229 protein-coding genes, 4 tRNA genes and 3 pseudogenes (1 of these 236 running past the window's edge) are annotated in these 227,112 nt (G+C 68.5%); 87 read left to right on the forward strand and 149 right to left on the reverse strand.

Going from position 1 to position 227,112, the window contains the following annotated elements; all coding sequences use genetic code 11:
- Positions 1-82: 82 nt before the first annotated feature.
- Positions 83-520 carry a VOC family protein gene (locus tag IE302_RS26565; RefSeq protein WP_191257186.1) on the reverse strand — a complete coding sequence of 146 codons (438 nt, stop codon included), beginning with the start codon at positions 518-520 and terminating at the stop codon, positions 83-85.
- A complete protein-coding gene (locus IE302_RS26570; RefSeq protein WP_191257187.1) occupies positions 517-1,008 on the reverse strand; it encodes a pyridoxamine 5'-phosphate oxidase family protein in 492 nt (163 codons plus the stop codon). The genes IE302_RS26565 and IE302_RS26570 overlap by 4 nt, the downstream gene beginning before the upstream one ends.
- 182 nt (positions 1,009-1,190) lie before the next feature.
- On the opposite strand from IE302_RS26570, the gene IE302_RS26575 reads away from it, so the two are divergent.
- The gene (locus IE302_RS26575) at positions 1,191-1,904 is read left to right on the forward strand and encodes an SRPBCC family protein (RefSeq protein WP_191257188.1); all 714 of its coding nucleotides are present in this window, start codon (positions 1,191-1,193) and stop codon (positions 1,902-1,904) included.
- Here IE302_RS26575 and IE302_RS26580 read toward each other — a convergent pair.
- The 9 genes from IE302_RS26580 to IE302_RS26620 form a co-directional block, all read right to left on the reverse strand.
- Positions 1,901-2,719, reverse strand: coding sequence for a hypothetical protein (locus IE302_RS26580; protein WP_191257189.1), 819 nt, complete (start codon positions 2,717-2,719; stop codon positions 1,901-1,903). The genes IE302_RS26575 and IE302_RS26580 overlap by 4 nt on opposite strands.
- A 315-nt stretch (positions 2,720-3,034) precedes the next feature.
- The gene (gene purH / locus IE302_RS26585; RefSeq protein ID WP_191257190.1) at positions 3,035-4,597 is read right to left on the reverse strand and encodes a bifunctional phosphoribosylaminoimidazolecarboxamide formyltransferase/IMP cyclohydrolase; all 1,563 of its coding nucleotides are present in this window, start codon (positions 4,595-4,597) and stop codon (positions 3,035-3,037) included.
- Positions 4,594-5,211 carry a phosphoribosylglycinamide formyltransferase gene (gene purN, locus IE302_RS26590; RefSeq protein WP_191257191.1) on the reverse strand — a complete coding sequence of 206 codons (618 nt, stop codon included), beginning with the start codon at positions 5,209-5,211 and terminating at the stop codon, positions 4,594-4,596. Before purN ends, purH begins: the two co-directional genes overlap by 4 nt.
- 76 nt (positions 5,212-5,287) lie before the next feature.
- Positions 5,288-6,763, reverse strand: a complete 1,476-nt coding sequence (locus tag IE302_RS26595; RefSeq protein ID WP_191257192.1) for a cell division protein PerM — start codon at positions 6,761-6,763, stop codon at positions 5,288-5,290.
- A gap of 142 nt (positions 6,764-6,905) precedes the next feature.
- On the reverse strand, positions 6,906-7,739 hold the full coding sequence (locus IE302_RS26600) for a DUF5336 domain-containing protein (protein ID WP_191257193.1): 834 nt from the start codon (positions 7,737-7,739) through the stop codon (positions 6,906-6,908).
- A 428-nt stretch (positions 7,740-8,167) separates the two neighbouring features.
- Positions 8,168-9,055, reverse strand: coding sequence for a succinate--CoA ligase subunit alpha (sucD, locus tag IE302_RS26605; RefSeq protein ID WP_005165134.1), 888 nt, complete (start codon positions 9,053-9,055; stop codon positions 8,168-8,170).
- 1 nt (position 9,056) lies between these two features.
- Positions 9,057-10,226 carry an ADP-forming succinate--CoA ligase subunit beta gene (sucC, locus tag IE302_RS26610; RefSeq protein WP_005165132.1) on the reverse strand — a complete coding sequence of 390 codons (1,170 nt, stop codon included), beginning with the start codon at positions 10,224-10,226 and terminating at the stop codon, positions 9,057-9,059.
- Positions 10,227-10,343: 117 nt separating this feature from the next.
- The gene (locus IE302_RS26615; RefSeq protein ID WP_191257194.1) at positions 10,344-10,703 is read right to left on the reverse strand and encodes a hypothetical protein; all 360 of its coding nucleotides are present in this window, start codon (positions 10,701-10,703) and stop codon (positions 10,344-10,346) included.
- The gene (locus tag IE302_RS26620) at positions 10,700-12,562 is read right to left on the reverse strand and encodes a hypothetical protein (protein WP_191257195.1); all 1,863 of its coding nucleotides are present in this window, start codon (positions 12,560-12,562) and stop codon (positions 10,700-10,702) included. Before IE302_RS26620 ends, IE302_RS26615 begins: the two co-directional genes overlap by 4 nt.
- Before the next feature lie 565 nt (positions 12,563-13,127).
- On the opposite strand from IE302_RS26620, the gene IE302_RS26625 reads away from it, so the two are divergent.
- Positions 13,128-13,814 (forward strand): M23 family metallopeptidase, encoded by a 687-nt coding sequence (locus IE302_RS26625; protein ID WP_191257196.1) that lies wholly within the window; start codon positions 13,128-13,130, stop codon positions 13,812-13,814.
- A 690-nt stretch (positions 13,815-14,504) separates the two neighbouring features.
- Here the strand turns inward: IE302_RS26625 and pcrA are convergent.
- Entirely contained in the window at positions 14,505-16,913 is a 2,409-nt protein-coding gene (gene pcrA / locus IE302_RS26630; protein WP_191257197.1) for a DNA helicase PcrA, read from the reverse strand.
- 90 nt (positions 16,914-17,003) lie between these two features.
- Between pcrA and IE302_RS26635 the strand changes: the two genes are divergently transcribed.
- The 7 genes from IE302_RS26635 (at position 17,004) to IE302_RS26665 (ending at position 23,940) form a co-directional block, all read left to right on the forward strand.
- Complete coding sequence (locus IE302_RS26635; protein WP_191257198.1) at positions 17,004-17,423, forward strand: DUF1707 SHOCT-like domain-containing protein; 420 nt, start codon at positions 17,004-17,006, stop codon at positions 17,421-17,423.
- A gap of 169 nt (positions 17,424-17,592) precedes the next feature.
- Entirely contained in the window at positions 17,593-17,880 is a 288-nt protein-coding gene (locus IE302_RS26640; RefSeq protein ID WP_191257199.1) for a chorismate mutase, read from the forward strand.
- 146 nt (positions 17,881-18,026) lie between these two features.
- On the forward strand, positions 18,027-18,332 hold the full coding sequence (locus IE302_RS26645) for a hypothetical protein (protein ID WP_126736640.1): 306 nt from the start codon (positions 18,027-18,029) through the stop codon (positions 18,330-18,332).
- Between the two features lie 606 nt (positions 18,333-18,938).
- Positions 18,939-19,907: a hypothetical protein gene (locus tag IE302_RS26650; RefSeq protein ID WP_191257200.1), complete on the forward strand. Its 969-nt coding sequence runs from the start codon at positions 18,939-18,941 to the stop codon at positions 19,905-19,907.
- Between the two features lie 255 nt (positions 19,908-20,162).
- Positions 20,163-21,008: a hypothetical protein gene (locus IE302_RS26655; protein WP_191257201.1), complete on the forward strand. Its 846-nt coding sequence runs from the start codon at positions 20,163-20,165 to the stop codon at positions 21,006-21,008.
- 219 nt (positions 21,009-21,227) lie between these two features.
- Positions 21,228-22,862, forward strand: a complete 1,635-nt coding sequence (locus IE302_RS26660; protein ID WP_191257202.1) for a serine/threonine-protein kinase — start codon at positions 21,228-21,230, stop codon at positions 22,860-22,862.
- Between the two features lie 13 nt (positions 22,863-22,875).
- Positions 22,876-23,940 carry a serine/threonine-protein kinase gene (locus IE302_RS26665; RefSeq protein ID WP_191257203.1) on the forward strand — a complete coding sequence of 355 codons (1,065 nt, stop codon included), beginning with the start codon at positions 22,876-22,878 and terminating at the stop codon, positions 23,938-23,940.
- Between the two features lie 3 nt (positions 23,941-23,943).
- Here IE302_RS26665 and IE302_RS26670 read toward each other — a convergent pair whose 3' ends face one another.
- Both IE302_RS26670 and IE302_RS26675 read right to left on the reverse strand, forming a co-directional pair.
- Positions 23,944-24,612, reverse strand: coding sequence for an alpha/beta hydrolase (locus IE302_RS26670; protein WP_191257204.1), 669 nt, complete (start codon positions 24,610-24,612; stop codon positions 23,944-23,946).
- A gap of 118 nt (positions 24,613-24,730) precedes the next feature.
- Positions 24,731-25,630, reverse strand: coding sequence for a LysR family transcriptional regulator (locus IE302_RS26675; protein ID WP_191257205.1), 900 nt, complete (start codon positions 25,628-25,630; stop codon positions 24,731-24,733).
- Positions 25,631-25,732: 102 nt separating this feature from the next.
- On the opposite strand from IE302_RS26675, the gene IE302_RS26680 reads away from it, so the two are divergent.
- Complete coding sequence (locus IE302_RS26680) at positions 25,733-26,674, forward strand: DMT family transporter (RefSeq protein ID WP_191257206.1); 942 nt, start codon at positions 25,733-25,735, stop codon at positions 26,672-26,674.
- Between the two features lie 153 nt (positions 26,675-26,827).
- Here IE302_RS26680 and IE302_RS26685 read toward each other — a convergent pair whose 3' ends face one another.
- From IE302_RS26685 to IE302_RS26695, 3 genes are read right to left on the reverse strand one after another with little or no spacing between them, the layout of a single operon-like run.
- Positions 26,828-27,196, reverse strand: coding sequence for a DUF4345 family protein (locus tag IE302_RS26685; protein ID WP_191257207.1), 369 nt, complete (start codon positions 27,194-27,196; stop codon positions 26,828-26,830).
- Complete coding sequence (locus IE302_RS26690) at positions 27,197-27,871, reverse strand: response regulator (RefSeq protein WP_005165099.1); 675 nt, start codon at positions 27,869-27,871, stop codon at positions 27,197-27,199. It lies immediately after the preceding gene.
- A gap of 40 nt (positions 27,872-27,911) precedes the next feature.
- A complete protein-coding gene (locus IE302_RS26695; protein ID WP_191257208.1) occupies positions 27,912-29,267 on the reverse strand; it encodes an ATP-binding protein in 1,356 nt (451 codons plus the stop codon).
- 111 nt (positions 29,268-29,378) lie between these two features.
- On the opposite strand from IE302_RS26695, the gene IE302_RS26700 reads away from it, so the two are divergent.
- Together IE302_RS26700 and IE302_RS26705 are read left to right on the forward strand one after the other, a co-directional pair.
- A complete protein-coding gene (locus IE302_RS26700) occupies positions 29,379-30,644 on the forward strand; it encodes a PspC domain-containing protein (RefSeq protein WP_191257209.1) in 1,266 nt (421 codons plus the stop codon).
- Complete coding sequence (locus IE302_RS26705; RefSeq protein ID WP_191257210.1) at positions 30,637-30,873, forward strand: hypothetical protein; 237 nt, start codon at positions 30,637-30,639, stop codon at positions 30,871-30,873. Before IE302_RS26700 ends, IE302_RS26705 begins: the two co-directional genes overlap by 8 nt.
- A gap of 336 nt (positions 30,874-31,209) precedes the next feature.
- On the opposite strand, the gene guaA is transcribed toward IE302_RS26705, so the two are convergent.
- Entirely contained in the window at positions 31,210-32,766 is a 1,557-nt protein-coding gene (guaA, locus tag IE302_RS26710) for a glutamine-hydrolyzing GMP synthase (RefSeq protein ID WP_229907948.1), read from the reverse strand.
- Positions 32,767-32,893: 127 nt separating this feature from the next.
- On the opposite strand from guaA, the gene IE302_RS26715 reads away from it, so the two are divergent.
- The 3 genes from IE302_RS26715 (at position 32,894) to IE302_RS26725 (ending at position 36,086) form a co-directional block, all read left to right on the forward strand.
- Positions 32,894-33,424, forward strand: a complete 531-nt coding sequence (locus IE302_RS26715) for a DinB family protein (protein ID WP_191257212.1) — start codon at positions 32,894-32,896, stop codon at positions 33,422-33,424.
- Between the two features lie 162 nt (positions 33,425-33,586).
- Positions 33,587-34,621 carry a zinc-dependent alcohol dehydrogenase family protein gene (locus IE302_RS26720; protein WP_191257213.1) on the forward strand — a complete coding sequence of 345 codons (1,035 nt, stop codon included), beginning with the start codon at positions 33,587-33,589 and terminating at the stop codon, positions 34,619-34,621.
- Between the two features lie 19 nt (positions 34,622-34,640).
- A complete protein-coding gene (locus IE302_RS26725) occupies positions 34,641-36,086 on the forward strand; it encodes an aldehyde dehydrogenase family protein (protein ID WP_191257214.1) in 1,446 nt (481 codons plus the stop codon).
- On the opposite strand, the gene IE302_RS26730 is transcribed toward IE302_RS26725, so the two are convergent.
- The 4 genes and pseudogenes from IE302_RS26730 to IE302_RS26745 all read right to left on the reverse strand — a co-directional run bounded on the left by IE302_RS26730 (position 36,083) and on the right by IE302_RS26745 (position 40,542).
- Positions 36,083-37,423 (reverse strand): FAD-binding protein, encoded by a 1,341-nt coding sequence (locus IE302_RS26730; RefSeq protein ID WP_494492203.1) that lies wholly within the window; start codon positions 37,421-37,423, stop codon positions 36,083-36,085. The two genes, IE302_RS26725 and IE302_RS26730, sit on opposite strands and share 4 nt — an antisense overlap.
- Before the next feature lie 153 nt (positions 37,424-37,576).
- Positions 37,577-38,045: pseudogene (locus IE302_RS26735) on the reverse strand (flavodoxin family protein).
- Positions 38,046-38,103: 58 nt separating this feature from the next.
- The gene (locus IE302_RS26740; RefSeq protein WP_191257216.1) at positions 38,104-38,826 is read right to left on the reverse strand and encodes a maleylpyruvate isomerase N-terminal domain-containing protein; all 723 of its coding nucleotides are present in this window, start codon (positions 38,824-38,826) and stop codon (positions 38,104-38,106) included.
- A gap of 9 nt (positions 38,827-38,835) precedes the next feature.
- Positions 38,836-40,542, reverse strand: a complete 1,707-nt coding sequence (locus IE302_RS26745; RefSeq protein WP_191257217.1) for a GMC oxidoreductase — start codon at positions 40,540-40,542, stop codon at positions 38,836-38,838.
- 73 nt (positions 40,543-40,615) lie between these two features.
- On the opposite strand from IE302_RS26745, the gene IE302_RS26750 reads away from it, so the two are divergent.
- A complete protein-coding gene (locus IE302_RS26750; protein ID WP_191257218.1) occupies positions 40,616-41,173 on the forward strand; it encodes a DinB family protein in 558 nt (185 codons plus the stop codon).
- 120 nt (positions 41,174-41,293) lie between these two features.
- On the opposite strand, the gene IE302_RS26755 is transcribed toward IE302_RS26750, so the two are convergent.
- From IE302_RS26755 to guaB, 3 genes are all read right to left on the reverse strand, one after another.
- On the reverse strand, positions 41,294-42,427 hold the full coding sequence (locus IE302_RS26755) for a GuaB3 family IMP dehydrogenase-related protein (protein WP_005166670.1): 1,134 nt from the start codon (positions 42,425-42,427) through the stop codon (positions 41,294-41,296).
- Positions 42,428-42,598: 171 nt separating this feature from the next.
- Positions 42,599-43,084: a DUF3574 domain-containing protein gene (locus IE302_RS26760; RefSeq protein WP_191257219.1), complete on the reverse strand. Its 486-nt coding sequence runs from the start codon at positions 43,082-43,084 to the stop codon at positions 42,599-42,601.
- An 81-nt stretch (positions 43,085-43,165) separates the two neighbouring features.
- A complete protein-coding gene (guaB, locus tag IE302_RS26765) occupies positions 43,166-44,677 on the reverse strand; it encodes an IMP dehydrogenase (RefSeq protein ID WP_191257220.1) in 1,512 nt (503 codons plus the stop codon).
- A gap of 135 nt (positions 44,678-44,812) precedes the next feature.
- Between guaB and IE302_RS26770 the strand changes: the two genes are divergently transcribed.
- Positions 44,813-45,199 carry a DUF5319 domain-containing protein gene (locus IE302_RS26770; RefSeq protein ID WP_005166667.1) on the forward strand — a complete coding sequence of 129 codons (387 nt, stop codon included), beginning with the start codon at positions 44,813-44,815 and terminating at the stop codon, positions 45,197-45,199.
- 75 nt (positions 45,200-45,274) lie between these two features.
- On the opposite strand, the gene IE302_RS26775 is transcribed toward IE302_RS26770, so the two are convergent.
- From IE302_RS26775 to IE302_RS26795, 5 genes and pseudogenes are all read right to left on the reverse strand, one after another.
- Positions 45,275-46,222, reverse strand: coding sequence for an anti-sigma-D factor RsdA (locus tag IE302_RS26775; protein WP_191257221.1), 948 nt, complete (start codon positions 46,220-46,222; stop codon positions 45,275-45,277).
- The gene (locus IE302_RS26780; RefSeq protein WP_026467317.1) at positions 46,223-46,795 is read right to left on the reverse strand and encodes a sigma-70 family RNA polymerase sigma factor; all 573 of its coding nucleotides are present in this window, start codon (positions 46,793-46,795) and stop codon (positions 46,223-46,225) included. It lies immediately after the preceding gene.
- A 382-nt stretch (positions 46,796-47,177) separates the two neighbouring features.
- Positions 47,178-47,774: pseudogene (locus IE302_RS26785) on the reverse strand (response regulator transcription factor).
- Positions 47,775-47,914: 140 nt separating this feature from the next.
- Entirely contained in the window at positions 47,915-48,754 is an 840-nt protein-coding gene (locus IE302_RS26790) for a hypothetical protein (RefSeq protein ID WP_191257222.1), read from the reverse strand.
- Positions 48,755-48,763: 9 nt separating this feature from the next.
- A complete protein-coding gene (locus tag IE302_RS26795) occupies positions 48,764-49,678 on the reverse strand; it encodes a MerR family transcriptional regulator (protein ID WP_191257400.1) in 915 nt (304 codons plus the stop codon).
- Between the two features lie 248 nt (positions 49,679-49,926).
- Here IE302_RS26795 and IE302_RS26800 point away from each other — a divergent pair, with 248 nt between their 5' ends.
- Positions 49,927-50,229 (forward strand): WhiB family transcriptional regulator, encoded by a 303-nt coding sequence (locus IE302_RS26800; RefSeq protein WP_037335869.1) that lies wholly within the window; start codon positions 49,927-49,929, stop codon positions 50,227-50,229.
- 392 nt (positions 50,230-50,621) lie between these two features.
- Here the strand turns inward: IE302_RS26800 and groL are convergent, their stop codons facing one another.
- Positions 50,622-52,235, reverse strand: coding sequence for a chaperonin GroEL (gene groL, locus IE302_RS26805; protein ID WP_191257223.1), 1,614 nt, complete (start codon positions 52,233-52,235; stop codon positions 50,622-50,624).
- Between the two features lie 100 nt (positions 52,236-52,335).
- Positions 52,336-52,629, reverse strand: a complete 294-nt coding sequence (gene groES, locus IE302_RS26810; RefSeq protein WP_007031106.1) for a co-chaperone GroES — start codon at positions 52,627-52,629, stop codon at positions 52,336-52,338.
- 348 nt (positions 52,630-52,977) lie between these two features.
- On the opposite strand from groES, the pseudogene IE302_RS43275 reads away from it, so the two are divergent.
- Positions 52,978-53,486, forward strand: a pseudogene (locus IE302_RS43275) (UbiA family prenyltransferase).
- A 30-nt stretch (positions 53,487-53,516) separates the two neighbouring features.
- Positions 53,517-53,645: a hypothetical protein gene (locus tag IE302_RS43095; RefSeq protein WP_268246781.1), complete on the forward strand. Its 129-nt coding sequence runs from the start codon at positions 53,517-53,519 to the stop codon at positions 53,643-53,645.
- Positions 53,646-53,679: 34 nt separating this feature from the next.
- Here the strand turns inward: IE302_RS43095 and IE302_RS26820 are convergent, their stop codons facing one another.
- A complete protein-coding gene (locus tag IE302_RS26820) occupies positions 53,680-54,342 on the reverse strand; it encodes an HAD family hydrolase (protein WP_191257224.1) in 663 nt (220 codons plus the stop codon).
- A 179-nt stretch (positions 54,343-54,521) separates the two neighbouring features.
- On the opposite strand from IE302_RS26820, the gene IE302_RS26825 reads away from it, so the two are divergent.
- Positions 54,522-56,417, forward strand: a complete 1,896-nt coding sequence (locus IE302_RS26825; protein WP_191257225.1) for an N-acetylmuramoyl-L-alanine amidase — start codon at positions 54,522-54,524, stop codon at positions 56,415-56,417.
- 50 nt (positions 56,418-56,467) lie between these two features.
- Here the strand turns inward: IE302_RS26825 and IE302_RS26830 are convergent, their stop codons facing one another.
- Together IE302_RS26830 and xrtP are read right to left on the reverse strand one after the other, a co-directional pair.
- A complete protein-coding gene (locus IE302_RS26830) occupies positions 56,468-57,856 on the reverse strand; it encodes an XrtP-associated glycosyltransferase (RefSeq protein ID WP_191257226.1) in 1,389 nt (462 codons plus the stop codon).
- Positions 57,856-58,359, reverse strand: a complete 504-nt coding sequence (gene xrtP / locus IE302_RS26835; RefSeq protein WP_191257227.1) for an exosortase P — start codon at positions 58,357-58,359, stop codon at positions 57,856-57,858. Before xrtP ends, IE302_RS26830 begins: the two co-directional genes overlap by 1 nt.
- 427 nt (positions 58,360-58,786) lie before the next feature.
- On the opposite strand from xrtP, the gene IE302_RS26840 reads away from it, so the two are divergent.
- The 3 genes from IE302_RS26840 to wecB all read left to right on the forward strand — a co-directional run bounded on the left by IE302_RS26840 (position 58,787) and on the right by wecB (position 61,021).
- Positions 58,787-59,563, forward strand: a complete 777-nt coding sequence (locus IE302_RS26840; protein WP_191257228.1) for a choice-of-anchor protein CoaP — start codon at positions 58,787-58,789, stop codon at positions 59,561-59,563.
- 21 nt (positions 59,564-59,584) lie between these two features.
- Entirely contained in the window at positions 59,585-59,764 is a 180-nt protein-coding gene (locus tag IE302_RS26845; protein WP_191257229.1) for an LAXTG motif-containing small protein, read from the forward strand.
- Between the two features lie 105 nt (positions 59,765-59,869).
- Positions 59,870-61,021 (forward strand): non-hydrolyzing UDP-N-acetylglucosamine 2-epimerase, encoded by a 1,152-nt coding sequence (wecB, locus tag IE302_RS26850; protein WP_191257401.1) that lies wholly within the window; start codon positions 59,870-59,872, stop codon positions 61,019-61,021.
- On the opposite strand, the gene tsaD is transcribed toward wecB, so the two are convergent.
- From tsaD to tsaB, 3 genes are read right to left on the reverse strand one after another with little or no spacing between them, the layout of a single operon-like run.
- Positions 61,018-62,064, reverse strand: a complete 1,047-nt coding sequence (gene tsaD, locus IE302_RS26855; RefSeq protein ID WP_191257230.1) for a tRNA (adenosine(37)-N6)-threonylcarbamoyltransferase complex transferase subunit TsaD — start codon at positions 62,062-62,064, stop codon at positions 61,018-61,020. The genes wecB and tsaD overlap by 4 nt on opposite strands.
- Positions 62,064-62,543 (reverse strand): ribosomal protein S18-alanine N-acetyltransferase, encoded by a 480-nt coding sequence (gene rimI, locus IE302_RS26860; RefSeq protein WP_191257231.1) that lies wholly within the window; start codon positions 62,541-62,543, stop codon positions 62,064-62,066. The genes tsaD and rimI overlap by 1 nt, the downstream gene beginning before the upstream one ends.
- Positions 62,540-63,199 (reverse strand): tRNA (adenosine(37)-N6)-threonylcarbamoyltransferase complex dimerization subunit type 1 TsaB, encoded by a 660-nt coding sequence (tsaB, locus tag IE302_RS26865; protein ID WP_191257232.1) that lies wholly within the window; start codon positions 63,197-63,199, stop codon positions 62,540-62,542. The genes rimI and tsaB overlap by 4 nt, the downstream gene beginning before the upstream one ends.
- A gap of 395 nt (positions 63,200-63,594) precedes the next feature.
- On the opposite strand from tsaB, the gene IE302_RS26870 reads away from it, so the two are divergent.
- The 3 genes from IE302_RS26870 to IE302_RS26880 all read left to right on the forward strand — a co-directional run bounded on the left by IE302_RS26870 (position 63,595) and on the right by IE302_RS26880 (position 67,231).
- On the forward strand, positions 63,595-65,016 hold the full coding sequence (locus tag IE302_RS26870) for an acyl-CoA synthetase (RefSeq protein WP_191257233.1): 1,422 nt from the start codon (positions 63,595-63,597) through the stop codon (positions 65,014-65,016).
- A complete protein-coding gene (locus IE302_RS26875; RefSeq protein ID WP_191257234.1) occupies positions 65,013-66,344 on the forward strand; it encodes a carboxyl transferase domain-containing protein in 1,332 nt (443 codons plus the stop codon). The genes IE302_RS26870 and IE302_RS26875 overlap by 4 nt, the downstream gene beginning before the upstream one ends.
- A 464-nt stretch (positions 66,345-66,808) precedes the next feature.
- A complete protein-coding gene (locus IE302_RS26880; RefSeq protein ID WP_191257235.1) occupies positions 66,809-67,231 on the forward strand; it encodes a hypothetical protein in 423 nt (140 codons plus the stop codon).
- Between the two features lie 261 nt (positions 67,232-67,492).
- On the opposite strand, the gene tsaE is transcribed toward IE302_RS26880, so the two are convergent.
- The 8 genes from tsaE to glmS form a co-directional block, all read right to left on the reverse strand.
- A complete protein-coding gene (tsaE, locus tag IE302_RS26885; protein WP_191257236.1) occupies positions 67,493-67,957 on the reverse strand; it encodes a tRNA (adenosine(37)-N6)-threonylcarbamoyltransferase complex ATPase subunit type 1 TsaE in 465 nt (154 codons plus the stop codon).
- Positions 67,957-69,054, reverse strand: a complete 1,098-nt coding sequence (locus tag IE302_RS26890; protein ID WP_191257237.1) for an alpha/beta fold hydrolase — start codon at positions 69,052-69,054, stop codon at positions 67,957-67,959. The genes tsaE and IE302_RS26890 overlap by 1 nt, the downstream gene beginning before the upstream one ends.
- Complete coding sequence (gene alr, locus IE302_RS26895; RefSeq protein WP_191257238.1) at positions 69,051-70,193, reverse strand: alanine racemase; 1,143 nt, start codon at positions 70,191-70,193, stop codon at positions 69,051-69,053. The genes IE302_RS26890 and alr overlap by 4 nt, the downstream gene beginning before the upstream one ends.
- A gap of 28 nt (positions 70,194-70,221) precedes the next feature.
- A complete protein-coding gene (locus tag IE302_RS26900; protein WP_005153761.1) occupies positions 70,222-71,313 on the reverse strand; it encodes an ABC transporter ATP-binding protein in 1,092 nt (363 codons plus the stop codon).
- Positions 71,314-71,317: 4 nt separating this feature from the next.
- The gene (xylB, locus tag IE302_RS26905) at positions 71,318-72,745 is read right to left on the reverse strand and encodes a xylulokinase (RefSeq protein ID WP_191257239.1); all 1,428 of its coding nucleotides are present in this window, start codon (positions 72,743-72,745) and stop codon (positions 71,318-71,320) included.
- Positions 72,735-73,550 carry a DeoR/GlpR family DNA-binding transcription regulator gene (locus IE302_RS26910; RefSeq protein ID WP_191257240.1) on the reverse strand — a complete coding sequence of 272 codons (816 nt, stop codon included), beginning with the start codon at positions 73,548-73,550 and terminating at the stop codon, positions 72,735-72,737. Before IE302_RS26910 ends, xylB begins: the two co-directional genes overlap by 11 nt.
- 234 nt (positions 73,551-73,784) lie before the next feature.
- Positions 73,785-75,230, reverse strand: a complete 1,446-nt coding sequence (locus IE302_RS26915) for an NAD(P)H-hydrate dehydratase (RefSeq protein ID WP_191257241.1) — start codon at positions 75,228-75,230, stop codon at positions 73,785-73,787.
- A 15-nt stretch (positions 75,231-75,245) separates the two neighbouring features.
- A complete protein-coding gene (gene glmS / locus IE302_RS26920) occupies positions 75,246-77,108 on the reverse strand; it encodes a glutamine--fructose-6-phosphate transaminase (isomerizing) (RefSeq protein ID WP_191257242.1) in 1,863 nt (620 codons plus the stop codon).
- A 128-nt stretch (positions 77,109-77,236) separates the two neighbouring features.
- Here glmS and IE302_RS26925 point away from each other — a divergent pair, with 128 nt between their 5' ends.
- Entirely contained in the window at positions 77,237-78,061 is an 825-nt protein-coding gene (locus tag IE302_RS26925) for a dienelactone hydrolase family protein (RefSeq protein WP_191257243.1), read from the forward strand.
- 199 nt (positions 78,062-78,260) lie between these two features.
- Here the strand turns inward: IE302_RS26925 and IE302_RS26930 are convergent, their stop codons facing one another.
- The 5 genes from IE302_RS26930 to IE302_RS26950 all read right to left on the reverse strand — a co-directional run bounded on the left by IE302_RS26930 (position 78,261) and on the right by IE302_RS26950 (position 83,715).
- Positions 78,261-78,803: a hypothetical protein gene (locus tag IE302_RS26930; RefSeq protein ID WP_191257244.1), complete on the reverse strand. Its 543-nt coding sequence runs from the start codon at positions 78,801-78,803 to the stop codon at positions 78,261-78,263.
- 28 nt (positions 78,804-78,831) lie between these two features.
- A complete protein-coding gene (locus IE302_RS26935) occupies positions 78,832-81,234 on the reverse strand; it encodes a WXG100 family type VII secretion target (protein ID WP_191257245.1) in 2,403 nt (800 codons plus the stop codon).
- Entirely contained in the window at positions 81,231-81,545 is a 315-nt protein-coding gene (locus tag IE302_RS26940) for a hypothetical protein (RefSeq protein ID WP_191257246.1), read from the reverse strand. Before IE302_RS26940 ends, IE302_RS26935 begins: the two co-directional genes overlap by 4 nt.
- A 138-nt stretch (positions 81,546-81,683) precedes the next feature.
- Complete coding sequence (locus IE302_RS26945; protein WP_229907950.1) at positions 81,684-81,989, reverse strand: acyl carrier protein; 306 nt, start codon at positions 81,987-81,989, stop codon at positions 81,684-81,686.
- The gene (locus tag IE302_RS26950; protein ID WP_191257402.1) at positions 81,979-83,715 is read right to left on the reverse strand and encodes a fatty acyl-AMP ligase; all 1,737 of its coding nucleotides are present in this window, start codon (positions 83,713-83,715) and stop codon (positions 81,979-81,981) included. Before IE302_RS26950 ends, IE302_RS26945 begins: the two co-directional genes overlap by 11 nt.
- Positions 83,716-83,730: 15 nt before the next feature.
- On the opposite strand from IE302_RS26950, the gene IE302_RS26955 reads away from it, so the two are divergent.
- Positions 83,731-84,663, forward strand: coding sequence for a cytochrome P450 family protein (locus IE302_RS26955; RefSeq protein ID WP_191257248.1), 933 nt, complete (start codon positions 83,731-83,733; stop codon positions 84,661-84,663).
- A 4-nt stretch (positions 84,664-84,667) separates the two neighbouring features.
- Here IE302_RS26955 and IE302_RS26960 read toward each other — a convergent pair whose 3' ends face one another.
- The 6 genes from IE302_RS26960 to rplM form a co-directional block, all read right to left on the reverse strand.
- Positions 84,668-85,150 (reverse strand): hypothetical protein, encoded by a 483-nt coding sequence (locus IE302_RS26960; RefSeq protein ID WP_191257249.1) that lies wholly within the window; start codon positions 85,148-85,150, stop codon positions 84,668-84,670.
- A 19-nt stretch (positions 85,151-85,169) separates the two neighbouring features.
- Positions 85,170-87,644 (reverse strand): hypothetical protein, encoded by a 2,475-nt coding sequence (locus tag IE302_RS26965; RefSeq protein WP_191257250.1) that lies wholly within the window; start codon positions 87,642-87,644, stop codon positions 85,170-85,172.
- Positions 87,644-87,958, reverse strand: coding sequence for a type VII secretion target (locus IE302_RS26970; RefSeq protein WP_229907951.1), 315 nt, complete (start codon positions 87,956-87,958; stop codon positions 87,644-87,646). The genes IE302_RS26965 and IE302_RS26970 overlap by 1 nt, the downstream gene beginning before the upstream one ends.
- Before the next feature lie 78 nt (positions 87,959-88,036).
- On the reverse strand, positions 88,037-89,371 hold the full coding sequence (glmM, locus tag IE302_RS26975; protein WP_191257251.1) for a phosphoglucosamine mutase: 1,335 nt from the start codon (positions 89,369-89,371) through the stop codon (positions 88,037-88,039).
- A gap of 258 nt (positions 89,372-89,629) precedes the next feature.
- Positions 89,630-90,133 (reverse strand): 30S ribosomal protein S9, encoded by a 504-nt coding sequence (gene rpsI / locus IE302_RS26980; protein ID WP_005166834.1) that lies wholly within the window; start codon positions 90,131-90,133, stop codon positions 89,630-89,632.
- 14 nt (positions 90,134-90,147) lie between these two features.
- Complete coding sequence (gene rplM / locus IE302_RS26985; protein WP_005166833.1) at positions 90,148-90,600, reverse strand: 50S ribosomal protein L13; 453 nt, start codon at positions 90,598-90,600, stop codon at positions 90,148-90,150.
- 275 nt (positions 90,601-90,875) lie between these two features.
- Here rplM and IE302_RS26990 point away from each other — a divergent pair, with 275 nt between their 5' ends.
- Both IE302_RS26990 and IE302_RS26995 read left to right on the forward strand, forming a co-directional pair.
- Positions 90,876-91,766, forward strand: a complete 891-nt coding sequence (locus tag IE302_RS26990) for a hypothetical protein (RefSeq protein ID WP_191257252.1) — start codon at positions 90,876-90,878, stop codon at positions 91,764-91,766.
- A 2-nt stretch (positions 91,767-91,768) separates the two neighbouring features.
- Positions 91,769-92,530 carry a DUF4333 domain-containing protein gene (locus IE302_RS26995; protein WP_191257253.1) on the forward strand — a complete coding sequence of 254 codons (762 nt, stop codon included), beginning with the start codon at positions 91,769-91,771 and terminating at the stop codon, positions 92,528-92,530.
- Positions 92,531-92,650: 120 nt separating this feature from the next.
- Here IE302_RS26995 and IE302_RS27000 read toward each other — a convergent pair whose 3' ends face one another.
- The 5 genes from IE302_RS27000 to eccCa form a co-directional block, all read right to left on the reverse strand.
- Positions 92,651-92,935 carry a WXG100 family type VII secretion target gene (locus IE302_RS27000; RefSeq protein WP_191257254.1) on the reverse strand — a complete coding sequence of 95 codons (285 nt, stop codon included), beginning with the start codon at positions 92,933-92,935 and terminating at the stop codon, positions 92,651-92,653.
- A gap of 55 nt (positions 92,936-92,990) precedes the next feature.
- On the reverse strand, positions 92,991-93,311 hold the full coding sequence (locus IE302_RS27005; protein ID WP_191257255.1) for a WXG100 family type VII secretion target: 321 nt from the start codon (positions 93,309-93,311) through the stop codon (positions 92,991-92,993).
- A 233-nt stretch (positions 93,312-93,544) separates the two neighbouring features.
- Positions 93,545-93,907 carry a hypothetical protein gene (locus IE302_RS27010; RefSeq protein ID WP_191257256.1) on the reverse strand — a complete coding sequence of 121 codons (363 nt, stop codon included), beginning with the start codon at positions 93,905-93,907 and terminating at the stop codon, positions 93,545-93,547.
- A gap of 12 nt (positions 93,908-93,919) precedes the next feature.
- Positions 93,920-95,866, reverse strand: a complete 1,947-nt coding sequence (locus IE302_RS27015) for a type VII secretion-associated protein (RefSeq protein WP_191257257.1) — start codon at positions 95,864-95,866, stop codon at positions 93,920-93,922.
- A gap of 68 nt (positions 95,867-95,934) precedes the next feature.
- Positions 95,935-99,942 carry a type VII secretion protein EccCa gene (gene eccCa, locus IE302_RS27020; RefSeq protein WP_191257258.1) on the reverse strand — a complete coding sequence of 1,336 codons (4,008 nt, stop codon included), beginning with the start codon at positions 99,940-99,942 and terminating at the stop codon, positions 95,935-95,937.
- Positions 99,943-100,412: 470 nt separating this feature from the next.
- Here eccCa and eccD point away from each other — a divergent pair, with 470 nt between their 5' ends.
- Together eccD and IE302_RS27030 are read left to right on the forward strand one after the other, a co-directional pair.
- Positions 100,413-101,777, forward strand: coding sequence for a type VII secretion integral membrane protein EccD (gene eccD, locus IE302_RS27025; RefSeq protein WP_191257259.1), 1,365 nt, complete (start codon positions 100,413-100,415; stop codon positions 101,775-101,777).
- A gap of 23 nt (positions 101,778-101,800) precedes the next feature.
- Entirely contained in the window at positions 101,801-103,459 is a 1,659-nt protein-coding gene (locus IE302_RS27030; protein WP_191257260.1) for a S8 family serine peptidase, read from the forward strand.
- A gap of 88 nt (positions 103,460-103,547) precedes the next feature.
- On the opposite strand, the gene IE302_RS27035 is transcribed toward IE302_RS27030, so the two are convergent.
- The 3 genes from IE302_RS27035 to eccB all read right to left on the reverse strand — a co-directional run bounded on the left by IE302_RS27035 (position 103,548) and on the right by eccB (position 106,713).
- Positions 103,548-104,699, reverse strand: coding sequence for a WXG100 family type VII secretion target (locus IE302_RS27035; RefSeq protein ID WP_191257261.1), 1,152 nt, complete (start codon positions 104,697-104,699; stop codon positions 103,548-103,550).
- A gap of 5 nt (positions 104,700-104,704) precedes the next feature.
- A complete protein-coding gene (locus IE302_RS27040) occupies positions 104,705-105,019 on the reverse strand; it encodes a hypothetical protein (protein WP_191257262.1) in 315 nt (104 codons plus the stop codon).
- A 68-nt stretch (positions 105,020-105,087) separates the two neighbouring features.
- A complete protein-coding gene (eccB, locus tag IE302_RS27045; RefSeq protein ID WP_191257263.1) occupies positions 105,088-106,713 on the reverse strand; it encodes a type VII secretion protein EccB in 1,626 nt (541 codons plus the stop codon).
- 531 nt (positions 106,714-107,244) lie between these two features.
- On the opposite strand from eccB, the gene eccE reads away from it, so the two are divergent.
- The 3 genes from eccE (at position 107,245) to IE302_RS27060 (ending at position 110,348) form a co-directional block, all read left to right on the forward strand.
- Positions 107,245-108,426: a type VII secretion protein EccE gene (gene eccE, locus IE302_RS27050; protein ID WP_191257264.1), complete on the forward strand. Its 1,182-nt coding sequence runs from the start codon at positions 107,245-107,247 to the stop codon at positions 108,424-108,426.
- Entirely contained in the window at positions 108,423-109,145 is a 723-nt protein-coding gene (locus IE302_RS27055) for a hypothetical protein (protein WP_093938471.1), read from the forward strand. The genes eccE and IE302_RS27055 overlap by 4 nt, the downstream gene beginning before the upstream one ends.
- A gap of 243 nt (positions 109,146-109,388) precedes the next feature.
- Complete coding sequence (locus tag IE302_RS27060) at positions 109,389-110,348, forward strand: endonuclease domain-containing protein (protein ID WP_191257265.1); 960 nt, start codon at positions 109,389-109,391, stop codon at positions 110,346-110,348.
- Here the strand turns inward: IE302_RS27060 and truA are convergent.
- The 39 genes from truA to rpsL form a co-directional block, all read right to left on the reverse strand.
- Positions 110,318-111,151, reverse strand: a complete 834-nt coding sequence (truA, locus tag IE302_RS27065; RefSeq protein WP_229907966.1) for a tRNA pseudouridine(38-40) synthase TruA — start codon at positions 111,149-111,151, stop codon at positions 110,318-110,320. The genes IE302_RS27060 and truA overlap by 31 nt on opposite strands.
- A 73-nt stretch (positions 111,152-111,224) precedes the next feature.
- Positions 111,225-111,788, reverse strand: a complete 564-nt coding sequence (gene rplQ / locus IE302_RS27070; RefSeq protein ID WP_191257266.1) for a 50S ribosomal protein L17 — start codon at positions 111,786-111,788, stop codon at positions 111,225-111,227.
- Positions 111,789-111,863: 75 nt separating this feature from the next.
- Entirely contained in the window at positions 111,864-112,937 is a 1,074-nt protein-coding gene (locus IE302_RS27075; protein WP_005166811.1) for a DNA-directed RNA polymerase subunit alpha, read from the reverse strand.
- 127 nt (positions 112,938-113,064) lie between these two features.
- On the reverse strand, positions 113,065-113,670 hold the full coding sequence (rpsD, locus tag IE302_RS27080; RefSeq protein ID WP_007031054.1) for a 30S ribosomal protein S4: 606 nt from the start codon (positions 113,668-113,670) through the stop codon (positions 113,065-113,067).
- 23 nt (positions 113,671-113,693) lie between these two features.
- Entirely contained in the window at positions 113,694-114,101 is a 408-nt protein-coding gene (gene rpsK / locus IE302_RS27085) for a 30S ribosomal protein S11 (protein ID WP_004558885.1), read from the reverse strand.
- A gap of 18 nt (positions 114,102-114,119) precedes the next feature.
- Positions 114,120-114,305 (reverse strand): hypothetical protein, encoded by a 186-nt coding sequence (locus tag IE302_RS27090; protein ID WP_005166807.1) that lies wholly within the window; start codon positions 114,303-114,305, stop codon positions 114,120-114,122.
- Positions 114,302-114,682, reverse strand: coding sequence for a 30S ribosomal protein S13 (gene rpsM / locus IE302_RS27095; RefSeq protein ID WP_005166805.1), 381 nt, complete (start codon positions 114,680-114,682; stop codon positions 114,302-114,304). The genes IE302_RS27090 and rpsM overlap by 4 nt, the downstream gene beginning before the upstream one ends.
- A 205-nt stretch (positions 114,683-114,887) precedes the next feature.
- Entirely contained in the window at positions 114,888-115,001 is a 114-nt protein-coding gene (rpmJ, locus tag IE302_RS27100) for a 50S ribosomal protein L36 (protein ID WP_004558882.1), read from the reverse strand.
- 36 nt (positions 115,002-115,037) lie between these two features.
- On the reverse strand, positions 115,038-115,259 hold the full coding sequence (infA, locus tag IE302_RS27105) for a translation initiation factor IF-1 (protein ID WP_005166804.1): 222 nt from the start codon (positions 115,257-115,259) through the stop codon (positions 115,038-115,040).
- A 535-nt stretch (positions 115,260-115,794) separates the two neighbouring features.
- On the reverse strand, positions 115,795-116,571 hold the full coding sequence (map, locus tag IE302_RS27110; RefSeq protein WP_191257267.1) for a type I methionyl aminopeptidase: 777 nt from the start codon (positions 116,569-116,571) through the stop codon (positions 115,795-115,797).
- 44 nt (positions 116,572-116,615) lie between these two features.
- Positions 116,616-117,170: an adenylate kinase gene (locus tag IE302_RS27115; RefSeq protein ID WP_005166801.1), complete on the reverse strand. Its 555-nt coding sequence runs from the start codon at positions 117,168-117,170 to the stop codon at positions 116,616-116,618.
- Complete coding sequence (gene secY, locus IE302_RS27120) at positions 117,167-118,474, reverse strand: preprotein translocase subunit SecY (RefSeq protein ID WP_039919707.1); 1,308 nt, start codon at positions 118,472-118,474, stop codon at positions 117,167-117,169. The genes IE302_RS27115 and secY overlap by 4 nt, the downstream gene beginning before the upstream one ends.
- Before the next feature lie 308 nt (positions 118,475-118,782).
- Positions 118,783-119,415: a LysE family translocator gene (locus tag IE302_RS27125; RefSeq protein ID WP_191257268.1), complete on the reverse strand. Its 633-nt coding sequence runs from the start codon at positions 119,413-119,415 to the stop codon at positions 118,783-118,785.
- Positions 119,416-119,459: 44 nt separating this feature from the next.
- Positions 119,460-120,224, reverse strand: coding sequence for a hypothetical protein (locus IE302_RS27130; RefSeq protein WP_229907953.1), 765 nt, complete (start codon positions 120,222-120,224; stop codon positions 119,460-119,462).
- 391 nt (positions 120,225-120,615) lie between these two features.
- On the reverse strand, positions 120,616-121,062 hold the full coding sequence (gene rplO / locus IE302_RS27135) for a 50S ribosomal protein L15 (protein ID WP_191257269.1): 447 nt from the start codon (positions 121,060-121,062) through the stop codon (positions 120,616-120,618).
- Complete coding sequence (gene rpmD / locus IE302_RS27140; RefSeq protein WP_005166796.1) at positions 121,059-121,244, reverse strand: 50S ribosomal protein L30; 186 nt, start codon at positions 121,242-121,244, stop codon at positions 121,059-121,061. The genes rplO and rpmD overlap by 4 nt, the downstream gene beginning before the upstream one ends.
- A 1-nt stretch (position 121,245) precedes the next feature.
- A complete protein-coding gene (gene rpsE / locus IE302_RS27145; protein ID WP_005166795.1) occupies positions 121,246-121,890 on the reverse strand; it encodes a 30S ribosomal protein S5 in 645 nt (214 codons plus the stop codon).
- A gap of 31 nt (positions 121,891-121,921) precedes the next feature.
- Positions 121,922-122,320 carry a 50S ribosomal protein L18 gene (gene rplR, locus IE302_RS27150; RefSeq protein ID WP_076163415.1) on the reverse strand — a complete coding sequence of 133 codons (399 nt, stop codon included), beginning with the start codon at positions 122,318-122,320 and terminating at the stop codon, positions 121,922-121,924.
- 2 nt (positions 122,321-122,322) lie between these two features.
- Positions 122,323-122,862: a 50S ribosomal protein L6 gene (gene rplF / locus IE302_RS27155; protein ID WP_191257270.1), complete on the reverse strand. Its 540-nt coding sequence runs from the start codon at positions 122,860-122,862 to the stop codon at positions 122,323-122,325.
- Positions 122,863-122,878: 16 nt separating this feature from the next.
- Positions 122,879-123,277: a 30S ribosomal protein S8 gene (gene rpsH, locus IE302_RS27160; protein WP_005166791.1), complete on the reverse strand. Its 399-nt coding sequence runs from the start codon at positions 123,275-123,277 to the stop codon at positions 122,879-122,881.
- Positions 123,278-123,359: 82 nt separating this feature from the next.
- Entirely contained in the window at positions 123,360-123,545 is a 186-nt protein-coding gene (locus IE302_RS27165; RefSeq protein WP_005166789.1) for a type Z 30S ribosomal protein S14, read from the reverse strand.
- Between the two features lie 4 nt (positions 123,546-123,549).
- Entirely contained in the window at positions 123,550-124,113 is a 564-nt protein-coding gene (gene rplE, locus IE302_RS27170; protein WP_191257271.1) for a 50S ribosomal protein L5, read from the reverse strand.
- 2 nt (positions 124,114-124,115) lie between these two features.
- Positions 124,116-124,430, reverse strand: coding sequence for a 50S ribosomal protein L24 (gene rplX / locus IE302_RS27175; protein ID WP_005166786.1), 315 nt, complete (start codon positions 124,428-124,430; stop codon positions 124,116-124,118).
- Positions 124,431-124,433: 3 nt separating this feature from the next.
- The gene (gene rplN / locus IE302_RS27180) at positions 124,434-124,802 is read right to left on the reverse strand and encodes a 50S ribosomal protein L14 (protein WP_005166785.1); all 369 of its coding nucleotides are present in this window, start codon (positions 124,800-124,802) and stop codon (positions 124,434-124,436) included.
- A 79-nt stretch (positions 124,803-124,881) separates the two neighbouring features.
- On the reverse strand, positions 124,882-125,160 hold the full coding sequence (gene rpsQ / locus IE302_RS27185; protein ID WP_005166784.1) for a 30S ribosomal protein S17: 279 nt from the start codon (positions 125,158-125,160) through the stop codon (positions 124,882-124,884).
- Positions 125,157-125,405 (reverse strand): 50S ribosomal protein L29, encoded by a 249-nt coding sequence (gene rpmC / locus IE302_RS27190; protein WP_005166783.1) that lies wholly within the window; start codon positions 125,403-125,405, stop codon positions 125,157-125,159. Before rpmC ends, rpsQ begins: the two co-directional genes overlap by 4 nt.
- Positions 125,405-125,824: a 50S ribosomal protein L16 gene (gene rplP / locus IE302_RS27195; protein ID WP_005166782.1), complete on the reverse strand. Its 420-nt coding sequence runs from the start codon at positions 125,822-125,824 to the stop codon at positions 125,405-125,407. The genes rpmC and rplP overlap by 1 nt, the downstream gene beginning before the upstream one ends.
- A 3-nt stretch (positions 125,825-125,827) precedes the next feature.
- Positions 125,828-126,679 carry a 30S ribosomal protein S3 gene (gene rpsC, locus IE302_RS27200; RefSeq protein WP_005166781.1) on the reverse strand — a complete coding sequence of 284 codons (852 nt, stop codon included), beginning with the start codon at positions 126,677-126,679 and terminating at the stop codon, positions 125,828-125,830.
- A complete protein-coding gene (gene rplV / locus IE302_RS27205) occupies positions 126,679-127,095 on the reverse strand; it encodes a 50S ribosomal protein L22 (protein WP_005166780.1) in 417 nt (138 codons plus the stop codon). The genes rpsC and rplV overlap by 1 nt, the downstream gene beginning before the upstream one ends.
- A 28-nt stretch (positions 127,096-127,123) precedes the next feature.
- On the reverse strand, positions 127,124-127,405 hold the full coding sequence (gene rpsS, locus IE302_RS27210; RefSeq protein ID WP_003102083.1) for a 30S ribosomal protein S19: 282 nt from the start codon (positions 127,403-127,405) through the stop codon (positions 127,124-127,126).
- A gap of 18 nt (positions 127,406-127,423) precedes the next feature.
- Complete coding sequence (gene rplB / locus IE302_RS27215) at positions 127,424-128,257, reverse strand: 50S ribosomal protein L2 (protein ID WP_005166779.1); 834 nt, start codon at positions 128,255-128,257, stop codon at positions 127,424-127,426.
- A 16-nt stretch (positions 128,258-128,273) separates the two neighbouring features.
- A complete protein-coding gene (gene rplW, locus IE302_RS27220; protein ID WP_005166778.1) occupies positions 128,274-128,585 on the reverse strand; it encodes a 50S ribosomal protein L23 in 312 nt (103 codons plus the stop codon).
- Entirely contained in the window at positions 128,582-129,268 is a 687-nt protein-coding gene (gene rplD, locus IE302_RS27225; protein WP_005166776.1) for a 50S ribosomal protein L4, read from the reverse strand. Before rplD ends, rplW begins: the two co-directional genes overlap by 4 nt.
- Positions 129,269-129,270: 2 nt before the next feature.
- Entirely contained in the window at positions 129,271-129,921 is a 651-nt protein-coding gene (gene rplC, locus IE302_RS27230) for a 50S ribosomal protein L3 (RefSeq protein ID WP_020633317.1), read from the reverse strand.
- Between the two features lie 34 nt (positions 129,922-129,955).
- Entirely contained in the window at positions 129,956-130,261 is a 306-nt protein-coding gene (gene rpsJ / locus IE302_RS27235; RefSeq protein ID WP_003102098.1) for a 30S ribosomal protein S10, read from the reverse strand.
- 410 nt (positions 130,262-130,671) lie between these two features.
- Positions 130,672-131,865: an elongation factor Tu gene (tuf, locus tag IE302_RS27240; protein ID WP_005166772.1), complete on the reverse strand. Its 1,194-nt coding sequence runs from the start codon at positions 131,863-131,865 to the stop codon at positions 130,672-130,674.
- A gap of 123 nt (positions 131,866-131,988) precedes the next feature.
- The gene (fusA, locus tag IE302_RS27245) at positions 131,989-134,088 is read right to left on the reverse strand and encodes an elongation factor G (protein WP_191257272.1); all 2,100 of its coding nucleotides are present in this window, start codon (positions 134,086-134,088) and stop codon (positions 131,989-131,991) included.
- 63 nt (positions 134,089-134,151) lie between these two features.
- Complete coding sequence (rpsG, locus tag IE302_RS27250; protein WP_005166770.1) at positions 134,152-134,622, reverse strand: 30S ribosomal protein S7; 471 nt, start codon at positions 134,620-134,622, stop codon at positions 134,152-134,154.
- Positions 134,622-134,996, reverse strand: coding sequence for a 30S ribosomal protein S12 (gene rpsL, locus IE302_RS27255; protein ID WP_003102113.1), 375 nt, complete (start codon positions 134,994-134,996; stop codon positions 134,622-134,624). Before rpsL ends, rpsG begins: the two co-directional genes overlap by 1 nt.
- Before the next feature lie 702 nt (positions 134,997-135,698).
- Between rpsL and IE302_RS27260 the strand changes: the two genes are divergently transcribed.
- From IE302_RS27260 to IE302_RS27290, 7 genes are all read left to right on the forward strand, one after another.
- The gene (locus tag IE302_RS27260) at positions 135,699-136,268 is read left to right on the forward strand and encodes a YbaB/EbfC family nucleoid-associated protein (RefSeq protein WP_191257273.1); all 570 of its coding nucleotides are present in this window, start codon (positions 135,699-135,701) and stop codon (positions 136,266-136,268) included.
- Positions 136,268-136,624: a WXG100 family type VII secretion target gene (locus tag IE302_RS27265; RefSeq protein WP_191257274.1), complete on the forward strand. Its 357-nt coding sequence runs from the start codon at positions 136,268-136,270 to the stop codon at positions 136,622-136,624. Before IE302_RS27260 ends, IE302_RS27265 begins: the two co-directional genes overlap by 1 nt.
- Positions 136,624-137,889, forward strand: a complete 1,266-nt coding sequence (locus IE302_RS27270; RefSeq protein WP_191257275.1) for a WXG100 family type VII secretion target — start codon at positions 136,624-136,626, stop codon at positions 137,887-137,889. Before IE302_RS27265 ends, IE302_RS27270 begins: the two co-directional genes overlap by 1 nt.
- Before the next feature lie 22 nt (positions 137,890-137,911).
- Positions 137,912-138,619: a hypothetical protein gene (locus IE302_RS27275; RefSeq protein ID WP_191257276.1), complete on the forward strand. Its 708-nt coding sequence runs from the start codon at positions 137,912-137,914 to the stop codon at positions 138,617-138,619.
- 87 nt (positions 138,620-138,706) lie between these two features.
- Positions 138,707-139,066 (forward strand): WXG100 family type VII secretion target, encoded by a 360-nt coding sequence (locus tag IE302_RS27280; RefSeq protein WP_191257277.1) that lies wholly within the window; start codon positions 138,707-138,709, stop codon positions 139,064-139,066.
- 15 nt (positions 139,067-139,081) lie between these two features.
- Entirely contained in the window at positions 139,082-140,269 is a 1,188-nt protein-coding gene (locus tag IE302_RS27285; RefSeq protein ID WP_191257278.1) for a hypothetical protein, read from the forward strand.
- A 3-nt stretch (positions 140,270-140,272) separates the two neighbouring features.
- Positions 140,273-140,884, forward strand: coding sequence for a hypothetical protein (locus tag IE302_RS27290; RefSeq protein WP_191257279.1), 612 nt, complete (start codon positions 140,273-140,275; stop codon positions 140,882-140,884).
- A 4-nt stretch (positions 140,885-140,888) separates the two neighbouring features.
- Here IE302_RS27290 and IE302_RS27295 read toward each other — a convergent pair whose 3' ends face one another.
- The 22 genes from IE302_RS27295 to rplJ form a co-directional block, all read right to left on the reverse strand.
- Positions 140,889-141,383 (reverse strand): GNAT family N-acetyltransferase, encoded by a 495-nt coding sequence (locus IE302_RS27295; RefSeq protein ID WP_191257280.1) that lies wholly within the window; start codon positions 141,381-141,383, stop codon positions 140,889-140,891.
- A 211-nt stretch (positions 141,384-141,594) separates the two neighbouring features.
- Positions 141,595-142,086, reverse strand: a complete 492-nt coding sequence (locus IE302_RS27300; RefSeq protein ID WP_191257281.1) for a hypothetical protein — start codon at positions 142,084-142,086, stop codon at positions 141,595-141,597.
- A gap of 84 nt (positions 142,087-142,170) precedes the next feature.
- On the reverse strand, positions 142,171-142,404 hold the full coding sequence (locus tag IE302_RS27305) for a hypothetical protein (RefSeq protein WP_191257282.1): 234 nt from the start codon (positions 142,402-142,404) through the stop codon (positions 142,171-142,173).
- 26 nt (positions 142,405-142,430) lie between these two features.
- Positions 142,431-142,664: a hypothetical protein gene (locus IE302_RS27310; RefSeq protein ID WP_191257283.1), complete on the reverse strand. Its 234-nt coding sequence runs from the start codon at positions 142,662-142,664 to the stop codon at positions 142,431-142,433.
- Between the two features lie 46 nt (positions 142,665-142,710).
- Positions 142,711-144,471, reverse strand: a complete 1,761-nt coding sequence (locus tag IE302_RS27315; RefSeq protein WP_191257284.1) for a hypothetical protein — start codon at positions 144,469-144,471, stop codon at positions 142,711-142,713.
- 83 nt (positions 144,472-144,554) lie between these two features.
- A complete protein-coding gene (locus IE302_RS27320; RefSeq protein WP_191257285.1) occupies positions 144,555-146,354 on the reverse strand; it encodes a hypothetical protein in 1,800 nt (599 codons plus the stop codon).
- 741 nt (positions 146,355-147,095) lie between these two features.
- A complete protein-coding gene (locus IE302_RS27325; protein WP_229907954.1) occupies positions 147,096-148,199 on the reverse strand; it encodes a serine hydrolase domain-containing protein in 1,104 nt (367 codons plus the stop codon).
- 325 nt (positions 148,200-148,524) lie between these two features.
- Complete coding sequence (locus tag IE302_RS27330) at positions 148,525-152,436, reverse strand: DNA-directed RNA polymerase subunit beta' (protein WP_191257287.1); 3,912 nt, start codon at positions 152,434-152,436, stop codon at positions 148,525-148,527.
- An 85-nt stretch (positions 152,437-152,521) separates the two neighbouring features.
- Positions 152,522-156,022, reverse strand: a complete 3,501-nt coding sequence (gene rpoB, locus IE302_RS27335) for a DNA-directed RNA polymerase subunit beta (protein ID WP_191257288.1) — start codon at positions 156,020-156,022, stop codon at positions 152,522-152,524.
- A gap of 839 nt (positions 156,023-156,861) precedes the next feature.
- Complete coding sequence (locus IE302_RS27340; RefSeq protein WP_373308026.1) at positions 156,862-157,821, reverse strand: hypothetical protein; 960 nt, start codon at positions 157,819-157,821, stop codon at positions 156,862-156,864.
- A gap of 84 nt (positions 157,822-157,905) precedes the next feature.
- Complete coding sequence (locus IE302_RS27345) at positions 157,906-158,427, reverse strand: hypothetical protein (RefSeq protein WP_191257289.1); 522 nt, start codon at positions 158,425-158,427, stop codon at positions 157,906-157,908.
- 31 nt (positions 158,428-158,458) lie between these two features.
- Positions 158,459-159,724, reverse strand: a complete 1,266-nt coding sequence (locus tag IE302_RS27350; RefSeq protein WP_191257290.1) for an MCE family protein — start codon at positions 159,722-159,724, stop codon at positions 158,459-158,461.
- Positions 159,724-160,929, reverse strand: coding sequence for an MCE family protein (locus tag IE302_RS27355; RefSeq protein ID WP_191257291.1), 1,206 nt, complete (start codon positions 160,927-160,929; stop codon positions 159,724-159,726). The genes IE302_RS27350 and IE302_RS27355 overlap by 1 nt, the downstream gene beginning before the upstream one ends.
- Positions 160,929-162,107: an MCE family protein gene (locus IE302_RS27360; protein ID WP_191257292.1), complete on the reverse strand. Its 1,179-nt coding sequence runs from the start codon at positions 162,105-162,107 to the stop codon at positions 160,929-160,931. Before IE302_RS27360 ends, IE302_RS27355 begins: the two co-directional genes overlap by 1 nt.
- Positions 162,104-163,090: an MCE family protein gene (locus IE302_RS27365; RefSeq protein WP_191257293.1), complete on the reverse strand. Its 987-nt coding sequence runs from the start codon at positions 163,088-163,090 to the stop codon at positions 162,104-162,106. Before IE302_RS27365 ends, IE302_RS27360 begins: the two co-directional genes overlap by 4 nt.
- Entirely contained in the window at positions 163,087-164,118 is a 1,032-nt protein-coding gene (locus tag IE302_RS27370) for an MCE family protein (protein WP_191257294.1), read from the reverse strand. Before IE302_RS27370 ends, IE302_RS27365 begins: the two co-directional genes overlap by 4 nt.
- Entirely contained in the window at positions 164,115-165,452 is a 1,338-nt protein-coding gene (locus IE302_RS27375; protein WP_191257295.1) for an MCE family protein, read from the reverse strand. The genes IE302_RS27370 and IE302_RS27375 overlap by 4 nt, the downstream gene beginning before the upstream one ends.
- Positions 165,449-166,285 (reverse strand): MlaE family ABC transporter permease, encoded by an 837-nt coding sequence (locus IE302_RS27380; RefSeq protein ID WP_191257296.1) that lies wholly within the window; start codon positions 166,283-166,285, stop codon positions 165,449-165,451. The genes IE302_RS27375 and IE302_RS27380 overlap by 4 nt, the downstream gene beginning before the upstream one ends.
- 3 nt (positions 166,286-166,288) lie before the next feature.
- A complete protein-coding gene (locus tag IE302_RS27385) occupies positions 166,289-167,041 on the reverse strand; it encodes an MlaE family ABC transporter permease (protein ID WP_191257408.1) in 753 nt (250 codons plus the stop codon).
- A gap of 38 nt (positions 167,042-167,079) precedes the next feature.
- On the reverse strand, positions 167,080-168,252 hold the full coding sequence (locus IE302_RS27390) for an ABC transporter ATP-binding protein (protein ID WP_191257297.1): 1,173 nt from the start codon (positions 168,250-168,252) through the stop codon (positions 167,080-167,082).
- Between the two features lie 462 nt (positions 168,253-168,714).
- Positions 168,715-169,101, reverse strand: a complete 387-nt coding sequence (gene rplL / locus IE302_RS27395; RefSeq protein WP_191257298.1) for a 50S ribosomal protein L7/L12 — start codon at positions 169,099-169,101, stop codon at positions 168,715-168,717.
- Positions 169,102-169,149: 48 nt separating this feature from the next.
- Positions 169,150-169,701: a 50S ribosomal protein L10 gene (gene rplJ / locus IE302_RS27400; RefSeq protein WP_005152070.1), complete on the reverse strand. Its 552-nt coding sequence runs from the start codon at positions 169,699-169,701 to the stop codon at positions 169,150-169,152.
- 328 nt (positions 169,702-170,029) lie between these two features.
- Here rplJ and IE302_RS27405 point away from each other — a divergent pair, with 328 nt between their 5' ends.
- Positions 170,030-170,875 (forward strand): hypothetical protein, encoded by an 846-nt coding sequence (locus IE302_RS27405; protein ID WP_191257299.1) that lies wholly within the window; start codon positions 170,030-170,032, stop codon positions 170,873-170,875.
- 99 nt (positions 170,876-170,974) lie between these two features.
- Here IE302_RS27405 and IE302_RS27410 read toward each other — a convergent pair whose 3' ends face one another.
- The 6 genes from IE302_RS27410 to IE302_RS27435 all read right to left on the reverse strand — a co-directional run bounded on the left by IE302_RS27410 (position 170,975) and on the right by IE302_RS27435 (position 174,608).
- On the reverse strand, positions 170,975-171,739 hold the full coding sequence (locus IE302_RS27410; RefSeq protein WP_191257300.1) for an alpha/beta fold hydrolase: 765 nt from the start codon (positions 171,737-171,739) through the stop codon (positions 170,975-170,977).
- Between the two features lie 77 nt (positions 171,740-171,816).
- Positions 171,817-172,530 carry a 50S ribosomal protein L1 gene (gene rplA / locus IE302_RS27415; protein ID WP_191257301.1) on the reverse strand — a complete coding sequence of 238 codons (714 nt, stop codon included), beginning with the start codon at positions 172,528-172,530 and terminating at the stop codon, positions 171,817-171,819.
- Positions 172,531-172,611: 81 nt separating this feature from the next.
- The gene (gene rplK / locus IE302_RS27420; protein WP_005152062.1) at positions 172,612-173,046 is read right to left on the reverse strand and encodes a 50S ribosomal protein L11; all 435 of its coding nucleotides are present in this window, start codon (positions 173,044-173,046) and stop codon (positions 172,612-172,614) included.
- A 78-nt stretch (positions 173,047-173,124) separates the two neighbouring features.
- Positions 173,125-173,979: a transcription termination/antitermination protein NusG gene (nusG, locus tag IE302_RS27425; RefSeq protein WP_191257302.1), complete on the reverse strand. Its 855-nt coding sequence runs from the start codon at positions 173,977-173,979 to the stop codon at positions 173,125-173,127.
- A 76-nt stretch (positions 173,980-174,055) separates the two neighbouring features.
- Positions 174,056-174,508 (reverse strand): preprotein translocase subunit SecE, encoded by a 453-nt coding sequence (secE, locus tag IE302_RS27430; RefSeq protein ID WP_037332751.1) that lies wholly within the window; start codon positions 174,506-174,508, stop codon positions 174,056-174,058.
- 27 nt (positions 174,509-174,535) lie between these two features.
- Positions 174,536-174,608: transfer RNA gene (locus IE302_RS27435), tRNA-Trp, on the reverse strand.
- Positions 174,609-174,814: 206 nt separating this feature from the next.
- Between IE302_RS27435 and IE302_RS27440 the strand changes: the two genes are divergently transcribed.
- Positions 174,815-176,044 (forward strand): pyridoxal phosphate-dependent aminotransferase, encoded by a 1,230-nt coding sequence (locus IE302_RS27440; protein ID WP_191257303.1) that lies wholly within the window; start codon positions 174,815-174,817, stop codon positions 176,042-176,044.
- Positions 176,041-176,937 (forward strand): TIGR03619 family F420-dependent LLM class oxidoreductase, encoded by an 897-nt coding sequence (locus IE302_RS27445; protein WP_191257304.1) that lies wholly within the window; start codon positions 176,041-176,043, stop codon positions 176,935-176,937. The genes IE302_RS27440 and IE302_RS27445 overlap by 4 nt, the downstream gene beginning before the upstream one ends.
- A gap of 37 nt (positions 176,938-176,974) precedes the next feature.
- Here the strand turns inward: IE302_RS27445 and IE302_RS27450 are convergent, their stop codons facing one another.
- The gene (locus tag IE302_RS27450) at positions 176,975-177,190 is read right to left on the reverse strand and encodes a hypothetical protein (RefSeq protein ID WP_191257305.1); all 216 of its coding nucleotides are present in this window, start codon (positions 177,188-177,190) and stop codon (positions 176,975-176,977) included.
- Positions 177,191-177,308: 118 nt separating this feature from the next.
- Here IE302_RS27450 and IE302_RS27455 point away from each other — a divergent pair, with 118 nt between their 5' ends.
- Positions 177,309-178,241, forward strand: coding sequence for an SGNH/GDSL hydrolase family protein (locus tag IE302_RS27455; RefSeq protein ID WP_191257409.1), 933 nt, complete (start codon positions 177,309-177,311; stop codon positions 178,239-178,241).
- A 406-nt stretch (positions 178,242-178,647) separates the two neighbouring features.
- Here the strand turns inward: IE302_RS27455 and IE302_RS27460 are convergent, their stop codons facing one another.
- The 6 genes from IE302_RS27460 to IE302_RS27485 form a co-directional block, all read right to left on the reverse strand.
- The gene (locus IE302_RS27460) at positions 178,648-179,052 is read right to left on the reverse strand and encodes a MaoC family dehydratase (protein WP_191257306.1); all 405 of its coding nucleotides are present in this window, start codon (positions 179,050-179,052) and stop codon (positions 178,648-178,650) included.
- Positions 179,049-179,498, reverse strand: coding sequence for a MaoC family dehydratase N-terminal domain-containing protein (locus IE302_RS27465; protein WP_191257307.1), 450 nt, complete (start codon positions 179,496-179,498; stop codon positions 179,049-179,051). The genes IE302_RS27460 and IE302_RS27465 overlap by 4 nt, the downstream gene beginning before the upstream one ends.
- Before the next feature lie 88 nt (positions 179,499-179,586).
- On the reverse strand, positions 179,587-179,751 hold the full coding sequence (gene rpmG / locus IE302_RS27470; RefSeq protein WP_005152047.1) for a 50S ribosomal protein L33: 165 nt from the start codon (positions 179,749-179,751) through the stop codon (positions 179,587-179,589).
- Between the two features lie 45 nt (positions 179,752-179,796).
- Positions 179,797-179,869, reverse strand: a tRNA-Met gene (locus tag IE302_RS27475).
- A gap of 50 nt (positions 179,870-179,919) precedes the next feature.
- Positions 179,920-179,992: transfer RNA gene (locus IE302_RS27480), tRNA-Thr, on the reverse strand.
- Between the two features lie 79 nt (positions 179,993-180,071).
- The gene (locus IE302_RS27485; RefSeq protein WP_191257308.1) at positions 180,072-182,687 is read right to left on the reverse strand and encodes a putative bifunctional diguanylate cyclase/phosphodiesterase; all 2,616 of its coding nucleotides are present in this window, start codon (positions 182,685-182,687) and stop codon (positions 180,072-180,074) included.
- A 280-nt stretch (positions 182,688-182,967) separates the two neighbouring features.
- Here IE302_RS27485 and IE302_RS27490 point away from each other — a divergent pair, with 280 nt between their 5' ends.
- The 6 genes from IE302_RS27490 to IE302_RS27515 all read left to right on the forward strand — a co-directional run bounded on the left by IE302_RS27490 (position 182,968) and on the right by IE302_RS27515 (position 189,419).
- A complete protein-coding gene (locus IE302_RS27490) occupies positions 182,968-183,906 on the forward strand; it encodes a GNAT family N-acetyltransferase (RefSeq protein WP_191257309.1) in 939 nt (312 codons plus the stop codon).
- Positions 183,907-183,944: 38 nt separating this feature from the next.
- Positions 183,945-184,793 carry an SAM-dependent methyltransferase gene (locus IE302_RS27495; protein ID WP_191257310.1) on the forward strand — a complete coding sequence of 283 codons (849 nt, stop codon included), beginning with the start codon at positions 183,945-183,947 and terminating at the stop codon, positions 184,791-184,793.
- 196 nt (positions 184,794-184,989) lie between these two features.
- Positions 184,990-187,392 (forward strand): endopeptidase La, encoded by a 2,403-nt coding sequence (gene lon / locus IE302_RS27500; protein WP_191257311.1) that lies wholly within the window; start codon positions 184,990-184,992, stop codon positions 187,390-187,392.
- 169 nt (positions 187,393-187,561) lie between these two features.
- The gene (locus tag IE302_RS27505) at positions 187,562-187,759 is read left to right on the forward strand and encodes a hypothetical protein (protein WP_191257312.1); all 198 of its coding nucleotides are present in this window, start codon (positions 187,562-187,564) and stop codon (positions 187,757-187,759) included.
- Positions 187,756-188,262 carry a helix-turn-helix domain-containing protein gene (locus IE302_RS27510; RefSeq protein WP_191257313.1) on the forward strand — a complete coding sequence of 169 codons (507 nt, stop codon included), beginning with the start codon at positions 187,756-187,758 and terminating at the stop codon, positions 188,260-188,262. Before IE302_RS27505 ends, IE302_RS27510 begins: the two co-directional genes overlap by 4 nt.
- Positions 188,259-189,419, forward strand: a complete 1,161-nt coding sequence (locus tag IE302_RS27515; protein ID WP_191257314.1) for an alkaline phosphatase PhoX — start codon at positions 188,259-188,261, stop codon at positions 189,417-189,419. Before IE302_RS27510 ends, IE302_RS27515 begins: the two co-directional genes overlap by 4 nt.
- Before the next feature lie 41 nt (positions 189,420-189,460).
- On the opposite strand, the gene IE302_RS27520 is transcribed toward IE302_RS27515, so the two are convergent.
- Positions 189,461-190,111 carry a DedA family protein gene (locus IE302_RS27520; protein WP_191257315.1) on the reverse strand — a complete coding sequence of 217 codons (651 nt, stop codon included), beginning with the start codon at positions 190,109-190,111 and terminating at the stop codon, positions 189,461-189,463.
- A gap of 135 nt (positions 190,112-190,246) precedes the next feature.
- Here IE302_RS27520 and IE302_RS27525 point away from each other — a divergent pair, with 135 nt between their 5' ends.
- From IE302_RS27525 to IE302_RS27540, 4 genes are read left to right on the forward strand one after another with little or no spacing between them, the layout of a single operon-like run.
- The gene (locus IE302_RS27525) at positions 190,247-191,398 is read left to right on the forward strand and encodes a sensor histidine kinase (protein WP_191257316.1); all 1,152 of its coding nucleotides are present in this window, start codon (positions 190,247-190,249) and stop codon (positions 191,396-191,398) included.
- A complete protein-coding gene (locus IE302_RS27530; RefSeq protein ID WP_191257317.1) occupies positions 191,389-192,033 on the forward strand; it encodes a response regulator transcription factor in 645 nt (214 codons plus the stop codon). The genes IE302_RS27525 and IE302_RS27530 overlap by 10 nt, the downstream gene beginning before the upstream one ends.
- 43 nt (positions 192,034-192,076) lie before the next feature.
- Entirely contained in the window at positions 192,077-192,367 is a 291-nt protein-coding gene (locus IE302_RS27535; protein WP_191257318.1) for an ArsR/SmtB family transcription factor, read from the forward strand.
- Positions 192,364-192,753, forward strand: coding sequence for a VOC family protein (locus IE302_RS27540; RefSeq protein WP_191257319.1), 390 nt, complete (start codon positions 192,364-192,366; stop codon positions 192,751-192,753). The genes IE302_RS27535 and IE302_RS27540 overlap by 4 nt, the downstream gene beginning before the upstream one ends.
- A gap of 50 nt (positions 192,754-192,803) precedes the next feature.
- Here the strand turns inward: IE302_RS27540 and IE302_RS27545 are convergent, their stop codons facing one another.
- Both IE302_RS27545 and IE302_RS27550 read right to left on the reverse strand, forming a co-directional pair.
- Positions 192,804-193,184 (reverse strand): VOC family protein, encoded by a 381-nt coding sequence (locus IE302_RS27545; protein ID WP_191257320.1) that lies wholly within the window; start codon positions 193,182-193,184, stop codon positions 192,804-192,806.
- A 46-nt stretch (positions 193,185-193,230) separates the two neighbouring features.
- Positions 193,231-193,374, reverse strand: coding sequence for a hypothetical protein (locus tag IE302_RS27550; protein ID WP_191257321.1), 144 nt, complete (start codon positions 193,372-193,374; stop codon positions 193,231-193,233).
- A 96-nt stretch (positions 193,375-193,470) separates the two neighbouring features.
- Here IE302_RS27550 and IE302_RS27555 point away from each other — a divergent pair, with 96 nt between their 5' ends.
- The 5 genes from IE302_RS27555 to IE302_RS27575 all read left to right on the forward strand — a co-directional run bounded on the left by IE302_RS27555 (position 193,471) and on the right by IE302_RS27575 (position 198,501).
- Positions 193,471-194,130: a TetR/AcrR family transcriptional regulator gene (locus tag IE302_RS27555; RefSeq protein WP_191257322.1), complete on the forward strand. Its 660-nt coding sequence runs from the start codon at positions 193,471-193,473 to the stop codon at positions 194,128-194,130.
- Positions 194,131-194,165: 35 nt separating this feature from the next.
- On the forward strand, positions 194,166-195,380 hold the full coding sequence (locus tag IE302_RS27560) for a DUF4241 domain-containing protein (RefSeq protein WP_191257323.1): 1,215 nt from the start codon (positions 194,166-194,168) through the stop codon (positions 195,378-195,380).
- A 17-nt stretch (positions 195,381-195,397) separates the two neighbouring features.
- Complete coding sequence (locus IE302_RS27565) at positions 195,398-195,820, forward strand: PPOX class F420-dependent oxidoreductase (protein ID WP_191257324.1); 423 nt, start codon at positions 195,398-195,400, stop codon at positions 195,818-195,820.
- A 249-nt stretch (positions 195,821-196,069) separates the two neighbouring features.
- Positions 196,070-196,633, forward strand: coding sequence for a dihydrofolate reductase family protein (locus IE302_RS27570; RefSeq protein ID WP_191257325.1), 564 nt, complete (start codon positions 196,070-196,072; stop codon positions 196,631-196,633).
- 386 nt (positions 196,634-197,019) lie between these two features.
- A complete protein-coding gene (locus IE302_RS27575; RefSeq protein WP_229907956.1) occupies positions 197,020-198,501 on the forward strand; it encodes a HEPN domain-containing protein in 1,482 nt (493 codons plus the stop codon).
- A 16-nt stretch (positions 198,502-198,517) separates the two neighbouring features.
- Here IE302_RS27575 and IE302_RS27580 read toward each other — a convergent pair whose 3' ends face one another.
- A complete protein-coding gene (locus tag IE302_RS27580) occupies positions 198,518-199,363 on the reverse strand; it encodes a glycosyltransferase (protein ID WP_191257327.1) in 846 nt (281 codons plus the stop codon).
- Between the two features lie 3 nt (positions 199,364-199,366).
- The gene (locus IE302_RS27585; RefSeq protein WP_191257328.1) at positions 199,367-200,167 is read right to left on the reverse strand and encodes a GntR family transcriptional regulator; all 801 of its coding nucleotides are present in this window, start codon (positions 200,165-200,167) and stop codon (positions 199,367-199,369) included.
- 122 nt (positions 200,168-200,289) lie between these two features.
- On the opposite strand from IE302_RS27585, the gene IE302_RS27590 reads away from it, so the two are divergent.
- From IE302_RS27590 to IE302_RS27645, 12 genes are all read left to right on the forward strand, one after another.
- Complete coding sequence (locus IE302_RS27590; RefSeq protein WP_191257329.1) at positions 200,290-200,649, forward strand: hypothetical protein; 360 nt, start codon at positions 200,290-200,292, stop codon at positions 200,647-200,649.
- A complete protein-coding gene (locus IE302_RS27595) occupies positions 200,649-201,116 on the forward strand; it encodes a Pycsar system effector family protein (RefSeq protein ID WP_191257330.1) in 468 nt (155 codons plus the stop codon). The genes IE302_RS27590 and IE302_RS27595 overlap by 1 nt, the downstream gene beginning before the upstream one ends.
- A gap of 131 nt (positions 201,117-201,247) precedes the next feature.
- Positions 201,248-201,694 carry an RRQRL motif-containing zinc-binding protein gene (locus IE302_RS27600; protein WP_191257331.1) on the forward strand — a complete coding sequence of 149 codons (447 nt, stop codon included), beginning with the start codon at positions 201,248-201,250 and terminating at the stop codon, positions 201,692-201,694.
- On the forward strand, positions 201,691-202,008 hold the full coding sequence (locus tag IE302_RS27605; protein ID WP_191257332.1) for a hypothetical protein: 318 nt from the start codon (positions 201,691-201,693) through the stop codon (positions 202,006-202,008). The genes IE302_RS27600 and IE302_RS27605 overlap by 4 nt, the downstream gene beginning before the upstream one ends.
- Positions 202,008-202,208 carry a hypothetical protein gene (locus IE302_RS27610; protein WP_191257333.1) on the forward strand — a complete coding sequence of 67 codons (201 nt, stop codon included), beginning with the start codon at positions 202,008-202,010 and terminating at the stop codon, positions 202,206-202,208. Before IE302_RS27605 ends, IE302_RS27610 begins: the two co-directional genes overlap by 1 nt.
- On the forward strand, positions 202,208-203,149 hold the full coding sequence (locus tag IE302_RS27615) for a hypothetical protein (RefSeq protein ID WP_229907957.1): 942 nt from the start codon (positions 202,208-202,210) through the stop codon (positions 203,147-203,149). The genes IE302_RS27610 and IE302_RS27615 overlap by 1 nt, the downstream gene beginning before the upstream one ends.
- Positions 203,149-205,404 (forward strand): FtsK/SpoIIIE domain-containing protein, encoded by a 2,256-nt coding sequence (locus tag IE302_RS27620; protein ID WP_229907958.1) that lies wholly within the window; start codon positions 203,149-203,151, stop codon positions 205,402-205,404. The genes IE302_RS27615 and IE302_RS27620 overlap by 1 nt, the downstream gene beginning before the upstream one ends.
- 234 nt (positions 205,405-205,638) lie before the next feature.
- Positions 205,639-206,271, forward strand: a complete 633-nt coding sequence (locus IE302_RS27625; protein ID WP_229907959.1) for an HNH endonuclease family protein — start codon at positions 205,639-205,641, stop codon at positions 206,269-206,271.
- A 49-nt stretch (positions 206,272-206,320) separates the two neighbouring features.
- Positions 206,321-206,839 carry a hypothetical protein gene (locus IE302_RS27630; RefSeq protein ID WP_191257334.1) on the forward strand — a complete coding sequence of 173 codons (519 nt, stop codon included), beginning with the start codon at positions 206,321-206,323 and terminating at the stop codon, positions 206,837-206,839.
- On the forward strand, positions 206,839-208,095 hold the full coding sequence (locus IE302_RS27635; RefSeq protein WP_191257335.1) for a DUF3631 domain-containing protein: 1,257 nt from the start codon (positions 206,839-206,841) through the stop codon (positions 208,093-208,095). The genes IE302_RS27630 and IE302_RS27635 overlap by 1 nt, the downstream gene beginning before the upstream one ends.
- Positions 208,096-208,374: 279 nt before the next feature.
- Entirely contained in the window at positions 208,375-208,563 is a 189-nt protein-coding gene (locus IE302_RS27640; RefSeq protein ID WP_191257336.1) for a helix-turn-helix transcriptional regulator, read from the forward strand.
- Complete coding sequence (locus tag IE302_RS27645; RefSeq protein WP_191257337.1) at positions 208,563-209,930, forward strand: tyrosine-type recombinase/integrase; 1,368 nt, start codon at positions 208,563-208,565, stop codon at positions 209,928-209,930. Before IE302_RS27640 ends, IE302_RS27645 begins: the two co-directional genes overlap by 1 nt.
- Before the next feature lie 129 nt (positions 209,931-210,059).
- Here IE302_RS27645 and IE302_RS27650 read toward each other — a convergent pair.
- Positions 210,060-210,141, reverse strand: a tRNA-Tyr gene (locus IE302_RS27650).
- Between the two features lie 119 nt (positions 210,142-210,260).
- Between IE302_RS27650 and IE302_RS27655 the strand changes: the two genes are divergently transcribed.
- A complete protein-coding gene (locus tag IE302_RS27655; protein ID WP_005152002.1) occupies positions 210,261-210,752 on the forward strand; it encodes a YajQ family cyclic di-GMP-binding protein in 492 nt (163 codons plus the stop codon).
- A gap of 54 nt (positions 210,753-210,806) precedes the next feature.
- On the opposite strand, the gene IE302_RS27660 is transcribed toward IE302_RS27655, so the two are convergent.
- On the reverse strand, positions 210,807-211,493 hold the full coding sequence (locus IE302_RS27660) for a hypothetical protein (protein ID WP_191257338.1): 687 nt from the start codon (positions 211,491-211,493) through the stop codon (positions 210,807-210,809).
- Positions 211,494-211,675: 182 nt separating this feature from the next.
- Here IE302_RS27660 and IE302_RS27665 point away from each other — a divergent pair, with 182 nt between their 5' ends.
- Together IE302_RS27665 and rfbA are read left to right on the forward strand one after the other, a co-directional pair.
- The gene (locus IE302_RS27665; RefSeq protein WP_191257339.1) at positions 211,676-212,824 is read left to right on the forward strand and encodes a sialidase family protein; all 1,149 of its coding nucleotides are present in this window, start codon (positions 211,676-211,678) and stop codon (positions 212,822-212,824) included.
- Between the two features lie 54 nt (positions 212,825-212,878).
- Complete coding sequence (gene rfbA / locus IE302_RS27670; RefSeq protein ID WP_191257340.1) at positions 212,879-213,760, forward strand: glucose-1-phosphate thymidylyltransferase RfbA; 882 nt, start codon at positions 212,879-212,881, stop codon at positions 213,758-213,760.
- Here rfbA and IE302_RS27675 read toward each other — a convergent pair.
- The 3 genes from IE302_RS27675 to htpX all read right to left on the reverse strand — a co-directional run bounded on the left by IE302_RS27675 (position 213,750) and on the right by htpX (position 217,180).
- Positions 213,750-215,066: an NtaA/DmoA family FMN-dependent monooxygenase gene (locus IE302_RS27675; RefSeq protein WP_191257341.1), complete on the reverse strand. Its 1,317-nt coding sequence runs from the start codon at positions 215,064-215,066 to the stop codon at positions 213,750-213,752. The genes rfbA and IE302_RS27675 overlap by 11 nt on opposite strands.
- A 3-nt stretch (positions 215,067-215,069) precedes the next feature.
- Positions 215,070-216,140, reverse strand: coding sequence for an LLM class flavin-dependent oxidoreductase (locus IE302_RS27680; RefSeq protein ID WP_191257342.1), 1,071 nt, complete (start codon positions 216,138-216,140; stop codon positions 215,070-215,072).
- A 173-nt stretch (positions 216,141-216,313) separates the two neighbouring features.
- Entirely contained in the window at positions 216,314-217,180 is an 867-nt protein-coding gene (htpX, locus tag IE302_RS27685; RefSeq protein ID WP_191257343.1) for a zinc metalloprotease HtpX, read from the reverse strand.
- A 136-nt stretch (positions 217,181-217,316) separates the two neighbouring features.
- Between htpX and IE302_RS27690 the strand changes: the two genes are divergently transcribed.
- The 10 genes from IE302_RS27690 to IE302_RS27735 form a co-directional block, all read left to right on the forward strand.
- Positions 217,317-218,285, forward strand: a complete 969-nt coding sequence (locus IE302_RS27690; protein WP_191257344.1) for a YncE family protein — start codon at positions 217,317-217,319, stop codon at positions 218,283-218,285.
- A gap of 39 nt (positions 218,286-218,324) precedes the next feature.
- The gene (locus IE302_RS27695; RefSeq protein WP_191257345.1) at positions 218,325-219,197 is read left to right on the forward strand and encodes an LLM class F420-dependent oxidoreductase; all 873 of its coding nucleotides are present in this window, start codon (positions 218,325-218,327) and stop codon (positions 219,195-219,197) included.
- A 42-nt stretch (positions 219,198-219,239) separates the two neighbouring features.
- Positions 219,240-220,427, forward strand: a complete 1,188-nt coding sequence (locus IE302_RS27700; RefSeq protein ID WP_191257346.1) for a BtrH N-terminal domain-containing protein — start codon at positions 219,240-219,242, stop codon at positions 220,425-220,427.
- A 9-nt stretch (positions 220,428-220,436) separates the two neighbouring features.
- Complete coding sequence (locus IE302_RS27705) at positions 220,437-220,961, forward strand: acyl-CoA thioesterase (RefSeq protein WP_191257347.1); 525 nt, start codon at positions 220,437-220,439, stop codon at positions 220,959-220,961.
- 140 nt (positions 220,962-221,101) lie between these two features.
- Positions 221,102-223,027 (forward strand): DUF8729 domain-containing protein, encoded by a 1,926-nt coding sequence (locus IE302_RS27710; RefSeq protein WP_191257348.1) that lies wholly within the window; start codon positions 221,102-221,104, stop codon positions 223,025-223,027.
- Between the two features lie 299 nt (positions 223,028-223,326).
- Entirely contained in the window at positions 223,327-224,562 is a 1,236-nt protein-coding gene (locus tag IE302_RS27715) for a class I SAM-dependent methyltransferase (protein ID WP_191257349.1), read from the forward strand.
- Complete coding sequence (locus tag IE302_RS27720; RefSeq protein ID WP_191257350.1) at positions 224,559-225,356, forward strand: sugar phosphate nucleotidyltransferase; 798 nt, start codon at positions 224,559-224,561, stop codon at positions 225,354-225,356. The genes IE302_RS27715 and IE302_RS27720 overlap by 4 nt, the downstream gene beginning before the upstream one ends.
- Positions 225,353-226,006, forward strand: a complete 654-nt coding sequence (locus IE302_RS27725) for a PIG-L deacetylase family protein (RefSeq protein WP_191257351.1) — start codon at positions 225,353-225,355, stop codon at positions 226,004-226,006. The genes IE302_RS27720 and IE302_RS27725 overlap by 4 nt, the downstream gene beginning before the upstream one ends.
- A 5-nt stretch (positions 226,007-226,011) precedes the next feature.
- Positions 226,012-227,034: an NAD-dependent epimerase/dehydratase family protein gene (locus tag IE302_RS27730; protein WP_191257352.1), complete on the forward strand. Its 1,023-nt coding sequence runs from the start codon at positions 226,012-226,014 to the stop codon at positions 227,032-227,034.
- Positions 227,034-227,112 carry the start of a DUF4910 domain-containing protein gene (locus tag IE302_RS27735; RefSeq protein ID WP_191257353.1) on the forward strand. 1,196 nt of this gene lie beyond the right edge of the window, so the window shows 79 of its 1,275 coding nt (coding positions 1-79); the start codon lies at positions 227,034-227,036; its stop codon lies off the right edge, out of view. The genes IE302_RS27730 and IE302_RS27735 overlap by 1 nt, the downstream gene beginning before the upstream one ends.

Consider the following 227,112-nt stretch of genomic DNA (forward strand, 5'->3'; position numbering starts at 1 on the left):
GGCCGAGAAGCCGTGCGGCTTGCTGGCGGAAATGCTGGCAGCGCGGGGCTTCGCGGGAATCCGTCGAGACGCGGCTTCTCGTCTACGCTTCCCGCCGTACGAGCTCTTCCGCCAGCTCGACGGTGATCCCTTCCGGGCCGCGTACGTAGCAGAGCCGGTAACTGTCCTCGTACTGCACCAGTTCGCCGACGAGCTCGCCGCCGTGCGCCCGCAAGCGCTCCAGCACGTCCTCGATGCCCTCGACCGAGAACACGAAGTGGCGGATGCCGGGCGTGTTCATCGGCACGCGGGAGTGACCGTCCCGGCTCGGCGCCTGGTACTTGATCAGCTCCACCCCGCCGTGGCCGTCCGGCGGGCGCAGCACCGCGATGTCCGTCCGGACCTTTTCGAGGCCGGTGAGTCGATCGACGGTGTCGCCCTCGAGTGACGCCTCGCCTTCCAGTTCGAGACCGAGCGCGATGAAGAACCCTTTGGCCGCTTCGAGATCGTGGACGACGACGCCGATGTGTTCGAGCTTCATGCCCGCACCGCCTGACGACCCAGGAGCTCTTCGACGGCGGTGGGCAGGGTGTTCTCGAAGTCGATGAGCTTGGCCCAGGTCGGCGTCACCACGACACGGACCATGCCGTCATAGAGCGACCGCACGTTCTCCTCCCACTCGACCCGCTGCTCGGGTGTCATCTCGTAGGTGCCGTTCCACTGCATGTACTCGTCGGGGATGCCGTCGACATGGTCCAGCTCGACGGTGCCGCGGATGAGCAGGATCTTCGGCGGATGCGATTCGGTGTCGATGGTCAGGGCGACGGCGGGGTTGCGGCGCAACGACGGCAGCTTCGGCGCGTTCGTCGGGGTGCACATGACGATCTCCTTGCCGTTCCAGTGGATGCCGATCGGGATCGACCGCGGCGTGCCGTCGAGTGCGGTGTAGGCCAGCCGGGCCAGGTCACGGGCCAGGAGCTCCTGGCTGAGCGGACGGTTCAGGATCTCGTCGATCGTGCTCTGCTGCATGTCGCTCTCCTCGGGTCGCTTGCTTCGCGGACACCCCGGGGACGCCGCTGTCCCCCGCACTTCGACACCTTCGAAATGTGACCCGCGTCACATCGCCTTTAGCGGGCTAAACGCGATCTGTTTGTCGAAACGGGCCTTGGCCAGGCGTCGCGTCTGTGAAGGCACGAGAGAGAGGGACAGTCATGGCGAAGGAATCCGAGGTCCGCTTCGAGGGCTTCCTGCCCACCACGCCCGCCGACACCTGGGCCGCGATCACCACGGGCAGCGGCGGCTGGCTCTGGCCGATCCAGTACGAACCGCGCGACGGCGGCGCCGAGTCCGGCCTCACGCCGAACGGCGGCATGGTCACCGTCTGGAAGCCGTCACAGCGCTTCGTCACCTACGCGGAAGACGAGAACGGCTGGTTCAACACGCTCGAGTACGTCCTCGAACCGAAGGCCGGCGGCACGTACCTGCGCTACGAGCACAACACCGTCCTCGACGACTTCGACGTGGAGTACGACGCGTGCAAGCGGCACACGGCGTTCTACTACCACTCACTCGGCGAGTACCTGACGCACTTCAACCGGCGCGAGGTGAAGTACTTCAAGACCGACGCGCCCGAAGCGTCGAAGGCTCCGGAGGCGTTCGAGGTCGTGCGGACGGCCGTAGGAGCGACCGCCGCGGGTGACCGGGTGCGCTTCGAGGTACCGGGCGTCGGCACCATCGAAGGCGTCGTCGACTACCTGACGTCGGCCTTCATCGGCATCCGGACCGAAGACGCGCTGTACCGCTTCTACGGCCGGAACGTCTGGGGCTGGCCCGTCGGCATCGGGCACCACCTGTTCGCCGAAGACGCCGACGCGGACAAGGCCGAGAAGGCGTGGACGGCCTGGCTGAACGGCCTGTACGCCTAGCGGGGCAGGTTCTTCGCGATCTCGGCGCCGACGGACTTCGCCGCTTCGGCGGACTCCCCCGGCGGGATCGGCGAGTTCGTGAAGAACCCCTTGTCCCAGCCCTTGTAAGTGACGATGACGACGTACACGCCCTGGGTCAGACGCAGTTCGGCACCGCTGAAGGCGCTGTCGGTGTCGAGGGAGACGAGAACCGCCTTCTCCCCGATGCCCTGGACCTGCTGCTGACGCTCGGACGGCGCGGCCGACCCGACGGAGGATTTCGCGGCACGCTCCTGGGCGTCCGGTCCCTCGTGGCGGTAGACCATGACCTGGAGCGAGCGGTCGTGGACGTTGTCGCTTTCCGGCGCCAGCCAGGAGCAGCCGTACTGCTTGGTGACGAGGTCGCCCGCCTTGATCTCGTTCTCGCGGACGCCCTGGAAGCTGGTCATGAGCGTCTTGTTCAGGGCTTCCGGGGAGACCTTGCACTCGTTGGGCGGCTGCTCGGCGACCGGCGCCTTGCCGACCGACGAGTAGTACTCCGACGCGAAGATGCCGCCGGGGATGCCCAGTCCGAGCAGCACCACGCCACCCACGACCAGGCCGACGATCAGCCCGGTCTTTTTCTTCTTGGGCGGTTGTCCGTAGCCGGGCGGGACCTGACCGGGAGGCGGACCGTACCCAGGCTGCGGCGCGTATCCGGGCTGCTGCGCGTAACCCGGTCCGCCCGGCTGGGGCTGTCCGTAACCCGGCTGCTGTCCGTAGCCCGGCTGGCCTCCCTGCCCAGGTGGCGGGCCATGACCCGGCCCCTGGCCGTACCCCTGCGGCGGCTGGTGCACCGATCCTCCTACCGATCCTTGCGTACGCTCAGCGTCACGATTAGGGGGCTAAACGCAGGTCGTGCCCGGATCGCGTTTAGCCCGCTAAAGGCGACACGCGGCCAGCATGGCACGGCGGCCGGGGCCGGGCACCGGGAACGCCCACAGTCCGGCCCGCGGGCACCCCCGGATCGCGATTAGGGGGCGAAACGCAAGTATGCCACCGCGTCACGATTAGCCCGCGAAACGCAAGTCCGCCACCCGCAGGTCGCGATTAGGGGGCTAAACGCAAGTCCGCGACCGGATCGCGATTAGCCCCCGAAACGCAGGTCGGACCTAGTGGGCGAAGTGGCGCGTGCCCGTGAGGTACAGGGTGACCCCGGCTGCCTCGGCGGCGGCGATGACCTCGGCGTCGCGGATCGACCCGCCCGGCTGGACGACGGCGCGGACACCGGCCTCCAGCAGGACCTCGAGCCCGTCCGGGAACGGGAAGAAGGCGTCCGAAGCGGCGACGGAGCCCTTCGCCCGGTCGCCCGCCCGCGAGACCGCGAGCCGCGAGGAGTCGACCCGGTTGACCTGCCCCATGCCGACGCCGACGGTCGCGCCGTCGTTCGCCAGCAGGATCGCGTTCGACTTCACCGCGCGCAGCGAACGCCACGCGAACTCGAGGTCGGCCAGCGTCCGCTCGTCGGCGGGCGCGCCGGTCGCGAGGGTCCAGTTCGCCGGGTCGTCGCCCTCGGCGGCGATCGTGTCGACGGTCTGCACCAGCATGCCGCCGGAGATCGGCCGGAACTCGATCGGATCCGGCGACGTGATCGCGGGCAGCTTCAGCAGCCGCACGTTCTTCTTGCGCTGCAGGATCTCCAGCGCCTCGGCGTCGAAGTCCGGCGCCAGGACGACCTCGGTGAACACCTCGGAGATCTGCTCGGCGGCCTCGCGGGTCACCGGCCGGTTGGTCGCGATCACCCCGCCGTAGGCCGAGACCGGGTCGCACGCGTGCGCCTTGCGGTGCGCCTCGGCGATGTCCTCGCCGACCGCGATCCCGCACGGGTTGGCGTGCTTGATGATCGCGACGGCCGGGGCCTCGAAGTCGTAGGCGGCGCGGCGCGCGGCGTCGGTGTCGACGTAGTTGTTGTACGACATGGCCTTGCCGTGCAGCTGCTCCGCGTGCGCGAGCCCCGGCCGCCAGTGCTTGTACAGCGCGGCCTTCTGGTGCGGGTTCTCGCCGTAGCGCAGCACCTCGCCGCGCTCCCACGAAGCGCCGGTGAAGTCCGGGAAGCCGGAGTCGTCCGCGGGCGCGTAGACGTTGGCGAACCACGCGGCGACGGCGGTGTCGTACGCCGCCGTGTGCGCGTAGGCCTGCGCGGCGAGCCGCTTGCGGTCGGCCAGCTCGAAACCGCCGGCGGCGACGCGCTCCAGCACCCACTCATAGCGGGAGGGGTCGACCACGACGGCGACGCTGTTGTGGTTCTTCGCCGCGGCGCGCACCATCGCCGGGCCGCCGATGTCGATGTTCTCGACGCAGTCCTCCGGGCTCGCGCCCGACGCGACGGTCTGCGTGAACGGGTACAGGTTGACCACGAGCAGGTCGAACGGCGCGATGTCCAGCTGCTTGAGCTGCTCGACGTGCTCCGGGCGGTCGCGGTCGGCGAGCAGGCCCGCGTGCACGCGCGGGTGCAGCGTCTTGACCCGGCCGTCGAGGGACTCGGGGAATCCGGTGACCTCTTCGACCGGCGTCACCGGCACCCCGGCGTTCGCGATGACCTTCGCCGTGCCTCCGGTCGACACGATCTCGACGCCTGCCGCGTGCAGCCCGGTGGCGAGTTCGAGCAGACCGGCCTTGTCCGAGACACCGATCAGCGCGCGCCGGACGGGACGCTGTCCCTGTGCGGTACTCACGAAAACCTCACCTTTCGTCCCTCGACCGAGCACCCGCTCCGGCCGAGTTTCTCGATCGTTTCCACCAGGAGCCTGCGTTCCACGGCCTTGATCCGCTCGTGCAGGACGTGCTCGTCGTCGTCGGACTCCACGATCACCGGCTCCTGCGCGATGATCGGCCCGGTGTCGACCCCGGCGTCGACGAAATGGACCGTCGACCCGGTGACCTTGACGGCCATCGCCAGCGCGTCGGCCACGGCGTGCGCGCCGGGGAACGACGGCAGCAACGCCGGATGCGTGTTGATCACGCGGCCGGGGAACCGCGCGAGGAATTCGGCGCCGAGGATCTTCATGAACCCCGCCGAGACGACCAGGTCCGGCTGGTAGGCGGCGACGGCTTCGGTGATCGCCTTGTCCCACGCCGCGCGATCCGGGTGGTCGGCCATCCGCACGGTGAACGACGGCACGCCGGCGTGTTCGGCCCGCGTGAGCGCTTCGATCCCGGTGCGGTCCGCTCCGACGGCGACCACTTTCGCCGGGAAGTTCGGCTTTTCGACCGCGTCGAGCACGGCTTGCAGCAGCGTGCCGGAACCGGACGCGAGGACGACGAGCTTCACCGGAGTGGGCAGGTCCAACCGACTAGCCAGAACGGGCTCCTTGCCACGGCGGTACGCACTCGGGCGTACGGCGCTTCACCTGGTCGCGACAACCCTAACGGTCGCCGCCGGGCGCGCTTTCGTCGCCGGACCCGTCGGTGGACTCGGTCACAGCGACGTCCTGCTCGGGCGCGGTTTCCGCCGGGGTCTCGTCGAGGTTCTCGCCGAGTTCGCGGGCGAGTTCCGCCTCGGCCTCGTCGTCGAATTCCCTGGTTTCCTCGTCGAGCTCGGCTTCTTCAGCGGGCTCGGCCGCTTCGTCCGCTTCGGGCTCGACGGTCTCTTCCTCGACGGCGACGTCCTCGGCGATGACTTCGGCGTCGGGTTCGCCCGGCGGTTCGGGCGGCTCGTGTGCTCCGGCGAAGAACGCGACGAACCCGCCGGGGATGACGATCCAGCAGAAGGCGATCACGGACGCGACCCCGACCGGCACGCTGACCGGGTCGAACGGCCCGTCTCCGAGCCTGCCGCCGGCGAGGGTCCCGAGGACGACACAGCCGAACGCGACGAGGGCTCCCGCGACGGCAACCGCCCGCATCCGCAGCATCGGATCCTCGTCGACCGCGCGGATCTTCCAGCCGACCAGCGCGCCGACCAGGGCGGGCAGGAGCAGCAACGCCGGCCACCACACCGCGTGATGCGACGGGATCCCCGCCAGCACCGGCACGCCCGGCAGCCGGCCCTCGTGGTAGCCGAACATGCCGACGGTCAGCGAGCCGACCGAGAAGCCCGGCCCCGTCGTGAAGGAGAGCGCGGCGACGACCGCGTTCGGCAGGTAAGCCACGGAAAGCACGAACATGCCGAAGTTTGGGCCGAAGCCGGGCTCGAACAGACTGTCCACAGTGGACCACGAGAGCGCGGTGGCGGCGGTGAACACCACCGCACCACAGGCGATCATCGCGGCGAGACCGAGTGCGCCCGCTCGCAGGCCGTGGACGGCCACCGGGTCGAACCGGTCCCGCACCGCGGCCGGGAGGCCGCAGCTCTTGGCGACTCCCGCGACGGCGGCGAGTCCGGCGAGGAGTCCCGGCACGCAGAAGGCGGTCAGCGGGTTCACGTCGATCGGCGATCCGCCCGCCGACAGGGCGACGAGCACGCCGAACAGCGCGTGCGCCCCGGCGATCACCGTCACCACCGGGACGGCGTCCGCGGGGGTCCGGCCACCGATCCGGCGGACGGCCCGTGCGGTGGCCCTCGCCACGAGCCACGCGACGACGAGCGTCGGCAGCAGCGGCAGCACACCGAGCGGATGCCCGCCGAGGTCGAGTTCCACCTGCCACGAAGCGAGCCAGCCCGGCCCGGCGGCGAGCAGGGCGCCGGTGGCGGAGAACCGGGACCGGTCGGCGGAGAACGCGACCACCGCGAGGACGAGCGCGACGGCGGTGTAGGAGAACAGCAGGGGCGAGCAGGCCGCGGCGAGCAACACCCGAACCCGCTTCGCCCTGGACACCTCCGGCTCGGGGACGAGGTCGCTCACCGGCTCTTCGCCCGGCGGGCGTTCGTCGCGGGTGAGCAGCTTCATGATCCGCACCATGACATCCGTGCTGCTCCGTCCGGGTGAGGCACGCCGCCACCGGATGGCGCACGTGGCCCAACCCACCCGGTCGGGTAACCCGGAAAACGAAAACACCCGCTGTGACACGGAGAGTCACAGCGGGTGTCCTACGTTCGGAAGATCAGCTCTGCTGGCCGAAACCGCCCGGCGGCGTGCCCGGGTTCTGGCCCGACTCCGGCGAGGAGGACGGCGGCTGCTGGAAGAACTGGCCCTGCTGCGGCGCGTACGTCGTGGCCTGCTGACCCGGCGGCTGCGTGACCGGCGGCTGGAACCCGCCCGGCTGGGCGAACGGGCCGGACGGCTCGCCCTGCGGCTGAGGCTGCTGCCCCTGACCCGCGCCGGGGAACGCCTGGACCTGGGTGGCGGCCGGGCCCTGCTGACCCTGTTGGCCGAACGGACCCTGCGGGCCCTGCTGCGGGAACTGCTGGCTGTACGGGGCCTGCGGCGCCTGCTGCTGCGGCTTCGCGGCGGGCAGCTTGATGACGTCGTGCTCGAACAGGAGCGCCGCGACCGCGACCAGCATCTGCAGGATGCCGAGGATCAGCACCACGGTGAGGATTCCGGGGAGCGAGACCGCAGGGCGGCCTTCGCTGGCGTCGACGGTCGGGTAGCCGACGATCAGGTCGAGCGCGCCGAACGCGCCGAGCACGCTGAACAGCGCGGCGAACGGCAGCGTCTTCGGGCCGCGCGGCAGCGCGTGCAGCGCGGCGAGCAGACCGCTGACCAGGAGGAAGACCGAGACCTCCTTGGCGGCGTCGGCCTCGTCGGAGAACCCGATGAAGAACTGCACCAGGCCGAGGACGGTGACGGCGAGCGCGAGCAGCAACGCCAGGTTCAGCGGGGCCGCCTGTGACGACGGCGCCTGCTGCTGCGGAAAGGCTCCCGAGCCGGGGTTGGGGTTGTGCTGGCCGCCACCCTGCTGGGGGTAGCCGGGCCCACCGCTGGGATAGGACATCCGAATGCTCTCCTGTCGTTCGACCGGCACCCCGGGGCGCGCGGGACTCCCGGGACAAACGAGGCGGCTGTGATGCTCGAACGCTAGCGCACGCACGCGGTCACGTCGCTTCTCGGGCTCTGAGACGTCTGTACACCCGATCGGGTTCCCCACGGAACCCCCTCGCGACACCCAATTCGCGTTTAGCCCGCTAAACGCTACGCGCCCCACCGGATCGCGATTAGGGGGCGAAAGTCGACCCGGCCGCCCGGATCGCGTTTAGCCCGCTAAACGCTACGCGCCCGCCCAGATCGCGATTAGGGGGCTAAACGCACGTCCGCCCCGACCTGCGTTTAGCCCCCTAATCGCGATCCGGTGGCAGAAAGCAGGCGGGCCGGGCACCTGGTGCAGGTGCCCGGCCCGCCGGGGAAAGCTCAGTCTCCGAAGGATCAGAGGCTGTTGTACAGCTCGCGCGCCAGGACGGCGGTCTCGCTCGGGGTCTTCCCGACCTTGACGCCGGCGGCCTCGAGGGCCTCCTTCTTGGCGGCGGCCGTGCCGGAGGAGCCGGAGACGATGGCGCCGGCGTGGCCCATGGTCTTGCCCTCGGGCGCGGTGAAGCCTGCGACGTAGCCGACGACCGGCTTCGTCACGTTGTCCTTGATGTAGGCCGCGGCGCGCTCTTCGGCGTCGCCGCCGATCTCGCCGATCATCACGATGACCTTGGTCTCGGGGTCGGCCTCGAACGCCTCGAGGGCGTCGATGTGCGTGGTGCCGATGACCGGGTCGCCGCCGATGCCGACACCGGTCGAGAAACCGATGTCACGCAGCTCGTACATCATCTGGTAGGTCAGCGTGCCGGACTTCGACACGAGACCGATCGGGCCGGCACCGGTGATGTCGGCCGGGATGATGCCCGCGTTCGACTTTCCGGGGCTGATCACGCCGGGGCAGTTCGGCCCGATGATCCGGGTCTTGTTGCCGGTCGCGACCGCGTGCGCCCAGAAGTAGGCCGAGTCGTGCACCGGGATGCCCTCGGTGATCACCACGGCGAGCGGGATCTCGGCGTCGATCGCCTCGATGACCGCGTCCTTGGCGAACTTCGGCGGCACGAAGATGACCGAAACGTCGGCGCCGGTCTCCTTGATGGCCTCCTCGACCGTGCCGAACACGGTGAGGTCCTTGCCCTCGATGGAGACGGTCTGGCCTGCCTTGCGGGCGTTGACGCCACCCACGATGTTCGTGCCGGACTTCAGCATCTTGGTCGCGTGCTTCATGCCCTCGGAGCCGGTGAGCCCCTGGACGATGACCTTGCTGTTCTCGTTGATGAAGATCGACATCTCACGCACCTGCCGCGGCGAGCTCGGCGGCCTTGTCGGCCGCGTTGTCCATTGTGTCCACCACGGTGACCAGCGGGTGGTTCGCGTCGGCGAGGATCTGGCGACCCTCGACGACGTTGTTGCCGTCCAGCCGCACGACGAGCGGCTTGGTGGCCTCGTCACCCAGGATCTTCAGCGCTTCGACGATGCCGTTCGCGACCGCGTCGCAAGCGGTGATGCCACCGAAGACGTTGACGAAGACGCTCTTCACGTCGGTGTCGTTGAGGATGACGTCCAGACCGGCCGCCATGACCTCGGCCGAAGCGCCGCCGCCGATGTCGAGGAAGTTGGCGGGCTTGACGCCGCCGTGCTTCTCGCCCGCGTAGGCCACGACGTCCAGCGTGGACATCACGAGGCCCGCGCCGTTGCCGATGATGCCGACCTCGCCGTCGAGCTTGACGTAGTTGAGGTCCTTGGCCTTGGCCTTCGCCTCGAGCGGGTTCTCCGCGTCCTTGTCGACCAGGGCCTCGTGGCCCGGCTGACGGAACGAGGCGTTCTCGTCGAGGGTGACCTTGCCGTCGAGGGCGATGATCTTGTCCTGCGGGTCACGGACCAGCGGGTTGACCTCGACCAGGGTCGCGTCCTCGGAGACGAAGGTCTCCCAGAGCTTCACGACGACGTCCGCGGCCTCGTCGACCACGTTCTCCGGGAACTTGCCCGCGGTCAGGATCTCGACGGCCTTCGCCTTGTCGACACCGATGATCGCGTCGACCGGGATCTTCGCGAGCGCTTCGGGACGCTCGACGGCCAGCTGCTCGATCTCCACGCCGCCTTCGGCCGAGGCCATCGCGAGGAAGGTGCGGTTCGCACGGTCCAGCAGGAAGGAGAAGTAGTACTCCTCGGCGATGTCCGAGGCTTCGGCCACCAGCACGCGACGCGTGATGTGACCCTTGATGTCCAGACCGAGGATCGCCTCGGCCTTCTCCGCGGCCTCGTCCGGCGTCTGGGCCAGCTTGACGCCGCCGGCCTTGCCGCGGCCGCCGGTCTTGACCTGCGCCTTGATGACGACCTGGTTGCCGATCTTCTCGGCGGTGGCCTTGGCTTCTTCGGGGGTGTTTGCCACGGCACCCGGCAGAACCGGTACTCCGTGGGCGGCGAAGAGATCCCTCGCCTGGTATTCGTAGAGGTCCACTACTCCAGTCTCCTGACGACACGCCACTGTGGTGGTCCGTTGCCGGACCGCGCTGTCGGACCAGTCGAGGTTAGCGACCTGCGCAGAAGCAGGGGACTCCGCACCTGGTGAAGTCGGTCACCGTACGCGGTCAGACGGGGTTTCCACGGTGTGAGACCGCACACCGGAGACCCAGTTCGCCGCCTCTTCCAGGCTTTCGAAGGCGTTCTCGAATCCGCTCGGGCCGTTACCGACCGCGAAGAGAAGGACGCCCGGGAGTGTTTCGGCGACCCCTTCCGGTTCACTCTCGCCGCGCACGACACCGAGGATGTCCGGATCCTCCTGTTCGGCCGTCCGGACGAGTTGTTCGACGGTGTCGAGACGCCCGGCGTAGACGACCTCGACGCCGTCGTCGCGCAGCGCTCGCCCGAGCGCGACCGACGCGCCTTCCTCGACACCGAACTCGGCCAGCACGACGCGAAGGAGACGACGGGTCACGCGGACCGCCGTGAGCCCGCGACGGCCATCCCGGCCGCGACGAGGGAGACGACGGCGGCGCCCAGCGCGAGCCAGAACCCGATCCCCGCCGACGAGCCTTCGTACTCCGAGCCGACGAGCGGCAGTTCCGCCGCGCGCAGGCCGAGCACCAGCGCGGCACCGGCCAAGGCGGCCGCCGCCGCGACCGGCCGCGAACGCGGGACGAGCGTGCACAGGCCGAGGACGACCGCGAGCACGCCAAGCAGGCCCCACGACGCCGCGCCGAAGTCCGACCACAGGCCCGGAGCGGTGTAGCCGGGCGCGCTGAACACCGGCGTGCCAAAGGCGGCGATCGCCAGCACCGCCGCCGCGACGACCGGGGTCAGCACGGCGCCGTCGGCCCGCGATCCGGCCAAGCCGGCATCGGCGGTGTCGTCGGTATCAGCGGTATCGGCGGCTTCGTCGGTGACGTCGCGTTCCACGACACCGGTGATCACGGCGGCCAGCGCGGCCACGGCCGCCAGCGCGAGCGCGATGAACGTCCACGTGACGCCCTGAGCGGCCGAGAAGCCACCCTTGTCCGGCAGCGGCAGCGGAAGGTCGACGCCGAACGACGCCGGATCCACCGCCTTGTCCTCGGTCACCGACAAGGCCGCGCTGAGCACGGCCGCCGCCGCGAGCACGACACCCGACCACGTCACCGCGACGACTCCCCTGGCGAACGCCGAAAGCCGCGGCACGAAGACGAACAGCGCGGGCACGGCGAGTACCACGGCGGCGCCGAGCAGCAGCCAGCGCGACGGCGTCTCGGGCATGGGCGTCGGACCGTTGGCCTTCAGTACCGGCGTCAGCGCACCGGCGACCGCGGCCGCGGCGGCGAGCAGCGCCAGTCCGCCGGTGGTCAGCCGCCACCAGAACAGCCCGGGCAGCCTGGCCTCACCGGCCAGGTCGCCGGTGACCGTCTCCTCTGCTTCCGCGACGTCGAACCGGGTGAACGCCAGCCCGATCAGGGCCAGGCCCGCGATGGTCACCAGCACCGAACCCGGCGCGACCGAAAGCCGGTCCACGACCAGCCCCGCGGCCACCGGCGGCACACCGACCGCGAGCGCCGCGAGCCCCGCTCCGGCGAACCCACCCTTGCCGACCCCGGCCGAGGGCGAGCTCACCGCCACGAGGACGGTCAGCGGCAGCATCGCCGCGAGCAGCAGATAGCCGGCCATCGCGACCGTCGGACCCTCGAAGGCGTTCTTGGCCAGGAGGTACGCGTTGCCCGAGCCGATGGGTGCGAGCAGCAGGCCGACTCCGCCCACGACGCCCAGCACGGGCCCGAGCAGCCGCCAGCGGCGCCGTCCGTCGAGCGCGCCCGCCAGTTCCGCCTCGTCGCGGGCGGTCCCGGCGGCGAACGCACCGGCGGCGAGCGTGAGCAGATGGCCCGCCACCAGCGGCCACAGTCCCGGTCCCGGCGGAGGCAAGGTGAGCAGCCTGTCGGCGAGGAACAGTTCCGGACGCGAGGCGACGGATCCGTCCGCGAGCAGTTGCAGGTCCAGCAGCAGCCGCCCGGGCGCGAGCGCGGTCAGGCCGAGCACCAGCCCGGCGCCGAGCCCCGGACGTCCCGTCAGCACCGCGTAGAGCACGGCCACCGCGGGCGCCAAGGCCAGCACGACCAGCAGCGGACCGGCGGCGAAACCGGGGGAGCCACCCCGCACGGCGGGCATCAGCGCGCCGACGGCCAGCGCGACCGCACCGGCCGACACCAGCCCCGCCGACAGCAGGAGCGCTCGCGGGCGGGCGCCCGGTTCGCTCCGGAGAAGTTCGGCGGACGCGGTCCCGGGGACGGCTTGCCCGGCGGTTTCGCCGGGGTGCCGTGAGCGCGAAGTCATCGACGGCGACGCTAGCAAGCCGGGCAGGGCCGGGCCCGTCAGCCGGGGCACCGCAGGCCTCGGACACGGCTCGGAGCGGGTAAGCGTCCTTCAACATCACTGGGCAACCGGTTATTTCCCTCGTTTGCCTCCTTTCCGGCCCTCCGGTACCCCCGAACGGCCGCTTGATCTTGTAACGCAAATCACAAGGTTACGAGTAAACCTCTTCTAACTTTGGGTAATTTTCACTGGATAACGGCCAGATCTTCGTCGCCCGATCGGCCGAGAGCGCCGCCAGATCTTGCTGACCGGGGTGCCGCTTCGTTACTGTCCCCGGGTCCCCATTACAGTCAGATCACGAATGAGAGCACCGAACGAACCACCCCCGAGGTTCTTCACCGGGTTCCCCCGCCCGGGCTCTTGATCCGACTCCCCGAACACGGAAGGCCCCGTCTTGGCTTCACACCGCTCCCCCGGCGGCCAAGCTCCTTCCCCGGCGCTCGAGAACGCACTCGATGGTGCGGTCGTCCGCGTCCGGGGCTCGCACCGACTGTCGCCCCCGTCCTCGGCCCTTCGCGGCCGTGTCGTGGTCGCAGCCGTCGCTGCCGGCGCCTTCGCGGCCGCCGCTGCCGGGCAGACCCTGAAGTCCGTTTCGGAATCTTCCGACGCCGCCGTCACCCCGCTGGCCAGCACCCAGGACGCGAGCGCCTCGTTCGCCCTCGGTGGCGGAGCCGGTGGTGGCGCCCCCGAACTGCTCCCGACGAGCCAGTCCGCGAACGCCTCCGCCGAGGCCCAGAAGCTCTCGGACAACAACAGCATCACCCAGGCCCGCATGAAGCGTGAGGCCGAAGCGGCCCGCAAGGCCGAAGAAGAGGCCAAGCGCCCCAAGACCTGCATGCCGACCAAGGGCACCTTCACCTCGGGCTTCGGTGCCCGCTGGGGCACGAGCCACCTCGGCATCGACCTCGCGGCCCCGATCGGCACGCCGATCGTCGCGGCCTCCGACGGCACGGTCATCGAAGCGGGCCCGGCCAGCGGTTTCGGCCTCTGGGTCAAGGTCCAGCTCTCCGACGGCACTGTTCACGTCTACGGCCACATGAACTCGTTCTCCGTCCGCGAAGGCCAGAAGGTCAAGTGCGGCGAGGAGATCGCCGAGGTCGGCAACCGCGGTCAGAGCACCGGCCCGCACCTCCACTTCGAGGTGTGGCAGAACGGCACGAAGAAGATCGACCCGCGCCCGTGGCTCGCCGCCCGTGGCGTCAGCGTCGGCTGATCGAGCCTGACCTTCCCTTTCACCGCAGGACCTTTTCGCCGCATCGGTGACCCGCCCGATCCCATGGCGCGCCGGGCAATGACGCCCTGGCGCGCTTTCAGGGTCTCCGCTTCCCCCTTCGAGGACATCGGGAAGCGTCGTAGGCCCACCGGCTCGGAGCATGGGTGGCTTTTCGGGCCCTGAGCGCCCTCACGCGACGCCGTCGGGCAACTTCCGGACGAAGTACCCCACGGCGACCTGCCAGACCGTGCAGAGACCCGCCGGGCGACGTTCGATCGGCCGCCATCCGGCGAAGAGTCTCCCGGGAAATCCCCGTCGAAGAGTTCGGTACCCGGCTGGCCGCGGCCCGAACAGCCATCGCCGCGCGTGCCCGCACACGACACACCGTCCGGCCCCGTCCGGTTCGTGCGACCGCAGTAACGCGCGCCAGGCCGCGACCAGCCTGAGCACTTCCGGCGGTTCCGGACCCCGATCCGGCCCCGCCTCTTTTTCAACACCCCGCAAGTAGTCGAGTACCCCACTCGAGAGAACCCCAAACAAGACCCCGTCCACACCGTGCGCCCCCTCCCCTGATCGGGGTACACCGGCTTGTCCAGCATACCCCAGCGCATCGAACTCGTGTTCGACGACACAGGTATACGGGAAGGGTCCGACAGTTTTCGAAGGCGGCGGGGAAACCGCAGGTCAGAACTAGAGTTTGACCATCGGGACGCTGCCGATGAGCATCAGCCGGACCTTGCCGGCGGCACCGAAGTCGATCGTCGCCGTGGCCCGGGGCCCGGCGCCGTCGCAGGCGACGACCGTCCCGAGCCCGTACTTGTCGTGGCTGACCCTGTCGCCGACGTCGAGCTTGAGCGCGACGGTGTCCTTCCAGCCCTTGCCGAACGGGCTCGTGCTCGTCGACCTGGAAGACGAGGACGAGCCGCCACCGCGGCTGCCCCACGTCGTCGCGGCCCGCGGCGAACCGCCCGACGAACCGAAACCGCCGGAGGAGGAAGAAGGCGCGAGCCTGCGCCAGTCGACCAGTTCGGCGGGCAGCTCGTCGAGGAACCGCGAAGCCGGGTTCATCTGCGGCTGGCCCCAGGCCGAGCGCACCATCGAACGGGAGACGTACAGCCGCTTCCTGGCCCGCGTGATCGCGACGTAGGCGAGCCGGCGTTCCTCGGCCAGTTCGGTCGGGTCACCGAGCGCGCGCATATGCGGGAAGATCCCGTCTTCCCAGCCCGTGCCGAAGACGACGGGGTACTCCAGGCCCTTCGCGGTGTGCACGGTCATCAGGGTGACCACGCCGGCGTCGTGCCCGTCACCGTCGTCGCCACCGTCGGCCGCGGGGATCGAGTCCGCGTCCGCCACCAGCGAGACCCGCTCCAGGAACGCGGGCAGCGAGCCCGGCTCCGGCACCCCTGGGTCAGCCTCGGGGAGTTCGCCGTCGGGACCGGCGACCTCGGCGGTGAATTCGGTGAACTCGCGTGCGACGGTGACGAGTTCCGTCAGGTTCTCCACCCGCGACGCGTCCTGCGGGTCGTCGGACTCTTCCAGTTCCGCGCGGTAACCCGTGCGTTCCAGGACCGCTTCGAGGACATCGGCGACCTCGGCGCCGCTCTCGACGACCTCGCCGAGTTCGTCCAGCAGCTCGACGAACCCGGTGATCGCCTTGGCCGAACGCGGGTTCAGCAGCGGGATCTCACCGTTGACGGCACCGCGCAGCGCCTGCGCGAACGAGATGCGCTCCCGCTCGGCGTACGTCGCGATGACCGCTTCGGCGCGGTCGCCGATGCCGCGTTTGGGGACGTTGAGGACCCGGCGCAGGCTGACCGTGTCCTCCGGGTTCGCCAGCACCCTCAGGTACGCGAGCATGTCGCGGACCTCGCGCCGCTCGTAGAACCGCACGCCGCCGACGACCTTGTACGGCAGGCCGAGGCGGATGAAGATCTCTTCGAAGACCCGCGACTGGTTGTTGGTGCGGTAGAAGACCGCGACGTCGGAATAGTCCGCTTCGCCCTTGTCCGCCAGCGCGTCGATCTCGCCCGCGACGAACGCCGCTTCGTCGTGCTCGTTGTCCGCGACGTAACCGACGATCTTCTCGCCGTCGCCCGAATCGGTCCACAGCCGCTTGGCGCGCCTGTTCGGGTTGCGCGCGATGACCGCGTTCGCCGCGTTCAGGATCGTCTGGGTCGAGCGGTAGTTCTGTTCCAGCAACACGGTCCGCGCGCTCGGGAAGTCGCGTTCGAATTCCTCGATGTTGCGGATGGTCGCGCCGCGGAAGGCGTAGATCGACTGGTCCGCGTCACCCACGACGCACAGTTCGGCGGGCTCGATCCCGGCCTCGTTCGCCTCGGTGCCGACCAGTTCGCGGACCAGCGTGTACTGCGCGTGGTTCGTGTCCTGGTACTCGTCGACCAGTACGTGGCGAAACCGCCGCCGGTAGTACTCGGCGACGTCCGGGAAGGTCTGCAGGAGTTCGACCGTCCGCATGATGAGGTCGTCGAAGTCGAACGCGTTGGCCTGGTTCAGCCGCCGCTGGTACTCGACGTAGACCTCGGCGACGCGGCGTTCGAGATCGTTGCCGGCGTCGGCGACCGCGGTCTCCGGGTCGATCAGTTCGTTCTTGAGGTTCGAGATGTGCACGGCCAGCGTGCGCGCCGCGTACCGCTTCGGGTCGATGTCGAGATCGCGGGCGACGAGCGTGATGAGCCGCTTCGTGTCGTCCGAGTCGTAGATGGAGAAACTCGACGACATCTCCAGTGTTTTCGCCTCACGGCGCAGGATCCGCACGCACATGGAGTGGAAGGTCGACACCCACATGGCGTTGGCGCGGCGGCCGACGAGGTCGCTCACCCGCTCCCGCATCTCCGCGGCCGCCTTGTTGGTGAACGTGATCGCCATGATCTGGCCGGGGTGCACGTCCCGTTCGGCGAGCAGGTACGCGATCCGGCGGGTCAGCACCCGGGTCTTGCCCGAACCCGCGCCCGCGACGACCAGCAGCGGCGAGCCCGCGTGGGTCACGGCCTCGCGCTGCGCCGGGTTCAGGTCGTCGAGCAGGTCCGAGTGCCGGGGCTTGGCCGGACCGTCCGCTGGGAGATCGAAGAGGGTGTTCATCGCCGGTCCACGCTACAGCGCCGGGCGTAGGCGGTGTTGTCGCCTGCCGTCCGACGCGCGGGCGGTGTTCGCGGCGGAGGATCGGATGTCATGGACACCAACGGAATTCCCTCCCGGTTCAGGGCCGCGGACGCCGACCGCGAGCGGGTCGCCTCGCTCATCCAGGCCGCCGGCGGCGAAGGCCGGCTCACTCTCGAAGAAGTGGAAGACCGGCTGAGCGCCGTGTATTCCACCAAGTACACGGACGAACTCGCCACGCTGACTTCGGATCTGCCGAAACCCGCGCCGCGACGGCGTCCCGTCGCCTTCGGGCATCGAGCGGTGCGGATCCACCTCGCGGTCGTCGTGGTGCTTTCGGCGCTGCTGATCGTCCGCTGGCTGGCGTCGGGGGGCCCGTTCTTCTGGCCCACGATGCCGATGTTCTGGCTGGCCATGAGCGTCTTCGTGCACGCACGTGTCCGCGGGGCCCGTCGCGGCTTGAAGCCGGAGGACGGTCTCGCTGTGGCATAATCACGGTATGCGGCACCACGCGACGCGATTTTTTTACGGGACCCGGACTCCGGCTCCCGTGATCGTGTAGTGCCGAACTGCCATCACCCGAAGCCCCGGAGTCCGCGGACCCCGGGGCTTTACGCTGTTCCGGGGGCCAGCAGGGAATCCGGACCGAAGAGAGGTCCCGATGGACACCACACAGAAGCCGGACGCCGAAGAGCCCGTCGCCACCGCTGAAGAGATCGGTGAGCTCCGCAAGGAGATCGACTTCCTCGACGGCGAGATCCTGCGGCTGGTCAAACGCCGCGTGGAGGTTTCCAAGACGATCGGCGCGGCCAGGATGGCCGCCGGCGGCACCAGGATCGTCTACAACCGCGAGATGGACGTGCTGGCGCGCTACCGCGAACTCGGGCCGGAGGGACGGCAGCTGGCGATGGCGCTGCTGAACCTGGGCCGGGGCAGGCTGGGGCGATAGCAAAGGTCCCCTGCTCCCTCGACGTCACCCGCGGATCGCGTTTAGCCCGCTAAACGCGATCCGGCCACGTCACGATCCCGTGCCGTGAGGTGAAACTCAGGGTGTTCCCCGAGCCACGACGGCTCGGGACCAGGCAAACTGGACACATGATTAACCTCATCGCCGTGATCATCGCGATCGCCGGTGTCCTGGCGGCACTGGGCCATCTCGGTTATCTCGCCATGCTGAACAACGCGGCGGGTAAGCGCGCGGGCGGTACCCCGATCGCCCAGTACGTCAAGACGCGCTGGCCGATCGCAGCGGGTACCACCGCGGCCTCCCTGTTCGCCTGGTTGCTCACCAGTGGGGGAACGACGCTCGACATCATCGCCATTTTGCTTGCAGCGGGTAGCGGAATCACGGCCACCAAGGCCCTGCAATCGACCCAGCAGAAGTACCGCAGCGGCAACTGAACGGCTTCACCAGCACCGATAGCACCGCGTAACGTCACCGAGGCCCGTTCGGGCGCGCCCGACCGAGTGAAACATCTGCAACTTGCAGAGTGGGTGAAGACTTGCGGGGCGTCGGGCTCTTAATGTGGACGTCGTGAGGACCCTTGCGTCTGGGTCGGGCGATGCCCGCATGGCGCGCGGGGGCGATGGCCCCGCGCGCCCAGAGTCGCATGCGCGTGCATTTGCTCACGAGACTGCCCGGGAGTCTGCAAGCGAGGGATCCCGTGAAACCGCTGCTCCGTTCGGCTTAATCGGCGTCACATCGCCGTCAGGGGCGGCCCACGAGGGGGTCGCTCGGACATGAACGGCTGGGCGGAACACCAAGGACGGAACGGCGCCGCGCACGCGGGCCGTCACCGGGCGGGCGGTACCGAGAGCTGGACCCCACCCGTGCCGCCGAGGCGGCAGCGACCCACCGGGCACGGACATCACGCACACCGTGAGTTCGCCCCGCCCTCCACCGGTTCCCTTCCCCTGCCGCCACCGCGGAACAGGAGGGCGCCGAGCCCCGGCTACGCCCCATCGAGCGGCCGTCTGCCGCTCCCCCAGCCCGCTCGCGAGGTGCCCGTGGAACGCCCGGCACGCGTCGAGGTCTCGTTCACAGAGCCCGTCCTGAACCCCGCCGAAGAACGGCGCGCGAAAGCAGCGCAGCGCACGAAGGTGACGCTGACGGCGCCCGCTCCCCGCCGCTCCGAGCCGGTCGAGACCGACGCCGACGAAGACGTCCGTGTCTATATGGCCCCGCCCCTCGACGGGCTGAGCACCTTCGACCTCGGCTCGGTGCCCGCTTCGGTGACCCCGCCCAAGACCTGGCGCAAGGCCGCCTGGTTCGCGGCGGCGGCGTCCGCGCTGGTCGTCGTCGGCCTGCTCTTCGCCGGTTCGTTCCTGGTCGGCAAGCCCGTCCCGGAGCAGCAGAGCCAGGGCGGCTGGCCCGGGTACCGCGGCGGCAGCCCGCTGACCAACGAAGGCCTCGCCGGCAACCCGACCACTCAGCCGCAGGGCGGTGCGGCGGGCGATCCGTCCGATCCCGCGACCGACTCCTCCAGCCAGGACGACCGCAGCTCCTCCAACTCCGGCACGCCCTCGGACAGCGAAAGCACCGGCAACGGCGAGACGCGGCCCGGCCCGGGCGGACCGGTCACGACCGGGCGGCCCGCGTCGTCGTCGAGCGAGCGGCCGCAGAAGCCGCCGGTCATGCCCGCCGACCGCACCACCACGACGTCCCCCTGGTACGCGTCGCAGCCCGACGCGCAGGCGATGGGCGACAACACCGAGACCTTCCTCAACAGCGTCACCACCAACCCCCACGAGGCCGCTGCGGTGACCTCCGGCGGTCTGCGCGAAGAAGGCGCGCAGGGCCTCCGTGAGCGCTACGCCGACGTCGCCTACTTCGAGGTGAAGAAGGTCAGCATCGACCAGCGCCGCGGCGTCACGGTCAACACCGTCGAGGTCACTCACAAAGACGGCACGAAGACCATGGAGCAGCGCACGTTCACCTTCGGTGACGACGACAAGATCGTCGACGACGGCATGTAGCCCATCGCGCACGTGCAAGTGTCCTGTTCCTCTGCACGTGCGGTGCGACGAGCGGTTGTCCCTGGTCCGGGTGGGTGACCTAAGCTGCCGTTCGTCGTATCGCGACGGCATTCCGGCGACAGAGCCTGGCCGCGGACCGTCTCCACAGGGTTACCTGACGACAGCAAGGTTCGCACCGTTCAGAAGACGGCCGCGCGGACCAATGGCGTCGGCCGAACGGCCCAGCGCCTGCCCCGGACCAGAGCGAGGAATTTCGTGCTTGATCGACAGCGCATACGGCGTGAAGACGCCGTACGTGTCGAGGACGTCATCCCGGAAGAGATCCTGAACGACACCCGCGTCGACCGCGAGTATCTGGAGCAGGTCTTCCGCGAGCCGCAGAAGTTCGTTCCCGCCCGCACCCGCGAAGAGCCGTCGCCGCAGCCCGAGCCCCACGAGGACGAGCCGGAGAGCCGCGCCGCCCGTCGGGCCAAGATGGCCGGTCTGGTCGCCGCCGGACTGCTGGTCGCGGGAGCCGTCGTCACCGCGGGCGTGCTCGCGGGCACCCAGCGGCAGGGTTCGGTGACGGGCGCCGCCGCACCCGAGGTGATGAGCGGGGCCGCCGCGCTCGGCGGGCTCGCCGTCCCGGACTCCACCGAGCCGCAGCGCAAGCACGAGAAGCCGCAGTCCACGAGCGCCAGCACGACGGCCCAGCCGTCTTCGGGCACCGGCTCGGGCTCGCTCTCCAGCCAGAGTTCGGCGACCAGCAGCACCAGTTCGCAGCCGGCTGCGAAACCGGCCGCGATCAGCACGACCGAGGGCAAGATCGACGCGGTCCGGAAGTTCTACCGGGCCGTCGACGCCGATCCCTACGGCGCGAAGTCGCTGCTCACGCCGGTGCTCGCCGACTCCGAAGCCGGCAGGCTGATCGAGGCGTGGAGCTCCATGGACGCCATCCAGATCCAGGACATCCGCGAACAGGCCGACGGCACCATCCTCGCCGTGGTGACCATGCGCAATCCGGACGGCGGCCTGGTCCGGGTCACTCAGGTGCTGGAATTCGCCGACGAGACGACCGGTCTGATCACCGACGCCCGGCTGCTTTCCGCGCAGCACATGTGACGGATACCCGGCGTAGAACAGCCCTCCACCCAGGGCGATCAGAGCGTACCGCGTGTGTGTGCGCAGAGTGAGCGCCTAGCCTTGTCACGAGTCGGTCTCGGAAAAGCCGGCACACAGACCACTACATGTGCATACGCTCCAACGCTGTGGCGTGCTGAAGGCCGCACCACGAGCGCGGACGACTCCGCGACGTGAAGACGGAGCCCAAAGGGAGGTCGCGTGAGCGACGAGGGTCGCCTGGTCGCCGGTCGATACCGCATAGTCCAGCGGATCGGCACGGGCGCGATGGGTGCCGTCTGGCAAGCGCATGACGAGGTACTCGGCCGCACGGTGGCGATCAAGCAGTTGCTGCTGCAGCCCGGCCTCGAGGCCCAAGGCGCCGAAGACGCCCGCCAGCGCACGATGCGAGAAGGCCGGATCGCCGCCAGATTGCACCACCCGAACGCCATCTCGGTGTTCGACGTCGTCACCGACGACAACGGTCAGCCCTGCCTGATCATGGAATACCTGAACTCCACCAGCCTCGCCCAGGTGCTGCAGGAGGAGCGGACGCTGCCGCCGACGGAGGTGGCGCGGATCGGCGCGCAGGTCGCGGCGGCGCTGACCGAGGCGCACGCGGTCGGCATCGTGCACCGGGACATCAAGCCCGGCAACATCCTGCTCGCGCCCAACGGCACCGTGAAGATCACCGACTTCGGCATCTCGCGGGCGAAGGACGACGTCACGGTCACGAAGACCGGGATGATCGCCGGCACCCCCGCCTACCTGGCGCCCGAGGTGGCCATCGGCGGCGACCCCGGCCCGGAGTCCGACGTCTTCTCGCTCGGCTCCACGCTCTACGCCGCCTGCGAAGGCCAGCCGCCGTTCGGCCTCAGCGAGAACACGCTGAGCCTGCTGCACGCGGTCGCGGCCGGGCAGATCATCCCGCCGCGTCAGTCCGGCCCGCTCGCCAGCGTGCTGGCCGTGCTGCTGCACCCGGAGGTGCGGCACCGTCCCACCGCCGAAGAGTGCGAAGAGCTTCTCGCCGCTGTCGCGCGGGGTGAAACGCCGCTGGGCGGCCCCGCGGACGACACCATGCTCGCCGCCCCCGTCGCGGGCGCGATCGCCGGCGGTCTCGCGGGTGCGGGAGTGACCCAGGCGCTCGACAGCGAATCCGCCGGTCACTCGGGTTCGCTCCTCGACGACCAGGCCGCGGCCGGGTCGTACTACGACGACGAGGACGACTACCACCAGCCGCCCGCCTCGAGGTACCCGGAAGACGACTACGACGGGTACGACAACTACGACGAGACGGCGTTGCTGGCCGAACGCGGTCACCCCGGCGGCGGCCCCGCGCCCACGCGCGCCGTCCCGATCCCCGCGGGCGGCTACGACGACGATCCATACGACGACGACTACGACGATCAGCCTCCTCCTCCCCCGCCGCCGCCCACCCGGGCGCAGACCAGCCCGGTGGACGAGGACGACGACAAGCCGGGCTCGTGGAAGAAGCCCGCGATCATCGGCGGTGTCGTGGTCGTGGCACTCGCGGCGCTGGGTTTCTGGCTGCTGAGCCCGAACAACCCGGAAACGCCCGCGCAGGTGGGGAACTCCTCGACGAAGCCGTCGCCCACACCGACGTCCTCGGCGCCGGAGACGACGGAATCGCCGTCGGAGACGCAGTCGGCCGAGCCGCCCAAGGAGACGACCTCGTCGAAGAAGACGTCGAGCAAGGCGACGCAGACGCAGGAGCCGGACAAGCCGACGCCGACGAAGTCGACACCGAAGTCGAGTTCGAAGCCGCCGACCTCGTCGGAAGACCCTCCGACGAGCAATACTCCGAGCCCGACAACGACCCCGACTCCCGGAACGTGACCCGAGGCAGCAATTGAGTTCTGAAGGTTCCATCGTCGGCGGCCGGTACCGCCTGGACCAGCCCATCGGGCGTGGCCGGGCGGGCATCGTGTGGCTGGCGTTCGACACACGCCTGCTGCGCACGGTCGCGATGAAGCGCATGTACCTGCCCGTCGGCCTGCCGCCGGACCGGGCGGAGCAGGCCAAGGCCGTCGTCGTCCAGGAGGGCAAGGACGCGGCCAAGTTCGAGCACGCCACCGCCATCAAGGTGTACGACGTGCTGCCCGACGGGCCGGACGTGTGGCTGGTGATGGAGTACATCCCGTCGCGCGGGATGGCGACCTTCCTGGCCGAACACGGCAGGCTGACCGCGGAGCAGGCCGCCGCGCTGGGCATCATGCTCGGCCGCGCGCTGGCCGCGATGCACGAGGCCGGGGTGGTGCACCGGACCGTCGAGCCGGGCACGGTCCTGCTGGCCGACGACGGCGGCGTGAAGCTCACCGACATCGGCATCACCGGTGGCGGCGCGAGCCCGGCGTACCGGGCGCCCGAGGTGGCGCGCGGCGAGCCGGCGACTTCGGCATCCGACGTGTTCTCGCTGGGCGCGACGCTGTACACGGCCGTCGAGGGTGTGCCGCCGTTCGGCGAGGACGGCGAGTCTTCGGAACGGCCGCCGCAGACCGCCGGTCCGCTGGCGGGCGCGTTGCGCAAGATGCTTCGGGCCGAGCCGGACGTGCGGCCGACGATGGCCGACACGGTCCGCTCGCTGGGCGCGATCACGGAGGGGCGGCAGACGGCTTTCATCCCGCCGACCGCGCCCGCCATGCCGACCATGCCGGCGTCGATGCCGGTACCGATGCCCCAGACGCCTCCCCAGCAGCAGCCGGTTCCGCAGTTCCCCCCGCAGCAGCCGCAGCAGTATCAGCCACCTCAGCCGCCGCAGCAGCAGTACACGCCGCCGGCTCAGCAGCAGTACGCTCCCGCCGCGCCTGCTGCGGCGAAGTCGTCGCCGGACACCCGGAAGTGGCTGATCACCGCGGGTGCCGTGGTGGCGGCGATCCTCATCGGGGTGCTGTTCGCGGAACTGTTCCTGATCTGAGGGCTAAAGCTGTTCGCGGATCAGCGTCGTGAGTTCGACGGGACGGCTGAGGAACGGGCTGTGGCTCGCGCGCCAGGTCACCGTCATTTCGCAGCGGGCGGCGAAGTGGGCGACCATTTCCGGTGCGAGCGCCCGGTCTTCGGAGCAGACGACGTAGGTGTTCGGGGTGTCCTTCCAGGACGCCCCGATCGGCGATTCGGTGAAGATCGAGACGGGTTCCGGGCGCAGTAGTGCCGTGGCGCGCTCGGCGACGGCGTCCGAGCAGTCGGCGTACAAGGCCTCGCGGACGGCGGTGCGGTCGAGGTGGGTCATGCCCTCGTCGTCGAAGATCAACGGCAGCGACTCGGGTTCGCGGCCGGTTTCCTCCATGACCCGGTCGATCCAGTACCGGGCGGTCTCCCCCGGTTCGCTGACGATCGCGGCCAAGAGGATCAGGTGCGAGACGCCCTGAAGCCCGCTGGCGATCACTCCACCGTAGGAATGCCCGAGCACCACCGGTGGTTCGGCCGCGCTGTCGACGATCTCCTGGACGGTCCGGGTGACTTCGGCGATCGGGCGCGCGCCGACGTCGGGGACGGTGACCTCGACGCCTTCCCGGCGCAGGCGTCCGGCGACGTCGTCGAAATGGGCGGGCTGGTGCCAAGAGCCGTGCAGGATGATCAGCGGGCGCACGGAAGTCCTTTCACTGGCGGGATTCGCGGGTTCCTTGCCAGGTTGTCGACCGCCGGCACGCCTGTTCAAGCTCAGCCGGGTTTCCTGCCCAACCGGTCATTCCCGCCTACCCGTCCGGTCAGGCCGCTCGGGCGCCTTCGCGGATCGCGCCGAGGAATCGCCGCACCGCCGGGTGTTCCCTGGCGTGCGCGGCGACGGCCGCGTGGATGGACCGCACGGGATCGGGGCGGCGGACCTTGCGGATGGCGACGCCGGGATGCGGGGCGCCGAGCCCGAGTTCCGGGATCAGCGCGACCCCGAGCCCGGCGGCCACGAATCCTTGCGCCGTCTGGTAATCCTCGGATTCGACGACATGGTTCGGGGCGAATCCGGCCGCGCCGCAGGCGTCGAGCAGGATGTCGCGGCAGGCGCCGGGGAGACCGTCGACGCCGACCCACGGATCCTCCGCGAGCTCGGCGAGGTCGAGGACGCGTTTGCGGGCGAGCCGGTGGTTCTTCGGCAGGATCGCGCGGTACGGGTCGTCGAGGAGGTGGATGTACTCGGCGCCCTTGATGCGGGGCGTGGTGCTGGGCAGCACGATCATCGCGACGTCGGCCTTGCCGGACTCGATCTCGGGCAGTGAGTCGTCGGGCTCGACGAGTTTCAGGTCGAGGCGGACGCCCGGGAATTCCCGGCGCAGCGCGGCGACGGCCAAGGGCACCAGGGAAGCGCCCGCCGTGGCGAAGTAGCGGATCGCGAGCCTGCCGGTGCGGCCTTCCTTGAGTTCGCTGAGCGCGGCTTCGGCCTTGGCGAGCTGGGTGCTCAGCGTTTCCGCGTGTTCGGACAGCAGCGAACCGGCGGGCGTCGGCCGCACGCCGCGACCGACGCGTTCGAGCAGTTCGACGCCCGCTTCCCTTTCCAGCGTGGACAATTGCTGGCTGATCGCGGAAGGTGTGTAGCCGAGGTTCCGGGCGGCGGCGGTGATCGAACCGCTGCTGATCACGGCTCGGAGGACCTGCATGCGGCGGACGTCCAGCATGCCCCGATCTTACAGTTCTCCTTAAGGCTTCATGCAGTTATTTTCGCTTGTCCTTACGCGTCCTCCCGGCGAAGCTGGGCCAGGCACTTAAGGAGGACTGGGGTGGGCGAGACGAAGACCCTGCTGCGGATCGGCGCGCTGGCGCTCATGTGGGGATCGAGTTTCTTCTGGATCAAACTGGGGCTGGGCGCGTTTTCCCCGGTACAGCTGGTGCTGGCGCGGGTGGCGCTCGGCGCGGCCGTGCTGATCGGGCTCTGCTATCTCGGCCGGGACCGGCTGCCGTCGGGACGGCGGATCTGGGGACATTTGGCCGTCGCGGCGTTCTTCCACAACGCGCTGCCGTTCCTGCTGTTCGCGTGGGGCGAGCTGACCGTCGACTCCGGGATCACCGGCGTGCTGAACGCGACGACGCCGCTGTGGGTGCTGGTCGCCGCGCCGATGCTGGGCGCGCGCACGCGGATGACCGCGGTCCGGGTCGCCGGGCTGGTCGCCGGGCTCGCCGGGATCCTGCTGATCTTCGCGCCGTGGGAGGCGTCCGGCCTGCTCAGCTGGGGCGCGCTCGCGTGCCTCGCGGCGGCCGCGAGCTACGGTTTCGCGTTCGTGTACGAAGGCAAGTACCTCACCGGCACCGGTGACTCGCCGATGTCGCTGGCGGGCGGGCAGATGCTGCTCGCGACCGGGTTCCTGCTGCTGGCGATGCCGATGGGCGGCTTCGAACCGGTGCACCTGAGCACCGGCGCGATCGTGGCGGTGGTGATCCTCGGGATCGGGTCGACCGGGATCGCTTTCGCGCTGAACTACCAGCTCCTCGCGAGTGAGGGCGCCGTCGCGGCGTCGATCGTCGGGTACCTGCTGCCGGTGGTTTCGGTGCTGCTGGGGGCGGTGTTCCTGGCCGAGCCGCTGAACTTCCGGGTGATCGCCGGGATGGTCGTCGTGCTGGGCGGGGTCGCGCTGACCCGGCTCCGCCCGAGGGAGCGGGGGACCTTTGCTACCGCCCCCGTGGTGGAGCGCCCCCTCGCCGCTGCCGGGGAGGCCGCGCCCTGACCTGCGTTTCGCGGGCTAATCGCGCTCCCGCCGGCCCCCAGCCGACCGGCACCTCCCAGGACCGGCGGGAGCGACTTTCGCGGGCTAATCGTGACGCGGTGGGGCCTGGGGGCCTGCCGGATCGCGGTTAGCCCGCGAAAGTCGAAGCGGGCGTCAGAGAGCAGCGAGGACGAGCAGGGCGGCCATGATGATCTCGACCCAGAAGTAGAGCCAGCTCGGATAGAACCGCTCGGGCCGTTCCGCGAACCGCGCGACCAGTCGCCCGAAGGCCATCCCGACGAGCGCGACGGCCACCGCGATCGCCGCGCCCCGCTGGATCCCGCCGACGTCGAAAGCCGCGAACCCGAGCAGCACCGCGACAGCCACCCCGAAACCGCCGTAGACCGCGCGCACCTCGGTCCGCGCCGTCGCGGAGTCCAGCGTGATGCCGAACGGCCGGATCAGCCGCCGCGGATCGACGAGCCCGAGCAGCCCCATCCCCAGGAAGAACACGGCCACCAAGCCGATGAGGACGGCCGCCACCTAGACGAGACGCCGGTCGGAAGCCCAGCGCGAAAGCTCGTACCGGTTCGAAAGCTGCGTCTTTCGCAGCACGCTCGACACATGCGTCTCGACGGTCTTCACCGAGATGAACAGCTCGGACGCGATCTCCTTGTACGCGTACCCGCGCGCGAGCAGCCGCAGCACGTCGCGCTCCCGCGGCGTCAGCAGGTCCAGGTCGGGGTCGCTGATCGGCGCGGAACCCGGCCGGTCGGCGAACGCGTCGAGCACGAACCCGGCCAGCCGCGGCGAGAACACCGCGTCGCCGTCCGAGACCCGCACGACGGCGCGCACGAGTTCCTTCGACGAGATCGTCTTCGTGACGTAGCCGCGCGCCCCGGCGCGGATCACGGCGATCACGTCCTCCGCGGCGTCGGAGACCGACAGCGCGAGGAACACGACGTCCGGTAGTTCCGGCCGGACCCGGCGCAGCACCTCGGCGCCGCCGCCGTCCGGCATGTGCACGTCGAGCAGGACGACCTGCGGTTTGGTCCGCGCGATCCCGGCGACCGCCTCGGCCACCGAGCCCGCCTCGCCGACCACGCGGACGTCGTCGGTGATCGAGTCCAGTTCGGTGCGCACTCCGGCCCGGAAGAGCGCGTGGTCGTCGACGAGGAAGACCTTGACCGGCTCCCGCGTCTGCTGGTTCTCCGTCACGATGCTCCCTCGCTCGCCCTGTCCCGTGAGCATAGCGACCTCACGCCGCGCCCTTCCCCGCCTTGACCGGCATCTCCAGCTGGACCTCGGTTCCTTCACCCGGTGCGGTACGCAGTTTGAGCTTCCCGCCGTGCCGTTCCATCCGCCCCCGGATGGAATCGGCGAGACCGTGCCGATCGCTCGGCACGACGTCGGGGTCGAACCCCTTGCCCCTGTCCCGCACGAAAACCGTCACCGCTGTCGGCTCGACCTCGGCGTACACGCTGACCTCGTCGACACCCGCGTGCTTGGCGGCGTTGACGATCGCCTCGCGCGCCGCCTGGACCAGCGCGGTCAGCGGCTCGTTCAGCGTCGCCTCCCCCACGACGACCTGCTGCACCGAGATCGCGAACGCGTCCTCGACCTCGCCGCACGCGGCCGCGAGCACCTCCGACAGCTGCCCGCTGACGGCCTCCTCCTCGGTCTTCTTGCTCTTGCCGTACCCCGAAGGCCCGTACAGCCAGCCACGCAGCTCGCGTTCCTGACCGCGCGCGAGCCTGGCGACCTCTCGCGGCGATTCCGCCTGCTTCTGGATCAGCGCGAGCGTCTGCAGCACCGAGTCGTGCAGGTGTGCGGCGATCTCGGCGCGTTCGTCGGTGCGGATGCGGGCGGTGCGCTCGTCGGACAGGTCGCGGACCAGGCGCAGCCAGAACGGGACGGTCAGCACGGCCACCCCGATCAGCGTCGCGATCACGGCGACCAGCGCGAACTTGACCTGGTCGATGCTGCCGCTCTCCAGGACGACGACACCGATCCCGGTCATCACCAGCGCGACGCCGGCGACGACGCGGATCGCGGCCGACCAGCCCCCGCCGCCGAGGAACGCCGTGGCGACGCCGCCCTTGGCGCTGACCCGCCAGCGGCGTCGCTGCGACTCGTCGGCCTCCCGCCAGACGACGGCCGCACCGATCATGGCCAGCGCCAGCGGGATGGCGACCCAGCCGCTGATCAGGCCGGTCAGCGTGCCGCTCGCGACGGCGAGGCCGACACCCAGCGCCATCAGGCCGAAAGCCTGCTGCTTTTCCTTCGGCGCGGTTTTCTCCGGCTCGGCTTCACCGGACTGCTGTTGGACGAAGACCCAGAGCAGGCCGTACGCGAGCAGGCCGGCGCCGTTCAGCGCGGCCAGCAACGCGAACGCGGTCCGGACCCAGAGCACCTTGACGCCGAGGTGGTCGGCGAGGCCGCCGGCGACACCCGCGATGGCGCGGCCGGAGCGGCGGCGATACATCTTGGGTGGCTCGAACGGTGCCGGGGACAGGCTGCCGGGAACGGGCACCGGAGGGCGCTCGATGATCGTCGGCTTCACCTGACCGGCGAGGTCGTTGGGGGCGGATTCCTGCACGTTCTCCATGGTCACACGGAGTGCGGTACTGATCCATCGGGGAAACCCCTGACTCTTCCCGCTGGGGGAAACCTCAGGGACGTTCCCGGATGTGGCAGGGGGCAGCCGGGGCGCATTCTTTGTGGCATGAGTGGGAGTGAGACACACGTTCCGAAGCGCGGCCCCGCCGCCGGCTTCGAAGAGACCGTCAAGGATTTCTGGCGGAGCAGGCCGGTCCGCCCGGTACACGGCCGCAAGTTCGCGGGTGTCGCCGCCGGTATCGGCTACCGGTACGGCATCGACCCGACCGTGGTCCGCGTCGCGCTGGTCGCCGCGACCGTGTTCGGCGGGTTCGGCGTCTTCGTCTACCTGCTGGGCTGGCTGTTCCTGCCGCAGGAGGGCGACGCCGTTTCCGCGTTCGAGGGCCTCATCGGCCGGGGCCGCGCGTCGAGTTCGCCCGCGTTCGCGGTGCTGCTGCTGATCCTGCTTTTCCCCGGTCTCACCTGGACCTTGAGCGGCGGCTGGATGACCGACGGCACCGGGCTGATCGGCTTCGCGCTGATGGCCGTCGCGCTGTATCTGCTGCACCGCAACCGCGGTCAGTTCAACCGGCCGGCGATGCCCACCCCGGCGCAGCCGGCGGCCGCGTTCTCGATGGCGTCGGCGGGGTCCGCCTCGACGGCGACCCAGGGTGGCTGGGACCCGCTCGCGGCCGACCCGTCCGCTTGGGACCTGCCGAACGCTTCGCCGTCCGGTGGCCTGCCGCCGCAGACCCCTCCGCCGGCTCCCGCGCCGCCGGCGCCTCGTCGCCGCCGGTCGAAGATCGGCGCCGCGACCTTCGGGGCGGCCGTGCTGGTCGGCGGGGTCGGTACCGTCCTGGGCCTGGACGGAGAGCCGTGGTTCAGCTTGCAGCACGTCATCGGGCTCACCCTGGGCGTGGTCGGCATCGGGCTGGTCGCCGGTTCGTTCGTGCGGGGCGGTCGCGGGCTGATCGGGCTGGCGGTGCCGCTGGCGATCGTCGGGATGGCGCTGACCACCGTCTCGTTCGACGACTTCTCCGTGAAGGGCGGTGTCGGGGACCTGACGGCGACACCGAGCCAGGTGTCCGAGGTGCTGCCGGAGTACAAGCGCTCGGCCGGGAACATCGACGTCGACCTGACCAAGCTGCCCGCTGGGGCGTCGGTGACCACGAAGGTCTCCAACGGGGCCGGCAACTCGACCGTGCTCGTGCCGGCGGGTGCCGAAGTGAAGATCTCCTGCGAGACGGGGGCGGGCGATGTCGACTGCCTCGGCCAGTCGCGGTCGGGGCTCGGCGAGGACACGATCGACTTCACTTCGCCGGGCAGCAACGGGCAGAAGATCGATTTGAAGGTCAAGAACGGTGTCGGGAACGTGGAGGTGCGTCGTGGCTGACTACGACGACTACGACAGCACGCAGACCCAGGCGGCTCAGCCTGCGAAGCGCGGGGTGGACGTCATCACCCTGATCGTCGGGATCGCGACGCTGCTGGTGTCGGGTTACGTCCTCTCGGACGGCTCCTCGTGGCTCCCGCGGTTCGACTTCCGGTGGGTCATGGCGGGCGGGGCGATCTTCGTCGGCGTCCTGCTGCTCGCCGCTTCGCTGCGCAAGAGCCGCCGCTAGCGGCCCCGCTCACGATCCACCCCACTCCGAAGGCCCCGGCCCCTCGCCGGGGCCTTCGCCTTGCTCCCGACTTGCGTTTAGCCCCCTAATCGCGATCCGGTCGCCCAGGTGCCCGGGGCGCGCCGACCTGCGTTTAGCGGGCTAAACGCAAGTCGGTCGCCCTGCCGCTCGGGGCCCATCGGATCGCGATTAGGGGGCTAAAGTCGCTCCGCGCTCGCTCAGGCGCCCGGGCCGCCGGAGCGCGTTTAGCCCGCTAAACGCGCTCCCGGTCGCCTAGGTGCCCAAGGCCGACAGATCGCGATTAGGGGGCTAAACGCAGGTCGGAGCGGGAGCGGGTCACTCCCACTCGATGGTGCCCGGCGGCTTGGACGTGACGTCCAGGACCACCCGGTTCACCTCGGCGACCTCGTTGGTGATGCGGGTCGAGATCCGCTCCAGGGTCTCGTACGGCAGCCGCGTCCAGTCCGCGGTCATCGCGTCCTCGGACGACACCGGCCGCAGCACGATCGGGTGCCCGTAGGTCCGCCCGTCGCCCTGCACGCCCACGCTCCGGACGTCGGCCAGCAGCACCACCGGGCACTGCCAGATCTCACCGTCCAGCCCGGCCGCGGTGAGCTCCTCGCGCGCGATGGCGTCCGCCGCGCGCAGCGTTTCGAGCCGCTCGGCGTCGACGGCACCGATGATCCGGATGCCGAGCCCCGGCCCCGGGAACGGCTGCCGTTGCACGATCGTCTCCGGCAGCCCGAGCTCCAGCCCGACGCGGCGCACCTCGTCCTTGAACAGCAGGCGCAGCGGCTCGACGAGCTCGAACTGCAGGTCGTCAGGCAGCCCGCCGACGTTGTGGTGGCTCTTGATGTTCGCCGCGCCCTCACCGCCGCCGGATTCGACGACGTCCGGGTACAGCGTGCCCTGGACCAGGAACTTGTAGTCGCCCTCGGCCTTGAGGTCGCGCTCGGCCTGCTCGAAGACGCGGATGAACTCGCGCCCGATGATCTTGCGCTTCTCCTCGGGGTCGGTGACCCCGGCCAGCGCGTCGAGGAACCGGTCGCGCGCGTCGACGGTCACCAGGTTGACCCCGGTAGCGGCGACGAAATCCCGTTCGACCTGGGTGCGCTCGCCGGAGCGCAGCAGACCGTGGTCGACGAACACGCAGGTCAGCCGGTCACCGATGGCCCGCTGGACGAGCGCGGCGGCCACGGCGGAGTCGACCCCGCCGGAAAGCCCGCAGATCGCGCGGCCGTCGCCGACCTGCTCGGCGATGCGCTTGACCTGGTCGTCGACGATGGACGACGTCGTCCACTGCGGCTTGATGCCCGCGATGTCGTGCAGGAAGCGGCGAAGCACCTCCTGGCCGTGCGGCGAGTGGTGCACCTCGGGGTGGTATTGGACGCCGGCGAAGCGGCGCTCGACGTCTTCGAACCCGGCGACGGCGGCGCCGTCGCTCGACGCTGTCACGGTGGCGCCTTCCGGGGCTTTGGTGACGCTGTCGTTGTGGCTCATCCACGCGGGCTGGCTGCTCGGGAGACCGGCGTGCAGGACACCACCTTCACCGGCGACGCGAACCTCGGTGCGGCCGAACTCGCGGATCCCGGTCGGCTCGACAGTGCCGCCGAGGGCCTGCGCGAGCACCTGGTGGCCGTAGCAGATCCCGAGGATCGGCACGCCCGCGTCGACCAGCCCGGGGGCGAGGGCGGGAGCGTTCTCCGCATACACGCTGGAAGGACCACCGGAAAGGATGATCGCGGCGGGGTCCTTGGCGAGGATGTCCTCGGCGGTGGCGGTGTGCGGGACGACCTCGGAGTACACCTGCGCCTCGCGCACGCGGCGCGCGATCAGTTGCGCGTACTGCGCCCCGAAGTCCACGACGAGTACCGGACCGGTGGGACTGGGCACCTGAAACCTCCAGATCAGAGCAGTACGCTTCCCCACCATCGTCCCAGGTGGGCCCGGTCACCTTGCCGCCAACCCCCTCGCGATTCAGGACAGCGGATGACCGCGACGCGGCCTACCGTCCGCGGGTATGGGCATCGACTGGAGCAAGGAACTCTCCGAACAGCTCGACTGGCACTGGACGCGGCACCTCCGGCCCCGGCTGGACACCCTCGGCGACGACGAATACTTCTGGGAACCCGCCGAGGACTGCTGGACGATCCGGCCGAACGAGACCGGCAAGCTCATGATCGACTGGGCGTATCCGGAGCCGTCCCCGCCGCCGGTGACGACGATCGCCTGGCGCCTCGCGCACATCATCATCGGCGTCTTCGCGATGCGGACCGCGTCGCATTTCGACGGCCCGCCCGTCGACTACCAGACCTTCCCCTACGCGGCCTCCGCCAAGGAAGCGCTGGAGCAGCTCGACGACGCGTACGCACGCTGGCGTGACGGTGTCCGCGGCCTGACCGCCGAGGCCCTCGAGCACCCCTGTGGCGAGGCCGAAGGCCCGTACTCCGAGTACCCGATCGCGACGCTCGTCCTTCACATCAACCGGGAGGCCATCCACCACGGCGCCGAGGTCCTCCTCCTGCGGGACCTCCACGCGCGTCGCGATTAGGGGGCTAAACGCAGGTCCCGGCCGCGTCGCGATTAGCCCGCGAAACGCAGGTCCCGGCCGCGTCGCGTTTCGCCCCCTAATCGCGATCCCCCGGCCGAGATCGCGTTTAGCGGGCTAAACGCGACGCGCCCATACTGGGGCCAGCCCAGGAAAGGAGCCGCCTTGCGAGCGACTGTCATCTACGGCGCCGGCGACGTACGCGTCGAGACCGTCCCGGACCCGAAGCTGAGCGAACCCACCGACGCCCTCCTCCGCGTGGTCCGCTCCTGCATCTGCGGCAGCGACCTCTGGCCGTACGGCAGCATGCCCGCGCGCGACCGCGGCGTCCGGATCGGTCACGAATTCCTCGGCGTCGTCGAGGCCGTCGGCGCCGACGTCACCACGCTCAAGACCGGGGACCTCGTCGTCGCGCCGTTCGTCTACTCCGACAACACGTGCCAGTTCTGCCGCGAAGGCCTCCACACCTCCTGCCTGCACGGCGGGCACTGGGGCGCGAAGGGCGTCGACGCCGGTCAGGGCGAGGCCGTCCGCGTCCCACAGGCAGACGGCACGCTGGTGAAACTGCCGCACACCGAGGACGACGATCTGCTCGCCTCGCTCCTCACGCTCTCCGACGTCTTCCCGACCGGCCACCACGCCGCGGTCAAGGCGGGCGTGAACGAGCGCACCACGGTCACCGTCATCGGCGACGGCGCCGTCGGCCTCTCCGCGGTCCTCGCCGCGAAGCGACTCGGCGCCGAGCGCATCATCCTGATGGGCCGTCACCAGACCCGCACGGACCTCGGCCGCGAGTTCGGCGCGACCGATGTCGTCGCCGAGCGTGGCGACGAAGGCATCGAGAAGGTGCGAGAGCTGACGAACGGCGAAGGCACGCACACCGTCCTCGAATGCGTCGGCACGAAGCCCGCCTTCGAGATGGGCGTCGGCGCGGTCCGACCCGGCGGCACGGTCAGCCGCGTCGGCCTGCCGCAGTACGCCGAGGGCCCGATCGGCCCGTCACTCTTCCGACGCAACATCACCGTCACCGGCGGGGTCGCTCCGGCCCGCCACTACATTCCCGAACTCCTCGACGACGTCGTCGAGGGCAGGTACCAGCCGGGCAAGGTGTTCGACCGCACCATCGGGCTGGAAGAGGTGCCTGACGGTTACCGCGCGATGGCGGATCGCGAAGCGCTCAAGGTGCTCGTCAAGCCCTGACTGGAATACCTTGTCAACCATGGACATGATCACCCCGGAGCCGCGCCCCGCCTGGATCGCCGGCCGCCCTGAGCAGGGCGCTTCGACGCTCACCGTGCACCACCCCTACGACGGGAGCGAAGTCGCCACCGTCGCGGTGCCCGGCCCGGAGCAGGTCGAACGAGCGGTGAGCGCGGCGGTGAGCGTCGCGAAGGAGTTCCGGCGGTCCTCGGCACACAGCCGCGCCGCGGCGCTCGACCACGTTTCGCGGGTCCTCGCCGGCCGGGCCGAGGAGATCGCCGAGGTCATCACCGCCGAGAACGGCAAGCCGCTCAAGTGGGCCGACGCCGAGGTGCGGCGCGCGGTTTCGGTGTTCCGGATCGCTGCCGAGGAGGCCCGCCGGTTCAGCGGTGACCTGCAACGCCTGGACACCGACCCGGCGGGCGAAGGCAGGCTGGCCCTCACCCGCCGCGTCCCGCGCGGTCCGGTGCTGGGCATCGCGCCGTTCAACTTCCCGCTGAACCTGGTGGCGCACAAGGTCGCGCCGTCGCTCGCGGTCGGCGCGCCGATCATCGTCAAACCGGCGCCGCGCACTCCGCTGGCCGCCTTGATCCTCGGCGAGATCCTGGCCGAGATGGAGCTGCCGGAAGGCGCGTTCTCGGTGCTGCCGCTCGGCAACGAGGAGACCTCGGCGCTGGTCTCGGACCCGCGCCTGCCGGTCGTGTCGTTCACCGGATCGGGTCCGGTCGGCTGGTCGCTGGCGGACGCCGCGCCACGCAAGCACGTCGTGCTCGAACTCGGCGGCAACGCGGCCGCCGTCGTGCTCCGGGACTGGCCGGACCCCGAAGGCGCGGCGCACCGCATCGCGACCTTCGGCAACTACCAGGCCGGGCAGTCCTGCATCGCCGTCCAGCGGGTCATCGTCGAAAGCGAGATCGCCGAGGAATTCGTCCCCGCTTTGGTGGAAGCCGTTCAGTCACAGCAAACCGGTGACCCCTACGACAAGAACACCGACGTCGGGCCGGTCGTCGACGAAGCCGCCGCGGAACGGATCGTGGCCTGGATCGACGAGGCCGTCGCCGCGGGCGCGAAGATCCTCACCGGCGGCAAACGGGACGGCGCGACGGTGGAGCCGACCGTGCTCACCGACGTCCCACCGTCCACAAAGGCCTGGGCGGAGGAGATCTTCGGCCCGGTCCTCGCGGTGTCCATTGTGGATGGCGTCGACGAGGCTTTCGCTTCGGTCAACGAATCCGCGTATGGCTTGCAGGCCGGGGTGTTCACCCGCGACGTGCATCTCGCCTTCTACGCATCGACCGAACTGGAAGTCGGCGGCGTGATCATCGGTGACGTCCCGTCCTACCGCGCGGACCAGATGCCTTATGGCGGCGTCAAAGGATCGGGCGTCGGGCGCGAAGGTGTTCTCGCTGCGATGCACGATCTCACCGAAGAACGGGTCACGGTCTTCACCGGCATCGACCTTTAGGCCGGGGTGACGGCCTGTGCGAACCCGAACACCTTGTCCGGGTCGTAGGTCTTCGCCACCTGCTTGAGCCGGGTGGCGTTGTCGCCGTAGTAAGCCGTCATCCAGTCGGGCAGGGCGGGGTCGATGTAGTTGACGTAGCCCCCGCCCAGCCCGAGCCCCGTCACCACTTCCGCGACGGAATCGGTTGCCGCGGAACGATTGCGCGTATCGGCCTGGCTGTAGATCTGCACACTGCCGATCGCCTTCCGGTGCCAGAACGCGGTGGCATCCGGCGCGACGTCGGCGACGGCGCCGCCGAGACCGTCGACGAGAAGGTCCATGCCGCGCCTGCCGTCGAGGATCGACGTCAGCTTCGCAGGATCCACCGGTTCGCTGAGAATTCGCGAAGAGGCCACAAAGGACTGTCGGCTCTCGCTGCCGGAGAAGTACTTCATGGCACCGAGATAGTCGAGCTGTTTGACCGTTCGTGTTCCATTGATCTTCCCGGTCAGCTGGTCCAGCACCTTGGCGAGCGAAGCGGAATCGCCGACATAGCAGCCGGAAATCCGCGCGCCGACGGGAGATCCTCCCGACAGCACGACATTCGCCCAAAGTTCAGGCGGGGCTTCGGGCAGCCAGCGCTGCCACTCGGCGAGAACCTCGTTCGCGCTGCCCGCCGGGAAACGCAGGGAGAACACCGAAACGACCGAAGGCGACGGGTCGGTACGGAACGTGAACGAGGTGACGACACCGAAGTTGCCGCCACCGCCGCCGCGCAACGCCCAGAACAACTCGGGTTCGGAATCCGCCGACGCCGTCCGGAGTTTCCCGTCCGCGGTGACGACCTGCGCGGACACCAGGTGATCGCAGGTGAGTCCATATTTGCGGGCCAGGACACCGATACCGCCGCCGAGCGTCAGCCCGGCGATGCCGACGCTGGGGCAGGAACCCGCGGGCAGGCAACGGCCGGCGCCGCCCAGCTTGGCGTAGACGTCCTTCAGCTTCGCGCCCGCGCCGATCACGGCCCGTTCCCCCCGAACGTCCACTGAGGACATTTCGCCGAGGTCGATCATCAAGCCGCCGTCGGGAACCGAGTAACCGGCATAACTGTGCCCGCCGCTGCGAGCGGCGATCGGGACCCGCCTGGCCGCCGCTTCGACAGCGGCCTGCACGTCTTCCGGCTTGGCGCATTTCGCGATCGCGGCGGGCTTGCGCCCGTCGAAGGCGGGATTGAACACGCGTTTGGCGCTGTCGTAGCCGGAATCCCCCGGCAGGAGCAGCGAAACCTTGTTCCGCAACGCGGCCCAGTCCGGCGGGCCGGACGGCGCCGAGACGCTGGTGCTCGGCGGCAAAGACACACCTGGGGCCGACGTGGGCGCTTGCACTGGAGGTGCGGCGGAACACGCCGTCGCGGCCGCCCCGACCGCGGTCGCGCCGGCGAGCTTGAGAAAGTTCCTTCGCCCCAACTTCATACTTGTGAAGACGTGCGGGCCCTGGCGAGGTTGCGAGGATCACCCGGCCGAGTCAGCGGTACTCGGGTTCTCTAAGTCGAAGCGGCTGCCCGCGTCCCATTCCGATCGCTGGTTCCCGTACGCGGGAATACCGCCCGCCCGGTGCAGCATGGAGGCCAGATGCAGCAGATTCCAGGTCATGAAGGCGGTGTTCCGGTTGGTGAAATCGTTCTCCGGCCCACCGGAGCCATCGTCCAGATAGGACGGACCGGGACCCGCCTCACCGATCCAGCCCCTGCAGGTAGAGCTCCGGCCAGGCGTCGGACGCGGCGCCGTGCTCGGTCATGTCGGGCCAGACGCCTGTCGCGATGTCGTGGTCCGCGGCCCGGAGCACGGAGACCTCGACACCGTGTTTGGCCATGATGTCGCGGCTGATCGCGATGAGGCCGTCGGTGTTGCTCTTCTCCGGGGATCTCTTCAGGGTGCAGGGCACGAACAGGGCCTTGAGCCCGCTGAAGTCGTAGTCCATCGGTCAAGGACAGCACCGGCGGCCGTACGGGGAAAGCCCCCGAAGGCTTACGGATTCCTTAGAGCCAATGCGGGAGCGGCGGTACCTCGCCGTCCAAAGTGGATCCGTCACCGCGGCCGGTGATCCAGGCCAGGACGGCACCAGGGGTGCCGGTCACCTTGGCCGGATCGCCTTCGCCCATCCGCCACTCATGCCGCGTCCCGTCGCCGTCGACGGCGACCAGGAGGACAGCAGGCAGCCCCTCGCCGTACGAGGCGATGGCACTGCTCACCACGACCTCGAACTCCCGTCCGAGCAGCCCGGAGGCGCGGTCGAAGTCGTAACCGAAGTCCAAATCGACGAGGTGGATCGAGGTTTCGGCCAGCCGCTTGCGCAGCACTTCCTCACCGGTGACCGGCCTGCCCTGCCTGTCACGCGCCGCACCGGCCCACGCCTCGTCCGGCAGGGACGCGGCCAGGTCCGTGAATCGCTCGCCGGAGTCCACGACATCGGCGATGATCGCCGCGGCGGAGCGGGCGGCTCCGGCCTCGATACCCGCGTCGCGAGCTGTGGCCGTGGCGTACATCGGTGTCTCGACACCGGTCTTCGCCCAGGTCAGCAGGTTGCCGAGGCCGTCCGCGTTACGCGCGACGTGCGAGAGCAGATGCGCCCGCGTCCAGCCGGACAAGGCGCTGGGAGCGTGCACTGCGTCCTCGTCGAGCGCGCGCACCACCCTTGCCCATTCTTCGTGCAGGGCACGGACGCGTTCGAGCAGGACGTGGGCGCGTTCGGCGGCGGTCACATCCCCAACCTACCGCCGAAGCGCGGCGGGCGCGTCCGCCGGAACCGAAGGGTTCTTCGGCGCGATCGGCTCCAGGCGGGCGTACGCCGAGTCCTGCGACGGCCGATTGTCCTTTTCGCCCTTGTTGGGCCACAACGAGAACGCCCGCTCGGCCTGCGCGGTGATGGTCAGCGAGGGGTTCACGCCGAGGTTGGCCGTGATCGCCGATCCATCCACAATGGACAGACCGGGATAGTTGAAGACCCGGTGGTAGGGGTCGATCACGCCGTTGTCGGCCGCGGTGCCGATCGGGGCGCCGCCGATGAAATGCGCTGTCAACGGGATGTCGAAGATCTCGCCCCAGGTGCCGCCCGCCATCCCGCCGATGCGCTCGGCGGTGCGGAGGTTGGCCTCGTGCCCGGCGGGGATGAAGCTGGGGTTCGGCTCGCCGTGGCCCTGTTTGGAGGTGTACTTGCGGCGGCCGAAGAGGCCGGGCTTGGTGTAGGTGGTGATGGAGTTGTCGAGGCTCTGCATCACCAGCAGGATCACCGTGCGCTCGCTCCAGCGGTAGCCGTTGAGCAGGCGGACCGTCTGGACCGGGTGCTTGAGCATGAAGTTCACGGCCTGGCGCCAGCGCGGGACCGCCGAATCGCCTTCGGTGGCGATGGTCTGGAGCAAGCTCATCGCGTTGCTGCCCTTGCCGTAGCGGACGGGCTCGATATGCGTGTTGTCGTCGGGGTGGATCGACGACGTGATCGCGACGCCGCGGCTGAAGTTCCGCTCCTCGTCGACCGAGGTGCGGGCGGCGCCGATGATGGCCTCGGAGTTGGTGCGGGTCAGCTCGCCGAGCCGCGGCGAGAGCTTCGGCAGCTTGGCGGTGTCGCGCATGCTGTGGAGCAGGTTCTGCGTGCCCCAGGTGCCCGCGGCGAGCACCACCTGCGCGGCTGTGAGCTTGTGCCGGAACTTCCGCGAGGTGGTCCCGGTCTTCTTGATGCTCACCTCGTACCCACCTGCGTTCAGCGGGCTGATCGCGCTCACGGTGGTGAGCGGGATGACCTGCGCGCCGTCCTTCTCCGCGAGGTAGAGGTAGTTCTTGACCAGCGTGTTCTTGGCGCCGACGCGGCAGCCGGTCATACAGGCGCCGCATTCGGTGCAGCCGGTGCGCGCCGGGCCCGCGCCGCCGAAGTACGGGTCCTCGCTGCGCTCCCCCGGCTTGCCGAAGTACACGCCGACCGGGGTCGGGTGGTACGACTCCGGGACGCCCATGTCCGCGGCGACGCCCTTCATCACGACGTCCGACGGCGTGACGCTGGGGTTGGTGACGACGCCCAGCATGCGGCTGGCCTGGTCGTAGTGCGGGCCGAGTTCGGACTCCCAGTCGGTGATGTGGGACCACTGCGGGTCGACGTAGAACGGCTTCAGCGGGCGGTACAGCGTGTTCGCGTAGACCAGCGAGCCGCCGCCGACGCCCGCGCCGGCGAGCACCATGACGTCCTTGAGCATGTGGATGCGCTGGATGCCGAAGCAACCGACCTGGGGCGCCCAGACGTAGCGGCGAAGGTCCCAGGACGTCTTCGCGAACTCGTCGTCGGCGAAGCGACGGCCCGCCTCGATGACGGCGACGCGATAGCCCTTCTCCGTCAGGCGGAGGGCAGCGACACTGCCGCCGAACCCGGAACCGACGACGATCACGTCGTAGTCGAAGTCGTCTTCAGTGGTGGTGTTACTGGCAGTCACACCCTCGACTGTAACCCCGGCCACCCCTTCTGACCAGAGGTAAGTTACTCGCCGGTTACCTTTCGCCTGGTGCATGCTCGGACCGGTGATCGACGAGTTCGCGAAGGAATACCTGCACAGTGACCTGCGAGAGATCCGCGAAACGATGCTGCGGAAGCTCGACGGGCTGTCCGAGTACGACATCCGCCGTCCCCTGACCTCGACGGGCACCAACCTGCTCGGACTGGTCAAGCATCTGGCGACGTGGGAGGCCCGGTACTTCGGCGAGGTCTTCGGCCGGCCGTATCCCGAGGCCGTCCCCGAGCGTGGCACCGACCTGTGGGCGACGGAGCACGAGACCCGCGAGGAGATCGCGGACTTCTACCGGCGTGTCTGGGAGCACTCCGACGCGACCATCGCCGCCCTCGCCGTCGATTCGCCCGGCCATGTGCCGTGGTGGCCGCGTCCGGACGTGAAGCTGTTCAACGTCCTGGTCCACATTCTCACCGAGACCAACCGGCACGCCGGGCACGCCGACATCCTGCGGGAGCAACTGGACGGCACGGTCGAGGCGCCCGGCAAGGACACCGCCTACTGGGAGACCCGGCGGACGGAGATCGAACGCGCCGCCCAGGCCGCCGCGCGACTTTAGCGGGCTAAACGCGAAACTGGAGGGGCGCCTGGGACTGCTGGGGCCACTGGGGCACCTGAGCACAAAACGGCCCGGATCGCGTTTAGCGGGCTAAACGCGATCCGGGCCGGGGAGCGAGCGTCAGCGGCGGACGGTCAGGCCCACCCGCTGGAACTCCTTCAGGTCCGAGTAGCCCGTCTTCGCCATCGCGCGGCGAAGCGCGCCGAAGAGGTTCACGACGCCCTCAGCGTCCGAAGACGGCCCGAACAGCAGCGTCTTCAGGTCGACGGCGTAGTCCGGCCCCAGAGCCACGCGCGAACGCGGCAGCGACGGGTGCGCGGCCGCCGACGTCCAGTAGAGCCCCTGCCCCGGCGCCTCGGAGGCGGCGGCCAGCGGCGCGCCCAGCATGACCGCGTCGGCACCGCAGGCGATGGCCTTGGCGATGTCGCCGGACACGCTCATCCCGCCGTCGGCGAGCACGTGCACGTACCGGCCACCGGTCTCGTCGAGGTAGTCCCGGCGCGCGGCGGCGGCGTCGACGATCGCGGTCGCCATCGGCGTCCCGATCCCGAGCACGCTGTCGGTGCTCGTCACGCCGCGGCTCGCGCCGTGCCCGACGATGACGCCGGCCGCGCCGGTGCGCATCAGGTGCATCGCGGTGCGGTAGTCGCTGACGCCGCCCGCGATCACCGGGACGTCGAGGCGCCCGATGAAGTCCTTCAGGTCCAGCGGCTCGGCGTCACGCTGGACGTGCTCCGCGGAGATGATCGTGCCCTGCACGACCAGGATCTCGACGCCCGCCGCCAGCAGGTCCGGCGTGAGCTCGGCGGCGTGCTGCGGGCTGACCCGGGCGGCCACGGTGACGCCGGACTCGCGGACGGTCTTGATGGCCTCGGTCAGCAGGTCCAGCCGGATCGGGGCGGAGTGCAGTTCCTGCAGCTCGCGCACGATCGCGGTCGGGTCCTCGGTGTCTTCGGCGGCCCGGACGAGGCGGAAGATCGCCTCCTCGACGTTCGGGTGCCGGGCCCAGAGCCCTTCGGCGTTGAGGACGCCCAGCCCGCCGAGCTCGCCGACGGCCACCGCGGTACCCGGCGACACGATCGCGTCGGTGGGGTGCGTGACCAGCGGCAACTCGAACCGGTACGCGTCGATCTGCCAGGCGGTGGACACGACCGAAGACGACCGGGTGCGCCGCGACGGCACGATCTCCACGTCATCGAGGTCATACGCCCGCCGCGCGGTGCGGCCCATGCCGATCTCGACCAGATCCCGCACGTCAAGTCCCTTCTCAACGACGACCGTTACACCCCATTGTCGCTAGGCCGCGTGGGTGACCTGCGACGGGGCTCCCGAACCGGGCCCGAAGTCACACCAGCCCCACTCGCCCCACCCGTTTCGCGTTTAGGGGGCTAAAGTCGCGCGGGTGGGGCCGGTGGGGCACGTGGGTCAGAAGGAGACCTTCTCCACGGAGTCGGTCCGGAGGACGGATTCCTGCGCGAAGGCGGCCTTGTAGGCGGTCCGGATCTCTTCGAGCTCGCGGTTCGCGTCGCGGTCGCTGAACGGGTACACGACGACGATCACCTTCGACTTCTCCCGCGAGACGACCCCGTCCGAACCACGCCACTGGCCGCGTCCGGTCAGCTCGGTGAACCCGTCCGGGAACCTCGGCGTGACGACCTTGTCGGTGAACGCGGCGAACTCGGCGTCGGTCAGCTCCCCGCCACCCGGCTTCGTCGTGCCGAAGTACAGCTCGGTGCGCTTCCACAGCTCACCCGGCGACGCCTGGAGACCGGCGGCTTCGACGGACTGAGGCGTGGCGGGCGCGGCCGAAGCGCTGGGGACGGCCGAAGCCGCCACCCCGCCACCGAGCCCGAGGGCCGCGGCGGCGAAGACGGCCAGCGCGGTCCGGCGCGACGCAGGCGAAAAAGACATCCGGTTCCTCCCAGGAGACTTGATCAGCGGACCAAGTCTCCCGGGAACGGAACCGGATGGGTAAGTGTCCTCAAGGGCGGACTAACGGGTGGTGTAGTTCGGCGCCTCGACGGTCATCGTGATGTCGTGCGGATGGCTCTCCTTGAGCCCGGCCGCGGTGATCCGCACCAGCTGCGCCTCCTGCAGCTCGGGGATCGTCGACGCGCCCGCGTAGCCCATCCCGGACCGCAACCCGCCCACCAGCTGGTGGACGACGTTCGCGAGCGGCCCGCGGAACGGGATCCGCCCCTCGATGCCCTCGGGGACCAGTTTGTCCTCGCTCAGGACGTCGTCCTGGGCGTAGCGGTCCTTCGAGTAGGACTTCGCCTCGCCGCGCGACTGCATGGCGCCCAGCGAGCCCATGCCGCGGTATGTCTTGAACTGTTTGCCGTTGACCAGGATCAGGTCTCCGGGCGATTCGGCGGTGCCCGCGAGCAGGCTGCCGAGCATCACCGTGGACGCGCCGGACGCGATCGCCTTCGCGATGTCGCCCGAGTACTGGATGCCGCCGTCGCCGATGACCGGGATCCCGGCCGGGCGGGCCGCCTGGTCGGCCTCGTAGATCGCGGAGATCTGCGGGACGCCGACCCCGGCGACGATGCGGGTGGTGCAGATGGAGCCTGGGCCGACACCGACCTTGATCCCGTCCGCGCCCGCTTCCACCAGCGCCTGCGCGCCGGCCCGGGTCGCGACGTTGCCACCGACGATGTCGACGGTTTCGCCCAGTTCCTTCTTCAGCAGCGCGACGGTCTCGACGACGGCGCGGGAGTGCCCGTGCGCGGTGTCGACCATCAGCACGTCCACCCCGGCGTCGGCCAGCGCCATCGCGCGCTTGTGCCCGTCCGGCCCGACACCGACGGCGGCACCGACGATCAGGCGGCCGTTGGTGTCCTTGGAGGCGTTGGGGTACTGCTCGGTCTTGACGAAGTCCTTGACCGTGATCAGCCCGCGCAGCTTGCCCGCGCCGTCGACGATCGGCAGCTTCTCGATCTTGTGGCGGCGCAGCAGCCCGAGCGCGGCCTCCGCGGTGACCCCGACCTGCGCGGTGACCAGCGGCGGCTTCGTCATCACCTCGTGCACCGCACGCGTGTGGTCGACCTCGAACCGCATGTCGCGGTTGGTGATGATGCCCACCAGCGTCCCGGCGGCGTCCGTCACCGGCACACCGGAGATCCGGAACCGCGCGCACAGGGCGTCGACCTCGGCGAGGGTGTCCTCCGGCGAGCACGTGACCGGATCGGTCACCATGCCCGCTTCGGAACGCTTCACGACCTCGACGGCGGACGCCTGGTCGTCGATCGGCAGGTTGCGCTGCAGCACCCCCATCCCGCCCTGGCGCGCCATGGCGATCGCCATCCGGCCTTCGGTGACCGTGTCCATGGCGGCGGAGACCAGCGGGATGTTCAGGGTGACGTTGCGGGAGAGCCGGGTGCGGGTGCTGACCGCACTGGGCACCACATCGGACTCGGCCGGCAGCAGCAGCACGTCGTCGAAGGTCAGCCCGAGCATGGCGAACTTGCTCGGGACGGGGGCGGTGACGCTGTCGCTGGTCATAGCAGGCGAAGGGCCTTCCTAGCGGTGACTAATGAGAGCCGCCGTGGCTTGTGACAACACGGCGGGGGCCTGCCCCTCATGATATCCGGGCCGGGCGGCCGCCCGGCCCGGGTGGGCGCCCGGTAGCGTGCAGGCGTGCCGCAAGATGCGTTGCCCCCAGACCCGTTCGCGGATGACCCGGACGACCCGGCCCGCGCGTTCATCGACGACGCCGACCGGCTGGACGAGCCGATCAGCGACGAAGAGCGCACCGAGTTGCTGGCCGACCTCTCAGATCTCGCCGTCTACCAGGCGCTTCTCGAACCGCGCGGGGTACGCGGGATCGTGGTCGACTGCGGTGAATGCGACGAACCCCACTATCACGACTGGCATCTGCTGCGCGCCAGTCTCGAGCAGCTGCTCGCCGACGGCCGCATGCGGCCGCACGAGCCCGCTTTCGATCCGAACCCCGGTGACTATGTGAGCTGGGACTACTGCCGCGGCTTCGCGGACGGTGTCACGGCCAACGAGAGCGCCTACTGATCGCGTTTAGCCCGCTAAACGCGATCTGGGCCTGGTGAGATCTCTCTCACCAGGCCCTTTCGGCGTTCTGGGGTGTCAGTTCGTCTCTTGGACCGCGCCCGGCGCCTGCGCTCCGGCACCTGGCGTCGGCTCGTTACGCGAGCCACCGGGGTCGTTGCCCGAGGCAGGCGGAGTCGTCGACGTCGTGGGCGGCGGCGGTTCGCTGGACGAGGTCGGCGGGGTCGGGCTGGGAGTCGTGGTGCCCGGCAGGCTCGTGCCGGGGTTGCCGCCTCCGGGCAGCGACGTCGGCGGAGCCGTCGGCTGCGGAGTGGGCGGCGGAGTCGTCGCGACCGGCGTCTGCGTCGGCGACTGCTGATCCGACGGCAGCGGCTGCTGACCGGGGTTCTGCAGCTGGGCACTCAGCTGGCGGTGCTGCTCGAGCAGCTGATCGCGGTTTTCGTCGTCGGTCACCTGGCTCAGCGCGGCCTGCGCCTCGTCGAGCGCCTTGCGCGCGTCGTCGAGGCGCCCGCCGGCGAGCGCGAGGTTGGCCTTCTCCAGATCGAGTTTGGCCGCGGCGGCGGCCTCGACCGACCGGGCGTGGTCGGCGTAAAGCACCTTGGTCAGGCCCCAGAGCGTGTCACCAGGCTGCGCGTCCTTCGCGGCGAGACCGGTACCGGCGAAGGCGATGGCCAGGACGGCCGCGGCGGCGGCCACCGGGACCAGCAGCCGGCGTCTTCCCCCGTGTTTGCGGGCGAGCGCGGCGGTCTTCACGGTGACGACGGCGGTGTCGACGTCGACGAGCTCCGCGAGCGGCTCGCTGTCGATGTCACGCCGCCAGGCCAGCAGCAGCGCGTTGAGCTCCTGATCGCCGAGGTCGTCGGCCATCTTCGGGTCCGAGCCACCGAGGGCGTCGAGCAGCGCGTCATCGGCCTGAACGGCCGACAGATCAGCGGCGAACTCGGCTTCGGAGGACGTCAGCCCTCTCTCGAAGGCCGTCAGTTCACGATCGGTCCCAGGGGAGAACCGATGGTCGCGGTCGGTCACTCAGATCACCTCCTCAGCGGCCAGAACCTTACGTAGGCGCGCCAAGGCGCGATGCTGGGCCACCCGGACGGCGCCGGGGGTGGACCCCACGGCCTCGGCCGTCTCTTCGGCGGACAATCCCACGACCACGCGCAGGACCACGATCTCACGCTGCTTGTCGGGCAGGACGCGCAGCAGCTGCGACATGCGCTCGTTCAGCTCGCCCTGGAGGGCACGCTGCTCGGGGCCGACGCCGCCCTCGACCTCGTCGGGGACTTCGGCGACCGGCTCGGCGCGGTTGCGGGCCGCGGCGCGATGCGCGTCGGCCACCTTGTGCTGGGCGATCCCGTAGACGAAGGCCAGGAACGGGCGGCCCTGATCACGGTACGAAGGCAATGCCGTGAGCACCGCGAGACACACCTCCTGAGCAACGTCGTCTGCGGAAGCGAACGAACGCTCCTGCCTGCCAACCCGAGCGCGGCAGTACCGCACTACCAAAGGACGGATGGCCGCCAGCAACCGCTCGACCGCTTGAGGATCACCCTCAACAGCAGCGGCGACCGGCTCATCCAGTCCGTCCCCCACATTGGCCATCGCAGACAACAGTCCCAGTGTTACGTATAGGCGTGCAAAGAGTCCGGCGTGTGACTTCGGGGGCCACTACCGGTGACAGCTACCGTACCGCCCGGCCCGCCGCCTTTCGTTGACGGCCGTCATCGGCGTGCCGCCATTCGGCGAACACGCTGAAATCCGGGTCTTCGCCGGTTCCCTTCGCTCATGGTCGAAATTTCGACGAGCCGGAACACAGCGGGGTACGACGATCCGCCCGGAGGCGGACGCGCTCGGGCAAGAGTGCCCGAGCGGTGAGCATAAAAGCGCGAAGCGTGACAGGAAACACAGGTACGGGCCAGGGGTACTCCCCCGGCCCGTTCGTCACCCGTCGTGCGATCCAACCAGCGAAATCAAGAAAGCGTTGTCAGGAAACAAGTCCACGGCGGAATCCGTGGGCGACCGCCTGAGCGCGGTCCCGCACGCCGAGCTTGCGGAACAAGCGGCGCGCATGGGTCTTCACGGTGTCTTCGGACAGGTACAGCTCGCGGCCGATCTGCCCGTTGCTCTTGCCCTGGCTCATCCCGCGGAGCACCTGGAGCTCGCGCTCGGTGAGCTGGACACCGGGGTCGGACGGCTACCGGGGCGCCGGTACCGAGGTGCTGGCGAGCGTGTGCGCCAGTGCGGCGACCAGCTCGGGACGCGAGGCGTCCCAGCGCAGGTAGCCGCGGGCTCCGCCGGCGATCGCGGCGGCGATGCTGCCCGCGTCGTCCGGGGCGCCGAACACGATCACGTTCGCTTGGGGGTTCGCCGAGACGAGCCGCCGGGTGGCTTCGACGCCAGTCGGGACAGCGCGCTGGGTACCGACCAGCACGACGTCGACCGGCTGACGGGAGTACCGGGCCAGCAGCTCGTCACCGTGCGCTACGCAGTCGATGCGACTGACCCCTGGGACCGCGGACATCACTCGAGTGAGCCCTTCGCGGACACTGCGTCGGTCGTCGCAGATCAAGACCGTCGTCACGGGGTTTCCTTCCTGCAGCCGGGTGACATTCCACTTCCCCTATCGGACGCTTTAGCCCGAACCTTGACACGATCCGGTGGCTTTTTTTGAAGTTTCTTAGCCCGGTTGCCGGAATGGGCCCTCCAACAGGCTAGACGCCCTCAGAGGGGGACCCACGGAGATTCCCGGGCGAGCCACCTCCCGCAAGGATCTGCGTGCCGTAACACTGCGTGCAACAGTTCGGCCCCTCTGAATCGATACTCATCGGCGTGTCCTGCCGTCAGGTCGGCCGCGACCAGGCACGCGACCCACAGAAGTGAATTGAATTCGTATTTCCCGGCGGTTTCACGCGCGCTCTCCACCAGCGCTTTCGCGCGGTCCCGCTCAGCGGAACTTCCATTCGCGATGGTCACGCCGAGTACAAGCTGTGATTTGACGACATGCCGACACGCGCCCCGGGCCCGAGCCGTTTCCAGCGCCATTTCCGCAGGTTCGATCGCCGCGCCGGAAAGGTTACCGGCCAGTTCGATTTCCGCGCCCACCCAACCGGCCCTGGTCCGGCTACGCCAGTTGCCGGTGTGCGCGTGCGCACGCGCCAGCAGCCGCCGGGCGGCGGTCAGCCTGCCGCGCCCGAGGTTGTCCGCCGCGAGACCGAGGAGGGCGTCCGCCCGTGCCCCCTCGGCGTCCAGGCCGTCGGGGTCGGGCTCCCCGCGCGGCTCCGCGATCACCAGCGCGAGCGCCTCGCCGTCGAGGACGAGCGCCGCCGCGTGCCCGCCCAGCTGCCGCCGATGCGACGCCAGCGTGCTCGCGGCCAGCGACGCGAGCACCGGGTCTTCGCTCGTGCGCAACCCGTTCAGCATGGTGGCCGCCGCCGCGTACCGCCCGCGGGCGCCGAGCCCGATCGCGGCGAGCAACCGTCCGCGAGGTGACGCGGGCACCGCGAAGGAGTTCGGCGGCCGCACGCCGTCACCGAACGCGGCGGACCGCAAGGACTCTTCCATCGGTCCTTTCTATCGCCTCGCACCGACAAGAACGTGCTCGATCCGGTCGGCGGCCGTCGCCAGCTCGCCGAGCAGTTCGATCTTGTCCGGGAGCGTGGCGGGATCCCAGCCCGGGCCGCAGGCGAACAGCCTGCTGCGCTGACGGCCGCGGGACACCCTGGCGAACAGGCGCGGGTCCGCGGTCGCGCGCCGTCCCGACCACAGCACGACCGCCGCCGGGACACTGCGGCGGACCGTCACCGCGAGCACCTCGGCGGGCAGCGAGGCGCCGAACAGCTGCGCGCCGATCCGGCGGCACCCGAGCGCCGCGGCGAGCGCGTACATCGGCAGGTTGTCGCGTTCGTCCGGCACACAGGTCAGCAGGACCGGCCGCTGGTTGCGCGGTTCGCGGAGGACGGGTGTCGCGCGGACCAGGGCGGCGTACACGCATTCGGCGAGCAGGTACTCGACCTCCGCGCCGGCGCTGACGCCGCGCCAGCGGGCGCCCAGCGCGGTCAGGACCGGCGACACGACGCCGGTCCAGGCGGGCAGGACGCCGAGCTCGCGGATCGTGTCGGCGAGCATGCGCTGGACCGCGCCGAAGTCCATCGCGAGCGCGGCCGTGCTCAGGCGCCGGGCGAGGCGGGACGGGACGTCGTGATCCTCGGCGGGCGGCGCTGCGGTCCGCTCGTCCACTTGGACCACGGAGGATTCCGGGATCTCCGTGGCCGTCCGGGGCATCTGTTCGAGCGCGTATTTCGCGGCTTCGGCCGTCGAGGCGCCGCGGAGCAACGCGCGCTGCATCAGTTCGAGACGGCCGATGTCGGAGCTGCCGTAGCGGCGGTGACGGCCGTTGGTGTGGCGGCTCGGTCCTACGCCGTATCTACGGTCCCAGGTGCGCAGGGTGGACGGTGCGACCCCGAGCCGGCGAGCGACCGAGGCCACCGGCAGGGTGGGTTCTTCACTGCTGATCCGAGATCCCACTCGACCCAATATCCAGGCAGGCCGGGGCGGGGGCAACCGGAACGGAAAGTACCGCTCACACATCCGGGGGATGCCTAACGGCTGAATCGTCTTGAATCTCTTGAACAAGTATTGGCGCGCTTCTAACGTTACCGCCGTTGCACCGAATGGAGTATCCGCAGCGCAGCAGAGCAGGTAAACGCTTCGACCGGATGACGGAGGCGGTCAGGATGGCGGACACACGCAGGCTCCCGGGACCCAACGCGGATGTGTGGGACTGGCAGCTCGAAGGGTCGTGCCGGGGCATGGACAGCGCGTCCTTCTTTCACCCTGACGGCGAACGCGGGCCGGCCAGAGCCCGCCGCGAGGCGAGGGCCAAAGCCGTGTGCCTGGCCTGCCCGGTGCTGGCCATGTGCCGGAACCACGCGCTCGCCGTGCACGAGCCGTACGGGATCTGGGGCGGGCTGTCGGAATCGGAACGCGAGCACATCATCAAGGCGGACAAGCGCACATTGAGCATGTCGAACGGCTGATCAAGCCGAGTTCGGCAACGCGGAAGGGCGGCATCCGGGTGGGGTGCCGCCCTTCCGCTTCCCCGGCCCGGGACGCGTCACGATTAGCCCGCGAAAGTCGCTCCGCCCCGCACCTGGGCTCCCACGCCGCCAAATCGCGATTAGCCCGCGAAACGCAGGTCGGCCCTGGGTGTCGCTCGTGCCGAGCGCATCGCGGTTAGCCCGCGAAAGTCGCTCCGCCCGCGACCGCACTCCCCTGCCGCCAGATCGCGATTAGCCCGCGAAACGCAGGTCGGTGCGGGAACCCGGCGGATCGCGGTTAGCCCGCGAAAGTCGCTCCGGCGGGGCAGGGGTCGGGACAGCAAAGCGGGGCGGCACTCCGGGTGGAGTACCGCCCCGCTTCGAGGGTGGAACTAGTGCGCGTGGCCGTGACCGGCCGCGGCGGGCTCCTCTTCGGCCGGCTTCTCGACGACGGAGCTCTCCGTCGTGAGCACGAGCCGGGCGATGGAAGCGGCGTTCGCCACCGCGGACCGGGTCACCTTGACCGGGTCGACGATGCCGGCGGCCAGCAGGTCGGTGAGCTCGCCGGTGGCGGCGTTGAAGCCGTGCCCCCAGTTCTGCTCCTGGACCTTGTTCACGATGACCGCGCCCTCGTGGCCCGCGTTGGTCGCGATCCAGAACAGCGGGGCGGACAGCGCGTCGCGGACGATGCGCACACCGGTCGCTTCGTCGCCCTCGAGGCCGAGGCCACCGTCGAGCTCCTTGACCGCGTGCACGAGCGCCGAGCCACCGCCGGGCAGGATGCCCTCTTCGACGGCCGCCTTGGTCGAAGCCACGGCGTCCTCGATGCGGTGCTTACGCTCGTTCAGCTCGGTCTCGGTGGCCGCGCCAACCTTGATCACCGCGACACCGCCGCCGAGCTTCGCCAGCCGCTCCTGCAGCTTTTCGCGGTCCCAGTCGGAGTCGGTGTTCTCGATCTCCTTGCGGATCTGCGCGACGCGCCCCGCGATGTCGTCCTTGGTGCCGGCACCGTCGACGAGCGTGGTGTCGTCCTTGGTGACGACGATCCGGCGCGCGTTGCCCAGCTGGGCGAGCGTGGTCTCGGACAGCTTGTGCCCGATCTCGGCCGAGATGACCTCGCCACCGGTGACGACCGCGAGGTCGTCCAGGAACGCCTTGCGGCGGTCACCGAAGAACGGCGCCTTGACCGCGACGGCGGTGATCGTCTTGCGCAGCGAGTTCACGACGAGGGTCGACAGCGCCTCGCCGTCGACGTCCTCGGCGATGATCAGCAGCGGCTTCTTCGCCTCGACGACCTTCTCCAGCACCGGGAGCAGGTCGGCCAGGGCCGAGATCTTCTCGCGGACCAGCAGGATGTAGGCGTCCTCGAGGATCGCCTTCTGCTCCTCCGGGTTGGTCGCGAAGTGCGCCGACAGGAAACCCTTGTCGAACTGCACACCCTCGGTGATCACGAGCTCGGTCGCCAGCGTGGACGACTCCTCGATCGTGATGACGCCGTCTTCGCCGACCCGCTCGACGGCCTCGCCGAGCAGGGCGCCGATGGCCGCGTCACGCGAGGTGACGGTGCCGACCTGGGCGATGTTGTCGCGGCCCTTGACCGGGGTCGCCTTCTCCTTGAGGACCGCGATGACCTTCTCCGCGGCGGCCTCGATGCCGCGGCCGACGGAGGTCGGGTTGGCACCGGCGGCGACGTTGCGCAGGCCGACCTTCACCAGCGACTGCGCGAGCACGGTCGCGGTCGTGGTGCCGTCACCGGCGACGTCGTTGGTCTTGGTGGCGACGCTCTTGGCGAGCTGGGCGCCGAGGTTCTCGAACGGGTCGTCGAGCTCGATCTCGCGAGCGACGGTGACGCCGTCGAGGGTGATGGTCGGGCCACCGAACTTCTTGTCGAGCACGACGTGGCGACCACGCGGGCCGAGGGTGACCTTGACCGCGTCGGCGAGCTTGTTCACCCCGCGCTCGAGCGCGCGACGAGCGTCCTCGTCGAAACTGATCTGCTTGGGCATGGCCTGTTCCGCTTACCTTCCAGTTCTAAAGCACGGAAAACACGAACGCCCCGTTCCCCGGCAATGCGGGGCCCGGGGCGTCATGCGCTGAGAGCGGACGTCAGTTGATGACGGCCAGCACGTCGCGAGCGGAAAGGATCAAGTAGTCCTCACCGTTGTACTTCACTTCGGTGCCGCCGTACTTGGAGTAGATGACGACGTCGCCGACGGAAACGTCGAGCGGGACGCGGTTGCCCTTGTCGTCGATGCGGCCCGGGCCCACGGCCAGAACCTTGCCCTCCTGGGGCTTCTCCTTGGCGGTGTCGGGGATGACGAGGCCGGAAGCGGTCGTCTCCTCGGCCTCGCTCGTCTGGACAACGATCTTGTCCTCGAGCGGCTTGATGTTCACGCTCACCGGGTTGACCTCCACGGTCGTCGAAAGCGTTGGCAGGATGAGTTACGGCTCCTACCACCCCCGCCGTCGCGGGTGCCGGGGCGTGTTCGGGCCGTGCAATTAGCACTCTAGCCATGTGAGTGCCAGCTTCGCAAGGAGGGTCCGATCACCTTGTCCCCGAGCTCCTGACCGGCCCTTTTCCCGCGCTTGCCCCGCAGCGCGTGCCCGTCCGATTACAGCACCTTGCCATCGAGGGCGAGTTCGGACCGCGTGCGCCGTGGTGCCCCTACCTTCGGATCGGCACGCCGGAGGCGAGGAACGATGTCGCTGTTCCTCGCGCGGAACAAGCTGTCGGTGTATCTGCGCCTGATGCGGGCGGACAAACCGATCGGCGCGCTGCTGCTTCTGTGGCCGACGCTGTGGGCGCTGTGGATCGCGGCGGCGGGCAAGGAGGCACGCTGCCTGTTCGGTGTCCTGGTTCTGCTTTCCTTCCTGGTGGCGACGACGCTCAATTCCCTGACCGTCGTGCTCTCGGTGGTGGCGTCGGTGCTGGCGTGCGCTTATCCGTTCGCGAAGCGCTATACGCATCTACCGCAGGTGGTGCTGGCGCGGCGTTCGGCTGGTCGATCCCGATGGCTTTCGCCGCCTCGGGCGGATCCCTGCCGCCGGTTTGCTGGCTCCTGTTCATCGCCAACCTCTTGTGGGTCGTCGCGTACGACACGCAGTACGCCACTGTCGACCGGGACGACGATCTGAAGATCGGCGTGAAGTCCACGGCGATCCTGTTCGGCCGCCACGACCGGCTGGCCGTCGGCGTCTTGCAGGGCGCGATGCTGACGCTCATGGTCGCGATCGGCCGCGTGAAGTTGCTCGGCTGAACGTTCGATCTCGCCGTCGTGGTCGCGGGCGTGCTGTTCGTCCACCAGGGCAGGCTGACCGCGCGACGCGAGCGCGACGGCTATTTCCGGGCGTTCATGAACAACAATCAGGTCGGCATGGCGCTCTTCCTGGGCCTGCTGCTGGCAGATCGCGTTTAGCCCGCTAAACGCAGGTCGGGCGGCCGGAGCACGATTAGGGGGCTAAACGCAGGTCGGTGAGGGAGCCCACCAGGGCATCGGGCTGGAGAGCGGCGAGGGTCCGGCGCTTGGCGAGCGTCGTCGCGAGAGCGACCGAAGCGATACCGGCGTCGCGAGCGGCCAGGACGTCCGCCGCCGAGTCGCCGACCATGACGCATTGCCCGGGCGACGTGCCGAGAGCCTTCACCGCGGCGTCGAGGAGCGCCGGATGCGGCTTCAAGTGCCCAGGATCGCTCGTGGTCCGGGCACTGATCCGGCGGACGTACTCGGCGAGTTCGTGCAGCCCCAGGAAGGACCTGACCGCGTCGACGGAGTTGTTGCTGACGATCGTCACCGTGAACCCTTGCGCGACCCACTCGCGGAGCACCTCCGCGGCACCGGGAGCCGGCGAGACCTGCGCGACGGCCTCCCCCTCGAACCGGCTGAGCTGCCGCTCGACGACGTACGCGGCGTTCGGACCACACGAGGCCGCGTACCGGAGAACGTCGAACGGATCGGCGGAAGCACTCACCTCCGCGGGCAGATCAGGCTCGACGAGGCGCTTGAGCCTGTCCGCCACCTCGCTCGCCGTCAGCTTGGCGAACACATCGCACACCGGACCGTCGAAATCGAGGAAGACGTGGTCCTTCTCCTGCAGAAGCTCCTTCACCCCAGGCATGCCTCCACCTTGCCACCGACCTGCGTTTAGCCCCCTAATCGCGCTCCCGCCGGCCGACCTGCGTTTCGCCCCCTAATCGCGATCTGGAGGGACCTTACGGAAGAGGCGGGTTTCTGGTTAGGTTCCGACCATTGGGGTCGGTCCTGTTCAGCAGACCTAGTCACTGGGGGTAAACGCCCATGCCGCGTCCCTTCCGTCCCGTCACCCTCGAACCGCTCCGGCGCCGGTCCAAACGGACCGCCGGGCTCGCGGTCCTCACCCTCGCCGCCGGTCTCCTCGCCGCCGTCCCCGCCGAAGCCGCTCCGGCGGATCAGCAGCGGCAGCGGGACTTCGCGGCCGCCGCGCGGGAGTTCGGCGTCCCCGAGCACGTCCTGCTCGGCGTCTCCTTCCTGGAGTCGCGCTGGGACTTCAACGCCGGAACCCCGAGCACCTCCGCCGGTTACGGCCCGATGCACCTGACCGACCTGCGCGAAGCGGGCGCAGGCACGCATCATGACGAAGGCGGGGAGGACCCGCGCGGCGACGACGCCCGCCGGGCGAAACTCCCCGTGACACCGGCGCCGAAGCCTCCCCCGCCCGGCCTCCAGACCATCGACGAGGCCTCCTCGTTGATCGGCCAGGACGTCGCGACGCTGCGCACGAACCCCACGCAGAACATCCGCGGTGGCGCCGCTCTCCTGGCGAAGTACCAACGCGAAGCCGGCGACTGGTACGACGCCGTCGCGCGCTACAGCGGCGCGAAGGACGAAGCGGGGGCAAGGTCCTTCGCCGACGAAGTCTTCGACACGATCTCCAAGGGCGTCAGCCGCAAGACCGACGACGGCCAGAGCGTCGCCCTCGCCGCCACTCCGGTGAGCCCCGCCCGCGTTCAGGCGGAAGACCCGAAGACGGAGTGCCCGAAGAAGGTCTCGTGCCTTTCGGTGCCGGCGCCGTACCAGGAGCTGCCGAACAACGACTACGGCAACCACGACAAAGCGGACCGGCCGAAGAGCCAGAAGGTCGAGTACATCGTCATCCACGACACCGAGGGCTACTGGAACACGGCGATGGACCTCGTCCGGGACCCGACGTACGTGAGCTGGCACTACACGATCCGCTCGTCCGACGGCCAGATCGCGCAGCACGTGCCGACCAAGGACGTCGCCTGGCACGCCGGCAACTGGTACGTCAACGCGAAGTCCGTCGGCATCGAGCACGAGGGCTTCGCCGCGAAGGGCACTTGGTACACGGAGGCGATGTACCGCACCTCCGCGAAGCTCGTCGGCTACCTCGCGCGGAAGTACGACGTCCCGCTCGACCGCGCGCACATCATCGGCCACGACAACGTCCCGGGCACGATCCCCTCGACGATCAAGGGCATGCACTGGGATCCAGGCCCGTACTGGGACTGGTCGCACTACTTCGACCTGATGGGCGCGCCGCTGACGGGCTTCGGCCGTCCCGGTTCGCCGCTGGTGACCATCACGCCGGACTTCGCCACGAACCAGCCCGCGTTCATCGGCTGCGAGGGCGCCGGAAAGCCTTGCCCGGCAAGGGGTTCCGGTTCGGTCGTGCTGCGGAGCGAGCCGAACGACTCGGCACCGCTGCTCAAGGACATCGGCCTGCGCCCGGACGGTTCGGCGAGCACGATGGACGTCTCCGACATCGGTAGCCGGGCGGAGACCGGCCAGCGGTACGTGGTCGCCGAGCGGCGTGACGGCTGGACGGCGATCTGGTACCTCGGCCAGAAGGGCTGGTTCCGCGACGCGCGTACGACGAGCCCGGCGTTCGGCCTGGTCGTCACCCCGAAGCCCGGTCTGGCGACCGTCCCGGTGTTCGGGCGCGCGTATCCCGAGGCGGAGGCGTACCCGGCGAACGTGCCGGTGCAGCAGGTCGTCCCGCTGCCGTACACGTTCCCGGCCGGGCAGCGGTACTCACTCGGCAACGTGGTCGGCTCCGAGTACTACTCGGCGACGACGTTCGACCCGGCGAACCACGTGGTCGTGAAGGGCAAGACGCGGTACGTGCAGATCCAGTTCGGGCACCGCATCGCCTTCGTGAAGGCGGACGACGTCCGGATCCTGCCCGCCTTCTGACCTCCCGCCCCGGATCGCGTTCAGCGGGCTAAACGCGATCCGGGCGCGGGTCAGGAGTCCAGGGCGACCTTGACGCCGGGGGCGTGCTCGGTGTTCCGCCGCGTCTTCGACCAGCCGTTCCGGCCGCGGACCAGGCGGAACAGCGCCCGCCACGACGTGATGTAGAACGTGTAGATGTAGAGCGCGTAGGCGAAACCCATCCCGAGCCCGCGCAGGAGATTGCGGCTCTTCAGGCATTTGAACTGGTAGATCGGGCCCCACACGATGAACGGCAGCAGCCCGAACGAGCCGTAGATCGCGAACAGGATCCACGCGCCGTCGTCGGCGAACCAGGTCCACACCTGCGCCGGATCCCCGGCGGTGGTGAAGAGCAGCAGGATGAACGGGATCGGGTACAGCAGCGAGCCGAGCAGCTGCATCCACGGTTGCGCGAGGTAGTACATCATCTCCGCCGCGCCCAGCGTGCTCACGTGCGGCGAATCCCAGATCCGCCGCAGGTACCGCGAACACTGCATGGTGCCCTGGCCCCAGCGCGTGCGCTGCACCAGGAATCGCCGCAGGCTGTACAGGCCTTCTTGCTTCACATGGGAATCCGGTGTGTACCCGGTCCGCCAGCCCGCGGTCAGCAGGTGCACGCCGAGTTCGAAATCCTCCAGCAGCGAACCGCGCCACGGCTGTTCGTCGTCGCCGGCGATCGAGTCCAAGGCGGACAGTCGCGTGAACTGGCCGTTGCCGCCCATGGAGATCGTGCCGGTGAACCCGCGCGAGGTCTGGATCGCGGCGATGGCCGTGCGGAACTCGAGATCCTGCAGTTGAGCCAGTTTCAGCCCGAAAGCGCGGGAGAACCAGTTCCTCCCCGGCGGGCGGCTGTCGGCGTTGCCCATCCAGACGTCGAGTTGCACCGCGCCGATGGTCTCGTCGCCGAACAGGTGGTCCGCGGCGCACACTTCGAGGCAGTTCTCCGCCGGGCGGCCGTCCGCGTCGACGACCACGACGACCACGTCGTCACGGCTCGCGTCCGGGCCCATCCAGAAGTTGAGCGCCTGATAAGCGGCGTTGAGCGCGTCGCCCTTGCCCGTCCTCGCTTCCGGGCGCCGCCGGGGAACGAGGTGCAGATACGGGTCGTAGCCGCCGTTGCGCCGCCAGATCGACTTGACGACCCGGGCCGTGCGGTCCTCTGAGTCGTCGTCGACGACCCAGACGTGCGCATGCCGGAACGTCGAGCGCAGGTACCGCACCGTTTCGCGGATGACGGTCTGCTCGTCCCGGCACGGGACGAAGAAATGCCAGGTGAAGTCGGTCGCGTCGCCGACGGGCGCGGGTTTGCGCCGCAGGTACGGCACGACGATCACGACCACGTACACGATGAACGCGACGCTCATGGTCAGCGCGAACGCCTGGGTGATCGCGAGCAGGATCTTGATCGAACCGCTGCCCATCAGGCGGCCTCTCGCTCGGCCCGGGGTTTCCGGGTGCTCAGCCAGACGAACAGCACGAGGGCGATCGCGCCACCGAGGACGCTGACCATCGAACCGAGCAGGGTGTGACCCCAGTAATAACCTTCGTCGATACCCATCACGTTCACGAGGCCGACGATCGCCAAAACCCTCATCTGATTGACAAGAATGACCACCGCCGCCGAAATCGCCAGCGAGAAGAACAACCTCTTCGCATTCTTCGGGCGGAAATACAACATGACCGCGGTCACCAAGAGCAACGGCAGCAACATGAATGCCGAAGAGCATTCCGGCGTCATTCGTAACCCGAGTGGAGTATCGCCCGACAACCCAAAGTAGACAGTCTCGCGCTCACCGGCGACAAAGACACCCGATGAGGTGACAACCCTCAGTATCAACCCCGAAAGCTGCACCTCGAAAACCCGATACAGCCGTTCGGCCAGCACCAGACCGACCGCCGTGGCGATCACCGCCAGCACCGCCATACGCAGCTGGAACCGACTGGAACTCGGCAAAGGAGCGCTCGCAACGGCCACGATGACCCTCTCAGGAAAGGCGCAGCAGACGACGGGATTCAGCGAAGCGGACAGGGACCTCGCCGACGAGAGTAAGTCAGCGAGAACCAGTCCTTTCGGCCGGGGTTCGCATTCACAACGTGATCACGACCCCTTTCGGCACGATCGTGGAAAAACTGACTAGGCCGAAAGAGTGACGTTCTCGACGACCTGCGGACAACGCTCGGAGAACCACCCGATCCGGTGATCCTGGCAATTTTCGGTTCAATTTGAGAAACACTCGGCGATAGACGATCCGCGAGCCGAGTCTGGCCAGCTGAGGATTCGTCCGCACCGGTTGTGCCCACGTGCCGACCGCAGATGAAAGAAAACCCCACGAATCAATTCGGAGGACCAGTTGAAGAACACGCACCTCTTGCGACGAGGCGGACTGCTCGCCGCTGTGGTGGCGAGCGTGGCTCTCGCCGGTGCGGTGCCCGCCTCGGCGGCCCCCGGCGACGGCTCCGCGTATGGCGTCAAGGTCGATGTGAAACTCCTCGGCCTCGACGCGGTGAAGGCAGGACCGCTCGCCGAAGCGAAGACCTCCGGGCCGACCACCAACAGCCTCGCGAAGGCGGATCTCACCGGGATTCTCACCGCCGGCGCGATCAACACCGAAGCCAAGCGGGACGACAACTCCGGTGCCGTGACGGCCAAGGCCAGCACCGCCGATGTCGGTCTGCCGCTGCTCAAGGGCGCCCTCGGCACCGTCGGTGCCAAGGCCGTCGAAGCCACCTGCACCGCGACCCAGAAGGGTGTGCAGGGCGCGACGAACCTGGTCGGGGCGAACCTCGGCAGCGCGGGCGCCGTCGACTCCACTCCCGCACCGAACACCCAGGTCAAGGTTGGTCTCGGCGCCATCAACGTTGCGACGATCATCCTGAACGAGCAGATCAAGAACAGCGACGGCAGCCTTACTGTCAACGCGATCCACGTGAAGTTGGCCGGCGACGCGCTCACGCCGATCGGCTCCGGCGACGTGATCGTCTCGTCGGCCACCTGTGGTCCGGCGGGCCTGCCCGTGCCGCTCGCGTCGGGTGCCGGCCTTTGGATCGGTCTCGGTCTGCTCGGTGCCGTCGCCATCCCGGTCGGGATCCGCGTCGTGCGCGGGCGTCGACCGGCGACCAGCGCCTGACCAGGATTAGGTGAGGTCCGGATGTACAAGTTGCCTGGCGCCGGGGTCGGTGTCGCCGGTGGCGGAGTGGGTGCCCTCGCCGCCACCGGGGCCGATGTCGGCTGGTGGCTGGCGGTCGGCGTGATCCTGCTGGTTCTCGGAACCATCGCGGTCGTCGCCGGCTACCGCCGCACGAAACGGCTCGGCCGGACGGGGAGCTGACGCTCCCCCGGACAGAACGGCCGCCGGCGTGGGCCCCTCGCACGCCGGCGGCCACCACCCGCGTTGTGCGGGACACTCGAACTCGTGGATGAGGAGCGCGAACGCGTGGATGTGATGTTGCTGGCCGGGACCCGGCCGGAGGCGGTCAAGCTCGCTCCGTTGGCATTGGCGCTGGCGGAGCATCCGCACCTGCGGCCCTTCGTCGTCCACAGTGGACAGCATCAAGGCATGGTCGAGCAGGCGCTGATCCCGTTCGGCCTGCCGGTCGACGCCTGGCTCGACATCCCGCCCAGGACCACCGGTGCCCAGGCGGAACTGGTTTCCGGGCTGCTCCCCGCACTCGACCAGGTGCTGCGCAGGGTCGCGCCGTCGGCGGTCGTCGTCCAAGGCGACACGACGACGGGACTGGCGGGCGCGCTCGCCGCGTTCTGGCTGGGCATCCCGGTGGTGCACCTGGAAGCGGGACTGCGCACGCACGACCTCGCCGCGCCGTTCCCCGAGGAGGGCGCGCGGCAGATGATCTCACGCGTCGCCGCCCTGCACCTCGCGCCGACCCCGGGCGCCGCGGCCGCGCTGCGCACGGAAGGTGTTCCACGCCAACGGATCACCGTCACCGGCAACACCGTCGTCGACGCCGTGATCGCGATCGCCGAGCGTGATCTCCCGGCGAGGGACACCGCGCTCGCGTTGCTGGAGATGGAGATCGCCGAAGCGGGCGAACGTCTCGTCCTCGTGACATCGCACCGGCGGGAGTCCTGGGGCGAGCCGCTGAGCCGGACCCTCGCGGCCATCGAACTGATCGTCGCGGAGCACAGCGACGTCCAGGTGTTGTTCCCGGTGCACCCGAATCCGGCCGTGCGGGAGCAGGTCGTGACCGCGCTCGGCGGGACGCCGCGGGTGACGATCACCGAGCCGCTCGAGTATCCCGATCTCGTGCGAGCGCTGCGGCTCGCCGAGCTCGTCCTGACCGATTCCGGTGGTATTCAAGAGGAAGCGCCGACCTTCGGCACGCCCGTCCTCGTGCTCCGCGACGTCACCGAGCGACGCGAAGCCATCGAGGCGGGCTGCGCCTGGCTGGTCGGAACGGACACCGGCCTCATCGCCGACACCGCGGCGAAGATCCTGCGCGGCGATCTCCATCCGACGCACGCCGGAAACCCTTACGGCGACGGCAATGCCGCCGCGCTGGCGGTGGCGGCGCTGGAGGAACTGCTCAACCTCGCCCCGGCGCCGCGCACCGCCGCCGAAACGCGCTAGATCGAGACGATCTGGACCGGCAGCGCCGGATTCGCGGAGAAGTCGAGCGACGCCCGCGGACGTCCGGCGGCGACCACGTGCGCGCCGAGCGCGGCGATCATCGCGCCGTTGTCGGTGCACAGCCGCGGCCGCGGGACCCGCAGGGTGATCCCGGCTTCCGCGCAGCGCTCGGCGGCGAGTTCGGACAATCGCGAATTCGCCGCCACGCCACCGGAAATCACCAGCGTGTCGACACCGTGTTCCTTGGCCGCCCGGATCGCCTTCAGCGTGAGAACGTCGGCGACGGCCTCCTGGAACGACGCGGCGACGTCGTCGACGGGGATCTCCTCGCCGCGGCGCTCGGCGCCTTCGACCCAGCGCGCGACGGCGGTTTTCAAGCCGGAGAAGGAGAAATCGAACTTGGCGTCACGCGGTCCGGTCATGCCGCGCGGGAACGCGATGGCCTTGCCGTCGCCGTTCTTGGCGGCCTTGTCGATGGGCGGGCCGCCGGGATACGGGAGACCAAGGACGCGAGCGACCTTGTCGTAGGCCTCGCCCGCCGCATCATCCACAGTGGACCCGAGTTCGGTGATCTCGGACGCGATGTCGTCCACCAGCAGCAATTGCGTATGCCCGCCCGAGACGAGCAAGGCGAGGCAGCGCTCCGGCAACGGGCCGTGCTGGAGCGTGTCGACGGCGATGTGCCCGGCCAGGTGATTGACACCGTAGAGCGGGATGTCGAGCGCGGCGGCGTAGGCCTTGGCGGCGGCGACGCCGACCAGGAGCGCGCCGGCGAGACCGGGTCCGGCGGTCACCGCGATGGCGTCCACATCGGACAGTTTCAGCCCGGCCTTTTCGAAGGCCCGCTCGACCGTCGGGACCATCGCCTCCAGGTGCGCGCGGCTGGCGACCTCGGGCACGACGCCGCCGAAGCGGGCGTGCTGATCGACGCTGGAGGCGACCTCGTCGGCGAGGAGTTCGACCGTGTCGTCGTCGTGCAGGCGGACGAGACCGACGCCGGTCTCGTCGCACGAACTCTCGATGCCCATGATGATGCGCGGCATCAGCCCGCCACCTCGTCTCGGACCTGGGCCCGCGGACGGGCCATCGTGTAGGCGTCGGCGCCGGAGGGCTGGTAATAGCGCTTCCGGAGGCCGACGCGTTCGAAACCGTGCCGCTCGTAGAGCGTGATCGCCGCGTCGTTGTCGGTGCGGACTTCGAGGAAGACCGGCGCGGCGAGTTCGTCGGCGCGGGCGAGGAGTGCCTTGAGCAGGATGGTGCCGATACCTTCGCGCTGGTGGCCGGGATCGACGCCGATCGTGTGGACGCTCGCCTCGTAGTCGCCGCGGCGGCCGACGACGGCGAGTCCGGCGTAACCGATGACCTCGTCGCTTTCCTCCGGGCGGGCGACCAGGTAGTAACCGCCGCCGTCGAGTTCCGCGTGGAAGGCGTAGGCGGTCCACGGCGAATCGCCGGGGAAGAGGATCTTCTCTATCTCGACACAGCGGGGAATATCCTTGCGGCGTAAGGGTTCCAGCCTCACGGCGTGGTCACCTTCTTGCGCGCGGCCGGTTCGACGGCGTCCGGACGGCGGAGATAGAGCGGGGTGAGCGGGGCGGGTTCACTTTGGAAGTCCTCGCGAGCGGCTTTGACCAGTCCGAGCGGTGACGGGAAGCGCGGCTCGATCGGCCGGACGCCGAGGGCGTCCGCATAAAGGAGGGCGCCGTCACCCGCCGCGACCTTGATGGTCGTCTCGAGGTCGGCGGGCCGCTGGACGTGCGGGCCGTCAGTGCGGGAGCCGTCGGCGGCGTACGCGGCCCAGTAGACCTCGCGGCGCCTCGCGTCGGTGAGGACGAGGAAGGGCGCTTCGCCGGGGGCGACGTCGGCGGCGATCGCGTCGAGGCTGCAGACCGGATGGGCAGGGATGCCGAGGGCGTGGGCGAGCGACGCGGCGGTGGCCATGCCGGCGCGGAGGCCGGTGAAGGGGCCGGGGCCGACGCCGCAGACGATGGCGTCGAGGTCGCGAAGCGTGACGCCCGCGGCCTTGACGGCTTCGAGGGCGTGGGGCGTGATCAGCTCGCCGTGCGCGCGCGGGTCGACCGTGACGCGGTCGCCGCGTGACTCGAGGGCGTCGCCGTCCAGGGCGACGAGGCCCGCGGTGACCGCCGGGGTCGAGGTGTCGATGGCCAGTACCAGCACGGTTACCCAGCCTACGACCCACGCCCCGGATCGCGTTTCGCGGGCTAACCGTGATCCGGTGCCGGCCCCGCTCCCCCAGCGCCGGAGCGACTTTAGCCCCCTAATCGCGATCCGGCGGGCCCCGATCCTCCCGCCCCCGATCCCGGCGCCGGATCGCGGTTAGCCCGCGAAAGTCGCTCCCGCCTCCCCGCCCGCAGATCGCGTTTCGCCCCCTAATCGCGATCCGGAGGGCCGCACCCCTCCAGACCCGCAGATCGCGGTTAGCCCGCGAAAGTCGCTCTCGGCGCCGGGTGTGAAGCAGGTCGCAGGGTCGGGGAGGGTGGGGCGGTACGGTCCGGGGAGGGGCCCTCGGCTCCACGCGCCCCGGCCGTCGGAGTCGAGCAGGAGGTCACACGGTGCCCGATCGGTTGTTCCCCACGCTGGCGAGCGGTTCCGGCAAGGAAGCCCTCCGCTTCGGCGACACCTCCCTGACCTACACCGACGTCGCGACCGTCGCCGGCACGCTCGCCCGCGACCTGCCGCCCGGCCGCGTCGCCGTCTGGGCGACGCCGACGGTGCGCACCAGCGTCGCCGTGATCGCCGCGCTCCTCGCCGGCGTCCCCGCCATCCCGCTCAACCCGAAGATCGGCGAGCGCGAACTCGCCCACATCCTCACCGACAGCGAGCCCGTCCTCGTCCTCGCCGAACCGGGCGCGGACCTCCCCGCGGGTCTCGCCGATCTACCCCGCCGCGACATCGTCCTCGAAGGCACGCCCGGCGATCTCCCCGCGGAACCGGACGCCGAAGCCCCGGCGCTGATCGTCTACACCTCCGGCACGACCGGCCCGCCCAAGGGCGTCGTCCTCCCCCGCCGCGCGATCTCGACCACGCTCGACGCGCTCGAAGACGCCTGGGAGTGGACCGCGGGCGACGTCCTCGTCCACGGTCTCCCGCTCTTCCACGTACATGGCCTGATCCTGGGCATCCTCGGGCCGCTCCGGCGGGGCGGCTCGGTCCGGCATCTCGGCCGCTTCTCCACCGAAGGCGTCGCCCGCGAACTCGCCACCGGGGCGACGATGATGTTCGGCGTCCCGACCATGTATCACCGCATCGCGGGTGAGGTCGGCGGCGACCCGGCGCTCGCCGAAGCCCTGCGCGGCGCCCGGCTGCTCGTCTCCGGATCGGCCGCGCTGCCCGTCCACGACCATCAGCGCATCACCGCCGCGACCGGCCAGCGCGTGATCGAGCGCTACGGGATGACCGAGACCCTCATGAACACCAGCGTTCGCGCCGACGGCGGGCGGGTCCCCGGCACTGTCGGCGTCCCGCTGGACGGCGTCGACCTGCGACTCGTGGACGAGGCGGGCAAGCCCGTCGAGGAACTCGAGACCGTCGGCGAGATCCAGGTCCGCGGGCCGAACCTGTTCACCGAGTACCTCAACCGTCCCGACGCCACCGAAGCCGCCTTCGACGACGGCTGGTTCCGGACCGGCGACATGGCGACCCGCGACGCTGCCGGTTACGTGAAGATCGTCGGCCGGAAGGCGACGGATCTGATCAAGAGCGGCGGCTACAAGATCGGCGCGGGCGAGATCGAAAACGCGCTGATGGAGCATCCCGGCGTCGCTGAGGTCGCGGTGACCGGCGAGCCCGACGACGATCTCGGCGAGCGCATCGTGGCCTGGGTGGTGCCCGATGGGGAACGCCCGACCGAGTCGGACCTCGCCGACCACGTCTCGCGCCTGCTGTCGCCGCACAAGCGGCCTCGCGTGGTCCGCTACCTGGAAGCGTTGCCACGCAACGACATGGGCAAGGTCATGAAGCGGGCGCTCGGGTGAGCAGGCCCTCCGCCCGGTCGGTCATCAAGCAGGTCGCGACCGGTTTCGAGGATCTGGACGTTCCGCGTTCCGAGGAGCCGGACGACGGGCCTATCGACTGGCCGGGCTACCGCGCGGCACGCGAGGCCGCCGAGAAGCGGTCCGGCGAAGACGAGTCCGTGCTTTGTGGGACCGCCAGGATCGGCGACGTCGAAGCGGTCGTGATCGCCTTCGAGTTCGGCTTCCTCGGCGGGTCGATCGGTCAGCGGACCGGTGATCGCGTGGAGGCGGCGTTCGCGCGGGCGGTGGCGTCCCGGTTGCCCGTGGTGTCGCTGATCGCGACCGGCGGCAGCCGCATGCAGCACGGGATGCGTGCGCTTTCGCAGTTGCAGCGCATCGCGCGGGCGGCGGCCGGAGCCCGGTCGGTACCGCAGATCTCGGTCCTGCGCGATCCGACCACCGGAGGCGGCTGGGCGACACTCGGCGCGAGCGCCGACGTCGTTCTCGCGCTGCCCGAGGCACAGGTCGGTTTCGCCGGTTCCCGGGTACGCCCTGCCGACGCACCCGCTGAGGCGTACACGGCTGAAGCGAAGCTCGCGTGGGGACAGGTCGACCGGATCGTGGCGCCAGCAGACCTTCCCGCGACGCTGGAACGGTGGCTTCGCTTGCTGGCTTCGCCGTCGGCGGAAGCCGCCGAGCCTCCTGGCGCTCTCGGCTCGGCGGCCTTGCCCGAAAGCGGATGGGCCGCGGTTCAGACGGCGCGTGCCGCTGATCGGCCGAGGGCCGCGGAGTACCTCGACGCGTACTTCGACTGGCGTGAAGAGGTCTCCGGCGACAGGTGCGGCGGAGTCGACTCCGGCGTCCTGTGCGGCTTCGGCTGGCGAGACGGCCGTGCGGTCGCGTACGCGGCACAATGCGGAACGCCGACGCTGCCCGCTGGCTTCCGGACGGCGGCGCGTCTGGTGCGGCTCGCGTCGAGGCTCGGGATCCCTGTGCTCACCCTCGTCGACACCCCGGGTGCGGCGAACGACGCGGAGGCCGAGCGGACTGGGGCCGGGGCGGCGATCGCGGAGTTGTTCGAGGCGGTCGCGAGCGCGGCCGTGCCGATCACGACGCTGGTGATCGGGGAAGGCGGGTCCGGAGGCGCGCTCGCGTTCGCGGCGCCGGGGTCGACCTGGGTGACGCCCGGCGCGTATTTCTCGGTCACCTCGCCCGAGGCGGCCGCGGCGATCCTCAAGCTGCCCGCCGACGAAGTTCCCGCTCTCGCGGACCGCCTGCGGCTACGCCCCCAGGACCTGGTCGCCCTGGGAATCGCACGCTCCGTCGTCGGCCCCGCGGATCGCGTTTAGCCCGCTAAACGCGATCCGCGGGAAGCGACAAACGGTCGGAGATCGGCGTTGAACGGACACGCCATGCCGAGCGACGCCATCCGCGTGCGTGAATGCCACTGCCGAACATCCGGTACCGAACATTCCTTTCCTCGCGAACAACACCAGCACACTCGATAGCGCGAATACGGAATACTCTGCGTGTCACTATTTCCACAATGGGACAATGAGACGCACGCGCAACTACTCTTTCGGGTTACAGTGGGGCAATTCGATGGCCCGGAGCGAACTACGCTGACCGCTCAGCGCAGGATTCAGCGACCTTTCACCTACCGCCCCGTAGGTCCGAGAACTTCGTCCACAATGGCTTGTGTTGCGGATCGGCAACGACCGAATGCCGCACCAAAAAGGAAGCGGCTCCCCGTGCAGGGGGAGCCGCTCGAAGTTCAACAGCTCCATCAACCCGTTCTATGGAGGCGTCAAACATGCCCAGCGTAGCGCCGTGTTCCGGCGGTATGCCAGAGGAGTCACCCCAGCCGCAGGCGATGACCCCGGATAAGAACCAGGATCACCACGGCGGGTGTCACCCGGCAGAAGTCAGTCTCGACGAATTACTCGATTTGGCGAGCGAACCGGTCGGCATGGTCACCGACCCCGCGTGCCGTCGCGCCCATTTGCGCCCCGCGGCCCAGTGGCCCGATTTCTGGCGGAGCACGTTCTTCGGCAGCCGGGAAAACGCCGGCCGGGTCCTGCTCTATTGGTTCGCGTTGATCACCGCGCTCGTCGCGTTGACAGCCGTCGCGACGCCGGCCGCGCAAACCGGTGTAATCGGTTTCTGCGGATTGTGGTGGCTTCGCCATCGGCGCGGACGCGGCGGCCCGCAGGCTGAATCGACCCCCGCCGTCTAGACGGGGTGCGCATGCCGCTGTAGGACCCAGCGGCATGCGCACCCCCAAGCCCTCTTCGGGCAGGAAGGGGACGCTTCGCCGGTACGGCCCTGATGCGGCATCCGAGTGAGATCGCGATTAGGGGGCTAAACGCAGGTCGGGGGCCCGCGTCGCGATTAGGGGGCTAAACGCAAGTCGGCCACCCGGATCGCGATTAGCCCGCTAAACGCAAGTGCGCCCGGACCTGCGTTTAGCCCCCTAATCGCGATCTGCTGAGCGCGATTAGCCCGCTAAACGCAGGTCGGGCGTGCGGGTCGCCCAGGTGCCGTGCGGCTCCAGGGTGACCTCGCGGACGTCGTCTTCGCGACGGTCCAGGCGCACGACGAGGTAGTCGTCCGAAAGGCGCTCCGCCGCTCCCTCGCCCCATTCGACGACCAGGGCGGACCGCTCCAGTTCGGTGTCGAGGTCCAGGTCGTCCAGCTGCGAGAGATCCCCGCCGAGCCGGTACGCGTCGACGTGCACCAAGGCGACCCCGGCCTCGCCCGCCGGATGCACCCTGGCCAGCACGAACGTCGGCGAGCTGACCCGCCCGCCGACGCCGAGACCGTCCGCGATCCCGCGCGTCAGCGTCGTCTTGCCCGCGCCGAGCGGCCCGGCGAGCAGCACCAGGTCGCCCGCGCGCAGCGAACGTCCGAGCTCCCGCCCGAAATCCATCGTCGACTCGGGAGTCGGGAAAGCGAAATTCATCAGCGTTGCCACCACCACGTTCGCCGGTCGGAAGTCTCACCATCGGTGCCCGTGCACCGTTGCACCAAGTCGATCAGGTGACTGTTCACCAGTTCGGGTTGTTCCAGCTGCACCATGTGCCCCGCGCCGCGCACGCGCACCAGCTCCGCGTCCGGCAGTTCCGCCGCGATCCGCTCGGCGTGCGCGATCGGCGTGAACCGGTCGGAATCCCCGCCGACGACCAGCACGTGCGCGTGCTTCAGCCCGGCGAGCGCGGCGTACCGGTTGTGACTGCCGAGCGTGTCGACGAAATTCACGAGCCCGCGCACCGGCGTCACTTCGAGCATTTCCAGCATGAAGTCGACGAGCCGCGGGGACACGTCCCGGCTGCCGAAAGCCAGCCGGCGTACGGCCTGCCGGGTCAGCTGCCCTCCGGCCGCGCGCACGAATTCGACGAGCCCCGGCTGCCAGCCGGCCAGCCCGCCGACGCCTCGCGTGAGCGGGTTGTACTTCGAGAGCAGTGATCGCGGGAGCCCCCGGGCACCGACTTCGCCCGCCGCGGTCGCGATGAACGCGACGCCGCCGACACGGTCGTCGAACAGCTCAGGATGCTCCGCGGCGAGCTCCATGATCACCATGCCGCCCATCGAGTGCCCCATGAGCACGATGGGCCCGTCGGGCACGACCGAACGCACGACCATGTCCAGGTCGCGCGCCAGCTGCTCGATGGTGCTGGTCTCGGCGGTCGCGGCGCCGGATTGCCCGTGCCCGCGATGGTCGTAATAGACCTGCCGCACCCGCGGCAGCTTCAGCGACGCGAGGTCCCGCCGCTGGAAATGCCAGCAGCGCTTGGACAACGCGAAACCGTGCACGCCGACGACGGTCAGCTCCGGTTCTCCCCCATCGGCCGGATCGATCTCCTCGACCGCGAGCGGCGTGCCGTCCTCCGCCGCCACTGTCGACGTCCGATCCGGTTCAAGATCCCCCAACGGCTCGTCCACGAACGGATCCTCACTCTGCCGCCGCTGCTGTGCGGCGACGGCGATCGCGGCGGCGGTGCCGGTGGCCACGGCTCCGACACCGCCGACGATGGCCAGCAGTCGTCGTGAAGGTGTCACGAGCCCGCCTCCAGATACGTCCGGTGGATCCGCGGCCGGTACATCGAGGTCACGATCTCGTAGTCGATCGTCCCCAGCTTGTCGGCCCATTCCCGGGCCGTGGGCTCGCCGAGAGCGCCCTGGCCGAAGAGGATCACTTCGCTGCCGACGGCCGGTTCGTCGTCTCCGCAGTCGACGATGAGCTGGTCCATGCAGACGCGGCCGACGACCGGTCGCCGCCGTCCGCCGAGCCAGACGTCCATGCGTCCGGACAGGGACCGCGGTACGCCGTCGGCGTATCCGACCGGGACCAGGGCGAGGGTGCTGTCACGCTCGGCCGTCCAGCTGTGGCCGTAGGAGACCGATTCGCCGGCCGGGATCCGCTTGGTGAGGACGACCGACGATTTGAAGGTCATCGCCGGGCGCAGGTCGTCTTCGGTGGGCACCGGGTTCAGCCCGTAGATCGCGATCCCGGGCCGCACGAGGTCGAAGTGCAGTTCGGGCCTGGTCAGGACGGCTGCGGAGTTCGCGATGTGCCGCATCGGGTTCAGACCGGCCGTGCGGGCGATGTCGTAGGCCTCGTCGAACCGCTTCGCCTGCGCGTCGATGGAGGGATGGCCGAGCTCGTCGGCGCAGGCGAGATGCGACCAGATCGCGACGACCTCGATGAGCGGCTCGGCGGCCGCCGCGGCGTCGACCAGCGCCTGCCATTCCGCAGGTGGGCAGCCATTTCGGGACAGTCCGGTGTCGATCTTGAGGTGCACCCTCGCGTTCACGGTTAGCCCGCTAAAGTCGCGTGCCCGGCGCACGCCGTCGGCCACGCGGGCCAGCTCGTCTAGGGAGCTGACGGCGACGTCGATGTCTTCGGCGACCGCGGGCGCGAAGTCGGCTTCGGGAGTGTCGAGCCAGCTGAAGAGCCGGACGCCGATCCCCGCGCGGCGCAGCGCGAGTGCCTCACCGAGGGAGCAGGTGCCCAGCCAGGTGGCCCCGCCCTCGACGGCGGCGCGGGCGACCTCGAGGGCGCCGTGGCCGTAGCCATCGGCCTTGACGACGGCCATCGTCTGGGCACCGGCGGCGGCGCGGGAGGCGAGCAGGGCGACATTGTGCCGGATGGCGGACAGGTCGATGACGACCTCGGCACGCGGGAAACTGGCGGTCATAACGACCACCAGTTTCCCACGAACCGGCTCAGGACAGGCGCGCCCCGTCGGTGGCGGAGAACACGTGCAGCTCGTCGGGACGAATCCGCAGGCGCAGGGTGTCGCCCATGGCGGGCGGTGTGCGCGGGTCCACACGGGTCACGACGTTCGACTTCGTGCCTTCGGCGTCGCTCTCGGCGAGCTTGCCGTAGACGTACGCGTCCGAGCCGAGCTCCTCGACGAGGTCGACCTTGATCGGCAGCGTGCCGTCTTCGCTGGTGGTCACTTCCAGCGACTCCGGGCGGAAGCCGAGGGTGACCGTGTCGCCTTCGGCCTTCGCGAGGATCTCGCGGGTCAGCGGCACGCGGGCGCCACCCAGCTCGGCGCCGTCTTCGGTGAGCTTCGCGGTGACGAGGTTCATCGCGGGCGAACCGATGAACCCGGCGACGAAAGCGTTTGCGGGCTTGTCGTACAGGGCGCGCGGGGTGTCGCACTGCTGCAGGAGACCGTCAGAGAGCACGGCGACCCGGTCACCCATCGTCATGGCCTCGACCTGGTCGTGCGTGACGTACACGGTGGTGACGCCGAGGCGGCGCTGCAGCGCGGCGATCTGCGTACGGGTGGAGACACGCAGCTTCGCGTCGAGGTTCGACAGCGGCTCGTCCATCAGGAAGACCTGCGGCTCACGCACGATGGCGCGGCCCATCGCGACACGCTGGCGCTGACCACCGGAGAGCGCCTTCGGCTTGCGGTCGAGGTACTGCTCGATATCGAGCAGCTTGGCCGCGTCGAGCACCTTCTGCTTGATCTCCGAGGCCGGACGGCCCGCGATCTTCAGCGCGAAGCCCATGTTCTGGCCGACGGTCATGTGCGGGTACAGCGCGTAGTTCTGGAACACCATCGCGATGTCGCGGGCACGCGGCGGCAGCTGCGTGACGTCACGGTCGCCGATCCAGACTGCGCCTTCGTCGATGTCCTCGAGGCCGGCGAGCATCCGCAGGCTGGTGGACTTGCCACAGCCGGAAGGCCCGACCAGTACGAGGAACTCGCCGTCGGCGATCTCGAGGTCGAGTGCGTCCACAGCGGGCCGCTCGGAGCCCGCGTAGCGCCGGGTCGCCTTGTCGTAGGTGATCGTGGCCATCGGTTCAGTCCTCTTTCGGTTTCGCGGAAATGCCGTGCCCGAGTTCGCGGGCTTCGAGATGCCGTTGCTGGATCCGGCGCCCCTCGGCGCGGTCCGCTTCGGTCGGCTCGAGTGGGGTGTAGCCGTGGTTTTCCTGCCAGCGGGGAGGTTCCGTGCTGGAAGCGAGGGCCCAGGCCGCCTGTCGCGCGGCACCGACCGCGACGTACTCGGCGACCTCGGGGATGACGACGGGCACGCCGAACACGATCGGCGCGACCGCGCGGACGGCGGCCGACTGGGCGCCACCGCCGATGAGGAGGACCCGGCGGACTTCGAGCCCCTGCTCGACCAGGGCATCGAGACCGGCCGCGAGCCCGCACAACATGCCTTCGACGGCGGCGCGGGCGAGGTTCTCGGTGGTCATGTTCGCGCGGGTCAGGCCGAAGAGCGTGCCCTTGGCGTCCGGGAGGTTCGGCGTCCGCTCACCGTCGAGGTACGGCAGGAAGGTGAGGCCGCCGGCCCCAGGTGCGGCGGTGAGCGCCAGCTTGTCGAACTCCGTGAGCTCGACGCCGAGCATCGCGGACGTGGCGGTGAGAACGCGGGCTGCGTTGAGGGTGCAGGCCAGCGGGAGGAAGCGGCCGGTCGCGTCGGCGAATCCGGCGACGATGCCGGACGGATCGGCGCTCGCGGTCTCGGAGACGCCGAAAACGGTGCCGCTGGTGCCCAGCGAGACCACGACGTCGCCGGGCGCGAGTTCGAGACCGAGCGCGGCGGCCATGTTGTCGCCGGTCCCGGCCGAGACGAGGATCCCGTCCGGGGTGTGGCCCGCGGCTTCGGCGGGGCCGATGACCTTGGGCAGTTCGGGGGTACGGCCGCCGAAGGCGTGCGCGAGGAGGTCCTGGCGGTAGGTGCCGGTGGACGGCGAGAAGTAGCCGGTGCCGGAGGCGTCGCCGCGGTCGGTGACCGGCTCGGCGCCCTCACCCAGCAGCCGCCAGGTCAGCCAGTCGTGGGGCAGCAGCACACGGGCGACGCGATCCGCGAGCTCGGGCTCGTTCTCCGCCATCCACCGCAGCTTCGTGACGGTGAAGCTGGCGACCGGCAGCGAGCCGACGGACTTCGCCCAGTTCTCGGGACCGAGTTCGCCGCCGAGGTCTTCGGCCGCCTTCGCGGACCGGGTGTCGTTCCACAGCAACGCGGGCCGGACGACCTCGCCTGCTTCGTCGAGGGTGACCATGCCGTGCTGCTGACCGCCGATGCCGATGGCTCCGACGCCGTCGAGCAGGCCGTCGGTGGCCTCGCGGAACGCGTCCCACCACGCGGCGGGAGCGACTTCGGTGCCTTCAGGGTGCGAAGCTCGGCCGGTGCGGACGATCTCGCCGGTGTCCGCGTCGCAGACGACGACCTTCGTCGACTGGGTCGACGAGTCGATTCCGGCGACCAGGTCAGATTTCATATTCCGGCCCTTCCGGGTCGCATTCGACCTGCTCGATGGCCGTTCCGGCGTTCAGCGCGGCCTCGATCTCCTCGGTGGGCGTCAGATCGTCGGTGATCAGGAGGTCGTAGTCGCCGATGTCGCCGTGCGCGAAGGTGGCGGTGCGGCCGAACTTGGAGTTGTCGACGACCAGCACGTTGTGGCTCGCGGTGCGCAGCGCGGCCTGCTTGAGCGCGGCGTAGTCCTGGACCGGGTGGAACAGGCGGCCGACCGCGACCGCGGCGACCGAGACGAACGCGATATCGGCGTGCGTGCGCTCAAGGAAAGCGAGGACGTCCGGACCGGCGCACGAGTCGTACTCGTGGTGGTAGCGGCCGCCCGCGAGCACGACCTCGACGCTCTTGACCGGGCCGAGGATGCGGGCGGCTTCGAGCGAGTTGGTGATGACGGTGAGGTCTTCGACGCGGCCGAGGCGGCGGACGAGCGGGAAGAGCGTCGTCGAGTCATCGACGAAGACCGTCTGGCCGGAGTGGACGTGCGCCGCGGCCGCCTCGCCCAGCGTGTCCTTCGTGGCCTGGTTGAAGGTGTCGCGGAAGCGGGCGGCCGACTCCATGGTCGTCGCCGGGTAGGCCTCGACCTTGCCGCGGAGTTTGCGGAGAAGGCGGCGCTCGGCGAGGTCGTCGAGGTCGCGGTGCATCGTCATCAGGCTGACGCCGAACCGGGTGGTGAGGTCGTCGATGCGGACCTCGCCGGTGGCGATGACGTGGTCGAGGATCTCCTGGCGCCGGTGCTCGACGGCGGCGTCCGAAGGCCTGGTCTTAGACATGGGCGACACCGTTCACGACCCGGACCTGCGCGGTCTCGGCGGGGTGGGTGTCGGCGCTCACACCTGCTTCTTACCAGATTATTCGCCCGGAGTTAACACGTAACTCGATAACTCTCGCATTTCCCCTCACCGCTCTCTGGGGCCCACCGACTTGCGTTTAGCCCCCTAACCGTGCTCTGCGGGCGGGTGCCCTCAGAGCACGGTTAGGGGGCTAAACGCAGGTCGGGGCCCTGGTCAGGAGGTCAGCGAGCGGACGGACCGGAGGGCGTCCGGGACGGCACCGAGGATGCCGGAAGCCGAGGTCGGGGCGCCGCCGGCGGCCAGCGCCCCAGCGAGCGAGTGGACGTGCGCGCCGGCCCCGGCCGCCAGCCACGGGTCGAGCCCGGCGGCGAGCAGCGCACCGACCAGACCGGACAGCACGTCCCCCGAACCGGCCGTCGCGAGCCACGATCCCCGCGGCGTGTTCACCAGCGCGCGCCCGTCCGGCGCCGCGACCACCGTGCAGTGCCCCTTCAAGAGCACGACGGCGTCATACTTCCGCGCGGCCGACCGCGCCGCCGCGACCCGGTCCGCCCCCGGCGGCGAACCCATCAGCCGCTCGAACTCCCCCGCGTGCGGCGTCAGCACGAGCGGGGTGTCCGGATCCCGCGCGTCGAGCACGTCGGGCGATCGCGCGATGATCGTCGTCGCGTCGGCGTCCGCGCACACCGGCACGCCGCGCCCGAGCACGAACCGCAGCACGTCCCGCCCCTCGTGCCCGGTCCCGATGCCCGGCCCGACGACCCACGCCTGCACCCGGCCCGCGTCCGTCACCGAACCCGTCGCGATGACCTCGGGCCAGTGCCCGCGCACCACGTCGGCGGCATGGCCGGCGTACCGCACCAGCCCGGACGTCGCCCGCACCGCGGCACCGGCCGCGAGCACGGCCGCTCCCGGATACGTCGCCGATCCCGCCGCCACCCCGACCACGCCCTGGCTGTATTTGTCGTCATCCGGACCGGGCACCGGCCACGCCGCGGCGACGTCCGCCGTATCGAGCCGTCGCAGGTCGGGCTCGCCGAGTTCCGGCCGCAGCCCGATGTCCACCAGGGCGATCTCGCCGCACGACGCGGGCGCGAGGGCGTGCACCGGTTTGAGCGCGCCGAAAGTGACCGTCCGGTCCGCGACGACCGCCGGACCGTCGACGGCGCCGGTGTCCGGATCCACCCCGCTCGGCAGATCGACGGCCAGCACCGGGGAGCCCACGTACTCCAGCAGCGCGGCGGCGTCCGGACGCAAGGGCCCTCGCGCCGAGATACCGACGATCCCGTCGATGACGAGGTCCGCGCGACTGATCCACTGTGGACCATCCTCAAGGGACACAACTTTGCCACCGGATCGCTTCAAGGCGGCCAAACCAGGGCCATGAGCGCGTTCGGGCTTCACCAGAATCGCGGAGACGGCGACGTTGCGGCGGCGCAGGAACGCGCCCGCCCACAAGGCGTCACCGCCGTTGTTGCCCGACCCGACGAGCAGCGTCACCCGCCGCCCGGACACCGAACCCGTGTGTTCGGCCAGCATCTCGGCGGCGTGCACCGACAGGCCGAAGGCCGCACGCCGCATGAGCTCGCCGTCGGGCGTGACGGCGAGCAACCGGTCCTCCGCCGCGCGAATCCGTTCCGTGGTCCAGATTCCCTGCACGACGCCTCCGGTCTTCTACTCGACGGTGACCGACTTCGCCAGGTTACGCGGCTTGTCGACGTCGTACCCGCGCGTGCGGGCGATCTCGGCGGCCAGCACCTGCAACGGAACTGTGGAGACCAGCGGCTGCAGCAGCGTCGGGACGGCGGGGATCTCGATCAGCTCGTCGGCGAACGGGCGGACCGTCTCGTCGCCTTCCTCCGCGATCACGATCGTGCGGGCGCCACGCGCCTGGATCTCGCTGATGTTCGACACCAGCTTCGAGTGCAGCACCGCGCGGCCCTTGGGCGACGGCATCACCACGACGACGGGCAGGCCTTCTTCGATCAGCGCGATCGGGCCGTGCTTAAGCTCACCGGCCGCGAAGCCCTCGGCGTGCATGTACGCCAGTTCCTTGAGCTTCAGCGCGCCTTCGAGGGCGACCGGGAACCCGACGTGACGGCCGAGGAACAGCACGGCCTTCGAGTCGGCGATCCGGCGGCCGAGGTCGCGGACCTGGTCCACAGTGGACAGGACCTTCTGCACCGCGGCGGGCATGGCCTCGAGTTCGGCGAACTCGCGGGCGACCTCGTCCGGGTACTTGGTGCCGCGGGCCTGCGCGAGCGCCAGTCCGACCAGGTAGTTCGCCGCGATCTGCGCGAGGAACGCCTTGGTCGACGCGACACCGATCTCCGGACCGGCGTGCGTGTAGAGGACGGCGTCGGATTCACGCGGGATCTGCGCGCCGTTGGTGTTGCAGACGGCCAGGACGCGGGCCTTCTGCTCGCGCGCGTGGCGGACGGCTTCGAGGGTGTCCGCGGTCTCGCCGGACTGGGAGACGGCGACGACCAGGGTCGCGCGGTCCAGCACCGGGTCGCGGTAGCGGAACTCGCTGGCCAGTTCCACCTCGACCGGGAGGCGGCACCAGTGCTCGATCGCGTACTTGGCGACGAGGCCCGAGTGGTACGCGGAACCACAGGCGACGACGAAGACCTTGTCGACGTCACGCAGGTCCTGGTCGGAGATGCGCTGCTCGTCGAGGATGATCCGGCCGCCGTCGAAGTGGCCGCGCAGCGTGTTCGCCAGCGCTTCCGGCTGCTCGTCGATCTCCTTGAGCATGAAGTACTCGTGGCCGCCCTTTTCCGCGGCCGAGAGGTCCCAGTCGACGGTGAACGGCTTGGCCTGGGCGGCGTCGCCGTGGAAGTCGGTGACCTCGTATCCCCCGCGGGTGATCACGACGAGCTGGTCCTGACCGAGCTCGACCGCCTCGCGGGTGTGCTCGATGAACGCGGCGACGTCGGACGCGACGAAGTGCTCACCCTCGCCGACGCCGACGACCAGCGGCGAGGAACGGCGCGCGGCGACGATGGTGTCCGGCTGGTCGGCGATGGTCACGACCAGGGTGAACGCGCCTTCGAGGCGGCGGCAGACCGCGGCGACGCTGGCCGGGAAGTCGCCCTTCGTGTCGCCCTCGGTGTAGGCGCGGGAGATCAGATGAGCGGCGGTCTCGGAGTCGGTGTCGCTCGCCATCTCGACGTTGTCGGCCTCGAGCTCGGCGCGCAGGGCGGCGAAGTTCTCGATGATGCCGTTGTGCACGACGGCGACGCGCTGGGAGGCATCGCGGTGCGGGTGCGAGTTGCGGTCGACCGGGGCGCCGTGGGTCGCCCAGCGGGTGTGGCCCATCCCGGCGGTGCCGGCGAAGGCACCCCTGCCGACGGTGTCGAGCTGGGTCTCCAGGTTGGCCAGGCGGCCCGCCTTGCGCTCGACGTTCAGCGCGCCGGCGCCGTCCAGAACGGCGACGCCCGCAGAGTCATAGCCGCGGTACTCCATCCGGCGAAGCCCGCCGATGACGACGTCCAGGGCCGGGCGGTGTCCTACGTATCCCACGATTCCACACACGGCCACCAGCCTAACGACGGAAATTCGGCCCCTTCGCCCGGGCGGCCGCGTGCGCGTTTAGCGGGCTAAACGCGACGCGTGGGGCGGCGCGCGGGCCGGACGGGGGTGCGGGCAGTAAGGTCACGAGCATGGCCAGCAAGCCCAAGCAGCTGCTCGCGGAGCTGTCCCACCCAGGTCCGCACGAGGTGCTTCGCGGCAACCTCGCCCTGGTCGGACTGCCCGGTGTCGTGTTCACGCCCCGCTCGGGGCTCGGTCTGCCCGCGATCGCGTTCGGGCACGGCTGGCTGCAGCCCACCGGGAGCTACCGGCATCTGCTCCGGCACCTCGCGAGCTGGGGCATCGTCGCGGCCGCCCCGGCTACCCAGCGCGGACCGCTGCCGTCGCACCGGCTACTGGCCGGCGACCTGCTCACCACGCTCGACCTGATCACGACGGTCCGCCTCGGCCCGGACGGCATCAGCGTCGACCCGGCGAAACTCGGCCTGGCCGGGCACTCGACGGGCGGCGGCTCGGCGGTGTTGGCCGCCGCGCAGGCAGCCGAGAACGACGATCGGCCCCAGATCCGTGGCGTCGCGACCATCACCCCCGCGCAGACGCTGCCGCCCGCGACGGTGTCGGCCCGCTCGGTGACCGTGCCCGGTCTGCATCTAGCGGCCGGCGAAGACCTGGTCGCGCCGCCGGTCGGGCATGCCGAGGCCATCGCGGACGCGTGGGGCGGGCCGGTCCAGCTGCGGACGCTCGGGAAGTCGTCGCACCTCGGCGTCACCGAGGGCAGGCACTGGAGCCAGCTGCTGCTGCACGGGAAGCCGCACCGCGGGACCCAGCAGCTCACGAGGGCGCTGTTCACCGCCTTCTTCCTCACGCACCTGACGGGGACGACGAAGTACCAGCCCCTGCTGGACGCCGACGTCAAGCGGGCCCCGATCGCGGTCGCCGACGACCCCGCCGCCTGACCGGAGCGCGTTTCGCGGGCTAACCGCGATCTCCCTGGGCCAGGGCGATCCGGCACCGGATCACGTTTAGCCCGCGAAAGTCGCACGCCCGCCGGAGCGCGATTAGGGGGCGAAAGTCGACGCGGGGCCGGGCGGGCGAAGGGGGCGAAAGAGAAGGGCCCGGCTCTGGTGAGCCGGGCCCTGAAGTGCGGTGAAGCGGTCAGTCGACCATCCACGAGTTGTTCGAGAAGTCGTCGTCGTCGAAGCCCTTGTCATCCCTGGCGTGACGACCCCGGCGACGCGCCGGCGTACCGGGAGCTTCAGGAGCCGCCGCACCCGGAGTGGGCGTCGGCGCCGCGGCGGGCGGGACGTCCACCGTCGCCGGCATCCCGGGCACACCGGGCGCGACCGGGAGAGGCGGCGGAGGAGCAGGCCGCGAAGCGTCGGCCCCCTGACGGGCACCGAACTCCGCGAACCGGGCGTCCGGCTTGTCGTCGTCCTCGATGTCGAAGCCGATCGTGTGGTTCCGGTCGGCGGTCGTCTTGCCGGTCAGCCAGCCGCCCGCCTCCTTGCTCCGCTTCCCCAGTTCCTGCATGTGGGCGGCGTACTTGTCGTGGACGGCGGCGTCCTTCTGCATGGTTTCCATCGCCTGCGCCTTGGCGTCGGCGAGGTGCCGCTCCCGCAGCCCGCGCTGCTCCAACTGCTCTGTGATGGCGGCGTCCTGCCTGGACATGGCGGCCGCCAGCCGGTCAACAGCGCTCATCGGTCCTCCCTCGTTCCCCGGCTACCGATCATCGCTCGTAGCTGATCGAGCGGTCGCCGCCCTCGTCGTCGAGCGACCCGCTGATCCGGCCGCCCGCGCCACTGGTCTCGAAAATGCCACCCTCGACGCGGTATTGGCTCGACCCGCGCTGCGTGTCACCCCCGCCGCCACCGGCCGCGCCGCCCATGGCGCCCATTCCACCCATCATGCCGCCCATCCCGGCGGACGAGCTACCGGCGCCCGCACTCGCACCCGCGGGCGCCGGGTCCATCCCACCGGGAGCCGCCCCGAGACCGGCGTCAGCCCCGGCCGGCTGCGCGCCGCCCCCGGACTGCATCCCCGCCTCCAGCGAACCGGCTTCGTTCAGCGACCCAGACGAGCCACCTTCGCCGACGCCGCCGAGCGCGCCTTCGAAGCTGCCACCGCCTCCGCCACCGCTGGCCGTCGGCACGGTGCCCTCGCCACCCGCACCCGCCGCGACACCACCGGAAGCGTCCGCGGACGCCCCTGCGGTCCCTTCGGCACCGACGCCGACCTCGACGCCACCCGGAGCGCTGAAGCCGCTGCCGCCACCGCCGCCGGGAGCCAGACCGTCGGCCGGGGCGGGCATGGTGCGGACCTCTTCGGGCTTGCCGGGCTGCGGGTTGCCGGGATTCCGGTCGTCGAGACCGTTCTTGATCTCGTCCTTGTCGATGACGTCGCCGGGCTTGAGTTCCTTCTTCTCACCCTTTTCGTCGAGGGTGTACGTGGTCGGCTCGCCCTTGCCGTCGTCGACGGTCACCACGGTCGGGCCGTTGGGACCGTCCGGCTGCTCGGCGGTGATCTTGAGGTTGCCGTCCTGGATGTGGATCTTGCCGTCCGGACCGGGCCGGTAGACGCCGTCCTTGCCGGGCTCGCCTTCCTTGACCGCGCCCTGCGGCCCGAAGTCGCCGTCCTTGCCCTTGCCGTCCTTGCCCTCTTCGCCGGGCTTGCCGTCTTCGCCCTTGGGGTCGTCGAAGTCGAGCTTGTAGTCCTTCTCGTTGCCCTTGCCGTCGTCGACCTTGATGTCCATCTTGCCGTCTTTGTCCGGCTCGGACATTTCGATCTTGTTGTCGCCCTTTTGGACGGTCATGGTGTCCTGACCGTCGATGCCGTCCTTGATCGCCTCACCCGTCGCCGGGTCGATCGGGTACGGCTTGCCGGTCTCGGGGTCCAGTTCGAGCGGCTTCCCGGTGACCGGGTTCGTGCCCTCGGCGGGCTTGTCCTCCGGTTTCGGCGCCTCGGGGACCGAAGCGGCCGGCGGCGTGCTGGCACCGCCACCACTTCCGCTGCCACCACCGCTCCCGCTTCCGCCGCCCCCGTTGCTCCCGCCGCCGTTGTTCCCGCCGCCGTTGTCGTTGCCCTTGCCCTTGCCGTCGTCGGCGGGTGGCTTCTCGGACCCGGCCGCGGGGAACGGGTTCGTGTAGTCCTCCATGAACCGCGAAAGCTCGTGATACTGCGAGTTGATCGTGTCGTTCGCGTTCTTGCAAAGCTTCTTGAAGTTTTCGTATCGCTCGCCGAATTCCTTGGCGAACGACCCCTTGAGCCACTGCTTGGCGGCCCCGATCGCGTAGTCCTTGTTCTCGTCGTTCAGGTCGCAGTCGTCGGAACGCAGCCGTGAAGCGAGGTTGTTGCCCGGACACGCGGAGTCGAGCCAGTACGCGACGTCCATGAGCTTTTCTTTGGAATCGACCTTGCCGTTCGCGATTTCGACGACCTGCTTCGCGACATACAGCGGCGCCGTGGCGACCTTGTCGACACGCAGTTTCAGCGTCTCGTCGACCTTGAGCTTCAGCGCGCTGTAGATCTTGTCGATGGTCGAAGGCACCAACTTGATCGCGCCGTCCATCTGCGCGACGAGTTCCTGCGCGTCGGGCTGGATCCGCTGCTCGTACTTGACCTTCGCGGCCGTCGCGCCCTGGCCCTTCCAGTCGTGGAAGAGCGTGGTCAGCGCCGAAGTCGCGTCGGTCCGGGTCTGCTCGACGACCTTCTTCGCGTCGGTCAGGTCTTCGACCTCGTCGAACATCGCCTGGAAGTTGATCTCGCGGTTCTCGTTGAACCGGTCCCAGATGTCGGTCTTGTAATTGATGTCGGACGGTTTCTCCGGCATCTTGTTCCAGACCTGATCACTCCACTCGGAGAAGAAGTCCAGCGCGGGATTCCCGAGGTCGAGCACCTGGTCGGATTTGGTCGTGGAACCACCCGCGGCGGGCCGGGCCATCGAGTCGAGGTCCTTGTCCGCCTTGTCGGCGGCGGCCTTCTGCTTCTTGTCCGCGGCCGAGTTCGCGTCGCGCTCGGCCATGGCCTTCTCGACCGCGGCGTCGCCACCGAAGAGCAGCGCGTCCTTGGTGCCCTGCGTGATGTACGGGTCCTTGAGCAGCGCCTGCCGCTGTTCCCACGTGTACTTGCTCATTGCGTCCCCGCCTTGTTGGCAGCCGCGGCGTTCGCCTGGTCGGATGAGGTGTAGCGGGTCGACGCGGTACTGACCCCACCGGCGAGCTGAGTGAGCTGGCCCGCGTAGCCCTTCATCGCGTCGGAAATGGCGAGGATTCCGGCGGCGTAGCCCTTTTGGTAGTCCTTGTGCACGCGGCCGAAGTCCGCGGGCTGGACCTGGGTCGGCCCGACTTTCCCCGCCTCGGACGTCGTGTGCTGAGCCGCGCGATCCAACGACGTCGACGCCGTGAGCATCGCCTCTGAATCGGCTTTGTAGCCCCCGTCCGGCATGACCGGTGCCCCCTTCGTCCCGCTGTATCCGCCTCGTTGTCCTACCTACGACGCACGCCGACGGCATCGGGTGCCGTCGCATATGCACACAGAATGTACCCACCGGTCATCGAAGCCGCAGGAACATTCACACCTTTGCTAACTCAAACGATTCCGGCGCAAGAAGCCTGGTAGACCGCGTTTTCGCGGTTTCGCGCCCGCTTCGATCGCCTCGGCGAGGACGGTCGCCGCGCCCCGGATGTCGACCAGGCGGTCCAGCTCGTCCAGGTCGATGTCGATGCCGAACTCCACCTCGACCGTCGCCAGGAGCCGGACCCGGCGCCGGGAGTCGACGCCCATCTCGGCGAAGGGCGTGTTCTCGTCGATGGTGTCCGGATCGACGTCGAAGGTCTCGCAGACGAGGGCTTTGATCTCGTCGACGTACTCGCTCCCGTCAGCTGCCATGGGGGGATTCTGTCCCATCCGCCGTCCAATACCGCGTTCTGGCCGCGGAACGCGCGACCTTTCCGCTGGAGGTCCGCGGGAGCCCGCCGGGTTTCACCAGAAAGAAGGCACGGAGGCGCACGTCGTGCCGCTCGGCGACGGCGCGGGTGGCGGCCCGCGCGATCTCGGCTTCGTCGAAGTCAGGGGCCTTCCGGGCGCGCTCGGCGACCACGACGACGCCCTCCCCTTCGTCACCGTCGACCGCGAAGGCGGCGACCCGCTCGGGCCCGAGGAGAGAGTGGGCGGCGGCGACCGTCTCTTCGATGTCGTGGGGGCTGTGGTTGCGGCCGTCGATGATGATCAGGTCCTTGAGGCGCCCAGTCACGGAGAGCCTGCCGTTCCGGATCGTGCCCAGGTCCCCGGTGCGGAGCCAGCCGCCTTCGCCGTCGAGTTCGGCGTCGAACACCTCGGCGGTCAGCTCCGGACGCCGCCAGTACCCGGCCGCCACGTTGGGCCCCTTGACCCAGATCTCCCCCGCGTCGACTTTAGCGGGCAAACCGTGATCCGGCGCCGGAGCGACTTTAGCGGGCAAACCGTGATCCGGCGCCGGGACGACGCGGACCCGCTGCCCCCGGGGCCAGCCGATCTCGACGACCTCGCGGCCGTCCACTTCGGTCACCACCGGGCCGCCGGAATCGCCGCTGGCGACGTAGACCGTCGCCTCGGCCAGACCGTAGGACGGCCGGAACGCGCCCCTCGGAAAGCCGTGGGGTTCGTACGCGGCGAGGAACTCCCGGACGGTCGCCGCCCGCACCGGCTCACTGCCGCTGAGCGCGATCGACACTGTCGAGAGGTCGTACTCGGCGCGCTTCGCCTCGGGCACGGCCTCGGTCACCAGGTCGTACGCGAAGTTCGGGGCGGCGGTGAGCGTGTTCGGATACGCCGACATCAGCAGCAGCCAGCGCTCCGGGCGCCGGATGAACTCCAGCGGCGCGATGAACACCGTCCGGCCGCCGGAGTGCATCGTCCCCGCGACCAGTTGCGCCAGCCCCATGTCGTGGAAGAACGGGATCCAGCCGACGCACGTGGTGTGCGCGCCGACGTCGTAGGCGTCGCAGATCTGCCAGCACGCGGCCGACAGCGCCCGATGCGTGATGATGACGCCGGCGGGCGATCGCGTCGTGCCGGAGGTGTACTGCAGGTAGGCGGGGTCTTCGGGCGAGACCGGCGAGGGCAGTGAGCGGTCCGCCGGGTCCAGCGGCAAGGTGTCGACGGCGACGATCTCGCGGGGAGCAGGAACCGGCTCGGCCTCGGCGAACTCCGTCAGCCGCTCGACCAGGGCCGCCGACGTCAGCCAGATGTCGGCGTCGCAGTCGTTGAGGACCCCGACCAGCCGCTCTCGGTGAGCACGGACGTCCGGAGCGGACAGTGGCACCGCGACAGCCCCGGCGTACAGCGCGCCGAAGAACGCGACGACGTACGAGAGGTCCTGTCGCGCCGTGATCGCGACGCGGTCTCCCGGCTGGATCACCTCGCGCAGCTTCGCCGCGACGGCACGGACGTGGACGAGAAGCTCGGCCCAGGTCAGCGTGTCCTCGACGGGTTCGTGCCGGTTCGAGCAATCGAGGTGCGTGTACGCCGGGCGATCGACGTCGGCGCGTTCGAGCAGACGGTGCACGAGCGGGGTCCGCAGCACTTCGTCGGGCACTTCTTTTGTGGACACGGGCACATCCTCCGGCCGCGGCATGGGCATCATACGAGCGTGGACGACTTCTTCGTGCTGGACGACCCGGCGGACCGCGTCAAGGCCCTGCGCGACCGCGAGCTCAGCTCGAACCCGGGTGGTGCCGCCGCCGAGACCCCGAACCTCCTGCTGATGGACGGCGCGGACCACCGGCGGCTGCGCGCGGTCGTCAAGGAGGTCATCGCCCTGGTGGAGCCCCTGCCGGACGCCGTGCTCGCCGACCTGCGCGTCACGATTAGGGGGCTAAAGTCGCGTGCGCGGTTCGACCTGGTGGCCGATTTCGCCAGGCCGGCGGCGGCCAGGGTGACGGAGGCGGTGCTCGGCACGGTCGAGCCCCTCGGCGAGAAGCTGCTGACGAACCTCACGGAGACCGCCGCGAACCTGGACGTCTGGTCGGGCGGTCCGGGCGGCGCCGACACCGCCGCGATCCGGGTCGCGATGTTCTTCCTCAAGGCGAAGGCCGTCGAAGGCGGCGGGCTGGCACTGCTCCGCGAAGCGCACGAAGCGGGCCGCATCACCGAAGACGAGCTCATGATCACGCCGGTGATGCTCGCCCACGCGGCGTACGAGAACTCCATGAACTTCCTCGCCCTCGCAGGTCTCGAACTCCTACGCCGTCCAGACGTCCTCGACGACGTACGCGGCCTGATCCACGAAGTCGCCCCGACCCGCTTCGCCGCACGCCGCGTGATCGCGCCGTTCTCCTTGGCGGGCAAGGACTTCGCGACCGGGGACAAACTGGCCATCCCGCTGGGCCCCGGCGCCGAACTCGCGTTCGGCCTCGGGCGGCACACCTGTCCCGGCTCGCGGGTCGCGGTCACCGAAGGCGAAGTGGCGCTTCGCGCGCTCGCCGAGATCCTGACTCCCGACCACGTCGCCGAAGACGTGCGGTACAAGACGCACGCCGTCTTCCACGGCGTCGAACGGGCCATCGTGGCGCTGCGGACCTGACCGCTCAGGTCGCCAGCCAGTCGGTGTTCGCGAAATCGTCGTCGCCCCGGGCGGCCGCGCGACGATGCCGCCCTGTGGGACGTTCCTCCGGAACCGGCGCCGGAGGCGGCGGGGGTGGCGGGGGCTGCGACGGCACGGCCGGAGCAGGCGGACGGAACGAGACCGGCGGCTCCTCCGCCGTGCGGTACCCGGCGCGGCGCTCGTTCTCGGTCTCGTCCTCCTCGAACCCGAAGTCGCCGTCGTCCTCGACCTTGTCGGCAAGGGTCGACTCGGTCGCCCAGCCGCCCGCGGCCTCCGCCCGCCGTTTCTGCTCCATCCGCGCGGTCAGCGCCGCGCTCGTCTCCTGCTTGAGCTTGTCGCCCGCGGCCTGGGTCTCCTCGATCGCCTTGGCCGCCCGGTTGTCGACCAGGTACATCCGGTCGCCGTTCTCGCGCTCCAGCCCGGCCAGCTTGTGCCGGAGTCTGGCGAGATCCTCCTCAGGATTCACTGATCCCCTCCCGTGACCGCTAACGGAAGCCGATGACGCCGTCGTCGTCGAGCGAGCCGCTGATCCGGCTGCCCGTCGTCGTCGCGGTGTCGAAAAGGCCGCCGTCGACCCGGTATCCGCTGGACGTGCGCTGCTGGTCTTCCCCGGACCCCTGCCCGCCGGCCGCACCGCCGCCCATCATGCCCATACCGCCCATCATTCCCGCTCCGGCCCCGGCCGGGTCCTGGGCGCCCCCTCCGGGAGCGGCACCGAGCCCGGACGGCGCCGAGGGAGCGGCCGCGCCGCCACCGGCCCCGGCGGGATCCGACGTGTCACCGAGACCGTTGTCCCCGCCGTCGAGCGGGTTGCCCAGTGACTGGGCCGTCGTCGCTTCGGAAGGACCGTCGGCCGACGCCGCCACCGGTTCGACCGGGTGTACGGGTGCCGAAGCGGGTGCTCCACCACCGGTGCCACCGGACGTCGTTTCGTGCGGACCGGCGGCCTGTTCGGCGTGCTGGCGCGCGACGTCTTCGACCGGCCGGGCCGCGACGTTTTCCGCGGCATGCCGTGGTGCCGCCTGCGGCGTGGACTCCGGGCTCGCGTGACGGCCGCCCGCGGGCTGCGCCTCCTCACCCAGCGTGTACTTCGACGGATGCCCAGACCCGTCGTCGACGGTCACGAGCGTCGGCCCGTCGGGACCGCCCGGCCGTTCCGCGGTGATCTTGAGACCGCCGTCCTCGATGTGGATCTTGCCATCGGGGCCTGGCTGATAGGTCTGCCCGTGGCTCGCCGTGGGACGCGAGGCCGCCTGCTGGTCCAGCCGCTCGGCGGTGTCCTTGTGGACGGGTCCGCCCGCCGCGTCGCCGGTCCCGGGCGCGGCCTTGCCGTCGCCGAAATCGAGGTCGTAGTCCTTGGCCTGACCGTTGGCGTCCTGGACGGAGATCCCCATCTTCCCGTCGGCGCCCGGCTCGGCCATGGAGATCTTGCGATCACCCTGCTCGACCGTCACCGTCTCGGGCCGGGTGCCGTCGGTGTCGCTCTTGATCGCCTCGCCCGTACGCGGGTCGATCGGATACGGCTCCCCGGTGGCCGGGTCGATGTCGAGCGGCTTGTCCGTGACCGGGTTCTTCTCCTGCCCCGGCGCTTCCGGCGTTTCGGGCTTCTCCGGCTGCTTGTATTCGACGGCGCTCGGCGGCGGCTGCACACCGCCACCCGCCGATTTCCCGCCTCCACCGGAGGACGGACCGCCGCCTCCGCTGCCGGTGTCCTTGCCGCCGCCCCCCTTCTCGACGGGCTTTTCGCCGCCCGTCTCCGGGGTCTTGCCCAAGTCCGCGAACGGATTCTCGACCACCTGGCCGAGCGAATCGAAGTACGCCTTCCACGCGCCGTTGATCGCGTCGCGGGTGTTCTTGCACACCAGCTGGAAGTTCTCGATGTGCTTGCCGAACCAGCCGAGGAAGACGTCCTTCAGCCAGGCCACCGCCTGAGGTTTGATGACCTCGTCGATGGTGCTCTGGTCGATGTCACCCCAGTCGTCGTTGTAGGCGTTCTTGGCGTCGATGCTCAGGAATTTGATGCAGTGGATGATGTCGTTCTGGCTGCACGAGCCGTCGGCGATGCGGATGATCCGCTCGATGTCCTGCGCCGTGGCGTCGCCGACCTTGTCGGTGTACCACTTCTGCAGCCAGTCGACCTTCTCGCGGCAGAACTTGCCCACCGAGGCGTTGGTCCGCAGAAGCCCGTCACCGGCGGCTTTGAAGGCCTCGGCGACCAGACCGGTCTTGTCCGAGTAGGCCTTCTGATAGGCACGCGCCTGATCGGCCGCGGCGCCTTCCCAGGTGCCGAGCGAGTTCCCCAGCTTCCCGGCGACGTCCTGCGCCGAACCGGCGACGGCCGTGCCGACCGCGGTCAACTCGTCCGCGCTCGCTTTGAACAGGTTGAACGGGATGTTGTCCTGCTCGTGGTACAGCCGCTGGAGTTCGCCGAGCGCGACGGCCGCCCCGCCGCCCGCCAGGCCCAGCGCTCGGACATAGAGCGGGTGGAAGATCTCGTAGACCTTGAACCCCGACAAGCCGGGAACCATGATGTCGTTCGAATTCGCGCAGCCCGGGTCGGTCTCGGTGGCGCGACCGGCGATCTCCTGGGATTTCGCCGCGTCCTTGTTCAGGGTGTCGCGATCGCCCTGACGTCCGGCGGCCTGGTTCGCGTCGTACTTCTCGTGCGCGGCCTTGTAGGACTTCTTGACCTCGTCGATCGGCGCGTAATTGTCGTTGAGGTCGCTCTCGGTGATCCAGTCACCGTTCATCGACTTGACGTAGTCCCGGAAGCCGTTCCGATCGGCCTCGCTGGCGAAACCGCAGCTTTCCGGGCTCTCGTCCTCGATGTAGTCGAGGTAGTTGAGGGCGAGTTCGCGTTTGGTGTCGCGGTCGATGTTCGGGTCGTTGAGGATCTTCTCGACTTCGGCCCGGCTGGGAATGTCGTGCCCGGTGTTCCCGCCGACATCTGCGAGGCCCATCAGTGCTTCCTCATCTCGGCGGCGTTGGCGTCCTCATTGGACTGATAAAGGTCCTTGGACGCCGCGAGTTTGCGGCCGAACTCGTCCGACGCCGCGAGGTAGCTCCGTGCGCACTTCGCCATGCGCTGGATGCTCGCGGAGTAGCCGGTGAAGCAGTCTCCGTGCGCCGGCCCGAAACTCGCCGCGCTCAGATTGATCTGTTCGACCGCCCCGATCGGCCCTTCACAGGCCTGCTTGGGCAGGTCCTGCAACACCTTCGCGGCCTCGTTCAGCTGCGCCGGATCGACTTTGTGCCCTTTACCCGCCACCGTCACCCTCCCCTAGGTATCCGCACACGGAATGTACCGGGCCGGTAACCCGTGCGCAGCGACTTGGGAAGATCGTGAGGGGGCTTACGAGGCGGAGGAGACGACTCCCGCGAGCCTGTCGGCGGCCGCCTGTGCGGTGTCGTGCGCGGGGGCCTCGACCATGACGCGGACCAGCTGCTCGGTGCCCGACGGGCGCAGCAGGACACGGCCTTCGTCGCCGAGTTCGGCCTCGACTGCGCCGACGGCGTCGCGGACCGCGGCCGAGACGGCGACCGCCGCCTTGTCCGCCACGGGGACGTTCACCAGCACCTGCGGCAGGCGGTTCATGACGGCGGCGAGGTCGGCGAGCGACTTGCCGGTCGACGCCATGCGGCTCATCACGCGCAGCGCGGTGAGGAGACCGTCGCCGGTGGTCGCGTAGGCGGGGAGGACGACGTGGCCCGACTGCTCGCCACCGAGCGCGAACCCGCTCGCGCGGAGCTCTTCGAGGACGTAACGGTCACCGACGGCGGTGGTGACGAGGTTGATGTCGTGCGCACGCATCGCCAGGTGCAGGCCGAGGTTGCTCATCACGGTCGCGACCAGGGTGTTCTTGGTCAGCTCGCCGGTCTCGGCGAGGGCGAGCGCGAGGACGGCCATGATCTGGTCGCCGTCGATGAGCTCGCCCGAGGCGTCGACCGCGACACAGCGGTCGGCGTCACCGTCGTGGGCGATGCCGAGGTCGGCGCCGTGCTCGACGACGGCCGCGCGCAACGCGTCCGGGTGATTCGACCCACAGTGCTCGTTGATGTTGACGCCGTCCGGGTCGGCGTGGATCGCGATGACCTCGGCGCCGGCCTTGCGGTAGACCTCGGGGGCGGCGAAGGACGACGCGCCGTTGGCGCAGTCGACGACGACACGCAGGCCCGCGAGCGGGTGCGGGGTGGCCGACAGCAGGTGCTGGATGTAGCGGTCACCCGCGTCGGGGACGTCCTTGACGCGGCCGACGCCGATCCCGGTCGGGCGGGTGACGGGAGCGGCGAGACCGGCCTCGATCTCGTCCTCGATCCCGTCGGGAAGCTTGTGGCCGCCCGCGGCGAAGAGCTTGATGCCGTTGTCGGGCATGGGGTTGTGGGAGGCGGAGATCATCACGCCGAGATCCGCTTCGAGCGCGCCGACCAGGTACGCGACGGCGGGCGTCGGAAGGACGCCGAGGCGGAGCACGTCGGCGCCGGCGGAGGTGAGACCCGCCACGACGGCGGCTTCGAGCATCTCGCCGCTGGCCCGCGGGTCACGGCCGACGACCGCGACCGGACGGTGCGAACGGTCGTGGGCGGCGAGGACGCGCGCGGCGCTGGCGGCGAGCGAGAGCGCCAGCTCCGGGGTCAGTTCCTCGTTGGCGAGGCCACGTACGCCGTCGGTACCGAATAGACGAGCCATCTGTCGACCTCCTTGAAAAACCACCACGACAACCTAGCCAGTCTCCCCGCCTGCCTCCCCGCGCCCCCGGTTTCGCGTTTAGCGGGCTAAACGCGACGCGCGCGACTTTAGCGGGCTAAACGTGACACGGGTGGGGCGCATGTGACGGATGTGGCGGGTGGGACTGGGGCGAGTGGGGACCCGAAGGGACCCCGGAAACACGGAAGCGCCCATCCGAGAGACGGATGGGCGCTTCCGCGGGTTGCGCCAGAGGCGCGATCAGCGCTTGCTGTACTGCGGAGCCTTACGGGCCTTCTTGAGGCCGTACTTCTTCCGCTCCGTGGCGCGGGCGTCACGGGTCAGGAAGCCGGCCTTCTTCAGGGCCGGGCGGTCGTCGGCGTCGACCTCGACGAGCGCACGGGCGATCGCGAGACGCAGCGCGCCTGCCTGGCCCGAGATCCCGCCACCGTGCAGGTTGGCGAAGATGTCGAACGAGTCGGGCTTGTCGACCGTCACCAGCGGCTCACGGATGAGCTGCTGGTGCACCTTGTTCGGGAAGTACTCTTCGAGCGTCCGGCCGTTGAGCTTGAACTCACCGGTACCGGGAACGACGCGCACCCGCACGACGGCTTCCTTGCGGCGGCCGACGGTCTGGGCGTTGCCACCGGCGGCACGCGAGGGGCGCGGCGCGGCGGGGGTCTCGCTGGTCGCGACGGCGTCGCCGACCGGAGCGGTCTCCGTGGCCGCGACGGCCTCGGTCACGGTCTCCTCGGTGCTGGTCACAGACTGTTCCTCACTCACTGCGCGACCTGCGCGATCTTGGTGATCTCGCGCGCCTGCGGCTGCTGCGCGGCGTGCGGGTGCTCGGCGCCGGCGTAGACCTTGAGCTTCTTCGCCTGGGCGCGGCCGAGCTTGTTCTTCGGGAGCATGCCCTTGACGACCTTCTCGAGCAGGTGCTCGGGCTTGGTGTCGAGCAGTTCGCCGAAGGAGCGCTTCCGCAGACCGCCGGGGTAACCGCTGTGCCGGTACGCGAACTTCTGCTCGCGCTTGTTTCCGGTGAGCGCAACCTTCTCGGCGTTGACGATGATGACGAAGTCACCGGTGTCCACGTGCGGGGCGTAGGTCGGCTTGTGCTTGCCGCGCAGCAGCGTGGCGACCTCGGTCGCGAGCCGGCCGAGCACGACATCCTCGGCGTCGATCACGTGCCAGGCACGAGTGACGTCGCCGGGCTTGGGGCTGTACGTGGGCAAGGGTCTACCTCGTCGTCAACATTGCGTGTGGGTTCTGTGCGGGCCTAGCGCTTACGCGCCGCAGCGCACAACGACATATGAAGATACCCCCACGCCCGACCCTACTGCGAAGCGGGGGTCGGTCCGGGGTCCCATACTAGGACCGGCGCCCGGCGGGCGCCCCGCAACTGTACCTCGCCGGTGTGGCGGAACCGCCCACGGCATCGTCGTTCGCGGGAGAGGATGAGACGATCCGGACGCGCACCGCGCGCGGGGACTCGATCAGGGGAACGGCGATGAACAAACGGCCAACGACCATCTTGTGCGTGCTGGGCGCCGTGCTGGCGCTCACCACAGCCTGCGGCCAGGCGCGTGCGGGCACCGCCGTGCCGAAGGGCGACGACGCGGCGACCTACGTCGGCGCGAAGTTCGAAACGGCGATGAACAAGCTGCAGGACACCATCGGCGACCAGCGCGACGTCACCAGCGAATCGGGCGCCTACTTCCGGTTCGACGAGAAGTACGTCCGCAGCACGATCTCCTCGGCCCGCACCGGTTCCCCGGAAGCCCGGGTCAGCCGTCAGCGCTCCCAGAAGAACCCGGACGACAGCATCGACTGGTACACCCCGGCCGACGGGCCCGTCGAGTACGTGTACCTCGGGCCCGCCTACAAGAGCCTCGCCCCGACGCCGTGGGTCTCGATGCTGAAGTCCGAGGTCGGGCTGACGATTCCCTGCGCCTGGGTCGGGATCATCACCGCCTGCAAGATGGCCGACGCGATCGCCGTGTCCTACAACGCGGACAAGAAGGTCGTGAAGGGCGCCAAAAGCCTTCCGGACAAGCGGATCGAACTGACCGCCGACGTCCCGTTCGGCAAGTTCATCGAACGGCGGGTCGAGGTCCTGCCGCCGTCGATCAGCGGCGCGATCACGGACGAGATGAAGAAGGCGCCGGTGCTGACCACCGTCTCGCTCAACCCGGACGGGACACTGAACCAGATATTGATGGAGGCGAAGATCGAGGGCGGCGGGCACAAGGTCGAGCTGCGCTACGACTTCCGCTTCACCGGCAAGGCGACCACGCAGGACCTGCCGAAGCTGCCGGACGCCTCGCAGATCACCGTGCTGCCGGACAAGGCGGCCAAGGACGACTTCAACCGCCGGTTCAACGAGTTGAAGGGCGTCTGAGCATGACCGACCAGCAGCCTCAGCAACCCCAGCAGCCGCAGCAGTGGTGGCAGCCGCCCGCGAATCCCGCGAACCAGCAACAGGGCTGGCAGCAGGAGAGCCAGGCCACCGGACCGCATTCCGGGCAGTGGCAGCAAAACGATCCCAATGCCGCGACCACCGGTTCCTACACGGGACAGTGGCAGCAGACCGGCCAGCCCGGCGTCACCGGCTCGTTCTCCGGGCCCTGGCAGCAAAACGCGGCCCCGGCGCCGGGTACGGCGTGGCAGCAGCCTCAGCAACCGCAGCAACCGCAGCAGCAGCCGCCCGCGCCGCAGCAGGATTGGCAGGCACAGCAACAGAATCCGCCGCAAGGGCAGTACGGCGGCGGGTTCCAGCCCGCGCAACCCGCCCAGTCGTCGCAGTACGGCGGGCTCGGCGCTTTCGGCGCCGAACCCGCGAAGAAGCCGAAGGTTTCCAAGAAGACCTTGCTGATCGGCGGGATCGCCGCGGCTGTCGTGGTCGCGGGCGGCGTCGGGGCGTGGCTGCTGGGCGCGTTCGCGGGCGACAGCCTCGACCAGAAGTCGGTCCAGGACGGGGTCGCCCGGGTGCTCAACGAGCACTACGGGGAACCGGACGTGAAGAACGTGACGTGCCCGTCCGGTCAGCCGGTGGAGAACGGCACCACCTTCGATTGCACGATCGACCTTTCGGGACAGCAGAAGAAGGTCACCGTCCGAGTGCTGAACACCACCCCGGAATTCGAGGTCGGCGCACCGCACTGACCTGGATGCGAAAAAGCCGCGGCGGGAGTTCCCGTCGCGGCTTTTCCTTTGCCGCAAACGAAACGGCGGGCTCGGCATCCGAAGATGCCTGCCCGCCGTTGCTCGTTCGGAGCGTGAGACTCAGAACAGGCCGGTGACGCCCTGCTCCGTGGCCTGGTAGCCGTCGGCCAGCTGCGGCAGCACGCCGGCGACCTGCGCGAGGAGCTGCTTGAGCTCGTCGAACTTGTTGTCCCACTCCTGCTGCGCGGCCAGGTACGCGGTCTGCGCGTCACCCTGCCAGGTGTTGACCAGCGGAGCGAGGTCGCTCTTCAGCTGACTGAACAGGGACTCCAGCTCGCCGCCGGTGTTCCTGCAGTCGTCGGCCGCCGTGTGGATCGTGGCGTAATCGACCTTCATCTCAGCCATGATTTCCTCCAGAATTCAAAGAAAAGTTTTGGGGTGTCGGAACAGGTGGAGCAGATCAGCCGAGGACGCCGAAGCCCTTGTTGACCGAGTTGATCAGTTCCTGCTGCTGCTGCTCGGAAGCGTTGTACTTCGAACCGGCCTGCTCGAGCAGTTCAGCGATGTTCTGGAGAGCCCGGTTGAGCCCCTGGCCCGCCTCGTTGTAGCGCTTCATCACGTTGTTGAACGCGACCGACGCGTCGCCGGTCCAGCCCGCGCGGGTGGCCTCGATGTTGTCGCGAAGCTTGGCCAGGTTCTGGTCCATCGCAACGCGAACCTCGGTCACCCGCTTCTCGGACTGGGTGAACTGTTCGACGCTTCCCTGAAAGCCGCCAGCCATGGGAGCTACCCCCTTCGTTCGTGGTTTATCCGTACTTGGTGAAGTTCGTTTGGTACGGACCTACGACGGAGACACTGCCACGTCTGGTTCCCTCTTGTCGCTCCTTGGTTTCAAGTAGTTGCTTGCGTTAACGCTCCCGGCGGGAACCGCCTGTGAAATCCCGCCGGGCACGCGATGATTCATGCGAAGAAAAGGGCTTTCACCAGGGGATTTCGCAAGTGCACAGTGATCGCTCAATCGACGCGGCGCATGATTCGCGACTGCGAAAAGTCCTCATCGTCGTCACTCACACGTGGCCGTCTGGCCACCGGTTCTGGCCGAAAGGGAACCAACTCCGCCGCCGAGGGCAACGCGGGAACCGGAAGACCGGCGCCCGCGCGGAACCGTTTCGCTGCGTTCCGCAGGACGCTCGGGGTCGGCGCTATCTCGCCACCGGCGAGCCGTCCCTTGCCGAATTGCTTCGCCAGTTCGGCGTTCTCGCCGCGGCGTCGTTCGTACCGGGCCTTGGCCGTACGGGCGACCTGTCTGGCATAGGTGACCGCGTCGCGTCCTGTTCGCGCGAAGTGTTCGGCGGGGGTCTCGGATTCGGGTGGCATGCGCCTCCCCCTTCAGTTGACGACCGCCATCGTTTTGACGACCTGTTCACAGGCCGCGCTCACCCGCTGTTCGAGCGGTGAGCCGGTGCCGTACTGGCACCCGATGTGGACGCGGATCTTTCCCTGGGCGACGACGTACCAGTCGACGCGTGCCTTCGGCTTGGTCTCGCGGTAGTAGACGACGGTCTTGCCGGCGTAGTTCGCGGAGCCGTTGAAGCCACTGTATTTCTTGTCCGGGTCGCTTTCCGCGCTGGTGCTGAGTTCGGTGACGAGTTTCTGTCTGTCGACCGTGGCGTCGTAGTCCATCACGTACTCCTGGGCGACCACGAGGTCGTCCCCTTCGAGGGACTCGTTCGGATGGATCACCACCTGACGCTTGGCGACGCGGTCGTCGGTCTGTGTCCAGTCCAGCGGTGCGGAGAAGCGGTAGTCGTACTGGGCGAGCGTCCGGCCCTCCGGCTCGGCCTCCCCGCTGTTGACCGCGAAGAGGACACCGCCGACGACAGCCGCCACGGCGACCGCGGCCGCCGCGATGATCCAGGGCGTCTTCTTGCTCTTCCCGCCCCGCTCGGCGGGCTTGGTGTCGCGGGCGGGCTCACCCGGCCGCCACGGCGGCGGTGCCATGCCCTGCTGACCCATCGGGGGCGACGGCGGCCCCTGCTGCCGCGTCGCGTTTAGGGGGCTGAACGCGCTCTGCGGCGGTGGGGGCGGGGCGGGCTGCTGGGGGCCCGGAGGGAACGGGGGGCGTCGCTCGGCGGGAGCCGGTGCCGGTGCGCCGACCCGGGAGACCGCGGAGCCCGCCAGCGAGCCCGTCCGGTCCGGGTCGATCAGCACCGCGCGCAGGGCGCCGCGGGCGACCACGGTCTCCGGCTGGTCCAGCGTGGTGGGCACGACGCCGGTCCGCTCGTGCACCAGCCGGGACACCATCGGGATCCGGCTGGACCCGCCCACCAGGAAGATCGCCGTGAGCTGCTTGGGCCGCAGCCCGGAATCGTTGATCGCACCCACGGTCAGCTCGACCGCGCGGCCGAGCGGGCCCGCGATGAGCCGCTCCAGGTCCTCCCGCGTCACGTGCGCGTCGGCGAACGGCGGAGGCATCGGGACGTCGGTGTACGCGTGCCGGGACAGCGTCTCCTTCGCGCCGCGCACGTCCTGCCGCAGTACGCGGCGCCGTCGGCGATCGGTGAGTTCGCGGCCTTCGACCAGCTTCCGCCATTCCGGCGGATCGACGGACGACACCAGCGAACCCACGTGCTCCAGGAGCGCCTGATCGACGTCCGCGCCACCGAAGCTCGGATCCCCCCGGGTGGCCAGCACCTGGAACCCGGCGCGTTTAGCGGGCAAACTGCGGTCCGCCGGGCTGCCGGGCATGCGCTGGACCACGGAGACGTCGACGGTGCCGCCGCCGAGGTCGAGGACCGCGAGGGCGTCGCCGGGGCGGCCGCTGAACTCGACGGTGCGCTCGGAGTTGAGGTCGGCCGGGGCGAACGTCGCGGCGTGATAGACCGCCGCGGCGACCGGCTCCGGCACGAGGGCGACCTGACGCGCGAGCCCGCCCGCGGCCTGCCGGAGCAGGCGGGTCCGGGTCGCGCCCCAATCGGCCGGGTGGGTCAGGACGAGCAGTTCGACCTCGGCGTCACCGGCGAGCCGGCGCGCCTCGGTGACCGCGCGTTTCAGCACGGCGTGGACGACGTCGGTCACGCGGAGGACGTTGTCGCCCAGCAGCAGGTCGCCTTCGTCGATCCGGCGCTTCGGGTTCGGCTCGTAGCGCGACGGGTCCACCGCCGCCTGCCGTTCCGCCTCCTGGCCGACGAACAGCGTCCCGTCCGGCGCGGCGTAGACCGCCGACGACATCAGCGGCTGTCCGTCCACCACGACGACCTGCGGTTCGCGGCCGTTGATCGAAGCGACTACGCAGGTGCTCGATGTCCCGAAGTCCACCGCTACCCGCACAGTCACCAGCAACTCCCGCAGATCGTCGTCATCACCCCGAGCCCGGCCCGTCCCTCACCTGGTTCCGCGGGAGGTCAGTCCGGCTGGATCCACGAGACCTGCATGAGCTGTTTGCCGTGCTTCCGGGTGACGAGGTTGCCTCGGCCCGGCGGCATCTGGCTCGGCTTCACGTTGGCGACGAGGTTGCCCTCGTCCCGTGAGCCGTTCATGACCATACCGGGCGCCGCGATCTCCCTGAGCTTGCCGAGGATCGGGTCGAACATCGCCCGGCTCGCGCCACCGCTGCGGCGCACGACGATCATGTGCAGACCGACGTCCTTCGCCTGCGCGAGGAACTCGGCGAGCGGCTTCAGCGGGTTGCTCGTCTGCGTGGCGACCAGGTCGTAGTCGTCGACGATGATGAACAGTTCCGGGCCGGTCCACCAGGAGCGGGTCTTCAGCTGCTCCTGGGTGACGTCCGGGCCGGGGAGCCGCCGGGTCATCGACCCGTGCACGTCCTTGACCATGCTGTCCAGCTGCGCGGCGGACACCGCGTAGCCGAGCAGCTGGTCGCCGCCGATGAAGCCGAGCATCGTGCGCCGGTAGTCGACGAGGATGACGACCGCTTCCTGCGTCGTGTACCGCTCGGTGATACCCCGGGTGATCTGGCGCAGCAGGTTCGTCTTGCCCGACTCGCCGTCCGCGAACGCGTAGAAGTGCGAATCGGCGGCGAAGTCGAGGTAGATCGGCTGGAGGTCTTCCTCGTTGACGCCGATCGGCACCAGCTTCGTGGCGCGCTTGGAGTCGATGGACAGGACCTCGTCGTAGGTGACCATCTCCGGCAGCAGGCGGACCTGCGGCGCCGGGCGGCCCCGCCACGCGGCCTTGATCTTCGCCACCGCGTCGGCGACACCGGCGGCGACGTCGTCCGGGTTGCTCGATCCGTCGATCCGCGGAAGACCGGTCAGCAGGTGCAGCTTGTCCCTGGTCAGCCCGCGGCCGGGGCGACCGGACGGGACGTTCACCGCGACCCGGCGGTCGATGTCCGACTCGCTCGGGTCACCGAGGCGCAGCTCGAACCGGGTACCGATCATGTCCTTGATCGCCGGGCGGATGTCCGCCCACCGGTTCGCCGCGATGATGACGTGCACGCCGTAGGAAAGACCCTGGGTGGCGAGCTTGGTGATCGAGGTCTCCAGCTCGTCGAAGTCGTCCCGCAGCGCCTTCCAGTTGTCGACGATCAGGAACGCGTCACCGAAGGCGTCTTCCTCGGGCTTGATCTCGCCGCGCCGCTTGCGGTTGCGGAACTCGTTCATCGAGTCGATGCCCATGGCACCGAACCGGCCTTCCCGCTCGGTGAGCAGGGTGGTCAGCTCGGCCACGATCCGGCGGGCCTTGTCCGGCTCGCGCCGGGCGACGGCGACGCCACCGACGTGCGGCAGGCCCTGGAGACCGGCCAACGTACCGCCACCGAGGTCGAGCGCGTAGAACTGCGCTTCCTCGGGGGTGTGGGTCAACGCCATCGACATGATCAGTGTCCGGAGCATGGTCGACTTGCCCGACTGCGGACCGCCGACGATGACACCGTGCCCGGCGCCACCGGAGAAGTCGGCCCACAGGAGGTCACGACGCTGCTCGTACGGGCGGTCGACGATGCCCATCGGCACCTGCAGCCGTCCGTTGCCGAAGAACCCGACCGGGGAAAGACCGCGGTCGTCGGTGGGGTTCAGGTTCGGCAGGAGGGTGTCGAGCGAGTTCGGCTCCTTGAGCGGCGGCAGCCAGACCTCGTGCGCGGGCGGGCCCTGGCCGATCAGCCGGGACACGATCACGTCGAGCTCGCTGGGCTCGACGGCCTCCTCCGACTTGGCCTCCTCCACCGGGGCAGCCTCGATCTGCTGCGGCTCCGGTTCCTTCGGCAGTTCGACGAAGTCCGGGACGAACAGCTGCGGGCGCTTGTCGGCGCGGACCACGGTCGCGACCGGGCCCGCCGCCTTGATGCCCGCGGGCCGGTACGGGCCCGAGACGTACGAGGCCTTGAAGCGGACCAGCGTCGAGGTGTCGTACTTGAGGTAACCGCCACCGGGGACGGACGGCAGCTCGAACGCGTCGGGCACGCCGATCGCGGCCCGGGATTCCGCGGCGGAGAAGGTCTTCAGACCGATGCGGTAGGAAAGGTGCGAGTCGAGACCGCGCAGCTTGCCCTCTTCCAGTCGCTGCGACGCGAGGAGCATGTGCATCTGCAGCGACCGGCCCAGGCGGCCGATGGCGACGAACAGGTCGATGAAGTCCGGTTTCGCGGCCAGCAGTTCGGAGAACTCGTCACAGACGATGAAGAGCGCGGGCAGCGGGTCGAGGTCGGCGCCGTTCTCGCGCGCTTTCTCGTACTCCCAGACGTTCTTGAAGTTACCGCCGTTCTTGAGCGCTTCCTGGCGGCGGTTCATCTCACCGGCCAGCGCGTCCTTCATCCGGTCGACCAGCGTTACCTCGTCCGCGAGGTTGGTGATGACCGCGGAAACGTGCGGGGCGGCGTCCAGCCCGAGGAACGTCGCACCACCCTTGAAGTCGACGAGGACGAAGTTCAGCGTGCTCGACGAGTGCGTGGCGAGCATGCCCAGCACCAGGGTGCGGAGGAACTCGGACTTACCGGAACCGGTCGCCCCGATGCACAGGCCGTGCGGGCCCATGCCCTCCATCGCGGCTTCCTTGATGTCCAGCTCGACCGGCTGGCCGTACTCGCCGACGCCGAACGGGACGCGGTAGCGGTCTCGCACCGGGCGCGGCCGCCAGGCCTGCTGGACGTCGAAGGTCATCGGGTCGCCGGGGATGCCCAGCAGTTCGAGCAGACCGGGGTTGGACAGCAGCGGCTCTTCCTCGGCGGCGTCCTGCGCGGCGGTGCCGACGCGGTACGGGGCGAGGAGCCGGGCCAGCGCTTCGGCCTCGACGACGCTGAGCGTGTCCGGGCGGCCGAACCACTCGACGCCGCCCGCGCTGCGCGCGCCGAGACGGTCTTCCTCGACGACCAGCCGCAGACCGCGACGGGCCGCGAGGTTGCCGATGGAGTCGGAAAGGTCGATCAGGGTGACGCCGACCAGACCCTCTTCGAGGATGATCTGCTCTTCGCGGGTGACCTCGGCGTCGTCGACGATGATGACGATGTGCGGCTGGTCCGGGGCGGGCGTCGCGTTGCGGGAGAACCGCTGGCGGTCACGGAGTTCTTCGTCGAGCCACTGCTCGATCTGCGCGAGGGAACCGGCCATCATCCGCAGCTGGCCGATGCCGTCGGCGAGCGCCGGGTGCTGGGCGTGCGGCAGCCACTTCGCCCACTCCCACTCCTCCTTGGCACGGCCCGCTGTCGCGACCGCGATGAGGACGTCGTCGGGGCTGTGGAAGGTGACCAGCTGGGCCAGCATCGCCCGGGTCAGGCCGCGGGTGAGACCGCGGTCGCCCTGCATGCTGACCGCGGCGAACCCGCGGAGGGTGATCTGGGTCGGCAGGTCCGGGACGATCGAGTGCGCGCGGACGAACCGGCGCAGGGCCAGCGTGGCGATCGGCTCCAGTTCGTCGACCGGGCCGGTCTGCGGCGGCACGAGCCGCGTCGCGAGACGGTGCGAGCTGCGGCCGACGCGGAGGTGGAGGAAGTCCTGGTCGTTCTGGCGGCGCTCCCACATGCGGCGGCTCGCGGCCAGCGACCACATCGTCTGCGGGTCGGGGTGGACCCACTCGAGCGCGGCGCGCTGGTCGACCATGGCCTCGCGGGCCCTGTCGCGCATCTGGCCGAGGTAGCGCAGGTAGTCCTTGCGGTCCTCGTCCATCTCGGCTTTCTTGGCGCCGCCGCCCTTGCCCGCGCCGCCGGCCATCATGCCGACGGTGCTGAGCACCATCATGCCGCCCATCATCATCATCATGGGATTGCGTCCACCGGTGGTGAACATGAAGACCATCATCCCGAGGGAAGCGACGATCATCACCGCCGGGAGCAGCTTCATGACGATGTTGCCCGGGATGGTGCGCGGCACCTCAGGCGGCGGTTCGAGATGCACCTCGCCGCCCGGCGGCCGCGGCGCCGCCAGACGCGGTGACTTCTTGAACTGCAGCGTGCTCATCGAAGGACCCCTCTTCAAACTCGACGATGGCGGCCACCGTTGGTGCGCGTACGGGTGCGCGAGACAACCTATCGAACGTGGCCGGTGAAATCCGGACAACGCCGAGAACGGCCCCGGCCGGGACCATACGCATGCCGGAAGTGTAGGGCTCCGGCTCCGCCGACGTGCGTTTAGCGGCCTGACCGCGATCCGGCGGCCAGACGCCCGACGTGCGTTTAGCCCCCTAATCGCGATCCGGTGGTCGCGGAGCACCCGAGATACTTAGGCTCGCTACGCGTCACGGTTAGCCCGCGAAAGTCGACGCGCCGGGAGCCGGCGAGAGGGGCTTAGGGGGACGTCTCTCCTACTTTTGCCGGTCTTTTTCCGACAGTCGATGATGTGGGCACCCGGGTTCGGTATAGGTTCCCCGGGGACCAGACTCTCAGGGCAGGGGGAAGGCAGTGGCAACGGGCACGACGGTATTCAGCAGGGTGACGGTGGTCGCGCCACGCACCCGGATCGACGTGGCTTTGCCGGCTGACGTCGCGGTGGCGGACCTGCTGCCCATGCTGTTGGAAATGGCGAAGGAGGCGACGCCGGACGGCGGCGCCCGCCACGGTGGCTGGGCGTTGGCGAAGCTGGGCGACGCGCCGCTCGACCCGAGCCGGACCCTCGCGTCCCTCGGTGTCGTCGACGGCGAACTGCTCCAGCTGCGCAAACGCAACGAGAATCCGCCGCCGCCGCTGTACGACGACGTCGTCGACGCGATCGCCGAATCCTCCCCGGACAGCTTCCGTCCGTGGACCAAGGAGACGGCGCGCCGCTTCGGGCACATCGCCGGCGGCCTGGCGCTGTTCTTCTCGGCACTCGCGCTCTTCACCAGCGGGTCGTTCTACGGCGGCAACGGACTCGCCGCCGCGATCGCGGGCGGTGTCGGCGCGATCGCGTGCGTCGCGGTCGGCGCGACGCTGGCCAAGGCCTACCAGGCCGAGGCGACGGGCGTGCTGATCGCCGCGACAGGCGGTCTCCCGCTGGCCTTCGTCAGCGGCTTCTACATCGTGCCGGGGCTGTCCCTGTGGGCGAACCTGCTGCTCGCGAGCGCTCTCGTGATCATCGTGGCGGCGGTCTGCATCCTCGTCATCGGGCACGGGATCACCACCTTCATCGCCGCCGCGACGACGGCGACGATCTCGGCGCTGACGTTCCTGGCCGCGACGCTCATCGACACCCCGATCGCCGGGATCGCCGCGGGCGCCACCGCGTTCTCGCTGGCCTGCATCTCGCTGCTGCCGCGCGCGACGATCAAGCTCGCCGCGCTGCCGACGCCGCACGTCCCCGGTAGCGCCGAAGAACTCAAGGAAGATTCGGGCTTCCCGGACTACCGCGCCATCGAACGCCGTACCGCGGTCGCGCACGAGTACATGACCGGTCTGCTGACCGGCTGCGGCGCGGCCACGGCACTGTTCGCGATCATCGCCTCGACGTCGCCCACGGTCTTCGGCCCGATCCTCGGCGTGATCGCCACGCTGGTCCTGCTCCTGAGGGCCCGGGCGTACGCGAACGGCGCGCAGGCCATCGCCCTGCTGACCACCGGCATGGTGTCCGGCGCGGGCATCCTGCTCGGCTGGATGTGGTCGGCGAGCCCGCTGAACCGGGTCCTGTTCGTGTTCGGCGCGCTGCTGCTGATCGGCGCCGGCGCGCTCGTGGTCGGCGTGATCTTCCCGAACCAGCGCTTCTCGCCGCCGCTGCGGCGGACGGTGGAGATCTTCGAGGCCGTCTTCATCGCGACGGTGCTCCCGCTGGCGCTCGGCGTCATGGATCTCTACACCACGCTGCGCCACCTCAATTTCAAGTGACGACCCGATCGGATGATGCTCTGATGGCCGCAGCGCGGAAGTCCAGGGGGACGCGCGTCCGCCACCTCGGCCTCGCCGGACGTACCGGAACGGTGCTGCTGGCGGCCGGTATCGGTGTTCTCTCGCCGGCGTCGGTGGCGCTTCCGGCGTGGGCGCAGCAAAGCAGCGTCGCGCCGGACGCCGGTGGCTACTACGCGACTCCACCCCTGGTGGACCCGACCAAGAAGCCGAACGACGAGGGCAAGCCGGACAAGACCTACGAGCAGAAGACACTGTGCGTGCAGCGCAGCAAGCTCGGCGGCGACCAGGTCGACATCAAGAGCCGGCCGTGGGGCCAGGAGTACCTGCAGATCCAGAAGGTGCACGAGCTGATGACCGGCGCCACCGGTTCGATCGGCGGAGGTGTCAAGGTCGCCGTGATCGACACCGGCGTCACCGCGCACCCCTACTTCAAGAATCCTGTCGAATCGGGGGGCGACTACGTCGCGACTCCCAACGGTGGCAAGGCACCGGGCCTCGAGGACTGCGACGGCCACGGCACCGAGGTGGCGGGGATCATCGCCGCGAACCCGCCCGACAAGAGCATCGGGTTCCGCGGTGTCGCGCCGGACGCCACGATCATGTCCATCCGTCAGTCGAGTCAGAACTACGAGGAGGCGGAGAAGAAGCCGGAGCCGCCGCCTCCGCCTCCGTCCAACTCCGCCCCTCCCGGGTCGTCGAACAACCCGCCGGGCTCGCAGCTTCCGCCCTCCTCGCAGGGAAACGGCGCTGTCGGCGGCGCGGCGGACGGAACGGGGCCGGTCCAGGACAAGGGTGGACGGCAGCAGGAGCAGGGCAAGACCGCGGGCACGCTGAAGACGCTCGCGCAGGCCGTGGTCCGGGCCGTCGACAGGGGCGCCCAGGTGATCAACATGTCGGTCGACAACTGTCGTCGGGCCGACGGCAAGATCACCTTGGGCGAACAGCAGTTGCAGGCCGCGGTGAACTACGCCGTCAACCAGAACGTGGTCGTGGTCGCGGCGGCGGGCAACGTCGGTGACAATTGCCCGCAGAACGACCAGCCGGATCCCCGGGCGCCCAGAATGATCGTCACGCCGCCGTGGTTCGCCGACGACGTGCTGTCCGTCGCGGCGATCGACGACACCGGCGGCGTCGCGGAATTCAGCGTCAACGGGCCGTGGGTGTCCGTAGCGGCTCCCGGCACGAAGATCATTTCGCTGGACCCCGCGGAGGGGTCGAGCAGCCTGGCCAACCTGACCATCGAAGGCGGCAAGGACCCCGGCCCCATCCAAGGGACCAGCTTCGCCGCCCCGTACGTCGCCGGACTGGCCGCCCTCGTGCGCGCGAAGTTCCCCGGGCTGCAGGCCCGTGAGGTGATGAACCGGATCAAGGCGACGGCGCAGCACCCCGCGGCGCCGGGCGGCCGGGACAACTTCGTCGGCTTCGGGGTCGTCGACCCGATCGCTGCGCTGACGGCGATCGTGCCGTCAGAGGCGGACAAGGCCAAGGCGGTTCCGCTGCCCTCGAACCTGCCGCCGTCGAACGACCGGGATTCCGCCCCGATGATCGTCGCGCTCGCCGGGACCGGCGGGGGCTTGGTGGCTCTGCTCGTCACGCTGTTCGTGGTGCACTCGGTCCGCCGCAACCGGCCGACCACCGCCCCGGGCCGCAAGACCCCCTAAAGCACAAAGCGACTTTCGCGGGCTAATCGTGATCCGCCCGGGCGGATCACGATTAGCCCGCGAAAGTCGCGCCCGCCTGTGGGGGCAACTACTTGGCGGGCTTGGGCTTCGGAGCGGGTTTCTTCGGGGCGTCGTCTTCGCCGATCACCGGGGGGACGACCTGACCGGGCTCACCGACCACATCGGACGGTTTCGAGGCGGGCCGCGTCTTCGACTGATGCGCCATCCCGCCTCCGCCGCCCGCGCCCATCCCCATCATGGGCGCCATCCCCATCGGCATCATCGCCGATCCGGACCCGGCGACCTGCCCCGGAGCCGGAGCCGCCTGCACGGGCGCGACCTCCGGGATCGGCGCCTGACCTTGCTCGATCAGCGGTTCCTGCGACCCGGTCTTCCGGCCGTCGGCGGGATCGGCCGCGGACGGCGACGTCGACTGTTCCTCTGTCCCGGCGTCGGAATCCCCTTCGATGGCGGCCTTCTCCTGCGGCGGCGCGCTCGTCGGCGCGGACTCGTCGTGGAGCTTGAACTCGTCCTGCGGGTACCGATGAGCGATCTCGATGCTCCGCGACGCGCCGTCAGGATCGTCGACGCCATCACAAAGCCGGACGAAGCCCTCGATGACGTTGCGAGCGGCTTCGTACAGCGCCTTGGCCGACTCCTGCGCCTCCTCCAGCTGAGTCCGTGCCCGCCGGACGCCGCCGACCGGCAGCATCGCGGTTTCGGAAGTCAGTTCGGCCGTGTCGACCAGAACCTCGACGAGGTCGGTCAGGATGCGGCGGATCGACAGCACCAGCTCGTCGAGCGAACCCGCCAGCGTGGTGAGGGCGTCTTCGACGTCGGAGCCCGCGATCTTGATGTCCCCGATGTACGCGACGAACGCGTCGGCGTCCTTGCCGGACCAGCCGGCGTCGAGGCGGCCGAGATCCTCCGACAGTTCCTTCGAGACGGTGCCCGCGGTCGCTGCCGCTTTCCGGAGCCGGTCCGCCTCCTCCTTCAAGTCCTCCCAACGCCCGGCCAGCGGTGTCAGGTAGGCCTCGACGGGGTCGATCAGTCCCAGGTGGCCGGACAACTCGGAGACGAAGGCGAGATGCGGTGCCGCGGCCTCGACCAGGTCCTCCCCGCCCGCCCCCGTCGCGTTTAGCGGGCTAAACGCGCTCGGGTCCGCTTCGGGAGCGGCGGCGGCGCGGGCGGCCTTAGGGTGCGGGATGGAATCGGTCGGGTTCTCCGACTCGGCGATCATGCGGTTCAGAGCTCCACGGCGCGTTTGATCATCTGGGCGGCCTCTTCGTCGTGCCCGGCGTGTCTCGTGGTCACTGTGTGCAGGGCCTCCGACGCCGACCTCAACGCCGCCGCGCCTTCCTCAAGCTGACGTCGGATGGCCTCGGCCGCGCGTCCGTAAGACGCGCCGAGGCCCAATTCCTCCCCTAGCGCACCATGGGACTCGACGGTGATGCCATCCCCGGACACCTCGGCGGCCGCCAGCTCGAGCTCTCCGGCGGCCGCGTCCACCCGCTTCGCATAGTCAACGACGACGGTGCCGTCGATCTTCAGGCCGGCCACTGCACCCTCCACTCACCCGATACCGCTTGGGCGTTGAGACGCGCGCGCCGTCCAAGGGGTTCCCGCGATCAGTTGCCCGCGGGAGCGTTCTGCGACTGCGTGACGACCGAGCCCGCCCTGTCGTCGATCGGCACCGTGTCGAAGGTGCGAAGGACGTCCTGCGTGTTCAGCGAAGCACCGGTGGGCAGGATCCTGACGATGGACTCGGGCGCGGGAACGCGCTTGTTGAGCCCGATCGAGTCCGCCGTCACGGCGTCGGGAACGCCGTAGCGGATGCCGCGATCGGAGATCAGCTGGATCGGCCCCTTGTCGAAGGTCTCCTTGCCGGTCGCCGACTGGACGACCGCCGCGTAGCCGGGCTCCATGTAGAAGCTGTTGATCGGCGCGCCGACCGGGCCGGGAGTACCGATCTTGATGCCGGGCGCGGACCCGTCCGCGTTCCTGCCCTTCGGCAGCTTGTCGTCGACGTAGACCGCGGTGTGCCCGTCCCGGCTGGCGCCTTCACCGGTGATGGACCAGCTCAGGCAGGAGACCCTGGAACCCTGGGTCGCGTTGAGCACCGTCGGCACGGCCTGGGGGTACCCGTCGAGCTGGACGAAGCCCTGCTGCCCCGCGACCACCCGCGCGATGTTGCGGATCGCGCCCTGAGCCAAGGACCTCACCGAGGTGCTGCCGTCGTTCTTGCCGGTCTGGACGATGTCCGCGACCGCGGACGAAACGGGCTGGACCCCTTCCTTCAGGATGAGGTGGAAGTCCTTCCGGCCGTCGGCCTGCTCCGTGGAGAAGACGTCGCCGACCCTCATGCCTTCGATCTCGTAGTTGGGGGTCTCCCCCTTGCCCGGGACGTCCGGCAGCTTCAGCTCCGGCACCTCGGGAATCGCGTCCAGCAGACCCTGGGAGATGCCGCGCGGCTGGTCCGGCAGCTTCAACGCGGCGCGGACGGCGGCCGCGTCCGCCTTGATCTCGGCCTTGACGGCGTTGGCGTTCGGCAGGTTGGGATTCGCCGCCAGCCGGTAGATCAGATAGCTCCTGCCGTTGGTGCCCTGGGCCAGCAGCGCCTCGTTCTGACCGAGCTCACGGTTCCCGAGCTGCTTCACCCCCGCGTAGACGGTCGTCTCCGTTTTCGTCAGATCGGGCTGCGGCACCGTCGGGTCGTACATGACCTCGTCGCACACGCCCCAGTCCGAGCTGGCGCGCTGGGATTCCGTCGGCATCAGCTGCGGGCCGTTGGGAATGCCCATGAGCTGACCCCGCGGGATGTTCTTCAGCTGTTCGTCCGAGACGACTGTGGGGTTCTTCACTTCGGAAGCCTGTTGCGGCCCGGAAGGCTTGCTCCCCGCCTGCTGCGCCCCCTGCTTGGACTGCGCGATGATCAGCAGCCGCGCGGAGGCGAGGTTGAAGGTCGGGACGAGTTTCTTCGGGTTCCCCGCCACGACGTACACCGTCCCGGACTGCTCGCCGATGACGATGTTGCCCGCGTCCGGCACGGACGGTTTGGGGCTCAAGAGTCCCCAGATGACGAAGACCAGGACGCCCAGCGCGGCCAGCACGACACCCACGATGGTCGCACGCGTGTGCGTGCGCATCGGGTCGTGGAGCATGACGGCGTCGCGACGGACCAGCGCGGATTGCATCCGGCGCAGAACGAACTGATAAGCCTGAACTTGAGACTTAGTAGTCGGTGTTGATGGCATTCTCGACCTACAGTCCTCCCCGTCGCGGTACGGTTCCGCAGGATAGCCGTACGGGGACCGTCTGGTGTGGGGTTTCTACCAACTCCAGCTAGTGTCAGATTCCTCGGGACCGGCTTTCCGGGTACGCAGCACGCACGAGGGGAAGAGAAAGCGCGGATGTCCGTCACCACTCCTCCACGTCCGCCCGGCCCTCCGGGGCCGCAACCTCCTGGTCGTCCGCCGGGGCCGCCGCCGAGGCCCGGGAGACCGGGCGGCCCTGGCGGCCCGGCCGGAGGCCCGGGTGGTCCCGGTGTTCCTCGCGGTCCCGGTGGCCCTGGAGGGCCCGGCGGACCGCAGGGTCCTGGCGGCCCGGGAGGACCTGGTGGTCCGGGAGGGCCCGGCGGACCTGGTGGTCCCGGTGGCCCGGGAGGCCCCGGCGGCCCCCCGTCCGGTGGCCCCGGCCCGCAGCCCGGTCCCCCGCCCGCTCCGGCGGCGCGGATCGCCGCGCCCACGCGGCGACGGACCGGCGGGATCAATCTCGGTCCGCTGCCCGTGGCGAACCTGGTCGTGCTCGAACTCGGGCTCGCGATCGGTCTCGTCCTGCTCGCGATCGACATGAAGCTGAAGTGGATCGCGATCGGCGTACTCGGCTTCGCGATCATCATCGCGTTCCTGCGCTGGGGCGGCCGCTGGTTCACCCAATGGGCTGGACTCACCATGCGGTACATGTTCCGTTCGCACGATCGGGTGGCGAATCCCCTTCCGCCGAGCAGTATCGAGGAGCTCGCCGCCGAAGAGGACGCCGTCACCGGCCCTGACGATGCCCGCGTGAACCTGCTTCGTCTCGCCGTCCCCGACCTCGTCGTCGCGCACGGTGTGGACCACGAACGCCAGCAGGTCGGCCTCGCCTGGCACGACGGCACGTGGACCGCGGTCCTGCTCGTCGAGCCCGCGCCCGCGCTGATCACCCAGGCCGGTGGCGCGCCCAGCCTGCCGCTGTCCGCGCTCGCACCTTGCCTCGAAGACCGCGGCGTGGTCCTCGACTCGATCCAGATGATCTGGCACTGCTACCCGGGCAGCGCCGCGCTTCCGTCGGACTCGCCGGCGCTGAGCTCCTACATGGAGGTGCTCGGCCCGCTTCCCGCGGCGGCCCGCCGGACGACCTGGGTCGCCATCCGGCTCGACCCGCGCCGGTGCCCGGCCGCCATCCGCGAACGCGGCGGCGGCGTCGTCGGTGCGCATCGCGCGCTGATCGGTGCGCTGTCGCGGGTGCGCAACGCGTTGGAGTCGCAGGGCGTGCCGACCCGGCCGCTCGATCCGGACGAGCTGCTGCGGTCCAGCATTTCGGCCGCGGAACTGACCGCGGTCGCCGGTTCGCCCGCGAAAGTCGGTCTGCAGGAACGCTGGACCGGCGTCACCGCGGCGGGCATCGGGCACGCGAGCTACGCGATCACCAGCTGGCCGAAGGGCAAGATCAGCGGCAGCCTGAACGCGCTGACCAGTGTCCGCGCGCTGTCAGCGACGGTGGCGATGTCGATCTCGCCGTCCGCCGACGAGGGCAAGATCGGCCTGCGGGGAATCGTTCGCCTGAGCGCGCGGAATCCGCGTGAACTGGATGCCGCCGACCAGCGGCTGCAGAGTGTCTCGGACAAGCTGGGTGTGGCGCTGACGCCGTTGCGGGGCCTGCAGATCTCCGGGTTCTCCGCGACTTTGCCGATCGGAGGCACGGCATGAGCACCCGCATGCGCGACGCGGGCCAGAGCGCCGGTGTCGCTCCGGAATTCACCGTCGACCCGGCGATGCTCGACGCGATCAGCCCGTCCGGCGACCGGGGCGGCATCGTCCTTGGCTCCGGGCTCAAGGGCGAGCCGCTGACGATTTCCGCGCTGCGGTCGACGCCGACCCGGATCGTGCTGGTCGGCGGCCTCTACCTGGCTCGCCAGGTCGCGCTGCGGGCGATGGCGGTCGGGGCGTGGGTCGTCGTGGCGACCGGTCGCCCGGCCGCGTGGCAGGTCCTCCCGCAGGCCGCGGGGAATCAGCCCAACGGCAGGCCGTCGCCGCTGGTGCAGATCCGGCGGCTGTCGCCGGTGGATCTCCCGCGCCCGTCCGAGGACGCGCCGCTGCTGGTGGTTACCGACGGCGGCCCGACACCGCAGGACCTGTTCCCGCCGCGTTCGCCGTGGCAGACGACGGTCTACGTGCTGCCTTACCTGCACCCGCAGGCCGGGGCGACCGCGAACGCGGCCGACCTGGTGCTGATGCAGCGGCTCCCGCCGGGACAGGCCGAACTGGCCGCGCGGATCTGGCGGCTCCCGCCGCAGATGATGAAGCAGCTCACGACGCTGAAGGACGACCAGGTCGTCGCTTTGGGCCGGAACCTGTGGCGCCCGCTTCGCCTGGTCACCACCGCGAAAGAGCAGCAGCTCCTGGGCCCGGTACGCCGCGGCGACTGACCCACCCGCGTCGACTTTAGCGGGCTAACCGCGCTCCTCGGGGACACTGTCCACATCGGACAGTGCCCCCGTTTTGCGTCCGGCCCCGCGTGACGTTTAGGCGGCTAAAGTCGACGCGGGGCGGGAACTTGGCCGTCAAGGGGCAATCGCGCCGGCTGTGGATAAGCCGGGGGTTGTGGATAAACAGCCCCGAAAAGGCCGTGACGGCCGAGGGTTGTCGGACTTGTCGATCACTGTGTCGACATGACCAAACCCTTCGATTCATCTCATCTCCCCGACGTCTTCCGCGGCTCGGTGGCGCGCAAGGCGGGTCTCATCACGGCGAGCCAGCTGCGTGGTTCCAGCGTCCGAAGGCTGTTCCAGGACGTCTACACGCGCGCCGACACCGAGGTCACGCACGAGCTTCGTTGCCGTGGCGCCGCGTTGCTGGCACCACCGGAAGCCGTCCTGACCGGACGATCGGCCGCGACCGTCCAAGGCGTCGAGCTGGCCAAGCCCCTCGATCCGGTCGAGATGGTCGTCCCGGAGAAACAACGCTTCGGCCCGATCGTCGGTATCAAGGTACGGCGCACCGAGATCAAACCCGAAGAATCGAGACCGTGGAACGGCATTCGCATCGCACGCAAAACCCGGACCGCGGTGGACCTGCTACTCCGGCTTTCTCCTCGCAAATCCGGCTGGGTGCGACGACTCCGTATCGGCGTCCCGGATCTGGACCAGTACATGAGAGCCAACAGGTTGAGCGATCTGCACCTCAACCCGGAGTTCTACGGACGCCGGAATCGGGGAATCCGCTTGGCCCGTAACGCTTTGAGGCTCTCCGACCCGCGTGCGGAATCGCCCCCGGAATCGGAAGTCCGTGTCGTGCTGGCCGCCGGCGGCATCGCGGCGATACCTCAGGTCGAGGTCTTCTCCCGCGAAGGCCATTTCATCGCTCGCCTCGATCTTGGCGACAAGGAGCACAAGGTCGCCATCGAATACGACGGCCAATGGCACAACACGCCAAAGCAACGCGCCTACGACCGCAAACGCCGAAGACGCGCGGAAGCCGAGGGCTGGCGGTTCGTCATCGTCACGGCGGAGGACCTCGTGAACGACTTCAAGGGCATCGTCGAGGCCGTCTGGCGCGCCCGTCGCGGCGCGGTTAGCCCGCTAACTGTGCCGCGGCCGGGTCAGGAGGGGGTGCGCATGGCGCGCGTTTGATCGGCACGGGCCGCGAGTTCGGTGTCCGGCGGGTAGTCGACGGCCATCAGCGTCAGGCCGTGCGCGGGGGCGACAGCGCTGTCCCGCGTCCGGCTCTCCAAGACGCCACCGGGCCACTCCAGCGGCCGACGGCCGTCACCGACCAAGAGCAGCGCCCCCACCAGGCTGCGCACCATCGAGTGGCAGAACGCGTCAGCGGAGACGTCGACCTCGACAGCGTGCGGTCCGGTCCGCCTCCAGGCGAGCTTCTGCAGCTCGCGAATAGTCGTCCCGCCTTCACGCTGTTTGCAGAAGGCCGCGAAGTCCTGAAGCCCCAAGAGAGACTCCGACGCCTCGTTCATCGCGTCGATCGAGAGCGGCCGCCCCCAGGCGAGGGTGTCGTGCCGCCTCAAGGGATCCACGCCCCACGGCGCGTCCGAAACGCGGTAGCGATAGTGCCGCCGTACGGCCGAGAACCGCGCGTCGAACCCGGGCGCGGCCGCACGGGCGTCCAGCACTCGCACGTCACCCGGCAGGTACCGGTTCCAGCGATGACGCATCCGCCCCAGGTCAGGAATGCCCTGCTCGTCCAGTTCCAGGCGTCCGGATCGCGTTTTGCCTGCTAAAGGCGACGCGTCGACGTGGACCACCTGGCCGGCGGCGTGCACACCGGCATCGGTGCGGCCGGCGACGACGACGGACTTCGGCACCGAGGCCCCTGGGGGCTGCTTCGCGAGAGCCTCCTCGAGGACTCCCTGCACCGTGCGCCGCCCGGGCTGCCGCGCCCAGCCGGAGAAATCGGTGCCGTCGTAAGAAACATCCAGACGCAGACGAACGAGCCCGCCCTCCGCGATGGGAGTGGCGGGCTCGTCCGGGGTGTTCGGTGCCGTCAGGACGTCAGTCCTTCTTGCTGTCCGCGTCCGCGGCGGGGGCCTCAGCGGCCTCGTCGGCGGCGGGAGCCTCGGTGGCCTCCGGAGCCTCGGTGGCGGCCGTGTCGGCAACCTCAGGGGCCTCGGTGGCCTCCTCGGCGGCCGGGGCGGCAGCCTTCGGCTCGTCCTTGGCGAACTTCGTCTTGCGCGCGGCCTCGGCCTCGGCGGTGACGGTCTTCTCGGCCACCAGCTCGATGACGGCCATGGGGGCGTTGTCGCCCTTGCGCGCCATCGTCTTGGTGATCCGGGTGTAGCCACCCGGACGCTCCGCGAAGAACGGACCGATCTCGGCGATCAGCTTGTGCACGACGTCCTTGTCGCGCACGATGCGCTGGATCTGACGACGGTTGTGCAGGTCGCCCCGCTTCGCCTTCGTGATCAGCTTCTCGGCCAGCGGGCGCACCCGCCGGGCCTTCGCCTCGGTCGTCGTGATCTTGCCGTGCTCGAACAGCTGGGTGGCCAGGTTGGCCAAGATCAGCCGCTCGTGCGCGGGCGACCCGCCGAGACGGGGTCCCTTTGTGGGGGTGGGCATCGGTTCTCCTCGTTCAGCTCACAGCTGGAGGCCGGGGCTCCCCCACCCCTACCGGTGAGGGAGCCGTAGCTGGCCTTACAGCTGCTCCGTCTCTGCGTAGTCCTGGCCATCGTCGTGGCCGTTGTCCGAAATTCCGTCCGTGATGCTGTCGACGCCCTCGGACCAGCCTTCACCGTCGTAGCTGGCCGCGGCCGCGGTCGGGTCGAACCCGGGCGGGCTGTCCTTCAGCGCGAGGCCGAGACCGACGAGCTTGAGCTTGACCTCGTCGATCGACTTCGCACCGAAGTTGCGGATGTCCAGCAGGTCGGCCTCGCTGCGCGAGACCAGTTCGCCGACGGTGTGGATGCCCTCGCGCTTGAGGCAGTTGTACGACCGGACGGTGAGGTCCAGGTCCTCGATCGGCATCGCGTAGGCGGCGATGGTGTCCGCCTCCTGCGGCGACGGGCCGATCTCGATGCCCTCGGCGTCGACGTTCAGCTCGCGCGCGAGACCGAACAGCTCCACCAGCGTCTTACCGGCCGACGCGACGGCGTCCCGCGGCGTGATCGACGGCTTCGTCTCCACGTCCAGGATCAGCTTGTCGAAGTCGGTGCGCTGCTCGACACGGGTCGCCTCGACCTTGTAGGTCACCTTCAGCACCGGGGAGTAGATGGAGTCGACCGGGATCCGGCCGATCTCCGCGCCCGCCTGCTTGTTCTGCAGGGCCGGAACGTAACCGCGGCCGCGCTCGACGACGAGCTCGATCTCGAGCTTGCCCTTGCCGTTCAGCGACGCGATGTGCAGATCCGGGTTGTGCACGGTGACACCGGCCGGGGGCACGATGTCGGCGGCGGTGACCTCACCGGGGCCCTGCTTGCGCAGGTACATGGTGACCGGCTCGTCCTCTTCCGAGGAGACCACGAGCTCCTTGAGGTTCAGGATGATGTCGGTGACGTCTTCCTTCACCCCGGGAACGGTGGTGAACTCGTGCAGCACGCCGTCGATGCGGATGCTCGTCACGGCCGCGCCCGGAATGGACGACAGCAGCGTGCGCCGCAGCGAGTTGCCGAGCGTGTACCCGAAGCCGGGCTCCAGCGGTTCGATGGTGAACCGGGAGCGGGTCTCGTTGACCGTCTCTTCGCCGAGAGCCGGCCGCTGGGAAATCAGCATCTTTCCTAATTCCTTTCCAAACGGCGCCCGCCATATGACACCGAAAGGGATGGCGACGCGGCGGCGCACTCTGGGCGCCGCCGCGCGAACCCACACCGGGCCGGAGGATCTCCGGCCCGGTGATGGATCACTTCGAGTAGAGCTCGACGATCAGCTGTTCCTGAACCGGAACGTCGATCTGAGCGCGCTCCGGGAGCTGGTGGACCAGCACACGGAGGTTGGACGGAACGACCTGGAGCCACGCGGGAACCGGACGCTCGCCGAACGACTCCTTGGCCGCGACGAAGGGCAGCATCGCGAACGACTTCGGCCGCACGTCGATGATGTCCCACTTCGTGACCTGGTAGGACGGGACGTTGACCTTGACGCCGTTGACCAGGAAGTGGCCGTGGCTCACCAGCTGACGCGCCTGACGGCGGGTGCGGGCGATGCCGGCGCGGTAGATCACGTTGTCCAGACGGGACTCGAGGATCTGCAGCAGGTTCTCACCGGTCTTACCCGGACGCCGGACGGCTTCCTTGTAGTACCGGACGAACTGACGCTCGAGAACGCCGTAGGTGTAGCGAGCCTTCTGCTTCTCCTGCGACTGCAGGAGGTACTCGGACTCCTTGATGCGCCCGCGGCCGTGCTGGCCCGGCGGGTAGGGGCGACGCTCGAAAGCCTGGTCGCCGCCGATGAGGTCAACCTTGAGGCGACGCGAAATACGCGTCGCGGGGCCGGTGTAACGAGCCATTTCTTCTTACTCCTCCCCGTTCCTCAGACCCGGCGCCGCTTGGGCGGGCGGCAGCCGTTGTGAGGCTGCGGGGTCACGTCCTGGATGGTGCCGACCTCGAGGCCGGCCGCCTGCAGCGAGCGGATCGCCGTCTCGCGGCCCGAACCCGGGCCCTTCACGAAGACGTCGACCTTCTTCATGCCGTGCTCGGCAGCCTTGCGGGCGGCGTTCTCGGCGGCCATCTGCGCGGCGAACGGGGTGGACTTACGCGAGCCCTTGAAGCCCACGTGACCACTCGACGCCCACGCGATCACGGCACCGGTCGGGTCCGTGATCGAGACGATGGTGTTGTTGAAGGTGCTCTTGATGTGCGCGTGACCGTGCGCGACATTCTTCTTTTCCTTACGGCGGACCTTCTTGGCCCCCGCCGCAGTACGAGACTTCGGTGGCATGTTCTGAGGGTTCTCCTGTTAGCGCGCGTTCTCTTGGTGAGCGGCGACCGCTTCGGCCTGTCCGCGCCGGATGATCGAACCGGCGTCGGTGTACAGGTTGCGGAGCGCCATCGGGCGGGCGTAGAGCGCCTTGGGCGAGACACAAGCCGAGCCGCGGCGGTGAACGCCGCCCATCCGCACGACCTTCTTGCCCTGGACGCTCACTTCTTGCCAGCCTTCTTCTTGCCGGCGACCGTCTTCTTCGGACCCTTGCGGGTGCGGGCGTTCGTCTTGGTCCGCTGGCCACGGACGGGAAGTCCGCGACGCCAGCGAAGGCCCTCGTAGCACCCGATCTCGATCTTCCGACGGATGTCGGCGTTCACCTCGCGGCGAAGGTCACCCTCGACCTTGAAGTTCTCTTCGATGTAGACCCGCAGCTTGGCGAGGTCGTCATCGCTCAGATCCTTGACGCGAGTGTCCGCGTTGAGCTCGGCAGCCGCGATGAGCTGCTTCGAGCGGGTACGGCCGATGCCGTAGATGTAGGTCAGCGCGATCTCCAACCGCTTTTCGCGGGGGAGGTCTACGCCAGCGAGTCGTGCCATTGGCGTTGATGCTCCTTCATAGAATTCATCTCCAGGTCTGCTCCCCGTCCGGTCCCGGGACCGACTCGCCTGTCGTGCCCTTGGCTTGCGCTTCGGGTGTCCCGGCCCCGGCCTGAAGTCCGGGGGTGAACCGGGCCGTTCGCACGGCCCGGCAGGTGCGGGGAGATTGTGTAGCCGTCAATCCACTCTGTACGAGTGCGAGTGATCAGCCCTGCCGCTGCTTGTGCCGCAGGTTCTCGCAGATCACCATGATCCGGCCGTGACGGCGGATCACCTTGCACTTGTCGCAGATCTTCTTGACGCTCGGCTGGACCTTCACGTCTCCTGCTCTCCTGCTTGTGCTAACTCGTCGTGATCACTTGTAGCGGTAGACGATGCGACCACGAGACAAGTCGTAGGGCGAGAGCTCCACGACAACCCTGTCCTCGGGCAGGATGCGGATGTAGTGCTGCCGCATCTTGCCGCTGATGTGTGCAAGGACCTTGTGGCCGTTCTCCAACTCGACGCGGAACATCGCGTTGGGGAGCGGCTCGACTACGCGGCCTTCGACCTCGATGGCCCCGTCTTTCTTGCCCATGTCCTCCGCATTTCCTGTCGCTACACTGTGTGATCAGTCAAAGCTTGAGTGCTTGGCTGGGTGGTGCTTCGGCACACTCCTGCCCGGGTCCAATGTCCGTTCGCGAGAATTCACGAGCGCGCAGGATCCGGGCGCGATGAGTACACCGACTTGACAGTGTACGCAACCCGTGTCGTGAGCCCCAAACGGGGGGTAACTGTGTTAGGTGACCCCTGTGCCCGCCGGAAGCGGCCTCCACCATCGTACGCCTCCGCCGACCTGCGTTTAGCGGGCTAAACGCGCTCTGTCGGGCGGGTGCCCCGGCGCGCTCGGCGGGTGGGGTGCGCCCGATGGGGGCAGCGGGCAGGCTCCTCTTCGGCGGGCCCGGGCGCTGCGCCGACCAGCGGACGGACTTGCGTTTAGCGGCCTAACCGCGCTCCGGGCGCGTTCGCCTTTAGCCCCCTAATCGCGATCGGCGGAGCGCGATTAGGGGGCTAAACGCAGGTCCGGGCGCACTTGCGTTTAGCGGGCTAAACGCGATCCGGGGGTGGAGGGGTCAGGAGTCTTCGGGGGCGGTCAGGACCCACGGGCCGTCATCGGTGATGGCGACGGTGTGCTCCCAGTGTGACGCCCGCGAGCCGTCCGCGGTCACGACGGTCCACCCGTCCTCGAGCTCGACGGTCTCTCCCCCGCCACCGGTGAGCATGGGCTCGATCGCGAGCGCCATCCCGGTCTTGAGCCGCGGCCCCTTGCCCGGTTTGCCGAGGTTCGGCAGGAACGGGTCCATGTGCATCTGGCGCCCGATCCCGTGACCGCCGTACTCGACGATCATCCCGTACTCGATGCCGTCGTCCCGGCCGGCCTTCTCGGCCGCGGTCTGCACGGCGTACGAGATGTCCGTGAGCCGTCCACCCGCCGACACCGCGGCGATCCCTGCCCACATGGCGGCCTCGGTGGCCGCGGAAAGCGCGAGATCCGCCTTCGATACCTCGCCGATCGCGAGGGTGACCGCGGAGTCGCCGTGCCAGCCGTCGAGGATCGCGCCGCAGTCGACGGAGATGATGTCGCCGTCGTTCAGGACCTGCGTCTTCGACGGGATGCCGTGGACGATCTGCTCGTTCACCGAAGCGCAGATCGACGCCGGGAAGCCGTGGTACCCCTTGAACGAGGGAACCGCGCCGGCGTCGCGGATCGTCTGCTCGGCGAGTTCGTCGAGATCGGCCGTGGTCACGTCCGGCTTGGCGATCTCCCGCACCGCGGTGAGGGTGCGCCAGACGACCAGGCCCGCGGCCCGCATCGCCTGGAGCTCACCGGGGGTCTTGATTTCGATCATGCGCCCACGACGAAGCCGTTGCAGTACACGCAGTCCTCCGAGGTTCACGTGCGGTCGCGCAGCGCTTCCAGCACGCGGGCGGAGATCTCGTCGACCGAGCCGACGCCGTCGACCGTGACCAGGATGTCCGCGTAGTACTCGAGCAGCGGAGCCGTCTCGGATACGTAGATCTGCTGACGACGACGGATGACCTCTTCGGTGTCGTCCGAACGACCGCGGGACAGCAGCCGCTCGACGACGACGTCTTCCGAGACCTGGAGCTGGATGACCGCGTTCAGCTCGGTGTCGACCTCGCCGAGGATCTCACCGAGGACATCGGCCTGCTTGGTGTTCCGGGGGAACCCGTCCAGCAGGAAACCGACCTTCGCGTCGGGTTCGGCGAGACGCTCACGCACCATCTCGTTCGTGACCGAGTCGGGCACGAGTTCACCGGAGTCCAGGTAGCGCTTGGCTTCCTGGCCCAGCGGCGTCTGCTCGCCCACGTGGGCGCGAAACAGGTCGCCGGTCGAGATGTGCGGGATCCGGAGCTTCTCCGACAGTGCTACCGCCTGAGTACCTTTGCCCGCGCCAGGAGGGCCAACGAGAACCAGGCGCGTCACTTCAAGAACCCTTCGTAGTTACGTTGCATCAGCTGGCTTTCGATCTGCTTCACGGTGTCGAGACCGACACCGACCATGATCAGCACAGCCGTGCCACCGAACGGGAAGTTCTGGTTGTTCCCGCTGCCGGTGACGGACAGGAAGAAGTTCGGAAGGATCGCGATGATGCCCAGGTACAGCGAGCCCGGCAGGGTGATCCGGCCGAGGACGTAGCTGAGGTACTCCGCGGTGGGGCGCCCCGGGCGGATACCCGGGATGAAGCCACCGAACTTCTTCATCTCTTCCGCACGCTCGTCCACGTTGAACGTGATCGTGATGTAGAAGTACGTGAAGAAGATGATCAACGCGAAGTACAGCAGGACGTGCGCCCAGCTGGACTGGTTGACGATGTAGTTCTGGATGAAGACCTGCCAACCGGCGTTGCTGTTGGCGTCGCCGACGAGGCGGCTGATCAGGTCCGGCAGGTAGAGCAGCGACGAGGCGAAGATGACCGGGATGACACCGGCCTGGTTCACCTTGATCGGCAGGTAGGTCGAGGTCCCGCCGTACATGCGGCGGCCGATCATGCGCTTGGCGTACTGCACCGGGATCCGGCGCTGGCCCTGCTCGACGAAGATGACGCTGGCGATGATCACCAAGCCGAACACACAGATCAGGGCGAAGACGACGCCACCCGCGCTGCTGAGGATGTTGCCACCCTCGATCGGGATGCGGGCCGCGATGTTCAGGAAGATGAGGACGGACATGCCGTTGCCGACGCCGCGCTCGGTGATCAGCTCACCCAGCCACATCATGACGGCGGTACCGGCGGTCATCGTGATCACGATGATGGCCAGCGTGTAGACGCTGTTGTCCGGGATGATCGCGGTGTCACACTGCGGGAAGAGCTGCTTGCGGTCGGCGAGCGCCACCACACCGGTGGCCTGCAGGACCGCGAGGGCGATCGTCAGGTACCGGGTGTACTGGGTCAGCTTGCCCTGACCGGACTGGCCTTCCTTCTTCAGCTCCTCGAACCGCGGGATGACCACGGTGAGGAGCTGGACGATGATGCTCGCCGTGATGTACGGCATGATGCCGGTCGAGAACAGCGACAGCTGCAGCAGCGCACCGCCGCTGAACAGGTTCAGCAGCTGATAGACGCCCTCCTGCGACCCGGTCTCCGTACATTTCTGGACGGCGGAGTACGAGATGCCCGGGGCCGGGATGGTGGCACCGATTCGGTAGACCGCGACAATGGCTAGCGTGAACAGGATCTTCTTACGTAGATCCGGCGTCGCGAGAGCCGAGCGGAAGGCGCTGAGCACGCGGGGGACCTCCTCGGCGTCGTCGGCTGTCTTACCGACGATCGGCTTGGCCGACCTGGGGCCGGCGGGAACACACAGCTTTCTGGCACAAGCCAGGAACGCTTCGGGGCACACTCGTCCCGAAGCGTGCCGCCGACTCTAACAGCTTCACAGGGCGTGTCCGCAGTGCGTGTGGGTTTTCCGGACGAAGGTTGGTCCGCGAGGTTGATCGACTTACTCTTCTCGCTCCTGAACCTTGACAGATCGCCCTGTCGTTCCCTGCTTTCCGGCACCATCAGATCGCGGTTAGCCCGCTGAACGCAACGTGATCAGGAGCTCGAAGCGGCGAGAGCGCCGGCCATGCCGAGGAGTACGACACCGGTGCCGCGATCGACGTTGCGAGTCGCCCGGCGGGACAACCGGAGCGACTTCACGAGCGCGCCGGCTCCGACGTAGGTCGCGCCCGCGACGAACTCGGCGAGCAGGTAGACGGCGCCGAGAATCGCGATCTGGGCGGGGAATGAGCCGTGAGCTGCGTCGATGAACTGGGGCACGAACGCCGTGAAGATGAGGATCGCCTTCGGGTTCGTGATCGCGACGACGAACTCCTTCCTCGCGATCCGGAGTGCCGATACGGGTTCGGCGTCCCGTGGTGCCGCGACCAGCGCGGTTCGTCCGGCACGGAACGTCGACCACAGCAGCCGCCCACCGATCCAGAGCAGATAGGCGACGCCTGCCCATTTGATCACCGTGAGTGCAAGCTCCGAGGCCGCGAGGAGTTGCCCGAGCCCTGCCGCGACCGCTGCGATCAGCACCGCGAATGCGGCCAATCGGCCTAGCAGGCCGGCGAGCCCTTTCCCCGCACCCTGCGTCATGCCGTGGTGCAGGCCGAGCAGGTTGTTCGCCCCTGGCGTAAAAGCCACGAGCACGGCCGCTCCGAAAAAGACCGCCACCCAAGTCATCGGCCACCTCCTCCGCGCCCCGATACGAGAGCGCGTTTAGCGGGCTAATCGCGCTCCTTCGCGCCGGGATCCGGCGGAGGCGCGAAGGCCGAGTAGTCCGGCGGCCCGGGCCGCGGCTCCGGTGGAAGCACCGTGATGGAGATGCCGTCCTTTGGAGTCGGCATGTCCGCGAGACCAGGGTCCCCGACCATCGGGACTTCGTCCGCCTGGACGCGATGACTCATGATGGCCGCGCCCACTGAAGCGGCGACCGCGGCGAAGAGAGCCCACATGCCCGCTTCGACCGTTGTCGTCGTTTCGATGCTCGGCCCGATTCCGATGCCGATGCCCAGCATTCCGATGGTCGCCACCACGCCGATGAGGAACACCGCGGCGATGGTCGTCAGCCACCGGTCGAGACCGTTCGGCCGGCGGTAAGCCGCCCGAGCGCTGACGAGGAGGGCGGCGAGGAGCAAAACAGCCGCGAGAACCAAAGGGATGCCGACAGGGATCGCCGACTGCTTGAACGTCTCTCCCATTTGGACGAACTCCGACCCCCACGCGCTCTGCACCGTCAGCAGCTCGAAGCTCTGGCCTCGGTCGAAGTCCGTCCGATGCTGCGAGCGGAAGAGCGGGAAGAAACAGCCGACGAGGGTCAGGACCATCGCCAAAGCGACAAGACCCGCCGCCACCAACCGGCGCGGCTCGGGCCGGTCGTGCGACGTCGACGTGACCACCGGATCCGCGGGGCCCGACACCGACACGACCGTCGGCGGGGCGTCCGGCTGCTGCTGGAATGGCTGCCCGTCCTGCCCTGGAGGTGTGTCCACCTCGTGATTCTTCCAGCTCAGACCTCCGCCCGCCACGCTCGCGGCCCGAGGCCGACTCGCCTTTAGCGGCCTAAGAGCGATCCGGGCGGCGGGCACCTGGGCGACCGGCGACTTGCGTTTAGCCCCCTAATCGCGATCTGGGCCCTGGCCGCTCCCCTGGCGCCGGATCACGATTAGGGGGCTAAACGCAAGTCGGCGCGAGCGCCCGGAGCGAAGCGACCGGAGCGCGATTAGCCCGCGAAACGCAGGTCCGCGCAGCCGAGCGAAGCGAAGGCGAGAGACCCGAAGCGAGCGCAAGCGAAAGGCCCGCCAGGCGGAGCCGGGCGGGCCTTTCGGTGAAGCTGAGGCTCCCGCAGCGAAGCGGAGGGAGCCGGGTGAAGCGGGAGCGAGCTCAGAGCGTGGTGGCGGAGCCACCGGCGGCGGAGAGCTTCTCCTTGGCGGAGCCGGAGAAAGCGTCGGCGGTGATGTCCAGCTTGACGCCGTTCAGGTCACCGTTGCCGAGCACCTTCACGAGCTTGTTCTTGCGAACAAGACCCTTCGCGACGAGCTCCTCGTTGCCGACCTTGCCACCGTCCGGGAACACGCGGGCGATGTCGCCCAGGTTCACGGGCTGGTACTCGGTGCGGAACCGGTTCTTGAAGCCACGCAGCTTCGGCAGCCGCATGTGGATGGGCATCTGCCCACCCTCGAAACCGGCGGGCACGTTCTTCCGGGCCTTGGTGCCCTTGGTACCGCGACCGGCGGTCTTGCCCTTCGAGCCCTCACCACGGCCGACGCGGATCTTGTCGCGCTTCGCGCCCGGAGCCGGACGAAGGTGGTGGATCTTGATGGCAGTCATGCCTTGACCTCCTCGACCTCCACCAGGTGGCGGACCGTGTGGATGAGGCCGCGAACCTGGGGAGTGTCTTCACGCACGACGCTCTGGCGGATCTTGCGCAGCCCGAGGGTGCGCAGCGACTCGCGGTGAGCGTGCTTCGTGCCGATCTTGCTCTTGACCTGGGTCACCTTGAGCTGAGTCATGTCAGACCCCCTGACCCGCGCGCTGGCGCAGCATGCGAGCCGGAGCGACGTCCTCGAGCGGGAGACCGCGGCGGGCCGCGACCTCTTCGGGACGCTGCAGACCCTTCAGGGCCGCCACGGTCGCGTGCACGATGTTGATCGCGTTGTCGGAGCCGAGCGACTTCGACAGCACGTCGTGGACACCCGCGCACTCCAGCACCGCGCGCACCGGGCCACCGGCGATGACACCGGTACCGGCCGAGGCCGGACGGAGCAGCACGACACCGGCGGCTTCCTCACCCTGGATCGGGTGCGGAATGGTGCCACCGACGCGGGGAACGCGGAAGAAGTTCTTCTTCGCTTCCTCGACGCCCTTGGCGATGGCCGCGGGAACTTCCTTGGCCTTGCCGTAGCCGACGCCGACCTGACCGTCGCCGTCACCGACGACCACCAGGGCGGTGAAGCTGAAGCGACGACCACCCTTGACGACCTTGGCGACGCGGTTGATCGTCACGACCTTCTCAAGGTGCGGGGTCTTCTCCTGGCCGGCCCCGCCACGGCCGCTGTCGCGCCGGTCCCGGCGGTCGCGACGGTCATTGCGGTCGTTGCCGCCCTGCCCGCCGGGTCCGCCCTGGCCGCCGCCGAATTGCCGTGTACGTCCCGGCATCAGGCTGTCCTTCCATTCACGAGCATCTGCATCAGAACTCCAACCCCGCCTCACGGGCAGCGTCGGCGAGCGCCGCGATGCGGCCGTGGTAGGCGTTGCCACCACGGTCGAACACCACGGTCGAGACTCCGGCGTTCTTGGCACGGGCGGCGACGAGCTCCCCGACCTTGGCGGCCTTGGCCTTCTTGTCGCCGTCCAGCGCGCGAACGTCCGCCTCGAGGGTGGACGCCGACGCCAGGGTCTTGCCGGCGAGGTCGTCGATCAGCTGCACGGCGATGTGCCGCGACGAACGCTTGACGACCAGGCGCGGACGCTGGTCCGTGCCGTTGATCTTCTTGCGAAGGCGGAAGTGCCGACGGGCCTTCGCGACGCGGCGGCGGGTCGAGATGTCCTTGCCGACCGGCTTGCGCTTCGTAGTCGTGTCGCTCATGATCACTTACCCGTCTTTCCGACCTTGCGGCGGATCTTCTCACCCTCGTAGCGCAGGCCCTTGCCCTTGTACGGGTCCGGGCGGCGCAGCTTGCGGATGACCGCGGCGATCTGGCCGACCTTCTGCTTGTCGATACCCGAGACCGAGAACCGGGTGGGGGTCTCGACCTTGAAGGTGATGCCTTCCGGGGCCTCGATCTTCACCGGGTGGCTGTAGCCGAGGGCGAACTCGAGGTCCGAGCCCTTGGCCTGCACGCGGTAACCGACACCGTGGATCTCGAGCTTCTTCTCGTAGCCCTCGGTCACACCGACGACGAGGTTGTTGACCAGCGTCCGGGTGAGACCGTGCAGGGCACGGCTGTTGCGCTCCTCGTCGGGACGCTTCACCGCGAGAGTGCCGTCTTCGGCCTTCTCGACGGTGATCGGCTCGGCGATGGTGTGCTCAAGGGTGCCCTTGGGCCCCTTGACCTTGATCTGCTGACCTTCGATGGTCACCTCGACCCCGGAGGGGACGGCGACCGGCAGCTTTCCAATGCGTGACATGTCTGTGCCCCCTTCCTTACCAGACGTAGGCGAGGACTTCGCCGCCCACGCTGTTGCGCTTGGCCTGACGGTCGGTCTGGAGGCCGGACGACGTCGAGATGATCGCGACGCCGAGGCCACCGAGAACCGACGGCAGTTCGGTCGATTTTGCGTAGACCCGCAGGCCGGGCTTGGACACGCGGCGAAGGCCGGCGATGCTGCGCTCACGGTTGGGGCCGTACTTCAGCTCCACGATGAGGTTCTTGTGCTTCTCGCCCGGCTCGTCGCGGTAGCCCGAGATGTAGCCCTCGCGCTTGAGGATCTCGGCGATGTTCGCCTTGATCTTCGAGTGGGGAAGCACGACCTCGTCGTGGTAAGCCGAGTTCGCGTTACGCAGACGGGTCAAGAAGTCTGCGATGGGGTCGGTCATCGTCATGGTGACCTGTCAACCTTTCTCGCCCTGGTTCCCTGCGAATTCACTGCAAGGCCTGTGGCGAAGTGGGAGTTAAAAAAGACTCTTACCAGCTGGACTTGCGGACGCCGGGCAGCTCGCCCGCGTGTGCCATCTCGCGAAGGCAGATCCGGCAGAGCCCGAACTTGCGGAACACCGAGTGCGGGCGACCGCACCGCTGGCAGCGCGTGTAACCGCGAACCTTGAACTTCGGCGTCTTCGCGGCCTTGTGGACCAGTGCTTTCTTGGCCATCGACTCAGTTCTCCTTGAACGGGAAGCCGAGCTTGCGAAGCAGCGCGCGGCCCTCGTCGTCGGTGTTGGCGGTGGTGACGACAGTGACGTCCATACCGCGCGGGCGGTCGATGGCGTCCGGGTCGATCTCGTGGAACATGGACTGCTCGTTGAGACCGAACGTGTAGTTGCCGTTGCCGTCGAACTGCTTCGGCGAAAGCCCGCGGAAGTCACGGATACGCGGCAGCGCGATGGTCAGCAGCCGGTCGAGGAACTCCCACATCCGGTCGCCGCGCAGCGTGACGCGCGCACCGATCGGCTGGCCCTCACGCAGCTTGAACTGCGCGATGGACTTGCGAGCCTTGCGAACCTCGGGCTTCTGCCCGGTGATCGCGGCCAGGTCGCGGATGGCGCCTTCGATCAGCTTGCTGTCACGGGCGGCGTCACCGACACCCATGTTCACGACGACCTTGACGACGCCCGGGATCTGGTGGACGTTCTCGAAGGAGAACTCCGCCTGGAGCTGTCCCTTGATCTCCTCGCGGTACCGCACCTTGAGGCGCGGGGCGATCTTCTCTGCGGTGGTCATGATCAGATGTCCTTACCGTTCCGGCGCGAGACCCGGACCTTCTTGCCGTCCTCGCCGATGCGGTAGCCCACCCGGGTCGGCTTGCCGTCGGAGTCGACGACCATCACGTTCGAGACGTGGATGGGCGCCTCCTGCGTGACGATGCCGCCGGACTGCGCGCCGCGCTGGGTCTGGGAGATCCGCGTGTGCTTCTTGATCCGGTTCACGCCCTCGACCAGCACGCGCTCGCGCTCGGGGTAGGCCTGGATGACCTTGCCCTTGGCACCCTTGTCCTTGCCGGCGATGACGACGACCGTGTCGCCCTTCTTCACCTTCATGCTCTACAACACCTCCGGCGCGAGCGAGATGATCTTCATGAACTTCCGGTCGCGCAGTTCGCGACCGACCGGCCCGAAGATGCGGGTGCCGCGGGGCTCATTGTCGTTCTTGATGAGCACAGCAGCGTTCTCGTCGAAGCGGATGTAAGAACCGTCCGGACGACGGCGCTCCTTGCGCGTGCGAACGATGACCGCCTTGACGACGTCACCCTTCTTCACGCCGGCAGCCGGCATGGCGTCCTTCACGGTGGCGACGATGATGTCGCCGATGCCCGCGTAGCGCCGCCCCGAGCCACCGAGAACGCGGATGCAAAGGATTTCCTTCGCGCCCGTGTTGTCGGCAACCCGAAGCCGCGACTCCTGCTGGATCACGTCTACTCCTGTATGTCGCGCTGGTTCTCGCGGTGTGACGCGAGCCTTGCGGAACTAAGGGACTCAAAAAGAGCCCTACTTACTTGGCCTTCTCCACGATCTGCACCAGACGCCAGCGCTTGGTCGCCGACAGCGGGCGGGTCTCCATCAGGGTGACCCGGTCGCCCACGCCCGCCTCGTTGTTCTCGTCGTGCACCTTGACCTTGCTGGTGCTGCGGAGAACCTTGGCGTAACGACGGTGCTTCTTGCGGTCCTCGAGCTCGACCACGATCGTCTTGTTCATCTTGTCCGAGACGACATAGCCCTCACGGACCTTACGGTCGTTGCGGCCGGCCGCCTCGGTGGGCTGCTCGCTCATGCGGCACCTTCACTCTCGGCGTCAGGGGAAACGGACAGGCCGAGTTCACGCTCGCGCATGACCGTGTAGATCCGCGCGATGTCCGTGCGGACGGTACGCAGACGGCGGTTGTTGTCGAGCTGTCCGGTCGCCATCTGGAAGCGGAGGTTGAAGAGCTCCTCCTTGTATTCCTTCAGACGCAGGACGAGCTCTTCCGCGGTGAGCTCACGAAGCTCCGATGCCAGAGCGGCACCTGCCTTCGCCATCAGAACTCACCACCTTCACGGGTCACGATGCGGCACTTCATGGGCAGCTTGTGGATCGCGCGACGGAGCGCCTCACGGGCGGTCTCCTCGTTCGGGAAAGAGATCTCGAACATCACGCGGCCCGGCTTCACGTTGGCGATCCACCACTCGGGCGAACCCTTACCGGAACCCATACGGGTTTCCGCCGGCTTCTTGGTCAGCGGGCGGTCCGGGTAGATGGTCGTCCACACCTTGCCGCCACGCTTGATGTGACGCGTCATGGCGATACGAGCGGACTCGATCTGCCGGTTGGTCACGTAGCTGTGCTCAAGCGCCTGGATGCCGTACTCGCCGAAGTTCACCTTCGTACCGCCCTTGGCGGCACCGTGGCGCTTCGGGGAGTGCTGCTTCCGGTGCTTGACCCTGCGCGGGATGAGCACGTGTCAGCCCTCCGTCTTTTCTGCAGTCTCAGCAGCCGGGGCCTCGGTGGCCGCGGGGGCGGTGTCGTCGCTCTTCGCGGCGGCGGCCGCCCGGCCGGCTTCGGTCGAGGTCGGCGTCGTGCCCGACGAGCCGGAACGGCGCGGTCGGGACGGACGGTCACCACGGTCACGGCGCGGGGCGCGCTCGGCGGCCGCGGCGGCGTCACGCGCCTCCTTGGCCTTGAGGCCACCCACGAGCTCGCCCTTGTAGATCCACACCTTCACGCCGATGCGACCGAACGTCGTCTTGGCCTCGAAGAAGCCGTAGTCGATGTCGGCGCGCAGCGTGTGCAGCGGGACGCGACCGTCGCGGTAGTGCTCGGAGCGGGACATCTCGGCACCGCCGAGACGACCGCCGCACTGCACGCGGATGCCCTTGACCTGCGGCGAGCGCATGGAGGTCTGGATCGCCTTGCGCATCGCGCGGCGGAACGCCACACGGTTGCTCAGCTGCTCCGCGACACCCTGAGCGACGAGCTGGGCGTCGGCCTCGGGGTTCTTGACCTCGAGGATGTTCAGCTGGACCTGCTTGGCGGTCAGCTTCTCCAGCGCGCCGCGGATGCGGTCGGCCTCCGCGCCGCGACGGCCGATGACGATGCCCGGCCGGGCGGTGTGGATGTCGACGCGGACCCGGTCACGGGTGCGCTCGATCTCGACCTTGGAGATCCCGGCGCGCTCCATGCCCGTGGACAGCAGCTTCCGGATCTTGACGTCCTCGGCCACGTACTCCGCGTACTGCTTGTCGGCGTACCAACGCGACTTCCAGTCCGTGGTGATACCCAGGCGGAAGCCGTGCGGGTTGATCTTCTGGCCCACTACCGGCCACCTGCCTTCTTCTTGCCCTGTGCCTTCTTGGCCTCGGCCTTGGGACGCGACTCCACCTCGACGGTGATGTGGCTGGTCCGCTTGCGGATCCGGTACGCGCGGCCCTGGGCCCGCGGACGGATGCGCTTGAGGGTCGGGCCCTCGTCGGCGTAGGCGTTCTTGACCCAGAGGGTGTCCGGGTCGAGATCGAGGTTGTTCTCGGCGTTGGCCACGGCGCTGGCGAGCACCTTCGCGACCGGCTCGCTTGCCGCCTGCGGGGCGAACTGGAGCACGGCCAAGGCGTCGGCGGCGCTACGTCCCTTGATCAGCTCGATCACCCGGCGCACCTTGGTAGGCGAGTCCCGGACGAAGCGAGCCCGCGCGTAAGCCGTCGGCAAAGCCTCGGCCACGTCGTTCTGGGCGTTCATCGCTAGTTCCTTGTTCTCTCGTGCCCGCTCAGCGGCGGCGCGACTTGCGGTCGTCCTTGATGTGGCCCTTGAAGGTCCGAGTCGGGGCGAATTCGCCCAACTTGTGACCCACCATCGCCTCGGTGACGAACACCGGGACGTGCTTGCGACCGTCGTGCACCGCGATCGTGTGACCCAGGAAATCCGGGATGATCGTGGAGCGTCGCGACCAGGTCTTGATGACGGTCTTCTTGCCCGACTCGTTGAGAGCGTCCACCTTCTTGAGCAGGTGGTCGTCCACGAAGGGGCCCTTTTTGAGGCTACGTGGCATGTTCTTCTACCTCCCTGCTCAGCGCTTCTTGCCGGTACGCCGGCGGCGGACGATCATGGCGTCGGAAGCCTTGCGGCGGCGGGTGCGGCCTTCGGGCTTACCGTTCGGGTTCACCGGGTGGCGACCACCGGAGGTCTTACCCTCACCACCACCGTGCGGGTGGTCGACCGGGTTCATGACGACACCACGGACGGTGGGGCGCTTGCCGCGCCAGCGGTTACGGCCCGCCTTGCCCCAGTTGATGTTCGAGTGCTCGGAGTTGCCGACCTCGCCGATGGTGGCGCGGTTGCGCACGTCGACGTTGCGGATCTCGCCCGAGGGGAGACGAAGCTGGGCGTAAGGCCCGTCCTTCGCCACCAGCTGCACCTTGGCACCGGCGGACCGCGCCATCTTCGCGCCGCCACCGGGGCGGAGCTCGATCGCGTGGATCACGGTGCCGACCGGGATGTTGCGCAGCGGCAGGTTGTTACCCGGCTTGATGTCGGCCCGGGGGCCGTTCTCGACCGTGTCACCCTGCTTGAGCTTCTCCGGGGCGATGATGTAGCGCTTCTCGCCGTCGGCGTAGTGCAGCAGCGCGATCCGAGCGGACCGGTTGGGGTCGTACTCGATGTGCGCGACCTTGGCGGGAACGCCGTCCTTGTCGTTCCGGCGGAAGTCGATCAGCCGGTACGCGCGCTTGTGGCCACCGCCCTTGTGCCGGGTGGTGATCTTGCCGCTGGAGTTACGGCCGCCGGACTTGCTCAGCGGACGCAGCAGCGACTTCTCCGGGGTGGACCGAGTGATCTCGGCGAAGTCGGAGACGCTGGAACCGCGACGACCCGGGGTCGTCGGCTTGTACTTGCGGATGCCCATGTGTCAGCTCAGTCCTTTACGCGGTGGGTCCGCCGAAGATCTCGATCGGCTTGCTCTCAGCCGAAAGAGTCACGATGGCGCGCTTGGTGTCCTTGCGCTTGCCGAAGCCGGCGCGAGTCCGCTTACGCTTGCCCTGGCGGTTGGCCGTGTTGACGCTGACCACCTTGACGCCGAACACCTTCTCGACCGCGATCTTGATCTGGGTCTTGTTGGCGTCCGGGCGGACGATGAACGTGTACTTGTGGTCCTCGAGCAGCCCGTAGGACTTCTCGGAGATCACCGGCGCGAGCAAGATGTCGCGGGGATCGGGGATGGCGATCGCACTCACTGCTCGTCACTCCCTTCAACCTCGCTCGACCGCGCGCTGGCCTTCGCGCCCTTGCCCCGGACGGGACCGGCGACGAACACGTCGTAAGCGGCCTTGGTGAACACCACGTCGTCGTTGACCAACACGTCGTAGGTGTTGAGCTGGTCGGGCGTGATGATGTGGACCTCGGCCAGGTTCCGCAGCGAGTTCCAGCTCAGCTCGTCGTCGCGGTGCAGGACCACGAGAACGCGCTTGGCCTGGGTCAGCGCGGCGATGGCGGCCTTGGCGGACTTGGTGGACGGCTTCTCGCCGGTCACCAGTTCGGTGACGACGTGCAGCTGTCCGGCACGGGCCCGGTCGGAGAGGGCGCCACGCAGGGCGGCGGCCTTCATCTTCTTCGGGGTCCGCTGGGTGTAGTCACGCGGCGTGGGGCCGTGGACGACGCCACCACCGGTGAACTGCGGCGCACGGGTCGAACCCTGGCGGGCGCGGCCGGTGCCCTTCTGGCGGTACGGCTTCTTGCCACCACCGCGGACTTCACCGCGGGTCTTGGTGTCATGCGTGCCCTGGCGCGCGGCGGCCAGCTGGCCCACCACGACCTGGTGCATGAGGGGCACGTTGGCCTGCACGTCGAAGATCTCCGAGGGGAGCTCGACCGTGCCGTCGGCTTTACCGGCCGGGGTCTTCAGCTCGACGCTGGTCATGTTCAGTTACCACCCTTCGCGGCGCTGCGAACGAACAGCAGGCCGCCCTTGGGACCGGGCACGGCGCCCTTGATCAGCAGCAGGCCGTCCTCGGCACGCACCGCGTGCACGGTCAGGTTCTGCGTGGTGACCCGGTCGTTGCCCATCCGGCCCGCCATGCGCAGGCCCTTGAAGACGCGGCCCGGGGTGGCGCAGCCACCGATCGAGCCGGGCTTGCGGTGCACGGCCTGGGCACCGTGGCTCGCGCCCTGGCCCTTGAAGCCGTGACGCTTCATGACACCGGCGTAGCCCTTGCCCTTGCTGGTACCGGTCACGTCGACCTCGATACCGGCCTCGAACACCTCGGCGGTGATCTCCTGGCCGACCTCGTAGGTCTCGGCGTCGGTGGTACGCAGCTCCGCAAGGAAACGACGCGGGGTCACGCTCGCCTTGTCGAAGTGGCCGGTGCGCGGCTTGTTCACCCGGCGCGGGTCGACCGCGCCGAAAGCCAGCTGCACGGCCTTGTAGCCGTCGTTCTCCTGGGTCCGAACCTGGGTGACCACGTTCGGCCCGGCCTGCACGACGGTCACCGGGACGACCCGGTTGTTCTCGTCGAAGACCTGGGTCATGCCGAGCTTGGTGCCCAGGATGCCCTTCACTTGCCTGTCAGACATGAGTCTCTTACTCTCCGCCGCTCGCCAGCCGCTGCTACTGGATGTTGACGTCGACGCTCGCCGGCAGGTCGATGCGCATGAGCGCGTCGACCGTCTTCGGCGTCGGGTCGAGGATGTCGATCAGACGCTTGTGCGTGCGCATCTCGAAGTGCTCGCGCGAGTCCTTGTACTTGTGCGGCGAGCGGATGACGCAGTAAACGTTCTTCTCGGTGGGCAGCGGCACCGGCCCGACAACACGGGCGCCGGTGCGCGTGACCGTCTCGACGATCTTGCGTGCCGAGGTGTCGATCGCCTCGTGGTCGTAGGCCTTGAGCCGGATGCGGATCTTCTGTCCCGCCATGGTGGCTGCTCGTTCCTTGTCGTCTCGTGCCGCTTTTGTCTTTTCAAACCTCAGCCTGGCTGAGGTTTTCCCAGTTCAACGGCCCTGTCCCCGGTCCACGCGGTCGGGCGTGTCGGGCCCGACGCACAGACGGATCCCGCGGGATCTTCGTCTTGCCTGGTCTTCCTCAACGTGAGGAGGCATCGAGCCGGCCGAAATGCTGGATAGCCGTCTCAAACGCCCTTGCCCGCTAGCCTCACCCGAAGGAAGTGCTCCGCGGACCGTGGCCGCTCATACCAGGGCGGCCGGAACCCGTTCTCCGAAAGAAGTACGAGTTCGGCCGCCCCAGGACGAGCAACCTGAATAGTGTCGCACACGTGATTTGACGCCCCTAACCCGGGGGTGTATTGACCCCGGGCGGGGCGTCTAAATCACTTGTTGATCTTGGTGACCTGGCCGGCGCCGACGGTCCGTCCACCCTCACGGATGGCGAAACGCAGGCCCTCGTCCATGGCGACCGGCTGGATCAGCACGACGCTGATGTCCGTGTTGTCGCCCGGCATGACCATCTCGACACCCTCCTTGAGGGTGACGACGCCGGTCACGTCCGTGGTACGGAAGTAGAACTGCGGGCGGTAGTTGTTGAAGAACGGGGTGTGACGGCCACCCTCGTCCTTCGACAGGATGTAGACCGAGCCCTCGAACTCCGTGTGCGGGGTGGTGGTGCCCGGCTTCACGACGACCTGGCCGCGCTCGACGTCCTCGCGCTTGATACCGCGGACCAGCAGACCGACGTTGTCGCCGGCCTCACCCTGGTCGAGCAGCTTGCGGAACATCTCGACGCCGGTGACGGTGGTCTTGGTCGACTTCTCCTTGATGCCGACGATCTCGACCTCTTCGTTCACGTTGACGCGGCCACGCTCGATACGGCCGGTCACGACCGTGCCACGACCGGTGATCGTGAAGACGTCTTCGATCGGCATCAGGAACGGCTTGTCGAGCTCGCGCACCGGGTCCGGCACGTTCTCGTCGACGGCCGCCATGAGCTCGAGAACGCTCTCGCCCCACTTGGCGTCGCCCTCGAGGGCCTTCAGGCCGGAGACCTTGACGACCGGAGCGTCGTCACCCGGGAAGTCCTGGGAGGACAGCAGCTCGCGGACCTCGAGCTCGACGAGCTCCAGGATCTCCTCGTCGTCGACCATGTCGGCCTTGTTCAGCGCGACCACGATGTAGGGCACGCCGACCTGCTTCGCGAGCAGCACGTGCTCACGGGTCTGCGGCATCGGGCCGTCGGTCGCCGCGACCACGAGGATCGCGCCGTCCATCTGCGCCGCACCGGTGATCATGTTCTTGATGTAGTCCGCGTGACCGGGGGCGTCCACGTGGGCGTAGTGGCGCTTCTCGGTCTGGTACTCGACGTGCGAGATGTTGATCGTGATACCGCGCTGCTTCTCTTCCGGCGCGTTGTCGATCTGGTCGAACGCCGACGCCGTGTTCAGCTCGGGGTACTTGTCGTGCAGAACCTTGGTGATCGCCGCGGTCAGAGTGGTCTTACCGTGGTCGACGTGACCGATGGTCCCGATGTTGACGTGCGGCTTGGTCCGCTCGAATTTCGCCTTCGCCACTGGAATGTCCTCCTGGACTGTTTTGCTTACTCACCGGCCAACGTGGCTGTCGGACGGAGATTCGTTTCTTACGGATACCGCGGACGTTCAGGAGCGTTCCTTATGCCCGCGAGCGGACGGGAACTACTCCCCCGTCGCCTTCGCGATGATTTCCTTCGCGACGTTCGCGGGAACCTCGGCGTAGGAGTCGAACACCATGGAGTAGTTGGCACGTCCCTGCGTACGCGAACGCAGGTCGCCGACGTAACCGAACATCTCCGACAGCGGGACCAGTGCCTTGACGACACGGGTACCGGCGCGCTCCTCCATGGCCTGGATCTGGCCACGGCGGGAGTTGAGGTCGCCGATCACATCGCCCATGTAGTCCTCGGGCGTGGTGACCTCGACGGCCATCAGCGGCTCGAGGATGACCGGACCGGCCTTCTTCGCGGCTTCCTTCATCGCCATCGAACCGGCGATCTTGAAGGCCATTTCCGAAGAGTCGACCTCGTGGTACGCGCCGTCCAACAAGGTGAACTTCAACCCGACGAGCGGGTAGCCGGCCAGCACGCCGTACTGCATGGCGTCCTGCGCGCCCGCGTCGACCGACGGGATGTACTCCCGCGGCACGCGGCCACCGGTGACCTTGTTGTCGAACTCGTAGAGGGCACCGTCGGTGGACTCGAGCGGCTCGAGCTTGACGATGACCTTCGCGAACTGACCGGAACCACCGGTCTGCTTCTTGTGCACGTAGTCGAGCTTCTCGACCGTCTTGCGCACCGTCTCGCGGTAGGCGACCTGCGGCTTACCGATGTTCGCCTCGACCTTGTAGTCGGACTTCATGCGGTTGACCAGCACCTCGAGGTGCAGCTCGCCCATGCCCGCGATGATCGTCTGGCCGGTGTCCTCGTCCAGGTTGACCTGGAACGTCGGGTCCTCTTCGGCCAGCTTCTGGATCGCCAGGGACAGCTTCTCCTGGTCGGCCTTGGTCTTCGGCTCGATCGCGACGCGGATGACCGGCGCCGGAAACGTCATCGACTCGAGGACGACCGGGTTCTGCGGGTCGGCGAGGGTGTCACCGGTGGTGGTGTCCTTCAGGCCGATGACCGCGTAGATGTGGCCCGCCTGGGCCTCGTCGACCGGGTTCTCCTTGTTGGAGTGCATCTGGAAGAGCTTCCCGATGCGCTCCTTGCGCTCCTTGGTGGCGTTGATCAGCTGCGCGCCGGAGGCGACCTTGCCCGAGTACACCCGGATGTAGGTCAGCTTGCCGAAGAACGGGTGCGCGGCGATCTTGAACGCCAGGGCGGAGAACGGCTCGTCGACGGACGGCTTCCGGGAGACCGGGGTCTCGCCGTCGGGCAGCGTGCCCTCGACGGCCGGGACGTCCAGCGGCGACGGAAGGTAGTCGATGACCGCGTCGAGCATGGGCTGGACGCCCTTGTTCTTGAACGCGGAACCGGTGAGCACCGGGTACGCCTCGCGGGCGACGGTGAGCTTCCGGATGCCGGCCTTGATCTCGGCCTCAGTCAGCTCCTCGCCCTCGAGGAACTTCTCCATCAGGGAGTCGTCGGTCTCGGCGACGGCCTCGACCAGCTTCTCCCGGTACTCGGCCGCCTTGTCGGCGAGCTCGGCCGGGATGTCCTCGACGGCGTAGTCCTCGCCCTTCTGGACCTCGCCGCGCCAGGTCAGCGCCTTCATGCGGACCAGGTCGACGACGCCTTCGAACTCGCTCTCGGCGCCGATCGGCAGCTGGATGACCAGCGGGCGGGCGCCGAGGCGCTCCTCGATGGTGCGGACGGTGAAGTAGAAGTCCGCGCCGAGCTTGTCCATCTTGTTGACGAAGCAGATACGAGGAACCTCGTACTTGTCCGCCTGACGCCAGACCTGCTCGGACTGCGGCTCGACACCTTCCTTGCCGTCGAAGACCGCGACGGCACCGTCGAGCACGCGGAGCGAACGCTCCACCTCGACGGTGAAGTCGACGTGGCCCGGCGTGTCGATGATGTTGATCTGGTGATCGGCCCAGAAAGTGGTGGTCGCAGCCGAGGTGATGGTGATACCCCGCTTCTGCTCCTCCTCCATCCAGTCCATGGTGGCGGCGCCATCGTGGACTTCACCGATCTTGTAGTTGACCCCGGTGTAGAACAGGATCCGCTCGGTGGTGGTGGTCTTACCGGCGTCGATGTGGGCCATGATGCCGATGTTGCGGACCTGGTTCAGGTCGGTCAGCACTTCACGTGCCACGAGAGTGTTCCCCTGTCTCAAAATTGGGGCCCGGCAAGGCTTTGATCGGCAGCCGGGCGGTCATCACCAGCGGTAGTGCGCGAAGGCCTTGTTGGACTCGGCCATCTTGTGCGTGTCCTCGCGCCGCTTCACGCTGGCGCCGAGGCCGTTGCTCGCGTCGAGGAGTTCGTTCTGCAGACGCTCGATCATGGTCTTCTCGCGGCGGGCCGCGGAGAAGGAGACGAGCCAGCGCAGCGCGAGGGTGGTGGAGCGGCCCGGCTTGACCTCGATCGGCACCTGGTAGGTGGCACCACCGACGCGGCGGCTCTTCACCTCGATGGTGGGCTTCACGTTGTCGAGGGCGCGCTTCAGCGTGACGACCGGGTCGGTGCCGGTCTTCTCGCGAGCGCCTTCGAGAGCGCCGTAGACGATGCGCTCGGCCAGGGACCGCTTGCCGTCCTTCAGCACCTTGTTCACCAGCTGGGTGACCAGCGGGGATGCGTAGACGGGGTCAGAGATCAGCGGCCGCTTCGGGGCCGGACCCTTGCGGGGCATTAGCTCTTCTCCTTCTTCGCGCCGTACCGGCTGCGCGCCTGCTTACGGTTCTTGACACCCTGGGTGTCGAGCGAACCGCGGATGATCTTGTAACGGACACCCGGCAGGTCCTTCACACGGCCACCGCGCACGAGCACCATCGAGTGCTCCTGCAGGTTGTGGCCTTCACCGGGAATGTAGGCGGTGACCTCGATGCCGCTGGTCAGCTTCACACGAGCGACCTTGCGAAGCGCCGAGTTCGGCTTCTTGGGGGTTGTGGTGTACACGCGAGTGCACACGCCACGCCGCTGCGGGCTCCCCTTGAGGGCCGCGGTCTTCTGCTTGGCAGCCTTGTCCTGGCGGCCCTTACGGACCAGCTGCTGGATCGTGGGCAATGGACCAGCTTTCTGTTCGCGATCTTGCTACTACGTGTTGTCTCCGGCCCCCGCGGTCGGGCGTGTCGGCCCGCGTCACGGTCTTGCGACCGGTAACTTCCCGTAGGGATTTTCCGTCGGATCCCGCGTGGGCGAAGCCGGTGGACCGGATGCCTGAGCACCCCGTCCATGCCGCACGGCACACGGGACGGCCCGACGCCTGCCGGGCACGGTCTCCAAAGATACCCGGCCACTTCCGCGCCGACCAAATCGGGGGGTCGATAACTATATCGTGCCGGGCGTCACGCCGCGGCCACCCTGATGGAACGGCGTTTCGGGCCGTTTCTCCAGCCAGGCCCCGCCACCGCCGTCGACGGAGGCGCCGCGAGGCCGGCCTTCAGTCCTCGTCGGGCTTGGCGTGGTCCGCCCGGCCCGGGTGCGGGTCCCTGCTGAGGTCGATCAACGGGTGAACGGGCGCCCCCTCCGGCGCCGCGTGACTCCCCCGCCTGGGCTCCTCGGTGCTTTCCTGCTGCTCGGCGTCCACGACGCCCTCCCCTCGTACGTACTGTTACCGCCCTGCTCGGCGAACCACGCTACCTATTCCCCTAACGGGTGAGCCGAATGGATCCGGAAAGCACACCATCGCGTCAAACGTGTGAATGAGTCACGATGACACCGGTCACAGTGATGACCAGAGACACACCGCAAGCACGGGGAGGCTCCATGTCGGCCGAGTTCGAACAACTTGTCGCGGAATTCGAGAAGTTCCAATCCAGCATCCAGAACGTCGACGATCGGTTCGCGAACATCGGCGGTATGCAGGACGAGCTCAGCAGGCTCGAAGCGACGGCCACGTCGCCGGACCGCGCGGTGACGGTGGTGGCGGGCCCCGGTGGCGCCGTGATGGACGTCAAGTTCACCGAGGAGGCCCTGCGCCAGCGGCCGGAGGCCCTGTCCGCCGCGGTGATGTCCACCATCCAGCAGGCGGTGGCCGAATCGGCCCGCAAGCAGGCCGCCATCGTCGAAGAGCACATGGGCGACGACCTCAACCTGGTCGACCAGGTGCTGGAGACCCAGGCCGAACTCTTCGGGACCACGGTCGAGGACCTGAAGGCGCGGATGGACGAGGCCGCGCCCACACCGCCCGCGGTCGAGCAGTCCGACGACTATTCCCAGCGCTCCGTCCTGCGCACCGACGAGCCCGAAGCGCCGCGGCCCGCACCGCCGGCGCCGAGCGGCGGATCCGACGGCGACCGCTTCTTGAAGAACCTGTTCGACGAGGACGATCGCTGATGTCCGACGGCGCGGTCAACGGCGGATACCAGGTCGACCCGGGCGCATTGCGCCGCTATTCCGGCGAACTCGGCAATTACGGGGGCCAGACCGGGAAACTGAAGGAAATGGTCGGCCAGGCCGACGTCGGCAACGAGTCCTGGGGAATCGTCGGGCTGTTCACCAAGGACGGCTACACGCAGACCCTGCGGTCCCTCAAGGACTTGATGGAAGCCATGGCCAAGGGCCTCGAAAGCGCCGGCTCGAAGATGACCCAGGCCGCCGACATCTACCAGGGCGTCGAAGAAGACCACGTGACGACGTTCAACAAGCTGGAAGTGAAGCTCGACGGGCCGAAGTCCGGGGGGAAGCCGTAATGGCCGAGGTCCAGGACGTGACCGCGGGCGTGTCGATGAAGTCCTACAAGGACGACACCGTCATCCCCGGGATCAACACCGAGAACGCGATCAAGAAGACGCCGATCGTCGGCGACGCCGTCCAGCTGGGCAAGGACTCCGTGTCCGCCTACAAGCAGGTCTTCGACGGCAAGACCCAGGCCGACGGCGCCGACATCGCGATGGGCGTCACCACCATCGCGCTGGACGCCAAGACGCTGATCCAGTCCGGTTCGCAGACCATCGTCGACATCGCGACGGATCCGCTGGGCTGGCTGATCGGGCAGGGGCTGAGCTTCCTCATCAACGTCGTCCAGCCGGTGCAGGACGCCATCCACTTCGTCAGCGGGGACGGCCCGGCGCTGAGCAAGGCGGCGGAGAACTTCGGCGCGCTGGCCAAGGCGCTGCAGGACATGTCGGTCAACTTCGACCAGGTCGCGGACGAGCGCCTCGCGGGCTGGGCGGGCGACGCCGGGACCGCGGCGAAGAAGGGACTCGCCGAGTTTTCCAGCGGTATCAACGGTGTCGCGGCGAAAGCCGGGGACATGGCGCAGATGCTGCAAGTGAACAGCATGGTGATGACGTTCATCGAGGAGCTGATCAAGGCGATCCTCACCGAGGTCATCAGCTGGCTGATCACGTTGTGGGTGCCCGCGATCGCCGCGGCCGTCCCCACTTTCGGCGCCTCCACCGCCGCCGCCGGTGCCGCGACGCCACCGAAGCTCGCGGCCACCGCGACGAAGACGACCGGGTTCGTCAACCGGCTCCGGAAGATCCTGTCCGACGTGCTGGCGTGGCTGCGCAAGATGCAGGCCAAACTCGCCGACAGCAAGATGGGCAAGTTCCTGACCGACGGCAACCGGGCCACCGACCGGTTCGCCGACCGGATGAAGAACACCAAGTCCGGCAAGGGTTACGTCGACGCGCTGATGGGTGAGAAGGGCATGCTGGGCAAGCGGCTCGACACCCCTCGTCCGGTGTTCAACGCGACGAAGGACGCCGTGGACGTCGACGCGACCCTGCGCGGCGAGATGCTCAGGGACGTGGGCAAAGCGGCGAAGGACGGCGTCGTCAAGGGCCTGACCGGTTCCACGACCGGGGACTGGCAGGACAAGCGCGGCCGGGCGATCCTCGACGCCGGCGGCAAGGTGATCGGCTACGCCAAGGACGGCAAGAAGGCCGCGGACCACGGCGATCGCGGCCAGGAACAGTCCGATCAAGAGACCAAGAACGACCTGGATTTCTGAACGACTGGGAAAGGTGTTCGGGATGGTGTCGGCGCTCGATGCCGATTCGCCGATCGCGACGGCGGCCGGCGCGATCCTCATGCTCGTGGTCGGCGTCGGGCTCCTCGCCGTCGTGCTGATCGTCGCGTCCAAGGTGAGCGGACGGCGGGAGCGGCGGCAGTGGATGGCGGGCTTCGCCGCGGAGGTGTCCGGCACGTTCCACGGCGAGCACAGCGAGACGTCACCGGGTTTCGGGGTGGACCCCGTGAGCCTGGAACGGCCGCTCGCGGAGGCGGCGATCGTCCGCTGTGTCGAGTTCAGGTACCGCGATCACGACTTCGTCGGTGTCGACTACCTGGACGACCGGCACCAGCCGGGCGGGGACACCACGCAACGGGCCTTCCATTCGGTCCAGCTACGGGTGTCCGAGGCGGCCCCGCTGTTCGTGTCCGCCGACGGCGCGTTCCCGACCCGGGTCATGCGGGAGTTCGAGCAGGTGAAGACGTTCGACCGGGACTTCGACGGGGCGGTGAAGGTCCGCGCGGCCGACCGCGAACGGGCCGCGGAGCTGCTCACCCAGGACGTGCGTGACTGGCTGCGCGCGGAACCGCGTCTCGCCCAGTGGCCCGTGTACCGCGAGCGGGGGATCCTCCGGACCGGCGGGCGACGGCCGCTGACCCGGGAGACACTGCTCGCGGAGGCCGATTTCCTGATCGACGTCGCCGGCCGGCTGCCCGCCGATCGCGTTTAGCGGGCTGAACGCGATCCGGGGTCGCGGGAACCGAGGGCGGCGTCACGGAGTCCAAGGCGCCGATCACGACGAAGGAGGAGTGACCGAATGGGCGGCGGACACGAGGTGGTGATCGAGGCGCTGCGCACCTACTCGGGCAAGCTCGGGCAGGACGTGCAGATCCCGAACGAGGTCGGACGGCTGGTGCAGCAGTCCGACGTCGGCGACGAATCCTGGGGGGTGGTCGGTCTGTTCGTGAAGAACGAATACACGGAAATGCTCACCGACCTGCAGGATCTGGTGATCGAAATGGGAGCAGGGCTGACCGCGGCTTCGGAGAAGCTCGGCAACGCGGCCACGATCTACGAGCAGAACGAACACGACAACGTCAAGGCCCTCAACGACATCCTGAAGCTGCTGGAGCTGCCCGCGCAGTCGCGGATACCGCAGATGGGGCCTGCCAAGTAGCGAGGGGGACTGATCGTGGCCGATCAGAAGATCACCGGCGAGCACACCAAGATCGAGATCAACGACTACAACCCGGACACCATCCGCACGGACAAGATGCTGACGTCGCTGCCCGGGCCGATCGGCACCGGCTTCAGCACCTTCGACACGGTCAAGAAGGCGACCGCCGACGGGTTCCAGGCGAGCGACATCGGGACCATCGCGGCCAGCGGCGCGGGGTTCGTCAGCTCGTGCATGGGCGTGGCGGACATCGCCAGCGACCCGATCGGCTGGCTGGTGGGCCAGGGACTCAGCTTCCTGATGAACGTGTGCCAGCCGATCCAGGACGCCATCCACGTGGTGAGCGGGGACGGCCCGGCGCTGTCGAACGCGGCGGGCAACTTCAACAACATCGGCGTCTATCTGCAGAACTACAGCAAGAAGTTCGTCGAGGACGCGAAGTCGTCGCTGTCCCAGTGGTCCGGTGACGCGGCGAACGCGGCGGGCGACAAGCTGGCGAAGTTCGGGCAGGGCATCGACGGCATCGCCGCGCAGGCCGGGGACATCGCCCAGCTGCTGCAGATCTCCAGCATGGTGATGACGGTGATCGAGGAGTTCATCAAGGCGATCCTCACCGAGTTCATCACCTGGCTGATCATGATCTGGATCCCGGCGCTGGCCGCGGCCGTCCCGACCTGTGGCGGCTCGACGGCGACGGCCGGTGGGCTGACGGCCACCCGCGCGGTCTCCACGACGTCGAAGGTGCAGAAGTTCCTGAACAAGCTCCGCCAGCTGCTCGACAAGATCAAGCAGTTCCTGGGCAAGCTCAAGGAGTTCTTCGGCAAGTGGAAGGGCAACTACAAGGAGCTGATGGCCCACAACAAGGCCACCGGGCAGCTGGCGGCCGGACCGGGCGCGTCCGCGTGGGGCAAGTTCGCCTCGAAGGACGGCGCCATGGGCGGCAGGCTCGCGGACGGTTTCGGCGAGCGGATGACGTCGGCCACGAAGAAGGCCGCGCTGAACACCGTCGGGCTCGGCAAGGCCACGAATCCGGACGGCAGCTGGAAGACACCGGAGACGGGCCGCGAAAAGAGCGAGGTCGCGGCGGGTGTCGCCGGGAAGGTCGGCACGTACAGCTCCGGCGGGATCAAGGCGGGCCAGTACGGTTCCGTGGGTGACGACGAGCAGACGCCCGAAGAGGCTTCCGACAATCTGGACTTCTGAGCCGTGACCGAGTGGATCATCGCCATCGTCGCGGTGGCGTTGCCGGTCGTCCTCGCCATCTGGTGGATCCTCGCCGGGGCGGCGAAGAAACGCGGCCTGGCCACGCTGGCCAAGGAACGGGGCTGGGACTTCTTCAGCGGTGCCCGGCTCGGGCACGGCGCTTCGGGCGGGCGGCACGAGCAGCCCGCCCGGGGCCGCGCACCCGCCCCGCTACGGCGAGTCGGCGAGTCGATCGACCAGGCGGTGGTGGGCACGCACCGGGGGAAGCCCTTCGGGGTCTACCGGTACCACCAGCCGGGCTCCGGGTTCCGCCAGGACGGCACCCACGAATCCGGTTCGCTGCGGACGGTCGTGCACGTCGAGGTGGGCGCGGAAATGCCGGACTGCACGCTGTTGATCAGCGGGTCCGAAGTGGACTGCTCGAATCCCGGGTTCGTCCCGCGGCCCGAGGTCCGGGACTGGCTGACGGGGAACGCGGGCCGCTGCCGCGAGTTCCACACGTCCGGCCGGACGGTGGCGGTGGTCCCGAAGTCGTTGCCGAGCGGGAAGCAGCTTCTGCGCATCCTGGACTACCTGGCCGACGTCGCCGACCAGGCCCCGCTCGATCGCGTTTAGCGGGTTAAACGCGATCCGGGAGTTCCAGGGACTTCGCGAAGTAGTGGTGCGCGAAGGGGTCTTCGTTGAAGGGCTCGACAGTCTCGTAGCCGAGGCGCGCGTACAGGGCCCTCGCCTCGACGAGGTCGTCACGGGTGTCGAGGCGGATCAACGTCGCCCCGAGGCCGCGGGCGACGTCCTCGGCGGCGGCCACGAGCAGCGCCGCGCCGCCCTTCCCGCGCTCGGACTTCCGCAGGAAGACGCGGGTGAGTTCGGTGATGCCCGGGGTGGGGACCCGCAGCCCGGCGCAGCCGGCGAGCACCCCGTCGCGCCACGCGAGGAGGAAGGCGCCGGTCGGCGGGGCCAGGTCGCGGCTGTGGTGCTTCTCGATCGCGGCGTCGAGCTCCTCGTCGGTGACCTGGCGCTCGTAGAAGCGGGAAGCGATCTCGTCCAGGTACTCCCTCAGCAGCCGGGCGGCGTCCGGGTGATCGACGGGGGTGACTTCGAAGCTCCAGGTCATGATCCCATTCTGCCCACCCTCGCCACCCGTTTTCCCGACCACCGGATCGCGTTTAGGGGGCGAAACGCAGGTCCGCCGCCCGCCCGCCGGATCGCGGTTAGCCCGCGAAAGTCGACACGAGGCCCGGGATCGCGTTTAGCCCGCTAAACGCGACGCGCGGTCAGGAGGAGGCCCCCAGATCGCGATTAGGGGGCTAAACGCAAGTCCGGGGTCAGGAGGGGACGAGGCGGCCGGCGCAGGTCGCGACCTCCCCGGGGGCGGACTTCTGCGACGTGACGACGGTGCCGCCCACGGCCACCCGGCATTCGACGGCGCCCTCGCCCTGCCCCATCACCTGGACGGTCGGCGGGCTGCCGGTGTTCTTCCACGTGAGCTCCTTGCGCCACGGCAGCGTCACCTGCAGCTCCTGGTGCACGAGCCCCAGCCCGTTCGAGTCGTAGACCACGGTCGCGGTCCCCGTCCCGGCGAGCTCGTAGGCGATCTGCCAGTCGTTCGAAACCGGCTGCGGCTGCGCCTGGCTCAGCGTCCGCGTGATCGTGCGGTCCGGCCCCCTCGACGGTGCGGCCTCGGTCGGCTCGCCGACGACGGCCACGCCCTCCGCCGCCGGTTCCTCACCGCCGTTGAGCACCACCACGCAGGTCGCGAGCGCCGCCACCACGATGCCCGCGATGGCGATGCGCCCGATCAGTTGTCTGTCGGCCATCGGTTCTCCTTTCCTGAAGCACCGGAAGCACCGGAAACGGCGGCGCGGCCCCGGGACCAAGCCGGTGCCGCGCCGCCACGAGCATCAGGACGGCAGCAACCGGCCGGGCACGCCGTTGAGGGACTGGACGAGACCGAGCACCGGGACACCGAGCGGCGCGAACGTCCAGATGTTGTTGAGGTCGCTCGTGTCGGGTTCGTCGACGACCACGACATCGTTCGGGGCGGCTTCCGCGGCGAGCGCCGGGGCGGCCGAGCCGAGCACGACGAGACCGGCGAGCGCCGCGCCGGTGACCGCGCGGACGAGGGTCTTCTTCATGGGATTCTCCCTTACTGGTAACGGTTTTACGAAATGGGCGTGATGATCCCGTAGATCGGGACGAGGAGGTCGGTGGGCACGGGGACGGTCGGACCGAGCAGGCTGCCGAGGTCGACGCCCGGGATCAGCCAGACCGCGGGGTTGCCGCCGCCGGTGGGCAGACCCGGCAGCGGGTCGGCCGAGGCGACGCCGCCGGCGAGTCCGGACAGCGCGCCCGCGACGGCGAGCGGCAGCAGCACACGGGCCGCGATTCGCTTCATCTCTTCTCCCTTTTTCCTTACCGCTGCTGGAATCGAGCGGAATCCTTCACCGCAGTACCGAGCTGACCGGCACGATCGTGCCGTCGGGGATCCATTGCCCCGCGTAGTTCCGGTCGGCGATCATCCCGACGGCGTGCGGTTCGCCCGGGTACATCGGCATGGCGTTGACCTGGGCCGCGGCGAAGATCTGGACGTCGCCGTTCATCGACCGCCACTGGTCCCCCAGCCAGTTCCGGAATCCGCCGAGCGTGGGGCTTTCGCCGCCGAAGGCGTTGCCCGCGGCGACCGCGAAACTCACCGCGACCTGCTCGCGCGGGTCGAACCTCAGCGGCACCGAGGAACTGGCGACGGAGTTGACGATCGGGCCGTTGAGCAGCCAGGGCGCCAGGTACAGGCCGTACTGGTGGGTCGGTTTGAGCCGCTGGGACTCGGCCGCGCGGGTCATCGCCGTGTAGCCGCCCGCCCAGCCGGACACCACGACCAGTGCGGTGTTCGGGCCCGCTTCGGCCTGCACGGGAAGCCCGGAGCGCGCGGCGGTCTCCCGGACGAGTTTCGCGGCCGCGACACTGCGCGGTGAGTCATCCTCGACGAGGGTGAGCGCGGAAGGCTTGCGGCCGGCGAGGAACTCCACGAGCTTGACGAGAGAACCGCTGTCCTCACTCGAAAGCGCGTCGGCCGGGCACGACGTGAGGACTTCGCGGCGGTCGGCGATCAGACCGCCCAGTGCGGCCGAGGCGCATTCGGGTGCGTCCATGTCCGCGATGGCGAGCCCCTGCTCGTCACCCGCGTCGACCTCGATCGTCGTCTTCTCCTCGCCGCGGCCGATGATCAGGTCGCTGCGGCCCTTCGGCAGGTCGACCTCGGCCCAGGTGCCTTCGGCTCCGGGACGCACGATGGCCTTGCCGATCAGGCCGCCTTCGATCCCGGCGGAAAGTTCGTCGCCCGCGCTCGCGGGAAAGTGGACAAGGTTCTTGCCGGGCCGCTGCGGACTCACCAGCACCGGGAACCTCTGGTCACCGATGGCAGCGTCAGCAAGGAGGGCGACGCCGGGGATCGGTGGTTCGGGTGGTTTGGGAATGGCCGCGAGTGCGCTCCAGGCGACGAAACCGACGGTCACGGCGGCCGCGCCGAGCCGGTAAGCGCGCGTGGAATCCTTGCCGGAGAAAGAGAATCCGGCGACGACGGTGGCGAGTACGGGCAGCACGGCGATCACCAGCAACGTGACGCCGAAGAGCGTGCCGTAGATCCTGCGGTCGAAACCGAGGCCGGAAGAGAACAGCTGGACCGCGCCCGCGACGACCAGAAGTCCGCCCAGGGTCAGGGAAAGCGGGCCGAGCCGGAAGTTCGTCTGGCGCCACTGCTCGGCGGGCACCCAGCCGGAAAGAACGGTGACGCCGAACCACAAAGCCGCGGCCGCGACGTAGACGGTGTCGATGGCGAACTCGACACCCGTCCGCCCGAGCGAGGTTTCGAGCACCACGAGAGCGGCGAGCGCGAGGGACGCCCAGCGACCGGCGGACGGCCAGCGGATGAGGACGGGAATGACCAGCGCGAGCACGAGATGCACGATCAGCGCGATGACGTTGACGTCGGTCGCGAAGGCGGAAACCGCGGCGAGCGCGGCGGAAACCCCGCCGAGGGCGGCGATGGTGAGACGCAGGCGCTTGGGCAGTTCGCCCACCAGCGGGCGAAGGATTCCCGTGCCGGCGAGGAAAGCGGTCGCCAGCAGAAGGCCGAGCCGAAGCAGGACCAGGGTGATGTCGATTCCGGCGGAACCAGAGCTCGCCGGTATGACGTGGTGATCCATGGGGCCCCTTTTCCGGAGCAGGTCGGCGGGGCCGTGGGCGGCGGAGTTTGCCCGCCACCCACGGCCTTCCGCGCCGAGCAGGGTTACTTGAGATCCGCGTCAGCCACGACGAACAGTTCGGAGTGCGGCTTGGCGTTGCCGAAAGAGCCGTGTGGCCACGTCTTCCGGTTGAAGTTGATCCCGACCTGTCCGGTGAACTCGTCCCGGAAGTTCTGGTCGACCGCGATCTTCCCGTCCTCGCCCAGGTTCAGCAGGTTGACCTTGTGGTCACCGTCCAAACCGGACCGTGCGACGAAGTAGTTCGACACCGCGAGATGCTGCGGCTTGTCGGTTTCGCGGTAGTAGCCGTCACTGCCGAGCACGAAGTTGTCGTACGCGCCCCAGTGCGGGCCGCCGCCCGGGGTACCCGGGTTGATCGGTGCCGCGCCGACGACGGTCGGCAGGTCGCCGCCACCGCCCTGCTGGGACTTCTCCTTCGTGTCGATCCGGCCGTTGATGTTCTCGACCTTGTCGCCCGCGGCGAGCAGCTTCTGGATGTCGAGGATGTACACGCCACCGGTGGTGCCGGGGTCGTCCGGGCCGAGCGCGCCCTTGGACCGTCCGGTGATCGCGCGGTAGAGGTACTTGTCGTCGGGACTGGTCTGGATCCAGCCACCGTTCGAGCCGCCACCGTTGGAGTCGTTGTTCGGGTGGATCGCCTTGTTCGCGGCGCCGTCGTCGAACACCTGGATCCAGTGCGGCTCCTTGGCGGTGATGTCCGGCGTGTAGAACACCGCGCCGCCCTGCATGGTCTGGGCGAACGCGCCCTTGTGGCCGGGCAGGTTGGTCACCGTGGTCTCCATGACCGCGCGGCTCTCGGCGTGCAGCGGGTCCGCGGGATCGGCGCGCGGGCCGTCCGGCAGGTACGAGACCGCCTTGAGCTTCGGCTTGTTGCGGTCGGAGATGTCCCACGTGCGGACGGTCGGCCGCCGCAGGTACGGCGACGGCTGCTTCACCGGGTCGAGGATGATGTTGCGCGGCTCGGCGTAGTCACTGGTGACCAGGGTGTTGAGGTCCTCGCGCGCCTGGATGCCGTGCGGGTTGGCGCAGGTCGGCTTGTCCAGTTGCGGGAGGTTGTCGCAGAGCTTCTTGTTGTCGCCCTGCGGTGTGGCCGCCGGGGACTCGGAAAGGACCTGCGCGTTCTGGTCGAAGCGGACGACCTCGCCGGGGCTGCCGGCGAAACCGTTGCCCACCACGGTGGAACCGTTGGCATAGGTGTGCGGGCCGGGCACGACCGGGCCGCCCATGTACGTGCCGTACGCGGTGCCGTCCTTGAGCACCCAGTACGCGTCGGGCACGGAACCACCGAGGGTCTGGGTCGGCAGGCTGACGCCCTTGAGTTTCAGCTGCGGCAACGCGGAGACGTCGAAGGCGTACGTCGCGGCGGCGAACAACGCGCCAGCGTAGATGGTGTCGCCCTTGTGCCACACATACTGCATATGGTGCGGCTCGTTTTCGACGAGCGGACCGACGGTGGCGGTGTTGACGACCTTGCCGTAGGTCGGCGAACCCTGCGTCGCGTCGATCACGGCGAGGAAGTCCGGACCGGGCAACGCGTTCTTGATCTTGTTGAGGCCGCCGCCGAGCGAGCCCGGCAGGTTCTTGATGTCCTTGACCAGGGTGTCGGCGATGTTCTCGTCACCGGCCCAGACCAGCAGCCACTTCTTGCGCTTGCCGTCGCCGCTCCGGGACGCCGCGACGTCCTTGGACACCAGGTGGTTCTGGACCCAGTACTCCTTGCCGTCGGCCGCCTTCTTCGCGTCCTTGACGACCTGGACGTCGGCGTAGGCACTCGTCGCGGAACCGGTATAGGTCACCGTTCCCACGGCGAGCGCCACCGCCATGGCACCTATCACCACTTTTCGCCACTTGGGCGAGTTGGATAGCATTCTTTCTCCCTGTTTTCGCTACCGAAGCGCCAGACAATCGGCACACCTCTCCCCTGATTCGCGCAGGCGTCACCGGCGCAAGTGAAGGGGAAAGCAATCAGCCGCCGGTTCGCACAGGAAACCGTTGCGGCACAGCGGAAATCGTCAGCGCGCGAAGAGTTTGCGCATCCGTTTCGGATACGCGAATTCAGCAATACGCGACGAGCCCGGAATAGGTCAGGAATCCATACACAGCGCGCTTGCTTGCTGCCGCAAGTCAACGTGCCGGCGCCACACCAAGGCGACTGGGGATTGCATGGGCGAAATACTCGTGTGAAGCCGCCAGAGTGTCAATCTGGTGATCAAAGAATGGGACACGCCACGGCCGGGTGAATTTCCCACGATGCGGATGCGCCATTGGGCCGAATGGGTGGCGGTTTTCCGAGCACTGGGAATTAGACCACTTGGCGGCACTACTGCAGGTCACAACGGACCAGTAACCTGCATACGGCGCCGCTGTCGACGTTATGATTTCGTTACTCAATCCTGGGAACTCTGGTGCGACCAGGTCTCCCGGAGGCGCACGCTCACTCGGCGTTCGCCGCTCCGCGGCCCTCGCCCGACCTGCGCTTCCCCGCCCCAGATCGCGTTTAGGGGGCGAAACGCAGGTCGGCGCCGGATCGCGATTAGGGGGCTAAACGCAGGTCGGTCGCGAGGTCAGGCGGGGCCGCAGAGGGCTTCCCGCTTGAGGGTCGCCAGGGCGTCGTCGATGGGGTGCGAGGTTCCTTCGGCGTCCGGCTTGTGCCAGCGCACGAGGTTCATCGCGGCGGAGAACTGACGCCCGGTGTCGGCGCTGGCCCAGGACATCGTCAAGGCTCCCCACACCGTGCCGTCGTGTCCCCAGAAGGTGCCGTGCCCCGGGATCTCGGTCTTGTACAGGCCGAGCCCGTAGTCGATCAGCCGCCCGTCCTGCGCGATGACCGGGACCAGACGCTGCATCTCCGCCAGCGAGGACAGGCTGACGATCTCGCCGTCGAGCAGCTTGCGATAGAAGCGGTTGAGATCGCCGACGGTCGAGACCAGGCCGGCGCCGGTCATCACCCAGGACATGTTGTAGACGCTGTAGTCGCGCGGCGGATCGATCGCGCCGAACAGCGCTTCGTACATCCGCGAGTGCGGCCCCACGATCGGCGGACCGGCGGGGAAGCCGGTGTTCTCGAGTCCTGCGGTTTCGATGATGGTGCGGGCGATGTGCTGCTCCACCGGAGTGCCGGTCAGGTGCTCCAGGAGTTCGCCCAGGAGCAGGTAGTTCGTGTTGGAGTAGATCCCCGGAGTGCTTCCCGGCTCGCCGGTGGCGGGCGCGCCGACGCCCATCGCGATCAGCTCGTCCGGACGGAACCGCCGGAACCGGTTGTCGTCGAGGCTCCCAGGGGCGAGTTCCTGGAGCGACGGGAACGCGTAGGGCAGGTACTCGGCGAGGCCGCTGGTGTGGTTGAGCAGCATGCGGACCGTGATCCTCCGGCCTCGTTCACCGGGGACCAGATGCGGCAGATAGTCGCCGATCGGCGCGTCGAGCCCGAGCCGACCGGCCTCGACCTGGCGCAGAACCGCCGCCGAGACGAAGGTCTTGGTGACGCTGCCGACGCGCTGCCGCATCCCGGGCTCGACGGGGCGGCCGGTTTCGAGGTCCGCGACTCCGGCGGCGCCGCGCCAGATGCGCTTGCCCACGCGCACCTCGGCGAACGCACCCGGCACCCCCGCCCGATGGACACCGTCCAAAGCGGACCGCAGGTTCTTCGTGGCCATGTTCTCGTCTGTCACAGGAGATTCCATATGGACCATCCTTTCGACCGGCAGCCCCGGGATCGCCCGCCATCCGTCGCGCATCGAGGCCGATACCGCACCGTTCGTCGGCCGCCCTCGCCCCTGCGCCCGGATCACGATTAGGGGGCTAAACGCAAGTGCGCCCGGATCGCGATCAGGGGGCTAAACGCAAGTGCCCCCGGATCACGATTAGGGGGCTAAACGCAGGTCGGGCCGGGCGGAGCGGAGGGCGAGAAGGACCGGGCCGAGAAGGGCGGGACCCCGGAAACGGGAAAGGCCCCCGCCGGGTCGGCGGGGGCCTTTCTCGTGGTTATCGCTTCGGTCAGCGGAAGTCGCGGCCGAAGTCGTAGTCGTCCAGCGGCACCGCGGCGCCCGGCGTGGAGCCGAACACATCCGGGGTGTAGTAGCCGTCGTCGTAGGACGGGATCGCGTAAGCGGCGACCCGCGCCTCCTCGGTCGGCTGCACCTGGATGTTGCGGTACTTGTTGATCCCGGTACCGGCCGGGATCAGCTTACCGATGATCACGTTCTCCTTGAGGCCCACGAGCTTGTCCGAGCGGCCGTTGATGGCCGCGTCGGTCAGGACACGCGTGGTCTCCTGGAACGAGGCCGCCGACAGCCACGAGTCCGTGGTCAGCGAGGCCTTCGTGATCCCCATCAGCACCGGGCGACCCGAGGCGGGCTCGCCGCCTTCGGCGACCGACGCCCGGTTCTTCGCCTCGAACTTGGTCCGCTCGGGCAGCTCGCCCGGGAGGAAGTCCGTGGCACCGGAGTCGATGATCGTCACGCGGCGCAGCATCTGCCGCACGATGACCTCGATGTGCTTGTCGTGGATCGACACACCCTGCGCCCGGTACACCTTCTGGACCTCGTCCACCAGGTGCATCTGCGCCTCGCGCGGCCCCATGACCCGCAGGACCTCGTGCGGGTCCGGCGTGCCTTCGAGCAGCTGCTGGCCGACGGCGACACGGTCACCGTCACCCAGCGGGCCGTTCGGGGTGTTCGCGAGCCGCTGACGCTTGGACAGCTTGTCGAAGACGATCTCTTCGCTGCCGTCGTCCGGGATCAGCGTGATCTTCCAGAACCGCTCGCTCTCCTCGATGCGCACGCGGCCATCGACGTCGGCGATCGGCGCCTTGCCCTTCGGGACCCGGGCCTCGAACAGCTCCTGGACACGGGGCAGACCGGTCGTGATGTCGTCACCGGCGACACCACCCTGGTGGAACGTACGCATCGTCAGCTGCGTACCCGGCTCACCGATCGACTGGGCCGCGACGATACCCACGGCCTCGCCGACGTCGACGAGCTGACCGGTCGCCATGGACCGGCCGTAGCAGGTGGCGCAGATACCGACGGCCGACTCACAGGTCAGCACCGAACGCACCTTGACCTTGGAGATCCCGCTGCCGATGAGCTTGTCGATCGCCGGGTCACCGATGTCGTCACCGGCGTTCAGCACGACGTTGCCCTTGGCGTCGACCGCGTCGGTCGCCAGGTTCCGCGCGTACACGCTGGTCTCGACGTGCTGGTCGCGCAGGACCTTGCCGTCGCCGATGTCCTCACCGATCGGCATGTTGATGCCGCGGGTGGTGCCACAGTCGATCTCGCGGACGATGACGTCCTGCGACACGTCCACCAGACGACGGGTCAGGTAACCCGAGTCGGCGGTACGGAGCGCCGTGTCCGCCAGACCCTTACGGGCACCGTGCGTCGCGATGAAGTACTCAGCCACCGACAGGCCTTCACGGAAGTTGGCCTTGATCGGACGGGGGATGTACTCACCCTTCGGGTTCGACACCAGACCACGCATACCGGCCAGCGACCGGACCTGCGTCATGTTGCCCGCCGCGCCCGACTTCACGATCATCGCGATCGGGTTGTCGTCCGGCAGCGCCGTCTCCATGATCTTGTGGACCTCTTCGGTGGCCTGCGTCCACACCTTGACGAGCTCGTTGTTGCGCTCGGCGTGCGACAGCTGACCACGCTGGTACCGCTTCTCGACCTGGTCGGCCTTGCCTTCGTACTCGTCCAGAATGGCCTTCTTGCCTGCCGGGACGAGCACGTCGGAGATCGCGACCGTGACGCCCGAACGGGTCGCCCAGTAGAAACCGGCGTCCTTCAGGCGGTCCAGGGTCTGCGCGACCTGGGTCATCGAGTAGCGCTCGGCGAGGTCGTTCACGATCGCGGCCTGACGCTTCTTCGGCATCGGCTCGTTGATGAACGGGTAGTCCGCCGGGAGCAGCTCGTTGAACAGCACGCGGCCCAGGGTGGTCTCGGCCAGCCAAGCCTTGCCCGGCTCCCAGCCCTTCTCCGCGAGCGCCGCTTCGTCGGCCTTGGCGGGCTGACGGTCGGTGATGCGGATCTTGATCGGGGCGTGCAGGCTCAGCGCCTTGCGGTCGAACGCCATGATCGCTTCGGCCGGCGAGGAGTACGCGAAGCCCGCGCCGTCGGCCTTCTCGTTCAGGCGGGTCAGGTGGAACAGACCGGTCACCATGTCCAGACGCGGCATGGCGAGCGGGCGGCCCGACGCCGGCGAAAGGATGTTGTTCGCCGACAGCATCAGGATGCGGGCCTCGGCCTGCGCCTCCGCGGACAGCGGGAGGTGCACGGCCATCTGGTCACCGTCGAAGTCCGCGTTGAACGCTTCACAGACCAGCGGGTGCAGCTGGATGGCCTTGCCTTCGACCAGCTGCGGCTCGAAGGCCTGGATACCGAGGCGGTGCAGGGTCGGCGCACGGTTCAGCATCACCGGGTGGCCGGTGATGACCTCTTCGAGCACGTCCCACACCTGCGGCCGCGAGCGCTCCACCATCCGCTTGGCGGACTTGATGTTCTGCGCGTGGTTCAGGTCGACCAGCCGCTTCATGACGAACGGCTTGAACAGCTCGAGCGCCATGTCCTTCGGCAGACCGCACTGGTGCAGCTTCAGCTGCGGACCGACGATGATGACCGAACGGCCGGAGTAGTCGACACGCTTGCCGAGCAGGTTCTGACGGAACCGGCCCTGCTTGCCCTTGAGCAGGTCGGACAGCGACTTCAGCGGGCGGTTACCGGGACCGGTGACCGGGCGGCCGCGGCGGCCGTTGTCGAACAGCGCGTCGACGGCCTCCTGCAGCATCCGCTTCTCGTTGTTGACGATGATCTCGGGCGCGCCGAGGTCGATCAGCCGCTTCAACCGGTTGTTCCGGTTGATGACCCGGCGGTAGAGGTCGTTCAGGTCGGAGGTGGCGAACCGGCCACCGTCGAGCTGGACCATCGGGCGCAGGTCCGGCGGGATCACCGGGACGGCGTCGAGCACCATGCCGCGCGGGTCGTTGCCGGTGGCCTGGAACGCCGCGACGACCTTGAGCCGCTTCAGCGCGCGGAGCTTCTTCTGCCCCTTGCCGTTGCGGATGGTGTCGCGCAGGTTGTCGGCCTCGGCCGCGACGTCGAACTCGGTGGCCAGCTTCTGGATGGCCTCCGCGCCCATGCCGCCGGTGAAGTACTCGCCGTACCGGTCGATGAGCTCGCGGTAGAGCAGCTCGTCGGCGATCAGCTGACGCACGTCGAGCTTGGTGAAGGTCGTCCAGACCTCCTCGAGACGGTCCAGCTCGCGACCGGCGCGGTCACGCAGCTGACGCATCTCGCGCTCGCCGCCTTCCTTGACCTTGCGGCGGACGTCGGACTTGGCGCCCTCCGCCTCCAGCTCGGCCAGGTCGGCTTCCAGCTTCTGCGCCCGTGCCTCGATGTCCGCGTCACGCTTGGTCTCGAGGTTCTTGCGCTCGACGCCGATCTCGTTCTCGAGGGTCGGCAGGTCGTTGTGCCGCAGCTCGGTGTTCACACCGGTGATCACGTAGGCCGCGAAGTAGATGATCTTCTCGAGGTCCTTCGGCGCCAGGTCGAGCAGGTAGCCCAGGCGGGAGGGAACACCCTTGAAGTACCAGATGTGGGTGACGGGAGCGGCCAGCTCGATGTGGCCCATCCGCTCACGGCGCACCTTGGCGCGGGTGACCTCGACGCCACAGCGCTCGCAGATGATGCCCTTGAAGCGGACCCGCTTGTACTTACCGCAGTAGCACTCCCAGTCCCGGGTCGGGCCGAAGATCTTCTCGCAGAAGAGGCCGTCCTTCTCGGGCTTGAGCGTCCGGTAGTTGATGGTCTCCGGCTTCTTCACCTCGCCGAAGGACCACTGACGAATGTCGTCGGCGGTGGCGAGACCGATGCGGAGCTCATCGAAGAAGTTGACGTCCAGCACGTCTTTACATCCCCTTGGGGTTGATGCGACTAGAGGAGTTGGCGAGCGGAGGCGGGAGCCTGGCGGGCTCCCGCCTCATCGCGGGTCAGTGCACGACGTCGTCCACCGAGGGCGACTCGTTGCGGGACAGGTTGATGCCGAGGTTGGCCGCGGCACGCTCGAGGTCCTCGTCGTCGGAGTCGCGCATCTCGATCGCGGCGCCGTCGCTGGACAGCACCTCGACGTTGAGGCAGAGCGACTGGAGCTCCTTCAGGAGCACCTTGAACGACTCCGGGATGCCCGGCTCGGGGATGTTCTCCCCCTTGACGATGGCCTCGTACACCTTGACGCGGCCGACCACGTCGTCCGACTTGATCGTCAGGAGCTCCTGCAGGGTGTACGCGGCGCCGTACGCCTGCATCGCCCAGCACTCCATCTCGCCGAACCGCTGGCCACCGAACTGCGCCTTACCACCCAGCGGCTGCTGCGTGATCATCGAGTACGGGCCGGTGGAACGGGCGTGGATCTTGTCGTCGACCAGGTGGTGCAGCTTCAGGATGTACATGTAGCCGACCGAGACCGGGTACGGGTACGGCTCGCCGGAGCGGCCGTCGAGCAGCGTGGCCTTGCCGTTCTGCTTGACCATGCGCTCGCCGTCGCGGTTCGGCTTGGTCGCCGCGAGCAGCCCGGTGAGCTCCTCTTCCTTGGCGCCGTCGAACACCGGGGTGGCGGTGTTCGTGCCGGGGTCGACGTCGTAGAGCTCCTCGTTGAGGTTCTTCGCCCAGTCGGGCTCGCCCTCGATCTTCCAGCCCTGCGACGCCAGCCAGCCCAGGTGAAGCTCCAGGACCTGGCCGATGTTCATACGACGCGGGACACCGTGGGTGTTCAGGATGATGTCGACGGGCGTGCCGTCCTCCATGAACGGCATGTCCTCGGCGGGGAGGATCTTGCCGATGACACCCTTGTTCCCGTGGCGGCCGGCGAGCTTGTCGCCCGGCTGGATCTTCCGCTTCTGGGCCACGTAGACGCGGACCAGTTCGTTGACGCCCGGGGGCAGCTCGTCGTCGTCCTCGCGCGAGAACACGCGGATGCCGATGACCTTGCCGGTCTCACCGTGCGGCACCTTCAGCGAGGTGTCGCGGACCTCACGGGCCTTCTCGCCGAAGATCGCGCGGAGCAGGCGCTCTTCCGGGGTCAGCTCGGTCTCGCCCTTGGGCGTGACCTTGCCGACCAGGATGTCGCCGTCGCGGACCTCGGCACCGATGCGGATGATGCCGCGCTCGTCGAGGTCGGCGAGGACCTCCTCGGAGACGTTCGGGATGTCCCGGGTGATCTCTTCGGCGCCCAGCTTGGTGTCGCGGGCGTCGATCTCGTGCTCCTCGATGTGGATCGACGTGAGCACGTCGTCCTGCACCAGGCGCTCGGAGAGGATGATCGCGTCCTCGTAGTTGTGGCCCTCCCACGGCATGACCGCGACGAGCAGGTTCTTGCCGAGCGCCATCTCACCGTTCTCGGTGGACGGGCCGTCGGCGATGACCTGACCCTGCTCGACCCGGTCGCCCTCGTTGACGATCGGGCGGTGGTTGAAGCAGGTGCCGTGGTTCGAGCGGCGGAACTTGTACAGTCCGTAGCTCTTCCGCGTGCCGTCGTCGTGCATGATCGTGATCAGGTCGGCCGAGAGCTCCTCGACGACACCGGCCTGCTCGGCGACGAGCACGTCACCGGCGTCCACCGCGGCACGCAGCTCCACGCCGGTACCGACCAGCGGGGCCGAGTTGCGCAGCAGCGGAACGGCCTGACGCTGCATGTTCGCGCCCATCAGCGCGCGGTTCGCGTCGTCGTGCTCGAGGAACGGGATCATCGCCGTCGCGACCGAGACCATCTGCCGCGGCGAGACGTCCATGTAGTCCACGTCCAGCGGGTCGATCAGCTCGACCTCGCCGCCCTTCTTACGGACGAGGACGCGGTCTTCGACGAAGGTGCCGTCGTCGTGGATCGGCGCGTTCGCCTGCGCCTTCACGAAGCGGTCTTCCTCGTCCGCGGTGAGGTAGTCGACCTGGTCGGTGACGCGGCCCTCGACGACCTTGCGGTACGGGGTCTCGATGAAACCGAACGGGTTGACCCGCGCGTACGAGCAGAGCGAACCGATCAGGCCGATGTTCGGGCCTTCCGGCGTCTCGATCGGGCACATGCGGCCGTAGTGCGACGGGTGGACGTCACGGACCTCCATGCCGGCGCGCTCACGCGACAGACCACCGGGGCCGAGGGCGGACAGACGACGCTTGTGCGTCAGCCCCGACAGCGGGTTGTTCTGGTCCATGAACTGCGACAGCTGCGAAGTCCCGAAGAACTCCTTGATCGCCGCCACGACGGGACGGATGTTGATCAGGGTCTGCGGCGTGATCGCCTCGACGTCCTGCGTGGTCATCCGCTCGCGGACGACGCGCTCCATCCGGGACAGACCCACGCGGATCTGGTTCTGGATGAGCTCGCCGACGGTGCGGAGACGACGGTTGCCGAAGTGGTCGATGTCGTCGGTCTCGACCGGGATGGTCTGGTCGCCGACGGTCGCCTTGTCCTCGCCCGCGTGCAGGCGGACCAGGTACTCGATCGTCGAGACGATGTCCTCTTCGGTCAGCGTCCCGGTGTCGTACGGCGTGGTCAGGCCGAGCTTCTTGTTCAGCTTGTACCGGCCGACCTTGGCCAGGTCGTAGCGCTTCGGCTTGAAGAACAGGTTCTCCAGCAGCGTCTGCGCGCTCTCCTTGGTGGGCGGTTCGCCCGGGCGCAGCTTGCGGTAGATGTCGAGCAGCGCCTCGTCGGTGCCGGCGGTGTGGTCCTTCTCGAGGGTGGCGAGCAGCGTCTCGGAGAAGGAGAAGCGCTCGCGGATCGCCTCGGTGGTCCAGCCGAGCGCCTTCAGCAGCACGGTGACCGGCTGGCGGCGCTTGCGGTCGATGCGGACGCCGACGGTGTCGCGCTTGTCGACGTCGAACTCGAGCCAGGCACCCCGGCTCGGGATGACGCGGACGTTGAAGACGTCCTTGTCCGTGGTCTTGTCGACGCTGGTGTCGAAGTACACACCCGGCGAACGGACCAGCTGGGACACGACGACACGCTCGGTGCCGTTGATGACGAAGGTGCCCTTGTCGGTCATCACCGGGAAGTCGCCCATGAAGACCGTCTGGCTCTTGATCTCGCCGGTGTTGTTGTTCACGAACTCGGCGGTCACGAACAACGGGGCCGCGTACGTCATGTCCTTGTCCTTGCACTCCTCGACGGAGGCCTTGACCTCGTCGAAGCGCGGGTCGGAGAAGGACAGCGACATGGATCCGGAGAAGTCTTCGATCGGCGAGATCTCGTTGAGGACCTCTTCCAGGCCGCCGACCGGGTTTTCTTCACCTTCTTCGACGCGGCGTTCGAACCACGCCTCGTCGCCGGTGAACCATTCAAAGGACCTGATCTGCACGTCGAGCAGGTTCGGGGTGCTGAGCGGCTCGCGAATCTTTGCGAAGGAGACCCGCTTGGGGGCTCCCGGGATTCCCGTGGACTCCGAGCGAGATACAGCCGAGGTGGTCGCAGCAGTGGCCTGGTTCGCGGGAGAGACTGCCAAGATGCGTCCTTCCGGGGACAATGAGCGGTGAGCAGCCGCGTCAGCAACAGCTGAAGCGGACTGTCAAGGGTGCCGTGTGCCCACTATCCTAACTACCGGCTCCGGGCAGCCTGAAAGAGGGCAGCGCAAAGAAGCAGTCTAGCCCGAACGTCGCGGTCTGTCCAGGGGGCGCTCCCGATGGGGCCCAGCCTGCATCGCAACGTCTTCAGGTATGCCTCTCCTGGCTTCCCCGGGCCGTCCCTCCCGCAAGGGCACCGCCGGTTCTCGCCGTTGCCAGTAAGCGTGACCCCACAGGGGCTCTGAGTCAAGATGCCGCGCGGTGGTCCCGCCGGTTGGCGCAGCGTCGAAGTAGGTCCGCACGGGGTGCTTCACAGGACGATCATCCTGGTTACCGCCCGGTACCCGCAGGTTACGGCGCTGGGGCGCGGACCTGCGTTTAGCCCCCTAATCGCGATCCGGCCGCCGGGGTGTCCCGCAGGGTCACCGGGTCGGGGTGGGGCCGTTCCGGGGCCGCTGGCGGCCTGTGGCGGCTGTGAACGGTGAGTCGGCTGGTGCGGTGCACAGGGAGGCCCTCAGATCGCGATTAGGGGGCGAAACGCGACGCGGGCGGCCACTTGCGTTTAGCCCCCTAATCGCGATCCGGAGGGGCCTCAGGCACCCGCGGCCAGATCGCGATTAGCCCGCTAAACGCAAGTGCGACGGCGCGACGGGCAAGACGCCGTGAAGGCCTCCTTGAGGGACTCTGGGTCCCTCAAGGAGGCCTTCACGGAACGAGCACGGGCCCGCAGGTGGGCGCGGCACCGGATCGCGATTAGGGGGCTAAACGCAGGTCGGGGGCGCTACTTCGAGGGGGCCGGGGAAGCGGGGGGTGAGGCCGGGGCCGAGGAGGCCGTGGGGTTCGGCGGAGCGGCGTAGGTGTTCATCGCCGTGATCTTCCACTTGTCGCCCTGCAGCTCCGCGTTCAAATGCAGCTGCGCGCTCCCGGCGGTGGTCTTGTTCGTGTCGGCCCGCGTCGAGCTCTGGTCGACGAACACCATCACGTCGGCCCGGTCACCCTCCAGCCGGATCACGGCGCTGCGGGTGACCTTGCAGGTCACGACCATCTTCTGCTGCGGGGCCAGCCGCTTCACCTCGCCCATCAGCAGGTTGTACTTCGCCCGCACCTCGTCGTTGACCAGCAGGTCGCCCGCCGCGGTCTCGGTCTTCGAGATGTTCTTGTAGTCGTACGAGAACAGCGCCTCGGTAGCCTTCGCGACCTGGTCCTTGACCTGCGCGGTCTTCGCGACGTCCAGCAGCGCCGTGTTGTCCGTCGAGCTGGACACGTCGTCGGCCTGGATCTTGAAGAGCACCGCGGTCGCGGCCAGCAGCAGCCCGACGACGACCAGCGCGCCCGCCAGGATCAGCTTGCCGGACCCGGGCTTCTTGGGCTTCTCCTCGGAGGACTCGGCGACCTCGGCTTCGGCCTCTTCGATGTCGTCCGGCTTCTCCTCGGCGACCGCACGCGCCTTCGCCCGCGGACTCGGCTTCGCGACGACCTCTTCTTCGAGGGCCTCCTCGACCTCCGAAGGCTCCTCGACGGTCTCGACAGCCTCAGCAGCGTCCTCAGAGGACTCGACAGGCTCAGCAGCCTCGACGGGCTCCGGCTCGGGCACAGGGCGGGGAGCGGGCCGCGGCGACGGACGGCGCACCGGCGTCTCGTCGACCTCCGGCACCGAGACCTCCGAGACGGAGGCTTCCGAAGCGGAGGCCTCCGAGGCAGGGGCCTCGGGAGCGGAAGCGGGCCGTCGCAGACCGGCCACCCGGGGGCGGCGCACCGGCGGAGTGCTGCGAGGAGGCTGGCGACGGGAGGGGGGCACTACGAGGCTCCGTTCTAGGTGACGCTCTTACTGACCGGCCGCGACGAGGGGCACGTTGTCGATCCCGGACAGCTTCCACTCATCGCCGACCCGGGTCATCGAGACCTCCAGGCGCAACGCCTTCGAGCTCGACTTGTCGCCCTGGGTGACCTGGGTGGTGATGGCGGCGAGGAAGCTCGCCTTGCCCTCGTGGTCGTCGAGTTCCTCGACCGCGATGTCCTGGATCGTGGTCGCGACCTTGGTCTTCGCGTCGCTGAGCGCCTTGCGGTACGTCGGCTCCAGCTGCGACAGCTGCTGGCTCATCTTGTCGTCGGAGACGGCCTTCTGCTGGTTGAAGAACGCGTCGAGGTTCTCGAAGTCGACCTCGGTGTACGCCTTGATCGCGGTGCCGCCCGCCTTGGCCACTTCGTCCCGCGAGCGCGCCAGGTCGGCGTTGTCGTCCGACGCCGCCACCGCCCACTGGACACCGAAGATCGCCGCGGCGACGAAGGCGGCCAGGGCGAACGCCGCCGCCCCGAGGACCAGGGTCCGCGATCGAGAAGAACTCATGACACTCCAGGGTAGGTATACGGTCTCGGGCTCAGCCGGGCAGGCCCAGCAGCGCACCCAGGCTGGCCAGGCTGACCCCCGGGCTCTGCAGGACGCTCGGCATGCCCTGTGCCGCGCGCAGGGCGGCCAGTTCGTCGGCGGAACGGCCGGCGTTCGCCGCGACGTCGCCTTCCGACGGGATCTGCGGGACCCCGTTGTACGGCACGTTCTGCGAACCGCGCACGTTGATCGGGCTGCCCTTCGGCTCGGCGCAGTACGCGTCGTCCTTCGGCGGGCGAGGCGCCGTGTCGGTGCCTTCGCGGTACTTGTCGAGGCCGATGTAGCCCTTGGTGCACGAAGGCGGGTTGAACAGGTTGAGCGCGAGACCGAGGTGCGCGGTGCCGTCGTTGGCGACGCTGTTCGCGCCCGCGGCCAGCATCGGGTAGGTCACCAGGCCCTGCTCCAGCCCGTCGAGCCGGGTCACCAGCAGATTCGACGTCGTGAGCAGGTTCGCCGTCAGCGCGCCCAGCCCCGGGCCGGATTCGGCGAGCACCGAGCTGATCTGGTTCGCCACCTGCGGGGTGATCCCGATCAGCTTCCGGATGTCGGCGTCGGAGTTCTTCAGCGTGCCGGACAGCTTGTTGAGATCGGCGCTGAAGGACTTCATCGAGCTCGCCATGTCGTTCTGCGTGTCGAGGACCTGCCCGCCCTTTTCCAGCAGCTGGACGGTCTGCGGCAGGTACTCCTGCGCGGTCGCGGTGAAGCTCCGCGCGGTGTCGAGCAGCCGCTGCAGATCCGGTCCGGTGCCGTTGAAGGCGTTGTAGGACTCGTCGACGACCTTGCGCAGCGAGTCCGTCGGCACCGACGCCGCGAGGCTGTCGAGGTCGCCGATGAGTTGCTCGGTGGGCACCGGCGTCTTGACCTTGTCGGCCGGGATGACCGAGCTCGCGTTCAGGAACGGCCCGTTCTCGCTCTTGGGCCGCAGGTCGACGAACTGCTCGCCGACCGCCGACCGGTTCGCGACCACGGCGTCCAGATCGGCGGGCACCTGCGGGGCGTCCGGCGCGATGTTGAGGTCGGCTTCCAGTCCGGTCTTGGTCAGGCGCAGCTCGCCGACGCGGCCGATGTTGAAGCCGCGGTAGGTGACCTCGGCGTTCTGGAAGATGCCGCCCGACTGCTTGAGCTGGAGCTTCACCGTGTAGCCCTCGTCGCCGAAGACCTGGCCGAGCCCGGCGAACCGGATCAGCGCGTACACGATGGCGACCACGGAGATGATCGCGAACGCGACCAGCTGGATCTTCGTCCTGCGGATCAGCATCAGCCGGCACCTCCCGCCAGCACGCCGAAGATCCCGGCGGGTCCGGTCTGTCGCGGCTGTCCGCCGCCCTGCGGCGCGCTCGCCTGGCCACCCGCCTGGGTTCCGCCGACGCTGTCGGGGATCGGCAGCGGCGGGTTCACACCCGGTCCCTCGGTCCCGCCGGTGAGACCCGGCACCGGGACGATGTCCTTCAGCGGGTTCTCACGGCTGCGGCCGAGGTTCTTCAGGATCTCGTTCAAGTTCAGGTCGACCTTCGCGAACAGGTTGAAGTAGTCGCCCTTGACGCCGTCGTACGCGGCGTCGCTGAACGGGAAGGTCAACAGGATCTCCAGCGCCTTCGGCAGATCCGCGCCCGCCTCGCCGAGCTTCTGCAGCGTCGGCTGCAGCGCCTTGAGGTCGGCGACGAGGTCTTCCTTGCTCTTGTTCACCGTGTCGACGGCGACACCGGAGAGGTTGTTGAGCGCCTTGAGCATGGTCACCAGCTGACCGCGCTGCTGCTCCAGCACGCCGAGACCGGGGCCGAGGTTGTCGACCGCGCCGACCAGCTTGTCCTTCTGGCCGTTCAGCGTGAGCGAGAGCCGGTTCAGCCCGTCGAGCGCGCGCGTGATGTTCGCGGACTGCTTGTCGAGGTTCGAGACCAGCTCGTTGGTGTTGTTCAGCAGCGCCTTCAGCTCCGGCGAGCGGCCGTTGGTGGCGTTGTTGAGTTCCTTGGTGATGGTGTTGAGCTGCTCGACCCCGCCGCCGTTGAGCAGCAGCGAAAGCGCGCCGAGCAGTTCCTCGACCTCGACGCTGCGGTTCGTGCGGGCCAGCGGGATCACCGCGTTGTCGGCGAGCTTGCCCTGTCCGTCGGCGGGCGCGGCCAGCTCGACGTACTTCTCGCCGAGGAGGCTCGACTGCTTGACGTTGGCCAAAGCGTTCGCCGGCAGCTTCACGTCGCCGTTGACCCGGAGGGTGACTTCGGCGTTCCAGCCGTCCTGGGTCAGCCCGATCGCTTCGACGCGGCCGATGGAGACCTCGTTGACCTTCACCCCGGCCTGCGGAGTCAGGTCGAGCACATCCCGGAACTGCACCTTGACCGTGTACGGGTGGTCGCCGAGTTCGGCGCCACCGGGCAGCGGGACGTCGTAGATGCCGCTGAACCCGCAGCCGCCCAACGTCAGCGCGGCGACCGTTCCGGACGCGATGAGAGCGAGTGACTTCTTCATCACTTCCCCGCCGTTCCGTAGAGCTGACCGGCGATCGGCAGCGGCAGCGGCGGCAACTGGCCCGCCTGCGACGACTGGATCACCTGCGCGATCGACGGCAACGGCACCAGCTTGTCGACCAGTCCGGCGATCCCCTTGCACGCGTCGCCCAGCGCGTCGAGCGCGTCCGGGGTCTGCTTGAGCAGGTTGCACACCATCACCAGCGGCGGCTGCGTGAGCTCGTTGAGGTTGGCCCGCGCGTCGAGCGTGCCCGACGAGGCGTTGTAGGTGTTGACCAGGTTCCCGAGGCCGACCGGGGCGACGTCGAGGATCTCGGCGAGCGCGCCGCGCTGGTCCACGAGCACCTTGGTCACACTGGCCAGCTTGTCCACATTGGACTTGAGCCGGTCGCGGTTCTTCTCGACGAACGCCTGCACCGCGGTGAGCGTGTCGGACAGCTGCTTCACCGTCGCGGCGAGATTGTCCTTCTCCCCCGCGAGGAATCCGCTGACGTCGGCGAGCTGCCGCTCGAAGTCGCGGACCTGGGAGTCGCTGTTGACCAGGGTCTGGGAGAACGACCCGAGGTTCTCGACCGTCTTGAACAGGTCGTCCTTGTTGCCGGACAACGTGCCCGCGGCCTGGCCGAGCTTCGTGATCGTGTCGTGCAGCGCCTGCCCGTTGCCGTCGAAGTTCTTCGCGGCGGTGTCGAGCAGGTTCGACAGCGAACCGTTCTTGTTGGCGCCGTTGGGCCCGAGCGACCTGCTGACCCGGGAGAGGCTGGCGGCGAGTTCGTCGACCTCCAGCGGCACCTCGGTGCGATCGAGGCCGATGACGGCGCCGTCGGCGATCCGCGCGCCGCCCTTGTAGGCCGGGGCCAGCTGCACGTAACGGTCGCTGACCAGCGACGGCGACACGATGATCGCCTTCGCGTCGGCGGGCACCGCCACCGAACGGTCGTATTCGAGTTCGACGCGGACCTGGTTGCCCATCGGCTGGATCTTGGTGACCGTGCCCATGTCGACGCCGAGCATGCGGACGCTGTTGCCCTCGTAGAGGCCGACCGCGCCGGCGAAGTACGCGGTCACGTGGTTGCGGCCGGCGTCCTTGAGCGTCCACCACAGCGCGCCGGCGACGACCAGCGCGAGCACGATCGCGATGGTGAAGCCGCGGGCGAGGTTGGAACCGAGACGGGTACTCATTTCTCGTAGCACCCCTTGTCGTTGATCGGCCCGAACGACGGCAGGACCAGTCCGCAGATGTAGTTGTCGAACCAGCGGCCGTTGCCGATGGTGTTCGTGAACACCCGGATGAACGGCGCGAACCGCGCGATGCCCTGGCCCAGGGCGTCTTGGTTGCGCTGCAGCATCGAGGTCAGCTGGTCGAGCTGGGTGAGTACCGGGTCGAGCTGCGCGTCGTTGTCGTCGACCAGGCCCTTGAGCTGAGTGGCGAGGGTGCGCGAGCCGTCCAGCAGCGCGGTGATCGCCTCCTTGCGGCGGGACACCTCGCCGAGCAGTTTGTTGCCGTCGGCCAGGAGCTTCTGGAACTCGGCGTCGCGGTCGACGAGCGTCTGCGAGACCTGCCGCGTGTTCGCGAGCAGGTTCGCCAGCTGCGAATCCCGCGAGGCGATCGTGTCCGAGAGGCGGGAAAGGCCGGTCAGCGCGCCCTTCACGTCGGCCGGGGTGTCGGCGAAGGTCTCCGAGATGACGTCGAAGCTCTTCGCCAGCCGCGTCGTGTCGATGTCGTCGACGGTCTGCGAAAGCCCGCGGAAGGCGTCGAGGACGTCGAACGGCGACGCGGTGCGCTCACGCGGGATGGTCGCGCTCGGGTCGAGCGTGCGCTGCCCCTGCGGGTCGAGCGCCAGGTACTTCTGGCCGAGCACGGTCTTGATCTTGATCGCCGCGCTGGTCTTGTCGCCCAGCCAGGCGTCCTTGACCTTGAAGGAGATCCGGACCTTGTCGCCGTCGAGCTTGATGTCGGAGACCTTGCCGACCTTCACCCCGGCGACCCGGACGTCGTTGTCCTGCTGCAGCCCGGAGGCCTCGCTGAAGTCCGCGGTGTAGGTCGTGCCGCCGCCGATCACCGGCAGGTCCTCGGAGTTGAGCGCGGCGAGGAAACCGAGCAGCAGCACCGAGATGCCGACCAGCGCGATCGGGACCGGATTGCGTTTCTGGAACGACTTCATGCCGTGCACCTCGCCCGGTTCACCGGCAGCAGCGGCAGGTCGATCGGCGCGTTGATCAGCGGAGGCAGGGCGACGGCCCCCTTCAGCTCACAGGCGAAGAAGTTGAACCAGGAGCCGTAGTCGGCGGTGCGGGTCAGCGCGGTCACCTTCTGCGGCAGGAACTGGATGAAGTGCTCGACGATCGGCTGGCTGTCGTTGAGGTTCTTCGTCAGCGTGCCGAGCGCGGCGATGTCCTGCTTGAGCGGCTCGCGGGCCTCGCCGAGCAGGCCGGACGTGGTCTGCGCGAGGGTGCCGAGCGAGTCGATGGCGTCGCCGATCGGCTCGCGGTCCGCGGCCAGCCCGGAGACCAGCTGCTGCAACCTGACGATCAGGTCGTTCAGCTGCGGCGTGTGCGCGTTGACCGTGTCGAGCACCGAGTTCAGGTTGTCGATGACCTCACCGATCACCTGGTCCTTGTCGGAGATCGTGGTGGCCAGCGAGGCGGTGTGCTTCAGCAGGCTTTCGACGGTGCCGCCCTCGCCCTGCAGAACCTGGATGACCTCGTAGGACAGCTTGTTGATGTCGTCGGGGTTGAGCGCGGTGAACAGCGGCTTGAACCCGTTGAACAGCTGCGTCAGGTCGAGCGCGGGCGTGGTCCGCTCCAGCGGGATGTTGCCGCCGGGCTCCAGGTTCTTCCCCGAGGAATCCGTGCCCTGCCCGAGCGAGACATAGCGCTGGCCGACCAGGTTCCGGAACTTGATCTGCGCGGTGACCCCGGCGGGCAGCTTGCGGCCGGCGTCCACTTCGAACTCGACCTCGGCCTGGCGCCGGTCGACGATGCGGACGTCCTTGACCTGCCCGACCCGGACCCCCGCGATGCGGACGTCGTCGTTCGGCAGCAGCAGGGTCGCGTCACTGAACCGCGCCTTGTAGGCGTTGGTGCTGGTGGTGTTCACGTTGGCGATGCTGATCCCGAGGATCGTCGTGAACAGCACGGTGACCACGATGAAGGCGCTGAGTTTGATCAGCGGAGCGAGAAGTCCCCTCACTGGACGTGCACCTCCGCCCCACGGTAGAGCGGACCGACCAGCAGCGAACCCCAGCCGGGCACGTCCGAGGCGGACATGCCGACCTGCGGGGCGACCAGCTGCGCGAGGAAGTCAGATTCGGACGCGCTGTAGGACGGGCTGCCGCCGGGCGCTCCCCCGCCGTTGTAGCCGCCGATGTTCGCGAAGCCGTTGGAGGGCGAAAGGCCGTCGTTGGCCGACCGCGCCGGCGGTTTGACCGTGCTGCCGTCCTTGATCGGACCGTCCGGCGGGTACTGCGGGAACGGGTCCGGGAACTGCTTCAGGTCATAACATCGCGGACCGCGTTTGTCCTCGAACCTCGGCTCGTCCTTGCCCGGCAGGTACGGCCCGCGGTTGACGGTGATCTCGATGGTCGCGTGCAGGCCGGGCCGGTCGGTGCCCTTGCCGAGGGCCTTGTCGATCTTCGGCAGGTTGGCCGCCATCTGCCCGATCACGCACGGGTACTCCGGCGCGTACTTCGCCAGGAGCTCCGCGGTCGGGCGGGCGGTGTCGGCGAGCCGGATCAGGTTGTCGGCGTTGTTCTGCAGGAAGGTCTGCAGATCGACCGAGGCCTGGGTGACGCTGCCGTAGAGGTTCTGCAGGTTCATCTTCTGATCGACCACGGTGCGCGTGGTCGTGCTCAGGTTGTCCAAGGTCTGCACCAGATCGGGGGCGACGGCGTTGAGGTTGTCCGAGAACTCCGCGAGCTCCTTGAGGTTCTGCTGGAGCTGGGGCTCGTGCGGGTTCAGGTCCCCGACGTAGGTGCCGAGCTGCGCGAGGGTGTCGCCGAGCTGGTCACCGCGGCCGTTGAGGGCGGTGGAGATCGCCGAAAGCGTGCTCGACAGCTTCTGCGGCTGGACGGCCTGAAGCACCGGCATCAGATGGGCGAAGGCCTGTTCCAGCTCGACGGCGCCGGACGTGCGGTCCTGGGTGATCACGTCACCCTCGGCGATCGTCTTCGTCGAAGGATCGTCCGGGATTTCGAGGGAAACGAAGCGCTCGCCGAACAACGTCTTCGGCAGGAAACGCGCGGAAACGTTCTGCGGGATCAGTTTCGCCGACTCCGGATTCAGCGCGAGGGTGAGTTCGGCGCCGTCCGGGGTCGCGGCGATGTCCTTCACCGAGCCGACGATGAGGCCGCGGACCTTCACGTCGGACTGCTTCAGCAACTGGTTGCCGATGTTGCCCGACTGGAGCTTCACGCTCACGACGGGCGTGAACGCCTTTTGGTACAGCGCGATGCTCAACGCCACCCCGCCGACCAGCACGGCGACCAAGAGCAGGCCGAGCAACCTGCGCCGGACTGTCGCGATCATCCTGCGATCCTCACCGTGACGTCGGTTCCCCAGATCGCGAAACCGATGAAGAAGTTCATGATGGACACCGTGACGATGCTCAGCCGCACCGCCTTGCCGACCGCCACGCCGACACCGGCGGGGCCACCGGAGGCCCGGTATCCGAAATAGCAATGGGACAGGATGATCAAGACGCTGAACAACAGCACCTTGATGAACGAATACAACACATCCTGTGGTGGTAGGAACAGGTCGAAGTAATGGTCGTAGGTACCCGCTGACTGGTTGTAGATGTAGATAACGACCAACCGGGACGCGAGATACGAACTCAGCAGGCCGATGACGTACAGCGGGATGACCGCGACGAAACCGGCGATGATCCGCGTCGTCACCAGGTACGGCAGGCTCGGCACGCCCATGACCTCGAGCGCGTCGATCTCCTCCGAGATCCGCATCGCGCCCAGCTGGGCGGTGAACCCGGCGCCGACCGTCGCCGAAAGCGCGAGGCCCGCGACCAGCGGGGCGATCTCGCGGGTGTTGAAGAACGCGGTCAGGAAGCCGGTGAAGGCCGAGGTGCCGATCGAGTTCAGCGCCGAGTAGCCCTGCAGGCCGACGAGGACACCGGTGAACAGCGTCAGGCCGACCATCACGCCGACCGTGCCGCCGATGACGGCGAGCGAGCCGGAACCGAAGCTCACTTCGGCGAGCAGCCGCAGGACCTCTTTGGTGTAGCGGCGCAACGTCCGCGGCGTCCACAGCAACGCGCGGCCGTAGAACGACATCTGGTCACCGAGGTTGTCCAGAGTCTGCAATGGACGGTTGGCGGCTCGTTTGGCGCCCTGGAGGAAGGTCATGCGTCAGTCCAGCTTTCCGGGCACGACCTGCAGGTAGATCAGCGTGATCACGAAGTTCACCACGAACAGCATGAGGAACGTGATGACGACCGACTGGTTCACCGCGTCGCCGACGCCCTTCGGGCCGCCGGACGGGTTCAGTCCCCGGTAGGAGGCGACGACCGCGGCGATGAAGCCGAAGATCAGCGCCTTCAGCTCGCCGACCCAGAGGTCCGGCAGCTGAGCCAGCGCGGAGAAGCTCGCCAGGTACGCGCCCGGCGTCCCGCCCTGGAGGACGACGTTGAAGAAGTAGCCGCCGAGCACGCCGATGACGCTGACCATGCCGTTCAGCAGGAGCGCCACCAGCATCATCGCGAGCACCCGCGGCACGATCAGCCGCTGCACCGCGGAGACACCGAGCACCTCCATGGCGTCGATCTCTTCACGGATGGTCCGCGCGCCGATGTCGGCGCAGACGGCGCTACCGCCGGCGCCCGCGACCAGCAGCGCCGTGACCAGCGGACTGGCCTGCTGCACGGTGGCGAGCACCGACCCGGCGCCCGTGTAGGACTGGGCGCCGAGCTGGCGGGCCAGCGATCCGAACTGCAGCGAGATGACCGCGCCGAACGGGATCGCGACGAGCGCCGTCGGCAGGATCGTGACACTCGCGATGAACCAGGCCTGCTGGATGAACTCCCGCAGCTGGAACGGGCGCTGGAAGATGCCACGAACGATGTCGAGGCCAAGGGCGAACAGGTTCCCGGTCTCGCGCAACATGCCGATCCCGGGGATCTTCGCCGATGAAGCGGGAGAGCTCACGCGCCACCTGACCCCGGATCCTGTGGCCGCAAGCGGTGGTTGCCCGCTCTCCCCGGATGCGGGATGTGGGCGACCTGGTCGTCGGGCAGCTGCCCCTGGTGCTGGTTCGGCACCGGGCCGTCGTTCCGCGGCGCGGAACGGTGCCCCGCGGCGGCGAGCCGCTGCGGGCGGACGCCGTAGCGCTGCTGCTCCTCGGGGGAGAGCGACTCGATGATGCTCTGCTGCGCCTCGGGCGGGAGCCCGGACAGGATCTGCATGACGCGGTCCTTGCGGCGGACCGCGCCCATCCGGGTCGGCACGCCGGGCGTCGGCTGCATCTGCGGCGGCACCCCGCTGACGTCCTCGACACCACCCGAGTGGTGACCGGCCTCGAACATCGCGCGTTCGGCGGCGAGCTGGGCCGAGTCCTTCTCCTCGCTCATGCCGATCGGGCCGTCCATCTTGCCGTTGAGGAACTGCTTGACGACCGGCTCTTCGCTGGTCAGCAGCACCTCGCGCGGGCCGAACATGACCAGTTCCTTGCGGAACAGCATGCCCAGGTTGTCCGGGACGGTGCGGGCGAGGTTGATGTTGTGCGTGACGATCAGGAACGTCGCGTCGATCTGCGCGTTGACGTCCAGGAAGAGCTGGGAGATGTAGGTGGTGCGCACCGGGTCGAGACCGGAGTCCGGCTCGTCGACCAGGATGATCTGCGGGTCCAGCACCAGGGCGCGGGCGAGGCCGGCGCGCTTGCGCATACCGCCGGAGATCTCACCGGGCAGCTTCTTGTCGGCGCCGTTGAGACCGGTCATCTCGAGTTTTTCGAGGACGATCCGGCGGACCTCGGTCTCCGACTTCTTCGTGTGCTCCCGCAGCGGGAAGGCCACGTTGTCGTAGAGATTCATCGAGCCGAACAGCGCGCCGTCCTGGAACAGGACACCGAAGAGCTTGCGCACCTCGTAGAGCTGGTGTTCGGAGCACGTCACGATGTCGACGCCGTTGATCATGCAGCGGCCCTTGTCGGGCTTGAGCAGACCGATCATCGACTTCAAGAAGACGGACTTACCGGTTCCGGACGGTCCGAGCATCGCCGAGACCTCGCCCGGGGGCAGGGTCAGCGTGACGTCCCGCCAGATGGCCTGCTTACCGAAGGACTTGGAAAGACCTTCGATGACCACCTCGGCACCCATCGCACCTCCAGGAGCTGTTCCGCGTCGTCGCGCACTGCCGTCCCGCGCCACTGGCCCGGGAGGACGCATGCGTTCGCGCAGCGATACCCGCGTCAACCAGGTGCAACGAGCTGAGTGCGAACAGGTTACTCACCAGTTTTCTTTTCTGGCCAGACCCGCGGGTAACTTTTCGCGCAGCCCGCCGCCTGCCCGTGCACCGCTTGCAGCACCGTAGTGCACGTCACTCCCGCGCGCAGATCCACAACTCGCCGGTCCCCAGGTCGGCGCGGCACCGCGTCGCGATTAGGGGGCTAAACGCAAGTCCGGTGCCCGGACCGAGCCCAGGTGCTTAGCATGGCTACGCGTCACGATTAGGGGGCTAAACGCAGGTCCGGGCAGGGGCCGGAGACAGCGAAGGGGCGGGCATCCAGAGTGGATGCCCGCCCCTCCGGCGGTGCTGCGGTAGGCGCTACGCGCCCGAGATCACTTGATGGCGATCTTGGCGCCCGCGGCCTCGAGCTTCTCCTTGGCGGCCTCGGCGGCCTCCTTGTCGACCTTCTCCAGGAGGGCCTTGGGAGCGGCCTCGACCAGCTCCTTGGCCTCCTTCAGGCCCAGACCCGAGACGACCTCGCGGACGACCTTGATGACCTGGATCTTCTTGTCGCCGGCGGACTCGAGAACGACGTCGAACTCGTCCTGCTCCTCGGCGGCCGCGGCGGGGGCGGCACCCGGGGCGGCGGCGACGACGGCAGCCGGGGCGGCCGCGGTCACGTCGAAGGTGGTCTCGAACTCCTTGACGAACTCGGACAGCTCAAGAAGGGTGAGCTCCTTGAAGGCGTCGATCAGCTCGGTGGTGCTCAGCTTCGCCATGGTGGCTTTCCTCTCTGAAACGAACTAAAAGTTCGGGGTGGGGGGTGTTCAGCTCTCGGCGGGTGCTTCGGCTGCTTCGGTACCGGCGTTGCGCTGCTTCTCCTCCAGCGCGGCAGCCAGGCGAGCGACCTGGGACGCCGGCGCCTGGAACAGCGCGGCGGCCTGGGACAGCTTCGCCTTGAACGCGCCCGCCGCCTTGGCGAGCAGGACCTCACGGCTGTCGAGATCGGCGATCTGGTTGATCTCGTCCACGGACAGCGTCTTGCCGTCCATGAAGCCGCCCTTGATCACAAGCGCGTTGTTGTCCTTCGCGAAGTCGCGAAGCGCCTTCGCGGCGTCAACAGCTTCACCTTCGACGAAGGCGATCGCGGTCGGGCCGACGAACAGGTCTTCAAGGCCCTCGATGCCCGCGTCCGTGGCGGCACGCTTGACGAGGGTGTTCTTCGCGACCCGGTACTTGGCACTGGTGCCGAGAGCGCGGCGCAGCTGGGACAGCTGGGACACGGAGAGGCCGGTGTACTGGGTAACGACTGTGGCCGAGCTGCTGCGGAAGCTCTCCGCGATCTCGGCGACGGCCGCCTCCTTGTCGGGCTTCGCCATGGTCGCCTCCTCTCTTGGCTAGTGGTCCACTGGCCTTGAGAGCCCTGAAACGACGAAACGCCCCAGCGCAGACAGGCGCGGGGCGTCAGGGCACACGACGACATGCATCATGGGCGAGCCTCGTTCCTCCTGCGCGGGTCGCCCGCCCTAGCGGGGCCTTCGTTCTCCGGGCCAGATGACCAGGAGAAGACCAGCGGTCTTCGGTAGAACCTTGACAAGAATACGCGACCCTCTCCCGCCGCTCGCGCGGGGCCCCTTCAGGTCGCGTTTAGCGGGCTAAACGCGACCGGCGGAGTGCGCTGAAGGTCTCGCGAGGCATCATGGTGACGTGGCGGAGCAGCGTGATGACGGAAAGCCGGGCAACGAGCCCGGCACGGACATCGAGCCCAAGGCGGGAGGTCAGCCCGCGCCTCAGCTGGACGAGGAGCAACTGCGCCAATTTCAGCAGTTTCAGCAGTTCCAGGACTATCTGAAGTTCACCGAGGCGCAGAATCAAGGCCTCGTGCCGTCCCAACCCGCGCAGCCCCTGACCCAGCACTACGGAGGGCAGCCGCCGGCGCCTCCGGGTCCGCCGCCCGGCGAACTCGTGCACGCTCCTCGGCCGCGCATGCCGCGCTGGCTGCGGCGTCTCGGCGGGAAGCTCCTCGCTTGGGTGATCGTGATCTTGCTGATCTGCATCGGGGCCACCATCGCCTATCGGCAGATCTTCCCGAGCGACGCGGGGCAGGACACGGCGACTTTCGTCCAGGGCGGCGGCGGCAAGCACCACACCAACCAGGTGCTTTCGACCAATCCCTGGGAAGCCGTGCGGGCCATCTACGACACGATCGGCAAGCCGTACCCGCCTGCCACCCGGGTCGAGAAGGTCTGCCTGTCGATGAGTGAACAGGCTCAGGCCCAGTTCGCCCGCGACCTCGGCTACCCGGATTGCGCGACCGCCGTCCCGGCCTTGAATGCCAAGGTCACCGACATCACGCCGTACATCTACGCGGTGCGCCCGATGTCGAGCGTGGTCCCGCGGCAGAACCTGACGATCCACTCCTGCTGGTACAGCATCCGCGGCGGCCCTCTGCTGGGCAGCTTCACCCTGCAGGAAGTCGAGATGGGCCAGTGGCTGATCACCGGCCACGCGAACTCGCCTGAGCCCTGCCCCGCCCCTCCCGCCGGCAACTGACCCGCCGCTGACCTGGGACTCCCTGCCACCAGATCGCGATTAGGGGGCTAAACGCAGGTGCGGCCCGCGTCGCGATTAGGGGGCTAAACGCAGGTTGGGTCAGAGGTCGTGCGAGGCGAGGAAGCCGGTCAGGGTGGAGCCGAAGGCGGGGTGCATGACGGCGGCCAGGTGATCGCCGGGGACCCGGACGAGGCGGGCGCCGGCGATGGCGGCGGCCAGGCGTTCGGGTTCGGCGGCCAGGGGGTCAGCGTCCCCGGCCAGGACCAGGGTCGGGACGGCGATCGCGGTCAGGTCCAGTTTCGGGTTCGCCGTCCCGCGCGCGACGGCGGCCAGCGCGACGCGGTCGGCTCTCAACGCGTCGGCCAGCGCCCGGAAAGGCGCCGAAGACGGCGGCAGAGTCGACGGGTCCGCGGCGAGCAACGCCTCGCTGATCGCCTCCGGCGTGACCACCCGCGTGTCCACGCCCCCGAAGTCGACGATCCCCGAGCCGACCCCGCCGATCGCGAGGCACCGGATGCGCGGGTCGGCGGCCACCGCGCCGAGCGCGATCATCGCACCCATCGAGTAGCCCACCATCGAAACCTCGTCAAGGCCAAGAGAGTCGAGCAGAGCCGACACATCGCGAACCATCGCGTCGTCGCCGTAGCTCGCCTCGTCGTGCGGTTTCGCCGACCGTCCGTGACCGCGCGCGTCCAGGCTGATCACGGGCAGCCCCGCGTCCTGGAGGGTGTCGACGACGCCGGGCGCGATCCAGTTGGCGTTCGTGTCCGCGGCGAAACCGTGCTGCAGCAGCACCGGACGCCCTTCACCTTCCCAAACGGTGTAGCTCAGCTGGAGCCCGTCGAACGTCGCGAAGGTAGGCATACCCTCCAGCAAACACGAAAAAGGGGCGGCCCCGCCGTAGCGGGACCGCCCCTTTCTCAGTGATGTCTAACTCAGACTCACGCGTCCTCGGAGAGGAGGTTGCGGGTCCGGGCCGGGTCGACCGGGACGCCCGGGCCCATCGTCGTGGAGATCGTGACCTTCTTCAGGTAGCGACCCTTCGCCGACGACGGCTTGGCGCGCAGGATCTCGTCCAGCGCGGCCGCGTAGTTCTCCACCAGCTTGTCGGTGTCGAACGAGGCCTTGCCGATGACGAAGTGCAGGTTGGCCTGCTTGTCCACGCGGAAGTTGATCTTACCGCCCTTGATGTCCGCCACGGCCTTCGCGACCGCGGGGGTCACGGTGCCGGTCTTCGGGTTCGGCATCAGGCCACGCGGGCCGAGGATGCGGGCGATGCGCCCGACCTTGGCCATCTGGTCCGGCGTCGCGATCGCGGCGTCGAACTCGAGCCAGCCACCCTGGATGCGCTCGATCAGTTCGTCCGTACCGACCACGTCCGCGCCGGCGGCCTCGGCCTCGGCGGCCTTGTCACCAACGGCGAAAACAATGACGCGGGCGGTCTTACCGGTGCCGTGCGGCAGGTTCACGGTGCCGCGGACCATCTGGTCGGCCTTGCGAGGGTCGACACCGAGGCGCATGGCGACCTCGACGGTGGCGTCCATCTTCTTGGAGGAGGTCTCCTTGGCCAGCTTCGCGGCCTCGAGCGGGGCGTAGAGCCGCTCGCGGTCCACCAGCTCAAGAGCCTGACGGTAGGCCTTGCTGTGCTTGGGCATTGCTTCTGTCCTTAACTCTTCAACGGATCAGTGTGGTGTTGGAGCCAGCACTGGCTCTCCCACGGTGGTGCTGGGTGGAACTCAGTCGACGACCGTGATGCCCATCGAGCGGGCGGTGCCGGCGATGATCTTCGCGGCCTGGTCGATGTCGTGCGCGTTCAGGTCGGATTCCTTGGTCTTCGCGATGTCGCGGACCTGGTCCCAAGTGACCTTGGCGACCTTGGTCTTGTGCGGCTCGCCGGAACCCTTCTCCACGCCCGCGGCCTTCAGCAGCAGCTTCGCGGCCGGCGGCGTCTTGAGCTTGAAGTCGAACGTGCGGTCTTCGTACACGGAGATCTCGACCGGGACGACGTCCCCGCGCTGCGACTCGGTCGCGGCGTTGTAGGCCTTGCAGAACTCCATGATGTTGACGCCGTGCTGACCCAGCGCGGGGCCGACCGGCGGCGCGGGGTTGGCCGCACCCGCCTTGATCTGCAGCTTGATGATCGCCGCAAGCTTCTTCTTCTTGGGTGGCATTTCGTTTGATCCTTCTTACTGACTTGAGTCCCCCGCACACCTGCCAGTACGCGGGGACTGCCGGCCGTCTGGCGGCCGTCAGATCTTGGAGACCTGGTTGAACGACAGCTCGACCGGGGTCTCCCGGCCGAAGATCGACACCAGGACCTTCAGCTTCTGTCCGTCCACGTTGACCTCGGAGATCGTCGCGGGCAGCGTCGCGAACGGGCCGTCCATGACGGTGACCGACTCGCCGATCTCGAAGTCGACCTCGACCGCGGGAGCGCCCAGCTGCGACTCGGCGGAAGCGGCCTCGCCCTTGCCCGGCTTGGCAGGGGCGGCCGTCTCGACCTTGGGCGCGAGGAACTTGAGCACCTCGTCCACGGTCAGCGGCGACGGACGCGACGTGGCGCCGACGAACCCGGTGACACCCGGCGTGTTGCGCACCGCGCTCCACGAGGCGTCGTTCAGGTCCATCCGGACCAGGATGTAGCCGGGCAGCACCTTGCGCTGCACCTGCTTGCGCTGGCCGTTCTTGATCTCGGTGACCTCTTCGGTCGGGACCTCGATCTGGAAGATGTAGTCCTCGACGTCCAGCGTCTGGGTCCGGGTCTCGAGGTTGGTCTTCACCTTGTTCTCGTAACCCGCGTACGAGTGCACGACGTACCACTCACCGGGAGCGGCGTTGAGTTCCGCGCGCAGCTTCGCGACCGGGTCGACGTTCTCGTCGGCCTCGGGCTCGGCGGCGGTGTCGTCGGCTGCGTTGTCGTCGGTCTCGTCGGACGCCTCGGCGGCCTCCGCGACATCTCCGGCTTCGTCGACCTCGTCGCCTGTGGCGGGCACCTCGACGGAGTCCAGGTGCTCGGACTGCTCGTCGCCGAGTGCCGCGTGCACCTGCTCGTCGGAAAGCTCGGTCAGCTCATGACCGGCTGCTGTGCCGTTCTCGGAGGTCACGTTCCGTCCTCTCAGTTGATCGGTTGCCGTGGCGCAGGCCACCGTGCGGTGCGTTCAAGCACCGCGACCGGCTGCCTCAGCTGCCGAAGACGGCACCGACGACCTCTTTGAAGGCCAGGTCGAGGCCGCTCACCAGCGCCACCATGAACACCACGAAGACCAGCACCACCGCGGTGTAGGTGACCATCTGCTTGCGGTTCGGCCAGATGACCTTGCGCAGCTCGGCCCAGACCTCGCGGATGAAGCGCATCAGCCGGGCGAAGATCGACGCCTGCTTCGGCTTGCGGTCGCGCTTCGGGGTCGCCGTGCCCTTGGCGTCCTTGGACTTCTCGGTCTTGTCCCCGGCCTTCGCCTTGCCGGCGGGGCGGGTCTTGTCGTCCGACTTGGCGTCGGCCTTACCGGACGGGCGCGCGGACGCACGGCGCTCACGCCGGGCAGCGGCGGTCACCGGGCGGGACTGCTCGTCGGGCTTCTGCCCGGCGTCGTCCTGCGCCTTCTCACCGCTGGCGTCGCTGTCGCTCACGACCACTCCTCCGCCTTCACCAGTTCGCTTACGCAGGGGTGACAGGACTTGAACCTGCAACCTGCGGTTTTGGAGACCGCTGCTCTGCCAATTGAGCTACACCCCTTTGGAGCCCCGATGCTCTGGAGCTCCCGAGGACGCATTCCATCGTCCCCACCGCCGTGGCGGGGATCAACGTAGTGCGTTCCGAGACCAGAAGTCTACGGCAACCCCCGAACAGCTTCGCAACCGCGCCCCTCAAAGCGGCGCGGAGCAGCCTTCCGCGGGGAAACTCCCCCACGGCCGACCCCATGATCGTGCCACGATGTCGTCATGAGCGCTCCCGCACCCTCGTCCTCGACGGCCTCCCGCGTCTCGGCCCGGATCGGCGGCATCACGCCGTCGGCCACGCTGGCCGTCGACGCCAAGGCCCGGGAGCTCAAGGCCCAGGGCCGTCCGGTGATCGGTTTCGGCGCCGGGCAGCCGGACTTCCCCACCCCGGCCAACGTGCTCGAAGCCGCCGAAGCGGCCGTCCGGGACAAGGTCAACCACGGGTACACCGCCGCGGGCGGGCTGCCGGAGCTGCGCGAGGCGATCGCGGCGAAGACCGTCCGCGACTCCGGGTTCGAGGTCGACCCGGGCCGCGTCCTGGTGACCAACGGCGGCAAGCAGGCGGTCTACTCGGCGTTCGCGACGCTGCTCGACCCGGGCGACGAGGTGCTGCTGCCCGCGCCGTACTGGACGACCTACCCGGAGTCGATCGTCCTCGCCGGCGGTGTCCCGGTGCAGGTCACGGCGGACGAGACGACCGGCTACCTGGTCAGTGTGGAGCAACTCGAAGCCGCCAGGACTCCGCGCACGAAGGTGCTGCTGTTCGTCTCGCCGTCGAACCCGACGGGCGCGGTGTACCCGCGCGAGCAGGTCGAGGCGATCGGGCGCTGGGCGCACGAGAACGGCTTCTGGGTCATCACCGACGAGATCTACGAACACCTGGTCTACGACGGCGCGGAAGCGCCTTCGATGCCGGTCTTGGTCCCGGAACTCGCCGACCGGACGATCGTCCTCAACGGGGTCGCGAAAACGTATTCGATGACCGGCTGGCGGGTGGGCTGGCTGCTCGGCCCGCAGGACGTCGTCAAGGCGGCGACGGCGTACCAATCGCACTTGTGCGGCAACGTCTCGAACGTCGCACAGCGGGCCGCGCTGGCGGCGGTGAGCGGTCCGCTCGACGCGGTCCACGCGATGCGCGACGCGTTCGACAACCGGCGTAAAACGGCGCTCTCCCTGCTTTCCGAGATCGCGGGAGTGGAAACTCCGGTGCCACTCGGCGCTTTCTACGTCTACCCATCGGTCAAAGCGTTGCTGGGTAAAGAGATCCGTGGCGAGCGACCGGCTGACACTGTGGCGCTGGCCGATCTGATCCTGCGCGAGGCCGAAGTCGCCGTGGTGCCCGGCGAAGCTTTCGGGACTCCCGGGTACTTCCGGATTTCCTACGCGCTGAACGAAAACGATCTCGCCGAAGGGATCACCAGGATGGGCCGGCTGCTCGCGGAAGCACGGTGACCGTGATGCGCCTGGGGATCGCCCTTCCGCAGTACGGTCCCCTCGCGTCGCTGGACGCCGTCACCGGTTTCGCCGCGGCGGCCGAAGAACTCGGGTACGCGTCCTTGTGGGTCGGGGATCGGGTGCTGGCCCCGGTCGCGCCGTCCGACTTCTACCCCGGCGGCACCCCGGAACGGCCGTATCCGCCCGAATTCGTCACCTTCGGTGATCCGCTGATCCTGCTGACGGCGGCCGCGAGCGTCACGAAGAAGGTCCGGCTCGGCACCAGCACGCTCACCGGGACGGTGTATCCCGCCGTGGTGCTCGCGCGGATGCTCACTTCACTGGATCAGGTGAGCGGGGGCCGTCTGGACGTCGGGCTGGGCACCGGCTGGCTTCGCGACGAGTACACCGCGACGGGCACGCCCTGGAAGGGCCGCGGCGAGCAACTGGAGGAACTTCTCGACGTCCTCCGGACGTTCTGGACCGGCGACCCGGTCGAGCACGAGGGCGAACGCTGGCGGATCCCGGCGGCGAAGGTGGGGCTGCGGCCGGCGCAGAGCCCGCATCCGCCGGTGCTGCTGGGCGGGCGATCGGCGACGGCGCTGGAACGCGTCGGCCGCCGGGCGGACGGCTGGCTGCCCGCCGGAGTGCCCGCGCCCTATCTGGCGAAGCTGTGGGCGACCGTGACGAACGCGGCCGAGAAGGCGGGCCGCGATCCCGGCGCGCTGCGGCGGGTCCTGCGGATCAACCCGAAGCCCGGCACGGATCTCAAGGACGTCGCGGCGCAGCTGGAGGCGGCTGCCGAAACCGGGGTCACCGAGGCCTTCGTCGACCCGCATTACCTCGCGCGGGACGTCACCCACGCGCTCGAACTCGCCGCTGAGCTGCGCGGTCTGGTCCCGAACGACTGAAGGCCCCTCCCCGGGGACGGGGAAGGGCCTTCAGAGGTCAGGATTCGCCGTCGGCGAGCTGGACGAGCGCGTGGGCCTTCGCGGCGTACTTCCAGTTGCCGAGGTCCCGGACGGTCTTGATCTTGAGTTCGGCGAGGAGTTCGTCGTGCTTCGGGGTCAGGCCCTCGAGCGCGGACGGCGGAGCGTCCAGCAGCTCGTTGATGCCTTTGTCCTCCCAGGCCTTGTCGACCAGCTTGTTCAAGTTCAGGCTCACGTCTTTCGCCTTTCCTCGGGGCCAGGTACGCGACTCACCCTGAACGTGATCCACGTCTCAGGCAACCGGTGATCACCCGTTCACGCGCAGTTCACCGACGGTCGGACCGATGACAAGAGTGACCCGGGTCGCGTACAACGAACGGGTGACGCAGCGGAGAACTGGCGGCGGCTGCCTCTTCCTGGTGATCGTGCTGTCCGTCCTGGGGATCGCTTACCACCTTTGGGAGCGAGGGACGTCGGTGACACCGGCGGGGGTCACCACTTCGGACGGCACGGGCCGGTACGTGGCCTTGGGCGATTCCTACACGGCTTCACCGGGCACCGGACGGCCCGCGGGCACGCCGGTGGGCTGCGATCGCTCGGACAACAACTACCCGAGCCTGCTCGCCGCGAAGCTGCGTCCGGCGGAGTTCGCCGACGTCAGCTGTGGCGGCGCCACGACCGAACACCTCATCGGCGAACAGCAGACCCGGGACGGGACGAACGCTCCCCAGCTCGACGCCGTCGACGGTGACACGACGCTGGTGACGATCGGGATCGGTGGCAACGACGTGGGCTTCGCCGGTCTCGGGGCCCAGTGCGCGACGCAGCAGCAGACCGCTTCGCCCTGCAAGACCCAGCTGACCGCGGGCGGGCGCGACCAGCTCGCCGAGCGGATCGCCGCCGCGGCGGACCGGCTCGGCGGGATCCTGGACCGGATCCGCTCGAAGGCTCCCGAAGCGCGCATCGTGGTCGTCGGGTATCCGACGGTGCTTCCGGACGACAACGCGGGCTGCTGGCCGATCCTGCCGGTCGGCGAGGGGGACGTGGCGTACTTCCGCGACTCGCTGAGGCAGCTGAACACCACGCTTCAGGAGACGGCCAAGGAGCACCAGGCGGGCTTCGCCGACATGTCGACCGCGAGCAAGGGGCGGGACATGTGCAGCGCGGCGAACCGGCGGTGGGTGGAGGGGCCGGCGCCCTCGGTGCCCGCCGCGCCGCTGCACCCGAACGCGCGGGGCGAGGAAGGGATGGCTGAGGTCATCGAGAAGCTGCTGAAAGTCGCGTAGCAACGTCGGCTTCGGACGTTGTGAAAGCCACCTTCGCAACGTTGAAGGTGGCGAAGGTGGCTTTCACAACGCCGCCGACCCCCCAGATCGCGCCGGGCCGAAGGGGTCGTGAGTGGCAAGTGTCGTTCTAACCCCACTTGCCACTCACGACCACTCCGACCGACACCTCACCAGCCCCACCACCCACAAGAACACCTGCCGCGTCACCCCGCGTAGCGACGTTAGGCGGCTTACGCGCGCGAAGCGGCCCCTCTTAAGCCTGCGAAGCGCCCTTCGCGGAGCTTCGCAGGGCGCCGCAGTTCACTCGCGACCCGCTGACCTGCGAAAAGAGAGCAAGGGACCTTTGCTGTCGATTACTTAGGCATGCTAAGCGACGCTAGCAAAGGTCCCTTGCTATCGCTTTGAGTCAGGCGCGGACGACCGCTTGCGCCTTTCCGAGGACCGCCTTGCCCTCGAACTTGGCGGTGATGTCGACCCGAGCGGTGCCGTCGTCGTTGACCACGGCGACCTTCCCGGTGAACTCGATCGTCGCGGCGCCGTCGTTCGGCACGACCACGGGGCGCGTGAAGCGCGCGAAGTAGTCGACGAGACGGCCGGGGTCGCCGAGCCAGTCGGTGACGAGCCGCGACCCCAGTGCCATGGTCAGCATGCCGTGCGCGATGACGTCCGGCAGGCCGACCTCCTTGGCGAAGGCCTCGTTCCAGTGGATGGGGTTGAAGTCCAGCGAAGCGCCCGCGTAGCGCACCAACTGCTCCCTGGTGACCTCGACGGTCAGCGGAGCCAGTTCTTCCCCGGCGGTGAACGTGCTCACGCGCCCTCCCCTCGGACCACGAGCTGGGCGTACGTGGTGGCGATCAGGCCGCCGTCGGCGCCGGAGATCTCGGCGCGCAGGTTGATGAAGTCGTTCCCGGCGCGGGCCATGATGTTGTCGATGTACGTGGTGAGCGACAGGAGGTCGCCCGCGTGCACCGGCCGCGCGTAGGTGAACCGCTGATCACCGTGGACCATCCGCGAATAGTCGAGCCCCAGCTCGGGGTCGGTGACGATCGCGTTGATCGAAGCGAGGTTGATGATCGTGAGGAACGTCGGCGGCGCGATGACGTCGGGGTAGCCGGCCGCCTTCGCCGCTTCGGTGTCGCGGTAGAGCGGGTTCGTGTCGCCGAGAGCGTCGGCGAACTCCCGGATCTTCTCGCGACTCACTTCATAGGTACTGGTCGGCGGGTACACCCGCCCGGTGAACGACTGGTCCAAGGCCACCCGAGCAGGCTACCGAACCCGGAAAATACTCGAAGCCGCCCTGGTGACCAGGACGGCTTCGAGTAAGACTGGTAGAACCGCTAGACGCTCAGCGGGTCTCTTTGTGAGTCCGGTGCGTACCGCAGTTCGGGCAGAACTTCTTCATCTCCAGGCGATCCGGGTTGTTGCGCCGGTTCTTCTTGGTGATGTAGTTGCGGTGCTTGCACTCCTCACACGCGAGCGTGATCTTCGGTCGCACGTCAGTGGCAGCCACAGCATTTCCTTCTCTACTAGGCCTGGGAAACCCAGGATTACCGCGTAGCGGTGGCCGGACTTGAACCGGCGACACAGCGATTATGAGCCGCTTGCTCTGCCAGCTGAGCTACACCGCCCTTACATAACCCTAACCGCGACACGCTTGCGTGACGCGGTTGAGGTTGCGAGCCCCTTTACGGAATCGAACCGTAGACCTTTTCCTTACCATGGAAACGCTCTACCGACTGAGCTAAAGGGGCCTTGCCCTCTTGCGAGGACTTGGAAAGATTAGCAGGCCGGTTGAGGGGCCGTAACCGGGGGGCCGGTTACCGCAAAACCTCAGGTCAGCAGGGTCAGGACGGTCTCGGAGTGCCGTCCCGGCGAACGCGCGGTGCGCGCCTGCAGCCACGCCTCCAGGCGGTCCTCGGGCAGCGGCCGCGAGATGAGGTAGCCCTGCGCCACGTCACAGCCCATCGCTTCGAGCTGATCCCGCGCGACGTCTTCCTCGACACCCTCCGCCACGACCGTGAGGCCGAGCGAGTGACCCAGCTCGACGATGGAGCGCACGACGGCGAGGTCGCCGAGATCGGTGCCCATGCCGAGGACGAAGCTCTTGTCGATCTTGACCTGGTCGACCGGGAGCTGCCGCAGGTAGGCCAGCGACGAGTAGCCGGTGCCGAAGTCGTCGACGGCGAGCACGATGCCCAGCGAGTGCAGTTCCCGCAGGATCGGCAGCGCCTTCTGCGGGTCGGACATCACACCGGATTCGGTCAGCTCGAAGGTGAGCAGCTCGGGCGGGATGCCGAAGCGGTCGAGTTCGCGCGCGACCTTCGTCGGGAAGTCCTCGTCGGCGAGGTTGCGCACCGACAGGTTCACCGCGGCGGAGATCCGCAGGCCTTCGTCGAGCCACTTCCGCACGCGCTTCAACGACTCTTCGAGCACGAAGGACGTCAGGACGCCGATGAGGCCTGCCGCTTCGATGGCCGGGACGAACTCGTCCGGGCCGAGCCTGCCGAACTCCGGATGCACCCAGCGCACGAGCGCCTCGACGCCCTGGATCTGCCGGTTCGGCAAGGTGATCTTCGGCTGGTAGTGGACGCTCAGCTGGCCTTCTTCCAGCGACTGCCGGAACTGCGTGACCATCTGGAACCGGCGCATGAAGATCTGGCCCATGCTGGCCATGTAGCCGCGGACCTCTTCGCCGCCCTTGGTCGCGCGGACGGCGACGTCGGCGCGTTGCAGGAGCCCGTCGACGTCGACCTGCTCGTCGTCCTCCGCCGACGACGTGACGTAGCCGATCATCGCGTTCGCTTCGACGGAGAGCCGGTCCACCGGGTACGGGGCGACGAGTTCCGCGCGCAGCAGTTCCGCGGCGGCCTGGGCGCGTTCCGGCGCGCAGCCGACGAGGAGCGCCGCGAAGGAGGCGCCTTCGAGCCTGGCGAGCGGGACGTCGGGGCCGAGCGCGTCCCGGATCCGCCGCCCGGCGGCGATGACCATCCGGTCGGCCCACACGTAACCGAGGGCGTCGCTGACGGTGGAGAAGACGTCGAGGTCGACCCGCAGCACGACCGCGTCGACCTGTTCCCGCAACGGTTCCTTGGCGACCTGGCGGAAGCCCGGCCGGTTGAGCAGGCCGGTCAGCGGATCGTGGTAGGCGTCGTGGCGCAGGGTCGCGAGCAGGCGCCGGTTGTCCAGCGACGTCGCGAGGTGGCTGGCCATCGTGCCGAGCAGCTGGACGTCGTACTTGCCGAAACCACGCCATCGGGACAGCCTGTCGTGCGCTTCGACGACACCGAGGAGCTGGTTCGCACTCCGCAGCGGGACGACCAGCGCCTCCTGCGCGCCGCGGTCGAGCAACGCGGAGCGGACGTCGGGATTGGCTTCGGTGATCCGGAAATGCCGGACGTGCGCGCCGGGCAGGCGCAACAGCGGGTCGTCGGCGGCCGGGTCGACGGGCGGGAGTTCGTCACCCGCGACGACCATGCGCATGGTGTCCTTCGGCTCCAGCCGAAGGCGGAGCACGACGCGGCCGGCGGCGAGCTGGTCCTTGATGCGTTCGGCGATGGTCGCCCACTCGCGGACGTCCACTCCGCCGACGAGTTCGTCGGCGCGCCCGGCGGGACGCGCGGCGGCCTGCTGACCGGATCGCGCGACCATCAGGCTGACGTCGGACAGCGCTTCCATGTCGCGCTGTTCTCGCAACAGATCGGAGTACGCCCAGTACAACGCGGTGAGCCCGAGGAACACGGCCAGCACGAGCGGCCAGGCCTTCGGCGTACCGGAAATGACCAAATAACCGGAAAGACCGACCGAGGCGTTGACGAATCCGACGACGAGGATGCGGCCGGTCAGCCGGATCGCGGTGCTGACCCGCATGCGGCGGCGCAGCACGCGAACGGCGGCGAGCGCGAGCAGCGTGCTGACCAGCGGCGCGGTCAAAGTGCCTGCCAGCGCGGCGATCCAGGTCATGTCGTGGGCGCCGGAGGCCTGTTTCACCAGTCCCGCCACGGCGAACGCGCCGGTGATCTCCAGCAGGAAGGCGCCGGCGTTGTAGAGGACGCGGCCCGCGACCTTGCGGGCCAGCAGGGTTCCTATGCCCGCCGCGAGATGCGCGGCGAGAACGACTTCGAAAGGTGCGACGAAGAATCCGATGACCAGCGGGATCTCGGTGAACGAGATCGTCCAGGAGATGCCGCTGCGGACGTCGACGTTGATCCCGAGCTGTTCGGCGAGCAGGAACGCGAGCGCGAGGATCGGCCCGATCCACAGCAGATCGTCCGAGGCCTCGAAGTCCAGCCACAGGCTGACCGCGGCCGCGGCGGCGATGCCCATGGTGAGTACCGCGAAGGTGTAGACGCGGAACCGTCGCTCGTCGGTACGAGCCTCCGTAACGGCGCCTCCCTTGCCCGCTGCCGTCTGTGCGGCGCTCCCGGGCCTGCCGTTCGTGTCCGGCATCCGACCTTCCTTCCCGGCTGCCCAACCGGTCCTGTCCTACCGCGACCTCGGGGACGAGGGCAATACAGTACCCCGGAGGGCGTACCCAAGTCCCATTCGAGACAGTATGAGATCACCCCAGGGTTAACAATGGGCGCGTCGCGCTGACCTGCGTGGACCAAGGGGTGAAATGGGAGCGATATTCGCGTTCCTTCCGACTACCGGAAGTCACCTGGCGCCACGGTCAAGCCAATCTCGTGAAGTTCCCGTCGGACCCGTCAGTAGGGGCTTGAATAGTCCTATGAATAGCCACGCCATCGCCGCCGGACATGCCGAGCGGCTCGCCACCGTGGACGCCCTGCTCCCCGAAATGCCTGCACTGGAGCCTGTCGAGGGCTCCGTGTCACTCTCCGCGACAGCGGGCGACTCGGCCGCCGCCGGATTGTCGGTACGGACTGAAGCGGGCCCCGATTCTGTTGACTCTCCGTGGCGGGCCCTCGTCGAGCATCGGCTCGAAGCCCGGCTCACCGGACCTCGTCCGGAAGCGGCCCTTGACGCATTACTCACCCGATGGGATGAACATCTGAAGGCGGTCGCCCCACCTGGGGATGCCGAAACGGCGGCGACCGTGGTGCGGCCCAGCCGGGATTCGCCCGGCTCGGCCGAATTGCTGCGCCGCGGATTCGCGCCGGTGCTGGTGATCGCGGTCCGCCCGGCCGACCGGCTCGCCGTGACGGGACCGCCCGCCACGCCCGGAGTGCACATCCGGCCCGCCGAAGCGGATGATCTCGAAACCGCCGTGGGGCTCGAACTGGAATTGCAGCGTTATGACGCGCAGTTCGGTTCTGTCACTTTGCGCGAGGGCGCTGAGGAAGCGATCACCGCGGACCTGTCGAAACAGCTGAAGCGGGAAAACCCGACGCTGTGGATCGCCGAGCTGTACGGACGCCCGCTGGGCATGGTGCGGGTGCAGTTCCCCGGCGAGACGTCGTGGATCGGCGGCCGGGTCGCGGCCGACAAGGTCGGGTACCTGTCGTCGCTGGCGGTGGCCGAACCGGCGCGGTCGAGCGGTGTCGGGTCGGCGCTCGCCGCGCACGCGCACCAGATCTTCGACGAATGCGGGACCGAGGTCGTGCTGCTGCACCACGCGCTGGCGAACCCGCGGTCGACGCCGTTCTGGTACGCGCAGGGCTACCGGCCGCTCTGGACGTACTGGCAGCGGCGGCCGGCGGTGTCCTGATCCCGATAGGCTCTTTTCCAGGAGAGCAGGGGGTTTCTGTGACCAGGGACGATGACGCGGCCCCGGTGGCACCGACCGGGGTCGACACCGAAAAGCCGTCCGCGGCGAGGATCTACGACTGGTTCCTCGGCGGGAATCACAACTGGGCTGTCGACCGTGAGTTCGCCCGGCGGCTGGAACGGCAGTGGCGGTGGGTGAAACCGGGCGCGCAGCACAACCGCGAGTTCATGAACCGCGTCGTGCGCGCCGCGCTGGACGCCGGGATCCGGCAGTTCGTCGATCTGGGGTCCGGCGTCCCGACCGCCGGGAACGTGCACGAGATCGTCCGGGAGGAACTGGAGCCGGGCGATGAGGCGAAGGTCGTGTACGTCGACTACGAACCGGTGGCGGTCGCGCACGCGGAGCTGATTCTCGAACGGCACGAGGCGACCGATTGGGCCGGGATCGTCCAGGCCGACATGCGACGGCCGAAGGACGTCCTGCGGCATCCGGAGACGCGGCGGCTGATCGACTTCTCGCAGCCCGTCTGCCTGATGATGATGGCCGTGCTGCATTTCGCCGGGCCGCACGACGATCCGCCCGCGCTGGTCGCGACCTACCGGAACGCGCTGGCGCCGGGCAGCTGGCTGGGGCTTTCGCACATGAGCTTCGGCGGCCAGACCGGTGAGGACGCGGACGGGCTGCGCTGGATGGTCGAGCAGTACCGGAAGACGAGCAACCCGGTGTGGATGCGGGACCGCGAAGAGATCGAGCCGCTCTTCGGGGACTGGCCGCTGATGGAGCCCGGTCTCGTCCATCTGCCCGAGTGGCGGCCGACGCGGGAACTGCGGCGGGACGAAGAGGGCGCCCGGCCGTTCGCCTGGTGCGGTGTCGCCACCCACCCCTGACGCCCACCCCACCCCGTCACACTCCCAGACATCCGACCTCTAGCCCCACCGCGTCGCCTTTAGCCCCCTAAACGCGACGCGTTGGGGTGCGGAGGTCGGAGGGGTGGGTGATCGCTGACGGCGAACGCGAGAAGGAAACAAACGGGTCGATCGGAGAGTTGAGCTAGGCAGACTCAACTAACCGAGGAGTGCACAGATGACCGACAACCGCCTCCTGCCCGTCCTCCCGCTCGATGACGACGTCGTGCTGCCGGGCATGATCGTCCCGCTCGACCTCGCCGACACGGAGACGCGCGCCGCGGTGGAGTCCGCCCAGGCCAACACGCCTGCCCAGGCTTCCTTCCCGGGGATCCGGTCCAGCGCCGCCACCAAGGCCGAGGTGCTGATCGTCCCCCGCGTCCACGGCGAGTACGCCGAACTCGGCACCATCGCGACCGTCGAGCGCATCGGGCGCGTGCCCGGCGGCAAGACCGCGGTGCTGCTGCGCGGTACCCGCCGCGCCGTCGTCGGCCGCATCGCCGACGGTCCCGGCGCCGCCCGCTGGGTGCACGCCGAGGTCGCCACCGAGACCACCGACGACAACTCCGCGAAGCTCGCGTCCGAGTACAAGAGCGTCGTCCTCGCGATCCTCCAGCAGCGCGGCGGCTGGCAGATGATCGACGCCGTCCAGGAGGTCGAGGACCCGTCCGCGCTCGCCGACCTCGCGGGCAACTCGTCGTACCTGAACACCGAGCAGAAGCTCGAACTGCTCTCCGCGCTCGACGTTTCGGCACGGCTCGAAAAGGCCCTCGAATGGAGCCGTGAGCAGCTGGCCGAGCTCGAGGTCACCGACACGATCCGCAAGGACGTCCAGGAGGGCATGGAGAAGCAGCAGAAGGAGTTCCTGCTGCGCCGCCAGCTCGAAGCGATCCGCAAGGAACTGGGCGAACTCGACGGCACCGCCAACGACGACGACTACCGCGCCCGCGTCGAGGCCGCCGAACTGCCGGACGCGGTCAAGAAGGCCGCACTGTCCGAAGTGGACAAGCTGGAGCGCACCTCGGACCAGTCCCCCGAGGGCGGCTGGATCCGCACCTGGCTGGACACCGTCCTCGAACTGCCGTGGAACGAGCGCACCACCGACGTCCACGACATCGCCGCCGCGCGCGACATCCTCGACGCCGATCACGCCGGTCTCGACGACGTGAAGGAACGCATCATCGAGTACCTGGCCGTCCGCAAGCGCCGCGCGGAGTCGGGGCTGGGCCCGGTCGGCGGACGGCGTTCGGGCGCGGTGCTCGCGCTCGCCGGTCCTCCCGGGGTCGGCAAGACCTCACTCGGCGAGTCCGTGGCGAAGGCGATGGGCCGCAAGTTCGTCCGGGTCGCGCTCGGCGGCATCCGCGACGAGGCCGAGATCCGCGGGCACCGCCGCACCTACGTCGGCGCGCTGCCCGGCCGGATCGTCCGCGCCATCAAGGAAGCGGGCTCGATGAACCCGGTCGTGCTGCTCGACGAGATCGACAAGGTCGGCGCCGACTACCGCGGCGACCCGACGGCCGCGCTGCTGGAGGTGCTGGACCCGGAGCAGAACCACACGTTCCGAGACCACTACCTCGAGGTCGAGCTGGACCTGTCCGACGTCGTCTTCCTCGCGACGGCGAACGCGCTCGAAACCATCCCCGGCCCGCTGCTGGACCGGATGGAGCTGGTCACCCTCGATGGCTACACCGAGCACGAGAAGGTCACCATCGCCCGCGACCACCTGCTCCCCCGCGAGCTGGACCGCGCGGGCCTCGGCAAGGACGACGTCACGCTGACGGACGGCGCGTTCAGCCGTATCGCCGCCGAGTACACGCGGGAAGCCGGGGTGCGCAACGCGAACCGGACCATCGCGAAGGTGCTGCGCAAGGTGGCGACCAAGGTCGCGCTGGACGAGGTCGAGCTCCCGCTGACGATCGACGCCGACGGGCTGGAGACCTACCTCGGCCGCCCGCGGCACCTGCCGGAGTCCTCGCTGCCCGCGTCGACCCAGCGCACGTCGACGCCGGGCGTGGCGACCGGCCTGGCGGTGACCGGCGCCGGCGGTGACGTCCTCTACATCGAGGCGTCGCTGGCGGATCCGGAATCCGGCTCGACCGGGCTGGCCCTGACCGGTCAGCTGGGCGACGTGATGAAGGAGTCGGTGCAGATCGCGTTGTCGTACCTGCGTTCGCACGGCGCGGAGCTGGAACTCCCGGTCGGCGATCTGAAGGATCGCGGCATCCACGTGCACGTCCCCGCGGGCGCCGTGCCCAAGGACGGGCCGAGCGCCGGCATCACGATGACGACCGCGCTCGCGTCCCTGCTTTCGGGCCGGGTCGTGAAATCGGACGTCGCGATGACCGGTGAGGTGTCGCTGACCGGCCGCGTGCTGCCGATCGGCGGGGTCAAGCAGAAGCTGCTGGCCGCGCACCGGGCCGGGATGAAGACGGTGATCATCCCGCAGCGCAACGAGCCGGACCTCGACGACGTCCCGGCCGAAGTGCTGGCACAGCTGGACGTCCACGCCGTCGCGAACGTCCGCGAAGTGCTGGACCTCGCGCTGGCCCCGGCGACGGCTCCGGTCGCCCAAGCGGCGTAACGGCGCGAGACCGAAGGCCTCGGATCCCCTCGAGGGTCCGGGGCCTTCGTCGTCGAAACCCGGACGAACCCGGACATTAAACCTCCTTAAACTCTCTATCACGATTTGATAACGTACATTCCGTGCCATCCACCCGGAGGCCGCCACTGAGCCTTGAGAGGGCAAGGTCATGAGTCACGGAATCCTGCCGCCCCGGCGGCCGAGGCGAAGCTGCGTTTCGGCCGGTCAGATCGTTTGCCTGAGCATTCTCACCGCATTCGTCACGGCGCTGACCTTCGCCGGTACGAGCGCGCCGATCGCGGCGGGGATCGCGATCACTCTGCTCGGCGCCATCCTCCGCCCGGCGCCCGCACGGGCCCGCCGATGAACACCACCCTCACCACGGAATCGGAATTCATGGCGCGGTTGCGCGAACTCCGCGACCGAAGCGGTCTCAGCATCCGCGCGCTGGCCGCCGCGACCGGCCAGTCCCGCAGTACTTTGGCCGACTCGTTGGCCCGGAACACCTTGCCCGGCAACGAAAACCAGATGCGTGTCCTGCTGAGAGCCCTGCTCCGGGCCGTACCGGGTGAGCCAGGGCTCGACGAGTATCTCGCCGACTGGCGTCACCTGATCGGACGTCGTCACCACCGCAATGGCGGATGCGCGCCGCTCGACCGGATACTCCTCGCCCTGGAAATCGCCGAACAACGCGGTGGCGCCGAAGCGCCGGGTCTCCGCAAAGCGCGGGAAATAGTGCTGAGCGAAGGTTTCCTACGAAAGTTCCCTCCCACCGGCGAATACGCCGCGAATTCACCTGAAAGTCCCGTTCCGCCCGTAACCTCCCCTCCGCTCCTTCCCGCACCACCACATCAGCGGAGGCACGAGTGAAGCGACGGAATTTCCTGCGCGCGGCCGTGGTCGGCGCCGGCGTCACGGCGTTCGGAAACAGGCTCTCGGGGGCCGCGCTCGCGGCGCCCGCGCAGAACGGCCCCAGCCCGTACGGCGCGCTCCAGGCCGCCGACGCGAACGGGATCCAGCTCCCCGCGGGATTCACCAGCCGCGTCATCGCACGATCCGGCCAGAAGGTCGCGAGCACCGGTTACACCTGGCACAGCGCGCCGGACGGCGGCGCGGTGTTCGCCGACGGCAGTGGCTGGATCTACGTGTCGAACTCGGAGATCACGCCCGGCGGCGGAGCGAGCGCGGTCAAATTCGACGCGAGCGGGAACATCACCGGCGCCCACCGTGTCCTGGCGAACACCCGCCAGAACTGCGCGGGCGGCAAGACCCCTTGGAACACCTGGCTTTCCTGCGAGGAGATCGACCTCGGCTTCGTCTACGAATGCCAGCCGAACGGCCCCGCCTCGGCCGCCGTGCAGCGGCCCGCGATGGGGAAGTTCAAGCACGAGGCCGCGGCGGCCGACCCGGTGCGCAAGGTCGTCTACCTGACCGAGGACACCTCGGACGGCTGCTTCTACCGCTTCGTCCCGACGACCTGGGGTGACCTTTCCGCCGGGACGCTGCAGGTGCTGAAGGCGGGCACGGCGACGTCGGGCAGCTTCACCTGGGCGAACGTGCCCGACCCCGACGGCTCCCCCACCCCCACCCGCAACCAGGTGTCCGGCGCGAAGCGGTTCAACGGCGGCGAAGGGCTGCACTACGCCAACGACACCGCGTGGTTCACCACGAAGGGCGACAACCGTGTCTGGCAGCTCAACCTGACGAACAGCACTTATGAACTGGCCTACGACGACTCGCTGGTCAGCCCCGGCTCGGCGCCGCTGACCGGGGTCGACAACGTCACCGGGACCTCGTCGGGTGACCTGTACGTCGCCGAAGACGGCGGCAACATGGAGATCTGCATCATCACGCCGAACGACATCGTTGCGCCGTTCCTGCGGATCAGCGGCCAGAGCTCGTCGGAGATCTGCGGTCCCGCGTTCACGCCGGCGGGGAACCGGCTGTACTTCTCGTCGCAACGCGGTACCTCCGGTTCGTCGTCCGGCGGGATCACCTACGAGGTGACCGGCCCCTTCCGGTCCTGAGAAAGCCGTGCGGGGCGCCTGTCCCGGCGCCCCGCACGGGCTCACACGTTGGTGCGGTTCTTCTCACGCAGCCGGTTCACGACGAAGAGCACCACCGCGACGGCGACGGCGGCGATCACGAAGTACTGGAAGAACCCGGCGTACTCCTCGACCAGGTGCCAGCTCTCCCCGAGGGCGTAACCGGCCAGAACGAACACCGTGTTCCAGATCAGGCTGCCGAGTGTGGTCAGGGTGAGGAACCGCCAGAACGGCATCCGCTCGATCCCGGCGGGCAGGGAGATGAGGCTGCGGAAGATCGGCACCATCCGGCCGAAGAACACCGCCTTGGTGCCGTGTTTCTGGAACCAGGCCTCGGTCTTGTCGAAGTCGGACGCCTTGACCAGCGGGATCTTCGCCATCCAGCGGCGCGTGCGGTCACGGCCCAGCAGCAGGCCGAGGTAGTAGACGATGATCGCGCCCACGACCGACCCGAAGGTCGTCCACACCAGCGCTTCCACCAGGGTGAACGTGCCCTGGCTTGCGGAGAATCCGGCGAGCGGGAGCACGAGTTCGCTCGGGATCGGCGGGAACAGGTTGTCCAGTCCGACGATGATCGCGGCTCCCGGACCGCCCAGCGCGTCCATCAGTGACACCGCCCAGCCGGCGAGGCCGCCCATCGGTTCGCTGGCGGCTTGGGCGAGGAGGAGGTTCATGGCGGCCTTTCGTGGTCGTCTGCAGGTGTCAACGAACGTACGAATCGCCCGGGTTCCGCACCCTGCGGTGAAGGGGTACAGATCACTGTGGAAAACCGCAGTACCGATCTTCGGGTACCCCGCTAACCTGGCGTTATGCCTGTTCCGGCAGCGACGCGCCGCTACCTGCGCAAAGTGCTCCGCGGCACGCTGGGCCTGGCGATCGGCGCCATGACCGCGTTCGCGGAGTTCTTCTACGTGCTCTTCGGCGGCCTCGCGCTCACGATTCCCGCACTGCGGGAGCCTGTCTTCGCCGGTGCCCACGTACTGTCCGAAGTGGAGCGACGACGGCTGGAGAAGTACTTCGGCGATCGGAACGCCATCCTCTACGACGAACGCCGCGCGATGGTCTACCTGATCCCGCGCTGCGTCATCGGACTGCTCAGCGCCGGGGTCTTCATCCTGATCCTGCTGGGCGCAGCCTCGGGCGTGATCATCACCTATCAGCTGTTCAACGGTCAGTCTCCCGGCGGTGGAGCACCCGCCGACTGGTACGACCCCGTCACCACCGCGCTTTTCGGCGCACTGCTCATCTTCCTTTCCCTGCAAGGGCTGCTGGGCTCAGCAACGCTGGACCGCAAGCTGGCGCGGCGCTTTTTCGGCCCCAGCAAACAGGAACAGTTGCGCCGCCGGGTCTCCGCGCTCGCGACCAGCCGGGCCGAGGTGGTCGAAGCGGTCAACGGCGAGCGCCGCCGGATCGAGCGGGACCTGCACGACGGTGTCCAGCAGCGGCTCGTCGCGCTCGGGATGCTGCTCGGCCGGGCGCGGCGCACGAGCGATCCGGGCCACGCGTCGGACCTGCTCCGGCAGGCGCACGAAGAGTCTCAGCGCGCCCTGGAAGACCTGCGCGAGGTTTCGTGGCGGGTGTATCCGATCGCGTTGGACTCGGACGGGCTGCACCCCGCGCTGGAGGCGCTCGCGGAACGCTCCGGCGTGCCGATCCACCTGCGGGTCGACCTGCCGAAACGGCCACCGGCGGCCATCGAGACCGTCGTCTATTTCGTCGCTTCCGAGGCGGTCACCAATACGATCAAGCACGCCGCGGCGACGCGGATCGACATCGAGGCCGGCCGGGACGGGGACAGGGTGCGGGTGCGGATCACCGACGACGGCGCAGGCGGAGCGCGGGAGTCCGGCGGCGGCCTCTCCGGCCTGGCGCGACGCGTCGCGGCGGCGGACGGGGAGTTCACCGTGGACAGCCCGCCCGGCGGTCCGACCGTGGTGACGGCGGTGCTGCCGTGCGGGTGATCCTCGCCGAGGACTCGACCCTCCTGCGCGAAGGACTCGTCCGGCTGCTGGTCGAAGAGGGACACGACGTCGTGGCGTCGGTCGGTGACGGCGACGCGCTCGTCTCGACGACCGCCGCCTATCAGCCGGACGTGGTCGTCACCGACGTCCGCATGCCGCCGACCCACACCGACGAAGGCCTGCGCGCGGCGCTCGAAATCCGGAAACGCTGGCCGGGAATCGGCGTTCTCGTGCTGTCGCAATACGTCGAGAAGCGGTACGCCGCCGAGTTGATCACCGGCGACGGCGAGCGCGTCGGCTACCTGCTGAAGGACAGGGTCGCCCAGGTGGGCGAATTCCTGGACGCGCTCGACAGGGTCGCCGCGGGCGGCGCCGCGTTCGATCCGGAGGTGGTCCGGCGGCTGCTCGCGCGGACGACGCACACCGACCCGCTCGCGAAGCTGACCGTCCGCGAACGGGATGTGCTGGAGAAAATGGCTCAGGGACACACGAACGCCGGGATCGCCGAGTCGCTGTTCGTGTCGCTGAGCGCGGTCGAGAAGCACGTGAACGCCATCTTCGACAAGCTCGGGCTGGCCAGCACCGCCGGCTACAGCCGCCGCGTCCTGGCGATCCTGCGCTACCTCGGCTCCTGATCCCGATTTGACAGGCAAGTGACGACTTGCCTATAACGGGGGCGTGGACGGCGACCTGTTCAAGGCGATCGGCGACGCGACGCGGCGCACCATCCTGGACGAGCTGACCGAAAAGGACGGTCAGACCCTGTTCGAGATCTGCGGCAGGCTGACCATGAAGCACGGCCTGTCGTCTTCGCGGCAGGCCATCTCGCAGCATCTCGCGATGCTGGAGCAGGCGGGCCTGGTGCACAGCCGGCGACAGGGCCGCTACAAGTTCCACCACATCGACACGAGTCCGTTGCGGTCGATCGTCGAGCGGTGGCCCATCGACCGAGAGGAACCGAACCCATGATCCGGATCACCATCACCAGCGTCTTCGTCGACGACCAGGCCAAGGCGCTGGCCTTCTACACCGAGAAGCTGGGGTTCACCAAGAAGACCGACGTGCCCACCGGCGACGCCCGCTGGCTGACCGTGGTCTCCCCCGCCGATCCCGACGGCGTCGAACTGCTGCTGGAGCCGGACGGTCACCCCGCGGCGAAGCCGTTCAAGAAGGCCTTGGCCGACGACGGGATTCCGTTCACCCAGTTCGCCGTCGACGACGTGTTCGCCGAGGTCGAGCGCCTCAAGGGGCTGGGCGTCGAATTCACGCAGGACGCCGTCGACATGGGGCCGGTGGTCACCGCCGTCTTCGACGACACCTGCGGCAACCTGATCCAGCTCGCCACGATGAAGTAGCGAAAACGGGGCTTGGTCCACTGTGGACCAAGCCCCGTCTCGATGTTTCCTTACTGCTGCACCCATTCCACGAGTTCCACGGGCACACCGTTCGGATCGGTGACCATGAAGAGGCGTTCTCCCCACGGCTCTTCCCGCAGCGGCAACGTGATCTCGACACCTTCCTCGCGCAGGCGCTTCTCCTCGACTTCGAGGTTCTCGACCGTGAAGGCCACGATCACGCCGGCCGCGCGCACCTGCCGCAGGTTCTCCGGCAGGACCTCGATCCCCGCCTGGAGCAGGACGATGGCCAGCTTCGCGGTCTCATGCCCGAGGGAGACGAAACCCTCCGCGGCCATCTGCTCGGTGAAGCCGAAGTGCTCGGTGAAGAAGCGGCTGGAGGCGGCGACGTCGTCGACGGTCAGCGAGACGGTGGAGGCAAGGACGTTCATGGGCTATCCCCTTCGGTCGGCAGTGCGGTTCGGATGAGCTGATCGGTCAGTACGACCGGCGGCGCGGGACGCCGGTCGAGCGACGCACCGGCATCGAGCGGCCGGGGAACGGCTGCTGATGGCGGCGGTCGTTCCGGCGGGCCTGCGCGCGGTTGACGCCTTCGTTGCCTTGGGGGATTCGAGCGGGCAAGGAGCCTCTTCTCTCTCAGTCGGTAGTACGGACGTAATTTTACACTCGACCTACCGGAAGTCAAGGATATTTTTACGACGGTGGTAAACTTCGCTCATGACCAGCGCGGATGTGGGCTTGCGAGAGCTCAAGAAGCAGGAGACGCGGCAGCTGATCTCCGACAAGGCGACGCTCCTCTTCATCGAGAAGGGCTTCGAGGAGACGACGATCGCCGAGATCGCGACGGCGGCGAGGGTCGCGAAGAAGACCGTCACCAACTACTTCGCGCGCAAAGAAGATCTGGCGCTGGACCAGCACGAGGAATTCACGAACGGGCTGGCGAACGCCGTCCGCGACCGGGAGCCGGGCGAGTCGGCGCTGGCCGCGCTCCGGCGCACCTTCCTGGACGCGGTGGCGGAGCATTCGCCCGTGATCGGCTTCACCGGGCCGGTCTTCGCGAAAATGGTGCTGGAGAGCCCGACGCTGACCGCGCGGCTGCGTGAACTGCACGAACTGCGGGAAGAGGCGCTCGCCGTGCTGCTCGCGACCGAGACCGGAGCCGGCGCGGACGACGTCACCCCGGTCATGGCGGCCGCCGAACTCAACGCGATCGACCGCGTCCTCTTCCGCGAGGTCCTGCGGCGCTCGCACGCCGGCGAGAGCAACGACGAGATCGCCGAAGCGCTGACGAAAGCGACACAGCGGGCTTTCGAACTACTGGAACCGGCCTTCGGCGACTACGCGATCCGCGAGGAGGTCAGCACTGAAACAGCCTAGTGTTTTTGTCGGCGGTGCCCGCTAGGGTCCGCTGCATGTCTGAGGGGACTTCATTCGGAGTCATCTGTTGCGAGGGCTGGGATCCGGCCGCCCGTGCGCTGGTCGGCAGGCTCACGCCCGAGACCGCCGGGGAACGCGACGCCACCGGCGAGCAGTACGCCGTCGCGCTGGTCCGTCCCGGCACCGAGTCGCCGTCGGTGCTGCTCGAAATCGCGTGGCGGCACCACTTCGCTCGTTGCTGGCATGTCGACGAGCAAGGCAGACGGAGCGCTTCGTTCGAGTACCGCCTGCTCGAAGACGGCACCTTGTTCCTCGTGCGCGTCGAGCGATGGACCTACAAGGCCCCCGACCAGGAAGAATTCGACAAACAGACCGCGGGCCGCGTGGAGATGTCCTTCGGCCCCAAAGGTGAAGGGTGGATGTATCAGGCGCCCGACGGCTACGCGGGCGGCTCCAGCAGCGGGCGCGCACACAAGCCGTTGTCCGAGCTGACCATGCCGAAGCCTGCCTTCGGCGACTGGGAATCTCTCGCGAACTCGGGCCCATTGACCCTTCAAGTGCCGGCCACGCCCGAAACCGATTCGCCGCTTCCCGCCGAAAAGCGTCCCTGGCGCCCGTCGGTTCCGTTGCGGCCCAAAGACATGGTGGAGATGTTCACCGCGGGCACGCGCTTCGCGTTGAGCAACGACCACGGCCTGGTGGAGGTCGAGCTCCGGGACGCCGGGAAGCTCCGCATGCCCAGCGGCAAGCTCGTCGCCTCGGATCCGGCCTTCCTGGACGCGGATTCCGACCACTTCACGGTCCCGGCCCCACCCGGGGAACACCGGGTCGAGCTCGCCGTGATCCGGTTCGTCGACGAGCCGGCCCACGAGCGGGTCGCCGCCGCCAAACTCGTCGTCGCCGACGCTCCGGTGGCCGCATGGGAGGTCGCGCTCTGGCCGGGTCAGAACGCGCTCTTCTTGGGAGACGGGGAGTTCTACGGCTACGGCGTGGACAGCGGTACCGGCTGTTTCGCCGACGCCGCCGCGCTCCCCGAGGAGGTGGACGACGACCTCATGGAGAAGTTCGCCGAGGTGGATCCCCACGTCGACATCACCCCGGAGGGGGCCGAAGGCAACATCATCGCGTTCGCCACCGGCTGGGGAGACGGGAGCTACCCGACCTGGATCGGCCGGGCCGCCGACGGCACCCCGGTCTGCTTCGTCACCGACATGCTGGTGCTCAACGGTGCGCAGCTGCTCACGGCTTAGCCGAGGATGATGACGTGATGGCCTTCACCGAAGACGAGATCGCGTACCTGCGCTCTCAACCCCTGGCCCGCTTCGCGACCCTGTCCGAGGACGGCGAGCAGCCCGACGTCGTCCCGCTGGCGTTCGAGTTCGACGGGACAGGTTTCTGGGTCGGCGGCGCGGGCGCGTCGGTCCTCGTGACCCGGAAGTTCCGCAACATCCGAGCGGGACAACGGAAAGTCGCCTTGGTCATCGACGACCTCGTCTCACTGGACCCGTTCATCGCGCGTGGCGTCCGGATCTACGGCGAGGCCGCCGATCCCGTCGAGCGCACGGGGATCGTCGGTCCGGGCATATACGCGCGCGTCACTCCCACGGTGTCGTGGAGCTGGAACATGGCGGGCGAACCCGCGGGTGAGACGTGGTACCCGTCGAGGCGCGCGGTTCACGGCGACACGTAGAGGAGCATGTCCCGCGCCGTCCCGCCGATCTCCTGATGGGCAGGCAGCAGCCTTTCGCGCCGGAAGCCCGATCGTGCCGACCGCGGCCCCGTCGACGGTGATCACGAAGGGGAAGCCGCGCCCTTCGGCATGACGGGTCCGCTGCCGCACCAGTCTTCGGCTTCCTGGTGGGCCGGCGGCGTGGCGGGCCAGGGTGGCGGCTCGGTCATCGGTCCATTCTTGTCGGAGGGCGGCGGTACGGTCGGGCGCATGCGGGATCTGATCGTGACGGAGAACTGCACCATCGACGGCGTGATCGAACTGGCGGGTGACTGGTTCAGCGCGGGTGGTGGCGATCCGGACACCGACATGTCGGACGTCCTGGCCGCCCTTCGCGAACAACGTGAGGCCGCTGACGCGTTCCTGACCGGGCGCGTCACCTTCGAAGACATGCGCGGCTACTGGCCGAAGCAAACCGACGACACGACAGGTATCTCGGCTTATCTGAACTCGGTGAGCAAGTACGTGGTCTCCAGCACGCTGACGGAGCCGGAGTGGGAGAACACGACGGTGCTCTCCGGTGAGCTGCGTTCGGAGATCGAGGGGCTGAAGGCCGCCGAAGGCAAGGACATCGTGACCACCGGCAGCATCTCGCTGGTGCGGGCGCTCATCGCCGAGGGCCTCGTCGACGAGTACCGGCTGTTCGTCTACCCGGTCGTGGTCGGGGAAGGCCGCCGGCTGTTCGAGAACGCCACCGGCGTCCCGAAGCTCCAGCTGGTGGAAGAGCGGGCGTTCACTTCGGGGATCGTGCTGCTGCGCTACCGGGCTCGCTAGGGCCGGCGCGACCGGGAAACGCCCCAGGAACGAGATCGGCCCCGTGACTTGGTCACGGGGCCGATCTGGTGTGGCGAGTGAGGGATTCGAACCCCCGAAGGCAGTGCCGTCTGATTTACAGTCAAGCGTGCAGATGCGCCCTGACCTGCACGTTAGCGTCTCCCGCCCCGAACTTTGGGGCGTATTTGGCGCAAGGCCCGTCGAACCTTGACCGACTTGGACCCGTTCGGTCCGATTGCTGTCGGCGCACCTGTCAGCCGTCGTCGCCTGCCACTACGACAAGCCCAATCACGAATCCGTAAGGAACGCGTTCAGCGGGCAACCAAGGCAGTATGTTCACTGCCCAGTGCTGAGCCTTCACGTTGACAGAGCCATCAAGGTGGAACATGGTAGAGAATAGACAGGATCGCTTACTAGGCAGGTTTTGGCTTGCGGCAAACCCCGATGAGAAATTGACTGGCTGGCTTGACCTATCAGGTAGTCGACCACGAATCACCTTACATGGACAGCTGACTCCTCACGTCACATGGCAGCAAGCAGACGACGGCAGCATGATCGGAGTTCCCGCCGAAGACGAGCACGACACTGAAGGACATCTAATTCACGGCTATCTAGCCGAAGGCTTTGATCGCGCCGTAACAATATTCAATGCAATAACCGTGTCTAGACGCCAGAATATTATGACCATGGGAACCATGGGCAAGAATGACGAAGAGGGTGTCCACTCCCTTCAGGGAACCTGGGCCGCACGCGGTGCGCACCTCGACAACGAAGAACAGATTCAGTCCGCCCGAATCCGCTTCACCAATCTTGACGACTTTATTTGCCAAAATGGCACCAAAATGACCATTACGCTCAAGCCGAGCGAGTCCGTAAATATCGAGTACCAGAAGCCAGCTCGCGAAACGGCGCCATTGGCAACCATTGGCGGACACGTATCCACACGCTTCGTACGGCTATACAATCGACCAGATACCACTGGCGCCGAAGTTCGACACGCGGGATGGCTAGACTTTGACGATATAAACCAACAGAATCTATTTGCGCTACTTGACGATATTGTCGCGCCCACATTAATCCTCGCCTCCATAATGCTTGACGTACAGTGCAAGCTAACGCACGTGCAGGCACTGACAAGCAAGAGTGAAACCTATGTGAGGATTTACCATCCCCTCATTGAATACGCCGCAGAGTCCAAGGTGATTGAACCTGGTAATCGCTACATGGACTTGCGCCATACTGGTCTTCAGGTCGTGGCGAAGTGGATTGAATGCGCAAGCGAATTGGCGCCGGTTCCAAATATCCTCTACTCTGCACTTGAATGGCCGCAGGATCTATCCCTTGAAAGCCGCCTCTTGCAGCTTTCAACTAGCGCTGAGGGCTACGATCGCAGACGATATAGAGATGCCCCCATATTCGACCCAGAACTCGCTAAAGCGGCACGAAAAGCAGCCAAAGACGCCGCGATCGCAGCAACAAACGAAGAAATCGGCGAGAAGCTTCACCAGTCGCTCGCGCACTTTAATCAGGTTTCGTACCCGTTTCGGCTACGCAGACTTCTCTCGTCGGTAGAGGATGCCATCCCAGACGCGTTCGGCAACCAAAAGAAGTGGGTTTCCAAGATCGCCAATGCTCGCAATAGCTTTGCACACTTACTTAATGGCCCAGGGAACGGCTGGGAGGTCGACTTAATTCTAACCGAGTCTCTAAAATGGATCCTAGGAACCGCCTTCCTTCTGCAAGCCGGAGTCGAAAGCGAAACGATTAAGGCAAGATTAAAAGAACATCAGCCTTATCAATTTTTCCAACGAAAAGCGCGAAACCTTGCCCCCGAGATATATATGCAGACCGAAGACTCGAAGGATTAATATTTGCTCGTACGTCTCACGCCTTCTTGTCGTGTGTCATGCGAGCAAGCCCCTGCGCCTGGCGCCCCTCGGGCGGCACGCTGGGGTCGACCGTCGAATCGTCGCCATCGATCGAACCCGGCTGATACCGCGTCCCATTGGAGTGAATGGCGTCCACACGCATCTGGATGAGCCGCCGACGCGCCTCGTCTTCCTGCGGGTTCCAGTACGACTCAGCCGCCGTCGTCTGAGCGGGGTGCTTCCGGTAGAGCATGCTCGGTTCGGCGATGAACTCCCCCGGCGTCACTGCCTCCGCCGCCAACAGTGTGGCAATGGTCTCGGCCCCCGTGAGAGCCATCCAACCGCCCAAGGACCAGATAAGGTCCGTGTGCATCGCGACATTCGCCGCCAGCACCGAGAGCCTGTTCTCTGCCTGCTCCTTGTAGAAGCGGCCGGGCTCCACGGGACCATTGGGAGGGTCATACGGGCCGGGCGTTGTCGTCCCATCCTCGTGCAGGTCAAGACCTGCCGAGACGCACCACGCGACGCGGTGCAACGCGTCGATATCCCGCGCCAGCGCACCCGGCAGCAGCACGTCGTCCGCATCGAGGTTGCGAATCACGATCCCCTGCGCCTGCGAGAGTGCCATGTTGCGGGTGACGGCCGCGCGGCCGGCCAACCCGGTGCCGTAGTGGACGCGAGGATCATCGTCGGGAAGCTCTTGTTTCGGCACACCGCTACTGCCGTCTTCCTGAACGCACCACTCCCAGGACCAGCCTTCCGGCATTTCCTGAGCCCGTAGAGACTCGTAAGCCTCCTTGAGGTAGTGGTGGCCGCCCTCAAAGACGGCCGTCACTACAGAGATCAAGCGTGGCGTTGCCATTGCTTACTCGTCCCACTTTCGCAGCTCGGTGATGTACGACAGGGAAATTCGGTCCGCCGGAGTCAGGAGTTCCGCCACATCTACCGCACGCCCCGACGTGTCGTAACTGATCTTCAGAATGGGGATCACGGGCACGTTGAACGGGATGTCGTAGAGGGCCACCTCTTCCTCGGTGGGCATGCGCGCGGAAACGCGATCCTCAATCTTCCCTACCTCCACCCCCGCCGTGTAGAGCTGGTGAAGGGTACCGCCGGGCCATGGCTCGTTGGATGAGTCCAGCAGCGGCGGATGGTCCTTGACGAGCGAATAGGGCAGGTACGAAACCATCCTGCTGTAGCCCTCGCCTTCCCGGTATTGCCGCAGGTAAGTCCTGCGTAGGACGTAGTCACTCGACGCAAGCCCCATGATCTTGGCCACCTCTTCCGGCGGAGGTACCACCTCATAGGTGACCTTGTCGTCATTGACGGTGTCGATGTCGACCTTGGCGTCCCGCTCCGCCGAGCCATGGCGCCGACGAACGTCCTCTGGTTCTTTGACCAGGTCTTTTTCCACCTGATAGTTGGCATTCGATCGCGTCAGCTTCTGAGGCACCACGCGAACACGAACGGGCTGCCCTCGGCCGCCGGGCGCTAGAAGCCCCTCCCCCTTCAGGGTCTGCACAGCGGCGGAAACGACGTTCTTCCCGACACCAAACCGCTCTCGAAGTTGCTCAGTGTTCGGCAAGGTCTCCCCCGGCGCGAACTTGCCCTCGTGGATGTCCGCCCGGAGCTGCTCAGCTACCGCTTTCGCGTCCATTCGTTCCATGCCCTCATCCTCGCACACCATCCCAGGTTTCGAAACTCCATCCCGGGATGGGCTTGACAATGTCGGGATGCAGACGGCAAGGTTCTCGGTACGCCATCCCGGAATGGAGAGAACATCCCAGGATGAACCTGGAACCGAACGAAGGGGACCCGATGAGGTCGGCACACATCTCCCGCCGTCAGGCCGAAGCGTCGTTTGACGGGCTGGAGTTCGATGTTTCTGCTGTTCAGGCTGCCGCGCCGGTGGCCTGGGACTTCCTGGAGTACACCGCCGAGGAGCGCGAAGTTGACGCGCTGATCGCGTCGGTTGACGCGGAGCTGGCCGCCGCGACGGTTGCGGCGGACGTGCGGGTGACGCACTCGTTTACCGACGTCCGCCGGGCGACCCGCTCGGAGCGCCGCAGCGGCCGGACGGTGCTCCGGGCGTTGCCGTCGCTGCTGGACACCACCGCTGCCACGTCGTCTGAAGGCGAGGCCGCGTGATGCACACCTTCGATCAGGCGTTGCCGCAGGTCCAGCGGGCTCATGAGCACGTGCGGGACGACCTGCGTAAGGCAGACACGAAGGCGCAGACGCTGCTGTCCGTGGTCGCTGCCGTGCTGGCCGGTGTAGTCGCGCTGACCACACGATCGGTATCCCCGGTGGCCATGGTCGCGCTCTGGGCGGCCGCCGCGCCGGTGTTCGGGGCGGTGCTGGTGCTGCTGTCGGCCCTGCGTCCCCGGCTTTCCCAGTTCCCAACTCCGGGGACCTGGTTGGACGCGGTCTATCACGGCCCGGCCGCGCTGCTGGAGGCGGCGAGCTCGGCGGCCGCACAGACCATCGCGGCGGACGTGGTCCTCATCGGCGGGGTCGCGGTGCGGAAATACCAGCGGATTTCCCGCGCGGTCGGGCTGCTGTTCGTCGGGATCTGCGTCCTCGCCGTCGCCCTGGTCCTGGCGGTGCTGACATGACCGGCCGCCGCGTTCTCCCCGCCGTATCCGCTGTTTCTGACCCCGACCTGCGCGGCTCGAACCGCCAAGCACGCTCCGCGCAGACCGGGACTCCCCACCACCACGCAGGTAGCTACACGGGAAGGCCCCTCATGGTACGGAGCAGGAAGCAGAACGTCGTGCACATCGCCGACGGCGACACCACCCTTGTGGCGCTGGCCCGAGGGACCCGGGACGGGCTCCCGGTGTTCGGGTGGGGCGAGGCCCCGGCCGGACTGCTCACCACCACCCAACTCCGAGCGGCCGGGCTGTCGCCCGCTGGGCTGGACCCGCTGGCCCTGCTGGTGTTCCGCCACCGCAAGCCCTACGCCCGTCTGACCGTGGCGGAGCTGTATTCCGCGGTTGCGGCTGCCGCCCGCCCTGAGCCGACCGAGGCTCAGCGCGTGGCCCGTCTGCGGAACCTCGAATACGCCCAGCGAGCGCTGCGCACCTGCGTGGACTGCGCGCAGGAGAAGGACTACCGCGTGCCGACCAGCACTCGTCAGTGCTGGTCGTGCCTGGAAATCGAGATGGCCAACGCCGTGGAGGTGGCCGCATGAACACGCAAACCCTGATGATCCTGGGCGGCCTGGCGCTGGTCGGTGTGTTCAGCGTGTGGCGTGCCGGGCGAAAGTCCGCCACCAAGGCGCAGAAGGGCGTGCGGGAGGTGACCCGCATGACCGGCAACACGATCCGGCTCATCCTGGCCACCGCCGTCATCGCGTTCGTCCAGTGGCTTGTGGTCGTGAAGATCGGCAACCCCACCGCCACCTGGATCGCGCTCATCGTCCCGGCTCTGTTCGCCGCCGCCACCATCGTGCGGCTCATGGCCATCACCGAAGTCGTCACCACCACGCGGGGAGGTCGTCACTGATGGCACGCAAGAAGACCGAGGGCGAACAGATCGGCGACCGCGTAGTCCACACGCTCCTGTCCGGCATGAGGGCCAAGGACCGTCAGGCCGTCCTAGGCGAGCTGACCCCGGCCGAGCGGCAGGAAGTCCTGGAGTCCGAGCTGGACGGCCGCATCGCGCAGTGGGACCAGACGCACGAGACAAAGTGGGGGGAGAGCTGATGACCACCACCGACATCGCCAACGCTCCGCAGGACGCGCGGCACCAGCCGCTCACCGAGGCCGACAAGCTCCGGCAGGACGCCGAGTCAGCCGCTCAGGTTCGCCGTCTGGCCAACCACCCCGACGTGATCGCGCTGCGGGTGGAGAAGGTCCGCACTCAGATCGACGTGCTGTTGTGGGTCGGGATCTTCCTCGGTCTCGCCTTCACCATGGTCAACGTCCAAGCTTTCGCCGCCTCCGGGTCGGCCCCGTGGTCGCTCGGGTGGCTGTCCGCGTGGCTGCTGGACCCGATGGTGTCGCTCGTCCTGGTCGCCGTCCTGCGAGCTGAGCAGATCACCGCCCGCTACCAGGTCCAGACCGGCAAGTGGGCGCACCGGACGAAGTGGTTCGCGTTCCTGGCCACCTACGTCATGAACACCTGGAAGTCCTGGACCCACCTCGACGTCGCGGGGGTCGCGCTGCACTCCGTGCCGCCGGTGCTGGTGTTCCTCGCCGCCGAAACCGCGCCAGTCCTGCGGGACAAGCTCACCGAAGCCGTCATGAAAGCCGCCGGGCACACCTTCACCGGCGAGACGGACACGCGGGAGACGGCCCCGGCCGCCGAGGCCACCCCCGCCGGGACCCCGGACGCGGAGGAGCCGGTGCCCACGCCGGCACTCTCCCCGACCCCGAAGCCGCGCCGTACCGCCCGTAAGGCCAAGGCTCCCGCCAAGCAGGGCCGCAAGCTGCGCGCCGATTACCTCGCCGAGGCCCGCGCCGCCTGGGCGCCCGGCATCGAGATCACCCCGGCATGGGTTCGTGAGGTCTGCCCCGAGGTCTCGCGCGGCACCTCCAAGAACGTCGCCGACGACCTAATCGCCGAAACCCGCACCGCGCCCACCGTCCTGCCGGTACCCGCCCCGACCACCACCGCCCGCACCGACTCGGAGGAGGCCGCCTGATGTCCACCACCGCCGACCACACCCCCGCATCCGCGAACGGCCCCGAACCCGAGAGGGACACAACGGTGAACACGCCCAACCCGACCCCCGACACCACCTCTGACGAACGCCCGGACGGCCGTGTCGTGAACGGCAACGTGGTGGAGTTCAAGCCGGGCACCGCCCGCACCGCCGAGGAGATCCCCACCCCGCGCGACACCGCCACCGTGGTCCGCTCGAATGTCCTCGACGCAGAGATCGTGGACGAGTCCGAGCCCACTGCGAAGGTGGACCCGCCGGAGGCCAAAAAGTCCTGGTGGGAGACCGTGTCCGACGCCAAGGCCCGGCCGCTGGTCGCGTCCTGGCTGCTCTCGGCCGAGGAGTTCAAGTCCCGCGCGAAGTTCCTCGTGCAGCTCGCCGGGCACCAGACCGCGTTCCACGCGTTGCGGGTGCCCGTGTACGTCCCGAGCGCGCTTCTCAAGGCTCCAGGCGCGCTGTGCCGGGGGACCGTTCGTGTACACCGCTGGGTGTTCGACGCGGAGTCCAAGCCGGTGCGCATGGACGCCCGGGACCGGGCCGACGTGAACGAGTACATGAGGTTGCGCGAGGCCCGGAACGAGACCGTTCGCCGCCGCTCCGCGCCGGTGATGGTCGGCGTGCTCACCCTCATCGCCCTCGTCTATCTCGCGATCACCTACGTCACCCCGTTCTGGAACTGGACCATCCTCATCACCGCCATGACGTTGGTGGGCTGGTTCGGGGCGCCGAAGGACAAGCCCGTCGCCGGGCGCGCTGTGGACAGCGCGAAGGCGCCGAAGCTCACGTCGGCGATGATCGAAGACGCCCTTGGGGCGCTGGGTATCGCGGGGATCAACCAGGCCATCGCGAAGGGCCGGGGCATCGGGTTCCCGTCACCGATCGTGCGGGACGGCCCCGGATGGCGCGCGGATATCGACCTGCCGCCGGGCGTCACCGCGGGGGACGTCATCGACCGTCGCGAACGGCTCTCCTCCGGTCTGCGCCGTCAGCTTGGGTGTGTGTGGCCCGAGGGTGACCCGACCATCCACGAAGGCCGTCTCGTGCTCTGGGTGGGCGATAAGGACATGTCCACCACCAAGCAGGCCCCGTGGCCGCTCGCCAAGCCTGGGGCGACGGTAGACCTGTTCAAGCCGCAGCCGTTCGGCACAGACCAGCGCGGCCGGTGGGTGCCCATCACGATGATGTTCGCCTCCGGTGCCATCGGCGCCATCCCCCGCATGGGAAAAACCGTGTCCCTGCGCGAAATCCTGCTCATCGCCGCACTCGACCCGCGTTCGGTGCTCTACGCCTACGACCTCAAAGGCACCGGTGACCTGTCCGCGTTGTCGCAGGTCTGCCACGGCTACGGAGTCGGCGACGACCCCGAAGACATCGAGCGCATGGTGGTGGAGATGCGGGAACTCCGCGAAGAACTCCGCCGCCGCGCCAAGGTGATCCGGAACCTGCCCGAGAACGTGTGTCCGGACAACAAGGTCACCCCCGCTCTGGCGTCGCGGAAGGACCTCGGGTTGGCGCCCATCATCATCGGCGTCGACGAGTGTCAGGTGTGGTTCGAGCACCCCGAGCACGGCGACGAACTCAAGGAAATCGCGACTGACCTGGTCAAGCGTGGTCCCGCGCTGGGTATCGGACTGTTCCTGGCCACGCAGCGGCCGGACGCGAAGGCCATCCCGACCGACATTTCGGCGAACCTGTCCATCCGGTACTGCCTGAAAGTCATGGGGCAGACCGAAAACGACATGGTCCTCGGAACCAGCCAGTACAAGAACGGCATCCGCGCGACCACCTTTGCCTGGTCCGACAAGGGAATCGGCTACCTGCGCGGTGAAGGGTCGGACGCGCAGATCACCCGCTCCGTCTACCAGGACGGGCCGACCGCCAAGCGCATCGCCGCCGGTGCCCGCAAACAGCGCGAAGCCCTGGGCAACATCACCGGCTACGCCGCCGGGGAAGAAGTCGACCTGGACACCGCGCGCCTGGACACCCTCGCCGATGTCCTGAGCGTGTTCGAGAAGGGCGAGGAAAAGCTCTGGTCCGATGTGATCGTGTCCCGGCTCGCCGAGCTGCGCCCCTCGACCTACGGGAAGTGGAACCCGGCCGCCCTGGCCACCGCGCTCAAGCCGGACGGGGTGAAGCCCGGACAGGTGTGGGCCACCGACCCCGAAACCGGCAAGGGCAGCAACCGCAACGGCTACACCCGAGACGCCCTCACCAAGGCCCGCGATAACCGAAAGTAACGGCCGAGTGGAGCTAGGCGCGCTTCGCGCTCTAGACCGGAGCGCCCCTAGACCTAGACCCCCACTCTAGAACCCCGCGACTTTCTGACCAGGACTCTAGGGGCCTAGAGCGCCCCCGCGCCGACCAGCGGAAACCCGCGAAAACTCCAGCTAGCCGCCATCGCCACCGGCCCTAGCCCTGGTCGAGCGCTGCCCAAAACAGGCACACACAGTCACCGAGGATTGGACTCCGTTTTGACCACGCACACCACCGGCCGCGTCCTCATCGCCGCCGTCCCGCTCGCCCTCGTCACGCTGTTCGTCACCGGCTGCGAGGTCCCGGCCGCCACCGGAACCCCCGGCAGCCTCGACGCCACCACCGTCACCCGGCAGCTCGCCAAGCTCGCCGTGAAGCCCGCCGACACTGGCGTCCACTACAGCCGTGACGACTGGCCGCACTGGGACAGCGTCGGCAAGGGCTGCAACCGCCGTGAGGACACCCTCAAGACCCAGGGCCGCAACGTCACCACCGGCAAGGGCTGCAAGGTCCTGAGTGGAGAGTGGACCAGCCGCTATGACGGGGTGAAGGTCACCGACCCCGAAGGCGTCGATATCGATCACATGGTGCCGCTCGCCGAGGCCGCCCGCTCGCACACCCGCGACTGGACCGAGGCCCAGCGAACCCGTTACGCCAACGACCCCAACGTTTTAGTCGCTGTGTCGGCGAAGTCCAACCGCAGCAAGGGTGACCAGGACCCCGCGAAGTGGCTGCCCTCGCAGGACCGGTGCAGCTACGTCGCGCACTGGGTGCGGGTGAAGACCACCTACCGCATGAGCGTCGACCAGGCCGAGCACGACGCCATCGCCGCCGTCCTCAAGCGCTGCTGACCGACCGGTGACCTACCGCCCCTAACTGTCCTCTGTGGAAGGTACTTCGATGGACACGGCACACCCGCTCACCGATCCCGAACGCCAGTTCCTCGGCTGCCTCATGTGGCTGTCCGCCGACCAGGCCCGCCGCCTGCTCACCGGCATGCGCGCCGCCGACCTGGCCGACCCCATGGCGACGTTTGTGCTTCAACTGGCCATCGAACTCGTCGCCGACGGCCACCCACCGGCCCCCGTCGCGCTGTTCGTCCACGCCGTCCGCACCGGCCGCGCCACCGGCGAACACCGTCAGCACCGGCTCGGCGGGTGGCTGCGCGAGACCTACAGCGACGTCACACCCGCCCTCGCCGGATGGCTCAAAACCGTGGTCCTGGAAAACGCGTGGCGACGTGCTCTCACCGCTCACGCGCAGCGCCTCATCCAAGCCGCGGAATCCAGTCCCGCCGAAATCGTGCGGGACCTCGCCGACGACACCACCGCCGAGGAGCTGTGGACCCGCTACCGGGACACCCTCGGCGAAAGTGCCGGCATTCCCCGTCTCGACTCCCTCCGAGGAAAGGCCGCCTGATGACCACCACGACCAAGACCGGCGCCGAGCTGCTGTCCACGCTGCACGCCGCTCTCACCCGCTACGTCGTCATGCCCTCCGAGCACGCCACCGACGCCGTGGTGCTGTGGATCGCCGCCACCCACGCCCAACCGGCATGGGCACACGCGCCCCGGCTGGTCATCCGTGCGCCGGAACGCCGGTGCGGGAAGTCCCGTCTGCTCGACGTTGTCGAGGCGACCAGCCACAACCCGTTGATCACCGTCAACGCCAGTCCTGCCGCCGTCTACCGCTCCATCACCCCTGACCCGCCCGTGCTGCTCGTCGACGAGGCCGACACCATCTTCGGCCCCAAGGCCGATGGGAACGAAGACCTGCGCGGCCTGCTCAACGCCGGACACCAGCGAGGCCGCCCGGCACTGCGCTACGACGCCGCCAGTTCGACCGTGATCACCATCCCGACCTTCGCGATGGCCGCGCTCGCCGGGATCGGTGCCATGCCCGACACCATCGAGGACCGCGCGGTGGTCGTCCACATGCGACGCCGCGCCGCCGGAGAGAAAGCCGCCGCCTACCGCTCGCGCCGCGACCGTGACCCGCTGCGCGAACTGGCCACCCAGCTCACCGAGTGGCTGCGTGCCGACCTCGCCTCGCTCGAACGCGCCGAACCGGCCATGCCCGTCGAGGACCGGGCCGCCGACACCTGGGAACCGCTGATCGCCGTCGCCGACCACGCCGGGGGTACCTGGCCCGAACGCGCCCGCGCGGCATCGATCGCCATGACCCAGCAAGCCAACGACACCGGTGAAATGTCGGACCGGATGCGCCTGCTCACCGACTGCCGGACGGCATTCGGTGACGAACTGGCCCTGCCCACCGCCGAACTGCTTACCCGCCTGCGGGGCATGCCGGAATCCCCCTGGGGCGAGTACGGGCCGACCGGACTCACCTCCATGAAGATCGGCAGCCTGCTCCGCGAGTACGGCATCCGCTCCGACACCATCCGCTTCCCCGGAAGCGGTCAGGCCAAGGGCTACCGCAAGGCCGACTTCGCCGACGCCTGGACCCGCTACTGCCCTCAGAACACCGACCCGCAGACAGGGGAGCCGTCCCAGCCGTACCAGCCTCATAACACCAGCTCAGAGCCGGTACGGCTCGATTCCTGGTACGGCTCAAGCCGTACCACCAAAAAAGCCGTACCGCCCCTGACCAGCGAAAACGAGGCTGGTACGGCTGGTACGGCTCTCCCGCTCCGCGCCGTCAACGGCGACGCCTGAACGACGAGGCCACACCCGCCAGACCCGGCTATCCCGGTAACTGCGGTAACCCCGGTAACCGTGCAGGTCAGACGGTTACCGAGCCGAAATCGCTGCGGTAACTGCGGTAACCGGGTTACCGAGGTTACCGAGCCGAAAATCCCTCGGTAACCGTCTGACCAGCGAAGTTACCGAGGTTACCGCAGTTACCGACAACACCCGCTCAAACCACCGAGGAGCCCGCCATGCCCATCGCGCACGCCACCAGCACGCACCGCCGCGCGAGGAGAACCCGCCACCATGGCCACCACGAACTGGCTCACAGTCGCCGAGTTTTGCGCCGAGATGAAGATCTCGCGCCGAACCTTCCAGCAATGGCGCGCCACCGGGCGCGGACCTAGCTGCCTGAAACTGCCGAACGGTGATCTCCGTATCCGCCGTTCCGAGTACGAACACTTTCTGGACATGTGCGAGGAGGCTGCTGCCTGATGGCGACCACACACGACGTCCGAATCTGGACGCTTTACAAGTACGAGGGCAAGCGGAAGACGACGCACCGAGCCCGTTGGGTTGTTGCCGGTGAAAAGTTTGGCGAAAGCTTCGACACGCTCGCTCTCGCCGACAGTTTCCGATCCAAGCTCCTCACCGCCGCCCGTGAGGGAGAAGCGTTCGACACAGAGAGCGGGCTACCGGTCTCGATGCTTCGCGCGACCGAGGTCAAGACTTGGTTTGCGTTCGCTTGCGAGTACGCGGATATGAAGTGGCCAGAGTCATCGCCCAAGTACCGCGCATCTCTCGCAGAGTCGTTGATGACCATCACGGTTCCCATGCTCAAGGGGAAACCGCCATGCGACCCCAAGACCCTGCGAAAGGCCCTCAAGACCGCCTTTAACCTGAACACACGGAACGCTCCCCAAACCGAGGAAGTCCGACAGGCTCTCTCGTTCGCCGCGAAGGCAAGCCGCAATGTCGGTGAGCTGGCGAATGCGGACACGCTGCGCACTGTTCTACGCGCCCTGGATCTCAAGTTGGACGGAAAGAAGGCAGCGACCAACACCGTGCGGCTCCGCCGTGTCGCTCTCGGGAACGCCATCGAGTACGCAATGTCGCCCGAACAGAAGCTTCTGACGGCGAATCCGGTTGAGGACGTGAAGATGAAGAAACGAAAGTTCGTCGTCCACGAGGTAGACCCGAAATCCGTCGTGAATCCGATTCAGGGGCGAATGTTGCTCGAAGCGGTCGGCACGATCGGCAAGCAGGGGCCGCCCCTCGTGGCGTTCTATGGGCTGATGTACTACGCCGCTCTCCGGCCGGAGGAGGTAGCGAACCTGAACAAGGCTGACCTGTCGCTGCCCAAGGAAGGGTGGGGAGATCTTCTCCTCAGGAAGGCGCGCCCGGAGATCGGGCAGGAATGGACGGACTCCGGCGAGGCATCCGAAGAGGGGCCGCTCAAGCACCGGGCCGAAGAGGAGGAGCGGACGGTGCCGTGCCCACCTCAACTCACCGCGCTACTCCACGAGCACCTACGCCAGTTCGGGACCGCGCCGGACGGCAGGCTGTTCCGGGGAGCCCGCGACGGCGGCCGGGTCGGCAGCTCGGTCTACGGCCGGGTGTGGGCGACGGCACGCGAACGGGTCTTCACGGCTGAGGTGGCCGCTGGACCACTGGGGAAACGTCCCTATGACCTCCGCCACGCTGCGGTGTCCACGTGGCTCAATGGCGGTGTGGAGCCCACTCGTGTGGCCAAGTGGGCCGGACACAGCCTCTCCGTGCTGCTGAGGGTCTACGCCAAGTGCCTCGACGGCGGGGAGCAGGCCGCCCGAGACCGCGTGACCAGGGCTCTTGGCGGCGAGTAGCCCGGAAAACTTTGGCGCGTATTTGGCGCGGCCACCCGCTACCAGCCGCGCCGAGCTGCACACAACTGCACATAACAAGATCGGCCCCCTGACCTGGTTTCCCAGGTCAGGGGGCCGATCTTGCTGGTGTGGCGAGTGAGGGATTCGAACCCCCGAAGGCAGTGCCGTCTGATTTACAGTCAGATCCCTTTGGCCGCTCGGGCAACTCGCCGTGACCGGGTGTCCCCGGCCGAGACGAAAGAATACCCAATGCCGTGGCGGGCCGGTCAACCGGGTTCCACAGGGCTAGGGTGGAAGCTCCTGACAAGCGAGTACGAGGTGTGAGAACACGTGGCGGATCCCTCTTTCGACGTGGTGAGCAAGGTCGATCGCCAGGAGGTGGACAACGCCCTGAACCAGGCCAGCAAGGAACTCGGTACACGGTTCGACTTCCGGGGTACCGGGACCAAGATCGACTGGTCCGGTGAGGAGGCGATCGCGATCGAGTCCGAGACCGAAGAGCGCGCGCTGGCGGCGGTCGAGGTGTTCAAGGAGAAGCTGATCAAGCGCGGCATCTCCCTGAAGGCGTTCGAGGCGGACGAGCCGGCGTTGTCCGGCAAGATCTACAAGGTGGGCGGCAAGATCCTGCAGGGGATCGCGTCGGACAAGGCGAAGCAGATCGCCAAATTCATTCGCGACGAGGGCCCCAAGGGGGTCCAGGCGCAGATCCAGGGCGACCAGCTGCGGGTGTCCGGCAAGAAGAAGGACCAGCTGCAGGACGTGATCGCCTTGCTGAAGGGCAAGGATTTCGAGATCGCGCTGCAGTTCACGAACTACCGCTGACAGCGGCACGGCGAAGGCCACCTTCGGAAGTCTCGAAGGTGGCCTTCGTCATAGCTACGACGCGGTGACCGTCCAGGTCCCGTCGCCTTCCACCGAGAGGTAGGCCGGGCCGGACACGGGCACGCTGCCCTTGTAGTCGCCGAGCTGGTTCACGGGGAGCTCCGAGTAGTCGTCGCTGTGCACCCACACCGCGGTGCGGCCGCTGTTCTTGGTCGTGACGGCGACCGACGAGACAGCGTCGGGCACGGCGAAAACCGCTTCGCTCTTGCCCGAGAGGGGCTTGCCCGGTTCGAGCACGGGCAGACCGCTTTCGTCGGTGATGGTCAGCGTCCAGGCGGCGTTGGCCTTGATGGTGAACGTCTTCGCCTGGTGGTCGGGCATGTCGTTGATCCACTGCGTGCCCTTGTACGGGCCGATGTCGTTGACGATCAGCTCGTTCTCGGTGTTGACCGCGACGTGCCCGGAGCACTTCGGACAGTCGAAGGTCACGAAGCCGAGACGCATCGGCCAGGTCATCGGGACCGACGCGTTCCCCTTGCCCGAGTGCTTCTCCTCCGGCTGCGGACCGGGTCGCGGGGTGGTGGTCGACGTCGGCGGCGGCTCGGTGGTCGCCGAAGGCGAGCGCAGCCCTTCCGGAGTGGCCGCCTGCGGGACGACGCGGCCCAGATTCGACGGCGAGCAGGCCGTCAAGCCGACCGTCAGCACCACGACGGCCGACGCCGCGCACAAGCGCCTGTTCACGGACTCCCCCTAGTTGTTCGGTCATGGGATCTTCGCCGACCGATAGCCCAGCGTTACCGGGCCACCCGGCCGAGCGATTCGGGCCACCCGGGCGTGGGTTTCTGCCGCAACGCCTTCCTTGGAGTCCGAAAAGGACAAATGCCCGTGTTGTAATCCGGCGATCGCGTTCAAGGAAGGTCTCGATGAAGCGCCGTTTCAGCTCCGCACTCGCTCTCGCGCTGTCACTCACCGTGATCGCGTCCCTGTTCACCTCCGCGCAGGCCGCGGAGCGCCAACAGCTCGTGCCCGGCTACGGCTCGTACGCCCGGCTCATCCGCCTGGAGCATTCGTCGATCGGCCGCGGCCGCATCCTCGCGTCGCTGACCAGCGAAGACGCGAGCGGCAAGTTCACCCCGATCATGGAGAGCACCGACGAGGGCCAGACCTTCCACAAGATCGGCGAGGTCCGCGACCGTGACGGGCGCTACGGCATGTGCTGCGGGACGCTGTACGAGCTGCCTCAGCGTGTCGGCAGGCTCCGCGCGGGCACCCTGCTGTGGGCCGCGAGCTACCGCCAGGACGCCGGTCCGCAGCGACGGATCGGCATCAAGATCTGGTACAGCCGCGACGCCGGCCGCACGTGGTCCTTCCTGTCCGAGGCCGCCCGTTCGCACAACCACGACGGCATCTGGGAGCCGGAGTTCGTCGTCGACGCGGGCGGCACGCTCTGGCTGCACTACGCCGACGAGACCGAGGCGCCGCAGTTCGCGCAGGTGATGAACCGGGTCGCGTCCACCGACGGGGTGAACTGGGGCACCAAGCAGCGCACGATGGCCATCCCGCCTCACCGGGTGCGGCCGGGGATGCCGATCATCCGCCGCCTCCCCGACGGCCGGTACTACCTGGCCTACGAGATCTGCAACTACGGCGACCGCTACTGCGACCCGTATTTCAAGATCTCCTCCGACGGCGCCAACTGGGGTGATCCGCTCGATCCCGGCACCCGCGTCACCACCGCCAACGGCAACTACTTCCAGCACGCCCAGACGATCACGCTGTTCCCCGGCGGCCCGAACGGGGTGCGGCTGGTGATGGTCGGGCAGATCTACACCAACGCCGCCGGTGTCCCGCAGGCCAAGAACGGCCAGGTCCTGCTCGCCAACGACAACTTCGGCGCCGGGAACTGGTACGAACTGCCCGCCCCGGTGCACATCGTCGGCATCCACAACAACTTCTGCCCCAACTACAGCTCGACGCTGCTGCCGGTCGACGGTGGCAAGAACGTGCTGCAGATCTCCACCGAGTACAACCTGGGCTGTAAGGCCTATTTCGCGAAGGGCCCGGCGTTCTGATCCACCCGGTAGTGTGAGTCGTCGAGAGAGACGGCTACGGAGCGGGGGCTGCGGATGAAGGGCATCGTGCTGGCCGGGGGCAGTGGGACGCGTCTGCATCCCATCACCCAGGCGATCTCGAAACAGCTGTTGCCGGTCTACGACAAACCGATGATCTACTACCCGATCTCGGTGCTGATGTTCGCCGGGATCCGCGAGATCCTGATCATCTCGACCCCTGTCGACCTGCCGCATTTCCGGCGGCTGCTCGGCGACGGCAGCCAGTTCGGGCTGAGCTTCAGCTACGCCGAACAGGCCGCCCCCAACGGGCTGGCCGAGGCGTTCGTCATCGGCGCGGACTTCGTCGGCGACGACGACGTCGCGCTCGTGCTCGGCGACAACATCTTCTACGGCCAGGGGTTCTCCAGCAGGCTGCAGGCCGCCGCGACCGCGCTCGACGGCTGCGTGCTTTTCGGCTACCCGGTCAAGGATCCCCAGCGCTACGGCGTCGGCGAGATCGACGCCGATGGCAAGCTCCTCTCGATCGAGGAGAAACCCGAGAAGCCGAAGTCGAACAAGGCCATCACCGGCCTGTACTTCTACGACAACCAGGTCGTCGAGATCGCCCGTGACCTCAAGCCCTCCCCTCGCGGTGAGCTGGAGATCACGGACGTCAACCTCGCCTACCTGCGGCAGGACCGCGCGACCCTGGTCGACCTCGGCCGCGGCTTCGCCTGGCTCGACACCGGCACGCACGACTCGCTGCTGGAAGCGGGACAGTTCGTGCAGGTCCTCGAACACCGGACGGGCGTCCGGATCGCCTGTCTCGAAGAGGTCGCGTTGCGGATGGGCTTCATCGACGCGGACCAGTGCTTCGCGCTCGGCGCGAAGCTGGCGAAGTCCGGCTACGGCGAATATCTGATGAACGTCGCGCGCACGCAGGGCGCTACCGGCTGAACAGGTGCTCCCGCAGGGTGTCCCCGGTGTAGTCGGTCCGGAAGACACCCCGTTCTTGGAGATGCGGGACGACGTCGTCGACGAAGGCGTCCAGCCCGCCCGGGGTCAGGTGCGGGACCAGCACGAAGCCGTCGGCGGCGTCGCTCTGGACGTACTCGTCGATCGACTCCGCGACCTGCCGGGCGGTGCCGACGAACTGCTGGCGCGCGGTCACCTCGATGACCAGTTCGCGGATCGAGAGTTTCTTCTCCTCCGCGATCGTCCGCCATTTCGCGGCCACGGCCAGGGGATCCTTCTCGTGCCGGACGCGGCCCCAGGTCAGCGGCTCGGCGTCGGGGTCCGGGTCGACCTCGGGCAGCGGGCCGTCGGCGTCGTAGGCGGAGAGGTCCCGGCTCCAGACCTGTTCGAGGAACTGGATGGCGGTCGCGGGACGCACCTGCTGGTAGCGGATCTCCCGCGCGTACTCGTGCGCGTCCTCCTCGGTGTCGCCGAGGACGAAGGTCGCGGCGGGCATGATCAGCAGCTCTCCGGGCTCGCGGCCATGGGCGGGAAGCCGTCGTTTGACGTCGGCGAAGAACTCCTTGCCGCTCTCCAGCGAACCGTGGCGGCTGAAGATGACGTCGGCGGTCTTGGCGGCGAATTCCCTGCCCTCGTCGGAATCCCCGGCCTGGATGACGATCGGCTGTCCTTGCGGCGTCCTCGGGACGGTGAACTCGCCGTGGATGTCGAACTGCGGTCCTCTGTGGACGAATCGGCCGATGCCGCGGGCGAAGACGCCGTTCTCCTTGTCCCCCACCACCGCGTCGGGTGCCCAGCTGTCCCACAGCTCCCGCACGGTGGCGAGGAACTCCTCGGCGCGGTGGTAGCGGTCCTCGCGTTTCAGGAAGCCGCCTCGCCGGAAGTTCTGCCCCGTCCACGCGTCCGGTGAGGTGACGACGTTCCACGCGGCGCGGCCGCCGGAGAGATGGTCGATGCTCGCGACCTGTCGCGCGACCTCGTACGGCTCGTTGAAAGTCGACGAGAGCGTGCCGGCGAGACCGAGGCGGGTGGTGACCGCGGAGAGCGCGGCCAGCACGGTGGTGGTGTTCGGCCTGCCGACGACGTCGGAGTCGAGGATCTTGCCCGCGTGCTCGCGCAGGCGCAGGCCCTCGGCGAGGAAGAGGAAGTCGAACTTGCCGCGCTCGGCCGTGCGCGCGAGGTGCTCGAAGGACGAAAAGTCGATTTGGCTACCCGAACGCGGGTCGCTCCACACGGTCGTGTTGTTGACGCCGGGGAAGTGTGCGGCGAGTTTGACCTGTTTGGGCATCTGTCACGCCTCCGCGTACTGGTTGGCGGCGACCCCGAGGCCGAGGTGGTCGCGCAGGGTGGTGCCGGTGTAGGCCTGCCGGAACACGCCCGCGGCCTGCAGCGCGGGGACGGTCTCGGCGGTGAAGAGCGCCAGGTCGTCGGGCAGGACCGCGGGCCGGATGTGGAAGCCGTCGAGGTTCGCCGACGCCGCGATGCGGGGCAGTTCGGTGGCGAGGTCGGCGGGAGTGCCGGTGAAACTCAGGCCCGTCGGGAAGGGCGCGTAGGCCTCCAATGCGTGACGGCGGTCGATGGCCGCCTGTTCGGTCTCGGCGAGCACGATCGAGAGGCCGGCCAGGAGTTTGGCGTCCGGGAAGCGCTCGCGGGCGTCGCGGATCTCGTCGATCAGGACGACGTCGGCGCCGTGCGCGTAGGGCGAGTCGCCGTAGACGGCGGTGATGGGATGCCCCTGCGGCGGGCGCGGCGTGATCGAAGGTCCCTTGATGCTGAAGAAGCGGCCTTCGAAGTCGACGTAGTGCAGTTTTTCGCGGTCGATGAAGCGGCCGGTCGGCTCGTCGCGGATGATCGCGCCGTCCTCCCAGCTGTCCCAGAGGCGCGCGAGGACGTCGACGACCTCGGCGTTCTCCGCTTCGGCGTCCACCTCGGACGGCAGCGTGCGCCTGCCGAAGTGCGCGACCTCGGCTTCGGTGCGCGAAGGCACCGCGAGGACGCCTGCGCGGCCGCGGCTCGCGAAGTCGAGCGAAGCGACGGCCGTCGAGATGTGGAACGGTTCGGTGTGGGTGGTGGTGACCGTCGGGACGAGGCCGATCCCGCTGGTCACGGGGGCGATCGCGGCGAAGGTCAGCAGGGCGTCGAGACGTCCTCGGACGACCTCCTCGCCCCCGGGCTGGAGCGCGAGGGTGTAGTCGAGGGTGACGAAGTCGAGCGAAGCCGCTTCGGCGAGCTTCGCGTGGGCTAGGTAGTGAGCGGCGGTGAACAACGCGGCCGGGTGGACGTCGGACACCCGCCAGGCGGCCGGATGCTGCCCGGCCCCGTCGAGCGCGACCCCGAGGTGCAACTGCTGTGCGGAACCCATGCCCGGGGAACCCGCTGGCCCGCCCCTCGATTCCGGCTCCCACGAGGTGAGACGTCGCGTTTAGCCCCCTAATCGCGATCCCGGCACCGACCTGCGTTTAGCCCCCTAATCGCGATCCCGGCACCGACCTGCGTTTAGCCCCCTAATCGTGATCCGGTGGGGGTGGGCGCAGGTCAGAAGGGGTGGCGCGCCATTTCTTCCAGGCGCCGGATGCGTTCGGCGATGGGCGGGTGGGTCGAGAAGAGCTTCGAGAGGCCCTCGCCCGGACGGAACGGGTTCGCGATCATCAGGTGCGACTGCGAGACCAGCTTCGGCTCCGGAACGAGCGGGGCCGCGCGCGTGCCTTGGTCGAGTTTCCGCAGCGCGGACGCCAGCCCGAGCGGGTCGCCGGTGAGTTCCGCGCCCGACGCGTCGGCCTGGTATTCCCGCGACCGGCTCACCCCGAGCTTCACGACGGCGGCCGCGATCGGCCCGATCAGCACCAGGAGCAACGCGACCAGCGGGCTGTCGCCGTCCTCGCGGTTGCCGCCGCCGAAGACGCTCGCGAACATCGCGATGTTGGCGATCACGCTGATCACGCTCGCCAGCGCGCCCGCGACGCACGAGATGAGGATGTCGCGGTTGTAGACATGGGACAGTTCGTGCCCGAGCACCGCCCGCAGCTCGCGCTCGTCGAGCAGGTCGAGGATGCCGGTGGTGCAGCACACCGCCGCGTGCCGGGGGCTGCGGCCGGTGGCGAAGGCGTTCGGGGCCTGGGTGGGGCTGATGTAGAGCCTCGGCATCGGCTGACGCGCCGTTGTCGCCAGTTCGCGCACGATCCGGTACATCGCCGGCTGCTCGGCCTCGGAAACCGGCCGCGCTCGCATGGCCCGCAGGGCCAGCTTGTCGGAGTTGAAATAGGCGTACGCGTTGACGCCGAGTGCCACCACCAGGCCGATGACCAGCGCGCCCCGCCCGAAGAAGCCGCTGATCCCGACGATGAGCGCGGACAGCACGCCGAGCAGGACGACGGTCTTCAGCCCGTTCTGGTGTTTGTGCACGGCGTCCTGCTCCTCTCTTTCTCCGGGATTGGGGGGTTACTCATCGGAAACAACGCGATCGGGGGACGCGAAGTTCCTTCGCGTGCCCGGATCCCGGGTTATCGTCGAACCCCGGAACGATCATGGGGAGGCGCCCGTGCGAGGACCCGAACTGAGCCGCCGAGCCCTGCTCACGCTGGCCGCGGCCGGCGCTTCCGCGGTCGTTTTCGCGCCGTCGTCCAGAGCAGAGAAGGTGCTCGTCATCGAGGTCGGGGGCGCCCCGGATGCGGTCGCGGTGAATTCCGTCACCGGCTTCGCCTACGTCTCGGACCCGGCCACCGGCACGGTCGTCGTCCTCGACTCGCGGAGCGGCACCGTCGGCGACGTGATCCCGGTCGGCGGCGAGCCCGCCGGGCTGGCCGTGGACACCGTGACCAACCGGGTCTACGTCGCCAACCCGCCCGGCGGGACGGTCCTCGTCATCGACGGCCTGCGCAACGAGGTCGTCAGCGTGGTGCCCGCCGGTCCGGGCGCGTCCGATGTCGACGTCGACGAGCAGGCGAACCGCGCGTACGCGGTCAGCGATCTCACCGGGACACTCGCCGTCATCGACGGCGTCGGCTGCCGCATGCTGAGCCTCGTCCCCGGCCCCACGCGGTCGCTGGCGGCGACGGCGGTCGACAGCGGACGCAAGCTCGCGTACTGCACCAGCCCGGACACGGACTCGCTGGAGGTCTACGACATCGGCGCTGCGAAGTTCACCGGCGGGATCCCGGTCGGACAGTCCCCGACCGGGGTCGCCGTACACCGGCCGTCCGGGACGGTGTTCGTCGCGAATTCGGCGATCCACCATCTGTCCGTTGTGGACGGCGGTGCGCGCAAGGAGAAAGCGACCGTGCTGCTGCGCTCGGAATCGTCGGCGGTCGCGGTCCACGAAGGATCGAACACCGTCTACGCCAACGGAGGCCCCAACGGGGTCGCCAGGATCGACGGCGTCACGAGCCTGCTCACCGGTGACCTGTCACTCGGCGTGAACCCCGGCGCGGTCGCGATCGACCAGCGCACCAAAACGGTGTACGTGACGGATCCCTTGCGCGGCAGGGTTTCCTTGATCAGGGATTTTTGAGTTCTCACGTGGAGTAACTCCGGGTATACCGTCGATGACATGAAACTCGGTTTGCAGATCCCGGACCTCACATGGCCGAACGGGGCGAGCGCGCTGGGCGCCGAACTGGCGGCCGTCGCCAGGAAGGCCGACGAAGCAGGCTTCGACTCCATCGCCTTGATGGACCACTTCTTCCAGATCTCGGTGGTCGGCCCACCCGAGAACGACATGATCGAGGCCTACACGGCGCTCGGTTTCCTCGCCGCACACACCGAACGCGCGAAACTGCTCACCGTCGTCACCGGTGTGCACTATCGCGAGCCCGGGCTGCTGGCGAAGGCCATTACGACGCTCGACGTCCTTTCCGGCGGCCGCGCCATTCTCGGGATCGGCGCGGGCTGGAACGAAGAGGAATCGCGCGGGCTCGGCTTCCCCTTCCCGTCCACCGCGGAGCGATTCGAGCGGCTGGAAGAGACGCTGCGGTACATCCGGCAGATGTGGAGTGACGACGACGGTCCCTTCCAGGGCAAGCATTATCAGGCCGAAAGGCTGCTGAACGTGCCGCAGGCGCTGTCGAAACCCCATCCGCCGATCATGATCGGGGGCAGCGGGGAAAAGAAGACGCTACGGTTCGTCGCGAAATACGGCGACATGTGCAATCTCTTCAACGGCCCGGACCTCGAACGCAAACTCGACGTGCTCAAGCAGCACTGCGAAAACGAGGGCCGCGACTACGCCGAGATCACCAAGACCGTCTATCACACCTTCGACATCGGGCCGAAGGGCGAGAAGACCGGCGAACTGAACGACGCGCTCGGCAAGCTGGCCGAACTCGGCGTCGACGTCGCGATCGGGTCCATTCCCGGGCTGCCCGACCTCGACCTCGTCGAGAAGATCGGCGGAGAGGTCATCCCGGTCGCGGAAAAGCTCTGACCGGCACTCGCCCACCCCGTCGCCCGCGGGCATGATGGCGGGGTGAGCGAGTACGTATTGCGCGGCGGACTGCAACCGGACGTCTCGGCCGTGGCCGCCGTACTGGCGCACCACGGTGTCGAAGGGCCGGACGGGCAAGCGCCCGGTGAGGCGCTGGTGTTCGCCGTCTCCGGCGGCATCGGGGCCGGCTACATCCTGTGGGACTTCGCGCACGAGACGACGTCGAAGATCGTGTTCGGTTTCCGGGCGCGCTGGCAGTACCCGCGGGAATGGCTGAAGTCCACAGTGGATCGTCTCGGCCTCGACGCCGACATCCACACCACCGGCGGCAAACGCGCGGCGGGGAAACGGCTCACCGCCGACCTCGAAGCGGGGCGGCCGGTGATCGTCCTGCCCGACCGCGAGTCGCTCGGCTACTGGCACCTGCCGCCGGAGCTGTCCGGCGGTGGCGGCCACTTCGTCGTCGCGTACGGCGAAGAGGACGGCCGCGTGCTCGTCGACGACCGGAACCTCGCACCGCTGACCGTCGACCGGAAGACGTTCGACGCCGCGCGCGGCCGGGTGGGCTCGTACAAGAACCTGCTCGCGACGATCGCGCCCGGCGAGGTCCCCGACTGGCGGGCGGCCGTGCGCGACGGCCTCACGGACTGCGCGCGGAACCTGTCGGAGCCGTCGAAGTCGTTCTCGCTCCCCGCCTGGGGACGTTGGGCGAAGGCGATGACCGACGAACGTGACCCGAAGGGCTGGCCGCGCGCGTTCGGCGAGCGGCGCGGGCTCGTCGGAGCGCTGTTCGACGTCTGGGAGAACGTCACCCCGGCCGGTATGGAGGGCGGGCACCTGCGCGGGCTGTTCGCCGACGCGCTCACCGAGGCCTCCGGCCTGCTCGAACTCGACGAGCTGGCCGAGCAGGCCTCGACGTGGCGCGGGATCGCCGAACGCTGGGCCGAACTGGCCGAGGCCGCCGTCCCGGCGTCGACGGCGGAGTTCGGCTGGGTGCGCGGGCTGGTCAGCGCGGTGTCGGCGGGTGTCCGCGAGGGCGACGCGGGGCAGGACGCGGCCGCGGAGGCCGGTGCGGAGATGTGGAAACTGCGCGCGCACTACAACGACGAAACGCCGTTCACCGACGTCGAGGCCCGCGAACTCTTCGCCACGATGGGCACGATGATCAAGGACATCCACACCGCCGAGACCGCCGCGATCCGCGAGCTTTCCGAAACCCTGATGGAGTGAACCGGGCCGGTGTCCGTTGCGCCGCGCGGCCGGAACACCGCGCGATCGTTGAAGATCCACATCGTGCACGCACATCCGCTGGGGACGACCAGTGCGAGTCCCGCTTCCGAGATCCACCTCTACCGTCATCGCCTGCGTGTCACCGACCTGGACTACCTCGGTCACGTCGGGAACGTGCGACTGCTGGACTACCTCCAGGAAGCCCAGGTCGCGATGCTCGACCCACGACGTGAGCGGGTCTTCCGGACGAAGGGACCGACCTATCTGATCGCGAAGCACAACGTCAGCTACCTGCGCAGGCTGACGTTCCGCGACAACCCCGTCGAGGTGGAGACCGTGGTCGGCCGGATCGGGACCTGCGACGTCGTGGTGAACAGCAGGCTGCGCGACGAGAAGGCCGTCTACGCGCGCTGCCGCACCATCTGGGTCGCGTGCACCCTTCCCGAAGGCGGCACGCGGCGCCTCGACGACGAGGAACGCGAGCGGCTGGCGCGGTTCAGCGGGACGATCGACGAGATCCCCGCCGCCCGCTGAATCGGGTTTTTAACCGTTTATGCTCCATTTCCCGCATCATCGGAAAACCGCTGGGCCGTTCAGCGGCTGATCATCGGGCTTTTCGGCCGGTACCTTCGGAAGACCTCTCTCTCCCCTGCTGAGTTCCCCGGAGGTATTTCATGCCGAGGCCGAAGTCTGTCCGCTTCCTCGCGCCCCTGGTCGGCGCGATGCTCCTGACGAGCGGGGTGGCCGCCGCCGCCCCCACCCCCGAAGACCCCCAGTTCATCCGCCTGGCCAGCAGGACCTTCGATCCGCTCACCCAGCGGGCCGCCGTGAGCCAGGACTGGAAGGGCGCGTATCTGCTCCAGGTCCGGAACGCGCTGACCGACGCGCAGCGAGGGCAATTGCGCGCGCTCGGCGTGCGAATCGGCACCTACATTCCCGATTTCGCTTACGTGGTCCGGCTCAAGCCGGAGAACCGCGAATCGGTCGCGAAATTGAATTTCGTCCGCTGGCTCGGCGAATACCGGCCGGAGGACAAGACGGAAATCTCGATGGCCGGGACGGGCGGCTATCTGGTGACGCTGGTCGAATCGGACGCGCGGGATCAGCGCGCGGTGGCCGAGCGGATCCTGCGGCTCGGCGGCGGCATCGAGGCGATCTCGCAGAGCGGCCAGCACATCGTCGCCACCCTCGGCGCCGGCCAGGTCGCGACCGTGGCGCAGGGCGCCGAGGTGCTCGCGGTCGGCGCGATCACCGCGCCCGGGACCGATATGGCCAACGCCAGGGAGAGCGGGGGCGCGAACTACATCGAGAGTGTCGGCGGCTACCGCGGTCAGGGCGTGCGCGGCGAGGTGATGGACGGCGGGCTGCGCGCCACGCACCAGGAGTTCAAGGCCCGGCCGACCGTGCTGCACGGCTCGAACTCCACCGACACCAGCCACGGCACCTCGACCTACGGGGAGATCTTCGCCTCCGGGGTGAGCGCGCCGCGGCGCGGCCTGCTGCCCGAGGGCCAGGGCATCTTCGCCACCTATAACAAGCCGGACCGCTACGCGCACACGAAGGAACTGGTCGACGCGAACGGCAAGTACCGCGCGGTGTTCCAGAGCAACAGCTGGGGCGGCGGGCTGACGACGTCCTACACCTCGGTCTCGGCCGAGCTCGACAAGATCGTCTTCGACCTCGACCTGCTGATCTGCCAGTCTCAGAGCAACGCGGGGACCACGCAGTCGCGGCCGCAGGCCTGGTCGAAGAACGTGCTGTCGGTCGGCGGGCAGTACCACTACAACACGCTGAGCCGCACCGACGACAAGTGGAGCGGCGGCGCCAGCGTCGGCCCGGCCGCCGACGGCCGGATCAAACCGGAGCTGTCGAACTATTACGACAAGATCGACACCACGTCCTCGGGCAGTGACACCTCGTACACGACGTCGTTCGGCGGCACGAGCGGCGCGACCCCGATCACCTGCGGGAACGCCGGTCTGCTGTTCCAGATGTGGGCCGACGGCGTGTTCGACGGCGGCCCCGGCAAGGGGCGCGACGTCTTCACGAGCCGCCCGCACGCCTCGACCGCGAAGGCGCTGCTGATCAACGGGGCCGACCAGTTCGCGTTCAGCGGCACCTCGCACGACATGACCCGCACGCACCAGGGCTGGGGCACCGCGAACGTCCGGTACCTGCACGAACAGGCCAAGGCGAACGGGTGGAAGCTGCCGGTGCTGGTCAACGAGACGGATCTGCTGGCCACCGGGCAGTCCAAGAAGTACACGGTCGCGGTGAACGGGTCGAAGCAGTTCAAGGCGACGCTGGCCTACACCGACCCCGCGGGCTCGCCGAGCGCGTCGGTCGCCAGGGTCAACGACCTGACACTGAAAGTCACCGCTCCGAATGGGACCGTCTACTACGGCAACAACGGGCTGAAGGCCGGCAACTTCTCGACCTCGGGCGGGTCGCCGAACACCGTCGACACGGTGGAGAACGTCATCCTGGAGAAGCCCGCGGCCGGGACGTGGACGGTGGAGGTCGTGGCGACGCAGGTCAACGCCGACGGGCACCCGGAAACGTCGGCGACCGACGCGGACTACGCGCTGGTGGTTTCTTGACGATGTGAGCGGCGCCACTGGCCACTTCGCGTTTAGCCCGCTAACCGCGAAGTGGCCGGGTTCCGTGAATGCGCGGATCGCGTTTAGCGGGCTAAACGCGATCCGGAGGGGTCTGGAATCACCCTCGGTCACGGCCCTTCCGAGATGCCCGCGCCCGGATGGCGGAGGCACGTGCGCCGATGGACGAGACGTCAGGTTTCGGTTTCGAGACGGAAACGGGAGAGCCAGGAAAGGCCTGTAACGAGGTGGCCCGAGGTGCCGACGTCTGGGATACGTGACGCGAGCCAAGGAGCCTCTCGATGACCACCTGCCGACTCTGCGGATCGGCCCATCTCGCCAGCGTCGTCGACCTCGGGGCGACGCCGCCGTGCGAACGATTCCTGACCGCGGCCGGGCTCGCGGAACCGGAGCCGACCTATCCTCTGCACCTGCAGGTCTGCACCGAATGCTGGCTCGCCCAGATCCCGCCGCTGATCACCCCGGAAGAGACTTTCACCGAATACGCGTACTTCTCGTCGTATTCCGCCTCTTGGGTCGAACACGCCAAAACGTTCGTCGACGGCGCCGTCGGGCGACTCGGGCTCGATGAGTCCTCGTTCGTCGTCGAGGTCGCCAGCAACGACGGCTATCTGCTCAAACATGTTGTGGCGCAGCAGATCCGCTGTCTCGGCGTGGAACCTTCGGTGAACGTGGGCCAAGCCGCGCGTGACGCCGGGGTGCCGACGAAGACCGCCTTCCTCAGCCCCGAAAGCGGACGCGACGTCCGCGAGGAACACGGTCCCGCCGACCTCGTCGTGGCGAACAACGTTTACGCGCACATTCCGGACATCATCGGTTTCACGCACGGGCTCCGCGCCCTCGTCGCCGATGACGGCTGGGTCAGCATCGAGGTCCAGCACCTGCTGACGCTGATCCAGGAGAACCAGTACGACACGATCTATCACGAGCACTTCCAGTACTACACGGTGGAATCCGCGCGCCGGGCCCTCGCGCGCGGCGGATTGTCCGTTGTGGACGTCGAGCTCCTGCCCACCCACGGCGGTTCCATCCGGCTGTGGGCGCGCCCGGATGCCGTCGCCGGCGAACCGAGCGAGCGGATGATGCAGGTCCTCGACGCCGAGAAGGCGGCCGGACTGCACGAAATGTCCGGCTACACCGAATTCTCCGAGCGGGTCACCAAGGTCCGGCTCGATCTGAACAAGTTCCTCACCGACGCGGCGCTCGAAGGCAAGACCGTCGTCGGCTACGGCGCCCCTGGCAAGGGCAACACGCTGCTGAACCACTGCGGCATCCGCCCGGACGTGCTGCGGTACACCGTCGACCGCAACCCGTACAAGCACGGCCGGTTCACCCCCGGCACCCGGATCCCGATCCTCCCGCCGGAGCGCATCGAAGCGGACCGGCCCGATTACGTGCTCGTCCTTCCGTGGAACCTCCGGAAGGAACTGACCGCCCAGTTGTCCTTTGTGGACGAATGGGGCGGGAAACTGGTCTTCCCCATCCCGCACCTGGAAATCGTCGAGGTGAAGTCGTGAAGGTTGTCCTCTTCTGCGGCGGCTACGGCATGCGGATGCGCAACGGTGACGCGTCCGACGTGCCCAAGCCGATGGCCATGGTCGGCCCCAGACCCCTGATCTGGCACGTGATGCGGTACTACGCGCATTTCGGCCACACCGAGTTCATTCTCTGCCTCGGTTACGGCGCGCACCACATCAAGGAGTTCTTCCTCAATTACCAGGAGACCACGTCCAACGATTTCGTCCTGCGGAACGGCAAGGCGGAACTGCTGTCGACCGACATCGCGGACTGGTCGATCTCCTTCGTGCAGACCGGCCTCGAATCGGCCATCGGCGAGCGGCTGCGCCGGGTGCGCCCGTACCTCGAAGGCGACGAGATGTTCCTCGCCAACTACGCCGACGTCCTCACCGACGCCCCGCTCCCGGAAATGATCGAGCGCTTCCGCAACACCGACGCCGGCGCGTCGATGATGGTCGTGCCGCCGCAGTCGTCGTTCCACTGCGTCGAGATGAACGAAGACGGCCGGATCGGCGCGCTGACCCCGGTCAGCGAGATGCCGCTGTGGGAGAACGGCGGGTACTTCGTGCTGCGCCAGGAGGTCTTCGACCACATCCCCGAGGGCGGCGACCTGGTGGCCGACGGCTGCGGCGAACTCGCCAAGCGGGGCAAGCTGCTCGCGTACCCGTACCGCGGGTTCTGGAAGCCGACCGACACCGTCAAGGAACGCGTCCAGCTCGACGACGCGTACGCGCACGGAGACCGCCCCTGGGCGCGGTGGGAACGCGAACCCGCGCCGGTGGGCACGGCGTGATCGGACTGGGCACCGGCAGGATCGAGCGGATCGTCGCGCTCGGCGCGCATTGTGACGACATCGCCATCGGGGCGGGCGGCACACTGCTGACGATCTGCGCCGAAAACCGGGGCGTCCGGGTCGACGCGCTCGTCCTGTCCGGCGGCGGCACCGAGCGGGAGGCCGAGGAGCGCGCCGCGCTCACGGCCTTCTGCCCGGGCGCCGACGTCGAGGTCACCGTGCTCAAACTGCCCGACGGCCGGCTCCCCTCGCATTGGGAAGAGGCCAAGAACGGGCTGGAAGAACTGCGCCGCCGCACCGACCCGGATCTCGTCCTCTCGCCGCGCACGGCCGACGCGCATCAGGACCACCGCGGCCTGGCGACGCTGGTGCCGACGGTGTTCCGCACCCATCTCCAGCTGGAGTACGAGATCGCCAAATGGGACGGCGACCTCGGCAAACCCACCGCGTACGTGCCGCTTCCCGCCGAGCGCGCCGAGGAGAAGGTCCGCCTGCTGCAGGAGCACTACGCCTCTCAGCGGCATCGGCCCTGGTACGACCGGGAAGCCTTCCTCGGCCTCGCCCGCATTCGCGGCATCGAATGCGGGCAGCGTTATGCCGAGGCCTTCGACCTCAAGAAACTGACGCTCGACCTCACTGCGAAAGGCTGAAAGTCATGCGTGTGCTGCTGACCGGGCACAAGGGTTACCTGGGCACGGTGATGGCCCCGGTGCTGGCCGCCGAAGGCCACGAGGTGATCGGCCTCGACTCCGGTCTCTACGACACCTGCGTGCTGGGTCCCCAGCCCGAGGACCCCGACGGCTTCGAGGTCGACCTTCGTGACGTCACGGCCGAGCACGTGGCCGGTGTGGACGCCGTGATCCACCTCGGCGCGCTGTCCAACGACCCGCTCGGGTCGCTGGCGCCGGAGCTGACCTACGACATCAACCACCACGCTTCGGTCAAGCTCGCGAAGCTGGCGAAGGACGCCGGGGTCAAGCGGTACCTCTACGCCTCCACGTGTTCGGTCTACGGCGCTTCGGGCGGCGACGGCCTGGTCGACGAGGACGCGCCGCTGCGCCCGGTGACGCCGTACGCCGAGTCGAAGGTGCGGGTGGAGGACGACGTCCAGGAGCTCGCCGACGACGACTTCAGCCCGGTGTACATGCGCAACGCGACCGCGTTCGGCTTCTCGCCGCGGCTGCGCGGCGACATCGTGCTGAACAACCTGACCGCGCACGCGTTCCTCTCCGGCGAGGTCCTGGTGCTCTCCGACGGCACGCCGTGGCGGCCGCTGGTGCACGCCAAGGACATCGCGCGGGCCTTCGCGGCGGCGCTGGTGGCGCCCAAGGAAGCCGTGCACGGCAAGGCGTTCAACATCGGCACCGAACGCAACAACGTGACCGTCGCCGAGATCGCCGAAGAGGTCGTCGAGGCCGTTCCCGGCTCCACGCTGCGGATCACCGGCGAGGCGGGCGCGGACCCGCGCTCCTACCGGGTCGACTTCTCCCGGTTCCGCGCGGCGATCCCCGGCTTCGACTGCGACTGGTCGGTCAAGGACGGCGCGCTCGAACTGATCGACGCCTACAAGACCCACGGCCTCACCGAACACGGCTTCCAGCGCCTGTTCACCCGGCTGGCGCGGTTGCAGGACCGCACCGCCGCGGGCGAACTCGACGACACCCTCCGGCGTCGCTGATGTCGAACCGGGGCCTCGAGACGAGCGCCGACCTGCGAAAGCTGGTCGAGCGCTTGTACCCGTTGTGCCGCAGCATCA

This window comes from Amycolatopsis oliviviridis (assembly GCF_014654365.1).
In the GTDB taxonomy this organism is placed as follows: Bacteria; Actinomycetota; Actinomycetes; order Mycobacteriales; family Pseudonocardiaceae; genus Amycolatopsis; species Amycolatopsis oliviviridis.

What these genes read in the sequence shown, in the direction of transcription:
- IE302_RS26565 (WP_191257186.1), bottom strand. Translation starts at nt 520, where the DNA reads ATGAAGCTCGAACACATCGGCGTCGTCGTCCACGATCTCGAAGCGGCC.
- IE302_RS26570 (WP_191257187.1), bottom strand. Translation starts at nt 1,008, where the DNA reads ATGCAGCAGAGCACGATCGACGAGATCCTGAACCGTCCGCTCAGCCAG.
- IE302_RS26575 (WP_191257188.1), top strand. Translation starts at nt 1,191, where the DNA reads ATGGCGAAGGAATCCGAGGTCCGCTTCGAGGGCTTCCTGCCCACCACG.
- IE302_RS26595 (WP_191257192.1), bottom strand. Translation starts at nt 6,763, where the DNA reads ATGGTGCGGATCATGAAGCTGCTCACCCGCGACGAACGCCCGCCGGGC.
- IE302_RS26600 (WP_191257193.1), bottom strand. Translation starts at nt 7,739, where the DNA reads ATGTCCTATCCCAGCGGTGGGCCCGGCTACCCCCAGCAGGGTGGCGGC.
- sucD (WP_005165134.1), bottom strand. Translation starts at nt 9,055, where the DNA reads ATGTCGATCTTCATCAACGAGAACAGCAAGGTCATCGTCCAGGGGCTC.
- IE302_RS26620 (WP_191257195.1), bottom strand. Translation starts at nt 12,562, where the DNA reads ATGACTTCGCGCTCACGGCACCCCGGCGAAACCGCCGGGCAAGCCGTC.
- pcrA (WP_191257197.1), bottom strand. Translation starts at nt 16,913, where the DNA reads ATGAACACCCTCTTCGATCTCCCAGCGGACGGTCCGGCCAAGCCCCGG.
- IE302_RS26635 (WP_191257198.1), top strand. Translation starts at nt 17,004, where the DNA reads ATGGACACCAACGGAATTCCCTCCCGGTTCAGGGCCGCGGACGCCGAC.
- IE302_RS26640 (WP_191257199.1), top strand. Translation starts at nt 17,593, where the DNA reads ATGGACACCACACAGAAGCCGGACGCCGAAGAGCCCGTCGCCACCGCT.
- IE302_RS26645 (WP_126736640.1), top strand. Translation starts at nt 18,027, where the DNA reads ATGATTAACCTCATCGCCGTGATCATCGCGATCGCCGGTGTCCTGGCG.
- IE302_RS26675 (WP_191257205.1), bottom strand. Translation starts at nt 25,630, where the DNA reads ATGCTGGACGTCCGCCGCATGCAGGTCCTCCGAGCCGTGATCAGCAGC.
- IE302_RS26700 (WP_191257209.1), top strand. Translation starts at nt 29,379, where the DNA reads ATGAGTGGGAGTGAGACACACGTTCCGAAGCGCGGCCCCGCCGCCGGC.
- IE302_RS26715 (WP_191257212.1), top strand. Translation starts at nt 32,894, where the DNA reads ATGGGCATCGACTGGAGCAAGGAACTCTCCGAACAGCTCGACTGGCAC.
- IE302_RS26725 (WP_191257214.1), top strand. Translation starts at nt 34,641, where the DNA reads ATGGACATGATCACCCCGGAGCCGCGCCCCGCCTGGATCGCCGGCCGC.
- IE302_RS26750 (WP_191257218.1), top strand. Translation starts at nt 40,616, where the DNA reads ATGCTCGGACCGGTGATCGACGAGTTCGCGAAGGAATACCTGCACAGT.
- IE302_RS26760 (WP_191257219.1), bottom strand. Translation starts at nt 43,084, where the DNA reads ATGTCTTTTTCGCCTGCGTCGCGCCGGACCGCGCTGGCCGTCTTCGCC.
- guaB (WP_191257220.1), bottom strand. Translation starts at nt 44,677, where the DNA reads ATGACCAGCGACAGCGTCACCGCCCCCGTCCCGAGCAAGTTCGCCATG.
- IE302_RS26780 (WP_026467317.1), bottom strand. Translation starts at nt 46,795, where the DNA reads ATGGCCAATGTGGGGGACGGACTGGATGAGCCGGTCGCCGCTGCTGTT.
- IE302_RS26790 (WP_191257222.1), bottom strand. Translation starts at nt 48,754, where the DNA reads ATGGAAGAGTCCTTGCGGTCCGCCGCGTTCGGTGACGGCGTGCGGCCG.
- IE302_RS26800 (WP_037335869.1), top strand. Translation starts at nt 49,927, where the DNA reads ATGGCGGACACACGCAGGCTCCCGGGACCCAACGCGGATGTGTGGGAC.
- groL (WP_191257223.1), bottom strand. Translation starts at nt 52,235, where the DNA reads ATGCCCAAGCAGATCAGTTTCGACGAGGACGCTCGTCGCGCGCTCGAG.
- IE302_RS26820 (WP_191257224.1), bottom strand. Translation starts at nt 54,342, where the DNA reads ATGCCTGGGGTGAAGGAGCTTCTGCAGGAGAAGGACCACGTCTTCCTC.
- IE302_RS26825 (WP_191257225.1), top strand. Translation starts at nt 54,522, where the DNA reads ATGCCGCGTCCCTTCCGTCCCGTCACCCTCGAACCGCTCCGGCGCCGG.
- IE302_RS26830 (WP_191257226.1), bottom strand. Translation starts at nt 57,856, where the DNA reads ATGGGCAGCGGTTCGATCAAGATCCTGCTCGCGATCACCCAGGCGTTC.
- xrtP (WP_191257227.1), bottom strand. Translation starts at nt 58,359, where the DNA reads ATGGCGGTGCTGGCGGTGATCGCCACGGCGGTCGGTCTGGTGCTGGCC.
- IE302_RS26845 (WP_191257229.1), top strand. Translation starts at nt 59,585, where the DNA reads ATGTACAAGTTGCCTGGCGCCGGGGTCGGTGTCGCCGGTGGCGGAGTG.
- tsaD (WP_191257230.1), bottom strand. Translation starts at nt 62,064, where the DNA reads ATGCCGCGCATCATCATGGGCATCGAGAGTTCGTGCGACGAGACCGGC.
- IE302_RS26880 (WP_191257235.1), top strand. Translation starts at nt 66,809, where the DNA reads ATGCCCAGCGTAGCGCCGTGTTCCGGCGGTATGCCAGAGGAGTCACCC.
- tsaE (WP_191257236.1), bottom strand. Translation starts at nt 67,957, where the DNA reads ATGAATTTCGCTTTCCCGACTCCCGAGTCGACGATGGATTTCGGGCGG.
- alr (WP_191257238.1), bottom strand. Translation starts at nt 70,193, where the DNA reads ATGACCGCCAGTTTCCCGCGTGCCGAGGTCGTCATCGACCTGTCCGCC.
- IE302_RS26900 (WP_005153761.1), bottom strand. Translation starts at nt 71,313, where the DNA reads ATGGCCACGATCACCTACGACAAGGCGACCCGGCGCTACGCGGGCTCC.
- xylB (WP_191257239.1), bottom strand. Translation starts at nt 72,745, where the DNA reads ATGAAATCTGACCTGGTCGCCGGAATCGACTCGTCGACCCAGTCGACG.
- IE302_RS26910 (WP_191257240.1), bottom strand. Translation starts at nt 73,550, where the DNA reads ATGTCTAAGACCAGGCCTTCGGACGCCGCCGTCGAGCACCGGCGCCAG.
- IE302_RS26925 (WP_191257243.1), top strand. Translation starts at nt 77,237, where the DNA reads ATGGCCAGCAAGCCCAAGCAGCTGCTCGCGGAGCTGTCCCACCCAGGT.
- IE302_RS26930 (WP_191257244.1), bottom strand. Translation starts at nt 78,803, where the DNA reads ATGAGCGCTGTTGACCGGCTGGCGGCCGCCATGTCCAGGCAGGACGCC.
- IE302_RS26935 (WP_191257245.1), bottom strand. Translation starts at nt 81,234, where the DNA reads ATGAGCAAGTACACGTGGGAACAGCGGCAGGCGCTGCTCAAGGACCCG.
- IE302_RS26940 (WP_191257246.1), bottom strand. Translation starts at nt 81,545, where the DNA reads ATGCCGGACGGGGGCTACAAAGCCGATTCAGAGGCGATGCTCACGGCG.
- IE302_RS26945 (WP_229907950.1), bottom strand. Translation starts at nt 81,989, where the DNA reads ATGGCAGCTGACGGGAGCGAGTACGTCGACGAGATCAAAGCCCTCGTC.
- IE302_RS26950 (WP_191257402.1), bottom strand. Translation starts at nt 83,715, where the DNA reads ATGCCGCGGCCGGAGGATGTGCCCGTGTCCACAAAAGAAGTGCCCGAC.
- IE302_RS26965 (WP_191257250.1), bottom strand. Translation starts at nt 87,644, where the DNA reads ATGGGCCTCGCAGATGTCGGCGGGAACACCGGGCACGACATTCCCAGC.
- glmM (WP_191257251.1), bottom strand. Translation starts at nt 89,371, where the DNA reads ATGGCTCGTCTATTCGGTACCGACGGCGTACGTGGCCTCGCCAACGAG.
- IE302_RS26990 (WP_191257252.1), top strand. Translation starts at nt 90,876, where the DNA reads ATGAACAAACGGCCAACGACCATCTTGTGCGTGCTGGGCGCCGTGCTG.
- IE302_RS26995 (WP_191257253.1), top strand. Translation starts at nt 91,769, where the DNA reads ATGACCGACCAGCAGCCTCAGCAACCCCAGCAGCCGCAGCAGTGGTGG.
- IE302_RS27000 (WP_191257254.1), bottom strand. Translation starts at nt 92,935, where the DNA reads ATGGCTGAGATGAAGGTCGATTACGCCACGATCCACACGGCGGCCGAC.
- IE302_RS27005 (WP_191257255.1), bottom strand. Translation starts at nt 93,311, where the DNA reads ATGGCTGGCGGCTTTCAGGGAAGCGTCGAACAGTTCACCCAGTCCGAG.
- IE302_RS27010 (WP_191257256.1), bottom strand. Translation starts at nt 93,907, where the DNA reads ATGCCACCCGAATCCGAGACCCCCGCCGAACACTTCGCGCGAACAGGA.
- eccCa (WP_191257258.1), bottom strand. Translation starts at nt 99,942, where the DNA reads ATGAGCACGCTGCAGTTCAAGAAGTCACCGCGTCTGGCGGCGCCGCGG.
- IE302_RS27030 (WP_191257260.1), top strand. Translation starts at nt 101,801, where the DNA reads ATGGCCGCAGCGCGGAAGTCCAGGGGGACGCGCGTCCGCCACCTCGGC.
- IE302_RS27035 (WP_191257261.1), bottom strand. Translation starts at nt 104,699, where the DNA reads ATGATCGCCGAGTCGGAGAACCCGACCGATTCCATCCCGCACCCTAAG.
- eccB (WP_191257263.1), bottom strand. Translation starts at nt 106,713, where the DNA reads ATGCCATCAACACCGACTACTAAGTCTCAAGTTCAGGCTTATCAGTTC.
- IE302_RS27055 (WP_093938471.1), top strand. Translation starts at nt 108,423, where the DNA reads ATGAGCACCCGCATGCGCGACGCGGGCCAGAGCGCCGGTGTCGCTCCG.
- IE302_RS27060 (WP_191257265.1), top strand. Translation starts at nt 109,389, where the DNA reads ATGACCAAACCCTTCGATTCATCTCATCTCCCCGACGTCTTCCGCGGC.
- rplQ (WP_191257266.1), bottom strand. Translation starts at nt 111,788, where the DNA reads ATGCCCACCCCCACAAAGGGACCCCGTCTCGGCGGGTCGCCCGCGCAC.
- IE302_RS27075 (WP_005166811.1), bottom strand. Translation starts at nt 112,937, where the DNA reads ATGCTGATTTCCCAGCGGCCGGCTCTCGGCGAAGAGACGGTCAACGAG.
- rpsD (WP_007031054.1), bottom strand. Translation starts at nt 113,670, where the DNA reads ATGGCTCGTTACACCGGCCCCGCGACGCGTATTTCGCGTCGCCTCAAG.
- rpsK (WP_004558885.1), bottom strand. Translation starts at nt 114,101, where the DNA reads ATGCCACCGAAGTCTCGTACTGCGGCGGGGGCCAAGAAGGTCCGCCGT.
- rpsM (WP_005166805.1), bottom strand. Translation starts at nt 114,682, where the DNA reads ATGGCACGACTCGCTGGCGTAGACCTCCCCCGCGAAAAGCGGTTGGAG.
- infA (WP_005166804.1), bottom strand. Translation starts at nt 115,259, where the DNA reads ATGGGCAAGAAAGACGGGGCCATCGAGGTCGAAGGCCGCGTAGTCGAG.
- map (WP_191257267.1), bottom strand. Translation starts at nt 116,571, where the DNA reads ATGATCGAAATCAAGACCCCCGGTGAGCTCCAGGCGATGCGGGCCGCG.
- IE302_RS27125 (WP_191257268.1), bottom strand. Translation starts at nt 119,415, where the DNA reads ATGACTTGGGTGGCGGTCTTTTTCGGAGCGGCCGTGCTCGTGGCTTTT.
- rplO (WP_191257269.1), bottom strand. Translation starts at nt 121,062, where the DNA reads ATGACTGCCATCAAGATCCACCACCTTCGTCCGGCTCCGGGCGCGAAG.
- rpmD (WP_005166796.1), bottom strand. Translation starts at nt 121,244, where the DNA reads ATGACTCAGCTCAAGGTGACCCAGGTCAAGAGCAAGATCGGCACGAAG.
- rpsE (WP_005166795.1), bottom strand. Translation starts at nt 121,890, where the DNA reads ATGCCGGGACGTACACGGCAATTCGGCGGCGGCCAGGGCGGACCCGGC.
- rplR (WP_076163415.1), bottom strand. Translation starts at nt 122,320, where the DNA reads ATGAGCGACACGACTACGAAGCGCAAGCCGGTCGGCAAGGACATCTCG.
- rplF (WP_191257270.1), bottom strand. Translation starts at nt 122,862, where the DNA reads ATGTCACGCATTGGAAAGCTGCCGGTCGCCGTCCCCTCCGGGGTCGAG.
- rpsH (WP_005166791.1), bottom strand. Translation starts at nt 123,277, where the DNA reads ATGACGATGACCGACCCCATCGCAGACTTCTTGACCCGTCTGCGTAAC.
- IE302_RS27165 (WP_005166789.1), bottom strand. Translation starts at nt 123,545, where the DNA reads ATGGCCAAGAAAGCACTGGTCCACAAGGCCGCGAAGACGCCGAAGTTC.
- rplE (WP_191257271.1), bottom strand. Translation starts at nt 124,113, where the DNA reads ATGACCACCGCAGAGAAGATCGCCCCGCGCCTCAAGGTGCGGTACCGC.
- rplX (WP_005166786.1), bottom strand. Translation starts at nt 124,430, where the DNA reads ATGAAGGTGAAGAAGGGCGACACGGTCGTCGTCATCGCCGGCAAGGAC.
- rpsQ (WP_005166784.1), bottom strand. Translation starts at nt 125,160, where the DNA reads ATGAGCGAGCAGCCCACCGAGGCGGCCGGCCGCAACGACCGTAAGGTC.
- rpmC (WP_005166783.1), bottom strand. Translation starts at nt 125,405, where the DNA reads ATGGCGAAGGCAGGTGCCGCTCTGGCATCGGAGCTTCGTGAGCTCACC.
- rplV (WP_005166780.1), bottom strand. Translation starts at nt 127,095, where the DNA reads ATGAACGCCCAGAACGACGTGGCCGAGGCTTTGCCGACGGCTTACGCG.
- rpsS (WP_003102083.1), bottom strand. Translation starts at nt 127,405, where the DNA reads ATGCCACGTAGCCTCAAAAAGGGCCCCTTCGTGGACGACCACCTGCTC.
- rplB (WP_005166779.1), bottom strand. Translation starts at nt 128,257, where the DNA reads ATGGGCATCCGCAAGTACAAGCCGACGACCCCGGGTCGTCGCGGTTCC.
- rplD (WP_005166776.1), bottom strand. Translation starts at nt 129,268, where the DNA reads ATGACCAGCGTCGAGCTGAAGACCCCGGCCGGTAAAGCCGACGGCACG.
- rplC (WP_020633317.1), bottom strand. Translation starts at nt 129,921, where the DNA reads ATGTCTGACAGGCAAGTGAAGGGCATCCTGGGCACCAAGCTCGGCATG.
- rpsJ (WP_003102098.1), bottom strand. Translation starts at nt 130,261, where the DNA reads ATGGCGGGACAGAAGATCCGCATCCGGCTCAAGGCCTACGACCACGAG.
- rpsG (WP_005166770.1), bottom strand. Translation starts at nt 134,622, where the DNA reads ATGCCCCGCAAGGGTCCGGCCCCGAAGCGGCCGCTGATCTCTGACCCC.
- IE302_RS27260 (WP_191257273.1), top strand. Translation starts at nt 135,699, where the DNA reads ATGTCGGCCGAGTTCGAACAACTTGTCGCGGAATTCGAGAAGTTCCAA.
- IE302_RS27265 (WP_191257274.1), top strand. Translation starts at nt 136,268, where the DNA reads ATGTCCGACGGCGCGGTCAACGGCGGATACCAGGTCGACCCGGGCGCA.
- IE302_RS27270 (WP_191257275.1), top strand. Translation starts at nt 136,624, where the DNA reads ATGGCCGAGGTCCAGGACGTGACCGCGGGCGTGTCGATGAAGTCCTAC.
- IE302_RS27275 (WP_191257276.1), top strand. Translation starts at nt 137,912, where the DNA reads ATGGTGTCGGCGCTCGATGCCGATTCGCCGATCGCGACGGCGGCCGGC.
- IE302_RS27280 (WP_191257277.1), top strand. Translation starts at nt 138,707, where the DNA reads ATGGGCGGCGGACACGAGGTGGTGATCGAGGCGCTGCGCACCTACTCG.
- IE302_RS27295 (WP_191257280.1), bottom strand. Translation starts at nt 141,383, where the DNA reads ATGACCTGGAGCTTCGAAGTCACCCCCGTCGATCACCCGGACGCCGCC.
- IE302_RS27300 (WP_191257281.1), bottom strand. Translation starts at nt 142,086, where the DNA reads ATGGCCGACAGACAACTGATCGGGCGCATCGCCATCGCGGGCATCGTG.
- IE302_RS27305 (WP_191257282.1), bottom strand. Translation starts at nt 142,404, where the DNA reads ATGAAGAAGACCCTCGTCCGCGCGGTCACCGGCGCGGCGCTCGCCGGT.
- IE302_RS27310 (WP_191257283.1), bottom strand. Translation starts at nt 142,664, where the DNA reads ATGAAGCGAATCGCGGCCCGTGTGCTGCTGCCGCTCGCCGTCGCGGGC.
- IE302_RS27315 (WP_191257284.1), bottom strand. Translation starts at nt 144,471, where the DNA reads ATGGATCACCACGTCATACCGGCGAGCTCTGGTTCCGCCGGAATCGAC.
- IE302_RS27320 (WP_191257285.1), bottom strand. Translation starts at nt 146,354, where the DNA reads ATGGCGGTGGCGCTCGCCGTGGGAACGGTGACCTATACCGGTTCCGCG.
- IE302_RS27345 (WP_191257289.1), bottom strand. Translation starts at nt 158,427, where the DNA reads ATGAGTTCTTCTCGATCGCGGACCCTGGTCCTCGGGGCGGCGGCGTTC.
- IE302_RS27350 (WP_191257290.1), bottom strand. Translation starts at nt 159,724, where the DNA reads ATGCTGATCCGCAGGACGAAGATCCAGCTGGTCGCGTTCGCGATCATC.
- IE302_RS27355 (WP_191257291.1), bottom strand. Translation starts at nt 160,929, where the DNA reads ATGAAGAAGTCACTCGCTCTCATCGCGTCCGGAACGGTCGCCGCGCTG.
- IE302_RS27360 (WP_191257292.1), bottom strand. Translation starts at nt 162,107, where the DNA reads ATGAGTACCCGTCTCGGTTCCAACCTCGCCCGCGGCTTCACCATCGCG.
- IE302_RS27365 (WP_191257293.1), bottom strand. Translation starts at nt 163,090, where the DNA reads ATGAAGTCGTTCCAGAAACGCAATCCGGTCCCGATCGCGCTGGTCGGC.
- IE302_RS27375 (WP_191257295.1), bottom strand. Translation starts at nt 165,452, where the DNA reads ATGATCGCGACAGTCCGGCGCAGGTTGCTCGGCCTGCTCTTGGTCGCC.
- IE302_RS27380 (WP_191257296.1), bottom strand. Translation starts at nt 166,285, where the DNA reads ATGACCTTCCTCCAGGGCGCCAAACGAGCCGCCAACCGTCCATTGCAG.
- IE302_RS27385 (WP_191257408.1), bottom strand. Translation starts at nt 167,041, where the DNA reads ATGTTGCGCGAGACCGGGAACCTGTTCGCCCTTGGCCTCGACATCGTT.
- IE302_RS27390 (WP_191257297.1), bottom strand. Translation starts at nt 168,252, where the DNA reads ATGGGTGCCGAGGTGGTCATCGAAGGTCTTTCCAAGTCCTTCGGTAAG.
- rplL (WP_191257298.1), bottom strand. Translation starts at nt 169,101, where the DNA reads ATGGCGAAGCTGAGCACCACCGAGCTGATCGACGCCTTCAAGGAGCTC.
- rplJ (WP_005152070.1), bottom strand. Translation starts at nt 169,701, where the DNA reads ATGGCGAAGCCCGACAAGGAGGCGGCCGTCGCCGAGATCGCGGAGAGC.
- IE302_RS27410 (WP_191257300.1), bottom strand. Translation starts at nt 171,739, where the DNA reads ATGCCTACCTTCGCGACGTTCGACGGGCTCCAGCTGAGCTACACCGTT.
- rplA (WP_191257301.1), bottom strand. Translation starts at nt 172,530, where the DNA reads ATGCCCAAGCACAGCAAGGCCTACCGTCAGGCTCTTGAGCTGGTGGAC.
- rplK (WP_005152062.1), bottom strand. Translation starts at nt 173,046, where the DNA reads ATGCCACCCAAGAAGAAGAAGCTTGCGGCGATCATCAAGCTGCAGATC.
- IE302_RS27440 (WP_191257303.1), top strand. Translation starts at nt 174,815, where the DNA reads ATGAGCGCTCCCGCACCCTCGTCCTCGACGGCCTCCCGCGTCTCGGCC.
- IE302_RS27485 (WP_191257308.1), bottom strand. Translation starts at nt 182,687, where the DNA reads ATGCCGGACACGAACGGCAGGCCCGGGAGCGCCGCACAGACGGCAGCG.
- IE302_RS27490 (WP_191257309.1), top strand. Translation starts at nt 182,968, where the DNA reads ATGAATAGCCACGCCATCGCCGCCGGACATGCCGAGCGGCTCGCCACC.
- lon (WP_191257311.1), top strand. Translation starts at nt 184,990, where the DNA reads ATGACCGACAACCGCCTCCTGCCCGTCCTCCCGCTCGATGACGACGTC.
- IE302_RS27505 (WP_191257312.1), top strand. Translation starts at nt 187,562, where the DNA reads ATGAGTCACGGAATCCTGCCGCCCCGGCGGCCGAGGCGAAGCTGCGTT.
- IE302_RS27510 (WP_191257313.1), top strand. Translation starts at nt 187,756, where the DNA reads ATGAACACCACCCTCACCACGGAATCGGAATTCATGGCGCGGTTGCGC.
- IE302_RS27520 (WP_191257315.1), bottom strand. Translation starts at nt 190,111, where the DNA reads ATGAACCTCCTCCTCGCCCAAGCCGCCAGCGAACCGATGGGCGGCCTC.
- IE302_RS27525 (WP_191257316.1), top strand. Translation starts at nt 190,247, where the DNA reads ATGCCTGTTCCGGCAGCGACGCGCCGCTACCTGCGCAAAGTGCTCCGC.
- IE302_RS27540 (WP_191257319.1), top strand. Translation starts at nt 192,364, where the DNA reads ATGATCCGGATCACCATCACCAGCGTCTTCGTCGACGACCAGGCCAAG.
- IE302_RS27545 (WP_191257320.1), bottom strand. Translation starts at nt 193,184, where the DNA reads ATGAACGTCCTTGCCTCCACCGTCTCGCTGACCGTCGACGACGTCGCC.
- IE302_RS27555 (WP_191257322.1), top strand. Translation starts at nt 193,471, where the DNA reads ATGACCAGCGCGGATGTGGGCTTGCGAGAGCTCAAGAAGCAGGAGACG.
- IE302_RS27560 (WP_191257323.1), top strand. Translation starts at nt 194,166, where the DNA reads ATGTCTGAGGGGACTTCATTCGGAGTCATCTGTTGCGAGGGCTGGGAT.
- IE302_RS27565 (WP_191257324.1), top strand. Translation starts at nt 195,398, where the DNA reads ATGGCCTTCACCGAAGACGAGATCGCGTACCTGCGCTCTCAACCCCTG.
- IE302_RS27570 (WP_191257325.1), top strand. Translation starts at nt 196,070, where the DNA reads ATGCGGGATCTGATCGTGACGGAGAACTGCACCATCGACGGCGTGATC.
- IE302_RS27575 (WP_229907956.1), top strand. Translation starts at nt 197,020, where the DNA reads ATGGTAGAGAATAGACAGGATCGCTTACTAGGCAGGTTTTGGCTTGCG.
- IE302_RS27580 (WP_191257327.1), bottom strand. Translation starts at nt 199,363, where the DNA reads ATGGCAACGCCACGCTTGATCTCTGTAGTGACGGCCGTCTTTGAGGGC.
- IE302_RS27585 (WP_191257328.1), bottom strand. Translation starts at nt 200,167, where the DNA reads ATGGAACGAATGGACGCGAAAGCGGTAGCTGAGCAGCTCCGGGCGGAC.
- IE302_RS27590 (WP_191257329.1), top strand. Translation starts at nt 200,290, where the DNA reads ATGAACCTGGAACCGAACGAAGGGGACCCGATGAGGTCGGCACACATC.
- IE302_RS27595 (WP_191257330.1), top strand. Translation starts at nt 200,649, where the DNA reads ATGCACACCTTCGATCAGGCGTTGCCGCAGGTCCAGCGGGCTCATGAG.
- IE302_RS27600 (WP_191257331.1), top strand. Translation starts at nt 201,248, where the DNA reads ATGGTACGGAGCAGGAAGCAGAACGTCGTGCACATCGCCGACGGCGAC.
- IE302_RS27605 (WP_191257332.1), top strand. Translation starts at nt 201,691, where the DNA reads ATGAACACGCAAACCCTGATGATCCTGGGCGGCCTGGCGCTGGTCGGT.
- IE302_RS27610 (WP_191257333.1), top strand. Translation starts at nt 202,008, where the DNA reads ATGGCACGCAAGAAGACCGAGGGCGAACAGATCGGCGACCGCGTAGTC.
- IE302_RS27615 (WP_229907957.1), top strand. Translation starts at nt 202,208, where the DNA reads ATGACCACCACCGACATCGCCAACGCTCCGCAGGACGCGCGGCACCAG.
- IE302_RS27620 (WP_229907958.1), top strand. Translation starts at nt 203,149, where the DNA reads ATGTCCACCACCGCCGACCACACCCCCGCATCCGCGAACGGCCCCGAA.
- IE302_RS27630 (WP_191257334.1), top strand. Translation starts at nt 206,321, where the DNA reads ATGGACACGGCACACCCGCTCACCGATCCCGAACGCCAGTTCCTCGGC.
- IE302_RS27635 (WP_191257335.1), top strand. Translation starts at nt 206,839, where the DNA reads ATGACCACCACGACCAAGACCGGCGCCGAGCTGCTGTCCACGCTGCAC.
- IE302_RS27640 (WP_191257336.1), top strand. Translation starts at nt 208,375, where the DNA reads ATGGCCACCACGAACTGGCTCACAGTCGCCGAGTTTTGCGCCGAGATG.
- IE302_RS27645 (WP_191257337.1), top strand. Translation starts at nt 208,563, where the DNA reads ATGGCGACCACACACGACGTCCGAATCTGGACGCTTTACAAGTACGAG.
- IE302_RS27665 (WP_191257339.1), top strand. Translation starts at nt 211,676, where the DNA reads ATGAAGCGCCGTTTCAGCTCCGCACTCGCTCTCGCGCTGTCACTCACC.
- rfbA (WP_191257340.1), top strand. Translation starts at nt 212,879, where the DNA reads ATGAAGGGCATCGTGCTGGCCGGGGGCAGTGGGACGCGTCTGCATCCC.
- IE302_RS27675 (WP_191257341.1), bottom strand. Translation starts at nt 215,066, where the DNA reads ATGCCCAAACAGGTCAAACTCGCCGCACACTTCCCCGGCGTCAACAAC.
- IE302_RS27680 (WP_191257342.1), bottom strand. Translation starts at nt 216,140, where the DNA reads ATGGGTTCCGCACAGCAGTTGCACCTCGGGGTCGCGCTCGACGGGGCC.
- IE302_RS27695 (WP_191257345.1), top strand. Translation starts at nt 218,325, where the DNA reads ATGAAACTCGGTTTGCAGATCCCGGACCTCACATGGCCGAACGGGGCG.
- IE302_RS27710 (WP_191257348.1), top strand. Translation starts at nt 221,102, where the DNA reads ATGCCGAGGCCGAAGTCTGTCCGCTTCCTCGCGCCCCTGGTCGGCGCG.
- IE302_RS27715 (WP_191257349.1), top strand. Translation starts at nt 223,327, where the DNA reads ATGACCACCTGCCGACTCTGCGGATCGGCCCATCTCGCCAGCGTCGTC.
- IE302_RS27730 (WP_191257352.1), top strand. Translation starts at nt 226,012, where the DNA reads ATGCGTGTGCTGCTGACCGGGCACAAGGGTTACCTGGGCACGGTGATG.